Here is a 230,686-nt window from a genome sequence, read left to right as displayed (position 1 = left end):
TAAGTAGCTTTATGTGATCCAGCCGGATATTCGCAGCGCGTATTAATCCGACAGGTGAATTACGCCAGATAACAACAATGAGGATTCAACATGGCTTTCTCCAACACCTCCAAACTCCTTTGTGCGCTGATTGCGCTCAATAGCGCACCGCTTTACGCAGCGGATTGGACACATTACGACCGCAACCCTGACTTCCAACCCACGACGTTACCCACCGGGGCAATTTCCAATATAGAAGAATTGCTCAAAGTAAAACCGATGCTGCGTATTGGTCCGATGGCTGATGCCAAAGCGCTTCCAGTAAACGAAAACACGTGGGTGATAAACGGCTACTTCTATGGCCCAGTGATTATCGAGACCGAAAACGGTCTACTGGTATTCTCTTCAGGCGAAAACACAGAAGACGGCAGCAACTTCCGCCGAATTATTCGCGAACAAATCAGCACGAAGCCAATCATCGCGCTGTTTTACGACCATGCCCACTATGCCAAAGGCGCCTCCACCCTGCTGGACGGCGACAAAGCCATGATCGTAGCCCACCCGGATTCCAATAAAATTTTGCGCGAGTCTGGCTCGCTCACTAACCCGCTGATTCCGGAGCTACTACCCTCGCTCGACGGCCGCGCGGAAATACATTTCGGCAGCAAACATCCAACCACCGGGCCCGACGCACGTATGGATGGCACAAACCTTGAGCTAGGCCGTGAGAGCGGTTGGATGCCAGCTACCAAGACCCTGACCGATGGCGAAACCATGACCGTTGATGGCGTCACCATTCAAGCCTTTCACGCCAAAACAGATACCGAGGATTCGCTGACATTCTGGCTGCCAGAAAGCAAAATGGTCATCGATAATGTCTTGTGGCCAATCGTACCTAACCTCTACACCCTGCGAGGCGACCGCTACCGTGACCCGCAAGAATGGATGAAGGCACTGCGCAAAATTCGTGAGCTTGAACCCGAAATCGAAATTTGCGTTGGCGGAGGCTCGCTACCGTTGCGAGGCAAAGAGAACATCGCCGAAGCAGGCAATGCCCTGCACGACTCTGTGGCCTACATCTACGACCAGTCGATCCGTCTTACCAACCTCGGCGTGCCGATGGATCAATTGGGCAACAACATCCACTTGCCCAACTCGCTGCGCAAGCACCCTTACGTGAATGAGCTATACGGCCAGTTTGAAACCTGGCCGGAAGCTATTGCCGAACGCAGTCAAGGTTGGTTCTCAGGCTATGCCGAAGACCTGCACCGCCTGCCACGCGAAGTCTATGCAAATAATCTGATCAAACTCGGGGGCGGCGCTGGCAAAGTGCTGCAGGCATATAAAGACGCGATGGCCAAAGGTGAATATCTCTGGGCCAAAGATCTTGCCACCGAGCTGTATTACAGCGACCGCGACAATGCTGAATACCGCCAGGCACTGGCCAGCGTATTCCGGACGCTGGCGCAGTACAGCCCAGGCTCAATTGTGCGTAACTTTTACACCGCTGCCGCGCTTAGCCTCGAAGGCAACCAAGACCTCAGCCTTGGGGTAGTGCAGCCAGCAGCCTGGGTCAAAGAGGACACCAATCGAGCAGTCAACTCGATGCGCACCCGTTTAAACCCGGAGCTAGCAACGGGGCTGAGGGTGTCTTGAGCTTTAACATTGATGGCAACGTATCGGCCTTGCACGTCCGCAACTCAGTGGCTGAGTACGTACCAGACCCAGGCAGCCACTACCGCCCAGTCGATGCCACGATAAAAGTCGACAGCGACACCTTCACCGATTATTTCCGCGGCGAACTGTCCACCAAAGATTTTTTGTCCAAATCGACTATTACGGGCGAAAGCGCAAAGCTGATGGGGCTTTTTGACGAATACCACCGACTGCCGATGTACCCAACTGAAGCGTTGTTAAATAACTGATATTTAGTACTACCAAAACTAAAAAAGCCCTATAGCGAAACGGCTATAGGGCTTTTTGGCATCTGATTCGCAAATGAGCAGGTAAAAAACTGGCTGCAGGTGTTCTCTTGGCCGCCGGTACACGCCAGCCCGATCAGCTATCCGACCGCGGCGGCATCGGGAAATGCATCACGTTACTACCACTATCACCCTTAGCCTCGCTGATCTTGGCCGTACCTACCCGCTCAACTTCGTCGATGCGAATAATCGAGTGAACAGGAATGAAGCTGCGTTTGACGCCATCAAACTGGTTTTTCAGTTTCTCTTCGCCCGGATCAACGAGCAGCTGAGAGCGTTCACCGAAGATCAGCTCTTCGATTTCCATAAAGCCCCACAGCTCACTCTGGAAAATCTGCTGCGCGTAGAGTTCAAACACCTGTCCCTGGTTGTTGAAGATAATCCGAAAGACCGGCTGACTTTCTTTACTCATAGCGGGATAACCAACACCTTGAAAAACGCGTGAACGCCGCGGCGGCTGCCGTTCGGCGGGCGCGCATGATAGCACAGCGCAGGGCATAACAAAGGCCCCCGCTTGTGTGTATAATCGCCCCTTTTCTCAAGTGATGCCCAGCGTATATCCCATGGCCAAGAAACTCTTTATCCAGACCCACGGTTGCCAGATGAACGAGTACGACAGTTCTCGTATGGCAGACCTGCTCGGCGAGCACCAGGCAATGGAGCTAACCGACCGCGCAGAAGACGCAGACGTCATTCTGCTCAACACCTGCTCGATCCGCGAGAAGGCACAGGAAAAGGTGTTTTCCCAATTGGGTCGCTGGCGTCCGCTGAAAGAGAAAAACCCTGATTTGATCATCGGCGTGGGCGGCTGTGTGGCTAGCCAGGAAGGCGATGCGATCCGCAAGCGCGCGTCTTACGTGGATGTAGTTTTCGGCCCACAAACGCTGCACCGCCTGCCTGAGATGATCAACGCCGCTCGGACCACACACAAACCTCAGGTTGACGTGAGCTTTCCGGAAATCGAGAAGTTTGACCGCTTGCCAGAGCCCCGCGTGGATGGCCCAACGGCCTTCGTCTCCATCATGGAAGGCTGCAGCAAGTACTGCAGCTTCTGTGTGGTGCCCTATACCCGCGGTGAAGAAGTCAGCCGACCCTTTGACGACGTCCTGGCCGAGGTTATTCACCTGGCTGAGAACGGCGTGCGTGAGGTTACTCTGCTGGGCCAGAACGTGAATGGCTTCCGTGGCGCAACCCATGAGGGCAGTGTGGCCGACCTGGCAGACCTGATCCGTGTGGTAGCCGCAATTGATGGCATCGACCGCATTCGTTACACCACCTCGCACCCGTTGGAATTTTCGGACAGCCTGATTCAGGCCCACGCCGAAGTGCCGGAATTAGTGAAGTATCTGCACCTTCCAGTGCAATCTGGCTCTGACCGGGTATTGGCCGGCATGAAGCGCAACCACACGGCGCTGGAGTACAAGTCACGAATTCGCAAGCTGAGAGCGGCAGTACCAGACATCATTCTGAGCTCGGATTTCATCATCGGTTTTCCCGGTGAAACTGACCGTGACTTCGAGCAGACCATGAAATTGGTCGAAGATATTGGCTTCGACTTCTCCTATTCCTTTATCTACAGCTCACGCCCGGGCACCCCAGCTGCCGATCTGCCGGACACCACCCCGGATGAAGTCAAGAAGCAGCGCCTGCAGATACTGCAGACCCGGCTGAACCAGCAGGGCTTTGAGAACAGCCGCCGCATGGCCGGTACCACCCAGCGCATTCTGGTGACCGACTACTCGAAGAAGGACCCTGGCATGCTGCAGGGCCGTACCGAGCACAACCGTATTGTTAATTTCCGCAGCAATAACCCGCAGCTGATTGGCCAGTTTGTCGACGTGCTTATCGATGAAGCACTGCCCCACTCGCTGCGCGGCACACTGATCAGCGAGACGCTGCATTAACGCCATTTATCCTGCACACTGCAGTGATCTGTCTGACTCCGGCGCTCGGCTTCCGACCGCCGGAAAATGGCAGTGCTTTGCAGGGTTAAATTTGCGCGCTATTCTGTCGTTTCATCCATGCCATCTGGCGACCTACGGACTATTTTGAACGCACCTCTACATATCCATCGTTTCAGTATCGAACCCGTTGACCCCCGGCGCTTTGCCGCCCTTTGCGGTCAGTTCGACGACAATCTCCGTCTTATTGAACAGCGCCTCGGCATTGAAGTACGCAATCGCGGAAACCACTTTGAGCTGATTGGTGAGGAAACCCTCACCCGCTCCGCCGAGGCCGTGCTGCGTCAGCTGTACCGCGAAACGCGCGACAGCAAGGACCTCAGCCCCGATACCGTGCATCTGTTTCTGCAGGAATCCGGCCTCGAGAACCTGAGCGAAGCGCTAAACAGCAGTAGTGACCACAAACCGGTGATTCTGCGTACGCGGCGCATGACTATTCAGCCGCGTGGGCCAAACCAGCAAAGCTATGTGCGCTCGATTCAGCAACACGACATCAATTTTGGCGTTGGTCCTGCCGGCACTGGCAAGACATATTTAGCGGTAGCCTGCGCGGTAGATGCGCTGGAGCGTGAGCAGATCAGCCGAATCCTGCTGGTACGCCCAGCGGTAGAAGCTGGCGAAAAACTGGGTTTTCTACCTGGCGATCTAGCGCAGAAAATCGACCCCTATCTGCGCCCGCTGTACGACGCGCTCTACGAGATGCTCGGGTTTGAGCAGGTCACCAAGCTGCTTGAAAAGCAAGTTATTGAAGTCGCGCCACTGGCCTACATGCGCGGCCGCACGTTAAATAATTGTTTTATCATTCTGGATGAAAGCCAGAACACCACGCTGGAACAGATGAAAATGTTCCTCACGCGTATTGGTTTTGGCTCTACCGCAGTGATCACCGGCGACATCACCCAGGTGGATCTACCGCGCGGTACCAAATCCGGTCTGAGCCACGTTATTGACGTACTCAAAGATGTACCCGGTATCGGCTTCACCCACTTCCTGTCCAAGGACGTAGTGCGCCACCCACTGGTGCAGCGCATTGTAGAAGCCTACGACCGTTTTGAAACGCAGCAGGAAATCGAGCGCCAGGAGCGCAAAAATGAGCATTGAGCTCGATATTCAGCGCGCCTCCGATGCGCCCGATCAACCAGACGACGACAGTTTTTTACGCTGGGTCGGGCTGGCATTGGGTGCCGGTACCGACCGTGAACTGACGATTCGCTTGGTAGATATAGACGAAGGCCAGAGTCTCAACCATACCTATCGCGGCAAAGACTACGCCACCAACGTACTGTCCTTTCCCGCCGACCTGCCCCCTGAACTTGACCTACCGCTACTCGGCGACCTGGTGGTTTGCGCTCCAGTGGTTGCCCGCGAGGCAACCGAACAGCACAAGCAGCTAAACGCCCACTGGGCACATATGGTCATACACGGTTGCTTGCATTTACTGGGTTACGACCATATTGACGACGCCGAAGCAGACGAAATGGAAGCCCTGGAGCGCGAACTGCTTGCGCAACTTGGCATTGCTGACCCCTATCTAGACGATGATGAGTAAGGATCAATGAGCGAAGATCGATCGACCAATGGACACAAGTCCTGGCTGGACAAGCTAGTCCAGGCTTTTGTCCATGAACCCAAGAACCGCCAGGAACTGCTTGAGCTGCTTCGCGAAGCGCACGCCAACGAAGTTCTGGATATCGAGGCCCTGTCGATTATCGAAGGTGCCCTGCAGGTCAGTGACATGCAGGTACGGGACATCATGGTTCCGCGCTCCCAGATGACCACCATCAAAGCCAGCCAAACCCCGCGTGAGTTCTTGCCTGAAGTCATTGAAGCAGCGCACTCGCGCTTCCCAGTGACCGGCGAGAGCATTGACGACGTGCTCGGCATTTTGTTGGCCAAAGACTTGCTGCCACTGTTGCTTGAAGACCACATGGAACGCTTTAACATCAAGGATATTCTGCGCCCAGCCACCTTTGTGCCGGAGTCCAAACGCCTGAATGTGCTGCTCAAGGAATTTCGCGCTACGCGCAATCACATGGCGGTGGTGATTGATGAGTACGGCGGCGTATCCGGACTGGTGACGATTGAAGACGTGCTCGAACAAATCGTCGGCGACATCGAAGATGAGCACGATGTGGACGAAGACAGTCAGATCAAGCCGTTGCCCAGTGGCGATTACCTGGTCAAGGGGCTGACGCCAATCGAAGAGTTCAATGAGCACTTTGAAACCAGTTTCCCGGATGAAGAGTTCGATACCGTCGGCGGTCTGGTAATGAACGCGTTCGGCCACCTGCCCAAGCGCAATGAAGTGGTCGAGCTGGATGGCTTCCGCGTGCGCGTGTTGAACGCTGATAGCCGCCGCGTGCATCTGCTGCGGGTCACGCTGGTCAACACCTAAGTAAACCTAAGGAACGGCATGTCTCTGCCTACTGCTTTGCTGGTCCGGCTACGCGGCCCCGGCCTGATCGGTCACGTGATCGCTCTGCTGGCCGGTGCGCTCAGCACGCTGTCATTTGCGCCCTACAATCTGTGGCCGCTCGGCATGCTTTCAGCGGCCTTACTCTACCAAGGGTTACAACAGGTCAATGGCAAACAGGCCGCCTTGCGCGGCGGCGCCTGGGGCTTGGGCCTGTTCGTCTCGGGCGTGTCCTGGATCTACATCAGTATTCACCTGCACGGCAACGCCTCACCGCTGCTAGCGGGCATCCTGACCGGCGGATTGGAGCTGATTCTATCGCTGTTCTTCGCGCTAATGGCATGGGTTTGGGTACGCTTTTTTCGCAACCACAGCCCCTGGCTTGGCAGCCTTGGCTTCGCCGCTATTTGGGTCGCACAAGAAGTATTCCGCAGCTGGTTTTTGACGGGATTCCCCTGGCTGTACCATGGTTACGCGCATACCCAGACTTGGCTTAGTGGCTGGGCGCCGATTGGCGGTGTGTGGCTGTTGGGCGGCATTTCGGTATTTATCGCCTGCCTGCTCAGCGAATGGCGTCTGGTGCGCCGCCCTCTACAGGCCGGCTTGGCTGTAGCGCTGGTGGCCGCACTCTGGCTTGCCGGGTATGGCCTCAAGCAAGTGGACTGGACGCATTCTAAAGGCAAGCCACTGAGCGTGAATCTGGTGCAGGCCAATATCGAGCAATCCCGCAAATGGGATCCGGACTACATCACCCATACTCTTTCGCTTTATCGCGACCTGACCTACGCACAACCGGCTACCGACCTGGTGGTTTGGCCGGAAACCGCGGTTCCCGTACTGCAGAGTCAGAGCCAGTACTTTGTCGATGGCATTGCCGCCAATTTGGCAGAGCGCGGCAGCACTCTGATCACCGGGATTCCCGTTGATGATATGCAGCCTGACGGGATGAAAATCTATAACGGCATCATGGTCGGCGGCAGCGACCCGCAGAGCGAATACCTGAAACAGAAGCTGGTGCCCTTCGGTGAATATGTACCACTGGAAGATCTGTTGCGCGGCTTGATCGATTTCTTCAACCTGCCGATGTCGAGCTTCAGCCGAGGCCCGGCAGATCAACAACCGCTACGCGCGGCTGGTTATAACCTTGCGCCGCTGATTTGTTATGAAGCCGTCTACCCCGACTTTGCCGCCAAACTGGCAGCCAAGAGCGATCTACTGATCACCATCAGTAACGACAGCTGGTTTGGCAGTTCCATCGGCCCATTGCAACACTTACAGATGGCGCAGATGCGCGCGATTGAAAGCCAGCGCTGGATGATCCGGGCGACCAACAATGGCGTTACTGCACTGATCGACCAATATGGCCAGATTCGCACCCGGATACCGCAGTTCCAGCAAGAGGTACTGATCGGCGAAGTACAGCCCATGCAAGGGCTCACGCCCTACCTACGCTGGCGCAGCGCGCCTCTCGGCCTGCTGGTCGTGTTAACGCTGCTGGTTTGTGTGCTGCAGCGCAGGCGGCAGCACACCCGGTAAAGAAACGTGGGAATCCAGAGTTATGAGTATCTGCCAGAGCAACGTCAGATCCTCCTGACTCAAACCCTGCAACTCCAGCTCGGTAACGCCTCCACCTTGGTAGTCAGCGAGCCATTGCCGGGTATATGCCATGTCCAACGCCTGATCAAGGCGGCGCAGAATGCGACCGTATGCACAGTCCCTCTGTCGGGTTGCCAATGTCTCAGGTGTTCTCCAGCTCATGCATACCTCCATCAGATGATTGTCAGATCGGCTCCCTCCCAGGGTCGCGCAGCCTTGTGTCTCCATCTGAGGATAGACCCGCAGCGCAACGCGCAAGGTCCTCGGCGACGAATGGCATATGACTACCTGTGACAAGCTTGGTGGTGTATCCTGCCCCATTACTTTTTCGCCGCTATTCGGCATCAACCGCCCAAACGAGCCTTCAGACCCACGCCATGCAAGAACAGTATTCACCGAGTGACATAGAAGCCGCCGCACAGACCGACTGGGACAACGCTGAGGCGTTCAAGGTTACCGAAACACCCGACCAGGACACTTTCTACTGCCTATCGATGTTTCCCTACCCCAGTGGCAAGCTGCACATGGGGCATGTGCGCAACTACACCATCGGTGATGTGATCGCGCGCTATCAGCGCATGCAGGGTAAAAACGTGCTGCAGCCCATGGGTTGGGATGCGTTTGGCATGCCCGCGGAAAACGCGGCGATGAACAACAATGTTGCCCCCGCCAAGTGGACCTACTCCAATATTGACTACATGCGCACCCAGCTGAAAAGTCTGGGGCTGGCCATCGACTGGTCACGCGAGGTCACTACCTGCAAACCCGACTATTACCGTTGGGAGCAATGGCTGTTCACCAAGCTGTTTGAAAAGGGCGTGATCTACCGTAAAAACGGCACAGTGAACTGGGACCCGGTCGACCAGACCGTGTTAGCTAACGAGCAGGTCATCGACGGCAAGGGCTGGCGCTCCGGCGCCTTAATCGAAAAACGCGAAATCCCCATGTATTACTTCGCGATCACCGATTACGCCGAGGAGCTACTCAGCTCGCTGGACGATCTGCCGGGCTGGCCCGAGCAGGTCAAGACCATGCAGCGCAACTGGATTGGTAAATCAGTCGGGATGGAAGTGCACTTCCCCTATGACACTGCCAGCATCGGCGAAGAGGGCAAGCTCAAGGTCTTTACTACTCGCCCAGACACCCTAATGGGCGCCACCTACGTTGCCGTTGCCGCAGAACACCCGCTAGCCACACTGGCAGCGAAGAACGACAGCAAACTGCAAAGCTTTATTGACGAATGCAAGCGCGGCGGCGTAGCCGAAGCCGACATCGCCACCCAGGAAAAGAAAGGCCTGCCTACCCCGCTGTTCGTCAAACATCCACTGACCGGTGAGAAAATGCCGGTATGGGTCGCCAACTACGTGCTCATGACCTACGGCGAAGGCGCTGTAATGGCCGTGCCTGCGCATGATGAGCGTGATTTCGAATTTGCCAGCAAGTTTGACCTACCCATCAAACCCGTCATCCGCACCTCCGCCGGCGACAGCACACCTGCGCCTTGGCAGGATGCGTACGGCGAGAAAGGCGAGCTGATCAACTCCGAAGAGTTCGATGGGATGGATTTTGCCAGTGCCTTCACCGCCATCGGCGATGTACTGGAACAGAACAGTCTCGGCGTGCCGCGCACTCAGTTCCGTCTGCGCGACTGGGGTATCAGTCGTCAGCGCTACTGGGGCTGCCCGATTCCAATCATTCATTGCCGCACTTGTGGTGATGTACCGGTACCGGAAGATCAGTTGCCCGTCGTGCTGCCGGAAGACGTGGTACCCGATGGCGCCGGTTCGCCGCTGGCCAGAATGCCCGAATTTTATGACTGCAGCTGCCCCAAATGCGGCGCCGCAGCCAAGCGTGAAACCGATACCATGGACACCTTCGTGGAAAGCTCCTGGTATTTTGCCCGCTACGCCTCACCGCACTACGAGCAGGGCATGGTTGATCCCAAGGCGGCCAATCACTGGCTACCAGTAGATCAATACATTGGTGGTATCGAACACGCCATTTTGCACCTGCTGTACGCCCGCTTCTTCACCAAGCTAATGCGTGACGAAGGCTTGATCGAAGCCAGCGAGCCATTCAAGAACTTGCTGACGCAGGGCATGGTGATTGCCGAAACTTACTACCGCCTGGAAGCCAACGGCAGCAAGAGCTGGTTCAACCCAGCCGATGTGGCTGTCGAGCGCGATGCCAAGGGCAAAATTCTCACTGCCAAGCTGGAAAGCGACGGCCTGCCGGTGGTCATCGGTGGCATCGAAAAAATGTCAAAGTCGAAGAACAACGGCGTAGACCCGCAATCCATGATCGAGCAATACGGCGCCGATACCTGCCGGCTGTTCATGATGTTCGCCTCTCCGCCGGACATGAGCCTGGAATGGTCCGACTCCGGGGTAGAAGGCGCTTTCCGCTTCCTGCGCCGCGTCTGGCGCTTGAACCACGCCTATGCCAACAATGGCGGCCCAGCTGGCAAGCTTGATTTGAGCAGCCTTAGCGACGAGCAAAAAGCCATCCGCCGCGCCATCCATCTGGCTATCAAGCAAGCCAGCCAGGATATTGGCCAGCATCACAAGTTCAACACCGCCATCGCCGCGGTAATGACGCTGATGAACGTGCTTGAAAAGGCACCGCAAAGCAGCGAGCAAGATCGTGCATTGCTGCAGGAAGGCTTGGAAACGGTTGCGTTGTTGCTGGCACCCATTGCCCCGCATATCTGCCACAGCCTCTGGCAAGCGCTAGGTCACAGTAATGCGGTTATCGATGCACGCTGGCCTCAGCTAGATGAAAGCGCGCTGACCCAGGACACCCTGCAACTGGTTATTCAAGTGAACGGCAAGCTGCGCGGTCATATCGACGTTGCTGCCGACACTAGCCGTGATGCCATTGAGGCTGCGGCACGAGACAACGAAAATGTACAGCGCTATACCGAAGGCCTGACGATCCGTAAAGTGATCGTGGTGCCGGGTAAGCTGGTTAATATAGTCGCCAATTGATTCATGCAACGGAGAGCTAAGATGTCCCTGAACACACCTCGCCTGCTGCTGAGCTGCGCCTTATTGGGCGCGGCTCTGCTCGCCTCCGGCTGCGGCTTTCAACTGCGCGGCACTGGCGTTGACAACGTCGACCTGAACGAGCTGGATGTGACTGCCCGCAACCGCTACGGCCAGACCTATCAGCAAGTGCTCGAAGCACTGGAAATTGACGGCGTGCGCGTTAGCTCGACTGCACCCTATCAGCTGCAATTACTGGAAGAGTCTGTTGGGCGTCGCGCCGTCAGCTACACCAGCCGGGCAACTCCCGCAGAGTATGAGCTGACCAGCGACCTGACCTTTCAAATTGCCGACCGCCAAGGTCGCTCACTGGTCGGTCCGGAAACCTTGAATACGCGTCGCACCTACGTCAACGACAAAGACAACATCATCGGCACCACCGAAGAAGAGGAGCTGTTGCGTAGCGAGATGCGCGGTGACCTGACGCGGCAACTGCTGTTCCGTCTGTCTAGCCTGACTGAGAGCGAACTGTCTGCTCGCGAGCAGACCCTCGACGAACAGCAGACGCCATAACCCTATGAAGCTGAACGCGGCGCAACTGCCACGCCAGCTCAAGGAAGGCTTGGCACCGGTATACGTGGTGAGCGGCGACGATCCGCTGCTCACCGGCGAGGCTGAAGATCTGATCCGCAAGGCCTGCCGCACCGCCGGTGCCGAAGAGCGACAGGTATTTCACGTCGACCGTAGCTTCGACTGGTCCCAGCTATACGAAGCTAGTCATAGCCTGTCACTGTTCGCACAGCAACGCTTGCTGGAACTGCGCCTACCCTCAGGTAAACCTGGCGATACGGGCGCCAAAGCCTTGCTCGGCTATCTAGAGCAGCCGCCCGACGACACCACACTGCTGGTCAGCCTGCCCAAACTCGATGGTACGAGTATGCGCAGTAAGTGGGCCAAGGCACTGGTCGAGCATACAGACAGCCGTTTTGTGCAGATCTGGCCTATAGAGGCCCACCAATTACCCAGCTGGATGCGCGATCGACTCGCGGCCGCCGGCATTCAAGCCAGCCCGGACGCATTGGAACTGCTGTCTGCGCGGGTGGAAGGCAACCTATTGGCTGCTGCGCAAGAGATAGAGAAGCTTAAACTATTTAGCTCCAGCGGCACCCTGGAGCTAGACACCGTGCAACAGGTCGTCGCCGACAGCGCCCGTTTTGACGTATTTAACCTCTCTGATGCCATGCTGCTGGGCAAGCCGCAGCAGGCGCTGCGGATTTTGCAGGGGCTCAAGGGCGAAGGTGTAGAGGCACCCGTGGTGCTTTGGGCGCTGACCCGCGAGCTGCGCACCTTAGCTAGCATGGCGCAGGACACTGCGCGTGGCATACCGCTTGAAAAAGTGTTTTCCAGCCAACGCCCACCGGTCTGGGATAAACGCAAGCCGGTAATGAAAGGTGCGCTGGAGCGCCATCCCGCGAGCGCTTGGGAGCACTGGCTTGGCGAAGCGCAGACAGTGGATGAACAGATTAAAGGGCAAGCGCTCGGCTCACCCTGGGACGGCTTAGCGCGCATTCTGGTAGAAGCAGCAGGTGTACGTCTAGCGCTCTGAGGCTAGGCCTCGGTGAGTCATCGATCTCTCAGCGAAGCAGCAACAGCGGACACTGCGTATTGCGTAACATGCCAGTGGTCGTGCTGCCGACGAGAAACTGACGAATGCGTGAGTGCCCGTAAGCCCCCATCACTATCAAGTCGATATTTTCGTCGCGCTGATATGCCAATAACACTGACTCAACTTCACCATCACGCAGTGCCGTGGTCACTTGCAAGCCTGCCTGTTGCAGGTGCTGCTGCGCCGCGTTAAGCGCGTTTCTGGCATCCTCGTTATCGCTGCCGACCATCAGTAGATGAATCGACAATCCGGCAAATAGCGGACTCTCCGCCAACAGTTCCAGCCCTTTGCGAGTACTAGGGCTGTTATCGAAAGCCAGCATCAGGCTGCGTGGCAAGCTGAACTCACCCGTAGTGACCAAAATAGGCCGGTGCAAGGTGCGGATCACATTTTCCAGATGACTGCCGACATGCCGCGCCAGCGAATCGCTGACCTCACCCTGGCGTCCCATCACCAGTAGCCGAATTTCGCCTTCCAGCTCGCGCAGAGTGTCCACCAATTCGCCATGCCGCTGACGCGTTAACGGCGACTCAACACCGTCGGTTCGGACCCGTCGCGCCGCCGCCTCAAGCAAAGACTTACCCTGCTCGCGCAACAGTCGCCCGCGCTTCTCATCCAGCTCAGCCAGCTCGACCAACAGATGCTCCCGGCTGCCCAACCCGATATTTCCGGAGAGATCAGAGTGCGCAGGAGACTGGCTGTGATCTAGCACATGCAGCAACTCCAGCGGTGCCTGTAGACGCTGACTAGCCCAGGCGGCGTAATCACACACTGTGACCGCAGCGCCCGAGCCGTCAATACAAGCCACTACTTTGGGGTGGTCGCTCATCTGCTACATCTCCTTACTGTTATCGGGGTAGCGCGGATCAATGCCCTATCAACTGATCAACGGCGTCCGGCTTGTCGTGCACGCCAAAGCGGTCAACGATAGTAGCGCTGGCATCATTCAAACCGATCACCACCACCTCAGTACCTTCACGACGGAACTTGAGCACTACTTTGTCCAGCGCGCCAACCGCGGTGATGTCCCAGAAGTGCGCGCGGCTAAGGTCAATAGTCACCTTATCAAGCACTTCCTTGAAATCAAAGCCGGCGGTGAATTTGTCGGCGGAGCTGAAAAACACCTGCCCGATCACCTGATAACGCCGCTCTAAACCGTCTGAGCTGGCTTCGCTGGAGATATACATAAAGTGGCCAATTTTATTGGCAAAAAACAGCGCAGCCAGCAACACTCCGGCCAGCACACCATAGGCAAGGTTATGCGTGGCGACCACCACCGCCACCGTGGTGACCATGACGATATTGGTCGATAGCGGATGCTTGCGCAGGTTGCGCAGCGAATCCCAGCTAAAGGTACCGATGGACACCATGATCATTACCGCCACCAGCGCGGCCATAGGTATCTGGCCAACCCAGTCGCTCGCGAAAACCACCATTAACAACAGCACTACGCCAGCCACGAAGCAAGACAGGCGCGTGCGGCCACCTGACTTAACGTTGATCACCGACTGACCAATCATCGCGCAACCCGCCATACCGCCAAGCAGACCAGAGCCGATATTGGCAATCCCCTGCCCTTTACACTCACGATTTTTATCGCTGTTGGTATCGGTCAAGTCATCAACAATGGTCGCGGTCATCATCGACTCGAGCAGGCCGACCACAGCCAAGGCTGCCGAGTAAGGCAGTATGATCAACAACGTATCCAGGTTCAGCGGCACATCGGGCCAAAGGAAGATAGGCAGCGTGTCGGGCAGCGCACCCATGTCCGAAACAGTGCGAATATCCAGCCCAAGGTAGATAGCGACGGCCGTCAGCGACAGGATGCAGACCAGTGGTGAAGGGATCACCTTGCCGATCTTGGGTACATAAGGAAACAGGTAAATCACGCCCAAACCCGCAGCAGTCATGGCGTACACATGCCATGTCACATCAGTTAGCTCCGGCAATTGCGCCATAAAAATCAAAATAGCCAAGGCATTAACGAAACCGGTGACCACTGAACGCGATACAAAGCGCATCAACGACCCCAAACGCAGATAACCCGCGCCTATCTGCAATACCCCGCACAGAATGGAGGCTGCCAACAGATATTCCAGACCGTGATCTCGCACCAGAGTGACCATTAACAGCGCCATGGCCCCGGTCGCCGCGGAGATCATGCCAGGACGGCCGCCAGTGAAAGAAATCACGACGGCAATACAGAAGGACGCGTACAGACCCACTTTGGGGTCCACGCCAGCGATGATGGAGAAAGCGATAGCTTCAGGGATCAGCGCCAGCGCAACTACCAGGCCAGACAGCAGGTCGCCGCGCACATTGGAAAACCACTGCTGGCGAACGGATTCGATCAAAGTCATAGATTATTTCTGCCGGTTCTATATAGCTAATTAACTGCCCTGTGCGGGCGACTGCCGCCTTGCTCTACGCGCAAGCCAATAGGTCTGCGTAGCCTAGCGGTAATATTGACGTGCTGTTTGTCCGCAAACAAAAGTACGGATTACGCAAACAACGAACCTAAGGTGGCGTAACGCCGCTGGGGCACAACATCGATTGTCCGTTATTCAACTGGGGGAGAAGGCCGCAAACTCTAGCACAATGCCGCTATGCGGGCCACCGCACAGCCCTGCTACGCTTTATTGCATAGGGCTAGCAGGAACCTTCGCGCGCCAGTATCCTCAAAGGCAGAGAACAAGAATGCGCCACCGCATTCGGTGCCAGACCGCTTCCAGGAATTAACGCATGCGCCATCCGTTTCACCGCCGCACCGGTATTCATTTGCTCGCCTCCGCCAGCCTGTTCTGTCTGACTGCTTGCGCAGACACGCCAGCCATTGCTGAAGCAGAGCCTGCCAAACCCACCACTCTTCAAACTGCTGCACAGGTGATGGTAGATCCTGTCGTCATGGTGCGTAGCTTTGATGACTGGCGCGCCGATTTTCGCGCCGAGGCGTTAGCGCAGGGGATTGATCCACAACTATTTGACCGGGCGTTCGCTGGTGTCACACCGGATCCTGATGTGATCAAGGCCGACCGCAGCCAACCGGAATTTTCCCGTCCGGTATGGACGTATTTGGAAGGCGCCTTATCCGACCAGCGTGTCTCCAGCGGCCAACGTAAGCTCGACGAACAGCGCACGCAGCTGGACCGTATCGAGCAGCGTTACGGCGTGGATAAACACATTCTGGCCGCGATCTGGGGTCTGGAGAGCAACTTTGGTCAGAACATGGGTAACCGTCAGGTAATTCGTTCGCTGGCCACCTTGGCCCATGAAGGTCGTCGCCCGACTTTTGCTCACGATCAATTGCTCGGCGCCATGGATATCCTCCAGCACCGCGACATCGAGCCCGAGCGAATGCTGGGCTCTTGGGCAGGCGCCATGGGGCAGACCCAGTTTATTCCCACCACTTATAACCAGTACGCGGTGGATTTCGATCAGGATGGTCGTCGTGATATTTGGTACAGCGCGCCCGATGCCTTAGCCTCCGCCGCACACTACTTGCAGCAATCTGGCTGGCAAACTGGCCAACCGTGGGGCCAAGAGGTCAAGTTACCCAAAGACTTTGACTACGCCTTGGCTGACAGCAGTATCCGCAAGCCGATGCAGCAGTGGGCAGAGCTTGGCATTACCGACGCCAAGGGATCATCATTGCCCGCCAGCTTGAGCGAGCAGTCAGCCGCGCTACTATTGCCTGCAGGCCATCGTGGCCCGGCCTTTCTAGTGCTGAATAACTTCCGTTCGATCATGCGCTACAACAATTCAACCAGTTACGCCCTGGCTATTGGGTTGCTGTCTGAGCGCTTCCAGCGCGGCGGCCAAGTACTCGGCAGCTGGCCTACCGAAGATAGACCCTTGTCGCGCAGTGCACGCACCGAGCTGCAAACGCTATTGAGCGAGCAAGGTTTTGAACCTGGTGGTATCGACGGCATCATTGGTGCCAATACTCGCAGCGCCATACGGCGCATACAACAGCAGCTGAACTGGCCGGCTGATGGCTACCCCACACCTGAACTGCTGGAGCAGCTTCGACGCCTGTAGGTAACTCTGCAGGCGCACCAAAGCCAGCTTACTGTCACTCTCTCGTTACCCCTGATAGCGCACCGAGCCATCCTTGGTCGGTGCGCTAGTGGCTTTCTGTGATAAACTTCGCCGTGGCCACAAGCCGCATATTCCCCCGTGGAGCCGCTACCCGCAGGAGCCCTGACCCAGATGTCCGACAGCCCGCAAAAAACCGTTTCAAGTGGCGAGAAGTTTCGTAATGCCCAAGGCATTCCCGCTATTAAAGATGGCCAAAAACGCCGCAACTCAAATGAACCCCAAGTGTTTACTCCCAAGCCTAAATGGCTGCGAGTCAAGGCACCCAGCGGCGATCGTTTTGAAGCGGTGAAGCGTAACGTCAGCGAGCATCGCCTCAGCACGGTATGCCAGGAATCACACTGCCCGAATATGGGCGAGTGCTGGTCTAATGGCACGGCCACTATCATGGTGATGGGCTCAGTATGCACGCGCGCCTGTCGCTTCTGCGCGGTGGATACCGGCAATCCGAATGGCTGGCTGGACCTTGAGGAACCGGAGAACACCGCAAAGTCGGTCGAACTCATGGCGCTGCGTTACATCGTGCTCACCTCGGTTGATCGTGATGACCTGCCCGATGGCGGCGCAGCGCACTATGCCGCCTGTGTCAGCGCTATCAAACAGCGCACGCCACACGTCGTCGTAGAAGCGCTAACACCGGATTTTGATGGCGATCTGACGGCTATTGAGCGGGTTGTCGATTCTGGCTTGCAAGTCTTTGCGCAAAACGTTGAGACAGTAAAGCGCCTGACCCACGTAGTCCGCGATCCGCGTGCCGGCTACGAAAAGACCCTTAGGGTACTTGAGCACGCAAAAAAACATCGTCCTGAGGTGCTGACCAAAACCAGCCTGATGCTAGGCTTGGGCGAGACTGACGAAGAGGTGCTACAGACCTTTGATGACCTCTACGCGATAGGCGTGGATATCGTCACTCTGGGCCAATACCTACAACCCACGCGTAATCACCTAGCAGTGCAACGCTGGGTCAGCCCGGAAGAGTTCAATCGTTATCGCGACCTTGGTTTGGCCAAGGGCTTTATGGAAGTAGCCGCAGGCCCACTGGTGCGCTCAAGCTATCGAGCAGACCGGGTGTTCGAGAAGAACAATCTAGGCTTGGCAGCCCCTGTCGCGGTGCCTGGACAAGGTATAGATCAGAGTCTGATTCCAACGCTAAATCTGAACTGATATCAGCCTGCGTTGAAGCCCAGGCGTTGACGCAGCGCCTGGGCTAATTGCCGCTCTACGTTCGACAGTGAAACAGGCTCGGCAACCAGATCGCGTAACTGCACCATGCGCAGACCCGCATAACCACATGGGTTGATGCGCTGAAAAGGCTCCATATCCATATCCACGTTCAGTGCCAACCCGTGAAAAGAACAACCTCGCCTCACCCTCAGACCTAACGAAGCGATCTTGTTACCCTCAACGTAAACGCCAGGGGCATCAGGTTTGGGCGCTGCATCCAGAGCGTACTCTTTGAGCACATCCACCAACGCCTGCTCCATTGCAGTCACCAAATCACGCACGCCCAGTTTCAGCCGCTTGAGATCCAGTAGCACGTAGGCCACCAGTTGACCCGGTCCATGGTAGGTCACCTGGCCACCGCGTTCAGCCTGAATAACCGGAATATCGCCTGCCGCCAACACATGCTCGGCCTTGCCCGCCTGCCCTTGAGTAAATACGGCAGGATGCTGCAATAACCAGATTTCATCAGGGGTTACAGCATCACGTTCGTCGGTGAAACGCCGCATGGCATCCAGTGTAGGCTGGTATTCAACCAGCCCCAACTCGCGCACTAGAAGCTCAGACACAGAAGCCATCACAGCACCATTTGCACGCGACCCGTCGCCTTCAAATCCTTGTGCAGGGCATCCAATTGCTCAGGACCGGTAGCGGTGATGACGATACGCAAAGAGAGAAAGCGACCGTTCTTGCTGTCCTTTATCTCGATGCTGGTGGTATCTACCCCAGGCGCGTGTTTCTCTACCACGGTACAGACTACCTCGGCAAAGTCGTCCCCCGCCGCACCGATGATCTTGATCGGGTACTGGCAGGGAAACTCAATTTTTGGCGCCTGCGGTTCGCTACGGTCAGCCATTTCATGCTCTCCCAGGATCAGTTAAACAAACCGTAGAAAAATAGACGGATGCTATCCCACAGGCGGCCAACGAAACCGGCTTCTTCAACATCAGCCAATGCAACCAGCGGAGCAGAATGCACTACCTTATCGCCCAGCTTAACCTCAACCTGGCCCAGCACGTCGCCCGCCTTGATCGGCGCCTGGATAGGCGTTTGCATAGTGATGCCCGCTTCCAACTTATCCAATTGGCCTTTTGGCAGGGTCAGTTGCAAGCCGTTCTGCAAGCCCAGATCGACCTTGTCCTGCGCACCTTTCCAGACTCGTGCAGTGGAGATCACCTGGCCGGGCTGATAAAAGCTCTTGGTTTCGTAAAAACGGAAGCCCCAGGTCAGCAACTTCTGGGTTTCTGCAGCGCGGGCTTCCTCGCTGCTGGTGCCCATGACCACGGAGATCAAACGCATGTCTTCACGTTTGGCCGAGGCAACCAGACAGTAACCCGCTTCTTCGGTGTGGCCGGTTTTTAAACCATCCACAGTGCTATCGCGCCACAGCATCAGGTTGCGGTTCGGCTGGCGAATTTCGTTCCAAACGAACTCTTTTTCGCCATAGATTTTGTAATGCTCTTCCGGGTCATCATCGATAATCGCGCGGGCCAAAATTGCCAGGTCACGCGCTGAGGAGTAATGCCCTTCAGCCGGCCAGCCGGTAGCGTTAACGAAGTGGCTGTTGTTCATACCCAGACGTTTGGCCTGGCCATTCATCATATCGGCGAAGGCATCTTCGCTGCCGGCGATATGTTCGGCCAGAGCGATACTGGCATCATTGCCGGACTGGATGATGATGCCACGCATCAGATCAATCACCGGAACCTGATTGCCGACCTTAATGAACATCTTGGAGCCACCCATGCGCCAAGCCTTTTCACTGACCAGCACCAAGTCATCTACGCCAATTTGCCCGCGCTTAATCTCCTGACTGCCTATATAGCTGGTCATCATTTTGGTCAGACTGGCCGGTGGCAGCGCCTCATCAGAGTTGTGTTCCACCAGCACCGCGCCCGAATTGGCGTCGATCAAAAGATAACTGGTAGAGGCCAATTCCGGTGCCGCCGGCACTATCTGGGCGGCGGATACTGAATCCAGCGTGGGTGCGGAATTCAGTGTGGGCGTTTGCGCCAGCGCGCTGACGGAAAGCAGGGTAGCGCCGGTGACAAACAAGGTGGAAATCAGATTTTTCAGCATGTTACTCACAATCAATGGTGGAGTGCGTTTGTTCAAACAGATGAATCAATTAATCGTAACCAGCGTGGGCGTACCCATATTGGCCAACCGTAAGGTCTCCATCAGGCGTCTAGCTTCATCCTGACTGGTAACCGGCCCAAGCCGTACACGGTGTAGCGTACGCGCATTTTGCTGGGTTTGGCTGACAAATACATTGGCTGAGACCACACCACGCAAGCGCTGACGCAATTGCTCTGCCGATTGCGCGTTAGAAAACGCGCCTACCTGAAGATAATAGCCAGTATGACCTGTCTCGATTGGCTCCGCCGGTAAGATTTCTGCTGGCTGAGTAGCGAGGGCAGGCTGGCTCTGTACCAGATAGCTGGGGTTGTTCTGCTGTTGCCAAGCAATCGGGTCAATGCCCTCGACCAACACGTGCGCCGTGCCGTTATCGGCATAGCCGAGCTTTTTAGCTGCCGCATAAGACAAGTCAATAATACGGTCGGAATAGAAAGGACCGCGATCGTTGACACGTACAATGATCTTGCGATTATTAGCCAGATTGGTGACCTGTACATAACTCGGCAGCGGCAACGTCTTGTGCGCAGCAGTCATGCCATAAAGGTCATACAGCTCGCCATTGGCCGTGTTCTGGCCATGGAATTTAGTGCCATACCAGGAAGCCGTACCCTCTTCGCGATAATCGCGACCGTCTTGCATGGGGTTATAGTCGCGGCCCAATACATTATAGGGCGCAGCCTTATAGCGGCCTGTGTGCGGCACTGGCACGGCGTCTGGAATCTGGGACACGTCCTGCATGTAGCTCGGCGGGCCGTCATGCACCGTGCGCACCGGCCCCGGCGCGCCAGCAGCTGGTGCACTAACAGTGCCGCTCGGACTGGTACTTGGGCTGGAAGAACAGGCCGTCAGCACTAGCAGCACAGCACAGCACAAGGTTGTGCGCAAAATGGAGATTGATGCTGGCTTCATTCCTGCCGGGCCTCGCGTAACAAATCGGCTAGTTGGTGTACAACCATGGCATACATCACGCTCCGGTTGTAGCGGGTGATAACGTGCAGGTTATCCAGACCTAACCAGTATTGCATTTGTTCCCCTGCATCGAACTCAAACGCCATGACTTCGCGGTCTTCATCCAACGTCTTTCTGGGTGTCCATCCCAACTTCCGCAGCTCGCCCACCGTTTTGCGCGCTTCTAAACCCTGCTCCAGGGTAATACCTTCGGCAAACGTGTTACCTGTAACGTCAGCGGCGATGACTACGTCCGCGCCGTGTTGCCATTTGTGCTGATGAAAATAATTGGCAACGCTACCGATGGCATCCACCGGGTTATTCCAGATATCCACTACGCCATCACCGTCGAAATCGACGGCGAACGCCTGATAGCTGCTGGGAATGAACTGTCCGTAACCCATGGCACCGGCGTAAGAGCCTTTGAGCGCCAATGGATCCATCTGCTGCTCACGGGTCAATACCAGGTAGCTCTCTAGCTGACGGCGGAAGAAATCAGCCCGTGGTGGATAGTCAAAACCCAGCGTGGTCAGGGCATCTATCACTCGATAGGAGCCCATGTTGCCGCCATAGGACGTTTCTACACCCATGATGGCCAGTATAATTTCGGGCTCAACGCCATACTCTTTTTCTGCGCGCGCGAGTGTCTCGGCATGCTTATTCCAGAACGCCACGCCACCTTCGATGCGCTTATCGGTAATAAAAATGGCGCGGTATTCGTGCCAAGGCTTGACCCGCTCAGCCGGGCGCGCAATCGCCTTTAGGATCGCTTCCTGGCGTACCGCCTGATCCAGCACCTCTTGCACATGCGCAGCATTAAAGCCGTGCTCAACCTGCATTTTTTCAACAAAGGCCGGCACATCCGCGTGCGCAGCACCGTAATCTTGCGCCTGCGCGCCACCGGCTAACAGAGCAGAAACCAATACGGCACTTATCCGAGTCGGCCAGCGACCGCTTGCGTTGCTTTTATACATATTTTGTTTCAATCCCGACCCGATATCATGAGCTTTTTGCCATCCATTTGCGGTGCGTATGGATGGACATGAGAATACCGAACCCCGACAACAGGGTAATCAGCGAAGTACCGCCGTAACTAATAAAGGGCAACGGCACCCCAACCACCGGCAGCAGGCCGCTAACCATGCCGATATTAACGAATACATAGACGAAAAACGTCAGCGTGATACTGCCTGCCAGCAGTTTGCAGAATGCGTCCTGCGCTTGCAACGTGATGAATATACCGCGACTGATCAGCAGCATGTAGGCGCTCATCAACAAGCAAACACCGACCATGCCGAACTCCTCGGCCAGCACCGCAATAATGAAGTCGGTGTGACCTTCTGGCAGAAAATCCAGATGCGATTGCGTGCCTTGCAGCCAGCCTTTGCCGAACACCCCGCCGGAGCCGATCGCAGCCTTGGACTGGATGATGTTCCAGCCGGAGCCCAGCGGGTCGCTTTCGGGATTGAGGAAGGTCAGCACCCGCTGCTTCTGATAACCGTGCATCACGAAGAACCACATGCCCGCCGCCGCGGGTGCAAGCAGTAGCAGCGCGCCTATGATGTAACGCAATAGCAGGCCAGCCAACAGCAACGCGAAAATACCGGACGCCGCGATCAACAACGATGTACCAAGATCAGGCTGTTTGAGAATCAACACCACGGGCACGAAGATGATCGCCATGGCAATCGCGACGTGCTTGAAGCGTGGCGGCAAGGTACGCGCACCCAAATACCAGGCAACACTCATTGGCATCACCAGTTTGAGAATCTCAGAAGGTTGAAAGCGCATTACCCCCGGAATGGTGAGCCAGCGCTGCGCACCTTTGGCCTCAGTACCCACCACCAGCACCGCCACCAACAACAGGGTGCCGCCAACATAGGCAACCGGCACCCAGCGCTGCATAAAGCGCGGCTGGAACTGGGCAATCGTCACCATCACCGCAATACCCACGGCAAAGTACGCCATTTGCCGATAGACCATACCCATACTCTTGCCGCTGGCAGAATAGAGTACAAAGGCATCGACCGCCGCCAGCCCAAGAATCAGCAAAAGCAACCAAGGATCAACATGAATACGCGTCCAAAATGAATCGCGGCTGCGCAGCCCTGCGGCAGCTGGCATTGGCGTCGGGCGTTTCAAGGCGCAGCCTCCTGTACCGGCTCGATGATTTCAACCTGGCCATCGTCGGGCTTCGGCAGGCGTGGCAAAACCCAAGCATCGAATACCGCACGGACCACTGGGCCGGCTACCCGGCCACCTGACTCGCCGTTCTCAACTAATGCGGCAACCGCGATCAAGGGCTTTTCAGTCGGTGCAAAACCAACAAAGAGCGCATGATCACGATGCCGTTCGCGCAGGCTCTTGGAGTCATAGCGCTCACCCTGCGCTATAGCAACGACCTGCGCGGTACCGCTTTTGCCTGCCATGTTGTACTCAGCGCCCTGCGCAGCCGCTCGCGCCGTGCCATGCGGTGATTGCATCACATCTTGCATAGCCTGGGTGATGAAATCCCAATCGGACTCGTTACGCAATTTGATGTCGTCCGGCGTATCCGACTCATCGGGCGGCACGCCTTCGGCATCCATCAGCAGCCGGGGACGGTTCCACTTGCCATGGCTGGCAATCAGCGACATGGTTTGTGCCAGCTGCAGCGGGGTTGCCAGCATATAGCCTTGGCCAATTCCAGCGATCAGCGTCTCACCCGGATACCAAGGCTGTTTGTACTTAGTACGCTTCCAGTCGCTGGACGGCATCAATCCAGCCGCTTCCTCATACATGTCGATAGAAACCCGCTGACCAACACCAAAGCGAGTCATAAAGTCGTGCATCCTGTCGATGCCCATCTTGTTCGCCAAATCGTAGAAGTAGGTATCGTTGGATCGCGCAATGGCATATGACATGTTCACCCAACCATCCCCGCTTCGGTTCCAATTGCGGTACTTGTGGCTGAAATTCGGCAGCTGGAAGAATCCCGGATCGTAAACCCGTGCGCTGCGCGTAGTAGCCCCCGTATCCAGCCCCGCCAAGGCCACTACCGGCTTGATGGTCGAGCCCGGTGGGTATTGTCCACGTAGCACACGATTAAACAACGGCTGATCCAGCGAATCACGCAATGCACCGTAATCGGCATAGCTGATGCCGGTTACGAATAAGTTGGGGTCAAAACCGGGCTTGCTGACAAAAGCCAATACGCCGCCGGTTGACGGGTCAATGGCAACTACAGCGCCGCGTCGGTCACCCAACGCCTCTTCGGCAACCCGCTGCAAATCGGCATCCAGCTCCAGGGTTAAATCGGTGCCAGCAACCGGCTCAGTGCGCGACAAAACCCGCAACACGCGGCCACGGGCGTTGGTTTCCACTTCCTCGTAGCCCACGGTGCCGTGCAACTGCTGCTCGTAAAATCGCTCAACACCGGTTTTACCGATGTAATGGGTACCCGCATAGGCCACGGTATCGATCGACTTCAGCTCCTGCTCATTAATACGCCCCACGTAACCCAGCGCGTGCGCGAAATGATCCGAGAGTGGGTAATAGCGAACGAAACTGGCCTGCACCTCGACCCCTGGCAGGCGGAACTGGTTGATTGCGATACGGGCAATCTGCTCCTGCGTTAGCTCCAGCATCACCGGTACCGACTCAAAGGGGCGCCTTGCTTGCATAAGCCGACGCTGGGCCTGCGTGACGTCTTCGTCGCTCAGCATCAGCAGCGATTTGAGCAGCTCGAAAGTGGCTGGCAGATCCTCTACCCGATCACGGGTAATGGTCAGGCTGTAACTCGGACGATTTTCCGCTAACACCTTGCCATTACGATCATAAATGCGCCCACGCGTCGGCGGAATCGGCTGTACGTGTACCCGATTATTTTCCGACAGAGTGGAGTGATGTTCGTACTGGATCACCTGCAGATAGTAAAGACGGGCCACCAGAGCACCGACCAATACCAGTACAAATATACCTGCCACAAGCAAACGGCGATGGACTATTCCGGCGTCTTTACTGTGGTCTTTCAGGTGGATGGGCTTGGCCATGAATCACTTGTGGTAGGGATGACGATTGAGAATGGTCCAGGCCCGGTAGAGCTGTTCCGCCAGCAGAATACGCACCAACGGATGCGGCAAGGTCAGTGCTGACAACGACCAACGCTGGTCGCTCCGCGCACTCACTTCTTCGGCTAGGCCCTCGGGGCCGCCCACCATCAGGTTGACGTTGCGCGCGTCCAGCCGCCACTGCTCGAGCTGTTCAGCTAGCGTTTCAGTTGACCAGACTCGACCTGTGACCTCCAGGGTCACAATGCGTTCCCCTGGCTGTACCGCTGCCAGCATTTGCTCACCTTCGCGGCGCATCATCCGGCTGACGTCAGCATTCTTACCACGGGTAGCTAGCGGGATTTCCACCAGTTCCAGCGGTAGCTCAGGTGGCAAGCGCTTGGCGTACTCCTGATAACCCTGTTCTACCCAGCGCGGCATCCGTGAAGCCACGCTGATCAGGCGAATACGCAACGAAGCTTACTCCGTAGGCCGCTGCTGCTGTTCGCGGCGCGATTCCGCGCTCTCCCAGAGACGCTCGAGGTCGTAAAATTCACGGGTGGCTGGCTGCATTACGTGCACCACCACATCTGCCAAGTCGACCAGCACCCACTCGCCCGAGCCCTTACCTTCGACACCCAAAGGCTTGCAACCTGCTGCCTTGGCTTTTTCGACCACGTTATCGCTGAGCGCATTAACATGGCGATTGGATGTACCGCTGGCAATGATCATGTAGTCAGTTACGCTGGTGTGCTCGCGCACATCAATGCACACCACATCCTTGGCCTTGAGTTCATCCAGCGCTTTCTCTACCAGTTGCGCGAGTTCTTCAATCTGCATAAGACGTTTAAATCCTCAATATCAGGGCCGATACAGCCCTTCAGTTTCAATATAGTCAAGCACGGCGTCTGGCAACAGAAAACGCGGCGAAGCGCCGCTGCCCACCAGGCCGCGAATATGCGTCGCAGAGATCGCCAGGGGCGTCTGCGACAAACAAATAATGTATCCACAACTGGCCTGCGCCAGCCGCTCGGGATTGTCTACGCTGCGTGCGGCTAGTAAATCTTTGAGCACCTCGGGTACATCCAGATCGTAATCCGGACGTTGCAGCACCACGATGTGCGCCAGACTGAGTAGCTCTTCCCAGCGATGCCAGCTCGGCAACCCGCAGAAAGCATCCCAACCCAGCACCATAAACAGCACAACCTCGCTACCCAGCTCGGCGCGCAGTTTCTCCAGCGTGTCCACCGTATAGGATGGCTTTGTACGGCGTAGTTCGCAGTCATCAACCCGCAAACCACTGCGCTCGCCAACAGCTAACTGCACCATTGCCAAGCGCTGATCAGCATTGGCCCCCGGCACCTCACGGTGCGGTGGCCGAGCATTGGGGATAAGCCGCAATTCATCCAGCTGAAGCTGCTCACGCACCTCAACTGCGCTGCGCAAATGACCGAAATGAACAGGGTCAAAGGTGCCGCCCAGCAAACCTATTTTGCGCTTCATCCGTGCATCACTGACGAATATGGCCGTCGCCGAATACCACGTACTTTTCGCTGGTCAGACCATCCAGGCCCACCGGGCCGCGGGCGTGGATCTTGTCCGTAGAAATACCAATTTCCGCGCCCAGACCGTACTCGAAGCCATCGGCAAACCGCGTCGACGCATTGATCATCACCGAGCTCGAATCCACCTCGGCAAGAAAGCGGCGAGCGCGGGTAAAGTCTTCTGAAACCATGGCGTCAGTATGCTGCGAGCTGTAAGTGTTGATGTGCTCCATGGCTGCATCCATGCCGGCGACAACTTTGACCGACAGAATCGGCGCCAAATATTCGGTAGACCAGTCTTCCTCAGTAGCCGCCAAGGCCTCCGGCAACAACTCACAAGTCGCCGGGCAACCGCGCAACTCGACGTCTTTAGCAGCATATATTGCCGCTACGCGGGGCAGAAACTCTGCCGCGACCGCCTCGTGTACCAGCAGTGTCTCCATCGCATTACACACACCGTAACGATGGGTTTTGGAATTGATGGCAATAGCCTCAGCTTTGTCCAAATCGGCACGATCATCCACGTACACGTGGCAAATACCATCCAAATGCTTGATCACCGGCACTCGTGCATCTTTACTGATGCGCTCAATCAGGCCCTTGCCGCCACGCGGCACGATGACATCCACGTAATCCGACATGGTAATCAGTGCGCCAACCGCAGCGCGGTCGGTGGTTTCTACCACCTGCACTATCTCGTTTGGCAAACCGGCCGCTGCCAAGCCAACGCGCAGACACTCGGCGATGGCGCGGTTGGAATGAATCGATTCAGAACCACCACGCAAAATGCAGGCATTACCCGACTTCAGGCACAAACTGGCCGCTTCGACGGTCACATTAGGACGAGATTCGTAAATAATGCCAATTACGCCCAAGGGCACGCGCATTTTACCGACCTGAATACCCGACGGGAGGAACTTCATATCACGGATAGCCCCAACCGGGTCTGGCAGGGCAGCAACCTGACGCAGCCCTTCAACCATCGCCTGCAGACGCGACGGCGTAAGCGCCAGCCGATCAAGCATCGCATCGTCCAGGCCACTATCGCGAGCGGCCTGCAGATCGAGTTCATTGGCTGCCACCAAAGTCTCACTGGCGGCCTCAATGGCATCGACTGTTGCCAGCAGGGCTGCGTTCTTGACCGCTGTCGTTGCGCGGGCGATCACCCGCGATGCGCGCCTGGCGTTCTGCCCCAGCTCGGTCATGTAAACGACCACCTGTTCCGCACTCATGCTGTTACCTGTTACCTGTCTGCGCAAATGCGGCATTATAGCCGGGTCACCGGGCACTTGACAGGGCCGTTCCGCCGAATCCTGCAGCGTTGCGCCAATTCAATCTGCAATACCTAAGCTGATAAGATGACAGCCATGCATAACCCCCAGCCAACCTCAACGCGAGACCGCCCACTGCCTGCGACTTTCTTTGATCAAGACGCCCGCAGCCTGGCCGTGGCATTGCTGGGCAAAGTCATCCGCCGACGCCTTGACGGCCTCTGGTTATCCGCACGCATCATCGAAACTGAAGCTTACTTGCTTGAAGAGCGAGGCAGTCACGCTTCGCTGGGCTTTACCGAAGCACGGCGCGCGCTCTTTATGGAAGGCGGCATCATTTACATGTACTACGCGCGCGGTGGCGACTCGATGAATTGCAGCGCCGCAGGTGCGGGCAACGGCGTGCTATTGAAGTCTGCTTATCCGGTCATCGACAGCGTGAGCGGTTCGGCTAGCCTGCAACGCATGCAGCAACTCAATCCCAATCGCGATGGCAGCCTGCGCAGCGAGCATCGCCTCTGCGCCGGACAAACCCTGCTGTGCCGCTCACTGGGCATCAAGGTGCCAGACTGGAACGCTCAAGCCTTTTGCCCCGAAACCCTTTTTATTGAGGACGATGGCTACCAGCCAGTGCAGATTATTCAAGCTCCTCGGCTTGGCATTCCCAGCGGACGTGATGAAGCACTGCCCTATCGCTTTGTCGACGCTGAATTTGCAGCTCACTGCACCCGTAACCCGCTAGGGCGAACACGTGAACCGGGTCGCGATTACCGCATGCTAACCTTGCAGCAGGCCCGTCTGAAAGCCACCTCTGGAGATCACCTTGCTGGTTGAATTGACCGACTGGTTAGCCACCCACCAACAATGGTTGGGGCTGGCCATCTTCCTGATTTCATTTACCGAGTCGCTGGCAGTCGCAGGCCTAGTGGTGCCTGGTGTGTTTATGCTGTTTGCCGTGTCAGCCTTGGCCGCAGGTGGCGGCATGCCGCTAACAGTAGCCGTAGCTTGGGCTTTCAGCGGTGCGGTGCTAGGGGACTTGATCAGCTTTTTTCTGGGTCGCTACTTCCATCAAAATATCCGCAACTTTGGACCGTTCCGTCGCAATCCGCAGTGGATCGACAGTGGCGAATTCTTTTTCCGTCGTTACGGCTGGCTTAGCATAGTACTAGGTCGCTTTATAGGCCCCATTCGTCCGATCATCCCTATGGTCGCAGGCATGTTCGACATGCCGGTGTGGCGCTTCGTTGTCATCAACTTGCTCTCGGCACTCGCCTGGGCGCCAGCCTATCTAATTCCAGGCTACACCACCGGGCGCGCCGCGCAGTGGGCGGTACCGCCATTTTTCTGGAGCCAAACCCTGAGTCTGTTGATAGGTGCTGCGATCTTGATCATCAGCTGCCTTTACGTGCTGAAACTGCAGAAGCGCTGGAGCTGCCTGGTTGCCGCTGCATTCTGCTTGCTCTCGCTGCTAGCCCTAACCATGACCCAGCACGCACTGGCTATTTTCGACAACACCCTAGTCAGCAGCGCGGACCACCTGCGCTTACCCGGCGATAGTCACGCCATGGTTCTGACTCCATCGGTAGTCCTGGTAGCAGTACCGATTATCGCAGCCTTGCTGCTAGCCCGACGTTGGAATCACGCCGTGATGCAAGTCAGCGCGCTGGCACTGGCACTGTTAATGGCATGGACCATAAACCTGACTGGCGGCGCCAGCATCAACGCCCTACTGACGGCGATTCTCTGTGCACTGGTGGTCAACTGCAGCCGCAGCCAACACTTCTGGGTACGCAGTACTTGGTTGCTGTATCTGCTGCCGTTACTACTAATGGTCGCCAGCAATGTGTTGGAGCACGCGTTGTTACTGCCACTGGAAATGTTGCGCAGCGTGCTGGTGGGCGTTAGCGCCTGTTTGTTAGCGTGCTGGCTGGTGGAGCGAGTCAGCCCAATGACCCCACTGGCAAGGTATCAGCGCTGGTTGATCGCCAGCTGGCCATTCCTCGCAGCCGCCTGGATACTCTGGTAGCGCCAATATGTAGTACCTGCTCAGGCCTGTAGGACTTCCAACCACTCACTGATTTGCTGCAGTCGCTCGTCAGCATGGTCCAGCGCCAGCAAGTGGGTTTTCTGATCCAAACTGAACGGCAGCAGATAGGCCAATTGATAAGCCAGCGCCTGCTGACTATTACCTATCGGCGGCAACCCCAAACCCGAAGCCAAAGGGTGCTCAAGCAGCGTGGCGTGTAGACTTTCCAGCTCTTCATGCTCATGAGCTAGCGGTTGATCTGTCAACTCAGGCCGCCATTCAACCTGCGCGTGCACCAGACCATCGACCGCCACCTCCACCTGACTGACCTGCGCCCGTCGCGCACCCAAGACGCGAATACCCAACAGACCGTTATCGCGTTGTTGAAAGTCCACCACCTGCGCCTCGCAGCCCAGCGCACTGAAACGCAGGTCTCCTGCTCCTGCTTCAGGGCCCTTTTCCAGCGCCACCACCACAAAACCCTGACCCAACTTAAAGCAGCGGCTGACCATGTCCAGGTAACGCACTTCGAAAAGCTGCAGATCCAGGGTGCAACCGGGCAGCAATACAGTTTTTAACGGAAATAATGCGGTCTTTTCGCCCATGCGATCCTCTTGTCATCCATCACTACCGAGCATAGCCTGCACAGGGAAGGTCAGATCATTCAGCAAACCAATATAAGGTCTCAGCTGATTGACCCCCACCCTCGAGCTTGCAACCATTCACCCGGAAACGCTTGCGCCGCAAGGTTAGCATTGCAGCCGGCAGCTACGCACACCCCCAGCGGGCCAAAATAAAAGTCACGGAGAACGCCATGACAGCAATACCAGTTAGCGAACTTACTTCATTGATCGGCAAAGACATGGGCCATTCCGAATGGCTGCAAATCGATCAGGAGCGAGTAAACCAGTTTGCCGAATGCACCGGCGACCACCAGTTCATCCACCTGGATGAAGAAAAAGCCAAGCAGACTCCCTTTGGCGGCACCATCGCCCACGGCTTTTTGTCGCTGTCTTTGCTGCCAGCACTGTCTGCCGGTCTGATGCCCCGCCCTGAAGGCTTGAAAATGGCCGTAAACTACGGCATGGACAGTCTGCGTTTCATCCAGCCAGTGCGCGTCGGCTCACGCGTTCGCCTGCACACCACCATTCTGGATGTTACCGAAAAGAATCCGGGGCAGTGGTTAATGAAAGCGCGCAACACGCTGGAAATCGAAGGTGTGGAAAAACCCGCTTTCATCTCTGAAGGACTGTCGTTGTACTTCGTTTAAAGTAAGCAGTGTCGGGCAGACCACGCACCTGCCCGACATCTTTCTATTCTTATTCCTCAGCTCGCAACTCTTCACCCCAGCGCGGCAACATTGTCTGCTCAATACCCAGCTGATTGAGTATGCGCGCCACCACAAAATCCACTAGATCCGCCACCGTATCCGGCTTGTGATAAAAGCCAGGGCTAGCCGGCAAAATCACCGCGCCCATCTGACTTAGCTTGAGCATGTGCTCCAGATGAATAGTCGAGAACGGCGCTTCGCGGGGCACCAGTATCAGCTTGCGCCTTTCCTTAAGCGCTACATCCGCGGCTCGTTCAATTAGATTATTACTAGCTCCGGTGGCAATCGCTGACAACGAGCCGGTAGAGCAAGGACATACCACCATAGAGCTCGGCGCACCTGACCCAGACGCCACCGGCGCCATCCAGTCCTGCTTGCCATAGACCTTGATCTGCCCAGGCTGGGCAGCAAACTGCTCCATCAAATAAGCTTGCAGTGCTTGCGGCTTAGCGGGTAGTTGCCAATCCGTCTCGGTTGCCACCACCAGTTGCGCGGCTTGCGAAATAAGGAATGAGACTTCCACGCCCGCCTGCACCAGACACTCCAACAAGCGCATCGCATACTGCGCACCCGAGGCACCGGTGACCGCCAGGGTTACTCTCTGAGTTGCGGTCCCAGCTGCTTGCTCACCCATGACGAGCCTCCAGCGCTTGCACCAATTTTTGATGAATACCACCAAAACCACCGTTACTCATGATGACCACCCGCGTCTGTGGCGTGGCGCGATCGACTACCTCCTGCACTATCGCATCCAGATCAGTCATCACCCGAGCAGGCACCGGGCTACCCTGCACCACGGGCTCAAGCGACCAATCCAGTCCAGCAGGCTGATACCAAATGACCTCGCTGGCATCGCGCACACTGTCCGGCAGTGCCTGCATGTGACTGCCCAGGCGCATAGTATTGGAGCGCGGCTCAATAATCGCGATCAGCTGCTGCTCACCGATTTGCGCACGCAAACCAGCCAAGGTAGTGGCGATAGCCGTGGGGTGGTGGGCAAAATCGTCGTAGACAGTGATCCCATTTATTTCTGCCAGTTTTTCCATGCGCCGTTTGGCATTGCGGAAACCAGCCAATGAAGCGATGCCCTGCGCCGGAGTCACCCCCACATGCCGAGCTGCCGCCAAAGCAGAAAGTGCATTGGCCACGCTGTGTTGGCCGGTCTGCTGCCACTCGGCAACCCCTTGCAACTGACCGTCTAGCCATACCTCAAATTGCGAGCCATCCGCCTTGAGTAGTTTCGCCTGCCAGTTACCGCCTTCACCTGTCGTCTGACAGGGCGTCCAGCAACCCATATCAATAACCCGATCCAGCGCGGCAACGCCCTCTGGCCTGATAATCAGGCCGGACGACGGCACAGTTCGTACCAAATGATGAAATTGCCGTTCAATGGCAGCCAGGTCAGGGAAGATATCCGCGTGATCAAACTCAAGGTTATTCAGAATCGCCGTGCGCGGCCGGTAATGCACAAACTTGGAACGCTTGTCGAAGAAGGCGCTATCGTATTCATCCGCCTCAACCACGAAGAAAGGCGTATCACCCAGCCGCGCAGAAAGGCCGAAATTCTGTGGCACTCCGCCAATCAGAAAGCCTGGTGCCATGCCGGCATCTTCCAGTAGCCATGCCAGCAAACTAGAGGTAGACGTTTTGCCATGGGTACCCGCCACCGCCAGCACCCAGCGCTCCTGCAGCACGTAGCGCGACAGCCATTCGGGGCCAGACACGTAAGGCATGCCCTGATCCAGCATGTACTCGACCGCCGGATTACCACGCGTCATCGCATTACCGACGATAACCAGATCCGGCGCCGGCTGCAGATGGGCCGGATCATAACCTTCCTGCAAAGCAATACCCTGCGCCTCCAGCTGGGTACTCATTGGCGGATAAACATTGGCATCCGAGCCGCTGACCTGGTGCCCCAACTCGCGCGCCAACAACGCTAGCGAGCCCATAAACGTGCCGCAGATACCCAGAATGTGCAGATGCATTGATTAGGCCTTGTACCCTTTATTAGTCATTCGAAAACACGCAACACAGACACACGAAAGAACGTAAAAGTTGCGTTTTCCAGCGTCGCGCGATCGCTGAAGCGATACTAGCACGACAGGCCAACCGGCAGGGTCTGCAGCCCGATTGTCATGCAACTGGCACGGCTTTCGGCTATTATGCGCGCATCTGTTCGCACCCGTTTATGCAGTTGCCACGCCCGCGCCTGAGGCGCTGCGGCAGCGACGGACGTGCGGCAAACGCCTTTTCAGTCTCAACACATGGAGTTCGCATGACAGTCAAGAACGCTTTTTATGCCCAGTCGGGCGGGGTCACCGCTGTTATCAATGCATCTGCCGCCGGCCTGATCGAAACAGCCCGCCAGTATCCCGACCAGATCGGCACTGTGTATGCCGGTCGTAACGGCATTATCGGCGCCTTGACCGAAGAGCTGATTGATACCAGCCTGGAATCAGTTGACGACATCGCCGCTCTGCGGCACACCCCATCGGGTGCGTTTGGCTCGTGCCGCTACAAATTGAAAAGTCTGGAAAGCCACCGCGCCGAATACGAGCGACTGATTGAAGTGTTCAAGGCCCACAACATCGGCTACTTCTTCTATAACGGTGGCGGTGACTCCGCAGACACTTGCCTCAAGGTCTCGCAACTCGCAGAAACCCTGGGCTACCCAATTCAGGCGATCCACGTTCCCAAGACCGTAGACAATGATCTGCCGATTACCGACTGTTGTCCGGGTTTTGGCTCGGTCGCTAAATATGTTGCCACTTCGATCCGTGAAGCTGGTTTTGATGTCGCGTCCATGTCTGCCACCTCTACTAAAGTATTCATTCTGGAAGTCATGGGCCGTCACGCTGGCTGGATCACCGCAGCTTGCGGCCTGGCTAACGAAGGTGAAGGCCAGCCGCCGCATATCTTGCTGTTCCCTGAGATCGAATTCGATCAGCCTGCCTTCCTCGCGCGGGTTGATGAGTGCGTCAAAACTTACGGCTACTGCGTAATTGGCGTCTCTGAAGGCATCAAGAACAGTGAAGGCAAGTTTCTGTCCGAATCAGGCCTGACCGACGCCTTCGGCCATGCACAGCTGGGCGGCGTCGCGCCGACCATCGCCAAGCTGGTTAAGGAAGAGCTGGGTTACAAATATCACTGGGCGGTGGCCGACTATCTGCAACGCTCTGCGCGGCACATTGCCTCCAAAGTAGACGTGGACCAAGCCTACGCTGTAGGCCAAGCGGCGGTAAAAATCGCACTGGAAGGCAAAAACTCGATCATGCCGGCCATCCGCCGCTTGAACGATGCCCCTTACGAGTGGGACATCATCGAAGCACCTCTGAAGGATGTAGCCAATGTCGAGAAGTTCATGCCGCGCGACTTCATTACTGAAGATGGCTTCCACATTACCGAAGCGTGCCGCCGTTATCTGTCACCGCTAATTCAGGGCGAAGACTTCCCGCCTTTCAAAAATGGCATGCCGGATTACGTTACTTTGAAGCGCCAAACCGTCGCAAAAAAACTGCCACCTTTCGCGGTTTAGAGGCTTCTGGGTGCTAAAAACCGTCGTATCTTCGGGTGCGGCGGTTTTTTTGTGGCCGCTGATTGCAGATTGCCTCATGCTGATGCAGGATGAGGCAAATGACCAATTAAAACCTCCTAGCCACTTAATGACCAATCACGGGTAATCGTATGCGCATAGTTCAGGCAGATGTAGCTCGCCTTGATGAAGTAACTCCCATGTTCATCAAGTATCGTGAGTTTTATGGGCAACTACCCAAACCCGAAGCTTCACGCCGGTTTCTGGAAGCACGTCTGGTGCAAGAGCAAGCCATTATTTTAATTGCTGAGGACGAAGACACTGGGAAAGCCATGGGCTTCTGCCAGTTCATTCCTAGCTTCTCTGCACTTACCCTGTCAGCCGCGTGGGTGCTTAAGGGCATTTATGTAACGGAGGACGCACGTCGCCAACTGGTCGCCGACCGACTGATCAACCACGCGAAAGAACTGGCTCGTGCTGCTGGCGTAGAACGCATGACAGTTATGACCGGAGAAGACAACACCGCCGCACAAAGCTTGTATCGCTCGCTCGGTTTCAGCAACGATCATGATTTCATGTACTTCGCCCTCAAGCTCAGCTGAGCCGTCGCCGCCGGCAGGCAGCACAGCTGCTGGCTATGAAATCGCACCTTGTTTTGCTCGTCTACGACCAAGGTACACCGGGTTTTGCTTGGTATCCGCAGGCTAAACACCTATAATGCCGGCCAGTTTTTTCAACTATGGCCGAATCAGGTAAACCATGAGCTACGACCAGATCCCCGCAGGCAAAGACATTCCCAACGACATCTATGTCGCCATCGAAATTCCAGCCAACCACGCGCCGATCAAGTATGAGATCGACAAGGACAGCAGCACACTGTTCGTTGACCGCTTCATGGCAACGCCGATGTTCTACCCGGCAAACTACGGCTACATCCCTAACACACTAGCCGACGATGGCGATCCGCTTGACGTGCTGGTTGTGACTCCGCACCCGGTTTCCCCTGGCGCGGTCATTCGTGCCCGCCCGGTAGGCGTGCTGCACATGACCGACGATGGCGGCGGCGATGCCAAGGTGATCGCTGTCCCCCACGACAAGCTGAGCACACTGTACCGCGACATCCAAGAACACACCGACCTGCCTGAGTTGCTGATCCAGCAAATCCAGCATTTCTTTGAGCATTACAAAGATCTGGAAGCGGGCAAATGGGTCAAGATTGACCGCTGGGGCAACGCTGACGAAGCCCGCGCGGAAATTGTTAAGGCTGTAAACGCTTACCAAAAATAAGCGTTTCGCCCCTTAAAAAGCCGGCCACAAGCTGGCTTTTTTTATGCCCGGAAATTAACAACCCTGTACCTTGTTAATCCTCTCCCCCAGCAGAGTGCATTGCATGACCGACCGTTACTTCGACCAGATAGGCACACATTTCGCCCGCAAGATTTACGCTAGCCCCAAGGGCGCTATTCGCCTTGCGGTGCTGACCCGTGACTTGGAGCAATGGTTGCGTGAGCTGAACGAAGGCGAGCGCAGGCTCCGTGTCCTGGACGTCGGCGCCGGACTGGGACATGTCAGCGAGTGGCTGTTACTGCGTGGGCATCAGCTTACCGTGAGTGAGCCTTCGACAGAGATGCTGGATGCTACCCGCGAGCGCCTGCAGGCATTGCAATCTGCGTATCCTGCGACCTACCTGCAAGTGCCACTACAGGCACTACCGGAAAGAGCTGAGCAGTACGACTTGGTGATCTGCCATGCGGTGCTGGAATGGCTGGCTGATCCAGCAGATGCACTGCAACATTTGTCCCAATTGGTAGCACCTACCGGCGCCCTGTCACTGGCCTTTTACAACCGCGACGCCCTCGCCTACAAAAATTTGATCAAGGGGCAATTTCGCAAACTCAAGACCAATCAACTGGCAGGCCAAGGCAAGCGCAGCCTGACTCCGCAACAACCACTGGACCCACGAGACATGGCCCAATGGGCCAGCGCGGCAAAGTTCAGGTTGGCCGGGGAAAGCGGCGTGCGGGTGTTCTACGACTATATGCCAGAGCCTTTCAAGAGCGAAGCCAAGCTGGAGGAGCTGATCGAGCAAGAGCTGCATTACAGCCAGCATCCGGCTTACCGGCATTTAGGCCGCTACCTACACTGGTGGCTAAGACCCACACCCGGCCTTGATCGCTGATCAGGCCTAGGATATCCAGCGGTTAGTTCGCCATAAATGCACAAACCAACCGCCCAGTAACAGTGAGCGTAACCACATAAAACAGAAGAAGCCGAGCCACACGCCGTGATTACCCCAGCCTTGCAGAGCCCAGGCAAGCGGCAGATAAAGTAGCAAGGCAGCGAGCATGGCGTTCCGCATAGCGCGGGCCCGCGAAGCGCCAATAAACAAGCCATCCAGCAGATAACTCCATACCGCTGCCAGCGGCATCACCGCCATCCAGGGCAAATAGGTAGCCGCCTGCTGCCTAACCTCAGGCAAATCGGTCAGCAGCGCGATAATGCCGTTGCCGAACAGCAAAAACAGCAACATAAAAGCGCAGCTTAGCAACAGCGACCAAAGCGTTGTTACCACCAGCACCTTACGCAGTGCGTCCGGGTCGCGGCGGCCCAATGCATGCCCGCCGAGCGCTTCAAGCGCATGCGCTAATCCATCCAGACCATGCGAGGTGAGCAACAGAAAATTGAGTAGAACCGCGTTAGCCGCGACCACCTCATCACCCAGCCGCGCGCCCTGCACCACCAACAGATAGAACACTGACTCCAACGCCAGGGTGCGAATCAGAATGTCACGATTGACCCTGATCAAAGGCCCTGCGCCTCGCAACCACAACGCCTGCAACCAATCTGTCTGGCCAGGATAGCGGCGCAGTATGGGCGCCAGCAGGGCCAAGCCCAGCATGAGACCGAGATAGTCACTAATAACAGTTGCCCAGGCGGCACCTGCAACGCCCCATTCCAGCACCACTACCAAGAGAACATCCAGCAGAACATTGCTCAGATTGACCGTCAGCAGAATCAGGAAGGGAGAGCGGCTATTCTGCGCACCAATAAACCAGCCGATGAGCACAAAATTAGCCAAAGCCGCGGGTAGGCTGTGAAGCCGAATCCCAACGTAGAGGCGCGCTTGATCAAGTAACGCCTGACTGCTATCAAGAAAGTGCAGGCCCACGTCAATCAAGGGTCGCTGCAGTAGCCAAACCAATAACGAAATCAGCAATGCCAGCCACAGCGGCTGCAATAACACACGGCGCAGTGCGCTACCGTCCTCTGCGCCACAGGCCTGGGCAGCGAACCCCGTGGTTCCCATACGCAGGAAACCAGCCGCCCAGAGCACAAAAGTAAACAGCGTACTGCCGACCGCAACACCACCAAGGAAGTGTGCACCATCGAGATGGCCGATGACCGCCGTATCGACCAAACCGACCAGAGGCACGCTGATATTGGAAAGAATCATCGGCAACGCGATAGCCCACACGCGCTTGTGGGTTGGGGTATCGCGCCATAGTTGCAGCAAAGCGCCGCCGCGCGCCACGCGCTAGCCGCCGGCCCGCTTGACCTTAAAACCTTCGGCCGTTAACAGCTCGCAGAGCAGCTCAGCCTTGTCACCCTGAATCTCGATGACACCATCCTTGACCGAGCCACCGCAGCCGCAGCGGTTCTTCAGTTTCTTGCCCAAGGCCTTCAGCTCGTCAGCTGCCAGCAATACACCAGTGATACTGGTAACCGTTTTACCGCCCCTACCCTTGGTTTCGCGACGTACGCGGACGACCCCATCACCCTCAGGCACGGCTTGTTCAGCGCAGCGACACTCAGCTAGTGGCTGGCTGCACTCCGGACACACACGCCCGCTGTCGGTTGAGTAGACCAAACCACCCAGGGCCTGCAGACCGTTCTTCTTTACCATGTTTAATCCACTGAAATTTGTTGCAACAGCCGCTGCAGCGCATCCATTGAGTCAGGTGCGTATTGCTCGCCACTACGCTGCCACTGGCTGTGTGGATCTATCCAGCGAAAGTCTTGCACCTCTTCAGGCTGCATTTCCAGCGGACCGTCCCAGCAGCAGCTGAACACGCCCGCCCACAGGCGACTGTCTGCCGACTCAAAGTAAAAACGCAGGTGCTCAGTCAAGGTCACACCGGCCACACCCAACTCTTCAGCGAGCTCGCGCTCCGCGCCCTGCGCATAACTCTCCCCTGCTCCCACTACGCCACCTGCAGCCACATCCCAGAAACCCGGATACAAGCGTTTGTGGTTAGTACGCTGGTGCAGACAAAGCTGGCCGGCAGAGTTGAACACAAAGATAAAAGTGCAGCGGGTAATCAACCCGCGTGCCTGCGCATCACCGCGGCTCACTGCGCCGAGCGGCTGATCATGCTCATCCACATGAGTCACACGCTCGGCAGCTGAAGCCGCCAGATAAGCTTCTATGGCTGCTCTATCCACTACCTAGCCCTGTTCAAGCAACCGACGCAGGTCGATCATCGCTGCGTTAGCACGTGACAGATAGTTAGCCATCACCAGCGAGTGGTTCGCCAACATGCCGAATCCACCGCCGTTCAACACCATGGGACTCCACAGGGTTTCCTGCGTGGCTTCCAGATCACGGATGATCTGTTGCATGCTGATCAGCGCGTTCTTCTTGGCCAGCACATCGTGGAAGTCGTGCTCGACCGCGCGCAGCAGATATACCAGCGCCCATGAGGTGCCGCGTGCCTCGTAAAACACATTGTCGATTTCCATCCACGGGGTAGTCTTGCCTAACTTACCGCCTTCTATTAGGGGCGCACGACCCACACTGGCGGACAGTCGCTGCGACAGCGAACCTAAACGCGTACTCACATCACCCACCCAACTTGCCAGATTGTCGGCGCGGGCGTAGAACTGCGCATCACCCTTGTTCAAGCGGGTAATGTAGCTATCGAGCTGATCCATGCCTTTGCGATATTCACTCTCGCTGGAAGGAAACATCCAACGATTGTTATTGGTGCTAAACAAGGGTTCTGCTTTGGCCAGGTTAGCGTCTTCGGTGGACTGCGACTGCGAACGAGCCATGTCACGGCGTAGCGCGCGGCTCATGTCGCGTACTTGCACCAGCACACCAAACTCCCAGCTCGGCATATTGTCTAGCCACAAGCCGGGGGGGAGCCGATCATTACTGATGTAGCCGCCGGGCTTATTCAATAACGTAACCATCAGAGAATCCAGGGTGCGCGCCGTGTACTCACCCGTAACCAATTGGTTTCTTTCAGCGCTCACGATTAGAGGCGCCATATCCGGCTCGCGGCTCCAATACCACCCGATCACCAGGCATATCAACAGATAGACCACTAAAACGCCCAACACGATCTTGCCGACCGTTGAACCTTTCACGTTACTGCCGTCGCTCGAATCCGTGCGCGTTCCGAATTTCATCTCTGCACTCCTGTTTCAAATCTGCACCCAGCATATCATGGGCGGGCGTAGTCAAGGCCAGCAGCGGGTGCTTGCCGGGTAAGGCACATGGCCATCTTTCATCAAGCTGTAACACAACTGACATTATGATTTAGGCATTGCTCTACCCACCTTCCAGCATTAACGGGTCTGCCATGCGCCTGAAATCACTCACTCTATTCAATACCGGCCTGCTGGTCGCCGTAGGTATCGCGCTTGGCGCTAGCCTGTGGTGGTCTCAACATGCGCTCAAAACGCCCTACGCGCTGATGGACACATACTTGAATATAGTCGCTCAAGTACAAAGTCTGCAGCGCGATACTGAAGCTTATCGTATTAGCGGTGATGCGCTACGCCATCAAGAGGCGCAGAACACCGCCATTGCCGTAGCCGAAAACCTACAGCTTCTACCTGCCAACATCCGTCAGCCGCTGGAACAACCCCTGACCGACTTCACCGAGTTCGTCGGTGCAGATCTGCTGGCGGTTGGCAAACTGGCCGGCGATCCGCAGGCCCTATTGGTGCAGGCTGAGCGCGAAATCATGGCCGAGCTGCAAAGTCTGACCAGCTACGCCAACGCAAGTGCCGCAGAAAATAGTCGCACGGCGCTGCAATACATCACACTGCTCGATAGCTTGCAGTCTGATTTACTGCGTATCAGTCTGGCTCGCGCCAGGCTATTCAGCCAGAACGACCCCGCATTAATGGACAACCTGAAACGCTTGATCTCCACTGCGCAACAAAATGCCGAGGAGCTACAGCAGCTACCGCTGCTTGGTGTGGTCAGCGAGACGAGCGTCAGCGCAGACCCTTTCGCTTCGCTATTAGGTGTTGATAGCAACAGCCAAGCCACTCAGACCGATCCAGGCGCAGACTACAAACGCGCTTTGCAATCGCTATTAACGCGCTACCCTGCTGAGCTGCAGCGCACCGGCGAACTCATTGCCGAGCGTGCGCGCTTGCAAGACATCACCCGCGAACGCACCGCCAACCTGCAACAGGGTGCCGACCTGATTCGGCCAGCGCTCACTGCTGAACGTGACAGCATCACTCATCAAGTGCGTAACGTGCAGCTGGCAATCATCGCACTGATCATTCTTATCGCGTTGCTGATCGATCGCATCCAACGCTCGATTGCCAATGCAATCAGCCACTTCGCGCCGGCGCTGTCTACCTATGCCAGCGGTGATTTCCGCAAGCCAGTAAACACCCATAGCAAGACCCGCGAACTGGTTCAGCTAGAGCACTCGGCTAACCAATTGCGCAGCTATTTGATCGATTTGGTGACCACCATCAACCAGCAAGCCGAGTCCCTCAACGGCACCAGCCTTCAGCTAGACCAGCTGTCTGCTGAAACCCATGATCGCGCTGCCCAGCAGCAGCGCGACACCCAAGAAATCAATCAAGACATCGGTGGCATGGAAGAAGCGGTCCGCCTGGTCGCCACTAGCGCCGGAGAAAGCGCCGAGCTAGCACGTTCTGCCAACCGCGAAGTGCGCGATGGCCAGGAAGTCATCGGCGGCACCATTGCACAAATGCAGCAATTGGTAAGCGAGGTCGAAGCCACAGCGCGCACCATCGGCCGTATGGTGAGCGAATCGGACACCATCGGCGGCGTGCTACAGGTGATTCAAGGCATCGCCGAACAAACCAATCTGCTGGCGTTAAATGCTGCGATTGAAGCCGCACGTGCCGGTGAGGCCGGGCGCGGTTTTGCCGTGGTCGCCGATGAAGTACGCCAGTTGGCGCAGCGCACCGCCGGCTCCACCCAGGAAATTCGTCAGCTGATCGAGAGCCTGCAACAGGTTGCCCGCCAATCAGCCACACAGATGAACGAACAGGTCCGTCATGCGCAGAACACGGCCGAGCAGGGCCAACGTGCGGAAGCTGCCCTGAGCAGCATTGTCAGCGCCATCCTGCGCATCACCGAGCTGGCCGAGCACATTGCCAGCCACACCGACACGCAATCCGGCCAAGTACGCACCATCCGCGAGAACAGTCAGCAAATTCACCAGCTGACCGAAGAGAATCTCGGCATGGTGTCGCAAACCCGCGAACATACCCAACAGATAAGCCAACGCAGCAGCGCACTTTTGTCAGCAGTATCGGCATTCAAAATCTGAGCACCGAAGGATTCAGCAACGAATCCTTCGGCATCTGCCTTTCCCCGATCCCAGCCAGCCTTTATGATGGCTGTCCTTTATCTGGCCGGGTGCACGATGCGACTTTTCCGTTTTTTCGTCCTGCTGTCTTTGCTGCTGGCGAGCAGCGCGCAAGCCGCTTTCCCGAGCACAGCCAACTCGTCCGGATCGCTGACCGGGTTATTGCAAGGCAGCAGCAATCAGGCCGATTTTTTACCGGTGCACGAGGCCTTCCGCCCGGGCTTACTAGATGCCAATGACCAGGAAATTCGCGTCATTTTTGACATCGCGCCCGGCTACTATCTGTATCGCCATCGGCTGCACTTCAGCTTGCAAGGCGAGCAAGAACAACCACTTACACCAAGCTTGCCTGAGGGTAAACACAAGACTGATGAGTACTTCGGCGACGTCGAGGTGTATTACAACCAGCTTGAAGTTGTGCTCGATATCTCTGCATTACCTACCGGCGCCAGCCAGTTAACTGTCGGCTTTCAGGGCTGCGCCGACGCGGGGCTTTGTTACCCACCTGAAGTGGTTACGCTTGAACTACCCAACAGCGGCGCAGCAGCAGGAACCGCCACCCCCACTGACGCCGGAGGCTTCAATCAACTGCTTGGCGCGCAATCCGGCGGTCTCGCATTACTCTTGTTTTTTGTCGCAGGCCTGGGCCTGACATTTACCCCCTGCGTACTGCCCATGCTGCCCATTTTATCCAGCCTGGTACTCGGCCGTTCGACCATTGGCCGCGGTCGTGCGCTGGCCTTGGCGTTGGCCTACGTGCTGGGCATGGCCCTTACACTGGCCGTGGTCGGCGCATTAATCGGCAGCTTTGGCGCAGCGCTAAATATCCAGGCCCGCTTGCAGTCACCTTGGGTACTGGGCGCTTTTGCCGCTTTCTTCACGCTGTTTGCACTAGCGATGTTCGGTCATTTTGATCTTAGCCTTCCGCGTTTTTTGCGCGAGCCTTTGGAGCGCCTCAATCAGCGGACCGAAGGCGGCTCGCTGGCCGGCGCCGCCGGTATGGGTGTACTTTCCACCCTGGTGGTTTCGCCCTGCATTTCGGCGCCATTGGCAGGTGCACTGGTGTACATCAGCACTACTGGAGACGCGCTCGGCGGCGGTTTCAAGCTGTTCGCGCTGGGCTTAGGAATGGGGGTTCCGCTACTACTGGTTGCCTTGTTCGGCAGCACACTGCTGCCGCGCTCCGGCCCTTGGCTGAACACCGTCAAGCACCTGTTCGGTTTTGGTCTGTTGGCGGTTGCCATCTGGTTGCTTGAACGCTTGCTCCCCGGCCCACTGACTTTAGCGCTCTGGGCCGCTTTGGCTGCCGGGCTAGCAGTGCGTATAGGACTGTTCAGCGCCAATCATGACAATTACCTGCGGCGCACCCTGGCGCTACTGATTGCGCTATATGCGAGCGCTGCGCTGTTTGGCGCCTTGGCCGGGGGCGAAGACCCGCTACGCCCGCTGCAGCCTTTCAGCGCTAAAACCAGCAGCAACGACGCGACCGACTGGTTTGTCACCCTAGAAGACCCAGCAGCGCTCGACCAAGCGTTGCGCAGCGCCGCCCAGCAGCAAAAACCCGCGATCATCGACGTCTATGCCGATTGGTGCATCAGCTGCAAAGTAATGGAGCGCGAAATTCTTAGTAAACCAGACGTACGCGATGCACTCAGCGGCTATGCACGTATCAAACTCGACCTGACCAACAACACCGCAGCTCAACGTGCTTGGCTCACCCGTCATCAGCTGTTTGGCCCGCCGGCCTACCTGTTTTTCAATAGCAACGGTGAGGAGCTGAAACAGCTACGTATTCAGGGTGAAGTGGACAAGGTTCACTTCATGCGCGTTCTGATAAATGCGGATGCTGGCAACATAACGCCTTAATGCAGGCATCATGCCGGCATTTGGTGCTAACCTTCAGGTTATGGACAGCCCAATCCGATTCCGGCAAACTGCCGGGTAATTCATTGACCGTCTGGTCACACGGATTCAGCGACGGAATATAAGTAAATAAAATGGCTAGCATATTGGTCCTGCATGGACCCAACCTTAATCGCCTTGGCAGCCGCGAGCCCGGTGTCTATGGCGCGACAACGCTGGAGCAGATCAATCAGCATCTGCGCGAGTTTGCCAGCCAGCGTGGCCATCATCTGCTGAGCCTGCAAAGCAATGCCGAACATGAATTGATCGAACGCATTCACGCCGCAGGCGATGAGGCAATCGACTTTATTCTGATCAACCCGGCCGCTTTTACCCATACCAGCGTCGCAATACGTGACGCATTGCTCGCGGTGAGCATCCCATTTATCGAAGTTCACCTTTCCAACGTGTATAAACGCGAACCTTTCCGCCATCACTCCTATCTTTCGGACGTTGCCGAAGGCGTGATTTGCGGGTTTGGCGCCCAGGGCTACGAACTAGCCCTGCAGGCAGCAATACACAAAATAGAACAATCCTGAATACGATTAACCCTGCTCTGGAGTGCACGCATCAATGGATATTCGCAAAGTCAAAAAACTAATCGAGCTTCTGGAAGAGTCTGGCATCGACGAGCTGGAAATTCACGAAGGTGAAGAATCCGTTCGCATCAGCCGTCATAGCCAACAGCCTGTCGCGCCGCAATATTACGCGCCGCCTGCCGCACCTGCTCCAGCAGCTGCTCCAGCGCCAGCCGCGCCTGTAGCCGAAGCGGCACCAGCCGAACCAGCCGGCCATTTGGTACGCTCACCCATGGTGGGCACCTTCTACCGTTCACCTTCGCCGAGCGCGGGTTCCTTCGTTGAAGTAGGCCACACTGTTAAGGCTGGCGACGTACTCTGCATTGTTGAAGCCATGAAAATGATGAACCACATTGAAGCCGACAAGAGCGGTGTAGTGCAGTCCATCCTGGCAGATAACGGCCAACCGGTGGAATTCGATCAACCCCTGTTCAGCATCGCCTGAGCCGGGCCCGGAGGCTTCGATGCATAAAGTATTAATAGCCAATCGCGGTGAAATTGCACTGCGCGTTATTCGCGCGTGCAAGGAACTGGGATTGAAGACTGTAGCGGTGCACTCCACCGCTGACCGCGAGTTGATGCACTTGGCCATGGCGGACGAAACCGTCTGCATTGGACCACCCAGTGCCACTGACTCCTATCTCAATATTCCAGCGATTATCAGCGCTGCCGAAGTTACGGGCGCCGACGGCATTCACCCCGGCTATGGCTTCCTCGCAGAAAATGCTGACTTCGCCGAGCAGATCGAAAATTCTGGCTTTACCTTCATCGGCCCCAGCGCTGACGTCATTCGCCTGATGGGCGACAAGGTATCCGCGATTGCTGCCATGAAGGCCACCGGTGTACCCACGGTACCCGGCTCCGACGGTCCGCTGCCGGAGAACGATGACGAGGAATGCCTGCGGCTAGGTCAGCGCGTTGGCTATCCAGTCATCATCAAAGCCGCTGGTGGTGGTGGCGGTCGCGGCATGCGCGTAGTGCACAACGAGGCTGACTTGATCAAATCGATCGAGTTAACTCGCAGCGAGGCCGGCACTGCCTTCGGCAATCCGATGGTCTACCTGGAAAAATTCCTGACTAACCCGCGCCACATTGAAGTGCAGATATTGTCAGACGGCCAAGGCCACGCCATTCATCTGGGCGACCGCGATTGCTCCTTGCAGCGTCGGCACCAAAAGATTATTGAAGAAGCGCCTGCCCCCGGCATCGACGAAAAGGCTCGTGCCGAAGTTCAGGCCCGTTGCGTAAAAGCCTGTATTGATTTGGGCTACCGCGGCGCTGGCACCTTCGAGTTTCTATACGAAGACGGCGAGTTCTATTTCATTGAAATGAACACTCGCGTGCAGGTTGAGCATCCGGTTTCCGAAATGGTCACCGGTATCGACATCGTTAAAGAGCAGATACTGGTCGCTTCTGGCCAGCCACTGAGCTTTACTCAGGACGACGTCGTGATTCGTGGCCATGCCATAGAGTGCCGAATTAACGCAGAAGACCCAAAAACCTTCATGCCCAGCCCCGGCACGGTGACTTTCTACCACGCGCCCGGTGGCAACGGTGTACGTGTCGACTCTCACTTGTACAGTGGTTACAAAGTGCCGCCCTACTACGACTCACTAGTTGGCAAGCTGATCACTTACGGCGCCACTCGAGACGAAGCGCTGGCACGGATGCGCAACGCCATCGACGAGCTAGTGGTAGACGGCATCAAAACCAATGCCCCGCTACACCGCGAACTGGTTCGCGATCCTGGCTTCTGTAAGGGCGGCGTCAACATTCACTACCTGGAGCACAAGTTGGGTTTGAAATAACCCAACTAATCGCTCGCGATGCTGCACCAATACCGGGATACGAAATATCGTATCCCGGTTTTTTATTTCAGCTTTAAGCTATAAGCTTCCAGCTTTTTGAGGTTCAACATGTCCTGGTTGCAACTACGTCTCGCCATTACCCCGGATCAGGCCGAGTGCCTGGAAGATGAATTACTGGAGCTTGGCGCAGTGTCGGTCACCTTTATGGATGCCGAAGACCAACCCATTTTTGAACCAGACCTTGGCACCACACCACTGTGGTCCAATACCCATTTGCTCGCCCTGTTCGAGGCAGACACCGACCCACAGGCATTGATTCAGCACCTGAAACTCCTGCATCAAGGTGAACTACCCGACCACGAGTTAGAGCAGATTGAAGACCAAGACTGGGAACGCAGCTGGATGGACAACTTCCATCCGATGCGCTTTGGTCAGCGTTTGTGGATAGTGCCGAGTTGGCATACCGCGCCTGAACCCGAGGCGGTAAACCTGCTGCTCGACCCAGGCCTGGCTTTTGGCACCGGCACCCACCCCACCACTGCGTTGTGCCTGGCATGGCTGGATGGTCAGCAGCTAGAGAACAAGCAAGTGATTGACTTCGGTTGTGGCTCCGGCATTTTAGCCATTGCCGCACTATTACTGGGTGCGAGCCATGCGGTTGGAACAGACATCGACGTGCAAGCGCTTGAGGCTTCCCGCGATAATGCTCAGCGCAATCAGATTGCCGATGTACGCTTCAGCTTGTATCTACCGGAAAACATGCCACAACAGCCGGCAGAGGTGGTGGTTGCGAATATTTTGGCTGGCCCGCTGGTCAGCCTGGCGCCTCAGCTCGCCAGCTTGGTTATACCGGGCGGGCTGATTGCGCTGTCGGGCATTCTGGCCGAACAGACAGCGGATATCCTCGCCGCATATCAGGATTATTTCGAGCTCGATCCGGTCGCCGAGCAGGATGGCTGGATTCGTGTCAGCGGCCGCCGCAGACAGTGACAGCCTAGCCCGCTTGTAGGCAGAATAGGCAATCGAATCGCCACGCGCACAGGACGTCCGGTACACCATGAGCGAATTGCAGGTAACGCAGTGCCCCTACTGCAAAACTCACTTCCGTCTGTCTCAGGAACAACTGAGTGCCGCCGCCGGAAATGTGCGTTGCGGCGCCTGCCTCAAAGTATTCAATGCGCTGAGCAGCCATCCGCCAGCAGCCAAACAGAAGATCATCGAGCGCCATAACGCCGCTGGTGAACTGCTAATTCATGACGACCTCGAACTGGATGATCTAGACCTGGAAGCCTTGGGCCTGGATGAATCAATTGTCGAGGAGGTCAATCCGCCGCTATCCGCCAGCCGCGAAGACGAGCATTTGCCCGCGGAGATAATCGAAACGGATTTCAGCGCCGCCGATGACGACCTCTTCGACGACGACCCGCCGCTGAGCCTAGCGGAAACTGCGCAGCTGCATGATCCAGACGAACTGCACCGTTTTAGCGCCATTGATGACGACGACAGCCTCGACCTACATGAAGACTTCATCGCCACGCCACCCTCGCGCGACATCAAACCGCAACAGCCGCCAGAACAGAGCGCTGAGAAGCTAGCCGCGCCACCGCCAACAGCAAAGTTATCAGATACCGCGCGTCTGCTACCCCTGCAGGATGACGCCAGGGAAAATGGCATCTTTTTGCGCGACCGCCCGGCTCCGAACATGACCGCAGAGATCGACCAAGAGCCTTTGGAAGCCGGATTCTCAGCCCACAACGAAGCACCTGAAGTAGCCGACATTCCGCTCGACGAGCCAGACGCCCGCAAGCAACATCGCACCGAGCCGCGTTTGGATGACGACTTGACCTTGCCGGATATCGAAGAAGAGCCGCTACTACTCGACGAAGTGCCCCGCCCGTCACGCCGCCCAAAGCACAGCTGGGTCTGGACACTGTTATGTGCGATAGCGGTGCTAGCCCTGCTGGCCCAAGCAGTTACTTACAATCTTGATGCCTGGGCGCGCGACGCCAAATGGCGCCCGACGCTTGAAAGCGTCTGCCTGCTGGCTGGCTGTGAGCTGCCAGTACGGGTAGATATCAGTCAGGTACGCAGCAGCAACCTGCTGGTACGTCCACATCCAGAGTTTCCCAATGCCGTTGCCATCGACGTGATCATCTACAATCGCGCCGACTACCCCCAACCTTTTCCTGTGGTACGCATGACCTTCAGCGACAGTCAGGGCGACAGTGTCAGCGAGAAGCGTTTCCGACCGGCGGAATATCTGGGTGGTGAGCTGGCAGGGCGCAACCTGATGCCACCGCAAACGCCCATCCACATTGCTTTGAGCATGGTCGCTCCTGGGCCACGGGCGAGTAGCTACGCACTCGACTTCCTTAGCCCCTAAAGCAATCACCAGGCGCAGATCAACCGCTGCGCCTTAGTTGTTCCTGAATGATTAGTCAATGCGAAACTGTACAAAAAACAGCCAGATCAGTCTTTAACCAGTCATACTTTGCAGGTATTATGTTCGCCCTTTTCACACTTCCTCTCAGCGATCGAACCACTAGCTCGGCGCGGGTGGAGTGACTCCGCAGAACAGACCACCGGACAAGACCGGATCGCACAGGGATGGACCTGGCAGTGCTCAGTATCGGACCTTACCAACTACCCAATCCTGTCATTCTGGCGCCGATGGCCGGCGTTACAGATCAGCCCTTCCGGCAGCTCTGCCGACGGCTGGGTGCGGGCCTAGTAGTATCCGAAATGGTTACCAGTGATACCCGTCTTTGGAGCACCCGCAAATCCCAGTTACGCCTCAACCACACGGGCGAGCCGGAGCCACGCTCAGTGCAGATTGCCGGCGGTGATCCGTACATGATGGCCGAAGCCGCCCGTATGAATCAGGATTTTGGCGCACAGATCATTGATATCAACATGGGCTGCCCTGCCAAAAAAGTTTGCAACAAGGCCGCTGGCTCTGCCCTGCTCCGCGATGAGGCTCTGGTGGCCGATATTCTTGAAGCGGTCGTGGCCGCAGTCCAAGTGCCCGTCACGCTGAAAATTCGTACCGGTTGGGATCCAACCAACCGCAACGGTCTTAACATTGCTCGTATCGCGGAGGGCAGCGGTATTCAAGCGCTGGCCGTGCATGGCCGCACTCGCTCAGAGCTGTACACCGGGCACGCAGAGTACGCCACCATTGCAGCGATCAAGCAGGCCATTTCCATTCCTGTGATTGCCAACGGCGACATAACCAGCCCGCAAAAAGCCCGTGAGGTGCTGCAGCAAACCGGCGCTGACGCCGTGATGATCGGCCGCGCTGCCCAGGGCCGACCTTGGATTTTCGGCGAGATCGATTACTTTTTGCGTACTGGCAACGTCTTGCCTGAACCTGCACTGGCGATCCAACAAGGCATTCTCAGCGAGCACCTGACGGCACTGCACCAATTTTACGGGGCCGACCACGGCGCTCGTATTGCGCGCAAGCATGTTGGTTGGTATCTACAAACGCTGCCCGGCGCTGGCGAATTTCGCCGTAGTTTCAATGCCATTACCTGCGCAGATCAGCAACACCACGCAATCGAGCAGTATTTCAGCCGCCTGCTGGAAGGAGATCTAGCAGCATGAACCTCGAAACCTCTACCTTTTTTGACGGAAATCCCACCGTGAGCGACAGCAGTCCATCCATTCTTCCTGCCATCGGCAGCGACGAAGCCCGTAACCCGCGCCCTTTACGCGATAGCGTAGACGAAGCGCTGCGCAACTACTTCCAGCATCTTGAAGGCCAGGACGTTACCGACGTCTACAACATGGTGCTGTCAGAAGTTGAAGCCCCATTATTAGAAAGCGTCATGAACTACGTTAAGGGCAACCAGACTCGCGCGTCCGAAGTCCTAGGCCTGAACCGGGGCACTCTGCGAAAAAAGCTAAAACAATACGGACTGCTCTGACTCTACCCCGATTATGCCGGCTTGGTATGTCCTGGCCGGCGGTAACTTGCCAATACCCACCACCTTGAAACTGGATCCAAGATGACCGACCAAACCACTCGCCTGCCCGTACGCCGCGCATTGATTAGCGTGTCCGACAAGACCGGCGTTGTCGATTTTGCTCGCGCGCTAAGTTCTTTGGGCGCTGAAATCCTGTCAACCGGCGGCACCTTTAAATTATTGCGCGAGCAAGGCATTGCCGCGGTAGAAGTAGCCGATTACACCGGCTTTCCGGAAATGATGGATGGCCGGGTAAAAACCCTGCACCCGAAAATTCATGGCGGTATTCTTGGACGCCGCGAGCTGGACGGCGAAGTGATGCAGCAACACGGCATCCAACCGATCGACATGGTGGTGGTCAATCTTTATCCCTTCGCAGCAACCGTGGCAAAACCCGATTGCAGCCTGCCCGATGCCATTGAGAATATCGATATCGGCGGCCCGACCATGGTCCGCAGTGCAGCCAAGAACCACAAAGACGTTGCTATCGTGGTTAACGCCGATGATTACAGCAGCATCCTGGAAAACCTCCAACAGGGTGGCCTTAGCTACGCTCAGCGTTTCGATCTGGCGTTGAAGGCCTTTGAACACACTGCTGCATACGACGGTATGATCGCCAACTATCTCGGCACCATCGAGCAAACGCGCGACACCCTAAGCACCGCAGATCGTAGCGCCTTCCCGCGCACTTTCAACAGCCAATTCATCAAGGTGCAGGACATGCGCTACGGTGAAAACCCGCATCAAGCCGCCGCCTTTTATAAAGAAGCCCAGCCAGACGGCGCCAGCATTGCCACCGCCATTCAGCTGCAAGGCAAGGCGCTTTCGTACAACAATGTTGCCGACACCGATGCTGCGCTGGAGTGCGTCAAAAGCTTTACCAAGCCTGCCTGCGTGATCGTCAAGCACGCCAACCCTTGCGGTGTTGCCGTGGTGCCGGACGCCGAAGGCGGTATCCGCCAGGCCTATGAGCTGGCTTACGCCACCGACAGCGAGTCTGCTTTTGGCGGCATTATCGCCTTTAACCGTGAGCTGGATGGCGAAACCGCCAAAGCCATTGTTGATCGCCAGTTTGTTGAAGTCATCATTGCCCCACGCATCAGCGCAGCGGCTCGCGAAGCGGTTGCCGCCAAAGCCAACGTGCGCCTGCTCGAATGCGGAGAGTGGACCAACGAACGCAATGCAGACTGGGACTTCAAACGTGTCAATGGCGGCCTGCTGGTGCAAAGCCGCGATATCGGCATGATCACCTCCGACGATCTCAAAGTGGTCACCCAGCGCGCCCCTACCGAGCAAGAAATCAACGACTTGGTATTTGCCTGGAAAGTCGCCAAGTTCGTTAAATCCAACGCCATTGTGTATGCCAGCCAGCGCCAGACTGTCGGCATCGGCGCCGGTCAAATGAGCCGTGTTAACTCTGCCCGCATTGCCGCCATAAAAGCCGAACATGCTGGTCTACAGGTTCAGGGCGCGGTCATGGCGTCGGATGCTTTCTTCCCATTCCGTGATGGCATCGACAATGCAGCCAACAATGGCATTAGTGCCGTCATTCAGCCCGGTGGTTCAATGCGCGACGCTGAAGTGATTGCCGCCGCAGATGAAGCCGGTATGGCGATGGTGTTCACCGGTATGCGCCATTTCAGGCATTGATTGGTAAGGCCGCACTGTAGCAGGCGTCCGCGTTGTTGCGGATGACTCCGCTAATGCTCATTGCCAATCGGCAACTGCGCTTATCGAAGCCATCCGCGACTAGCATCCACCCGCTCCATCGCGACCCGATATAACGCTAAAGCAAGATTTTCGTAGGGTGGATGACCCGCTGTTTATCCACTGAACGGGCCATTAGCCTGCCTCCATTAGGAGAGAGATAAATGAATGTACTGATTATCGGTAGTGGCGGTCGCGAGCATGCCCTGGCCTGGAAAGTGGCGCAAGACACACGAGTAGAGAAAGTCTTTGTAGCCCCCGGCAACGCCGGCACCGCGAACGAAGCCAAGTGCGAGAACGTTGAAATCGACGTGATGGAGCTGGACAAGCTGATAGCTTTTGCCCGTGACAACGTTGGCCTAACCATTGTTGGCCCCGAGGCACCGCTAGTAGCCGGTGTGGTAGATCGCTTCCGCGAACAGCAACTGCCCTGCTTTGGCCCCACTGCCGGCGCCGCCCAACTGGAAGGCTCCAAAGCCTTCACCAAAGATTTTCTGGCGCGCCATCATATCCCGACCGCCAACTATCAGAATTTTACCGAGATCGAGCCCGCACTGGCTTATCTGCAGCAAACTGGCGCGCCCATCGTCGTTAAAGCTGACGGTTTGGCTGCGGGCAAAGGCGTCATTGTTGCCATGACCCTGCAGGAAGCCGAAGACGCTGTACGTGACATGCTAGCTGGCAACGCTTTCGGAGACGCCGGCTCGCGCGTCGTGATTGAAGAGTTTCTTGACGGCGAAGAGGCCAGCTTCATTGTCATGGTCGACGGTGAACACGTGCTACCAATGGCCACCAGCCAAGATCACAAGCGCGTCGGTGATGCTGACACTGGTCCTAATACCGGTGGCATGGGTGCTTACTCGCCAGCCCCGGTGGTCACGGACGCAGTGCACCAGCGGGTGATGGATGACGTTATCTGGCCGACCGTCAAAGGCATGGCTGCCGAGGGCAACCGTTACACCGGTTTCCTCTATGCGGGCCTGATGATTGATAGTGCTGGCAACGCCAAGGTGATCGAGTTCAATTGCCGCTTTGGCGACCCGGAAACCCAACCGATCATGCTGCGCTTGCAGTCGAGCCTGGTAGAGCTAATCGAGGCTGCCGAAGCCGGCACGCTGGATAAGATCGAAGCTCACTGGGATCCTCGTCCCAGCCTCGGTGTAGTACTGGCAGCTGGCGGTTACCCGGGTAGCTACGCCAAAGGCCTGCCGATAAACGGCTTGCAACAGGCGCAGGCCAAAGACGGCAAGGTATTCCACGCCGGTACGTCATTGCAGGGCGATCAAGTTGTCACCAGTGGCGGCCGTGTACTCTGCGCAACCGCGCTAGGTGACGACGTGCAGGCAGCGCAGCAAGCCGCTTACCGATTGGCAGAGCAAATCCAGTGGGATGGCAGTTTTTATCGCAGTGATATTGGCTATCGCGCCATTGCGCGCCACGCCACCGAGCAGAAGTAACCAAATAGGCCAAGCGGGACAGTCTGCTGTCTCGCTTGGCCCGTTTCAGCAGCACAGCCCTTGGTCTATACTGGCCCGGCTATTAACTGAAACGGTAGCAATCTTAGTATCACCGCCCAAGGACAGGACATCATCGATTGTGAAGCACATTAGCTCGCTGCTATTAGCCCTGCTCACGGGCCTGGCCTTCACTCTCATGAGCTGGTCGACGTTCGCCGCCGGCGCCACGCCTTATTACAAAACGTTTGTTGACCCTACCGGCCAACTTGAACTCGCCGATATTCTCTCCAATCGGTACGCCAACCGCTTTATTCCCGCACCCGATACTCCGCTTACCCTGCCAGGCGATGGCGCGGTACTTTGGGTCGAGCTGTCGTTGGACCAGGCACGAAACAAACTGCTGTCGCTGAGTAATCCTGCCATTGCGCAGCTGGCGGTTTATCGCCTCAGCGCACAAACGGCAATACCGCTGTATGAGGCCGGTACCAATGGCGTCCTGGATGATCGACTATTGCCCTATAGCGGTTTCGCCCTGCCGCTCACTGATCTACCCTCTGAACGCGCAACTCTGCTGATACGCTTGCAGAGCGACTACCCCCTCGTTACCCGACTCGGCGTTACAGACGCTCGCAGCGCGGCTGTCCAGCATGATCTGCAGCAAAGCCTGCAAGGCATACTCATCGGATTATTGCTGGCGCTCTGCCTACACGGCACCTTGCAGGGTTTATTGGGGCGTGACCCCTATCACCTGTTGTTTGCCAGCGTCAGTTTGATATTAGCAATCAGCAATCTCGATAACCTCAGCTGGGCGGCCAGTAGTACGCTGACCTTACAGGGCCATTTGGCGCAGGTGCTATTTCTCTGTGCCTACCCATTGTTGGCCCTACTTCTGCTTAGCCGCCTGCCGGCCAAGCAGTTCAAAAGCCAGCGCAGATTCATCATCGGCCTCAGTGTGACGGCCGCCGCGCTTCTAGCGATAGCGGCTATCTTTCCAGCGCAGTTCCAACTGATATCCGATATTTTGCGTATTGGCGTGCCAATGCTGGGTTTGGGGCTAGCACTCTACCTACGTCTGCAAGGCACCCCATTCAACATTCCTTTCTGCATTGGCCATCTGCTGTTGCTGAGCAATGCCTTGGTAGATCATTATTTGAATGGCTTACCATCAATAGCTTACCTGGCCGATATGTTGCTCTGGGGCGCACTCGTAAGCTATAGCTGGAGCCTCTATCGGCGCTTGCAAGGCAAGTTAAGCGCCCGCGTCCGTGTACGCCAGGATATGGCCACCGCGCATGCTGAGCAGCGTACCAAAGCCGAGTTTCTAGCGCGCATCAGCCACGAAATCCGTACCCCCATGAATGGCGTGCTGGGCATGAGCGAGCTGCTGCTGGATACCGCGCTCTCGGCCAAGCAGCGTGACTATGTGCAAACAATTCACGGATCTGGCAACGATCTGCTCAATCTGATTAACGAAATTCTCGATGTATCACGCCTGGAGTCCGGGCAACTGGTGCTGGAGAAAGTGCAATTCGATCTACACGCCTTGGTCAACGATTGCCTCGATATCTACCGTTCACGCGCGGAAGGCCAAAACATAGAATTGATCGGCTTTGTTCACCCCGAAGTTGCTCGCACTATGCAAGGCGACCCTACACGGCTACGCCAGATCCTGATGAATTTACTGGCTAATGCGTTGCAATATACCGATGAAGGCGAAGTTGTTCTGGTAGTCGGTCTTGATCGCAAAAATGCCAAGCAGCAGCTGCGCTTTGCGATCCAGGACACCGGAAGTGGCATGCCGCAGCAAGCCCGTGACAACCTGATCAACAGTAACCTGAGCACCACGCGTCTGCTGGAGCATGCCGACAGCGATGGTTATCTACCGCTAGTGATAGCCCGCCAACTGGTTGCCATGATGCAAGGCCAACTGGGTATCAAGTACGGTAGCGAACAAGGCACCACTATCTGGTTCACTCTGCCCGCTGCCAACCTGGACAACAGCATAGCCGCTGACACCAGTGGACGCTGTCTACAGGACCGCAACGTGCTTGTCGTAGACGATAATGCGACCTGCCGTAAGGTGCTACAACAACAAACCGCCGCTTGGGGCATGCGCACCCAATGTGCAGCAAGCGGTCGCGAGGCCTTGGCCATACTCCGCACCCAAGCCAATCTCGGCAGCCCCTTCGAGATACTCCTGCTAGATCAATCCATGCCCGGTATGAGTGGCGTCGAGCTTGCCAGCCGCATCAAGGACGATCCAGTGCTATCCAACGACCTCTTAATCATCATGCTGACGGGAATCAATCAGGTGCCCAGCCGCGTCATTGCACGCAACGCAGGTATCCGCCGAATTCTCAGCAAGCCAGTGGCTGGCTACACGCTGCGTACCACCTTGGTGGATGAATGGACTCAGTTGCGCAACGGCACCGTCGAAGAGGGGGCAGACAGCGACATTACGCCCGCCCCGCTGCCAAACCCTGGGGAGTTTCGCGTATTGGTGGCGGAGGATAACGCCATTTCAACCAAGGTGATTCAAGGCATGCTCGCCAAACTAAAGGTAGGCGTAAACAGTGTCGACAATGGCAGACGTGCACTGGAAGCGGTGCAGCAGGAGCAGTTTGATCTGGTATTCATGGATTGCGAAATGCCGGAGATGGATGGCTTCACCGCCGCAGAAGAGATCCGCGCCTGGGAAAGCAAAAACGGCAGTCAGCCTGTGCCTATCATCGCTCTTACTGCACATATACTGCCGGAGCACCGCGAGCGTGCGCGCAAGGCTGGAATGAACGGCCACATGGCAAAACCGGTAGAGTTAAGCCAACTCCGCGAGCAGGTACAGCATTGGCGCGACCAGAAGGCCAGCCGCAACATCAGCTTATCCTGATCGCAGGCTCCGCCGCACCGCCAGTTGCTGCGGCATAGTCAATCATCAACTGTCTGAGAATCAGTACATAGGACGTCATGGGGGCCTCCAGGCTCATAGCTGGGCCCATCCATCACAGGCCCGCGCCAGGGTAAGACTAAAGCAGCCTGTTCACGCAGGCCATTAGTTAACCTGCATAACCCCCATAGCCATCCTCATCAACGCGCTGGACGACTACCCTTGCGGATACCTTTGCGGGCCGCGCCAGTTTCGCGCGGCGGCAGACCGGTATGCTGAGTCAGCACACGCCCTGCTTTTTTGCTACCAACCGGCGTAGAGTTCTTGCGACGCGCACTTTGGTAGCCTTCCACTGCCGGCTGGAACGTCGGAACCAGCTGCTGTTTACCGTTACCGATCAGATCACTGCGCCCCATCTCTTTCAGCGCATCGCGCAACAGCGGCCAATTTTTCGGATCGTGATAGCGCAAAAATGCTTTGTGCAAACGACGTTGGCGATCACCCTTGACGATATTCACACTGTCGCTCTTGTACGTCACCTTACGCAGCGGATTCTTGCCCGAATGGTACATGGCAGTCGCCGTGGCCATGGGCGACGGATAGAAAGCCTGCACTTGGTCCGCACGGAAACCATTGCGCTTGAGCCAGAGCCCTAGATTCATCATATCTTCATCGGTCGTACCGGGGTGCGCCGCGATGAAGTAAGGAATCAGATACTGTTCCTTACCCGCTTCCTTAGAGAATTTCTCAAACATCTGCTTGAAGCGGTCATAAGAGCCGATACCCGGCTTCATCATCTTGGTCAGCGGACCTTCTTCGGTGTGCTCCGGAGCGATCTTCAGGTAACCACCAACGTGGTGAGTCACCAGTTCCTTCACATACTCAGGCGACTCGATAGCCAGGTCGTAGCGCAGACCCGAGGCAATTAAGATCTTCTTGACCCCCGGTAACTCACGCGCTTTGCGATACAGACCAATCAACGAGGAGTGATCTGTATTCAGGTTTTCACAGATGCCAGGGAACACGCAGGACGGTTTGCGGCAAGCTGCTTCAATTTCCGGGGTCTTACAAGCAATCCGGTACATATTGGCAGTAGGCCCACCAAGATCTGAAATAACCCCGGTAAAGCCCGGCACCTTGTCTCGAATCTCTTCGATTTCACGAATAATGGAGTCATGCGAGCGATTCTGGATGATCCGCCCCTCATGCTCAGTAATGGAGCAAAATGTACAGCCGCCAAAACAGCCGCGCATGATATTCACCGAGAAGCGAATCATGTCGTAGGCCGGGATTTTGGCGTCGCCGTAAGCTGGGTGCGGGATGCGCGCATAGGGCAGACCGAAGATATAGTCCATCTCTTCGGTCGTCAGTGGGATGGGCGGTGGTGTAAACCATACGTCACGCTCACCATGGCGCTGCACCAACGCGCGTGCATTGCCCGGATTGGTTTCCAGGTGCAAAACACGGTTGGCATGTGCATAGAGTACCGAGTCGCCCTTCACCTTCTCGAAAGACGGCAAACGAATCACTGTGCGATCACGCTCCAGACGAGGGTGTGGCAACAGGTGCACAACCTGCGCACCATCATTGTCGGCGTCGTCCGGCCCTTTGGCCTGCTCCACAGCGCACGCATTGGTATCCTGCGTATTCACGTAAGGATTGATGATCTTATCGATCTTGCCCGGACGGTCGATACGGGTTGAGTCCAACTCAAACCAACCTTGTGGCGTATCACGGCGCACAAAAGCAGTACCGCGAATGTCGGTTATATCCTCAATCAACTCGCCGCGGCTAAGGCGATGCGCCACTTCTACCACTGCGCGCTCAGCGTTGCCGTACAAAAGAATGTCAGCCTTGGCGTCGATCAACAGCGAGTGCCGGACCTTATCTTGCCAATAGTCGTAATGCGCGATGCGCCGCAAGGAGGCTTCGATACCACCCAGGATCAGGGGTACATCCTTATAGGCTTCGCGGCAGCGCTGGCTATATACCAGGCTTGCTCGATCAGGGCGGCTGCCGCCCCTGCCACCAGGCGTATAAGCGTCATCAGAGCGGACCTTACGATCAGCGGTATAACGGTTGATCATCGAATCCATATTGCCCGCAGCAACACCGAAAAACAGATTCGGCTTGCCCAGCTTCATGAAGTCATCTTTGCTCTGCCAATCCGGCTGACTGATGATACCCACACGAAAGCCCTGGGCTTCCAGCAGCCGACCGATAATCGCCATGCCAAAGGACGGGTGATCCACATAGGCATCGCCGGTCACGATGATAATGTCGCAACTGTCCCAGCCCAATTGGTCCATTTCTTCCCGACTCATCGGCAGAAACGGCGCCGGACCAAAGCATTCGGCCCAATAACGCGGATGATCGAACAATTGCTGCTTAGCCACCGGAATGCTGACTGCCATGATTACTCCAGATCCCCGTAGCCAGCATAAGAGCCAGGCGCCAGGTTTTCAAAACGGGTGTATTTGCCCAGAAATGCCATGCGCGTGGTCCCAATGGGGCCGTTACGCTGCTTGCCGATAATTAGCTCGGCAATACCCTTGTCTTGCGTATCCGGGTTGTAAACCTCATCCCGATACACAAACATGATGACGTCGGCGTCCTGCTCGATTGCGCCAGATTCACGCAAGTCAGAGTTGATAGGACGCTTGTTGGGGCGCTGTTCCAGCGAGCGGTTAAGCTGCGAAAGGGCGACCACCGGGACATTGAATTCCTTGGCGAGTGCCTTGAGTGAGCGCGAGATTTCCGAAATCTCGTTGGTACGGTTTTCAGACGCAGCGCCACCGACGCGCATCAACTGCAAGTAATCGATCATGATCAAGCCTAGATCACCATGCTCGCGCACCACCCGCCTAGCGCGAGCGCGCATTTCCATAGGTGACAAGCCCGCCGTGTCGTCGATGAACAGCTTGCGATCATTCAACATGTTGACCGCTGAGGTAAGCCGCGGCCAATCCTCATCATCCAGGCGGCCAGAGCGCACCTTGGTTTGATCGATACGACCGAGCGAAGACAACATACGCATGATTAGTGAGTCACCTGGCATTTCCAGCGAGAACACCAAAACTGCCTTTTCACTGCGCATGACCGCGTTCTCGACCAAGTTCATGGCGAACGTCGTTTTGCCCATTGAAGGACGACCAGCAACAATGATCAGATCAGATGGCTGCAAACCTGAGGTCATATTGTCGAGATCGGTAAACCCCGTCGATAGACCCGTAATAGAGCCTTCACTGTTGAACAGCGTATCAATACGATCGATTGCCTTTGCCAGCAGCGCGTTGACGCCTTCTGGTCCACCGGTTTTTGGCCGGCTTTCTGCAATCGCAAAAATCTTGCGTTCCGCATCATCCAACACTTCGCTGGACTGCATGCCTTTTGGGTTGAACGCAGTGTCGGCAATATCGGTACTCACGCTGATCAATTGGCGCAGCGTGGACCGCTCACGAATGATCTGGGCATAGGCACTGATATTGGCAACTGAAGGAGTATTTTTTGCCAGCTGCCCTAAATACGCCAGGCCACCGACTTGATCATTCAGACCTTCCTTATCGAGATCCTCGGCGAGGGTCACCACATCGAAAGGCTGGTTGCGTTCGGCCAGACGTCGCAACGCCTTGAAAATCAGCCGGTGATCATGTCTATAGAAGTCGCTTTCGCTCAGTAACTCAGCAACGCGCTCCCACGCAGTATTCTCCAGCATCACACCACCCAACACGGCCTGCTCTGCCTCAATTGAGTGCGGCGGAATTTTCAACGCGGACGTTTGTAAATCCAGCTCGGGACGTTCTGAGTACTGCGATTCAGTCATGGGCTTGGGCTCTGGACGGCATAGGCACAAACAACAACACGGCGCCTGTCTATGACAAGCGCCGTGTTGACGAGTCTAACTGCAAAGCGCTGTTAAATCACCCGAGGCCCGAAAGCCCTAAGTCAGCGCTGCAGCCGCTGTTAGCCAGCGACGACGATCAGCTTGACGGTAGTTTCTACATCGCTGTGCAGTTGCACAACAACATCGAACTCACCGACGTTACGAAGCGGACCTTCAGGCAGACGAACTTCGCTCTTCTCGAGTTCTACGCCAGCCGCAGTCACTGCGTCAGCGATATCACGAGTACCGATAGAGCCGAACAGCTTACCTTCTTCGCCAGCGTTGGCGGCGATGGTAACTGACAGCTCAGCCAGCTTGGCGGCGCGCGCTTCGGCTTCAGCTGTTTTCTCAGCAGCGATTTTTTCCAGTTCAGCGCGACGCGCTTCAAAGGCTTCTACATTGGCTGAAGTAGCCGGAGTAGCCTTGCCAAAAGGCAGCAGGAAATTGCGAGCGTAACCAGCCTTAACGGCGACCTTGTCGCCCAGGTTACCCAGATTCGCGATCTTTTCGAGCAGGATAACTTCCATTGCGATGACCTCTTAAATTCAACCTTGACCGTTTGAATCATCGTCGCCACCCAGACCGTTTTGCGGTGTCAGGCGGGAGCGGAAATCAAACAGACTATCAATAAACGCCAAAAGCATAATCAGGGGCACAACCACTTGCGAAGCAAACAGCAGCGCAACGTACAGCGCTATCAGCCAAGCCAGGCTCAGTTGCTTGATGCCAACTATGCCGTGCACCAGCGCTAAACCAGCCAGTAACAGCGGCACGGTCGCCACCGGTGCTACCACCGCCATATCGCCAAACTGCGGCCCAACAATGACCAGCAGCAGCAAGCCGACTGACATCCACGGCTTGAGTCGCACCCGGTGGAACTCCTCACGGAAACCACCTGGGTTGAACAGCCTGGCTTGCCAAGCACGTGCCAAAATCAGGCAGACTAGCGTCATTACGGCATGTATTGCACCGGTCAGACCCGCGAGTATCGGCAACATCAAGCTCTGCAGTCGAGCCATATCGGCCTCGCTCAGATCTTTACCTAGCTCGCCCAGCACCTGCGGCATGACTTTCTGCAGCTCGGCAGCAAGAGCCACCATTGGCTCGTGCAGCATTGCCAATAATAGCAGCGCGTACACTAGACCTAACGGGGCCGATGCCAGCACCACAAGAGACCAGTTACTGCGCTCTCGCAACAAACCAGCCAGCAGTGCGGTACCTAATAGCAGCAACAGTGGTGTCGGATCGCCCAACATAGCCCAAGCCAACGCCGGCAAACCACCCCAAACAATAACTGGGAGGCCTTCCGACAGGCCGCGGCGCAGGATAACCAACGCCAACACCACTGCACCGAACCAGAACAGCAGCGGAATTGCGGCCGACAAACCAACCACTAAGGTTGCCTGTCGGCGGCCGCGCATTATGTATTCCGCCAAGCCCTGCATCTGAATCCGGTTTCCTGATTACTTACTTTTGGCTACCAATCAACGACCGTGGCCGTCGGTGTAAGGCAGCAGAGCCAGATAACGGGCGCGCTTGATAGCAACAGCCAGCTGACGCTGATACTTAGCCTTGGTACCTGTGATGCGGCTTGGAACGATCTTGCCGGTCTCGGTGACATAGGCTTTCAAAGTGTTGAGATCTTTGTAATCAATCTCTTTAACGCCTTCAGCGGTAAAACGGCAGAACTTTCTGCGACGGAAAAAACGTGCCATGGCAGCGTCTCCTTAATTCTGGAATGTGAACTGGGAAAACTTACTCGTCGTCACCGCTATCATCGGTGTCGTCGCTGTTGTCAGCGTCATCGTTGGAGCTGTTGTCGTCATTTTCATCGCTGCGCTCACGACGCTCACGACGCTCACCACGACCACTCTCTTCGGACTTGAGCATCTCGGACTGTTCAGTCACCGCTTCATCGCGACGCATTACCATGTTACGGATAACAGCATCGTTGTAACGGAAGTTTTCAGTCAGTTCTTCCAACGCTTTAGCGCTGCACTCAACATTTATCAGGATGTAGTGTGCTTTGTGGATCTTGTCGATTGGATAAGCCAGTTGACGGCGACCCCAATCTTCCAGGCGGTGAATTTTGCCGCCGTCTTCTTCGATCAGCTTGGTGTAACGCTCAACCATCGCGCTAACCTGCTCGCTCTGGTCTGGATGAACCAGAAAAACGATTTCGTAATGACGCATAAAAGCTCCTTACGGGTTATAGCCAGCCATCCAAATATGGTCTGGCAAGGAGTGGAACATAGGTTTGGGGCGGCCATTCTAGTGAAGGCGCTAGGTAGAGGCAAGCTAAATGGCGTTTATTTACGCAGCCCAGCTAGATTACAGCTAACCGGGCATGAAAAGATGTCAGGCGGGCAGACGCTGCCGCACGGCCTCAAACAGACAGACGCCAGCAGCAACAGACACATTCAAGCTGCTGACAGCACCTGCCATCGGCAAACGCGCGAGGTAATCACAGTTCTCGCGGGTCAGGCGGCGCATTCCCGCACCTTCGGCGCCCATCACGATGACCGAGGGCACTTTAAGATCCACGTCATATATGAACCGCTCCGCCTCGCCGGCGGTACCCACTAGCCACAAGCCGCGTTGCTGCAATTGCTTTAAAGTGCGCGCCAGATTGGTTACCGCCACCAGCGGAACCGTTTCAGCGGCACCGCAGGCAACCTTGCGCACCACCGGGGAAAGACTGGCTGAGCGGTCACGCGGCACTATAACTGCCTGCACGCCAGCTGCATCCGCACTGCGCAGACAAGCGCCTAAGTTATGGGGGTCGGTTACCCCGTCCAGCACCAACAACAAAGGCACGCCGTCCAGGCGATCCAGCAAGTGCGTCAACATCTCTTCGGACCACACCTGACTAGGCGTAACCTCAGCGACCACTCCCTGGTGCACGCCCTCAGCAAGCTTATCCAGCTCTTCACCGGTAACGCGCTGGGTGGTAATGACGGCAGTAACGGCTAGATCAAGCAAAGCCTGCTGACGCTCATTTAGCCGGCCGGCCGGCAACAGCAACCGCCTTACTCGCTTTGGGCTGCGTTCCAGCAAAGCCTGCACCGCATGCACACCAAAAACCCGCTCAAAATCACTCATACTACTATCTCACTCACTGCTTAGGCTTCGGCTTGCGCTTGCGCGGCCCGCCGCGCGAACCGGCATCACTCTTACTGCCGGCTGGCTTGCGTGGCGCAGCCTTGCTTGCAGCGGGTGAGCCAGCCGGATTGCGAGCAGCACGCGGAGCAGGCTTACCAGCTGGACTACGCCCACCTGACTTAGCCGACTTTTTACCATCGCCAGCCGCTTGACGCGCCTCGGCAAGCAGCTTTTCACGCACAGCTCGGCTAGCAGAGACCTTACGGTCCGGCTCTGGCTGAGCCTGCGGTTGATCGGCTGCCATCTCAAAATCAATCTTTCGATCATCCAGATCAACCCGCGCCACTTGAACCCGCACTGGGTCGCCGAGACGAAACTTGCGACCAGAGCGCTCGCCAGTCAGGCAATGATGCACAGCATCGAAGTTGTAGTAGTCGGCCGGCAGCGCAGTGATATGCAGCAAGCCCTCTACGTAAATATCTTTAAGCTCAATAAACAGACCAAAACTGGTTGCAGCAGTCACCAAGCCGTCGAAGGACTCACCGACGCGATCCTGCATAAACTCGCACTTGAGCCAGCTGACTACATCACGCGACGCTTCATCGGCACGACGCTCATTCTGCGAGCACTGCTCGCCCAGAGCCGCCAAACGCGCATGGTCATAAGGATAGATTTTTGCCTTCGGCATGACCGAGGCACCGCAACGCTTGACCGCTTCAGTATTGCGACGCGAACGCACGACACTGCGAATGGCGCGATGCACCAACAGATCGGGATAGCGACGAATCGGCGAAGTGAAATGGGTATAAGCTTCGTAATTCAAACCGAAGTGCCCTGCGTTATCCGGGCTGTAAACGGCCTGACTGAGCGAGCGCAACATTACCGTCTGAATCAACTGCGCATCCGGCCGGCCTTGAATTTTAGCCAGTACGGCACTGTAGTCTTCCGGTGTGGGATCACCCTTCTTACGCGTCAAACTCAAGCCTTGCGCATTAAGAAACTGCCGCAAACGTTCAATTTTTTCGGCTTGAGGGGAATCATGCACGCGGTACAGGCCTGGCAACTCCAGATCTTGAAGGAAGCGCGCCGTGGCAACGTTGGCACTCAGCATGCATTCTTCAACAATCTTGTGCGCATCATTGCGAGTAGTGGGCTTGATCTCGACTAGCTTTCGATCATCACCAAAAATCATGCGCGTTTCGGTGGTCTCAAAATCAATCGCACCGCGCCCCTGACGAGCCTTGGCCAGCGCCTTGTAAAGCTCATACAGGTTCTCGATGTGCGGCACTACTTCGCTGTATTCGTCGCGCAACGCTTTACCTTCGCGACTACGGCCGTGCTCCAGCATTGAGGAGACTTTGTTATAGGTCAGCCGTGCGTGCGAATGGATCACCGCTTCGTAAAACTGATAATCCGTCAGCTCGCCGGCCTTGGACAAAGTCATTTCGCAGACCAAAGCTAAACGATCAACATGCGGATTAAGCGAGCACAGACCGTTGGAAATCGCCTCAGGCAACATGGGGATCACCTGGCTCGGGAAGTAAACCGAAGTACCACGCAGCTCGGCTTCCTGGTCCAATGCGGAACCTAACGGAACATAGTGCGACACGTCAGCGATAGCGACATACAACTTCCAGCCACCAGAGAACAAGCGCCAGCCGCTTGCTTTATGGGGCTCACAGTAGAGTGCATCGTCAAAATCGCGCGCATCTTCGCCATCAATGGTGACCAGCGGCAAGTGGCGTAGATCAACACGCTTATGCTTGTCTTTCTCTTCAACGAAGTCTTTGAGCTTGCTTGCCTCTTCAACTACTTCCGGCGGCCATTCGCTAGGAATGTCGTAGCTACGCAGGGCAACTTCGATCTCCATACCTGGCGCCATGTAGTCGCCCACGACTTCAATGACCTCACCCTGCGCCTGCCGACTCATAGTCGGCCATTGGGTAATGCGAACTTCGGCGTACTGTCCGTGCTTGACGCCCATTTTGGCGCCCGGCGGGATTAACACGTCCTGGTTGATCTTGGCGTTATCGGCAACGACGAAGCCGATCTCGTTCTCTTCGTAATAGCGACCAACAAGGATCTCATGCGCGCGTTCAAGCACCTCAACCACCGCGCCTTCGCTGCGACCACGACGATCAACACCGGTAATGCGACCCAATACGCGGTCACCATCAAATACCAAACGCATTTGTGAGGGACCAAGAAACAGATCCTCAGTACCTTCGTCTGGCACCAGAAAACCGAAGCCGTCCCGATGACCTTGAACACGGCCCCGAATCAGATCCAGTTTATCGACCGGCGCATAGGCGCCACGGCGAGTATATATTAGCTGTCCATCACGCTCCATGGCGCGCAGACGGCGACGCAATGCTTCAATAGCGTCCTCATCCTGCAAGCCGAACTCCTGCTGCAATTGCGCGCGCGTAGCAGGCGCGCCACGGGTCTCCAACAATTGCAGGATAAGCTCACGACTTGGAATGGGGTTGTCGTATTTTTCCGCTTCGCGCCTGGCTTCCGGATCCTGTTGGATCCATTCATTGGTCATGGAAGTGGCCTGGGAGGATGAAGATGTGCTCGACTGCTTAGCCGAGACTTTGGATTGATCTTTTTTCGTCATAGACGCCTATTGAACCGCGAATCAAGTCTGTATGCACCTGTTTCCTCCAACAAATTTTTTTTCTCGCTGGGGGTTTACAAGATCTTGCTTGCTACGTAATATTCGCGCCGTCAGCACGAAACGACAGCAACTAGAACCTCTGGTTCAGCATAGCAGTTGTTTCGCAAGGCGCGCCCAGGTGGTGAAATTGGTAGACACGCTAGCTTCAGGTGCTAGTGGCCTTACGGCCGTGGAAGTTCGAGTCTTCTCCTGGGCACCAATTCAAAAACCGAGCTTATGCTCGGTTTTTTTATGCCTGCCAAAAACCACTGCAAGCCACCCGTAAAGATTAAAACCTCGCAACCCTTGAAACAAAAAAGACGCCCTCAGGCGCCTCTTCTGTCACAACCACTCATATCAAGCCTTAAAAACCTGACGCAGAATGATCGTCTCATTACGATCGGGGCCGGTAGAAATCAAATCAATCGGCGCACCAACCAACTCTTCTATACGTTCAATATAAGCACGCGCAGCAGGAGGCAAACCTTCCAAGGTTTTTACACCTAAAGTTGACTCCTCCCAACCGGGCATATCTTCATACACCGGCTCCAGGCCGATATAGCTGTCGGCATCGGTAGGCGCTTCAATCACATCACCATGCTCGTTACGATAGCCGACACAGATGCGAATCACATCCAAACCATCCAGCACATCCAGCTTGGTTAGGCACAGACCACTAATGCTGTTAATTTCGATAGCACGACGCAGAATGATCGCATCAAACCAGCCACAACGACGCGCGCGACCGGTGGTCGAACCAAATTCGTGACCACGCTCAGCCAAACGCGCACCCACTGCATCAAATAGCTCGGTAGGGAAAGGGCCCGAACCCACGCGAGTGGTATAAGCTTTGGTAATACCCAGCACGTAATCAAGGTACAGCGGACCAAAACCCGAACCAGTAGCGGTGCCGCCAGCCGTGGTATTAGAACTGGTCACGAAGGGATAAGTACCGTGATCAATGTCCAACAGCGAACCCTGCGCGCCTTCAAACATGATGTTCGAGCCTTCGCGGCGTAACTCATGCAAGCGAGCAGTAACATCGGTCATCAGCGGGGCTAGCCACTCAGCATAGCCCAGCGCTTCATCCAACGTCTTCTGGAAGTCGACTGGCTCAACCTTGTAATAGTGCTGCAAGGCAAAGTTGTGATAATCCAGCACCTCACCTAACTTGGCAGCAAAGCGCTCGCGGTGAAACAGGTCTGCTACACGCAGCCCGCGACGCGACACTTTATCTTCGTAAGCAGGGCCAATGCCGCGCCCAGTAGTACCTATCTTAGCTTCGCCACGCGCTTTTTCACGCGCCTGATCTAACGCTACGTGATAAGGCAGAATCAGCGGGCAAGCCGGACTGATACGCAAACGATCGCGCACGGGAACACCCTTAGCCTCAAGCTCTTTCAGCTCCTTGAGCAGCGCTTCAGGTGAGAGCACGACACCGTTACCAATAAAGCATCGGACATTTTCACGCAAAATGCCGGAAGGAATCAGGTGCAGTACGGTTTTCTCGCCATCGATTACCAGCGTATGACCGGCATTATGGCCGCCCTGATAACGCACCACCGCAGCAACTTGATCGGTCAGCAGATCAACGATCTTGCCCTTACCCTCATCGCCCCACTGGGTCCCCAGGATGACAACATTCTTACCCATGTTCAGCCCATGCCTCGCTAGAAATTAATTGACCTTTAGGTCAGGGAATCACGAATTCAATTCAGCTACCGACCAACTGCCAGCCTGAAAGCCGAGCAATCGATCACAACCATAGTCAGCAGCCTCAGCACTTGACTGGCCGGGCAGCGCCACGATCACCCGCTCACCTTGCTGGCGTAGCTGAGCAATTTGGTCATGCAAACCGGACTCGTTGCTGTGTGGCGCCCAGATTGCCGAGCATTTTTTATCAAGCCCCAAGCTGCCACGCTGCACCAGGCAGCGCAGATCAGTGGAAAAGCCGGTCGCCGGGCGCGCACGCCCGAAATCAGCACCAATATCGTCATAGCGACCACCTTGGGCGACGCTTTGCCCAACACCGGGAACAAAAGCCGCAAATACCACACCTGTGTGGTAATGATAGCCACGCAACTCGCCGAGGTCGAAATACAGCGGAATATGTGGGTAGCGACGCGCCAGCACTTGCGCGATCTCGGCAAGATCATCCAACGCTGCCATAACTGATTCTGGCGCACCATCGAGCAGTGCGTGCGCACGATCCAGCACCTCAACACCACCGGACAACTCAACCAAACTGCACAGCATCCCCGCCAGTGATGAGTGCTCAAGACCGGCCGCCAATTGGGTAACCTCGCCTCCCGCTTTTCGTTGCAGCGCATCAAACAACAACCGCTCAGTCGTCTCATCAACACCAGCAGCCTGTATTAGGCCACGGTAGATACCAACATGACCGATATCCAGGTGCACGCCTGGCACCTCGCAGCTCGCAAGCGTTTCCAGCATGAGCGATATGACTTCGATATCACTGGTACTGGAAGCATCGCCGTATAGCTCAGCGCCTAACTGAATCAAGCTGCGCGCTGTGGACAAAGCGCGCGGGCGCGTATGCAGCACGCTTCCGCAGTAACAGAGCCGCGATGGGCCTTCCGCACCCAGCGTGTGCGCATCAATGCGCGCCACTTGAGGCGTAATATCTGCGCGCAAACCGAGCATCCGACCAGACAGCTGGTCAGTCATTTTGAAGGTTTGCAACTCGAGATCGTGACCGGCGCCGGTCAACAGGGATTCCAAATATTCGATGTGCGGCGTAATGACCAGGTCATAGCCCCAGCAGGAGAACAGATCAAGCAACTGTCGGCGGGCAGCTTCGATACGGGCGGCCTCAGCGGGCAACACCTCGTCAATACCATCCGGCAACAGCCAGCGATCTACAGTCGGCATTTTGACAACCTTTCCATACACAGTGAACTAGGCTTGCGGTCGGACTCGAGCTGGCAGCTCAAATCCGCGGACCAGCCATAACGGTTTCATGCAGTGGATCGGCAGCACAAAACAGAATAGACCGGTCACAAAAAAGCCGGGAATTCCCGGCTGCGCAAGTGTAACACGTTTTCCCTTCGCCACACCCTTCGCATTATCAGTCTAGACGCTAGGTTTAGACAAACAAAAAGGCTGCCCGACTAGCGGGCAACCCCTGAGTTTCGACAAACGTTCAAGGCTGGCTGCTTTCGCCTCGCAGGTACTTGAAGAAGTCGCTTTTTGGATCAAGAACCAAGACATCAGACTTGCTAGAGAAGCTTTCGCGGTACGCGTGGAGACTACGTGAAAACGCGTAAAACTCCGGGTCTTTAGTGTAAGCAAGCGCATAGATCTTAGCTGCCTTTGCGTCACCGTCACCGCGGATTTTTTCCGATTCCCGGAAAGCCTCTGCGATAAGCACACGCTGCTGTCGGTCCGCATCGGCACGAATACCTTCGCCCAACTCACGACCTTTAGCGCGATGCTCGCGCGCTTCGCGTTCACGCTCGCTGCTCATGCGATCAAACACGCTACGATTCACCTCATTTGGTAAATCGATCGCCTTAACCCGCACGTCAACCACTTCAATACCCAGCTCGCGCCGCGCACTCTCATCCAGCGTAGCGGTAATGTCAGCCATCAGCTGATCACGCTCACCGGAGACCACCTCATGCAGCGTGCGACGCGCTACTTCGTTGCGCAAGCCAGATTCCAACTGCCGAGACAAACGCTCTTCTGCTATTGCCCGCAGCCCGGAGGTTGCGGTGTAAAAACGCTGCACATCGGCGATCCGCCACTTAGCGTAGGAATCAACCATCAGTGCTTTCTTTTCCAGCGTTAGATAGCGCTGGGTAGCCGTATCGAGCGTCAGCAGACGACCATCAAACTGATGCGCCTCCTGCACAAACGGCAGCTTGAAGTGCAAACCGGGGGTAACATCGTTATCGACCACTCGCCCAAACTGCAGAACGATGGCGCGCTCGGTCTGGTTCACAACGAAAAAGCTGTTCCAGCCGACGATGATCGCTGCCAGCAACACAATGATGCCTAACAAGGATTTATTGCTCATCAGCGGGACTCCCTGGAACGCAGATCGCGCTGCTGTGTAGTAGTGGTGCGAGATGAATCACTCTGAGTAATCGCTGGCGCGCTGCTGTTGGCAGAACCAGAAGAAGCAGACGATTGCTGCATCAGCTTGTCTAACGGCAGATAGAGCAAGTTATTATTACCCTCCCCGCCAGACACCAGAATCTTGCTAGTGCTACTCATCACCTCCTGCATGGTATCGAGGTAAAGGCGCTCACGCAGTACGTCCGGTGCCAAACGATATTGCTCGACCAGCAGATCAAAGCGCTTAGCTTCACCTTCTGCACGGGCGATCACTTCGTCGTGATAACCATTGGCCTCTTCCAGCATGCGCTGAGCTTTGCCTCGCGCCTCAGGAATCACGCCATTAGCGTAGGCTTCAGCCTGGTTACGCTCACGCACTTCGTCTTCCTTGGCGCGGATCACGTCATCGAACGCGTCCTGCACTTCAGACGGCGCTTGAGCGTTCTCAATATTCACCTGAGTAACCGTGATGCCTGTGTTGTAGCTGTCCAAATAACGCTGTAGACGCTCGGTCACTTCGACCGCCATTTGCTCACGACCCTCTGTGAGCACTTGGTGCATCGGCGTTGAACCAACCACATGGCGGACCGCACTTTCAGTCGCATGGCGCAAGCTGGTTTCAGGATCCTCGACCATCAGCACGAAATTCTCCAAATTGGAGATACGATACTGAATGGCAACCGGAACCTCGACGATATTCTCGTCTTCGGTCAGCATCTGACCCTGCTGGCGGTAGGAGCGGACCTGAGTAACATTGTTCTGAAGCTTGCGCTCAACCGGCGGGTAATAGAGATGCAAGCCAGAGCCTACAGTGCGGTCATATTCACCGAAGCGAAGAATAACGGCTTGCTCTTGCTCATCGACCATATACACGGCGTTAAATAACCAAACGCCCAACACAACCAAACCAGCAATGGCCCACAACCCCTTGGGGATGCCACCACCAGCGATCCCAGGACCGCCACCATCACCGCCTTTGCCGCGTTTTTTTGAGCCAAAAAGGCTGTTCAGGCTATCCTGTAACTTGCGTAGCGCCTCATCAAGGTCCGGCGGACCTTGTTTGCCGCCGCCTTTTTTGCCGCCGCTACCCCAGGGATCCTGGTCGTTTGAATTATTTCCGCCACCAGGCTCATTCCAGGCCATAGCGTTCTCCGTTGTCTGTAACTATTCGAAGCTCCAACTGCCAAGTCGGCAGTCAGATCAGGGTGCAATCCTACCGTAAACCAGCAAGCATGCGCGAACCATAGCTGGAGGCTTTCATTGCAAAGTATGTTGCTGCAAAAATGCGTCCGGTTGCCAACCTTCACGTTTGAGCAATCGATTAAAGTCACTGCGCTGCAGGCGGACATCCAGTTGCAGGCGACCATCCTCAGCAGTCTGCTCAGCTAGCACTGCACCAGCCGCATAGAACTGCGCACGCAAACGCGCTTCAGCATGCTCAAGCACGAAGCGCTCTTGTACTAAATCATTACCCAAGCGTTCAGCAACGGCCTGCTGAAGCAGATCCAACCCAAGCCCCTGCTGCGCAGAAATCCAGACCCGAACGATATTGCCGCCCTCATCTCGCTGCAGCTGCGGCTCGAATCCGTCGATCAAATCTATCTTGTTGTAGACCTCAAGCATCGGCAGCTCAATGGCGCCAATTTCGCTAAGCACCGAATGCACCTGCTGAATATTTTCCTGGCGATCCGGGTCAGCCGCGTCGATAACGTGCATAAGCAAGTCAGCCTGGGCGGACTCTTCCAGCGTAGCGCGGAATGCCTCAACCAACTTGTGCGGCAAGTGACGAATAAAGCCTACAGTGTCCGCCAGAATGACCGGCCCGATATCCTGTAACTCGATGCGTCGCAACGTCGGATCCAACGTGGCAAACAACTGATCTGCCGCATAAACGTCGGATGAGGTAAGCGTATTGAACAAAGTAGATTTGCCGGCGTTGGTGTAACCCACCAAAGACACCACCGGAATTTCTGCTCGACGTCGAGCACGCCGAGCCTGATCGCGCTGACTCCGCACTTTCTCCAAGCGGCGGGTAATCTGTTTGATGCGTACCCGCAGCAGTCGCCGGTCGGTCTCAAGCTGAGTTTCACCCGGACCGCGCAAACCGATACCACCTTTTTGTCGCTCAAGGTGTGTCCAGCCGCGCACCAGACGCGTACTCAGATGATCGAGCTGTGCCAGCTCAACCTGCAACTTACCTTCATGGGTTCGCGCACGCTGCGCAAAGATATCCAGGATCAGACCGGTGCGGTCGATTACGCGACACTCCAGCTCGCGCTCCAGATTGCGCTCCTGACTGGGCGTCAGGGTGTGATTGAAGATGACCACGTCACCCTCATTGGCCTTGACCAGCGCCCGCAGCTCCTCCACCTTGCCGCTACCTATAAGGAACCGGGGTGTGGGTTGGTGCCGGGGAATAGTCATAAATGCCGCATTTTCTGCACCGGCGGAACGCACCAGTTCAAGAAATTCCTGCGGGTCTTCACGGCGCTGTTCATCCAGGCCTTCGAGGTGAACGAGAACCGCACGTTCACCCCCTTCATGACGCTCAAAAAACAATCAGGCCTCCTTTTGCATTAAGGATTGCCGACCTCAGCTTCAGCTTCATCGCCACCAGCAGCAACCGGCAAACGCACCGGACGACCAGGAACGACTGTAGAGATCGCGTGCTTGTAGACCATCTGACTAACTGTGTTTTTCAACAGAATGACAAATTGGTCAAATGACTCGATCTGGCCCTGCAGCTTGATGCCGTTTACGAGATAGATGGATACCGGGACACGTTCCTTGCGCAGAACGTTCAGGTAAGGGTCTTGTAGTGAATGCCCTTTTGACATTGCCTCACTCCTTTAATGGAAACCGATAATTTTAAGCATTGTAATAATGCGATTTGGCCGGCTTGTCCATTATCCAAAAGACCAGCAGGCAAGTTAGCTGCGCACCCAAGGGTGGCAGTAGCACCGATGAACTCTATATTGCGGCCTCTTGCAGCGCTTTCAAGGCCTGCTCGAATCTTTTCGGGTCCAGACTGTCAAGCCATTCGATTTCAGCATGCCAGCCGCGCAACCAAGTGAACTGACGTTTGGCCAATTGCCGTGTCGCGATAATGCCACGTTGAACCATCTCTGACTCGTCCAGCTTGCCATCCAGATAATCCCAGACCTGCCGGTAACCGACCGCTCTAATGGACGGCATGGCTGAATTCAAGTCCCCTCGATTGCGCAAAGCTTCGACCTCGGGAACCAGCCCTTGTTTCATCATCAAGACAAAACGTTCAGCAATTCGCTCGTGCAGCACAGTTCGATCCTGTGGAGCAACGGCCAGATAGTGCATAGTATAAGGTAAAACCGCCGCTTCCGACGGCCCACTAGCGCCTTTTTCTGCGCTTTGCTGGGCATGCATTTGTGTCAGTGTAATACCAGTTAGCAGAAACACCTCATAAGCGCGCTGAATCCGCTGCGGATCATTGGGGTGTATGCGCTCAGCCGCTACTGGATCAACCCGCGCCAATTCTGCATGTACTGACTCCCAACCAGCTGCTTGCGCCATCATTTCGATACGGGCGCGCACCACAGGATCAGCCGATGGCATCTGCGCCAGGCCGCCAGCCAACGCCTTAAAATAAAGCATAGTGCCGCCCACTAGCACCGGGATATGGCCACGCGCAGTGATATCCGCCAACAGGGGCGTCACGTCCTCGCGAAAACGCGCAGCAGAATAGGCCTCAGCCGGATCAAGAATATCAATCAGATGATGCGGGTAACGCTCAAGAGTTTGCGCATCCGGCTTGGCCGAGCCGACATCCATGCCACGATACACCAGCACCGAGTCAACACTGACTAACTCACAGGGAAAATGATCATACAAGTGCATGGCCAGCTCGGTCTTACCCGATGCGGTCGGCCCCATGAGGCAAATGACCGGTGGCAGCTTGTCAGCAATCAAGGTTGTTTCCGTTCATCGGTCGATTCAGCGCCCCCGCAGAAACAGCTTGTCGAGCTCTGCCATGCTCATCTGCGTCCAGGTTGGCCGCCCATGATTGCATTGACCACTGCGCTCGGTCTGCTCCATATCCCGCAACAGGCCGTTCATCTCCGCTAGCGTCAACCGACGGTTAGCGCGCACTGAACCATGGCATGCCATGGTTCCGAGCAGCTCATTCACGTGGGCCTGAATCCGATCACTGGTACCGTATTCCAACAGATCACTCAAAACATCGCGCACCAACTGCTCGGCGTGCGCTTGGCGCAGCAGTGCTGGCACCTCGCGAATAGCCAGTGACTCTGGCCCGACGCGCTGAAGCGACATGCCCAGCCGCGTAAACCACTCAGCATGCTCCTCTGCACAATCAGCCTCACGCTGACTGACAGCCAGGCTTTCCGGCACCAACAACGGCTGGCTGCGCAGCCCTTCCTGATCCATCGCCAGCTTGAGGCGCTCATAGGTAATTCGCTCGTGCGCCGCGTGCATATCTACCACCACCATACCTGCGCTGTTTTCCGCCAGGATATAAACCCCGTGCAATTGCGCTACGGCATACCCCAAGGGCGGGACATTGCCTTCCTCCTGTGGCAACTGCAGACCGGTTGGTTGCGCGCCATACAGGCTGGCATAAGCGGCGACCGCTTCTGCCGAAGGCGGCGGTGTGGCGGTATAACCAGAGCCCGGCGCAACGCCAGCGCTCTCCACCCGCAAGCTGGCGGAGGGTTCATTCAACGGCATGTACTGTTGACCAGAAAACACCCCGGCATCCAAACCGCTTACTGATGGCTGCATAGAGGGCGGCGGCGCGGCAGCTTGAGTGCCCGCCTCGGCCTGCTCGGACTGATCACCAGGTCGCTGGTCCGCCAGTGCGCGATACAAAGTGCTGAACAAAAAGTCGTGGACCATACGACCATCACGGAAACGCACCTCGTGCTTGGTCGGGTGTACGTTCACATCGACCACACCGGGATCCAGCTCCATAAACAGCACAAAGGTCGGATGACGGCCATTAAACATGACGTCGCGATAAGCCTGACGCACCGCGTGGGCAACCAGCTTGTCTTTGATCATGCGGCCATTGACGAAAAAGTATTGCAGATCGGCCTGGCTACGAGAGAACGTCGGCAAGCCCACCCAACCCCAGAGCCGCAGCCCGCCGCGCTCATTGTCAATTGATCGCGACTGCTCGACAAAGGCCGCCCCACAGACGGTAGCCACTCGTCGCCGTGCTTCCTGTTCAGTATGTGCAGGGCGCAGACTGAACACACTGCGGCCATTGTGGCGCAGGTTGAAGGCCACATCGAAGCGCGACAAAGCCAGCCGCTTAACCACCTCTTCAAGGTGAGAAAACTCGGTCTTTTCGGTACGCAGGAATTTGCGTCTAGCGGGCGTATTGAAAAACAAGTCACGCACTTCGACCGTGGTGCCCTGCGGGTGCGCTGCAGGCTGCAAGCTAGGCGCCATATCGCGCCCCTCCGTCTCAACCTGCCAAGCCTGATCGCTGCCCGCCGGACAGGAGGTGAGCGTCAACCGTGAAACTGAACTAACCGACGCTAGGGCTTCGCCGCGAAAACCCAAGGTGGCGACCCGTTCCAAATCATCAAGATCGCGAATTTTACTGGTTGCGTGCCGCGATAATGCCAGCGGTAAATCATCCTGCGCTATGCCGCTACCGTCGTCGCGCACTCGCAGCAATTTGACGCCTGCCTGCTCGATATCAATATCGATGCGCTTAGCACCTGCATCCAGGCTGTTTTCCAACAGCTCCTTAATAACCGATGCGGGTCGCTCGACAACCTCGCCCGCCGCGATTTGGTTGGCCAGACGTGGGCTTAAGAGTTGAATTCGAGACATATCAGGGTTGGTTCTGTACGAGCATGCTACTGGACGGCACTTTCAATACCTGGCCCACTCGTAAGTTATCGTTAGACAAGTTATTGGCGTTCCGCAGACCACTAAGCGATACCTGATACAAGGCCGCAACCATTGACAGACTATCGCCTCGCCGCACCACATGCTCACGCGGCCCTTGGGCCAGCTTGCCGCTGGCCTTAAGCGCGGCAACACGTGTGCCTGGTGGAGGATTACGATGGAAGTAGTTCTTCACGCCCGCATGAATGGAGCGTGCCAAGGCTTGCTGGTGACTGCGCGTGACCAGTTTACGCGCCTCGCCCGGGTTCGAAATAAAACCGGTTTCTACCAAAATCGACGGGATATCCGGCGATTTCAACACCATGAAACCCGCTTGTTCAACCCGTGGTTTATGTAGCGAATTAACCCGACCAACCGAAGACAGCACCTGCTGACCTACATCCAGGCTTGCCGACAGCGTTGCAGTCATAGAAAGATCAAGCAGTACGCTGGCCAACACCTGATCCCTATTGCCAAGGCTTACGCCACCCACACCACCAATCAGGTCAGAGCGGTTCTCACGATCAGCCAACAAACGCGCCGTCTCTGACGTTGCGCCTCGATCAGACAAGGCAAAGACCGATGCGCCGTTGGCGCTCGCGCGAGTAAAAGCATCAGCATGAATGGAAACGAACAGGTCGGCATTATGCTGACGGGCGATTTCCGTGCGCTTGCGCAGCGGAATAAAGTAATCACCCGTGCGCACCAACTGCCCCTTAAAGCCGGGCTCGGCATCAATCATGCCTTTCAGGTCACGGGCGATGGCCAGCACCACTTCTTTTTCACGCGCGCCGCCATAACCAATCGCCCCTGGATCTTCGCCGCCATGGCCGGCATCAATGGCAATAATGATGTCGCGCACGCCGGCCTCGGTAGCAGAGCGCGTGGGCGTCTGCGGCAATGGTGAAGCCTGAGGCGCCTGCGGCGGATCAATAGCCCTCGACTCGCCATCCTGATCGAACAAGTCAATAACCAGACGATCGCCATACTGTTGATTAGACGGCAGCACAAAACTCTTGGGATTGACCTGGGCCGACAGATCCAGCACGACGCGAAGATCCTTGCCATCACGCGGCGCCGAGCGCATGCCAGTCAGCGGTGTATTAGCCAGCGCGAGATCACTGGTATTGGCGTTGAAGGTGGCATTACTGATGTCGATAACGATCCGCTCGGGATTGGAAAGCGTAAACAGCGAATGCTCTACCGGCCCACTCAAATCAAATACCAGCCGCGTGTTATCCGGCGCACGCCAGAGGCGCACGCTCTTAATGTCAGCTGCGAAAGAAGCCTCGGTAACAAGACACAATAGGCTGACAGCGCACCAACGCAGCAGCATCTGGCATTTTCCCCCGATCATGCTAGGTCTTACTCCGTTCTTGTTGCAATCGTTGGCAGCTGGCTAAGCCATGTTCGGTTTGGCCGGTAAACAAAAGGCGTCTGCCAGCACCTTCTACGCTAATGGTAATCGTCAGGTCGGGTCTTGGCAAAACACCCCGCCCTTTTTCCGGCCATTCCACCAAACAAAGACTGTCTGCAGAGAAATAATCGCGCACACCAAGAAATTCGAGCTCTTCAGGGTCGACCAACCGATACAAATCAAAATGGTAAACGGTCGCGGCAGGCAACTCATAGGGCTCAACCAGGGTAAAGGTCGGGCTTTTCACTGCTCCTACGTGGCCTAGCCCACGAATCATGCCGCGGCTGAGCGTGGTTTTGCCCATCCCCAGATTTCCTTCGAGGTAGACCACACCCCGGGCGACAAGTGCCCGAGCAATTTCGCCGCCCAACTGCTGCATCGCCTCTTCACCATCAACCTCTACTGCGTAGCTCATTACCCTTCCCGTTGATTCAGGTATTGCCTGATTGGCACGAACATATCGCTCGCTCGCATTCCCACTTCACCTTTGGCCGCCGCCGCGTCACCCGCTAACGCATGCACCAGCACCCCATAACGTGCCGCTTTGGCAGCAGGAACCCGCTGGGCCAATAGCGCGCCTAATAAACCCGACAGCACATCGCCCATACCGCCTACAGCCATACCCGGATTGCCATCACTACAGACCGCCGCTAGTGTTGCATCCTCGCTAGCGACCAAGCTGCCGGCGCCTTTGAGAATGACGGCGCAACCTAGCGCCGTCACCAACCGCTGTAAAGCCGCCGGCCGATCAGCCTGCACTTCGTCATTCGACGACGATAGCAACCGTGCTGCCTCCGCCGGGTGTGGCGAGATTACAGCATCCTCGCCTAATCGCGGCAGAACATCGTGCTCGGCTATCAGATTCAGCGCATCGGCATCCAGCACTCGCGGGCCATTCCAGCTCAGCACCGCATGCAACAATGACCTCGCCCATTGATCGCGCCCCAAGCCAGGACCGATAACCACTGCATCAGCCTGCTCAAGCAGAGGTCGGAGCTGCTCAGTATCATTGATCGCATGCACCATCAGCTCTGGACAACGGCTCAGCAACGGCCCGACATACTCAGCACGAGTCGCCACGCTGATCTTGCCTGCCCCACTGTGCATGGCGGCCTCCGCTGCCAACATGATGGCGCCGCCCATACCATGGCCTCCGCCGACCAACAGCAGATGACCGAAGTGCCCCTTGTGCGCGGCTTTCTTTCGCGGCGGCAGCGTACCTGCCCAACCGTCCAGACTGAGGCGCTCAAACGCGGCCGCTGGTGCGTGCTGTACGCTACTAGCCAGCGGGGCAAACTCCAACTCACCCACGTAATCAGGCCCCACACCAGTCAACAATCCGAGTTTGAGAGCTATAAAGGTCACCGTCAGCTCAGCCACCACGGCGCAACCCAGCACAACACCGCGATCGGCATCCAACCCACTGGGTAGATCTACTGCTACGACTGGCCCGACCGCTGCATTGATCGCCTTAATCGCCTGCTGATATTCAGCGCGTACTTCGCCGCGCAATCCGGTCCCGAGCAGCGCATCAACTATGACGCCAAAGAGCTCAGCCTGTGCATCCCAGGGCTGCATACTCACGCCTTGTTCTTGCGCTCGCCGATGGGCAGTAGCCGCATCACCGCGCAACGTTACCGGGTCGGCCAGAGTAAACACTTGCACCTGCCAGCCCGCCAGCTTAGCCAACAGAGCCAATAGATAACCATCCCCGGCATTATTACCACCGCCACATAGCACGCTCATGCGCTGAGCATTCGGCCAGCGCTGGGTAATCGCCAGCCACACAGCGTCTGCGGCCGACTGCATTAACTCAATACCGGGCGTACCAGCGGCGATCAAACATGCGTCCAGCGTCCTTATCTGAGCAGTGCTGTAAACCTTGTCGGGCAGAGGGTGCGGCATAAAATAGGCTCCACGTGCGGATGTCTGGCACAATTATACGAGATCAACTGCCTCATCCCTAAACCCAGACCAGCACTGCACCCAAACAAAATGCCTGAAGATACCGACTATCACTCCCTCGCAGAACAGATTCGCAGCCTGGCCAGCCAACTTGGCTTCCAGCAGCTGGGCATCAGTGCGCCTGATATCGGACAGCATGAAGAATGGCTAACGCAGTGGCTGGACGCTGGCTATCACGGCGAGATGGAGTGGATGGCCAGTCACGGCAGCAAGCGCACCCAGCCAGCCGAGCTGGTGCCTGGCACGCAGCGGGTTATCTCCGTGCGCATGGATTACTTGCCGGGCGATAGCGCCATGGCGCAGCGCTTGGGCCAACCTGATTCGGCTTATGTTTCGCGCTATGCCTTGGGCCGCGACTATCACAAGTTAATTCGTCGCCGCCTGCAGAAACTCGCCGATGCGATACAAGCGCTGATCGGACCTTTTGGTTATCGCGCTTTCGTCGACAGTGCCCCCGTCATGGAGCGCGCATTGGCAACCGGTTCAGGGCTCGGCTGGATCGGCAAAAACAGTATGCTGATCAACCGTAAGGCTGGCAGCTACTTTTTTCTTGGCGAACTCTACACCGACTTGCCTCTTCCGATAGATCAACCCTATCAGAGCGAGCATTGCGGCAGCTGCACCGCTTGCCTGGAGCGCTGCCCGACTCAGGCCTTTGTTGGTGACAAGATACTGGATGCAAGGCGTTGCATCTCTTACCTGACTATTGAATTAAAAGGCGCTATCCCCGAAGACCTTCGTGAACCAATGGGTAACCGCGTATTCGGCTGTGACGACTGCCAGCTCGTCTGCCCCTGGAACCGCTTCGCCAAGCCCACCACAGAAAGCGACTTCAGCCCACGCCACCGGCTCGATCAAGCCAGCCTAGCCGAGCTGTTCAGCTGGGACGAACCCACCTTCTTAGCCAACACCGAAGGTTCACCGATCCGCCGCATTGGCCATGAGCGCTGGCTGCGGAATCTGGCGGTCGGGCTAGGCAACGCAACCAGCAGCATTCCGGTCATCGAAGCGCTGAAGGCGCGTCGCGCCCATCCTTCCGAGTTGGTGCGCGAACATGTTGAGTGGGCGTTGAAGCGACACAACGCCTGAGCCGTTAAAACTTGATGAAATGCTCACGGTAGTGTTGCAGCTCGGCAATCGAGTCGCGAATATCATCCATCGCCAAATGGCTACTTTGTTTCTTCACGCCATTTTTCACTTCCGGCGCCCAGCGTGCAGCCAGTTCTTTCAGTGTCGACACGTCGAGATTGCGGTAGTGAAAAAACTTTTCCAGCTCGGGCATGCCACGATGCAGAAAACGTCGATCCTGGCAGATGCTGTTGCCACACATCGGCGAGCGACCTTTCGGCACCCATTGCTGTAAAAAGGCAATGGTTTGCTGCTCAGCCTCGGCTTCACTGACATGACTGTCACGTACGCGCTGGGCGAGCCCAGAGCCGCCGTGCTGCCGGGTGTTCCACTCATCCATACCATCGAGCATGGCATCAGGCTGCTTGACCGCAATGGACGGGCCCTCGGCCAGCACATTCAGGTTGGAATCGGTCACTATGGTGGCGATCTCGATGATGACGTCATTGTCGGTGTCCAGCCCGGTCATTTCCAGGTCAATCCAGATAAGGTTATCGGGGCTCTGCATGCTGACTCCTGCGCTTGCCTGATGGGAAGATGATCAGAACCAGCGCGGCTAGCTATTTATACGCTGGATCAACTGCCGCCAGTATAACTGCAGCGTGCTACACTGCGGCTGTTTCTTCAGACACTGATTCCATGGCCAAGCGACATCTCACACGACGCCAAAACTGGCGCATCCAGAAAATTCAAGACGAGCGCGCTGCACGCGCCGACAAACGCGCCGACAAAGCCGAAGAAAGCTTGCTCGGCGGCGATTTGGGGCCAGAGCAAAGCGGTTTGGTAATAGCTCACTTTGGCGTGCAGATGGACGTGGAAGCGACCGATGGCGCCAATGCGGGAGAAATACGCCGCTGCTACCGACGCGCCAACCTGCCTGCACTGGTAACCGGTGATCGGGTCATCTGGCGGGCTGATAATCAAGGCTCAGGGGTCATCGTTGCTCAGCAACCACGGACCACCGAGCTCTGCCGCCCGGATCATCGCGGCCAACTCAAACCGGTCGCGGCCAACGTCGACTTGCTGGTTATTGTGTTTGCCCCTCTCCCCACGCCCTATGCCAACTTAATCGACCGTTATCTGGTCGCGGCCGAGCAGGCCGGGCTCGAGCCGCTGCTGGTCATGAACAAATCTGACCTGCTAAACGATAAAGACCACAGCGAACTGCAACAGTGGCTGCGTGACTACGCCAAACTGGGATACCGGGTGCTCAGCCTGTCTGCCGACGACGGCAGCGGCATGGACGACCTGAAGGCTACACTGAAAGACCGTATCAGCGTGTTTGTCGGCCAGTCAGGCGTTGGCAAATCATCGTTGATCAACGTGCTACTGCCGGGCGAAGACCTGCGCGTAGGCGCTCTTTCTGAGCACACCGGCAAGGGCACTCACACCACCACCACCGCCAAGCTGTTCCACTTTCCCGCGGGCGGAGACCTAATCGACTCGCCCGGCATCCGCGAGTTTGGCTTGATGCATATCAGCCACGATGAGCTGCTGGAAGGCTTTATCGAGTTTCGCCCCTACCTCGGAATGTGCCGCTTTCGCGACTGCAGACATCAGCAAGAACCTGGCTGCGCGCTGCTCGGCGCGGTAGCCGACGGCAATATCGCAAAAGCGCGCATGGGCAGTTACAAATATATCCTCTCGACGCTAAGCGCCAACGACACCCCGCGTTAACAGTGCTATTAAAGGCTGAAAGCAGGTAAATCGGGCGATTGGTTGCTGTTTAACAACACACTAGTCGCGCAGGCGCCGTGTCGGCTCGGCATCATCAAAGAGATTCAAGCGTCGCGGCGGCTGTGGTGTGGCCGAGGGCTCCTGCTCAGGAGCTTCTGCCGGCACCGCATCTTCAACCGCCGATTCAAGCTCTATTGGCGAGCTAAGCTCTGCCTCTGGCAAAAGCTCGGGGGATTGTTCAGGGGATGACTCGGGCGCTTGCTCCAATACCCGCTCCACTGCAGCCGCTGCTTGCGGCTCAGTTTCGGCGGACTCTCGCAACTGCGTCTCCGCCTGATGGTTCAGCACCACAATGTCAATTCTGCGATTGGTAGCACTGAACGGATCTGCGCGATCAAACAGCGCCGAATCTGCATAACCCACCACGCGAGCAACTTGCGGTTCCGGATAGCCCGCGACCAAGAGAGTGCGCCGCGCAGCGTTGGCACGATCGGATGACAACTCCCAGTTTCCGTAGCCCCGACGCCCACGAAAGGGCTCAGAGTCCGTATGACCGCTGATGCTGATTTTTTTCGGGACCTTGGCGATGGTGTCACTCAGCGCCAGCAAAATCTCTTCGAAGTAAGGCTGTAGCTCGGCGCTACCACTGGCAAACATCGGACGGTTTTCGGCATCAACGATCTGAATGCGCAGTCCATCCTGGGTAATTTCGATCAGAATTTGATCCTTAAAGCGCTGTAACACCGGCTCTTCATCTATCTGATTTTGCAGTTCCTGCAGCAGCATCTCCAGTTCAAATTGCTCTGCCTGAGCCGCTACATCTTTGGCGGCGGCCTCATCCAACATATCTTCGTCTTGCGGGTCCTGCTCTTTGTTCAGGGTGCGTTCAGGCGACACTTGAGGTGAGCCACCCAGATCAATTGGGTAAGGAGTACCCCCTTCGGAGAAACCCACGGGATCGTTGAAATAACCTGAGATATCGCGCAACTGCTCTGGCGTGGCCACTGTAATTAGCCACATGACCAGAAAAAACGCCATCATCGCTACTGCAAAGTCAGCAAAGGCAATTTTCCAGGAACCACCATGATGGCCAGCAGCTTTGCGCGAGATGCGCTTTACGATAATCGGCTGATTGTTATCCATTTATCAGCGGCCTTTGACCGACTCTTCCAGCTCCAGAAAGCTGGGCCGGTGTTCGGGCAACAGCGACTTACGGCCAAACTCCACCGCTAGCGCTGGCGGCAATCCCTGAGCGCTAGCCACCAACGACATCTTGATCGCTTCGTATGTATTGGCTTCTTCATGCGCCTCGTGCTCCATAGCGCTGGCGAACGGGCCGACAAAACCGTAGGCCGCGAGAATACCCAAGAAGGTGCCGACCAATGCGGTTGCGACTTTCTCACCGATTTCGGACTTTTCTGCATCACCCAGAATACCCATGGTGATCACGATACCCAGCACCGCTGCGACGATACCAAAACCGGGTAACGCATCAGACACCCGAGTAGCGGCATGGGAGGGCTCAAGCAACTCTTCGGTCAAGCTGGAAATCTCCACATCGAACAACGCTTCCAGCTCATGCGGCGCCATGTTGCCGGTGGACATAATGCGCAGGTAATCGCAGATAAACTCGGTCATGTGCTTGTCTTTTAGGATCGCCGGATACTTGCTAAAAATCGGACTTTCCAACGGCTCTTCAATATCTACCTCAATAGACATCATGCCTTCGCGTCTGCTCTTGTTCAGTACCTCATACAGCAACCCCAGCACATCGAGGTAGTAAGCCTTACTGAACTTATGGCCAAACATGATCGCCGGGCCTGCTGCCAGCGTCTTTTTAACCACTGCAGCGCTGTTAGCCACCATAAAAGCACCGAAGGCAGCGCCACCGATAATCAATATTTCAAACGGGTGCCAGAGCGCGCCAATATGGCCGCCGGACGCAAGAAAACCGCCGAGCACAGAACCGATAACAACAAGAAAACCAGCGATTTTCAGCATAAATCAGAATATCCCGATATAGCAGGATGCATGCACCAGGCATGCAAGGGCGGCAAACCACCGCAGTTCGAGTTATAGTCGCGCAAACGACAAGTATAAAGCCGCGAGCCCTATGAGCACAGCCCAGCCTCACCGTAACGGTAGTACAGACATTATCGGCAGCCTGCGCGAGAAACTGAATGCCACGGTACTGCCAATCACCCCGGCCCAACGCGAGCGCCTGCTGCTCCAGCTCGGCAGTGATATGTTAAGTCTGAACGAGCTGACTCAAGAAATAATGAGCGTGCCGGTGGCAGCATTACATGTGTGCCGCGCCGCGGGCGATGCAGCGCGCAATAAGGACGTCGACATTCTTACTCTGGAGCAGGCTTGCGGCCTGCTCGGCACCCAGCGTCTTGGCACCTTACTTGGCAATATCCCGGTGGTCGAAGCAGATCAACTACCCAAAGCGTATCTGCAGTTGCTGAGTATCAGCGAACACGCTGTCAGCCAGGCGCAGGGGCTGTTCTCGCACCGCATAGCCCGTCTGTGGCATGAAATGTCCTTGGCATCCTTGCTATTTCTCTCACCACTCTGGGCTCTGACCTACATCAAGCCCCGCATTTTCGAGCAATGGGACCAACTGAACCGCGGCATTCTGCCCGAAAATGTCAGCAAAAAACAAATTGCTGAGACCACCTCCATGGGGTTTCTGCTGGTTCAGCAGGTTGCTCAGGATTGGTGGCTGCCACCTTGGATACTGCAGGGCTATCGCTCTCTGAATACCAGCCGCCGCACCATGGTCAAGGCTCTACATATAGCGCGCAACGCCAGCAATCCGCAGGATCAACAAGCTCGACTAGATGCTGACCGCGACCTGTATCGCTGGCTTACCCAGCCGGCTAACAGCCTGCTGATGGCAAGCGGCATAGCATTGGGCTCACATCACAGTTGGTACGCGATCCATACCCTACGCTGGCAACAACTCAGCGCTCTCTATCTAGGTTGCAGCGTTGCAGATGTGCAGCGTATCAACCATGAGAGCGCTGCCACCAGTGCGCGCATCCAGCACCAACTGACCCCCGGGCAGCCTTGGCTCCCCGCATCATCGCTAGCCTGGCCTGCAGATTATTCGCCCGCCACAACAGAACCGGCCGCCAAGACTGCCAGCAAACCTGTTACTCCTATTCCGCCGGCGCCCATTCGTCCCGAGCGCTGGCGCCAGCTTTGTTTAATGCTGAGCACCCAACCGAGCCCCTTCACTAGCCTACCGGAGCTACTAGATTGCGCACTCAAGGCTATGCATGATGGGCTTGGTTCACAGCAATGCTGGATCGCGCTATTCAACGGCAAGGCACAGCAACTAGTTGTGAGCGCTGCCTTTGGCTTTGAGTCTGGCCAGCGACTCATAGGGACCAAGCTAGGCAACCCGCGCGGTTCCGCTTGGGGTAACTGGCTCATCAGTGAGTCCTGTCACCACCTCAACACTGAACGGGTAACTAGCCTGGGACCACTGTTACCTGGCTCACTGAAAACCATCGCACCTGATAGCGCATTCGAACTGGTGCCTATCATCCACAACAGCCAGGTACTTGGCCTGCTATTTGTCTGCAATCCAGGCAGCCAGCAGTTGATCGATCAGCAGCGCCAAAAAGCCTTGGTTAAAACCGCCTCCTGCGCCCTCAAAGGACTGCTTAACTTCAAGCAACGCAGCTAGGGTTTTGTGGCATCTTGCGGCAATCCGTTAATAGACCCCGAACGGCAATCCGCTACAATGCGCGCATTGGGCCTAGCCCTTGCCGCGAACCCCATTTTTCCGGAGAGGTGTCACGCATGACGATTGCCCATCTGCCTTTACTCATTGAGCCAGAAGCGCTCGAACTGCCCATCGACCAGCAACGCTGCCGATTGGTGGATCTGAGCAGCACTGCACAGTACCTAGCAGGGCATATCCCTGGCGCCGTGCACATTGCCCCCACACGGACCGCGGCGCCAGCGCCGCGCCCAGGCCTACTGCCATCGGAGGCAGAGTTACACAGTATGTTTTCCGAGCTGGGGCATCACGATGAACTGCATTACATTGTTTACGATGACGAAGGGGGCGGCTGGGCAGGCCGCTTCATCTGGCTGCTGGACAGCATAGGTCATCCGCATTACAGCTATATCAATGGCGGCCTGAAAGCCTGGCAACAAGCCGGGCTGGAGCTTGAACAAGAGCAAAACAAGGCATCACCTAGCCAGCCGACATTGTCGTTTAATAACCACCACACAATTGATCTCGATAGCCTGCTGGCTGACCTCAAAAATCCGCAGCAAGTAATCTGGGATGCACGCTCGCCACAGGAGTTCTGCGGCGCAAAGGTAGTAGCGGCCAAGGGTGGGCACATCCCCGGAGCGGTCAACCTTGAGTGGACCGCCGGCATGGACTCTGAGCGCGGCTTGCGATTACGCAGTGACCTTGCCGAACAGCTGCGCGCCCTGGGTATAACGCCCGACAAGACAATTGTCACGCATTGCCAGACTCATCACCGCTCCGGCTTCACCTATCTAGCCGCCAAGGTGCTTGGCTATCCCAACGTAAAAGCCTATGCCGGATCCTGGTCCGAATGGGGCAATCATCCAGACACACCCGTCGAACTTTGAGGAGCTTTCATGCCCGCGCGCTTATTCATCTTGATGCAGTACCTGCTTCCACATCACCTGCTATCGCGTCTAGCCGGCTGCTTGGCGAACTGCACTTGGCCTTGGGTAAAAAACCCGTTCATCAATTGGTTCGTTGGCCACTATAAAGTAGACATGAGCTTGGCGCTGGAAGAGAACCCAACCGCCTACGCTAGCTTCAATGCGTTTTTTACCCGCGCCCTGAAAGCCGATGCTCGCCCATTAGATAGCACCGAGAAAGGCATACTTTGTCCTGCAGACGGCACCATTAGTCAATTGGGCAAGATCGAGCACGGCCGGATTTTTCAGGCCAAGGGCCACAGCTTCAGTGTGACTGAACTGCTCGGCGGCAACGCAGCCCATGCAGCGGCATTCCAGGGCGGCGAGTTTGCCACTGTTTATCTCTCACCAAGTGATTACCACCGGGTACACATGCCCTTCTCCGGCACCTTGACCGAAATGATCTACGTGCCAGGCAGGCTATTCTCGGTCAACCAGACCACGGCCGAGAACGTGCCAGAGCTATTTGCCCGCAATGAGCGCGTAGTCTGTTTGTTTGAAACAGAAGTGGGCCCCATGGCCGTAGTGTTAGTCGGCGCCATGATCGTTGCCTCGGTGGAAACGGTATGGGCCGGACTGGTTGCACCGCCCAGCCGGCAGTTGCGCTCAACTGGATATGGTCAAGCCGCACCGAGCCTGGCCAAGGGCGAGGAAATGGGCCGCTTCAAACTCGGCTCAACCGCCATAGTGTTATTCGGACCCAACGTGGCCAACTGGCATGCCGACCTTAAAGCCGGCAGCACCGTCCGCATGGGCGAACTGCTCGGCGCCGCGCAGGCCTAGGACCTGCTGCGGCATTAGGCTCGCGCCAGATCGAAAGCAATCACCTGATCAATCCGACTGGCGCCTAGCGCCAGCATGACCAGACGATCCACCCCCAGCGCTACTCCAGCGCACTCAGGCAAGCCCGACTGCAGCGCCGCCAGCAATGGCTGATCCAGCGGTAATTCGGGATAACCCAGCGCCCGGCGCTGCTGCTGATCTGCAGCAAAGCGCCGCGTCTGCTCTTGGGCATCGGTCAGCTCAAAGTAGCCATTCGCCAACTCCATACCTGCGACAAACAACTCGAAACGCGCAGCGCTTTCCACCCGATCATCACCTACCACTATGCGCGCCAACGCGGCCTGTGATGCTGGAAAGGCATAAACCATCGTCGGCTCCAACAATTTGGGCTCCACGCAATGCGAGAACAACAGGTTGAGCCAACCATCGCGCAGCAGCTCGCCGCTGAAGCCGCAGCGCTTGACGGCCAGCGCCTGTAGCTGCTGATCCGTGCAACTGTGAATATCCAGTCCAGTGTGTTCGGCAAAAATAGCGGCATAGCTAACTCGCCGGGCCGGGGCAGACCCCAACACCAGCCCTACCAGCGCATCCACTTCATCCATTAAACGGTGATGATCAAAGCCGGGGCGATACCACTCCAGCATGCTGAACTCGGGGTTATGTCTACCGCCAACCTCGCCGTTACGATATACCTTGCACAGCTGCCAGATCGCACCACTGCCGGCTGCTAGCAAGCGTTTCATTGGGTATTCCGGCGAGGTATGTAGGTAGAGGCGCTGCGCTGTGCCTCCACCTTCCGGCACATAGTCAGTAGAAAATGGAAACAGATGTGGATCACTCACCGCTGCGGCAGACAAACTCGGCGTATCAACCTCCAGCACGTCACGCTCGGCAAAGAACTCGCGGATATGATTGATGATCTCCGCGCGAAGGCGCAACGCCGCAATTGAAGCACTGGGCTTCCAGTCAACAGTCATGAAGAGTCTCCGATCAGACACAAAAAACCGGAGCCAGGCTCCGGTTTTTTGATACAGGCAATAGGTCAGGCGCGGCCAACATACTCGGCAGAACGCGTATCAACCTTGAGCACATCACCGGTATTAATGAACAGCGGAACCTTAACTACCGCACCGGTAACCAATTTGGCTGGCTTGGTACCGCCGCCTGAAGTATCACCGCGCACACCTGGATCGGTTTCCACTACTTCTAATTCCACGAAGTTAGGTGGGCTAACAGCAATCGGAGCGCCATTGAACAGGGTTACCTGGTAAATGACTTGTTCTTTCATCCAGTTCAGGCAATCGCTTACCGCTTTCTCATCAGCGCCAACCTGCTCAAAAGAGCCATCGGTCGCCATGAAGTGCCAGAACTCACCGTCGGCGTAGAGGTATTCCATTTCACGGTCCATCACGTCCGCGCCTTCCAGCGAATCGCCAGACTTAAAAGTACGTTCGTTAACACGACCGTTCTTCAAGTTGCGCACCTTAACGCGGTTGAACGCCTGACCCTTGCCTGGCTTGACGTATTCGTTTTCCAGGATGGAACAAGGATCGCCGTCGAGCATCACCTTAAGACCCGGTTTGAATTCATTGGTAGAATAATTGGCCATACAGACATTCCCACTTTCAATTAAACGGATAATCCGACAACGCGCCGTTCTGACAACAGTTGAAGGCAGCCAGTCGGATACCCTGACACCCATGCGCGGAAAAACCCTAATGATACATGGTTCTTCAGTCCCTGTTGAGTCTGCCAGCTGGCAAAATCTGCTGGCCAGCAGCATTACCGACCCACGGGTGTTGCTCCAGCGGCTGCAGCTCGACAGCAGCTTACTCGAGGGCGCCCTGGCGGCCGACCGGGAGTTTGCACTACGCGTCCCGGAGCCTTACCTGCAGCGCATGCAGCCAGGCGACCCCAACGATCCACTGCTGCGCCAGGTACTGCCGCTCGGCGAAGAGCTCAGCGAGCAGCCAGGCTATGTAGCCGACCCCCTTGGCGAGCAACAAAGCAACGCGCGGCCCGGCATTATCCACAAATATCATGGCCGCCTTCTATTAGTGGTTACCGCCGGCTGCGCGATTAACTGTCGCTATTGTTTCCGCCGTCATTTCCCCTATGCAGAGAACAACCTGAGCACCACCGAGTGGGAGCAGGCGCTGGATTACATCCGTCAGGACAGTTCAATCAACGAGGTCATCTACAGCGGCGGCGACCCTTTGGCTGCCAACGACCGGCGCCTCGCCTGGCTGACTCGCCAGATCGCCGATATCCCGCACATCAAACGGCTACGGGTGCACACTCGCTTGCCCGTAGTCATTCCTCAACGGGTAACCGACGAGTTAATCGATGCTCTCTGCGGCACACGCCTGCCGGTGACCATGGTGTTGCACTGCAATCACGCCAATGAGGTTGATGCCCAGATGCTGGACGCCATTGCCCGCTTGCGGCGGGCGAACATCACCTTGCTCAATCAGGCCGTTCTGCTGCGCGGCGTCAACGACAGACTTGAGGCACAAATAGCCCTCAGCGAAGCACTAGGCGACAATGGCGTATTGCCCTATTATCTACACTTGCTTGACCATGTCAGAGGTGCGAGCCATTTTCATTGCTCGGACAGCGAAGGCCAGCAGTTGATTGGCCAGTTGCTGACGCGACTGCCTGGATACCTCGTGCCGCGATTGGTAAGAGAAGTAGCTGGCGAGCTCGGGAAGGTCCCGATTCATGTCGACTTGGTTAGCCCGTGAACGAACCAGAACACCGATAACAAGAGCGCTGCCAGGGCACTGTAATAGCCAGCGCCGCGGCTAGACAGAGCGTTTAGCCAGTTAGAGGCTAAGCTGCTACAGTGTCTTCAAGTAAGAAGACTTGACCCTTAAAGCGCCAAAGTTTGACAGCCCATCGATTGTCAAGTTTTGGCCGGAACCGCTTGTACTGGATATGACTGTTATGGATAGCACATCGCAAAAACTGCATTTGCGTATTCCTCAGCAAACTCTAAGTAGCTTGAGTTTTGCTGAAGGCACGGAAAAGGGCATCACCCATTGGTTGGCTAATCTCCCAAAAGCCAACATCGGTGAGACTGCTCGCCAGTTGTATCAAGGCCTGATCGAGCTGAACCAGTTTGAGGTCGCTGCCGACAAACGACTGGCTATGCTCGAGCGCATAAGGCCAGAAGTGCATTACGTTTGCTCTGCGCTTTCCAAGTATTACCTCGGACAGTCAATCGTTCTTGAGGACAAGCCGCGCAAAGTTGCCAACCTATCGCAATCGCTGCAAAACCACCTTGCTAACGGCTATAAGATAGTCGTGTCGCAGGAGCGCAGCATCAAGTCTCGCGACCACGCCAGTCAGATGACATTAGCGCTGCAACGCTCCATTCGCAGCTTGTGCGGCCCACTGTTACGCGCCTTCCAATTGTATTGCCCGGTAGCAGACGGTGTTTGGCTGGAGTTGCATCAACTTTACCAGCTGGCGCGCAAACGCAAACTGCATCTGACCGCAGTGCCTGACAAAGAAAGCGCCAGCAAAAAACCTTTGAGCATTGAGCAAAGCTACATCATCGCTCTGCTGATGGGCTCTGCGCGTCCCAACCAGATGCGCCAGAGTGCTATGGGCCGGCTATTTTCAACCTTGGAAGACTGGAGCCGCGTAGCCAACATTGTGCCGCCTACCGATGCCAAGGCACTGTTCATTATCAACCCGGACATGGATTGCCCTCCTCGCTACAAGTCACTGATTCGCGATGAGAGCCTCGACAATAGCCTGGGGCTCGACACTAGCGAACTGGTCGAGAGCATCAAGAACTACATGCTCAGCAACGCTGACTATGGCGGCGACCTGCGCATACCCGACAATATGGGTATTGAGCTATTGCAGCATGTCAGCCAGTCCTGGGGAGACTTGGCGGAGCGTACCTTTAACCGCATCCCAAGCGGTGGCCAATTAAAAGTCAGCATTGGTATCAGCGCGACCCACTACCGCATTGCTGGCAAAGCGTTCACTCGCTTTGTCGATGCCGAAGAAATGGAAACCAATCCCTTCTCCGAAGCCGCGCAACGCAGCAAGCAAAGCGGCTGGACCGGTGCCTTTGACGGCGCCCATTCAGTAGACTGGAATGGCAGTGGCGTAGAGCAGATCGACTATAACGGCAGTGCCAACGGCGTTGTCGATGCAGAAGATGAAGAAAGCTACCCTATCCATACCTTACCTATCGTAAACCACAGCCCGGGTGGCTTCTGTCTTACGTGGCCCAAGGATGTGCCAAAGCAGTTGCAGGCGGGTGAGCTGCTTGGCATTCAAGAAGCCAATGAACAGGACTGGAGCCTGGCTGTAGTGCGCTGGATTCGCCAAGTGCGTGGCGGCGGAACCCAGATGGGCATAGAACTGGTTGCGCCACACTGCATTCCTTGCGCTGCAAAACTGCTGCGTAAAACCGGCGAGCCTAGCCAATTCTTGCGTGCTCTGATGCTGCCCGAAGTTTCGGCTATTGACCGACCAGCGACCATAATCACCCCGCGCATGCCGTTCCAGATCAACAGCAAGGTCATCATTCATCGCCCCGGTCACTCACAGCGCGCGCACCTCACAGAGCGCATCACTGCGACCGGGAGTTTCAGTCAGTTTCAATACCATCTGATTGAACAGGCCAAGGAAGAGAAGCCTCAATCTGAGACTAACCCCTCATCCTTCACGGTCAGCACCGAGGATGACTTTGACTCCCTCTGGAAGTCTCTGTAAATTCAATCGTCTAATTACTAAGGGCTGCGCATCAGCGCAGTCCGCTCTGTGCGGACGATCATGGGCAAAGAAAAACAAGCGATCAAACTGCTTATTCTGGATGACTCGCAAAACAACGCAGAGCGTCTGGTAAGCCTGTTACGTAATGCCGGCCATGCAACACGAGCGCATCGCATTACTTCAGTGGAAGATCTGCAGGAGTCCCTGCAACAAACTTGGGACCTGTGCCTGGCCAGGCCCGAAACGAGCTTCATGACAGCCCACGAAGCCGTCGGCTTGATCTCCCGTCAATCTCGAGACATACCCTTCATTCTGCTCACTCCCGCGCCCAGCACTGAACTGCGTATCGATGCACTGCGCGCTGGAATGCAGGATTCTTTAAGCGATGAAAGCGACGCGCTTTTGACCTTGGTAGCCAATCGGGAGCTGGCCAATCTGGCAGCGCGCCGACAAAGGCGCATTGCCGAGCAAAGCCTGCGCGAGGCAGAAAAGCGCTGCCAGCTGCTGCTTGAAAGTTCGGTTGATGCCATAGCCTATGTACATGACGGCATGCACATTTATGCCAACCGCTCCTATATTCACCTATTCGGTTATGACGACCCTGACGATCTGGCTGCCGAGCCCATGGTCGGCTTAATTTCCGGTGATGACCAAAGCCGTTTCAAGGACTTTCTACGCAACTACATCCAACAGGGCGGTCAGAACGAGATCCGTTGCAAAGGCCTGGACAGCAGTGGCAAGCAGTTCCCGATAATGCTCAGCTTTTGCCCCGCCAGCTACGACGGCGAGCCCTGCACCCAAGTGGTGATACGCGCAGAAACTGCTAGCGCCGAATTTGAAGAAAAACTCAAAGTCATGGCCAGCCGCGACTTGGTTACTGGCCTATTCAACCGTGCCTACTTTCAAGATCAGCTCGAGGCCATCCGTGACAACGCAGTACGTCTTGGGCAATCCAGCAGTCTCGCGTACATCAGCATTGACGGATTCAACAGCGTTCAAGCAGACATAGGCTTGGGCGGTGCTGATTTAGTATTAACCGATATCGCCCAGCTGCTGCGCGACCACTTCCCTGAAGACACGCTGATTGCACGCTTTGGCGACGACGCCTGCAGCGTGCTGATCCCCGGCAAAGAACCGGAAGCTGCGGTGACCACCCTTGAGGCGTTGCGTCAAAAGATCGAGGGCAACCTCTTTGACGCCAACGGACGGACTGTACAGATCACACTTAGCATTGGCGTGTCCGCCATTAGCGAGACCAGCGCCGACCCTACCGAAGCGGTGAATCGCGCGCACCGACTGGCTGATCAACTCAGTCATGCTGGCGGTAACGCAGTGAAGGCGTTCAACCCGCTCGACGAGCTTGCCCACCAAGCCAACCGTGGCAACCTGATTGCGCTGATCAAACACACACTGGAAACCAACGGCTTCCGTCTACTGTTTCAGCCAGTCATCAGCCTGCGCGGTGATGAAGCCGAACACTACGAAACCTTTCTGCGTCTGCTCAATCACGAAGGTGAAGAGGTTCCTGCTGCCGATTTCCTGCCAGCCGCCCAGGAAGCCGGCCTAGCAGCCGAAATTGACCGCTGGGTGATTACCCAGGCTACCCGCCTGCTGAGCAGTCATCGCGCAAAAGGTGCGGAAACTCACCTACTGCTCAATCTCAGTGGCGCGAGCCTGCAGAATCCGGACATGGTGGAATGGATCGCCGGTCAGCTGAAGGAAGCTCGCCTGCCGTCCGACGCTATCATCTTCCAGTTCAATGATGCCGACGTGAACACCTACCTAAGGCAGGCCAAAGCACACACCGAGGCGCTGCATGCAATGCACTGTAAAGTGTCACTTAGCCACTTTGGCGGCGCTTTAAACCCCTACGCGTCGCTCAAGCATGTACATGCTGACTACATCAAAATTGATGGTTCATTCGCCCGCGACCTGTCCGACCCAAGCGCAGTAGAAGCATTGAAGGTCATGGTTTCCGCCCTGCATGCGCAAGGCAAACTGACTATAGTGCCTTACGTCGATAGCGCCGCAATGATGCCAACCCTCTGGCAGGCAGGGGTGAATTACATTCAAGGCCATTATCTACAACCGCCTAGCGACAGCATGAGCTACGACTTCTCTGCTGAATAACAGGCTGTCGAAAGCCCCCCTGCCAAGTGCAGCGCAATGCAAAACGCCCGGATAACCGGGCGTTTTGTTAGCAAAGTGCTATCAGGCTAGCTGCCTTCTCGATCGCGAAAACCCAACAAATACAGAATACCGTCGAGCCCTAAGGTCGATATCGCCTGCTTGGCAGATTGCTTGACCAGCGGCTTAGCTCGGAACGCGACACCCAGCCCGGCAATCGACAACATCGGCAAATCATTGGCACCGTCACCGACCGCAATAGTTTGCTCCAGACTAATCCCTTCTTGCTCTGCCAACTGACGCAACAAATCAGCCTTGCGCTGCCCATCAACAATAGGCTCTTGCACTTCACCGGTTACCAATCCATCGACTACTGGCAGCGCGTTTGCATAAACATAATCAATACCCAAACGCTTTTGCAGGCGCTCGGCAAAGTAGGTAAACCCGCCGGACAGTATGGCCGTCTTGTATCCGAGGCGCCGCAGCTGAGCAATCAGGGTCTCCGCGCCTTCGGTCAAGCGCAACGACTCACCAATCTCTTCCAGTGTAGAAATGGGCAAGCCTTTGAGCAGCGCCATGCGCTCACGGAAACTGGCCTTAAAGTCCAATTCGCCGCGCATCGCTCGCTCAGTAATCTCAGCAACTGCCTCACCCACCCCCGCAGCCTTAGCCAGCTCATCGATTACTTCAGCGTCAATCAGGGTCGAATCCATATCGAACACCACCAGACGGCGGTTGCGACGGAAAATGCTGTCCTGCTGAAAGGCGATATCGACACTCAACTCCTGAGCAATCGCTAGGAACTCCGCGCGCAACGCAGCAGGATCAGCGGGCTCACCGCGCACCGAAAACTCGATACAACCCTTACCTTGATCGGCCGGCAAGCCTTCGGGAATGCGCCCGGAAAGTCGATCGATATGGTCTATGTTCAAATCGTAGCGTGCCGTAATTTCACTGACGCGGGCGATATGCTCAGCGGTAACGCGGCGTGCCAGCAAAGTGACTATGTGCCTTGGTTTGCCCTGCCCGGTTACCCAGCGACCATACTCGTCAGCACTGACCGGGGTAAAGCGTACCTGTTGATCTAGCTCATAGCCGCGAAACAGCACATCTTTCAAGACATCTGACAGGCCTTCATCACCGGTCATCTCGACCAGAATTCCGAAAGACAGGGTGTCATGAATGACCGCCTGGCCGATGTCCAGGATATTCACCTCGGCTTTTGCCAGCAGGCCGGTAATAGCCGCCGTCAGGCCCGGGCGATCCGGGCCGGTAATATTGATCAGGACTATTTCCTTCAAGGTAACCTCATACGCCTAGCTGAAAACACTATTCTAACCGGAATTGGCAACCGTCTCACAGATGAACCCTTTTTCCTTGCAGAGGGAATGGCTATACTCGGCGCTCGAGCCGCCAACGGCCTGCCACTGCCCACACCTGTCAATTTCGAGTCCCACTTTGAGCCGCTCAAGTCCTACCCAAGATAATCTTTTCCTACGCAGCTACACGCAGTTTCGGCGCCGCTGCAGCAACTTCCGCTATGCGGTTCCACTATTGGTACTGCTGCCTTTGCTGGCGTTGTTATTGCTAACGCTCTGGTTTGGCAAAGTCGAGTTGCAGCGCGATATTGGCGTGCAAGCTGATCGCGTAGGTAGTGCGCTCGCCCGCCAAATCGCCTCAACTGCTGCTGAACCCCTTGCAGCCGGCGATAATCTTAGCCTGAACATCCTATTGGCCGAGTGGAATCAGAACCCTTTGATCGCCCATGTAAGCCTCTACTCACCTAACAACCGTGTGATAGCAGAAGCTGGCAATAAGCCCGCCGCACACAACCGCGCGCCAGGCCAAGGCCGTTATATGGCGGCGGTGCTGCGGCAAGATCAAGTGGCCGGGCAGATTCAATTGGTTCTGGCCGCACAGCCATTCCGCCAGCCGGGTACCAACTTCATGGTCCAACTCATCTGGACTTTGCTGGCCATCGCCTTGGTTAGCGGTTTGACTGCCTGGTTTTGGGCCGCACGCCTACGCCGCGATCTCTCGGCTATTGCCGAATGGGACACCGCCCCCCTTTACCCTGCACCGGCCAGCGCGCGGCATGACGAGTTGGGTGACTTTGCTCGAACCCTTACCCAGCAGCGCGGCCTCTACCCTGAGCCCGAGCCCGAGCCCGAGCCCGAGCCCGAGCCGATTGAGGTTATCGATATCAGCGTTGTTGCTGCAGATATTTCTACTGAAACACCTGCCCCGGCTAGCGAAGCAGTTGACGTAGACAGCACGAGCATCGTCAGCGCATTGCCAGATGAAGACGGCCTTAGCGACGCATTACCAGTAGCACCCGATGCCGACGCGAGCAGCCCGGCTGACGCGGCAAATAAAGAAGTAGATAGCGTTACCGACACAGCAACAACAGACAATAGCGAGCTACCGCGCCACGCCATGCTCGCGGTGCGCCTTGGCAACCAGGAAGCGTTACGCCGCCTACCCCGTCAACGCTTGATGGCCTTGCTGGAACGCTATCGAGAGCATGTGCAACGCGCTGGACAATTGTATGCCGGCCAACAGCACACCCTATTTGATGGTACCAGCGTATTACTGTTTAGCCCTGGCGCTGAGGACACCCGCGACGAACTGGCACACGGCCTTTGTTGCGGTGAGCTGCTGCGCGTGTTGGGACATGATTTACAGATTGAAATCGCTGATACCGGCATTGCACTGCACTTGCAACTCGCCTTATGCCACGCACCAGGGCTGGAAGACATTAGCGACGCTGCGCTGAGCGAGCATGAACTCTGTCAGCGTACCCTGGATCAACTGCAACACAGCCGTAATTTATTACTGGTAGACGCAGAATTGGCTGGGGCAGGCACTTTGGCTAACAGCGCCGTAGCCAGACGTCTCGCCAGCCAGCCTGGAATCTATTGTATTGAGCGCCTGCTCGAGCCCTATCAGTCGATGGTAGAGAGCCAGCTGAACAAGCTGTACAACCAACGGCAAGACTGATCACCTGGTCTGCCAGCGCTGCCCGAGCTCCTTATTGGGCAGCGCCGACCTGCGTTATTCGCCAGCGGCTGGCTCAGCAGTATTGCTTAGCTCTACAGCCACCGCATCCACCTTCTGGAACCCACGTGGCAACTTGTTGCCTCGTCGTCCACGTTCGCCACAGTAATGTTCTAAATCAGACGGCTTTAGCGTCAGCGTGCGTTTACCTGCTGTCAGCACCAGGCAGCTGCCCGGTGGCAGCACTGCCAGACCCGCAACAAACTCTTCGCGCGTTTTAACTCGCGCTGAGGGCAGGGATAGAATTTTGTTGCCCTTGCCCTTGGATAGCTGTGGCAGCTCTGCCAGGTTAAAGACCAGCAAGCGACCTTCATTGGACACCGCCGCCAGCTGACTACCCTTCAAGTCCCGCACACGTTGTGGCGGCAGTATGCGACCGCCCTCGGGAACGCTCAGTAGCGCCTTACCGTTCTTGTTTTTGGCCAACAGGTCTACACCCTCGGCCACAAAGCCATAACCAGCGTCCGATGCCAGCAAGTACAGCGCCTCGTCTTCCGGCATCAGTACGGTTTCAAAGCTAGCACCCGGTGGCGGATTAAAACGCCCAGTTAACGGCTCGCCCTGCCCCCGCGCAGACGGCAAGGTATGTGCAGGTAACGAGTAGCTACGGCCGCTGCTGTCAATGAACACAGCTTGCTGGTTGGTGCGGCCAGAAGCCTTATTAAGAAAGCCATCTCCGGACTTATAGCTCAAGCTAATGCCATCAACATCATGCCCTTTGGCACAACGTACCCAGCCTTTTTCGGACAGCACCACAGTGACTGGCTCCGAGGGAACCAGCTCGGTTTCCGACAGGGCTCGTGCTTCTTTACGTTCAACCAGCGGAGAGCGCCGGGCATCACCGTAGGTCTCGGCGTCGGCGACCAGTTCATCACGTACCTTGTTACGCAGCAGACGTTCGCTCCCCAGTACCTTCTGCAATGCGTCACGTTCGATAACCAGCGCATCCTGCTCGCCGCGGATCTTCATCTCTTCCAGTCGCGCCAACTGCCGCAAACGCGTGTCCAGAATATAGTCGGCCTGCAGCTCACTTAGGTCGAAGCGTGCTATCAGCTCAGCTTTGGGGTGCTCCTCGGTGCGGATGATGTGAATAACTTCATCCATATTAAGGAACGCCACCAATAAACCTTCCAACAGGTGCAGGCGAGCCTCGACCCTATCCAGACGGTACTGCAGGCGACGGCGCACCGTGGCAACACGAAAGCCGAGCCACTCGCTTAGCATGGTCCACAGGTCTTTCACCGCTGGCTTACCATTCGTACCGATCACATTCATATTGACGCGATAACTGTGTTCCAGATCGGTAGTGGCAAACAGGTGCTGCATCAGTTCATCGAGATCAATACGGTTTGAGCGCGGCACCACGACAATACGCGTCGGATTTTCGTGGTCAGATTCGTCACGCAGATCAGCTACCATCGGCAGCTTTTTGTTCTGCATCTGAGCTGCAATTTGCTCCAGCACCTTGGCACCGGATACCTGATGCGGCAATGCGGTAATCACCACATCACCCTCTTCACGACTCCACACCGCGCGGGCACGCACGGAACCGCGACCCGTAGCGTACATTTTCAGCAGTTCGTTACGCGGAGTAATGATCTCCGCCTCCGTAGGGTAGTCAGGCCCCTGCACGTGCTCGAGTATTTCGTCTAAACCAGCGCCCGGATCATCAAGCAAGCGCACGCAGGCGGCGGCGACCTCTCGAAGATTGTGTGGCGGTACATCCGTCGCCATCCCCACAGCGATCCCGGTGGTGCCGTTAAGCAACAGGTTCGGTAAGCGTGCCGGAAGCACTCTGGGTTCATCCATGGTGCCGTCAAAGTTAGGCTGCCAATCAACCGTGCCCTGGCCTAGCTCGGTCAACAGCACTTCGCTGTAACGCGCCAGGCGGGCCTCGGTATAACGCATCGCGGCGAAGGACTTGGGGTCATCTGGCGCCCCCCAGTTACCTTGGCCATCGACCAGCGGATAACGATAGGAGAAGGGCTGTGCCATCAGCACCATGGCTTCGTAGCAGGCTGAATCGCCGTGCGGATGGTATTTACCCAATACGTCACCGACGGTACGGGCTGACTTTTTGTGCTTCGAGGTAGCCGACAGGCCTAGTTCGCTCATCGCATAAATGATGCGGCGCTGTACCGGTTTAAGGCCATCGCCTATATGCGGCAAGGCACGATCCATGATGACGTACATGGAGTAGTTGAGATAAGCCTCTTCGGTGAACGACGCCAGTGTGCGGCGCTCTACCCCTTCGAGACTCAGATCCAGGCCATCACTCATACATAATCTCCGTTATGGCATACCGTGCTGATGCCGGTCGCCCTACTGCTTGTTCATTGATACTGCCGCAGCAGCAAATCACCGCCCTGCGAACTAAAATCCAATTGGCGCAAGGCGCTCATGCCCAGCAGCACACCTTCACCGCCCATGCCCGGCACTATGCCCGCATCCACATCATGCAACTCAATATCACCAATACGCAGACTGCGCAGGCGGGTGCTGAAACCGGGCGCCGTACCGTTGGCGGTTTCCACCATAAAGCCGCGCCCTTGCTCAAGTCCCATTTGCTCGGCCAGCTCTGCCGGTACAGCGACAAAGGTTGCTCCGGTATCCACCAGAAAGGTCACCGCATGTTGATTGATCTGCCCGTCGACCAGAAAATGCCCCTGACGATTTGGCTCCAGCCGCACTTCCACTGCGTCGTTCAGACGCATCGAGTCCGGCTGTTGATTGGGATTCTGCTGCCGCTCTTCCACACCGCTGAACCAATAGGCAGCTAACAACAGACCGGCTACCCAGGCCAGTATCAACATACCGGTACCGAGACGGCGCTGGCCGGGTGCCGGAGAGTCACTCACGCTTGGTATCCTCTCGCCAATCGCTCGGCAGCGCGAACTGGAAAATCCAGGGGCGGCTATCGCCATCCGGACGCGCGCGATTGTTGTTGTCCAGCCCAATCATGATGCCGTCTTCGTTGATCAGCAGTGCCTCGGCCAGGCCGTAAGGTGCATCGGGATAGAAGTAGGGTTCAGATAGGACCGTTTGGGCGAATGACCAGCAACGCTCGCGCTTGCCGGATAATGAACTACGACGGCATACCTGGTGCGCATTACGTTCCAATGACCAGAGTTTTCCCTGCCATAACACCAGATCAGAGAAATCCGCGGGCAGCACCTCTTTGTTCAGAACGCCTGGCGCAAAAGTGTCAGTCGGAAGAAACCGACGTTCAGCCAGCAATACACAACCTGCCAGCGGGCAGCGCCATTGATCACCTTGGCGCTGCAGCTTTAACAGGCCACGGCCTTGCCGCTCAGCTGCCAGCCATAACGTGTCCGCCTCAGCGTTAATCGCTACCCCTTCAGCCAGCGCGTTAACCTGCTGCCACAGCCCCTGGCTTTCGCCTTCGCTGTAGACCGCCGGATCCAGGTCCAGCCACTCGCCCTTGACCGGCGCGTCTGCGGCAGGTGGCAACTTAAGCACGCCCAGTTCGCTCTCGCTGACCAAATAGCGATTGCCCTGCGCATCACAAGCGAGCCCTTCAAAGTCCAGCGCCCGCCCGCTCAGGCCACGTAACCAGGCACCGGCCAACAACTGCACGGGCAGCATGCTAGGTGATGAGTCTGGCAGTTCGAACTGTTCGCTGGCGGCCTGCCAGCCCGCGTCTGTGCTATTCAGAACAAACAACGTTTGATCTTCACGGTCCGATAATGACAACAACTGCTCGCCACAATATTGCAATGCCGATAGATTGCCACGCGCCATGCCGTCGACTGGCAAAGCCTGCTGCAGTCTTAGCTCCGGGGCACGTTCAAAAGCAGTAACAGGAAGTGCAGCGAACAAGCAACAGGCCAGCAACAGCCCTTTTAAAATCGGGCTCAAAGCAATACCTCGGCCAGATTACCTTTGCTCTCCAGCCATATTTTACGATCGCCAGAACGCTTTTTCGCCAACAGCATATCCATCAATTGCTCAGTGTCTTGAGTATCATCCACGGTCAGCTGCACCAGGCGACGGGTATCCGGCGCCATAGTAGTTTCACGTAGTTGCAAGGGGTTCATTTCACCAAGACCTTTAAAGCGGGTGACCTGAATCTTGCCACGCTTGCCCTCAGCTTCAATGCGATCAAGGATGCCTTGTTTCTCGGCGTCATCCAGTGCGTAGTAAATATCCTTACCCACATCCACTCGGTAGAGCGGCGGCATGGCAACAAATACGTGGCCCGCTTCCACCAACGGACGGAAGTGACGAACAAACAGCGCGCAGAGCAAGGTCGCGATATGCAGGCCGTCTGAGTCGGCGTCGGCGAGAATACATATCTTGCCGTAACGCAGCTGCTCCAGGCTCCCTACCCCTGGATCAACGCCGATGGCGACGGCAATATCGTGCACTTCCTGAGAACCGAGCACTTCACTCGAATCGACCTCCCAGGTATTCAAAATCTTACCGCGCAGCGGCATGATCGCCTGAAACTCTTTGTCGCGCGCTTGCTTGGCACTGCCGCCGGCAGAATCACCTTCCACCAGAAACAGCTCCGAGCGCCGCGTATCCTGGCCAGCACAGTCAGCTAACTTGCCTGGTAAGGCCGGGCCCTGAGTAATGCGCTTGCGTTCAATTTTTTTGCCGGCCTTGAGGCGGCGGCCGGCGTGGTTGATCGCCAGCTCAGCCAGCTGCAGCCCTATGTCGGCATGCTGGTTCAACCATAGGCTGAAGGCATCTTTAACCACACCCGAAACAAAAGCGGCAGATTCGCGCGATGACAGCCGCTCCTTGGTCTGCCCTGAGAACTGCGCCTCGGCCATTTTCAGCGAGAGCACATAGCTCACACGCTCCCATATATCCTCCGGCGCAAGCTTAACGCCACGGGGCAGCAGGTTACGGAATTCGCAAAACTCGCGGATAGCCTCAAGCAAGCCAGCCCGCAGACCGTTAACATGCGTGCCACCTTGAGCGGTCGGGATCAAATTAACGTAACTTTCCTGCACCAACTCGCCACCGTCAGGTAGCCAGAAAACCGCCCAATCGATCGTCTCCTTGCTAGATGACAGACTACCGGTGAAAGGTTCATCCGGCAGTTTCGGCCATTCGGCGCACGCATCCACCAGATAGTCACGCAAGCCATCTTCGTAATACCAGCTGTGGCGTTCACCACCTTGGCGATCATCAAACTCGACCTTTAAACCCGGACACAACACCGCTTTAGCTTTAAGTAGATGCTTAAGTCGGGTAATGCTGAATTTGGGCGAATCGAAATAGCTGGGATCGGGCCAGAACATCACGGTAGTGCCGGTGTTACGCTTGCCGACGGTGCCAATTACCTCCAGCTCGCGCACTTTCTCGCCACTCTCAAAGCCCATGGAGTATTCCTGGCCATCGCGCTTGACCCGCACATCAACCCGCAACGAGAGCGCGTTGACCACAGAAATACCCACCCCGTGCAAACCACCTGAGAACTGATAGTTCTTATTTGAGAACTTACCACCAGCGTGCAACCGGGTGAGGATCAACTCCACACCTGAAACACCCTCTTCTGGGTGAATGTCGACCGGCATACCCCGGCCATCGTCGCTAACCTCGAGCGCATTGTCAGGATGAAGTACCACTGTGATGGTGCGCGCGTGCCCGGCCAAAGCTTCATCGACACTGTTATCAATGACTTCCTGGGCCAGGTGGTTCGGGCGGGTGGTGTCGGTGTACATACCGGGACGACGACGTACCGGATCCAGGCCGCTGAGTACTTCCAGCGCATCAGCGTTGTAGGTCGATTGGGACATGGTCTGAGCGATATTCCTTATTATTCACGTAGCGGGCAGGAGTGCTCCCGCCGCGATGAATGCCGTGCGCAAAAGATAATCTGCGACACCTAATCTGCCACACATAATATCCGCCCGGCGCTACCACTGCCAATGGCCGCACCCGCCTATCTGCAAGCCGAGAAAGCCAAACGGAGAATAGAATCTGAATGAGCGTTAGAGCACAGCACTGGCGCAAGCTATAGCGGTTTTAATAACCCGACGCGCCAGGCTCTGGCAGGTAACTGCCGGGGGGCAGCCGCGAAACCTCGGTTTCGATCCGGCCGTCGTCGTACAAACGCAGCCAACGATAACCCGGTGCTAGCGTATCAGTAGCAAAATCTTCGCTGTCGGCGGCAAACTGCACGCAGGTCGAAGGGCTCGCCAGCAATCGAACACCGTCGCGCTTACCATCAAACTCTTGATGCACGTGCCCCCAAAGCACTGCTTTAACGGCAGTCTGTTCGGTAAACCGACTAAATAGCGCATCGGCGTTCTGCAATCCGATGGGTTGCATCCAATCACAGCCTATATCTACCGGATGGTGGTGCAGGCAAACCAAAATGTGGCGTTCCCCAGCGGTAGCCAAGGCATCATCCAGGCGTTGCAACTGGTTATCCGCCAAACGCCCAGCCACCGAGCCAGACACACTGGAATCCAGTAACACGATACGCCAGTTACCAATATCCACCCAATCCCTGCTCAAACCTGAGGCCGCGCCCAGCTGCCGCATCAGAACGGCATTATCGTGATTACCCGGAATCCAGTGGCAGGGTGCAGGTAAGCGCAAGCTGGCGGCGATGAACCTGCGATAGGCGTCTTCACTGCCATCCTGAGTGATATCACCGGTGGCCAGAACCAAATCCATACGGGATATTTCGCCTAGCACCAGATCAATTACCGAGTTAAGGCTGTCTAGCGTATCCAGCCCTAACAAATCGCCGCTATCACCCGCGAACAAATGACTGTCAGTCAGCTGCAGTATGCAAACGTAATCGGTTCCTGCCGATTCGGCTAACGACATGGGGACTCCATTGCTGATTTCCTTTCCGGCGCCAATCATGAACCCTGCCGCTCGCAGATTCCAGCGACTAGATCACAGCTCCTGCGCCCGTTTTCACTGCACAAAAGAGAACGGCTGCGCACTTTGTCCATGGCGCTGGCAGTAGCCAAGCCACTCCCCAAGAAACTGGTTAAGCTGATATTTTTCATCTGGCTGCAGCATTTGCTCGTTCGGGTAGGGATAGACGCCGCGAAAACGGCGGCTATTGTAGGCCGCTACTACTTCAGCCATACCCGCATCATGATACAGGCGAACCTCCATGCTTGGCGGCGTTACCCACTCATGCTGTCGCTCATGGGTAAGCATAAGGGTAGACGTGTAAGGGCACCGCTCCAGTACCCGCATCTGCAGGGCCTGCTGGCTATCATCGCCGGCATCCAGAGTAATACGTCGCTCATCCTGCTCGGCCATTGCAGGCATGAGTTTCAATAGGCGCCAATAATTGGTCTCGCATAGGGTCTGGAGGCCGATCAAATCCACATGATAACGGGGCTTACGCATCACTTTCATGGCTGCGGACCTGCATTATCACGCAATTGCTGAACATTCATCTCCAGCCACTGCAGAGCAATGATGGTGGCTGCGTTGTCAATCCGCCCGCTGCTCAGCGCGCCCATGGCGTCGGCGCGCGACCAGCAACTTACACGGATGTCTTCGCCCTCCTCTTCCAAGCCATGGATGCCTCCTGCACCGCGACTGTCTACCAGTGCCAAATACAGATAGACCCGCTCATCGCTGCCGCCGGGAGAAGGAAAATAACGAGTAATGGGAGTGAGATCGAGTAATTTGAGGCCAGCTTCTTCTTCCGCCTCGCGATGAGCGACTGCTTCAGGTGACTCATCCTTGTCGATTAGGCCAGCAACCAACTCCAGCATCCAAGGCCGCTCACTCTTGTCGATGGCCCCTATACGAACCTGCTCGATCAGCACTACCTGATCAAGCCAAGGGTCATAGGGCAGAACACAAACCGCATCGTGACGCACAAATAGCTCACGACGTAGCGCCGGGCCCCAGCCACCATTAAACAAACGGTGGCGTAGAGTCAGCACATCCAGTCGATAAAAGCCCTTGAAGCCGGTTTGTCGATCCAGCACTTCGACATCGGCACGGGTAAAGTCGGTCACGTTGCCCCCAAGGGTTGTGGTGAGGCTATGGCAACACCACAACATGCATAGAAATCCTGTCGCAGAAGGCCTGGGCAAGGCTGCCCAAACCTGCGACCAAGCCTCTAAGCTCGCATATCTGCGGGGGTAACGGCAAGCTTTCGGCGACCAGCACCAAGCTGGCTGCCGAAAGATTCAGACTTTCTGGTACAACTGCGAACCCTGGGAGCGAAACTCCTGAGATTTAGCCTGCATCCCCTCCTCGACCGCCAAATCCACCGTTTCGATGCGCTGCGCAGCGGCGTAATCACGTACTTCCTGCGAGATTTTCATCGAGCAAAATTTGGGGCCACACATGGAACAGAAGTGGGCGACTTTGGCCGAGTCTTTCGGCAGCGTCTCGTCATGGAAAGCGCGCGCAGTGTCCGGGTCCAGCCCAAGATTGAACTGGTCTTCCCAACGAAACTCAAAACGCGCCTTGCTCAACGCGTTGTCGCGTATCTGCGCGCCTGGGTGTCCCTTAGCCAAATCCGCCGCGTGCGCAGCGATTTTATAGGTAATGATCCCGGTTTTCACGTCATCACGGTTTGGTAGCCCCAGGTGCTCTTTAGGCGTGACATAGCAGAGCATGGCGCAGCCGAACCAGCCGATCATCGCGGCGCCGATGCCAGAGGTAATGTGGTCGTAACCCGGAGCAATATCAGTGGTCAGCGGCCCCAGAGTATAGAAAGGCGCCTCATCACAGCACTCCAGCTGCTTATCCATATTCTCTTTGATTAACTGCATGGGTACGTGACCCGGACCTTCAATCATGCACTGCACATCGTGCTTCCAGGCAATCTTGGTCAGTTCACCCAGGGTTTCCAGCTCACCAAACTGCGCTTCATCGTTGGCATCAGCGATAGAACCGGGGCGTAGGCCATCGCCTAACGAGAAGGAGACGTCATAAGCCTTCATGATCTCGCAGATGTCTTCAAAGTGGGTGTACAGAAAGTTTTCCTGATGGTGCGCCAGACACCACTTGGCCATGATCGAGCCACCGCGCGAAACAATCCCGGTGACCCGTTTAGCGGTCATCGGGACGTATCGCAGCAGCACGCCGGCGTGAATGGTGAAGTAGTCCACGCCCTGCTCTGCCTGCTCTATCAGCGTGTCACGGAAGATTTCCCAGGTTAGGTCTTCGGCAACACCATTGACCTTCTCCAGTGCCTGGTAGATGGGCACAGTGCCGATAGGTACTGGCGAGTTGCGGATTATCCATTCACGGGTTTCATGGATATTTTTGCCCGTAGACAAATCCATCACAGTGTCCGAACCCCAGCGGATACCCCAGGTCATCTTTTCTACTTCTTCTTCAATAGAAGAACCAAGCGCCGAGTTACCAATGTTGCCGTTGATTTTAACTAGGAAGTTACGGCCGATGATCATCGGCTCCAACTCGGTATGATTGATATTGGCTGGGATGATCGCGCGACCACGTGCCACTTCGTCGCGTACAAACTCTGGGGTAATTTCTTTGGGTACGGCGGCGCCAAAACTCTGGCCCGCATGCTGATCCGTCAACAATCCAGCGGCCCTTGCCTGCTCCAGCTTCATGTTCTCGCGGATGGCAATATATTCCATCTCAGCGGTGATGATGCCCCTACGTGCATAGTGCATCTGGCTGACGTTACGGCCCTCTAGCGCGCGACGTGGTGTACGCACGTGGGCAAAGCGCATGTGATCAAGCGACGCATCAGCCAAACGTTCGCTGCCAAAAGCGGAGCTTAGGTTAGGCAGCACTTCAGTGTCGCTGCGCGCGTCGATCCAAGCGCCACGCACATCCGACAACCCGGAGCGCAGGTCGATTTGTACGTCTGGGTCGGTATAGGGGCCGGACGTGTCATATACCAACACAGGTGCGTTGGGCTCATTGCCTTTATCGGTCTGGGTATCGGCCAGGCTGATTTCACGCATGGGTACGCGAATGTCAGAGCGTGACCCCTGAACATAAATCTTGCGCGAGTTGGGAAAAGGCTGGGTAGCGGCACCGTCAGCCCCGGAAATGGCGATGGCGGTATCAGGTAATCTGTTGTTCATTGTTGTGCTCCACTGCGTTGAAATATGCAGGGAACCGAAAAGGCGTGCGAGCCCGTCCGTATACACGGCAGGCCAGCAGACACATATCTCGATTCCTACGCCGGTACTAACCGGTTCAGGTTCAACGGGTATTATCTCAGCCACCACAATTGCGGCAGCACCCCGTCAAGATGTTGGGCACAGTCTAGGAGGTTGCCTGCCCGGCTTCAAGCCGTGCCTTGCGCTATTTTTAATACGTCTGAAGAAGCCGCGAAACCAGCTGGCAAAAACGCCGATCTAGCCAAGTCGTGCAGCAAAAACACTTTGTTCCGCCAAGCGCCCAATGCATTGCTTGACCGCGAGACAGCAGCTCTTTAGCCTTGGTTGACAATTCCAACCATGCGAAGGATTCATGCATGCTGCGCCCCCTGTTTGCTGCTTTATTGCTTGCCGGCGTTTCCGGACATGTTGCCGCCAATACTGACCTCATGACTATTTACCAAGAAGCTCTGCTGAATAACGCTGATTTGGCAGCGGCTCAGGCGGATGCCCGCGCCCGTCAAGAAGCACTGCCACAGGCACGTTCGCAGCTGTTACCCAACATTGGCATTGGCGCCGGCGCTGCACGTGAAGACCTTGAGATAAACGGTGTAGGGGGTGACGAGTACAGCACTCACTACTACCAGGCGAGCCTGACGCAGCCACTGTTTCGCGCTAACCGTTGGTTCGATTACCAGTCTGCCAAATCACTCAGCCAACAAGCCGAACTCGAATTCTCAGCAACTCAGCAGAATCTGATTCTGGAAGTCTCACAAGCCTACTTCAACGTGCTACGCGCCTCTGACAATTTAGCTACTGCAAAAGCTGAAGAAGACGCCTTCGAGCGGCAGCAGGAGCAGGCGCAGGAGCGCTTTGACGTGGGTCTTTCGGCACGCACCGATGTGCTTGAGGCTCAAGCGGGGTACGACAGCGCACGCGCCACTCGCCTGACTGCAAAAACCAATCTGGATGTCAGCTATCAAGCGCTGACACGCCTGACCAATCAGGATTACGAAAGCCTTTACGGCATCAGCCATGAGCTGCCCGTCCTGCCGCCGTCACCAGCTAATCTGCAAAAATGGGTTGAAACCGCCTCTGCACAGAACCTCAACCTGCTTGCCTCCCGTTACGCCATCAATAGCGCTCAGGACGGCCTGCGTAGCAGCAAAGCAGGCTACGCGCCCGTAGTGGATGCCTTTGTACGCTACAACGATACCAATGGCGGGGCCGAGGTCGCGCGCGCCGGACAAACGGCATACGACACCGAGCTGACCAGCTTTGGCGTAGAGTTAAGCATGCCTTTGTTTACGGGTGGTTTGACTACCTCGCAAGTGCGCGAGTCTACCTATCGTCTGACTCAGGCTGAGCAGTTAAGCGAAGCACAGAAGCGCCGGGTAGTGGAAAGTACTCGCAACCTCTATCGCACCGTCACCTCCAGCGTCGACGAAATTGATGCACGGCGAAAGGCTATCGTTTCTGCGAAAGCGGCATTGGACGCGACCCAAACCGGTTACGAAGTCGGAACCCGCAACGTAGTGGACGTGTTGGAATCCCAGCGCAACTTGTTCCGTACCGTACGTGACTACAACACCGCACGTTACAACTACATCATCGACAACCTGAGTCTAAAGCAGTCCGCTGGCACACTCAGCCCTCAGGATTTGGAAGAACTATCAAAGTGGCTGATTCCTGACTACGACCCAGATCGCGACTTCATCCCCGAGCCAACCGAAGAAGAGATGGAACGTATGTCTATGGGCCGTCAAACGCCGGCCAGACCCGCTAACGAAGAGTCATCGCGCTCAACCTTCTAAGTAACATGTCTCAGCGGCAATACAACACAAAAGGCGCCCAAGGGCGCCTTTTGTTATTTACTGCTTGCTCAGATCGAATTCAGAGCCGCTGCTCAATCCCCTGCAATAACAGTTCAAGCGCTCCCTGATTCGCCTCTACCACTGCCCGGCCAGACTCTCCCGCCTGCTGCCGCAAACGTGGGTCTTGCAACAAAGCCTCCACAGCCTCTGCCAGGCTTTGAGCATCGCCAACTAATTGCAGCGCGCCAGCGCCCTGCAGCAGATCGCTAATCTCGGTGAAGTTAAACCTATGCGGACCTGACAACACCGGCAAACCAAGCGCCGCAGGTTCCAGATAATTATGCCCACCATTGGGCACTAGGGATCCGCCGACAAAAGCCACATCAGCGCATGCATAAAGCATCACCAACTCGCCCATAGTGTCGCCTAGCAACACCTGATCAGCAGATGCCGGCACACCACCTTGGCTACGCCGTACCTGCAACAAGCCTGCATCCGATACCAGCCGGGCAACGCTGTCAAAACGCTCGGGATGACGCGGCACCAGAATCAGCAACGCATCGGGCTGCTGCTGCAAGAGAGTCTGATGCGCACGCAGTACCTGCTCGTCTTCGCCCGCGTGTGTGCTGGCTGCAATCCATACAGGGCGCTCACCCCAGCCGTCACGTAGGGATTTCGCCTGAGCCAACAATGCTGCAGGAGGTCGAAAATCGAATTTAATGCTGCCGGTCACCGTCATTGCGGACTTATTCACACCTAGGGAAGCAAAGCGCAGCGCCTCAGCCTGACTCTGCACCGCCACCCAGTCCAATGCAGCGAACATCGGTCGCACAAGCCAGCTGACGCGCTTATACCCATTGGCCGAACGCTCAGACAAACGGGCGTTCGCCAGTATTAACGGTACCTCGGCACGCTCACACTCGGCGACCAGGTTAGGCCAGAGCTCAGTCTCCATGATGATGCCTATCTGCGGTTTCATTTTGCGCAGCAGACGCCGCTGCAACCAAGGCAGATCGTAGGGCAAATAGACATGACCCACTTGCTCAGCAAAAAGTTTGCGGATCTGTTCCGAACCGGTTGGCGTCATACAGGTAATAGTGATCGGCAACTCGGGGTGACGTTGCATCAACTCACGCACCATGGGGGCAGCAGCTATGCTTTCGCCTACCGAAACCGCATGCACCCAAATGCCGCCCTGACGTACATCGCCACCCAGCGCAAAGCGCTCAGACCAACGCTTGGCGTATGCCGGTGCGCGCCTTGCTCGATACAGCAAACGCAGCAGCACTAGCGGCATGCAAAGGGTAAATACGATGCTATAAAGGGTACGAGTCATGGCTTCTTCCTGTGATCAAGCGCGGCATAGAGTAGCAGATGTGACCAGCGGCCCCGGCAATGTCTATACTAGGGCTTTGCCGGGTACAGGCGAAGCCTGTCGGACAATCATTGTCAGGTATCTTTTATACCCGCAAGCCTTTTGACTAAAGCACTGGGAGCCCATGAGCACAACCCTTGAAACAGACATCTGCATCCTCGGCGGCGGCATCGCCGGACTCTGGCTAAATGCCCGTTTGCGCCAACTCGGTTATAGCACGCTGCTCGTCGAACGAGGCGCACTGGGAGGCGGCCAAAGCGTCAAATCCCAAGGCATCATTCATGGCGGAACCAAGTACGCATTGAATGGCAAGCTGAGCAGCGCAGCCGAAGCGATTGCCGACATGCCGGATCGCTGGCGCGCCTGCCTGGATGGCACTGGCGAACTGGATCTGCAGGGGGTGCGGGTGTTGTCCGAGCATCATTACCTGTGGTCGCCCGGTAGCCTGATCAGCAACCTCGCCGGCTTTTTTGCCAGTAAGGCGCTAAGGGGCCGAGTCGAGCAGATCAAGGGTAAACAGCTACCCACGGTGTTTGCTGACCGAGCATTCAAAGGCAAAGTCTATCAACTGGCCGAACTGGTCATCGACGTTCCCACTGCGATTCAACGCTTAGCCGAACTCGCCGGAAATAGTTTGATCGCAGATAGCTCCCCGCACCTGCAAAGGGCCGCTGATGGTGGTATTGAAGCAGTGCGTTTGCAACACCATCAGATCAAGGCGCAGCGCTACATTCTCAGTGCCGGCGAAGGCACCGAAAGCCTGCTGAGTGACTGGCAACAAGACAAACCTGCGATGCAGCGTCGTCCTTTGCAGATGGTACTGGCCAAGGGTGCGGCACTGCCCCCGCTGTTTGCCCATTGCCTGGGCAGCAGCCCCAAACCGCGTATGACCGTTACTACCCACCCCTGTGCCGACGGCCAGTGGTGCTGGTATTTAGGCGGCGATCTGGCAGAACAGGGTGCCGGTCAAGCGCCGGATGAACTGATCGCCAAGGCCAAGCGCGAGTTGCAGGAGCTATTACCCTGGATATCACTCGAAGGCACCCGCTGGACAACGTTGCCAGTCAATCGAGCGGAACCAGCGCAAAGCGGTTTAGTGCGCCCGGATACCGCCTTCGTGCAGCCCGTGGCCAACGCCTTGGTCACCTGGCCCACCAAGCTTGCTTTAGCGCCCAATTTGGCAGATCAAGTAATAGAACAGCTGCAGAGTCAGCAAGTAGTACCACACGTACCAACGCCCATTACTGACACTTTAACCAAGCCCAAAGTCTCGGCTCCAGTATGGGACATCTGCTTTCCATGAGTCTGCGTCCTTACTACCGCACGCTGGGCGACACCGGGTTGAGCCTTTCGGCGCTGGGTTTGGGCACCGTCAAGTTCGGCCGCAATCAGGGTGTAAAATATCCCAGCCAATTTGATCTGCCGTCCGATCAGCAAATACGCGAGTTATTGGCCCAAGCACATGATCTAGGCATAAACCTGCTAGATACCGCACCCGCTTACGGCGTTAGCGAACAACGTCTAGGGCCTCTACTAGCAAGGCAACGCCAGGACTGGTTGATTTGCACCAAGGTGGGTGAGGAGTTTAACGCGGGCGTCTCAAGCTTCGATTTCAGCGCTGCACATACGCGCCGATCAATCGAGCGTTCACTACAGCGCCTACATACTGATTACCTGGATCTGGTGCTGGTGCACTCTGATGGCAATGATCTGCAAGTGTTGGATGACGAAGTTTACCCCGCACTGCAGCAACTCAAGCAGCAAGGCCTGATCCGCGCCTTCGGCTTTTCGGGAAAAACCATAGAGGGCGGCATTAAAGCGCTTGAGCAAGGTGATTGCGCCATGGTCACCTACAATCTGAATGAACAAACCGAACGCCCGGTGCTCGACTTTGCCCTGTCACACAACAAGGGCATTCTGATAAAAAAAGCATTGGCCAGCGGTCATCTCTGCTTAGCCGGTGAAGACCCCGTACGCAAAGGGTTGGAGCTAGTACTCCAGCATCCCGCCGTCACCTGCGCGATTATAGGCACCATCACCCCGCGCCACCTCGCGCAAAATGTGCAGGCCGCCACTGCGGTACTCGCCTCACAGGAGTAACGCATGACCTTGATCGTCGCACGCAAGAGTCCCATCGTGTTCAAAACCCAGGCCATTCAGGTGCAGGCTAGCAGCGAAGTGCTGCGTTACACCCCAACCGGCAACCCCCTGAGCTTTGCCGAGATGCAACAACGGCGACAACCAATCACATTAGATGACCCCGAACATTTCGAACTAACGGTTGCCAACCTGGGGGTGTCAGTTGATCTACAACTGAAATGGCAAGGGCGCGAGTTTCAGCTACTGGTAAGACAGGATAGACCCGACCATGGTGACAACGTGCTAAAGCTGTTGTCAGGCTACGTGCCAGCCCATGAGCTACGCGTGCCGCTACTGACCGCCATGACTGAAATAGCCGAAGAACTGTTAATCGAAACCGAATCGGGGTGGCTGCAAGGCCAGTATCAGAATACGTGGCTGCCGACGCCCTATGCTGGAAGCTTGGCTTTGGACGAGGAAAAGGTATTCCGGCTGACCTCGCGTAGCGGCGCCAGCCGACCGGTAATTTGTCGCGAGCTGAACCTGCTCGAACGCCCGCGCGCTTACGTTCACCTACCCAGCAACTCGCTGCAGTTGGTCTATCAGATGCAGTTGGAGCTGCCAGAGTCGGCGCAACGACTGTCGCTGCTGCATACCGATGAGTTTCTTGATGAAGAGAGCGGTGAGCTGGTCGCACAAATGGACTATCAGCGCCCTGAACTATTCCTGGCCGAACGTGTAAACGGCGCAGCAACCGGTCATTTATTCACTTTGCAAAAAGGTGAATTGATAGAACAGGACAGCCGTGACATGACGTTGAGCGAGGCCTTCGCTGAACAACGCGGATGGGTGGTAGAAGCCCCGCATTGCAGCTGGCAGGAAGGCCTTGGCGAGCGTTAGTACATTGAGTGACGATCAGCCTTGATCGCCACGCTCGCGGATTTTTTCCACAATAGCGGTAGTTGAGCAGCTCTCAACGAAGTTGAGCACTTTCACTTCGCCCCCATAGGCTTGAACAATAGGCGCGCCTACCACTTGCTCTACGCTGTAATCGCCGCCTTTTACCAGCACATCAGGTTTAACCTGCTCCAGCAATCGCTCCGGGGTATCTTCACCATAACTAATGACCCAGTCCACCGCGCCCAGACCCGCCAGCACTGTCATGCGTCGTTCGACGCTGTTGATCGGCCGCCCCGGGCCCTTCAGTCGTGTTACCGAAGCGTCATCGTTAATGGCCACAATAAGGCGGTCACCCTGGTTTCGCGCCTCTTCCAGATAGCCTACATGGCCAGCATGGATGATGTCGAAGCAACCGTTGGTAAACACAACACGCTCTCCCACGGCACGGGCATCATCCAGCGCCTGCAGCAACTGTTCGACACCGACCACACCACGCTCACTACCCTGCTCGCGCTGCACCGCACGACGTAGCTCGGGCCCACTGATAGCGGCGGTGCCCAACTTGCCAATCACGATACCAGCGGCAATATTCGATAGCGCTACTGCATTGGGTAGCGTTTCGCCGGCAGCCAAAGCGGCAGCCAAGGTAGAGATCACCGTATCGCCCGCACCCGTTACGTCGAAGACTTCCAACGCGCGCGCAGGAAGATGCAGCGCAGGCTCACCCGTACGCAAGAGCGTCATGCCTTGTTCACTGCGAGTCACCAGCAGAGCATCAAGCTGCAGTTCAGCGACCAACGCCATGCCTTTTTCGACCAGCTCCTGCTCGCTACTGCAACGTCCTACCACTGCTTCAAATTCCGACAGGTTTGGGGTGATCAGGCTAGCGCCGCGGTAGATGGAGAAATCGCTGCCCTTAGGATCTGCCAGCACAGGAACGCCGTGCTCGCGGGCGAGCTTGATCAAAGCCTGATGATTAACCAATGCACCTTTGCCGTAGTCCGACAACACCAAGACTTTGACCTTATCCAGCAAGCCGGCAACTGAGGCCAGCAGCGCGTCAGCATCGGTGTTGAAACGCTCTTCAAAATCCAGGCGAATCAATTGCTGATGGCGGCTCATGACACGCAGCTTGGTGATAGTCGGCTGATCCTTGCACTGCTGAAAGTCGCAGTAAACACCAGCGGCATTCAAACGCTGCTGCAAGCTCTCGGCAGCCTCGTCTTGCCCGGTTACACCGACCAGCCAAGCCGGAGCGCCAAGAGCAGAGATATTCAGAGCGACGTTACCGGCGCCGCCGGGGCGATCCTCTATCTGCTCGACTTTGACTACCGGCACCGGCGCTTCGGGCGAGATCCGATGGGTAGGCCCATGCCAATAGCGATCCAGCATCACATCCCCAACCACCAATACCGGGGCAGAGTCGAAGCGGGGCATGGTCAATTTCATCGTGTCTGATACCTGTATCTGGGTCCGGCATCAGGCGCCGGAGCGTTGCTCATTCGTTGGGTTGTTCGTCTTCAAATTGCATGCTGTGCAAGCGTGCGTAATAGCCGTTCTGCGCCAACAAGTCGGCATGCGAACCACGTTCGACAATCTTCCCTTGGTCCATCACCAAAATGATATCGGCTTTCTCAATAGTAGACAGTCGATGGGCAATCACCAACGTAGTACGGCCTTCCATTACCCGGTCCAGCGCAGCTTGAATGTGGCGTTCTGATTCGGTATCCAACGCCGACGTAGCTTCGTCGAGAATCAGTACCGGAGCATCTTTAAGCAACGCGCGGGCAATCGCCAAACGCTGGCGCTGACCACCCGACAAAAGCACCCCATTTTCGCCAACCAGTGTATTGAAGCCTTGCGGCAACTGATCAATAAACTCTTTGGCGTATGCTGCTTCGGCAGCCGCTTCAACCTCTTCCTGAGGGGCGCCAGCCAAATCTCCATAAGCGATGTTGCTGGTGATAGTGTCGTTGAACAGCGTCACATGCTGGCTTACCAACGCGATGTGGTGCCGTAAATTAGGTAGGCGATAATCTTGAATTGGCACGCCATCGAGCAATACCTGACCCTGGTCGTGCTGGTAAAAACGCGGGATCAAGTTCGCCAAGGTGGATTTACCACTGCCGGAGCGCCCCACTAGAGCGACCATCTGACCTGGTGCGATGGAAAACGAGATATCGTCCAGTACCTTCTTGTCAGTATCTGGGTAAGTGAAGCTCAGACCAGAAATATCAAGCTGCCCACTTACTCGCTCACTCTCAAATTCGCCCTCATCCAGTTCAGGATCTTCATCCAGCTGCTCAAAAATGCTCTCGGCTGCCGCAATGCCCTTCTGAATGTTCGCACTGACTTCGGACAATTGCCGAATCGGCTTCGGCAACAAACCTGCCGCCGTGATGTAGGAAACCAAATCGCCCACGGAGGCATCGCCGCGCAAGAACAACACCAAAAACATCACCACCGCCATTGCGGAATAGGTGACCAGTTGCAAAGTAGGCGTATAAACAGCACCTGTACGCGTCATTTGCAGCCCGCGTTGGCGATTATTTTCACTCGCCTTGTTGAAACGCTCGGTTTCATATTTCTCACCACCAAAGCTACGTACCACCCGATATCCCTGGATCGTCTCGGATGTAACGTGTGTAACGTCACCCATGGCCGTCTGAATCTTCCTGCTCTGGCTGCGAAACTTCTTGCTCGTACTGTTCACCATGACCGCGATGATCGGCAGAATGGCGATCAGCACCAAAGTCAGTTTCCAGTTCATCCATAGCAGGTAACCAAACAGGAAAATCACCGACATACCTTCGCGAAAAATCACCTTGATGGCATCGGTAGCGGCGCCCGTGACCATAGTTACATTGAATGTGACCCGCGAGACCAGGTGCCCGGAGCTATGGTTATCGAAATAGCGGTTAGGCAACGTCAGAAAATTATTGAACAGCGCCGTGCGTAAGTCGTGCACCACCCCCAGTGATACTTTGGCTATGTAATAGTTACCTAGAAAGGAGCCAATGCCTTGGTACGTTGCCACGCCAACAATAAATAGCGGAAATCCCCATATCATGGGTACGCCAAAAAATTGCGCGTTCTCGCCACTGTTCAAACCATCAACGAAGTACTTCAGCACCCAAGCCATCGCAGGCTGACTCGAGGCAAAAATAACGAAGCCGAAGATACTGATGGCGAAAGGCAGCCAATAAGGTTTTACATAGCCCAGCAGTCGCGCGTAGATACGCAGGCTGGATTGCATGAAAGATTCTTTCTGATCGTTCGACATGAATATAGTCACGAGTGAAGGGTCAAGCGTTGAGTTTAACACAGCTCGATGACGACTCAGCGACTGGAAGCAAACTGCGGTAAACTAGCGTTTTTAATCAGGAAAGCCACATGCAGCCACTCAGCAGAGATCAATTCGACGCAATGCGCCTGGGTGCCAGCGTGCTGGAAGAGGATGGGCATGGCGTTAAGGTACTGCGACTGGCCGACGGCACTTTTTTGAAGCTCTTTAGACGCAAAAGCTGGCTTTCAAAGAACGCGTTTTTTACCCCGGCACAACGCTTTGCTGAAAACGCCTCCTTGCTGCAGCAGAGGAATATCCCCTGCCCGCAAATAATAGCTCTGTACCACCTGCCGGATCCTTACCGCTCAGTTGTTCACTACAGCCCTCTGGCTGGCAACACGCTACGCCAGTTATTGAACGACAGCAGGGGCATTGAGAGCTTTGAACTGCTGATGAATCTAGCCACTTTCGTCACGTCCCTGCACGACAAGGGTGTGTACTTTCGCTCGCTGCATTTGGGCAACATAGTGCTCACCCCAGACAACGAATTCGGACTAATCGACATATCCGATATGCGTTGCCTCAATCGGCCGTTGTCAAAAAGGCTACGTGCACGCAATTACCAGCACCTGCTGCGCTACGAGCAGGATTGGGCGCATATTGGATTCGATATAAAACGGCTGTTTTCCTAAGGCCTGCGCTTATCCAGTATCAGGCTTAAGCCTTTCCAAGCTCCGCCAGCACCACCAGCACATCACCGCGCCAATCTGGCTGTTCAATACCGTGCTGCTCGCGAATTTTCTCGCAGTTCAGTACTGAAAAAGCAGGCCTAGGAGCTGGCGTCGGAAACTCTGCGCTGGTGATCGGCTGAACCTGCGGACTACGCTGGATCAGCCCAGCCGTTGCTGCCGCCGCAATGATGTGATCAGCAAAGCCGTGCCAGCTGGTTTGCGGAGCACCGGAAAAGTGGAATAGACCCCAGTTAAAGCCTTCTTGCTTACTACGATACTCATCGGCCATCTTCCACAAACACGCCGCAATGGAAGCTGCCGACGTAGGCCCCCCATACTGATCAGCTACCACGCGCAATTCGTCTCGCTCTGCTGCCAGACGCAGCATGGTCTTCACGAAATTACCGCCATGGGCAGAAAAAACCCAGCTGGTACGCAAAATTACATGCCGTGGGCATAAGGTGGCTACCGATTGCTCGCCAGCTAGCTTGCTCCGCCCATATACCGTCTGCGGATCAGTAGTAGCCTGCTCCAAATACGCAGCACTGCTGTCACCGTTAAACACGTAATCGGTCGAAATATGAAATAAAGGTATGCCGGCAACCTGAGCGCTACGTGCCAGATTTTCAGCTCCCCGCGCATTAACTGCGTAGGCTTTATCCTCTTCCGTTTCAGCACGATCCACAGCGGTATAGGCCGCAGCGTTTATTAAAAGCTGCGGCCGAAGGTCAGTGACACAGCGCTCTACTGCGGACGCGTCAGAAATATCCAATTCGCCGGAGTTCAGCGCAGTTAGCTCAACCCAAGCAGGGACCCTTTGGCGCAATTCAGTACCGACCTGACCACCGGCGCCGGTTACTAAGACCCGCATTTAATTATCACCCTCAATGAGCTGACGCAAAGTGGGATTACTCAAGTCCTTCTCAGATAACCGAGGATGTTCAACAGGCCAAGGTATATTCAGATCCGGATCATTCCACAACACTGCGCCCTCATCTTCCGGGCGGTAATAATCAGTGCATTTGTATTCAAAATCAGCCACTTCGCTCAACACGCAAAAGCCATGCGCATAACCAGGCGGCACCCACATTTGACGATGATTCTCATCGTTGAGCTCTACTCCGACGTGCTGACCATAAGTAGGCGACTGTGGATCAATATCTACCGCCACATCCCACACGGCGCCGCGGCTGACGCGCACCAATTTGCCTTGCGGAGCAGTGCGCTGGAAATGCAATCCACGCAACACGCCTTTGGTCGAGCGGGACTGGTTGTCTTGAACAAAAGCTAAATCAATACCTGCATCGCGGTAACGATCAACCTGAAAGCTCTCGATGAAAAAGCCGCGAGAGTCGCCAAAAACCCTTGGCTCAATGATAATCACGCCCGCTAAGGGGGTTTCGATGACCTTCACTTACTGTCCTCCTGATGCAATAGTCGCTGCAGATACTGGCCGTAACCGGTTTTACTAAGTGCTACGGCCTGTGTGCGCAACGTCTCAACATCCAACCACCCACGGCGGAAAGCTATCTCTTCGAGGCAGGCTACCTTTAAGCCCTGTCGTGCCTCAATTGTCTGAACAAAATGACTCGCTTCCATCAGGGAATCATGTGTTCCGGTATCCAGCCATGCAAAGCCGCGCCCAAGTAAGCTGACATTGAGCTCGCCGCGTTGCAGATAAGCGTTGTTTATATCGGTAATTTCCAGCTCACCACGTGCGGACGGTTTAACTTGGCGCGCGATATCTACAACCTGATTATCGTAGAAATACAGCCCAGTAACCGCGTAATTAGATTTCGGCTTGGCAGGCTTCTCTTCAATGGATAATGCTTTGCCGCTTTGGTCAAAGTCCACTACACCAAACCGCTCAGGGTCGTTAACGTGGTAGCCGAAGACAGTCGCACCGCGCTTCCTTTCGGTCGCTTCACGCAGCATGGCACTGAAGCCATACCCGTAGAAAATATTGTCGCCTAAAATAAGGCAAACGTTACTGTCGCCGATAAACTCCTCGCCGATCAGGAACGCTTGCGCAAGGCCATCTGGGGAAGGTTGCTCGGCATAGCTAAGAGAGATACCAAACTCCGCCCCCGAGCCCAACAACTTGCGAAAACTGGGCAAATCCTCAGGCGTAGAGATGATCAGCACCTCGCGAATTCCGGCCAGCATCAACACAGAAAGCGGGTAATAAATCATCGGTTTGTCGTAAATCGGCAACAGCTGCTTAGATACGCCACGCGTTATCGGATGTAGCCGGCTGCCAGATCCGCCGGCCAGAATGATACCTTTCATGACTTCCCCTCCTTTGTTTCCTGTACTGAGGCACTTTCGCCAAGTCGCCCCAGCTTATAATCGCCGTTCAAAACCCGATTCCACCACTCTCGATTGTTCAAATACCAACTAACCGTTTTACGAATACCGCTTTCGAAGGTCTCCTCTGGTGCCCAGCCTAGCTCATGCTGCATTTTAGATGCATCAATCGCGTAACGCGCATCATGACCAGGACGATCAGTCACGAAGGTAATAAGGTCGCGGTAACGCACAACGCCTTCTGGTTTATCCGGAGCCATCTCTTCCAGCAACGAGCAAATAGTCTCGACCACCTCAAGATTGCGCTTTTCGTTATGACCACCAATGTTATAGGTTTCACCTATTGTGCCTGCTTCCAGCACCCGACATAGGGCGCGCGCATGATCCTCAACATAGAGCCAGTCACGAATCTGCGAGCCATCACCGTAAACCGGAAGAGGCTTACCATGCAGCGCGTTGAGAATGACGTGGGGGATCAATTTTTCCGGGAAGTGGAACGGGCCATAATTATTTGAGCAGTTCGTCACTAATATCGGAAAGCCGTAGGTCCTGTTCCAAGCACGGACTAGATGGTCAGAGCTCGCCTTTGAAGCCGAATAAGGAGAGCTGGGGGCATATGCGGTGTTTTCCGTAAAAAGATCAGTCACACCTTCCAGATCACCATAAACTTCGTCGGTAGAAATATGATGAAAGCGAAAAGCGCTCTTTCGCTCGGGGGAAAGTGCAGCCCAGTAAGCTCTACACGCCTCGAGCAAAGTATAGGTACCCACTATATTAGTTTGAATAAAGCTAGCCGGACCATCAATCGAACGATCAACATGAGACTCCGCCGCTAAATGCATGATTGCGTCGGGTTCGAAATCGTCAACCACCCGTGAAATGCATGCGCTATCACATATATCTCCCATCTCGAACGTATACCGCGGAGAGGAACTTATAGGGCTCAGAGATTCAAGATTTCCAGCATAAGTCAACAAATCAAAATTCAGCACTATGCTATTTGTGCGCTCAATTAAGTGCCGAATTACGGCAGACCCTATAAAACCCGCGCCGCCGGTAACCAAAATACGATGAGCACTCATATCAAAACCTTTTCCCATTTTAATCGCACTATGCGTCAACTCAGAGCTCCAGACTAATCAGCTCATTTTTTTCTTATGAATAAAAACTTAAAGGCCAGCCACCACAGACCAGGAAAACTACCGAAACCAGAATTACGCAACCACTTAAACCTAAGTGAAAAAGGTAGCTTTTTCTTCCTTAACAATTTCAACCAGCAACGCACTGTTGCCCGCTCTCGGAGTCTAACTCCGTTAGCAGACACACTCCCAAGCACATGAGCAGGTAGCGGCACTGATGAAGACTTTGCATATAATAGCGCTTGGCTAGCCCACTCACGCCCAAAGTTACCCAATGAGAAATGCAGGAGGGGAATATCGTAAGCAACAGCCACCGAATATTTTTGAGCCACACGCAAACTATAATCAACGTCATAATAATGAAAGCCCGTCAGTTGATCAGAGAAACGAACTTTAGACCACACGGCCCTTGGGGAACACAAAAAAACGCCATCCAGCGCAACAACGCTTACTAAATTATCTTCCGTAAATTGCTTGGGCTTAACTAACGTTTGCTCCATCGCATCTGGTTGCCCGTGCCAAATATTGATACAAATATCCTCCCCCCAACCATCGGACCATCCCGACGGCTTGGACGATTTATATCTGCTACCTGCAAGCCCCACCAAACCTAAGCTTGGGTCATTTTGGAAATGACGAAGCAGGGTCACGCCCCAATCCTGGGAAATGAACTCAATATCCTCATGCAAGAAACATATACAATCAAAGCGCGAATTTTCAGCACCTTCATTATATGCCTGACACAGCCCTAAGTTTCTAACACGATTATCAATAGCAATAATCTCGTAATCAACACCAATTGTGTCAGCGATATTACGGCGGACGTTCGACAGCCGCTGCGGATCGACACTACATATAACTATAGAAATCAACGGAAGCACTCTCCATAATAAAAAATCACAGCTTCTTTATTCCGAGATAATAGAAAGGTAGTTTTAAATAGAGCTTCAATTTTTTTCTAAAGAAATAATATCTACTTTTAGAGCTCCACTTTTCTTCGAAATCATACTTCGCTCTTTTGGTCATCAACATCTGTTTTACGGAGCTATGTGTCTTTAGCGTTTTACTATCAAGATGATCAACCACTGACGAAGTCACCAAAGCATGCTTTAACCCATGCTTCTCAAGCGTGCGCGCATAGTCGTCATCCGCATACCAAAAATAAAAGCGCTCATCGAGCAGACCTGTGGTTTCGAGCATGCTGCGCCGAAATACCAAGCACCAACCAGATATTTCTTTTAGTACGCCATAGCCAGGATAAACACCTGAGTTCACCGCAAAGCCGTTTTTTGGATGATGCAGAGAGCAGGCCGGACTGGCACTGATGAGTTGCGTATCAGCGGAAAACGCTTGAAGCAGCTCCGACGCCCACCCAGGGTGAAAGTACAGGTCGTTGTTGCAAATGGCTACAAAGGGGCCGGTGGTGCGCTTGATGCCTTCATTCATGTATTGGTGGTAATTGAATGGCGGCGGCAAGTAGAGCGTGCGCACTCCAGCTTGCGTGTATTCAGGCGACTGATGGTTAGACTCCACCACAATGACATCAAAGATGACGTCTTTAGAGCTCTCCGACGCTAGCAACGTATCAAGACACGTGTCGGTCATTGCACGCAACTCTGCATTCTTGGCAAAGCTAAGGATCACAACATCGATGCGCACTGGCCCTTCCGCGCTATTGCCTTCCACTTGTTTTAATCCATTCATTGCAGTGTTTCCCTTGCCGCAGTCTTCGGCTTTTTCAGCAACAGGTGGCGCAGCCGCTTGAGTAATTGTTTGTCCCATAGCCGTAGGGGCACTTGCCTGATCAGCGACCAGCCGAAAGACTTATCATAGACAACAGCCATGCGCAGCGCTTTGGTGATTAGCCGCGCTTTGGCAGATTCGTATTGCGGATGCGTGGCATAGGGGGCAATAACCTCTAATCCGTAGCGATATTCCGCTTTGTAGTTTTTCGATAAACTGCCGTCGTGCTTACGATACAAGGTCACTACTTCTGGCAGGATATCGACGAAGAAGCCCGCTTCAGCCACCTTCAAAGTCATTTGAAAGTCTTGAATTTTGATCTTGGGGTCATAACGACCGGCCAGGTCCATTGCGTCACGACGGTAGACTGCGATGTTACCGCCAACCACTAAGGCAGCCGCCAACGCCTGCGAAAAATCGTAGCGTCGCACAGATCGCTTTTTGTCCTTCTTCGGCAGCAGCACGCCGTGCTCGTCTATACGCACGGCTCCACCGCCAAGACAACCAACCTCAGGGTGGGCCTGCAGATACGCTAACTGCACAGCAAGGCGGCCGGCGGGCATAAGATCATCAGCATCAAAGGTCGCCACAAAAACCCCGTGAGCGTGCTCCAAACCAGTGTTAAGCGCAGCACTAACACCTGCATTTTTCTGACGTATAAACTCTACCCGGCGAACCAGACTATTGACCTGTTCCTGGGCCAATGTTGCTTCGATTACTTCGACGCTGTTATCGCTTGAACCATCATCAACAACAATCAATTCAAAATTCGGATAGTCCTGTGTGAGAACGCTGCGCAAGGTTTCGGCAACAAAGGTCGCGTAGTTGTAACAAGGTACAATGACCGAGACCAATGGAGCGTTAATGGAGGCGATGGGGCTCATGGGCGAAACTCTTGCCAACCGCTTTCACTTACCCACCACGAATCCTGCCGTGACAAGTGCGCCGGACCGCGAAGCTTCTCAGACGAAATACCCTGCCAATGCTGGTTTTTCCAGACCAGGAAATGCAAATAAGGTAACTCTTGCCCGTTTAATGCGCTGTTGGTGAGCCGTCCTTTCTGGAGAAACCAGTAATCTGGCACCACTCTCTGTCCATCAGGAAGCATGCTGAATGTGCTGTGCGACTCAATAAACTCACTGCGCTGCGCCCAGCGGTTGAAGCGCGCGGCAAAGCGGCGTAAACCCTCTGGCCAATTTTTGTGACGAACAAATAAACGGCTGAACGCCCCTTCATCGAGCGCCTGATGGGCCTCATCTGCATAGCGCTGTTGCCAATGCGGTATAAGCTTAAAGGCCTCGCGCATGACCGCTGTATTACGCAGCAAACAAAGGTGGCCAGAAATGCGTCGCACGTGTGTGGCGAACAAGTCTTTCTCTGCCAGCCGAGCCGCAGTGAAATAGCGTCTCAAGTCACCGTACACCACATCGATATCACCAAACGCCCAAAAGTCGTAGCCGGCAAGATGTTCGGCATGGATGTATCCCAACGCTGGTTTTATGTCGCATAGCTTGTACGGATTAGCCGGGTAAAACTCTATACCCAAACGCGCGGACACCAGAGCGCAGTAGTCGGCATAGGACATTTCAATAAATTGCGTGTTCGCAGGTGCCTGGTCGGGAATCCCGCAATCGGTAAAAAATAACCAATCAATATCCGGGTTACGCCGACAGCCCTGCAGGAAATAATCCATCCAAAATGGCCATGCGCCAAAATAAGGTATGACAAATCGGATGCTGGGCGGGGCAGTTTTTTTGCTATTGATCATGCACACAAAACTCTATTTGTAAGGGGCGGTGACCGGCAATTGCCAGAAACGCCGCTGAGCGGCGGTATCGGAAAACAACAATATCAGTCTTTCATTTGCTTGTTGTCCCAGCATCGCAAGTTGCTCTGCATCGTAACCAGCACAACGTAGCAGGGTAGCCGCGAGGGACGTGGCGTCGCCAAAAGGGAATAAACAACCAATGTCGCCCACCACCTCTGGACCACCTCCACAGTCACTGCAAATCAGCGCGTTACCGGCCGCCATGGCCTCCAGCAACACCATACCGAAAGGTTCATGGTCTGAGGTTAGTGCAAACACATCAAATGCCTTGAAATACTGCCGGGCATCAGGAACCTGGCCCGTAAAAACCACTCGGTCTTCTATCTCTAAGCTTTGTACCAGCGCTTTCAATTTCGACTCTAACCGGCCCACTCCCATAATCACCAACACGGCTTGCGGCGGCAATGCTGGTAGGGCCTTGGCAAAGCCTTCAACCAGAGTAGCTTGGTCTTTATCCGGGTGCAGACGACCAACATTGCCGACCACCCAGGCGTTGTCTGGCAGTTTTAATGTGCGCCTAGCCTCGCCACGCGAGACCAGAGCATCACTAACCGCCTCTACATCAATTCGATTGTGCAGTGTCTGAATACGCTCGTGTGGCCAGCCGGGCAGACAGCTGCGGATGTCCTCACGCACCGCGTCAGACACTGCCAGCAGATGCAGACGACTGCGAAAAACACGGGCAAATAGCTTGCGCCCCAAGCGCTCAAAGTCGCCGAAAGCGTGATGCACACCGATAACGGGCAAGTTAGTGGCCAAACAAGCGATATAAGTGGGCTTGGAGCGATGGGCAATGCAAAAACTGAAATCGCGCTCGCGGGCAATCTGCCGCAACTCGCGGATGGCCTTCAGTTTTAACCCTCGAATGTCTGCGGAGCTGTATTCCATGAACAGGACTTCAGCAGACTGGCACTTATCTGCCACCTGCTGATCTTTCTTTCCCGTCAGAAAAACGGTCGTGACTTGATAATCAGTGCCATCAAACAGGGCGGCATATTGCCGGGCACAATCCAGAAACGGTCCATCGTAACCGTGGCAGAATTGCAGCACCCGGCGTGCTGTGCGAGAAGTGCTCACCTTTTCACCACCAAAATATCCTCCATGATCAAAAACTGCAGACCCGTGGCAAAAAACAGGTTCAGTGCATCGGTGGGTGAACACACCATTGGCTCGCCATCGCGATTCAATGCGGCGTTGAGAACAGTACCGTTACCGGTCATCTGCTCAAGCTCCTTCATCAGGTCGTAATACTGTGGATTGTACCCGCGTTTGAGCACCTGTGCTCTAACAGTGCCGCCTAGCCTTGCCAAAGCGGAAAGCCGTTTTGCTCGATCAGAAGTCATATCGAAAGTGATCGCCATAAACGGCGCAGGGTGGTCATTTGCTAGCATTTCGACCGCCTCAGTATCCAGCATGGAGTAGCTAAAAGGGCGCCATTGCTCATTAAGCCTGTATTGTTGGTTAATCCGTTCAATTACATCTTTTGCGCTCGGACAGGCAAGCATAGAACGCCCACCTAAACCCTGCGAACCCAACTCCATGCGCCCCTGAAACCAGGCGACCGGATTGCCCTCCGCCAGCACTTTGGCGATTTCATCGGTGACGTTGTCGAGCTGCTCCCACTGCGGTTTATTCGGATGGCGAGCACAGGCGGCGATGATGTCTTCATTGCTATAAGCAGGCCCGAGAAAAGCGTGTTCCATCTTCTCGACTGGCACGCCATTTCTGACTGAGATAAAGGACGCCGCGCCGATAGCAGCCCCACTATCCCCGGAGGCGGGCTGTGCGAAAAACTCCCTAACGTCCGGGCGCGAAAGAATACGCTGATTAAGGCGCGCGTTGAGCGCACCCGTGCCGGCTGAAACGATAAGACCGGTCTCGCGTAAAATATCGCCTAGATAATAGTCCATCATCTGCAGCGCCAGCTTTTCAAATAGCGCCTGCATACTGGCCGCGTAATGTACGTAAGGCTCACCGACGGTATCGTCTTTTCGTCTAGGGCCCAACCACTCGACCAGCTTCGGAGAGAAGGCGTAGCCCTTGCGATCTTCCTTGTAACGGCGCATACCAATCACGTTGACGTACTCATTGTCGACGATCAGCTCACCATTCTCGAAGGTGGCAAGACGAGAGAAGTCGTACTTGGCGGCATCGCCATAGGTGGCCAGGTCCATGACCTTGGTTTCGCCATCAAGCATTTCAAAACCCAAGTATTCCGCCAGTGCCGCATAAAGCCCACTCAGCGAATCCGGGTCGTAAAATTCCTTAATCTTATGAATTTTGCCATTTTCGCCATAACCAAAAAACGTGGTGGCGTATTCACCTATGCCGCCGAGCCCCATGATCGCGGTTTTCTCGGTAAAACCAGAGCAGTGATAGGCACTAGAGGCCTGCGCGAGATGAGGCGCCACAGTCTCCAGCCGCACCTTGTCGAGATCGAATCCCAACTGTTCCAAACACCACCGCATCTTATTCCGGTACTGTTTAAAACGCCGTTTGTCGTTCAGAGTGACAGCCAATGCTCCGCCGGGGGCGTACCAGCAACGCTTGGCAAAATGTCTGCGCGCAGCGCTACCAAATAGGTTGGGCGGTGCCAAGGAGATGGAGACGATGTCAACGTCATTCGCTGCTATGCATGCCTGTGCCAGACAAAATTTGGCTGACTCATAGGGCGTACGGTGCCTTGCGTGCTTGTCGCGCACAAAGCGTTCTTCCTCTGCTGCCGCGATGAGCTTGCCATCGATATACAGTGCCGCGGAGGGAGCGTGGCTTAATGCGCCAGAAAGGCCAAGTATCGTCAGTGCCATGGTCTTCCTCGTTACTGCTCGGCATCCAGGGGCGTGGTAGGCAAGTGCGCTTCCAGCCACATGGCCAGAGGGCTCTCGGCAGGCCAGTTGCGAATAAAGCGCGCACGGTCACGTGACCAGGCCTGACGCCATGCGTTCCCATTGCGGTGCTGTTGCATGGCATCAAGATCGATCAGCACCACTTCGCCGTGCAACCACAACAAATTGGTTGCTTTGCAATCACCGTGGCTGACACGCGCAGACACCAGCTGCTTAAACACTTTCAATAGTGCGTCGCAGGTTTCTGCATCCGGCAAGCTGTCGCCCTGCTCACCCAGATGCTTCAGCAGGTTATCACCCGGGCAATACTCGGTAATCAACCAGGCCTGACGCCGCAACGGGCCAAAGCGGCTTTCAATCATCGCAAGAGGCGCGGGTGTGGCTATGCCAAGAAACTGCAACCGATGCGCCGCCAGCCAAGAATGCCACGCGCGGCTCGGGCGCCAAAAACGTTTCAGCCAGTGGCCCAGCCCTTTGATGTTGTAGCGTTTTATCACCACCGGACCATCGCCGGTCTCTGCTCTGACAACGGTGCTACTGCCGCCGTCCTTTAGCAACGGTTGGGCTACAAAGTATTGGTCAGGGTCTTTCACCAGCGCGTTCAACCGATCGGCTTGCATGCGTACCACTGCGGTAAAACGTCCCCAAGTGCTCTTTACCGAGAACTGAGTACAGTCACGTAAGCTTTTGCCGAGATAGTCCGTCTGACGACGCTCACGCACAGCGATGATGCTATCGCTAAGCTTGTCCGGGTTGAGGGCTAAGGGGTTGTGTTGCAAATAACTGATCAGCAGCAACTCGGTGAGTTCATCCCACTCAACCGGTAGCTGCGCGAAAAAAATAGCCAGGTTTTGCTGAGCCTGCTCAGCTGTCAACGGCTGCCCCGGACTCAGCAATTCAACGGCATCACCGTCAATCATGTACACGCGATCTTGCTGCTGCAGAAAGTTACCTAAATGCAAATCTGTCTGCACCAGACCTTTAGCATGCATTTCGCCGATAATCGCCAGCGCTTGTCCGAGCAGATTTGCCGCTTGGGTAGCTCCCGGCTGACGGCTTGGCAAGGCGTCCCAATGCTGTTGTAAAGAAACCGCATCACTCAGAAACTCGCTAATCAGATAACGCCCGCCACCCTCTATCTCACCTTCGCCGAGCAACACGGGGGTGCTTATATTCTGCTGAGTCAGCGCCTGTATCCCCTCCCGCTCGCGCAAGCAGTGACGCGCAGCGGCTGCAGCGATAAACACTTTAAGCAAAACAGTACGCTCATTCTGCGTGGCCTTAGCGACCAAACGTTTGCCCGGCAATACACGCAGCCACTGCTCGACCAACAACTTAGTACCATCTGCCAATGGCACGTGCAACGGTAGCGCCGGGGCACGGCCAGCACGCTGCAGCTCAGCAGTAAGTGTCATCTTTTAGCTGCCTTGCTGGCCCGCCGCGCCAACAAGCTCAGCACCAGCGCCTTGCTTTCGTCATTCAGGCGCTGTTGGCCAAAATAAGCCAGCACAAAACGCAGCCGCTGAGTGCGGCTCGGCACGGCGCTGCGCCTGTCCAAAGTTTCAAGGTCGCGCACATAATCGCGATGCCCAAACCAGGCCCGACGCGTTTTTTCCAGATCGATCAATCTAGCACCGGCGCCATCTCCGTGGAGCTTCAAAAAAACGTGCTTGGGATAAAGGCAGTTATGAATGACCCCCGCATTGTGCAGTGCCCGAACCAGAGCACCCGCGGCCTTCAACAGCGTGCGAATTTGCTCAGGTGATAATTGCTCCCAGCGCTCGAACCACTCGTCCAGCGGCGCGTAATCATCCAAAGCGCGAGTCAGCAGCACTGCTTGTTTGCGGCCATTTACCTCGCGACGGGCAAAAAAAGCGGCTTCAAGCGCAGGTATACCCAGTTCGGCGTAATCCTGCACTGCCCGAAACTCGCGAGCAAAGGTCGGCTCCCCAAAAGGCGCCTGCAAGGTTCGGGTACAGTGGTTATCCTGGCGTTTCAGGTAGAAACACTGCTGTTCTCCGTTAACATCGACCAATGCAAGGCGATGCACGCTGCTCCAGCCACCACGCCCCGTGTTAGGGGCGTCTACGGCTTCTAGATCCAGCGCCCAAAGTGCTTCAAAATTGTCGAGTTGATGACGACTGAGCACCTCATTGGCATTAACGGCCACAAAGGGCAAACGAGTCATTCTCTCCCCTCAAAATAGGTGGAAATCGCCCGTATCTGCTTTTTGTCTTCAGCATTCAACCGGGGCTTTCCAAGATAGTCTTTATAAAAAGCCAGTCGCTGTGAGCGGCTCAAATAGCGCTTTGCGAGCTTATCCAAGCAGGCCAGATCTTTGATAACACGATAGCGCAACATGGGGCCCCACCAGAATGTTCCACCAGGGCAATCAATCAGATAGACGCGGCTGTTAGGCCGTTCATCCACTAAAATATTCCGCCATTTAAGATCGTTATGGGTAAAGCCCTGGTCATGCATCATCCGCGTGGCACAGGCAATTTGCCGAGAAACGTGGCGAACCCAAACACGATTGTGCAGGCGCGGATCCCCCGCTTTAGCTACATCCGCCAAATCGCGAGTCTCCGCCAACTCTTCGGTAATTAACGCCCCGCGCACAAAAGCACCGCCTTGGCGCTCGGAACCAAAAGCCACGACGGGCGCGGTGGGTATTCCCCACGCCTGGAAATTAAGCAGATTTTCCCACTCAGCCTGAATACGAGGGCGGCCAATATAACGACGCAGGTTCTTCCCTGCACCGGTATAACGCTTGAGATAATAGTAACGATCTCCAACCCAAATTTTGTGCACACTACTGAGCGGGTCACTCGTGATTAGCTCACCCTCAAGCGAAAATACCGTCGCAATGTCAGCAAACAGCAGCCCGCTATCCCCGGTTGCGTATTCGGGGTTGAGGGTCCAGCGCTTCATAATGTAGCGCCGGGGGCGTACTTACGCTCGAAACGCGCTTGTAGCTTCGCGGCTTTGCGCTCAAGCGATCTCAGCAACGGCGCCTCTTGCTTCAATACATCGCGCAACGGCAAGCCAAAATAAGTACGCAGAAAACGCAATTTATCACCGCGGGTCAGGCCGATATTCAAGGCGGAAAAGTACAGACCGGCCAGGTCTTTGTTACGCCAGCGCAGTGGGACTTTGGAACGCACCTGGGCACGGTGCAGATCGATTAGCGACAGCGGCACATTTTCGACGCTCAACGGCTGATCGGTATGCAGCAGAAAATGACAAATATAGCAGTCGCGATGATTAACCCCAGCGCGATGCATCTGACGGGTCATCTGGGCCACGCGTTCGATCAGTGCTCGTTTTAACTGCGGTAGCGGTGGGCTGCTCAGCCACTCAATGCTGAAGTCTTCCAGACTGATAGTCGGCGCCAGCTCTTCGGTGATGATGAAAGAATGCTGCCCTGCCGGATTACGCCCTTGCTCACCGAAAGCCACTGCGGTCATGGTCGGCACGCCAGCTTGCTGTAGTGCGGCGATCGCCTGCCACTCCTGACCTGCGCCCAATACTGGCGCCTTTAGCGTGCTCCAATTCTTTAAAATTTCGCCCCAGCCAACCCCACGATGGATCTTTACGAAGTAGCCCCTACCTTCTACTTCCGTGCGCAGCGTACGCCTGGCTTCCAGCTCGCGGAAAATTTCACCTTCCAGACGTTCGACCTCAACAAAGGGATCGCGGCCAGCCCAGAGACTGGCAAAAGGCTCTTTCAACGCCAACGTCATGCATTCGCTCCCAATATAACGTCTGCCGCGCGCTCGGGCAGACTGTAGAGATCTTCCTGATCAGCAAAACGCAGCGCATTCGCCTTCCAGCTCTGACGTAGCTCCGGATTGTTCAGCATGTCTGCCAGCATCTTGTTCAGCGCCCCTTGTGCAAAGGGAGAAGGTACCACCAACCCGCAGTCGGCCTCTTCAATGAAGTGGGCATAGCCGCAAACGTCGGTTACCAATACCGGAAGCCCTGCAACCAATGCTTCAAGCAACACAGTGCCGGTGTTCTCATTATAGGCGGGATGAATCAGCAAATCGGCCCCGAGCAAAAAGCGCGGCACATCGCTTCGCCCCTTGAGAAACTCAACCTGCTCAGCCACCCCGAGAGAACGGGCCAAACGCTTGAACTTGGCAGGCTCATCCTGGCCAACAACCATCAAGCGGGTGCGGCCTTTCAGTCCAGCCGGCAAAGCAGCAAGCGCGCGAATTGAACGATCCAGCCCTTTAGTAATGAAGCCCGAGCCAATTTGTACTAGCAGCAGCTCGTCTTCCGCCAACTTAAACTCGCTACGGAACTCAGCGCGCAGCTCGGGGGCGTTATCCGGCGCGCGTCTGTCCGGCGAGATGCCCGGTGGCAGCATGTGGAAACGCTCAAGCGGCGTGCGATAATGCTTGGTGAACAATGGCAGTTGCACATCCGAAATCATTAATATCTCGGTACCCAGCGCTGGCGAGAAAACGGCCTTCTCATAGGCTGAAAAGTGTCGATAACGAGCGAGGCGGCGGTAGAGCGGACTGCGCAACGTCTGCGCCTTGTCTTCGAAACAGGGGTCAGCGGCGTAATACACGTCCAACCCCGGCATCTTGTTGAACCCCACGATGCGATCAACCGGACGCTTTGCCAGATCAGCTTGTACCCAAGCGGTAAACTTTTCGTTGCGTCGATGGTTGCTCAAAGCTTTGACCGGCACCATCACCACATCGAATCCGCGCGGCACCTCACCATCCCAGCTCAATGTGTATACGCGAATGTTGTGCCCTCTGGCTTGGCACACTTGGGCAATACGCAGAAAATCGCGCTGCAAACCACCGAAGGGAAAATACTTGTAGAGCACAAAGGCCAGTTGCATTAGTCAGCTCTCGTTGCGGACATTAAGGTGTGCAGCTGCGCCAACACGCGCTCTGGAGCCAAACGGGTAAAGCACAGTGGCTGCTCTTTGCTCAAGTCGAACTGCTGCGCATCGGCGGGTGTCGGCTTATAGTTGCAGGTTTTACGCAAGCAGGGCGCGCAGGCAAAGTCACTGGCCAGATGCCGCTGCGCATGACCGTAGGCGCCGGTAAAGCCGGGATTGGTCGGACCAAACAACGACAGCGTAGGCACATCCAGCGCAGCGGCGAGATGACCCAATCCAGTATCAACCGCGACGCAGGCCTGGGCACCGGCCAACACTTCGGCAATACTCGCTAACGGTAACCGCGGCAACACCTGCACCGCCTCCAGCCCCTCAGCAATCCGCTGTGCGCGGGCTTGCTCCGGCAAGCTGCCCCAAGGCAATTTGACCTGCAAGCCTTGAGCAACGACTCGTTCAGCTAACTCGCGCCAATAGACTTCCGGCCAGTGCTTGGTGACCCACGTAGTACCGTGCAAAAAAACCACATAATCAGCTCTTTCAGCTGCATCCGCAGCCGCCGCTGGCGGCGCCAGACCATAATCACCCAGACCTTCAGGCACGCGATACCCCAGCGCTTGAGCAAATAACTGCCGGGTACGCTCAACCGCATGCTGCCCCCAGGGCACATTGATCTTCTGCTTATAAAGACGGCTGGCCATGGATTCGCGGGCTGACTCACTGTCCAACCCCGCGACTGGTCCACGCGCATAGCGACTGAGCCAAGCGCTTTTCAATAGGCCTTGAGCATCAATAACCAAATCATATTCAGTTTCGCTGACGCGCTGTTTGAACGTGCGCCACTCACCGCTGCGCATCGTCTGCCAGAGGCTCTTGCGCCACCGTCGCACGGCCACGGGAATAACACGGTCAACTGCGGGATGCCAGGCTGGGATCTCGGCAAAACCTTCTTCCACCACCCAGTCAAAGCGGATACCCGGTATTGCTCTCGCGGCATCGGTAATCGCAGGAAGGGTATGAATCACGTCACCCAGTGACGTGGTTTTGATCACCAATACACGCATCGGCTAAAGGTCCTGCGGATCGGCCAGCAGATCACCGACCAGGTGATCCAACGCGGTAATCACCTGAGCTGGCGGCAAATCGCGCAGGCAATTGTAGTGACCGAACCGGCAAGTGCGGTCAAAGCAAGGGCTACACTCAAGGCCCAGCTGCACGGTGGCAACTTGCGCAGCCAAGGGCGGTGTAAAGCCTGGAGAGGTAGACCCGTATACCGCCACTAACGGCCGATTCAAAGCGGCTGCCACGTGCATCAAACCAGAGTCGTTGCTCACAACAGCCTCGGCGCAGGAGAGCAAATCGATTGCTTCGGCCAGGCTGGTCTCGCCGGCCAGATTCACCGCCTCTTCGCGCAAGCCGGGAATCAAGCGCGCGCGAATCTGCTCCCCCACCGGGTGATCACTTTTAGAGCCAAATAACCAAACCTGCCAGCCCTGCCGAATCTTCTCCTCCGCGACCTTGGCGTAGTGCTCACTTGGCCAGCGCTTGGCTTCGCCAAATTCAGCGCCGGGGCACAACGCCAACACCGGACGATCCAATTCCAGCGAGAAGCGCGACAAGGCGATAGCTCGAGAGCTATCTTCGATCTGTAAAGCCGGGTTGGGATAGGGTTGCGGCAACTCAGCGCCAGCCGGATAAGCCAACGCCATAAAGCGCTCAATCATCAGCGGATAACGCGCTTTATCGAGCACCCGCACATCGTTAAGCAGACCATAACGCATTTCACCACGCCAGCCGGTACGCACCGGGATGCCAGCGAAGAACGGCACCAAGGCCGACTTTAGGGAATTGGGCAACAAAATCGCCTGATCGTACTGGCCAGCCAGCTCGCGGCCGATACGCCGACGCGTAGTCAGCTCCAGCGCGCCGTGGCCCAGCGGAAAACTGAGCGCCTGACGTACTTCAGGCATACGTTCCAGAATCGGGCGACTCCAGTCCGGCGCCAGCACGTCGATCTGACAGTCTTCGCCATGCCGTTGTTTCAGGCAGACGAACAGGGTTTGCGCCATAACCATGTCGCCAACCCAGCTCGGTCCTACGATCAAAATATTCATAAGGGCAGTTTCAAGCTGCAAGCTTCAAGCTGCAAGTCGAAAAGCAATTCCTGACTGCTTGCCGCTTACAGCTTGTCACTTGCCGCTTATTTGACCAACGTCCGCCACTCGGCGTGATCCGCATTCTGACCAGTAACCAGGTCAAAATAAGCCTTTTGCAACTTCTCAGTTACTGGACCGCGACGACCTTCGCCGATCTGACGGCAATCGAGCTCACGAATCGGCGTAACTTCTGCAGCCGTACCGGTAAAGAAAGCTTCATCGGCGATATAGACTTCATCGCGAGTGAGGCGTTTCTCAACAACCGGAATGTCGAACTGATTAGCCAACGCCAGCACGGTTGCACGGGTAATACCGTTCAGGCAGGCCGTCACTTCAGGCGTATAGATGGTGCCATTTTTGACGATGAACACGTTCTCGCCGGAACCTTCCGCCACGTAACCTTCCGGATCAAGTAACAACGCTTCATCTGCACCAGCAGATACCGCCTCCTGCAGAGCCAACATGGAGTTCATGTAGGCTCCTGTGGCCTTGGCACGGGTCATGGTGATGTTGACGTGATGACGGGTAAAGGAACTGGTGCGAATTTTGATCCCGCGCTCCAATGCTTCTTCGCCCATATAGGCGCCCCAATGCCAAGCCGCGATAACCACGTGCACCTTAAGGTTGTCAGCGCGGATACCCATGCCTTCAGAGCCGTAGAATACCAACGGGCGAATGTAGGCGGTTTCAAGACCATTCTCACGTACCACGGCGCGCTGGGCTTCGTTCAGCTGCTCTTTGGTAAAGGGAATCTTCATACCCATGATATGGGCGGAATCAAACAGGCGGTCAGTGTGAGCCTGCAGGCGGAAAATCGAGGTACCGTCTGGCGTGTTATAAGCACGAACACCCTCAAATACACCCATGCCGTAGTGCAGCGAATGCGTCAGCACATGCACGTTGGCTTCGCGCCACGGAACCATTTCACCATCAAACCAGATAACACCATCACGATCCGCCATCGACATAGCAGCCAGCTCCATATTCTTTGTTCTCTCAGTCTTGCGTTCTTGGTTCTGCCTGAGCGCTCCAGCACGCCTGCCCCTCACGCGACGGGGTCAGGCTCTGGGGTCGGCAGCATCTGCTGCCAAAGCTTGATGACTCCATGACGGAAATCATGAAACTGGTCGCCGCTTACTTTGCCCGGCTGCTTTTGCAAAGCCAGGCGATGAGCCGCTGCGCGGTAGGCTTTGTAAGCCTCCTGCAAGCGGTGTACGTCTTCACCGGCGATCAGGCCAGCGTTCTGCAGCTCATCAAGAATCCTGATGTTATCGGTGTAGCGTAGTAATTCGGGGTACCGGCACGACCAGGCTAGAACCGCATATTGCACCATAAATTCGATATCAACGATACCTCCAGCATCTTGCTTGAGATCAAACAGGCGCTTATCGGTGAAGGCATCGGCGCTGGTTCCGGCAGCCGTCGCGGACGTTCCCAGGTTATCGCGCATTTTTTGCCGCATGGACGCCACCTCACGCGCTAGTGCCTTTTCATCACGCGGGCTGCCGAGTACTTCAGCTCGCAGCGCAGCAAACCCGTCCACCAAACGCGGACAGCCGACCAAGGGACGCGCGCGCACTAGCGCCTGATGTTCCCAAGTCCAGGCACCATCACGCTGATAACGCGCGAAGGAAGTCAGCGAGCTGACCAACAGCCCCGAGTCACCCGAGGGGCGCAAACGCATATCCACCTCATAAAGCGCCCCTGAAACAGTCTGAGTATTGAGCATATGAATAATACGCTGCCCCAGGCGGGTAAAAAACTTGCTGCCATCAATAGGCCTGGCACCGTCCGTTTCTGATTGCGGATCACCGTCGTGCACAAACACCAGATCCAAATCAGAGCCGTGACCCAGTTCAATGCCACCGACCTTCCCGTAGCCCACCACGATGAAGTCCAGCTCACAGCGTGAGCCGTCAGCTTGCGCGGGCTGACCGTGGCGCGAGACCATTTCGCGCCACGCCAACTTGAGTACCTGCTGCAAAATCGCCTCGGCAATCCAGGTCAGATAATCACTGACTTTCATCAGCGGCAGCGTGCCGGCGATCTCCGAAGCGGCGACCCGCAATACATGAGCGCGTTTGAAATAGCGCAGCGTTTCCATCTGCTGCTCCAGATCATCCTCGGGGATGCGCAGCAACTGCTGGCGCAACTCGTCCGCCAGCTCGTCCGGCTCCGGCGGACGGTAAAGCCGTCCGGCGTTCAGCAGCTCATCCAGCACCACCGGATAACGGGTGATTTGCTCGGCGATCCACGGGCTGGCAGCACAAAGCACCAGCAACTCACGCAATGCGCCAGGGTTCTCAGTCAGCAGCACTAAATAAGCCGACCGGCGGGCCACCGCTTCAATCAATGGCAAAACCCGCTCCAACGCGAGGTCCGTATTTTCCTGCTCGCAGGCCATTGCTAACAAACGCGGCATGAAACCATCGAGCCGCTCGCGTCCTAGCCGCTGCATGGCCCTGACGCGGCCAGATGCCTGCAGTGCCCCAAGCCGCCGCCAAGCCGCAGGTGCATCGTGGAAGCCGGCCGCATCAAGTTGCTCTAGAGCTTGCTCCTCGTCCAGCGTGCCTTCCCACAGAGGTATCCAATCGGCATGCGGTGCTATGGGCTCGGCTTCGTCCTCATCCGGATCGGCAATTACCCCGGCGAAGTGCCGCGCGACCGTATCCCGCTCAAAATCAAGCCGCTCGCGAAAGGTTGCCCAATCGGTAAAACCCAGCATGAATGCGATGCGCGCCTGACCCAGCGCATCAGTCGGCAGCATTTGAGTTTGCCGGTCGTCGACCGCCTGCAACGCGTGCTCGGTGTCACGCAAAAAACCATAAGCGGTGCTGAGCTCGTCCACCGCTTGGGCCGGCAGATAATCATTGGCGGCAAGGGTTTTCAGCACAGCAAGAATGGGTCTTTGTTGTAGTGCACGATCACGGCCGCCGTGAATTAACTGAAAGGCCTGACCAATGAACTCCACTTCACGAATACCGCCGGAGCCCAATTTAACGTTATCTTGCAACCCTTTGCGCTGCACTTCGCGTTGAATCATCTGCTTTAGGCTGCGCAGCGCATCGATGGCCGCGAAATCCAGATAGCGCCGGTAAACAAAGGGCTTGAGCATGGCTTGTAGATTGGCACCGGCGGCCTGATCGCCTGCCACAACCCGCGCCTTGATCATCGCGTAACGCTCCCAGTCGCGCCCCTGGCTCTGGTAATACTGTTCAAGCGCGTCGAAGCTGAAGACCAAGGCACCGCTGTCGCCGTAAGGCCGCAATCGCATATCCACGCGGAACACAAAACCGTCTACGGTGGGTGCGTCCAACGCTTTGATCAGTTTTTGTCCAACACGAATAAAGAACTCTTGATTGGACAGGCTACGACGGCCGCCATGGGTTTCGCCCGGCTCAGGATAAGCAAATATAAGGTCAATATCCGAGGATAAGTTGAGCTCGAAAGCACCGAGCTTGCCCATGCCCAGTACTACCATGTGCTGCCGCTCGCCAGCTTCGCTACGCGGCTCGCCAAGCGACGCGCAGCTCTGCAAATACAGCCATTGATAGGCCTCATCGATGCACGTATCAGCCATATCGGATAAATCGCGGGTGGTTTCCAACAAGGCCGCCATCCTTGTGAGGTCACGCCAGATAATGCGCACCTGCTGCGCCTGCCGAAAACGGCGCAGGCGCTGCGCCAACTCCTCCTCACTATTTAGCTCCTGCAACTCATGCTGCAGCATCTCGCGCATCTCGCCTTCAACCAGCGGGCGCAGTAAGCGTTCGTCTTCCAACAGGTGCCACGCCATTAGCGGATCACGTCGCAGTTGCTCGGCAACGTAGTCGCTACCGGCCAGTACCTGCGGTAACTGCTGCTGAAACCTGTCACCGAGCTCATCGAGTCGCGACGCCAGCCCCGACGCATCCACTGCGGCACGCCATTGCGCAAGATGATGATCAAGTGTGGGACGCAGCGTGTCGGGCAACAGCGGCAAAGAATTAGGCATGGTCTATCCTGTACAAAAACCGAAACAGCAGCTTGCCATGATGGTCGTCAGCAGGAAAGCACAGGAACTTGCGACCAACTGGTCAGAATGTAGCAAAGCTACATATACGACTAACGAAGAGTGGAATAACCTACTTTTTTGTAGTAAAACTACAAGAACAATTTCAGTCAACCCGTGTCACAACACCCACAGGTGTTAGCGAAATCTACGCACGGCCATGTTGCCAGCCCGTTCGCTCGCGACAGTTCGGCGTTTTCCGGCACTTGCAAGACCCACAAGGTCTGGAGACCATAATGAAGCAAGACGATATCGATCCGCTCGAAACCCAGGAATGGCTCGACGCCCTGGAGTCCGTACTCGACAACGAAGGCGAGGACCGCGCGCACTACCTGATGACGCGCCTTGGTGAGCTAGCCAGCCGCACTGGCACGCCACTGCCCTACGCCATTACCACGCCTTACCGCAACACCATTCCAGTCACCCACGAAACCCGCATGCCCGGCGATCTGTTTATGGAACGCCGCATCCGCTCGATGGTGCGTTGGAACGCCTTAGCCATGGTGATGCGCACCAATCAGCAGGATCCGGACCTGGGCGGCCACATTTCCACCTTTGCCTCCAGCGCCACCCTGTATGACATTGGCTTTAACTACTTTTTCAAAGCGCCGACCGAAGAACACGGCGGCGATTTGGTGTTTTTCCAGGGTCACGCCTCCCCGGGTATTTATGCCCGCGCCTTTATGGAAGGCCGCATCAGCGAAGAGCAGATGAACAATTTCCGCCAGGAAGTCGATGGCGAAGGGCTCTCGTCCTACCCACACCCTTGGCTGATGCCCGAGTTCTGGCAGTTCCCGACTGTATCTATGGGCCTAGGCCCCATCCAGGCCATTTATCAAGCACGCTTCATGAAGTATCTGGAGCACCGCGGCTTTATCGAGCCGGGTAAGCAGAAGGTCTGGTGCTTCGTTGGCGACGGAGAAACCGACGAGCCAGAATCTTTAGGCGCTATCGCTCTGGCTGGCCGCGAGAAGCTCGACAACCTGATCTTCGTAATCAACTGCAACCTGCAGCGCCTTGATGGTCCGGTACGCGGCAACGGCAAGATTATTCAAGAGCTGGAAGGTAGCTTCCGGGGCGCTGACTGGAACGTCATCAAGGTCATCTGGGGCCGTATGTGGGATCCCCTTTTCGCCAAGGATGATAATGGCTTGCTGCAACAGCGTATGGAAGACGCCGTCGACGGCGACTACCAAAACTACAAAGCCAACGATGGCGCCTATGTGCGCGAGCATTTCTTCGGCACGCGTCCCGAGCTGCAGGACATGGTCAAGGACCTGTCCGACGAGGAGATCTGGAAGCTCAACCGAGGCGGCCACGACCCTTACAAGGTGTATGCCGCGTACCACAATGCGGTGAACCACGAAGGCCAGCCGAGCGTCATCCTAGCCAAGACCATCAAAGGTTACGGAACCGGCGCCGGTCAGGGCCAGAACACCGCGCACAACACCAAGAAAGTCGATATCGACAGTTTGAAGAAATTCCGCGACCGCTTCGACATTCCGGTCAACGATGACGACCTGGAGAAATTGCCCTTTTATAAGCCCGAAGAAGGCAGCGCTGAGTACAAATACCTGCACTCGCGCCGTGAAGCACTGGGCGGCTACATGCCACAGCGCCGCGTCGAGAGCAGCAAAGTGCCGGTACCACCACTGGAGACCCTGAAAGCCATTTTGGACGGCAGCGGCGACCGTGAAATTTCTACCACCATGGCCTTCGTGCGCATTCTGTCGCAACTGGTCAAGGACAAGGAACTAGGTCCGCGTATCGTGCCCATCGTACCGGATGAAGCACGCACCTTCGGCATGGAGGGCATGTTCCGTCAGCTCGGTATTTACTCTTCAGTTGGTCAGTTGTACGAGCCCGTCGACAAGAATCAGGTGATGTTTTACCGAGAGGACAAGAAGGGCCAAATTCTTGAGGAAGGCATCAACGAAGCTGGCGCCATGTCCAGCTGGATCGCTGCTGGTACGGCGTATAGCACGCATAACCAACCGATGCTGCCGTTCTACACCTTCTACTCCATGTTCGGCTTTCAGCGTATTGGCGACCTCGCTTGGGCCGCTGGCGACAGCCGTGCCAAGGGCTTCCTGATTGGCGGTACCGCTGGCCGCACCACATTGAACGGGGAAGGCCTGCAGCACGAGGACGGTCATAGCCACATTCTGGCTAGTACGATCCCCAACTGCCGCAGCTATGACCCGACGTATGGCTACGAACTGGCGGTTATCATCCGCGAAGGCGCGCGCCGTATGATGGAAGAGCAAGAGAATGTTTACTTCTATCTCACCGTGATGAACGAAGCCTACGAACAGCCAGCCATGCCCAAGGGCAAGGAAGTACACGAAGGCATCATGCGCGGCATGTACCTGCTCGATTCAACCGGCAAGCCAGGTGACCTGCACGTTCAGCTAATGGGTAGCGGTACCATTTTGCGTGAAGTGCGCGAAGCGGCGAAGATTCTTAAGGAGGACTTCGACGTCACTGCCGATATCTGGAGCGTTACCAGCTTCAACGAACTACGTCGCGAAGGTTTGGCTGTCGAGCGCGACAATCGCCTGCATCCAACCCGCAAAAAACAGCTCACGTTTGTCGAGCAGTGCTTGGCGAAACGCGTTGGCCCGGTCATCGCTTCAACAGACTATATGAAGCTGTTCGCTGACCAGATCCGTCAGTGGGTACCCGGCACCTACAAGGTATTGGGCACAGATGGTTTTGGCCGTAGCGACAGCCGCCGCAAACTTCGCCAGTTCTTTGAGGTAGATCGTCACTGGGTTGCTTACAGTGCGCTGAGTGCGCTGGTAGAGGAAGGCAAACTGAAGCCTAAGGTGCTAACTGATGCACTCAAAACCTTCGGCATCAACCCCGACAAGATCAACCCACTGGACTGCTGAGGAGCGACGGTATGAGTGAACTCATTAAAGTACCCGACATCGGCGGTGGTGAGGGTGAAGTAATCGAAATTCTGGTCAAGGAAGGCGACACGGTCGAGGCGGAACAGTCGCTGATTGTGCTCGAATCCGACAAGGCCAGCATGGAGGTGCCCTCCCCCAAGGGCGGCGTGGTCAAGTCCATCAAGACCAAACTGGGCGACAACCTGAAAGAGGGTGACTCGCTGATTGAGCTGGAAGTCGCCAGCGGCGATAGCGACAAGCAGCCCGAATCCGAAGACAAACCTGCCAAGGAGAAACAGCCAAAGCAGGAAGAGCCGAAGGGTAAGGAAGCGCCACAAGAGAAAAAGCCCGAGCCTAAAGCCGCACCGAAGAAGGCCGCGAGCAAAAGCCAAGCCGTCAAAGTGCCAGACCTGGGCTCCGATGCTGGCGCCAAAGTGATCGAAATTCTGGTCAGCAAAGGCGATAAGGTAGAGGCCGACCAATCACTACTGGTACTGGAATCTGACAAGGCCAGCATGGAACTGCCGGCACCTTTCGCTGGAGTCATCGAGTCAATCGAAGTCAAGCTTGAGCAAGACGTTAAAACCGGCGATCTGATCATGCACATGCAGGTTCAGGGCGAGACGGACGACGCCGAACCAGAGGCCGACGACGAAGCGGCTGAGGAAGACAGCGAACCGGCTAAGGAAGAGCAAGCCGAACCCGCTGAGAGCAAAGCGCCGAAAGCAGAGAGCCCGCCGCCGGTAGGTGGTCCGAGCCGTGAAGGCGCCAAGGTGCATGCCGGCCCAGCGGTGCGCATGCTGGCCCGCGAATTCGGCATTGACCTAGTCGATGTGAAGTCCACAGGCCCGCGTGATCGTATTCTCAAGGAAGATGTGCAGAAGCACGTACAGGCAGTGATGAAACAGCAGAAGTCCGCACCTGCTACCGCAGGCGGCTCAGGCATTCCTGCCGTACCCGAGGTCGATTTCTCGCGCTTTGGCGAAATCGAAACCAAAGACATGACGCGCCTGCAGCAGGTTGGCGCCACCAACATTCATCGCAGCTGGCTGAATGTGCCGCATGTTACCCAGTTTGATCTGGCTGACATCAGCGGGCTTGAGGTCTTCCGCAAGGATCAAAAGGCCGTCGCGGAGAAGGCTGGCGTCAAACTGACTATTTTGCCCTTCTTGCTCAAGGCCTGCGCTCACGTACTCAACGAGCAAACGGGCTTCAACGTTGCGCTCGCGCCAAATGGCAAGCAACTGATCCAGAAAAAGTACGTGCACATCGGCTTTGCAGTTGATACGCCGGATGGCCTGCTGGTGCCGGTTATCCGCGATGTCGACAAGAAGAGTCTGCTGCAACTGGCAGGTGAAGCAGCCGAGCTCGCCGACAAGGCGCGCAACAAGAAGCTCGGGGCGGACGCGATGCAAGGCGCCTGTTTCACCATTTCCAGCTTGGGACACATCGGCGGGACTTACTTCACGCCGATTGTGAACAGCCCGGAGGTGGCGATTCTTGGCGTATCAAAGGCAACCATGCAGCCTGTATGGGACGGCAAGGCCTTCCAGCCGCAACTGATGTTGCCGCTGTCGCTTTCCTACGACCACCGCGCGATTAACGGTGCGGCCGCGGCCCAGTTCACCAAACGGCTCGGTGAGCTGCTGGGTGATATACGTTCGATGCTGCTGTAAAAAAAGCAGGCGGGGAGAAACCTCCCCGTCTGGATACCATTGGCGGCAGGTTCGATGAATACAGACGATTAACTCAATCGCTTGTCTCAACGACCTGTCAGCGTATTTGGTTTAATTAGCTGCCTTAAGCTGGCGTTGTTTCTCTTCCATTTGTTTACCCAGCTCCAGCAATTGATCTTTGCTCATCAGCTTAGCGGCATCCTTGAACATCTCTTCCTCTTCCTCTTCGATGTGATGCTCCAGCAATTCTTTGAGCACCTTCATGCGTCCAGAGAAGTTGAGACTACCTGGCTCGGTTTTGAACAGATCAGGTAACACTAACTCTTCCACTGCACGGTGCTCTTCCTTCGCCTCGGCTACCATCTTCGCCTCGTCTTTAGCACCCGCTTTGTTAAAAGCCGGATAGAAAAGTTCTTCTTCCAGCGTCGTATGAATCGAAACTTCCGTGCGTATTTTCTCAAGCAATTCCGAGCGCGTTTTTATCGCGCGCTCCGTGGTATCCATAAGCTTGGCAAGCAGGCTCTTTACTGTTTTATGATCTTTTTTTAACAGTTCAATTGCATTCATCTCGGCTAACCTCATTCAGGGTAGGTGACACTAAATTGTGACCAAGCGAGCAAAGAAGCGTTCCAGTCATTTATTTCATCGGTCGCAAAAAATTTATTTGAACCATTTTTTATTACGCCGGTTAGTTCATATACCACCCACTCGCGTTACCAGCAGGAGCTACTTCATGAACACGATTGATACGAAAGAAGTGATTTCCACCCTGAACGATCTGATTGAAACCAGCAAAGACGGCGAAGAAGGTTTCCGTGTATGTGCTGAAGATACCAAGCGTGCGGACCTGAAAACCTTATTTGGCCAGCGGTCGCTAGAGTGCGGCAAAGCTGCCCAGGAACTGCAGGCAGTGGTTGTGCGCTTAGGTGGCAAGCCAGAAGATTCAACCAGCATTGGTGGTGACATGCATCGCCGCTGGGTAGACCTCAAGTCTATGATCACTGGTAAAGATGATAAAGCCGTACTCAACGAATGTGAGCGCGGCGAAGATGTGGCTAAAAAGAACTACAAAGAAGCACTTGAGAAAGGGCTGCCAGAAGATGTGCGTCAGCTAGTGCAGCGACAGTACGAGGGTGTTTTGCGTAACCACGATCAAATTAAATCGTTACGCGATGCAGAGCGTGCACGCAGTTAAGTTCAAAAAAGCTATTTAATAGCAGAAAGTAACTGGCGGGCTCCCACTATGCGAGCCCGCCAGATTAGATTTGCAAAAAAATAACTTCAATCCAGCCCACCCTGTAGTAATTTTTACACTTACCTAATACTTATCTGCAAAAAAGAGGGCTGTTTGCAGCCCCCTCTTTAGCTCACTCACTTTCAACAAAGCGGGCAGACCAGTGCGTTACTGTTAACAGTGGCACTTTAACTCGCCATCATTGTTTTAACTGGTGACCGAACACAAACTTGTCATCTTCTATCTTGCCGAGAATAGTTTCGCCGTGCGCGAAATCACCTGCCAAAATACGCTGCGCTAACGGGTTTTCGATCCAGCGCTGGATTGCTCGCTTGAGCGGCCGTGCGCCGTAAACCGGGTCGTAACCCACGGCTACCAGTTTCTGCAGCGCCTCGTCGGTCAATTGCAGATCCAGCTCGCGTTCAGCCAGACGCTCACGCAAACGTCCCATTTGAATTTCGGCAATACCGGCAATCTGCTCCCGACCCAATGGCTCAAACACCACAACTTCGTCGACCCGGTTGATGAATTCAGGACGAAAGTGCTGCCCAAGTGCATCCATCACTGCCGCGTGCTGTGCTTCTGGGTCGCCGACCAATTCCTGAATCTGCGTAGATCCAAGGTTTGACGTCATCACAATCACGGTGTTGCGGAAATCCACGGTACGGCCTTGGCTGTCGGTCAAACGACCGTCCTCCAGCACCTGCAATAGCACGTTGAATACATCAGGATGCGCCTTCTCAACCTCATCCAGCAGGATTACCGAGTAAGGCTTGCGACGCACTGCCTCGGTCAGATAGCCACCTTCTTCGTAGCCGACATAACCCGGAGGCGCACCGATCAAACGAGCAACCGAGTGCTTTTCCATGAACTCAGACATGTCGATGCGCACCATGGCCTCTTCAGTATCAAAGAGAAATTCGGCCAGCGCCTTGCACAGCTCTGTCTTACCCACACCGGTTGGCCCAAGGAACATAAAGGAGCCGCTCGGGCGATTCGGATCAGATAAACCAGCGCGCGAACGACGCACCGCGTTCGAGACCGCCACCACCGCCTCGTGCTGACCAATCACCCGCGTGTGCAACGCATCTTCCATACGCAGCAGCTTGTCGCGCTCACCTTCTAGCATCTTGGACACCGGAATACCGGTCCACTTGGAAACCACCTCAGCGATCTCTTCGTCAGTCACCTTGTTACGCAGTAACTGATTCTCTGTTTTGCCATGTTGCTCAGCCATTTGTTGGCTGCGCTCCAGATCCGGAATGATGCCGTACTGCAGCTCAGCCATACGTGCCAGCTCGCCCTTACGCCTTGCCGCTTCGAGCTCCTGCCTGGCCTGTTCGATGCGCTCTTGAATTTGTGCTGAGCCCTGCACTTCGGCTTTTTCCGCCTTCCAGATCTCTTCCAGGTCCGCGTATTCGAGCTCGAGCTTGGCGATCTCTTCTTTCAACTTTTCCAGCCGCTTGAGCGCAGCATCGTCGTCTTCCTTTTTCAAGGCTTCGCGTTCCACCTTGAGCTGAATCAGTCGACGCTCCAGACGGTCCAGAGCCTCCGGCTTGGAGTCGATTTCCATGCGAATACGGCTGGCAGCTTCATCGATCAGGTCGATAGCCTTATCCGGCAGCTGACGATCAGTTATATAGCGATGAGACAGCTTGGCCGCTGCAATGATGGCGCCATCGGTAATGGTGATTTTGTGATGTAGCTCATAGCGTTCTTTCAGGCCGCGCAAGATCGCGATGGTATCTTCCTCGGAAGGCTCGTCTACCAGTACCTTCTGGAATCGACGCTCAAGCGCTGCATCTTTCTCGATATATTTGCGATATTCATCCAGCGTGGTTGCACCCACGCAGTGCAGCTCGCCACGCGCCAGCGCGGGCTTAAGCATGTTACCGGCATCCATTGAGCCTTCGGCCTTACCGGCGCCTACCATGGTGTGCAATTCGTCGATAAACAGAATCACCCGGCCTTCCTGTTTAGACAACTCATTGAGCACTGCTTTTAAGCGCTCTTCAAACTCGCCGCGGAACTTGGCGCCAGCAATCAGCGAGCCCATATCCAGCGACAATAAACGCTTGTCCTTAAGACCGTCTGGCACTTCGCCGTTGATGATGCGCTGCGCTAACCCTTCTACGATGGCAGTCTTACCTACGCCCGGCTCACCAATAAGCACCGGGTTATTCTTAGTGCGGCGCTGCAGCACCTGAATGGTACGGCGGATTTCATCATCGCGACCAATAACCGGATCTAGCTTGCCCTGCTCAGCTTTGGTGGTCAGATCAACCGTATATTTATCCAACGCCTGGCGGGACTCTTCAGCATTCGGGTCGTTCACCGCTTCGCCGCCACGCAGATTGCTGATGGCATTTTCCAACGCTTTCTTGGATACCCCCTGACCCAGCAGGATCTTACCGGCAGCGGTTTTCTCGTCCATTGCCGCGAGTAACACCAGCTCACTGGAAATGAACTGATCAGCGTGCTGCTGCGCAAGCCGGTCAGCCTGATTAAGTAAGCGCGCCAAGTCAGTCGACATGCTCACATCACCCGTGGGATTACTCACGGTAGCGAGCTTATCAAGCGCACCACCCAACTCACTGCGCAACGTGTTGATATCAAATCCCACCTGCATCAACAGTGGCTTTATAGAGCCCTGCTGTTGTTCAAGTAGCGCCACTAATAAGTGCAGTGTGTCGATTTGCGTGTGGTCGCGGCCAACGGCGAGTGATTGCGCGTCGGACAAGGCGACCTGTAGCTTGCTGGTCATACGGTCAATACGCATAGCGTTCGTCCTGTATCAAAGGGCCCGGGTCGACGCAGCGAGACGGGCAAAGTCATTATTCATGACAGATTAATAAGGACGATTATCGCGCTTTCAAGGCTGAAGACCCTGACAAGGGTCAATTTTTTGTCGCCTAACTCAACCAGATCAATGACGCGAAGCGACCGGTTTGACCGTCACGGCGATAGGAAAAGTAGCGAGCAGGCTCGCTAACGGTACACAGATCACCGCCGAAAACAGCGGTCACGCCAGCTTGCGCAAGGCGCTGGCGGGCCAACAGATAAATATCCGCCAGATAATGCCCTTCACGGCTGGAAGGCAAAAATGCCGCTTCGGCCTGCGTATCAGCAGCAATAAAGGCTTCGCGCACCTCGGGCCCCACTTCGAACTGTTGCGGGCCTATCGCTGGCCCCAGCCACGCCATCAGTGCATAACCAGGGCTGCCCATCTTGCTCACGGTCTGCTCCAGCACACCATCGAGCAAACCCCGCCAACCCGCATGGGCGGCGGCAACACGAGTGCCATCTTTATTGCACAGCAGTACCGGCAAGCAATCTGCCGTCATCACCGTACACGCGATATTGCGCTCATTGGTCCAACTGGCATCAGCATCCGATACCAAGGCAGGTTCTGCCTTGCAAACTTCTGTGCTGTGAGTCTGGTTCAACCAGGCTGGAGCGCAGCCCAGCACACGCTGCAGCTCCGCTCGGTTAGCCGCAACATGGGTTAGCTCATCGCCAACGTGTATGCCCAGATTGAAACCTTTCCAGGGGCCTTGGCTGCAGCCGCCGCGACGTGTGGTAATGCAAGTACGAACGTTCGCGGGCGCCGGCCATTCGGCACTGATCCACAACGGACTCATTCGGCTATTTCACCATCCTCTTTGAGCAATGCCAGCAAATGCTGCATATCCGCTGGCAGTGGCACTTGCCAGCGCATAATGCGGCCGTCCAATGGGTGCTCCAGCTCTAGTCGGCGCGCGTGCAGCGCTTGACGAGGAAACTCACGCAGCTCACTTATCAGCTCGGGACTGGCGCCCGGTGGAATGCGCAAACGACCGCCGTAGGTAGTGTCACCGATCAACGGGAAGTAGATATGGCTCATATGCACACGAATCTGGTGCGTACGCCCGGTCTCCAGTTTGACCTTAACGTGGGTATGCGCGCGGAAGCGCTGAATTACCCGATAATGGCTAATAGCCTGTTTGCCGCCAGCAACCACAGCCATCTTTTGCCGCTGCGTGCCGTGGCGAGCAATCGGCTGATCAACTTTACCGCCAGCTGTCATTACCCCCACCACAACACATTCGTATTCACGGCTCACGGTGCGGGCCTGCAGCTGTCCAACCAAGTCAGTCTGCGCTTCAATGGTTTTGGCCACGACCATCAGCCCTGTGGTGTCCTTGTCGAGACGGTGCACAATACCAGCGCGCGGCACCTTGGCCAGCTGTGGCGAGTGGTGCAGCAAGGCATTCAGCAGTGTGCCGTCTTGATGACCAGCAGCGGGATGCACCACCAAGCCTGCCGGTTTGTTAATCACCATCAAAGAGTCATCTTCGTAAATGATGTCCAGTGCAATGGCTTCTGGCTGCCAGTCGCCCTGTACTTCACGCTCAGCGTCCAGGATCAATTGCTCCCCACCATAAACCGGATCGCGGGTACGCTTAGGTTCACCATCTACTAACAGGCTGCCATCCTTTATCCACCCCTGCAGACGCGAGCGTGAATGGTCGGGGAACAATTGCGCCGCCACCTGGTCTAGGCGTTGCCCACCCAACTCGGAAGTGACCTGTGCAGATAAATGAATACGATCGGACATGCGGAACTCACTGGATGGTGCGGGGGATGGAGCTACTGAAGCAATCCCTTTTGGTTTCGCCTCTGCGCTGTGGTTAAATACGGCTTTTCCCGGTTTGCCGGGACTGCTGCACAAGCCCCAACTATAACAGGACGGCTGCTGTGGAAACAGCGTGGTGCCGCCCATTCGGATGTCATTATATGTCACTGAAACATCTCATACTGGTCGGGCTGCTCGCTTTCGTCGCCGCCTGCTCTTCTAATAAACCCGTGATCGACGAGTCGCTCAGCGAGTCAGAGCTATACCGCAAGGCGCAAACTGATCTGGACGCGGAGAACTTCAGCCCCGCTATCGAGACCCTGCGTGCGCTGGAATCGCGGTACCCCTTTGGCCGCTATGCAGATCAGGCGCAGCTGGAACTGATCTACGCCTACTACGAGAATCTGGAGCCTGAGGCCGCTACCGCTTCAGCTGACCGCTTCATCCGTTTGCATCCGCAGCATCCGAGTGTCGATTACGCTTACTACGTTCGGGGACTGGCGTCTTTCACCCGCGACCGCGGCATCTTTGAACGCTTTTTGCCCTTGGACATGACGCGTCGAGACCCAGGTGCTGCGCGTGATTCGTTCAACGATTTTGCCCAGCTAATCAACCGTTACCCCAATAGCCAGTACGCACCGGATGCCCGTCTTCGGATGGTTTATCTGCGTAACCTGCTGGCAGATTACGATGCGCACGTAGGCCATTACTACCTCAAGCGAGGCGCTTACCTGGCTGCCGCCAATCGTGGTCGCTATATCGTAGAGAACTATCAACAGACCCCTGCCGTTGGCAATGGTCTGGCACTGATGGTCGCTGGCTATGACCGCCTGGCGATGTACGACCTGTCCGACAGCGCTCTTGAAACCCTGAAGCTGAACTACCCAGACCACCCCGCATTGGTTAAGGGCAAGTTCAAGCACCACGTTGAACCCAGCCAACCGGAAATGAACTGGATGGAGTCTTTGTCGGTCAGCGCGCTGGATGCCGTCACGGCACCGCCGCCCCGCACCGTAAAGACCCAGATGCAACGCCAGATGGATCGCGAGTACCAGGACGCTGTGGCCGCCCTGCCACGCGAAGTCCGCGTTCACGGCGAAGAAGGCCGTCGTTCTTTCTGGAACCGCATCACCTTCGGCCTGCTCGACTGATTCAGCGCCTTAGCAAAAAGCCCGCGCCGATGCGAATCGCCGCGGGCTTTTTTGTGGTCGATCGCGCATTGAGATGCGAAGGACACAGCTAAAATCATTCCGGCACATTCTGAGTACGAAAGCTCGCACTCCATTATGCCCACACCTGCCAGGCGTGCAGCCGCCCACCGTGATATAGGCTTTTACATGGCATGGACCACAGGAACCCCATCACCGAGTGTCACAAGCCTGTCAGCCCCACTGTTTCGGTGCTTTGGCTGTTGCTGCCAATGGGCTACACTGGGGCACTTTCATTCAGCATAAGCAGTCGTCATGGGCTTGATAAAATTACTAATTCTTGGCTTGTTGGTCTGGCTGGCACTCAATTTCTGGCGGCGCGCGCAGAACGCCAAGTCGCGTTCTGCGGGGTCGTCAGCACACCACGATAAGCCGCCGATAATGGTCCGTTGTGCTCGCTGCCAGGTGCATCTGCCACAGGATCGCGCATTGCACGTCGGCGATGCATGGTACTGCTGTGCGGAGCATCGCGATGCAAAGCCAGACTGAGCAGGTAGACTCGCAACGCCCGCGCATACTGCGTCTATACAACATATACCGCGTCATTTTGGGCTTTGGCCTTACCATGCTGACCAACTCGGTTCTGCGTGACGGCCTGCTGGACTTGAGCAATCCCCCGCTCTACGAAAAAGCCAGCTGGATCTATTTGTTTATCAATGTGCTGATCGCTTTGCTGCTGCATCGGGGCCGTCGTGACCTGTACGTGTTCATCATCACGCTGGCCGACATTGGCATGCTTGGTGTGGTTTTCTTCGCTGCTGGCGGTGCCGGCAGCGGTTTCGGCAACCTGCTGATCATCCCCGTCGCCATCGGCAATATTCTGCTGCATGGCCGTATTGGCCTGCTGCTCCCGGCGCTGGCCAGCATCGGTCTAATCTACCTGACCTTCTTCCTCAGTCTGACCCACCCTTATATTGGCCAAAGCTACCTGCAGGTCGGCGTACTGGGCTGCATTTATTTTGCCGTCGCACTCTTCGTACAGCGCATCAGCCGGCAGCTCTACTTATCTGAGACCCTGGCCCAACAACAGGCTGCCAGCTTGGCCAGTTTGGAGCAGCTGAACCAGCTGATCATTCATCGCATGCGCACCGGCATTCTTGTGGTGGGCTCAGCTAACCGCATCATCACTGGCAACGAAGCCAGTGCTCAAATGCTTGCGCGCCCCATCCAGGCCGGCGCGGCGCTGGACAAATTGGTTCCCGAACTGGATCAGCGTTTGCAACAATGGCGGCGTAACCCTTCCACTCGCTCGACCTCGTTTCACAGCCATAGTGGCAGCGCCGAAATACTGGCCAACTTCAAACCCCTGGGCGGCAGTGGCGACAAAACCATCCTGATTTTTCTTGATGACAATACTCAAGTCGCGCAACAGGCGCAGCAACTCAAACTGGCTTCACTCGGGCGCCTAACGGCCAGCATCGCTCACGAGATCCGTAACCCTTTGGGGGCCATCAGCCATGCTGCCCAGCTGCTCAACGAATCAGATCAGCTGTGCAAACAGGATCTGCGTCTGACCGAAATCATTCAGCAGCATTCGCAGCGTATGAACCGCGTCATTGAAACCGTGCTGGAGCTATCAAGACGCCGCCCCAGCGAGCCACAGCTGGTTGACCTGGCACTTTGGACATCGAACTTCATCGGCGATTTTAGTTCGGCTAACCCGGCCACTGACGTCATCGACTGTGAGATTGAGAAAGAAGGCATACTCACGCGCATCGATCCCAACCAAATGACTCAAGTGCTCAACAATCTCTGCCAGAACGCCCTACGCTACAGCGGTACGGCCGGCAGCGAACGAACCATTTATCTGAAGTTGTTCGAGGACGGCATCAGTCAGTTGCCCACGCTGGAGGTCATCGACTACGGTCCGGGTGTCGCGGATGAACACGTGGGTCACATTTTTGAGCCCTTCTACACCACCGAAGCCAGCGGCACCGGGCTAGGCCTGTATATTTCTCGCGAACTGTGCGAAAGCAACCAAGCACGATTGGAATACCAAGCTGGCAGCCCGACCGGTAGCTGCATGCGCATTACCTTTGCGCATCCCAAGCGACTGGTATGATGAGGCAAGCCTGTTTTTCTAGCAGCCCGTTGAAAAACCTATACGCGATAGCCATTTTTTACGCCTTAGTGGCGGCGCCGGTAGCTTTCAACAGTCGGCTAAAGCAAGGAGCATTCTAGGCAGACATGACCAAACCGACCGTTCTGATCATCGACGATGAGCCCGACATCCTTGAGTTGCTGGATATGACGCTTGCGCGCATGAACGTCTGCACGCAGAGCGCAACCACCATGACCCAGGCTCTCACGCTGCTGCGCAGCAATAAGTACGCGCTCTGCCTGACCGACATGCGTCTGCCCGATGGCGATGGTATGAGCATAGTGCGGCATATCCAGCAGCACAGCCCAAGCACGCCCATTGCCATGATCACCGCATACGGCAGCCTGGATACCGCTATCAATGCACTCAAGGCAGGGGCGTTCGACTTTTTGACCAAGCCCGTTGACCTGCAGCGCTTGCGTGAGTTGGTCTCCAGCGCGCTGAAACTACACCAAGCGCCAACCGAGCCGGAAGAGCAACAGCAAGATCCACTGCTTGGCATATCACCGCCCATGGAGAGCCTGCGCAAACAAATCGGCAAGCTGGCGCGCAGTCAGGCGCCGCTCTACATCAGTGGTGAGTCAGGCAGTGGCAAGGAGCTGGTGGCGCGGCGCATTCACGCTCTCGGGCCACGCGCCGAGCAGCCGTTTGTGCCGGTCAACTGTGGCGCGATTCCCTCTGAGCTGATGGAAAGTGAGTTTTTCGGCCACCGTAAGGGCAGCTTCACCGGTGCCGTAGCAGACAAGCCGGGGCTTTTTCAGGCAGCCAGTCACGGCACTCTGTTTTTAGATGAAGTTGCCGATCTGCCAATCGCTATGCAGGTCAAATTGCTGCGCGCCATTCAAGAAAAAGCAGTAAGGCCGTTAGGTACGCAGCAGGAAGAGTCGGTCGATGTTCGCCTGCTCTGCGCTACCCACAAGGATCTAGCCAACGAAGTAGCCGAAGGCCGCTTCCGACAAGATCTTTTCTATCGTATTAACGTAATTGAATTGCAGGTGCCACCGCTGCGAGAGCGCCGCGAAGATCTGCCCATGCTGACTCACCATATTCTAGAGAAGCTGGCATTGCGCAACGGCATGCCCGCCCCACGAATCAGCGATAGCTGCATGGAACTGCTGTGCAATTACCGCTTTCCGGGCAACGTACGCGAGCTGGAAAACACCTTAGAGCGGGCGTTCACCCTGTGCGAAAACCATCGTATCGAACCCTCAGACCTACAGCTGTCAGGCTGCCCCTCGCCCGGTGGCGATGACGGTCACGACTTGAGTCAGATCGACCATCTCGAAGACTTTCTCGACAATATCGAGCGCCAAGCTATCACCCAGGCACTGGAAGAGACTCGCTGGAACAAAACCGCCGCTGCAAAGCGGCTGGGGCTGACCTTTCGTTCGTTGCGCTATCGACTTAAAAAGCTAGGCCTGGAGGACTGAAAACTGGCAAAGCGTGGCGCACGGTGCTTTTTGTGTGAACGCCGAACGCCGCTGATTTCTTCCCCTACTTTTTGCCACCTACAGCGGCTGGCGCAAACGACCGGCCGGCAGATAGGGCTCAGGATCCAGTTCTGGCTGACGTTGCAACAGCAAATCGGCCAACAATCGGCAAGATGCCGGCGCCAGCACCAGGCCGTTACGATAATGGCCTGCGTTCAACCATAAGCCTGGTAGCTCCATCACCGGACCAATATAGGGCACACCCTCCGGTGAACCCGGCCGCAAACCTGCCCATTGAGCAACAGGTTCGAGGTCACGCAGTTCTGGCAACAGCCCCTCAGCAGATTGGCGCAACGAGCTCAATGCTTCCGTGCTAGTGCTCTTGTCGTACCCGGCATGCTCTAGCGTACTGCCAATTAGAATATGTCCGTCGCGGCGCGGTATGGCGTATCGGCCTTCGTACAACACTACAGATTTGAGCCAACCCGGCTCGCGCTTATACAACAGCATTTGGCCTTTTACCGGCACTACCGGCAAACTGACACCCTCTTGCGCCAACCAATCGCCAGTCCAGGCGCCGGTCGCTACCACGACCGCATCCGCTCGATATTCAGCTGCCTGGGTCGCAACACCTATCACCTGTGCGCCGGCGCGCAACAATCCGATCGCCGGGCTATGCTCGTGCAGGGTGAACTCAGCAAATTGCAGCAAGCGTGCCCGCAGTGCTCGCAACAAACGCGGGTTACGTACATTCGCTAGGTCCGCCTGCCAAAGAGCACTCTGATAACCCGCGGCCAATTGTCGCACTCGCGTATAAATAAACTCGCTCGAAACTTCCGTCATCGATTGTCCGTGTCGCTGCGCCCAGTTCAGTGCCTGCTCGCGCTCTGCGTGATCCAACCACAGCAAGCCACAGGGTTCGACTTCCGCATCAATCCCGGTTTGCGCCAAAAGCTGCGCAGACAGAATCGGATAATATCCTTGCGACCAGTTTGCCAGGGCGCGCACCGGTTCCTGATAGCGCCAGGGATACAGCGGCGAGACTATGCCGCCACCAGCCCAAGAGGCTTCACGACCCAATTCCCGACGCTCCAGCAGCGTGACTCGGCAACCTGCTTCTAGCAGGTTCAAGGCACTCAAACACCCCATCACACCACCACCTACCACCACAAAATCCTGCATTAGTGCCCCTTACCTAAATCGGCGAAACCCGTTATTCCTGAACGTGATTATTGAATATCGACGCGCATTACAACCCAGTGCCGCAAGGTTTGACTGAACGTTACTGGCGTTTGAGTTGTCTGAATTGGCAATATTGGCCCGGCTTTCATTCTGTCACCGGGTGGATTTAACCGGTATGATAACGCGTCTCTGAACTACTCCAATGGCCGATCACCGTCAGACCATTGAGCCCATGCAGCTCACTCCACGGAGTGTCTATTGTTAACCAGCCCGCTGTCGCGACTGTTTAACCAATTGCTGCCCCATATGGGCTTCCGGAGCAGACAGCACACTGCTTGATGTGCTCTCGATACAGCCACAAGCTTTGCTCGAGAACAAGCCCGTTTGCTAGCCGCCCCGACATTGGCCAGTGTGATCACTGGAGAGCTCAAGAGGCTCCTTGATTTTTACCAAAGAGGCGACACGTTAATGACAGCAAGAAACGTAGATGTATTGCTGGTCGGTGGTGGTGTCATGAGCGCTACCCTGGGAATGTTGCTCAAACAGCTGGATCCGGCGATGACCATCACCCTGGTCGAGCGTCTGGACCACGTTGCTCACGAAAGCACCGACGGCTGGAACAACGCAGGTACCGGCCACGCTGGTTACTGTGAGCTTAACTACACTCCTCAGGACGACGCAGGCGACATCGCCATCGAGCGCGCCCTGGCCATCAACGCATCATTTGAGGTAACCCTGCAGTTTTGGACCTATCTGGTCGAACAGGGAATCCTGCCCAAGGCGTCCGACTTCATCAACACCACGCCACACCAGAGTTTTGTGTGGGGCGAAAAAGATGTTGAGTTTCTGCGCAAGCGCCACGAATTGCTAAGCAACCATCACCTGTTTTCCGAAATGAAATACAGCGATGCTCCGGAAAAGCTGCTCGAGTGGATGCCGCTGATCATGTCCGGTCGCGATGCAAATCAGCCGATCGCGGCAACGCGTGTCGAGCATGGCTCAGATGTGGATTTCGGTTCCTTGACGCGCAAAATGATTGACCATCTGAAGCAGCAGGAAGGCTTTGAACTGTGCCTCAAGCACTCGGTTAAGAGCCTGCGCAAAAGCAAGAAAGGTCACTGGCGAGTCAACATCGAAGACGAGAACACCGGTGAAGAGAAGGATTTCAACGCCAAGTTCGTTTTCCTTGGCGCCGGCGGCGGCTCTTTACCTCTGCTGCAGAAGTCTCACATCGACGAAAGCCAGGGTTATGGTGGCTTCCCGGTCAGCGGTCAGTGGCTGGTATGCAAAGCGCCAGACGTGGTCAAGCGCCACAGCTCCAAGGTCTACGGTAAAGCACCGGTTGGCGCACCGCCTATGTCGGTTCCTCACCTGGACACCCGCATTATCAACGGTGAGCCGGCGCTGCTGTTTGGGCCTTTTGCCGGCTTCACTACCAAGTTCTTGAAAAAGGGCTCAGTGTTTGACCTGTTCTCCTCGGTCAAGCCGTACAACGTGGCACCCATGATGGCTGTCGGTCGCGACAACATGGACCTGACCAAGTATCTGATCGCCGAGTCTTTCCAGTCCCACAAAGACCGCGTTGCCTCGCTGCGCAATTACTTTCCGGATGCCCAGGAAAAGAACTGGAAATTGCAGGATGCGGGCATGCGCGTTCAGATCATCAAGAAGGACGCCAAAGGCCACGGCAAACTAGAGTTTGGCACTGAGATAGTTGCCGCCAAGGACGGTACCCTTGCCGCGCTGCTGGGTGCCTCACCGGGTGCATCTACCGCAGTTCAGGCGATGATCGATGTAGTGGAGCGCTGCTTCAAGGATCGTATTGCCAGCCCTGAATGGCAGGCGCGTATGAAAGAACTGGTGCCGTCTTATGGCCAGTCACTGATTAACGATGCCGAGCTGCTCAAGAGCGTGCGCGCACGCACCTTGAGCACTCTGGGTCTCGGTCAGTCCTGAGTCTGAAAGCGCTCAATGCGCTGCGGTGTTGGCGGGTGAGTTGACAGGAAACTGCTCAACCTGCCCGCCGCGTCTCGCTCTCCCTTTGCGCCCCCCTCTTCTTCCAGCGCTACCGGATCCAACCGCAACATGATGTCGGCGAAACGCTGCGGTGCAATACCCTCTTTGCGCAAAAACGCCAAGGCAAAGTCATCTGCTTCGGTTTCCATGTTGCGTTGATAGCTGAGGTTAGCCAGCAAAGCCGGCAAGCCTGTAGCAACATCAGAGGCAGCCGACACATCGCCGGTCAGCGAAACCATCACAAATACCAGCAGCGAACTCTGCACAAGATTGCGCATACTATGACGATGCACAACATGACCCACTTCATGGGCCATGACCGCAGCAAGCTCTTCGTCGTTTTTAGCCAGAGCGATCATCTCATCGGTAAACACTAAGTTACCGCCCGGTAACGCAAAAGCGTTGGCGCCAAGCGCATCCGAGGCACGAAAATGCAGCTGCAGGCTGTGTGCTGGGTAATCGCTCTGCATGGCTCGCAGATAAGGCGACATGGCGGTCAGGAGCTCTTGTTGACGCGCCTCCGTTAGCTCACTGGGCTGCATCCAAAGATGATCCATCGTCTCCAGCGCTTCTTCACCGATACTCCTTTCCAGCTCGACTGGCAATGCATAAGCGATCTGGTTCGACAGCCAGGGCACGCCGTACAAAACACCTAATACAGAGAACGCCAGCACCGCCACCAAGCTGCATATGATCAGCTTGAAGTTCACTTCGAAACGCTGCAGCCAACTGTTCCCACCTGAGTGTTTTAGCGCCCGCGACAACCGTTGCAGACCAGTTACATCCAGTGATTCCAGCACCGCACCATCGCTCAGGTGCAGGTAGCTACTGGCGCTTCCCACCTGCACGCCGAGGCGCACCTGCTCAGCAGCATAACGGTGAGTTTTACCTGCTACTTCCAGCTGCAGAGCGCCATTAACTACCCTGGCACGCACTGCACTGCTGCTACTGGAACGACCATCAAAATACCGTCCACTGACCCACTGATTAGATGAGGGAGATGCCGACATCAAAGGCGTCCCCCAGCTCCAGGCCGACTGCACCTGCACGCTGCGCTTCGCCAGCTACAAAGCCATCCAGATCCCCGTAAATCTGCATCTCGGTACAGCTAGCGCGATAGCGTGCCATGCGCACCTTGGCCCAAGGCGTGTAAAAGCCTGCCGTCACCATAACCAAAACGCTATTGCTGAAGAAGATCCAGACAGTACGACGCTTCCCCAAGGTCGAGCTAAAACCATGCTCAGCCAGCGTTGTTGCTGACATGACCAGGTTGGTCACGCCCGCCATCGCGTAACCGAAGAGCGCTAGATACCCAAGCAGCAAAAATAGGATGCCCAGCACGCCATGCACAAACTGCCCAAGCGCCGCCAACGCCACAAACCCCAGCAGCACGCCCAACATACGCAGAAAGAACATATAGACTTCGCGTACCGACAGATTGAGACAAAACTCGCTGCGGCCATAACGCATGTTGTCGATCAAGAAGGCGTACCAACGCTGCGCGGACAAGGGGATCAGCAATCCTAGAGTGAGCAGCGCTACAAACGGCCACAGGTAGAGAACTTTAACGGCTTGCCAGTAGCCGCCAACAAAATCGAAACGAATATTGCGATAGGCACTGTTTACCGCATGAAACTTCAGAGAGCGCGCAATGATCCAGGGGATCAGTGGTAGAAACACCAACAACAAAACAATCGCCGCGACAGGATAAAACGTGGATGCCACGTACCAGATCGCTACTGCAACCAAGGCGACCAAACGACCACGAAAGATAATCCAAGGGTCCGCCAGATACTGGAAGCTAGTGTCGTCAAGCAGAGTGTGGCCATAGAAATACTGCATGTTGCGCACCTTGGCCCAGGGCGCATAAAAGCCCAGCGTGACGATCAGCAGCATGATGTTGACAATCCAGATACCAAAGTACTCACCGCCAGTACCGGTGAACTTGATCTGCGAACGACGACGTTTGGGTCCGCTGGAATCCGACTCAGGTACGGAGGGTGAAAACGGTGGAGCCTCACTCGCCAGTGCTGGCTCGCCGCGATCAGGACTGGTCGGTTCTGTAACCTCGAGCAAGTCGGCAAGGTCATCGGCGATGACTTCTGTTATCAGGCCCGCTGCTTGCAGGCGCTGGCGATAACGCTCAGCCTTCTCCTCGCTCAGTTTACTTTTGATCGTCACCCTGCGACCTTCAAGCAACTTATGTACGTGACGCTCGTGAAAACCGAGACGAAGCAGCTCGCCACGCAGCGCCGGCTCCTCTATGCCCGCAACCCGAGCACCATTGAACACCACCTTGAAACTATCCGGCATCGATATCCCTTCCCTTGGTAAAGACAATCCTGATCGCGCAAACCAATAGCAAAAGGCCAATACGCAAAATTCGCGCTATTCAAGCAATCACCGCTTTGGTGCGCAAGCTTCATTCATCAACTTTGTGCGTTACTGCCGAGTAACGTCTAGCTCCACGCCCTGAGCCTGTAATTGGTCAAATGCCAGATCCAGCGCATCTACTACCCGACTCGCATCCGGCGTACGCCGCGAAACAACTAAGCGCATAGGCTGCTCCGCTACCGTCAGATGGGGTAAAACTTCGATATGCAATGTTTTCGCGACCGATTCCACCTGAGCGCGATAATCGAGCAAATAGTCCCCTCGGCCACGCAGCAGCATACGTACCGCACCTATGTGCGAGCTGCCGCTGTGAAAGGTTAACTCCAATGCAGGATCGTTCAGCGTGCGCATCAGCTGTGCGGTGTAGGTATAATTGGTGATCAAAATGACACGCTTGCCCTGGATGCCTTGCGGCCATTCCGGCGGCTGATTGCCCGGTGGGTAGTACAGATTGATGCCGACCATTCCCAGCGTGCGCTGGGTCAGCAAGGTGTGGGCCTCCAAGCCAGGCTTGTTAACGATACCCGGCCAGATCTGCACGCTACCATCCTCCAGCCCATTCCAGATACGCGCAGCAGGCAATATGCGGATGTTGTAGGCCAACCCCGCTTGCTGCAACAGCTTCTCCAGCAAAGTGACCGTATGGCCGACTGCGTCGCCGTTTTCGTTCACTTCTGAATAGCCAGGAAAATGCATGATCGCTACTTGCAGCACTTCGCCTTGTATCGCAGCAGCGGGCTTTGCGCTTTCCTGGGCGTACAGCGCATCCATATCCGAAAACAACAGCGCCAGCGATGCCATCAAGCAGGCAAAAAGCCTCATGGGTCCATTCCTATTATTTTCTATTCAGACTAGACGCGCTGACTGCATGCGCCACCGTTAAGAACAAAATGCCCTGGCTAGGTCGCAAACTAATGACGCCATAAAAACAACGCTGAATTTTACACTCATCGTAATAGGTTGGCGACCGCGCCCAAGCGATTCATCGAGGGATAGTGTGCAACGAGGAAATCAACATAAATCCGGCGCGTTTTGAGCTCGCAAAAGTGAGCTCGCCAATACCTGATAAGCCTAAGCAATCAATCAAACGCGCACCTTGCCCAAAAACGATAAGCCACAAAAAAAGCCCTCCCGACTCGCGTCGTGGAGGGCTTCGTTCGCAGCAAAACAGCTTAGCTGCCGTATACCGGCAAGCGTGCACAAACCTGCTTAACCTGATCACGTACCCGGTCAATAACAGACTCATCGCCCATGTTGTCGAGAATATCGCAAATCCAGCCAGCCAACGCTTGGCAGTCTGCTTCGACAAAGCCGCGCGTAGTTACCGCAGGAGTACCGATACGCAAGCCCGACGTCACGAAAGGCGAGCGAGGATCGTTCGGTACCGCGTTCTTGTTTACAGTAATAAAAGCACGACCCAGAGCGGCGTCTGCATCCTTACCGGTAATGTCCTGTTTGATCAGCGACAACAGGAATAAATGGTTTTCGGTGCCGCCAGAAACAACGTCATAGCCGCGCTCGATGAACACGCCAGCCATTGCTTTGGCATTCTTCACTACCTGTTGTTGGTAGCTCTTGAACTCAGGGCTCATGGCTTCTTTGAAACAAATCGCCTTAGCCGCAATTACGTGCATCAACGGGCCGCCTTGGCCGCCAGGGAATACCGCGGAGTTCAGCTTCTTCTCCAGCGCTTCATTGGCACGCGCCAGAATCAAACCACCACGGGGGCCGCGCAGCGTCTTGTGCGTAGTGGTGGTTACTACGTCAGCAAACGGGATCGGATTAGGGTAAACACCCGCAGCGACCAGGCCAGCAACGTGAGCCATATCAACAAATAGGTAGGCGCCCACTTTGTCGGCGATTTCGCGGAAGCGCGGGAAGTCCAGCACCTGCGAATAAGCCGAGAAACCAGCAATGATCATCTTTGGCTTGTGCTCTACGGCGAGCGCTTCCACTTCATCGTAGTCGATCAAACCAGTGTCGGTATTGATGCCATATTGCACTGCGTTGTAATGCTTGCCGGAAAAGTTGACCGAAGCACCATGCGTCAAATGACCACCGTGCGCCAAACTCATGCCCAACACGGTATCGCCGGGAGTCAGCAGCGCCTGAAACACAGCGCTGTTGGCCTGTGAGCCCGCGTGCGGCTGAACGTTGGCGTAATCCGCACCAAACAGTGCCTTAGCACGGTCAATGGCCAGCTGTTCCGCTACATCGACATACTCGCAACCGCCGTAGTAGCGTTTGCCCGGATAGCCTTCGGCGTACTTGTTGGTCAATACCGAGCCTTGCGCCTGCATAACGGCCGGGCTGGTGTAGTTTTCCGAAGCAATCAGTTCGATGTGCTCTTCCTGACGCACCTCTTCTTGCTGCATGGCAGCCCAAAGATCGGCATCGTATGTGGCTATATCGTTGGAACGGCTAAACATGTAACGGCCCCCTGCTAGGTCGTTCAGAAACAAAAGAGGCGCGCATTTTAACGCAAGCAGCGCCAACTGGCACTTGAAAAGCATTCAGGCGCCTGCAAAAAAAACTCATTCAATTGGCAGCAACCAGCGCGTCTCAAACTCTTCGGCCCCGACCGGGCGGCCCAAATGAAAGCCCTGCACTTCATCGCAGCCAAAACCACTGACTAAACGATACTGCTCATCGGTCTCAACACCTTCAGCGATAACCCGCAGCTGCAAGCTGCGTCCCAGCGCGACTATCGCTTCAGCCAGGCGCGCATCACGGCTGTCCGGACGCATAGCTTGAATAAAACCGCGATCGATTTTCAAGGTGTCTATCGGAAAATCCTTGAGGTAATTCAACGCCGAATAACCCGTACCGAAATCGTCAATGGCGATGTGCACGCCTTTTTCCTTGAGTCGGTTCAGGGTGCTCATGGTCAGTTCCAGATTACGTAACAGGATGCTTTCGGTCAGCTCTACCTCCAACATCTGTGGCGGCAGCTCGTAGCGCTCCAAAATGTCGGAAATCTGCTCTACTAATTGCCCGTCATCAAACTGCATAGACGACAGGTTCACCGCCAAACGCGGCATATTGAAGCCCCGCAATCGCCATTGAGCGAGCTGCTGGCAGGCCTGATCCATTACCCACTTTCCCAGTATGCGAATCAACCCAAGCTCTTCCGCAATGGGAATAAAATCCGCTGGTGATACATTGCCGCGCACCGGGTGATTCCAGCGCAGTAGTACCTCCGCTCCGGTCAGCCGGCCATTACGGCAACTGAACTGGGGTTGATACGCCAGGTGAAATGCACCGTCTTGCACCGCGTGGCGCAGGTCATTTTCCAGCCCCAAACGTTCCAGCGCTCGGGCGTTCATCTCGCTCTGATAGAACTGAAAAGTATCTTTGCCCATTGCCTTGGCGTGGTACATGGCAGTATCGGCGTTTTTCAGCAACGCATTGCCTTCTTCGCCGTCCTGGGGAGCCAGTGCGATACCAATACTGGCGCTGACAAAAAACTCGCGCTCTTGCAGTACAAAAGCCGGCCCTAACGCTAGCAAGACTTTTTCTGCCACATGCATACAAGCAGACAGCGCGCCATCACGATCTGCAAGCCCCGTCAGCAAAATGGTGAATTCATCCCCACCCATACGCGCGACGGTATCGCTCTCACGCACACATCGGCGTAGGCGTCGCGCCACGTCTTTCAACACGGTATCGCCAGCAGCATGACCCAGGCTGTCGTTAATCGGCTTGAAACGGTCGAGATCCAGAAACAGAATCGCCACCCATTCAGACCGTCTGGATGCTAACGGCAAAGCCGCCTGCAGGCGGTCTTGGAACAGCGTGCGGTTGGGCAGCCCGGTGAGTACATCATAGTAAGCCAGGCTCTGGATTCGCGCCTCCGAAGCCTTGCGTTCACTGATATCAACAAAAAAGCATACATAGCTGACCAGGTCGCCATCGCTGTCGTGCACCGCCGTAATACCCGCCCAACAAGGGAAGGCCTCGCCGCTCTTGCGCTGCAGCCGGATTTCACCTTCCCAACGATCCTGCTCCCCCAAGGCCTGCATGATCTCGCGATAAAACGCCTGCTCGTGCAAACGCGCGGTCAGTACCGACGGCTGATGATCAACAATCTCATCACTTGGATAGCCGGTGATCCGGGTGAAGTTCTCGTTGACCTGCACTATGTAACCCGCTGGATCGGTAACCAGCACAGCTCCAGTGGTATTTTCAAATACCGTAGCGGCCATGCGCAGGCGGTTTTCAGTGCGTTTTTGCTCAGTGACATCCCGAGCAACTCCCAGCAATCCGAGAAAACGCCCTTGCTCGTTCCACATCAGCGACACGCGGGTCTCCAGCGGACACTTGCGGCCATCGGCTTTAATCGCGTCAGCCACAATTTGCCGCTGGAAACCGCGTTTGCGCAAGGCCTTGGCTTTATCGGAAGAAAGGGTCTCCGAGCGCAGCTCATTGGCTATGTCATGCATGAACTCAAGATACCGATTACCGACAACCACTTCTTCAGGCCCACTCTTCAGCAGGTATTCCGGGCTGTAACCCAGCACATGCTGCACCGAAGGGCTAATGAAGTCAGTGCGAAAATCGCTATCGGTCGACCAGACGATGTCGCTGACATTTTCTGCCATCAAGCGATAACGGGCCTCGGAGCGCTGTACCTGCTGCCGCGCCAGGGTCTGCACGTGCGCGTCACGCACGAAACCAATTACCCGCTCAACCCGGCCGTCATCTGAACGTTTGAATACTTTCGAGCGAATACTAAACCAACGCCAACCCGTTTCCTTGTGCCGCCAGCGTACCCGCCATTCAAGCACCTGATTATCCGGCAATACCTGTTGCAGCCGGCGATTGACCTGCATGTATTCCAGATCATCCGGATGAAGGAGCGCATTGCGGTAGTTATCGCCCATAGCGATCTCTTCTTCCGCGCTGTAACCCAACATAGACGCCAGTGTGCGGTTACTGAAGAAGAACTGATCGGCATCCATTTTTTGGATATCACGAATAAACACCAGATCAGGCAATGAGCGCACCATAGAGGCCCAGAACTGCTCACGCTCGCGCATCGCCAGCTCGATCTGCCTTCGCTCGGTGAGGTCGGTAATGCTCAAGGTGACTGCGTGCAGTTCATCGATATCGCGCGGCAGTCGCATTACCATCCACAGGTAACGTAACTCGCCATCGGCAGCGATCATGGGCGTTTCCAGCTCAACTCGTGCGTCACCATTAACCAGCGCCAATATCAGACGGTAACGCGCACCGCCCAGGCGAACGTGCTCCTCGCCACGCAATATCAAGCCTAACCAGTCAAGCGAATTGACCTGCAACAGGTCCAAAGCTACTTGATTAGCTTCCAATAGTCGGATGGCTGCCAACAACTCACGATGCCGATCTGGATAGTCCGCCAACCATTGGTCCAGCGCCTGTTGATCGTGAATACCATGACGCATGATGAAAGATTTGAGTTCGGACAGATCGGCCAGACACAACGCCATATCGGCCCCCTCAAACACATCCAGATAGCGCCGCTCGCTATCTTGCATATGTCGAAAAGATTGTGCTCTGCTGGCTCGCAACCGCTGATTCGAGCGGGTTTGACGCATTAGCAGCCAAAGCACCAGCAGCAATACCAAGAGCGAGCCAAATAACAGCAGCATCCGCTTGAACAGCAAAGGCCCCAGTTGTCGATGATAATAATCCGCGTCAACCAAACCGCGCACCTGCCACAATGTGCCCTCTACCGGCGCGCTGACCACCACTCGATCACGCTCCTGTGCTGACATCGGCGCATTGCCCGAGTAAACCAGCCGATCATCCAGTTGCCGGGCCAATACCCGGCTGCGCCCGGCATCCTCCAGCAGCCACACATACCCCTGCGCACCGCGCGCAGACACTAGAGAAGCCAGCGCTCGGCCATCTAGCGTCAGCACCCAATAACGTCCCGGCTGAGCGCTGGCCAAAGTCCAAAATAATTGGTTGTGTTCCAGATCGGAGTCCAGGCCAAAGGGTTCATCACCGATATACAGCCTGCGCGCCGTTTGCTGCCAGGGAGCTGGCGAACGCCAGTCGAGACCATCCAGACTTACCTCGCGGACATTGATCACGCCGGGCAATAAATCCTGCACTACCTGAATTGAGCTGGCACCCGGCTCCGGCGCTTGATAATCGAGCACACGGGTCAGGGCAGTGGAGGTAACGCCAAGGTTCAGCGCCATTTGATCAGCGGTGAGCCAAATACTTTCTTCAACCTGTATTTGGTGTTGGCGTTTGAGCGCGAGATAGTCAAACCAGGATTGCCAGCCCAGGAGTGCCAATACCAGCACGCCTGCCACCGCAATCAAAAAGTAGCCTACTCGCACCGATTGAGATCGGGCAGAGCCTGAGCCGTTATCGTCGGCGGGCCATTGGGAGTTACTGTTTTTATTATTCAATGTAATCACTTATCAAAAAATCAGGATAAAAGTGGCTTATCACCTCAATTCCCTTGAACTCTGCCGTCGGTACTCCCAATGCCCCGACGCCAGCCTCCATCATCGGCGAGCGTTTGCCCTAAAAGCCCAGTTGGGCTAGCCTTGCCTGCACTTTCGTTACATCAACGGCGTTAAGCCAACCGGCGCCATGTCCGCCGGGCTGTACAACGAAGCACCTTATACCCCATTCAACAGGTTCTGCCCCCATGGCTCAATATGTTTATAGCATGCATCGGGTTGGGAAAGTCGTCCCGCCGAAGCGCCACATTCTGAAAGATATTTCATTGTCCTTCTTCCCCGGTGCCAAGATTGGCGTATTGGGCCTCAACGGCTCCGGTAAATCCACCCTACTGCGCATCATGGCCGGGGTAGATACCGAGATTGAAGGTGAAGCCCGGCCAATGCCCGGTATCAAAGTAGGTTATCTGCCGCAGGAGCCACAACTTGATCCTGCAAAAACAGTACGCGACATCGTTGAAGAAGCGGTAGGCGAGATCAAAGCAGCGCAAGCCCGTCTAGATGAAGTTTATGCGGCTTATGCCGAACCCGATGCTGACTTTGACGCACTGGCGTCCGAACAGGGCAAGCTGGAAGCTATTTTGCAAGCCTCGGACGGCCACAACCTTGAGCGCCAGCTAGAAGTCGCCGCCGACGCCCTGCGTCTGCCACCGTGGGATGCGACCATCGAACATCTGTCCGGTGGTGAGAAGCGTCGTGTCGCGCTCTGCCGCCTGCTGCTGTCAGCGCCTGACATGCTGCTCTTGGACGAACCAACCAACCATTTGGACGCCGATTCGGTCGCCTGGCTGGAGCAGTTCCTGCACAACTTCCCCGGCACCGTGGTGGCCATCACCCACGATCGCTACTTCCTCGACAACGTCGCCGGCTGGATTCTCGAGCTGGACCGTGGCCAAGGTATACCGTTCGAAGGCAACTACTCACAGTGGCTGGAATCCAAAGCCGCTCGTTTGAGCACTGAAGCCAAACAGGAAGCCTCCCACGCCAAGGCGATGAAAGCCGAACTGGAATGGGTGCGCCAAGGCGCCAAAGGCCGCCAATCCAAATCGAAGGCTCGTCTGCAACGCTTTGAAGAGCTGCAATCGCAAGAATTCCAAAAGCGTAGCGAAACCAACGAGATCTACATTCCAGCCGGCCCGCGTTTGGGTGACAAGGTCATTGATTTCAATGGCGTGAGCAAAGGTTATGGCGAACGCGTGCTCATCGACGACCTGTCTTTCAGCGTGCCCAAAGGCGCGATTGTCGGCGTTATCGGTGGCAACGGCGCGGGTAAATCTACGCTGTTCCGCATGATCACCGGCAAAGAGCAGCCCGACAGCGGCGCCATTGATATCGGCGAAACCGTTGAAATTGCCAGCGTGGACCAGAGCCGCGATGACCTGGAAGGCAGCAAGACCGTGTGGGAGCAGGTTTCCGACGGCTTCGATATGATCAAGGTCGGCAACTACGAGGTGCCATCACGCGGCTACGTGGGTCGCTTTAATTTCAAGGGCGCTGATCAGCAGAAGTTCGTCAAAGACCTGTCCGGCGGTGAGCGCGGCCGCTTGCATCTGGCCCTGACGCTTAAGCGTGGCGCCAACGTGCTGCTACTCGACGAACCCTCTAACGACCTCGACGTAGAAACCTTGCGCGCACTGGAAGAAGCCCTTTTGGACTTCCCCGGCGCCGCCATCGTGATATCGCACGATCGCTGGTTCCTGGACCGTATTGCCACCCACATCCTCGCGTATGAAGATGACTCACAGGTGCTGTTCTTCGAAGGCAACTACACCGAGTACGAAGCCGATCGCAAGAAACGTCTGGGCGAAGCTGCCGCACAACCGCACCGGGTACGCTACAAAAAACTAGCGTAAGCCGCTGCTAACGCAGGCGACCCGCAACGGGTCGCCTTGCTCTTCACCAAAAAGCCCGCACCAAAAACACGCATTATTTTATTTACGCTCTATTTCTGTGCAAAGCCAGGCCCGATAGTTTTACAATCGTTCGCCTAAAACGTACAGAAAAGTGCCCTCCTATGACCGATACCCTAAAAGCCTGCCTAGCTCGGATGAAGCTACGCGACCCCGATCAACCCGAGTTCCATCAAGCCGTTGAAGAAGTCCTCAGCACACTCTGGCCCTTCCTCGAAGAGAACTCTCACTACCTGACAAGCGGCATCATTGAACGCCTGCTCGAACCAGAACGAACGGTCCTATTCCGGGTATCCTGGGTTGATGACGGTGGCGTTGTGCGGGTCAACCGCGGGTATCGAGTGCAGATGAGCAGCGCCATTGGCCCTTACAAAGGAGGCCTGCGTTTTCACTCCTCAGTCGACCTAAGCGTGCTGAAGTTTCTAGCCTTTGAGCAAGTGTTTAAAAACGCGTTGACCAGTCTGCCACTAGGCGGAGGCAAAGGCGGTTCCGACTTTGATCCTAAAGGTAAAAGCGACGGCGAGGTGATGCGCTTTTGTCAGGCATTTATGACTGAGCTTTCGCGCCATATTGGTGCAGACGTGGATATCCCCGCTGGAGACATAGGCGTAGGAGCGCGTGAAATCGGCTTTTTATACGGCCAATATAAGCGCATGCGCAACGAGTTCACCTCGGTATTGACCGGTAAAGGCATGACCTACGGTGGCAGCCTTATCCGCCCGGAAGCCACAGGTTATGGCTGTGTGTACTTCGCAGACGAAATGCTCAAACAGCAATCTGACAGTTTTGTGGGCAAACGAGTCGCCATTTCTGGCTCCGGTAACGTTGCGCAGTACGCCGCGTTCAAGGTGATTGAACTGGGTGGGTTGGTCATTTCAGTCTCCGATTCCGGCGGCACTCTGTACTTCGCTGACGGAATGAGCGAGCAGCAATGGCAGACGTTGACTGAACTAAAAAATCAGCAGCGTGGCCGCCTGGCCAGCATGGCTGGCAACAATGCCGAGTTCATGGAGAACTCACGCCCTTGGCACCTGCCTTGCGACATTGCATTGCCCTGCGCCACCCAGAATGAGCTCGATGCCGATGATGCCACTACCTTGGTAGCCAATGGCTGTTTCTGTGTAGCGGAAGGCGCCAACATGCCCTCAACGCTGGAGGCCGTAGACATATTTCTCGCCAAGCGTGTTCTATTCGCCCCAGGCAAGGCGGCCAATGCCGGAGGCGTTGCAGTCAGCGGCCTGGAAATGAGCCAGAACGCCATGCGCCTGCATTGGACTGCTGGCGAGGTCGATGAAAAGCTGCATGCCATCATGCAGACGATTCACCACGCCTGCGAACGTTATGGTCGCGAGCCTGATGGCTACATAAATTATGTGCGCGGTGCAAATATCGCGGGATTCGTTAAAGTCGCCGATGCGATGCTGGCACAGGGCGTAGTCTAGTTAAAAAATGCAGATGGGCAGGTGGTCTTTCAGCAGCCTGCCGAGGTGCTGTTAGCACGATCAACATCCAATGCCGGCAGCCCGGAAAATACAAAACACGCTATAGTGTGAACACATGAATCTTTCCACAGGACTGTTCCGATGAGCGATGAAAGAAGACGCTTCAGTCGGGTTCCATTCGATGCGCACACATTAGTGTTGCAGGACGCGTGGTCGACCCCCGTACAGCTGATCGATATATCGCTGCGCGGCGTGCTGGTACTGCAGCCCGAGACATGGCAAGCAGAACGTAGTGAATCCCCTTTCAACGTGCTTATTGAGCTGAGCAATGGCACAAAAATTCATATGGAAACGCGTCTGGCACACGCCGAAGAAGGTTTACTGGGTTTTGAGTGCACACACATTGACCTCGACTCCATTAGTCATCTACGGCGCCTGATTGCGCTCAATACCGGTGATGAAGCCTTGCTAGAGCGGGAGTTGAAAGCGCTTTTGTAAAACGACGGAGCCGTTTCACAAAAGCCTCAAGCGGTGAAAAACCAGGTTCGAGCAGGAAGCGACGAGTCTGGCGCTGTAATCAGCCCTGATAAGCCGGCAACGATCGCTCAGCAGATGCAATGCCAAAACAAGGCCCCTTCTGTTAGCTAGAGCCCCTCAGCCAACACTGGGTTAGCTTAAAGCTTGCTGCTCGCCGCCTGCACAGCAGGCGACACCCACGCTATTCAAAAATCGCTGAAAGCGCTTGATCAAGACGCGTTACAGCAATCACTTCCATGCCTTTGGGTGATTCTTTGGGTGCATTGGCTTTGGGCACTATTGCGCGGGTGAAGCCGTGTTTGGCCGCCTCCTTCAAACGCTCCTGCCCACTGGGCACCGGCCGAATTTCGCCAGACAGGCCCAGTTCGCCAAACACCATCAAATCCATTGGCAGCGGGCGGTTACGCAGGCTCGACATGACTGCTGCGAGTAGCGCTAGATCCGATGCTGTTTCCAGCACCTTGACGCCGCCAACCACGTTAACAAATACATCCTGATCGTAAGTTGCCACTCCGCCATGCCGGTGCAGCACAGCCAGAAGCATGGCCAAACGATTCTGATCTAGCCCCAGGGTGACCCGGCGCGGGTTACCCAAATGACTGGTATCGACCAGCGCCTGAACTTCGACCAGCATCGGCCTTGAGCCTTCCCATGTCGCCATCACGACGCTGCCGGGAATCGGTGCGTCGTAACGCGACAAAAAAATCGCCGAGGGGTTAGCGACTTCTTTCAAGCCCTTGTCGGTCATGGCGAATACGCCTAGCTCGTTGACCGCACCGAAGCGATTTTTTACCGCCCGTAGCATACGGTAGCGACCATCCGACTCGCCCTCAAAATACAGCACCGTATCAACCATGTGCTCAAGTACCCGAGGACCAGCCAAAGAGCCTTCTTTGGTGACATGCCCTACTAAAAAAATCGCGATACCACTCTGTTTGGCGTAACGCACCAGCAAGGCGGCGCTCTCGCGGACCTGCGATACACCGCCCGGCGCCGACTGCAGTTGCTCGGTAAAAATAGTCTGAATTGAATCAACCACCATCACCCGGGGCTGTTCAATCCGTGCGGTAGCAACAATGCTCTCGATACAGGTTTCAGTCATCACCTTGAGTTTATCTTCGGGCAGCCCGAGCCGCCGTGCGCGCATTGCTACCTGCTGCTGTGACTCTTCACCCGTAACATAGAGCGCCGGCATTTCCTGCGCCAATCGACACAGCGTCTGCAGCAGAATGGTCGATTTGCCAATACCCGGGTCACCGCCAATCAGCACTACAGAGCCACTTACCAGCCCACCGCCCAGTACCCGATCAAACTCAGAGGAACCTGTGGGCTGGCGTGGCACCTCTTCGGTGCTCACTTCTGCCAGCGTCTTGACTTGCGCCTGCTGGCCCGCCCAATTGCTGTTGCTCCGCGCAGGAGTACCACCGGTTGGAGTTGTGTCCAGCACGGTTTCTACCAGCGTATTCCAAGCCTGACATTCCGGGCACTGTCCAGCCCACTTGGAAAAAGTTGCACCACATTCGGTGCAACCGTATACGCGTTTGGCTTTAGCCATGCATCCTCCATAAGAAATACGTTAATGTCAGCCGAACGCGGCGCGACCTACGCGGCGCGACCGATACTGCTGCAAGACTGATCGTAAAGCCGCTATTGTTGTCGAGCTGATGACCAACAAACAACCCTTGCCCGCCGCGTGCACTCCAATTCTGCGTATGGCATTCACAAAGGCGTGCACATGAGTAAAGACAAAAGCCTGAAAAAGCAACGCCAAGCCCTCTGTGAAGACTTGCTTGAGGCCCAGTTTGAATTACAACAGGCTAATCTTGGGCCAGTGTTACTACTGGTCAGCGGTAATGATCTGGCCGGCAAAGCAGAGCTGATTTACACCTTCTACGAATGGCTGGATAACCGTTATCTCAACACTCGCGCCTTCACCTTGCCGCGAGGCATCGAACGCAAGATGCCGCGGCTCTGGCGTTATTGGCGCAGCCTGCCACCTGCGGGAACACTGGGGTTTTATTTAGGCTCATGGTATCACCAGCCATTGATACAACTCAGCCGCGGACGTATGTCAGATAGCCGCTTCAAGACTCAGATGGAGCAAATCTCTCGTTTCGAAAATCAATTAGTCGCCGAAGGGGTGACGCTACTCAAGCTCTGGCTACACCTGGATGACGACCAAACAGAAAATTACCCACCACGAGAACAGCAAAAACAATACGACAGCTTAGCCATGCGCGAGTGGGGCGAGTTTAGTACCACCGAATACGCCAAGGTGCGTGAAGCCGCTAAGCGCATGAGCGAGTTAACGTCCACTGCGATAGCACCCTGGATTCAAGTACCCAGTAGCGATGCTGAGCAGCGCGACCTGCACGTAGGCAAGCTTTTACTCAAGGCTATGGAGAATAAGCTGCATGGCAAGGAGGAAGCACCGAAGGATCATGAGTGGCAAGCCAGCAACAGCAATCGACTGGACAAGCTGGATTACGGACGTGAGCTCAAAAAAAAGGTGTATAAGCGCGAACTGCAGCGTTATCAACAGCGCCTGCGCGACCTGACACGCCATCCTTCTTTCGCCAAGGGCAGCCTGTTGTTGGTATTCGAGGGCGCCGACGCTGCAGGTAAAGGCGGCACCATCCGGCGTATTACGCATTGCCTGGACCCGCGCATTTTGCGCGTGCATGGCACTCGCGCACCCACCGAGGAAGAGCGCAGCCAGCCATACTTGTTGCGCTTCTGGCGGCGCATACCCGCGCCCGGCAACGTAGTGGTGTTTGATCGCAGCTATTACGGCCGCGTGCTGGTTGAAAGGGTTGAGGGCTTTTGCTCAAAAACCCGTTGGCGACAGGCGTATGCCGAAATCAATGATTTTGAGGCACAGCTGCAAAAGGCCGGCACCCAGGTAATCAAGTTTTGGCTAGCCATCACGCCCGAGGAGCAGCTGGCGCGCTTTGAGGCTCGGAAAAAAACACCAACAAAAAGGTACAAGCTGACCGACGAAGACTGGCGCAATCGTGACAAATGGCCCGACTATGTCAGCGCCATGAACGACATGGTGGAAAATACCGCTACACCGCACGCGCCTTGGCATGTGCTGCCCTCGACCGATAAGCGCTATGCGCGCATCCAAGCACTGCGCATCGTCTGCGAGACACTGCAAAAAAGATTGAAACAATCTTAAAGGCTTAGCATTATCAATCCTTCAACCGCCAGACTGGCAACCAAGAGGAAGTGCGTATGAGCATGCTGCAAGAATTCAAGACCTTCGCCCTGCGCGGCAACGTGGTGGATATGGCCGTCGGTATTATCATCGGCGCCGCCTTCGGCAAGGTGGTCTCATCGTTCGTCACCAACGTGGTGATGCCTCCCTTGGGGTTGATGATTGGCGGAGTAGACTTCGCCGACCTGGCCATCGTCTTGAAAGAAGCTCAGGGCGAACTGCCCGCCGTAACCCTGGGCTACGGCTTGTTCATTCAAAGCGTCGTGGACTTCATCATCATTGCTGCGGCCATTTTCATGGCAGTTAAAGTGATGAACAGTCTCAAGCGTAAAGAAGAGGTAGCTCCAACCGTTCCAGTTGCGCCGCCCAAGGAAGAAGTACTGCTGACTGAAATTCGCGATCTGCTGAAGCAACAGAACAGCTAAGCGTCCAGGGAAGCGCTGATCAATTCCACACGCCCTCTGCGAGTGATCGAGCCGGGCCAGAGTGCATGCGGAATTAATCAGCTCTTCCCCAAGGGGGCGTGCACACCGCGCCCTTCCGAGCTGCGCTATACTGGCGTTCCAGACCCGCAAACGGCCAGCGCATGCACTCATTTGACTCTCCTTACGGCACATTGACGCTAACGCGTTATCCATCAACGCGTAATCCCACGCTCCAAGCCTTCGATACAGCAGATCATTACCTGTTGAATCAACTTCATGCTTCTGAACAATCAGGCCCGCTGCTGATCATGAACGATCAGTTTGGTACCTTGGCCTGCGCGTTGGCCGAGCATGAACCTTGCAGTTGGGGTGATTCGCATTTAAGTGAACGCGCGCTGGTAGAGAACATTCACGCCAACGGCTTAGCGTCCAGCAATATCACCTTCGTGCCTGGAACCCTTATACCCTCAGGCCAGTATCAGAGAGTACTGCTGCGCGTACCCAAAAGCCTGACCTTGCTGGAAGATCAATTGCGTCGTTTACGACCGCTCCTGCAGCCGGGCGCAACGGTGGTTGCCGGCGCCATGATCAAGCACTTGGCACCACGGGCCGGAGAGCTCCTGGCAGCGTACATAGGGCCTTATCAAGCTTCACTGGGCTGGAAGAAAGCGCGTTTATTGAGCGCCACCTTTGATCCAAAGCTGACGCCACCTACACAGCCGCTCGAAAGCCACTACGCGCTTGGTGATACCGACTTAAATCTAGTAAACCTGCCTGGCGTATTTTCACGCGAGCACCTAGACGTAGGCACTCGCCTGATGTTGCCGCTGATTAGCACGCCATCGGCAACAGCTGAGCGCATCGCGGACCTGGGCTGCGGTAACGGTGCACTAGGGTTAATGGCGGCGCTACACAACCCGCAGGCAGAGCTGCTGTTCTGTGATGAGTCTTACGCCGCTGTGGCCAGTGCTCAACAGAATTTCTCCGCTGCCTTTCCCGGCCGTGAAGCTGAATTTATGGTCAACGATGGACTGCTTGGCGTCGCTGAAAACAGTCTCGATCTGGTTCTCTGTAACCCACCTTTCCACCAGCAACAGGTGATCGGCGACGAGATTGCCCTGCGCCTGTTCCGGCAAAGCCGTGAAGCACTGGCTCTGGGCGGACGCTTGCTGGTAGTGGGTAACCGCCATCTGGGTTATCACGTAAAGCTCAAGCAGTATTTCAGTGAGGTGACTCAGCTGGCGGCATCCAACAAATTCGTGGTGTTGCAGGCTCGTTAATCAGTCTGCCAGGCTCGCATCGCTTTTGCCGTTCTTCGCCAGTTTGTCCAGAATCCCCATACCAAAGGCTGACACCACGAACGTCATGTGGATGATCACATACCACATGAGCTTATCGTTGGGGATGTTCTGCGCATTCATGAAGACTTTGAGTAGATGAATCGATGAGATCGCCACAATCGACGCCGCGACTTTCATTTTCAACGAGCCGGAATCCATCTTGCCGAGCCAGTTGAGCTTTTCGCGGCCCTCTTCAATATCCAGCTGGGATACAAAATTCTCGTAGCCGGAGATCATCACCATTACTAGCAGACCGCCCACCAGCGCCATATCAACCAGCGAGAGCACCACCAGAATCAAATCGGCCTCAGCAATCGTCAGCAGGTGCGGTGCGAGGTGCAGCAACTCCTGAAAAAACTTGACCGCCAGCGCCAGCAACGCAAAAGACAAGCCAAAATAGATCGGCGCCAAAATCCAGCGCGCCGAATACATCGTGTTTTCCAGTAAACGCTCAATCACCGATATTACCTCGAATTAATAGAGACCAATAAAAGCGCTCATGATACCAGCGCAGTTGTGCACAGTATCTGTGGATAACACTGTGAGCAAAACGCAGATAACCCTGCCCTGCCCTGCAAACACTAGCCCTGCGCTCAGCAGCTCAAAAAACAGCCAATCTCGCAGCACGCTGCTAGTTTAGCGCTAAACCGCTACAGGCTTAGTGCGGCGCTGTCTGTAGAAACCTGACCAGGAGGTCAAAGTCCACACTTGCGAGCTGCGGTCAAGCCCCCGTTTGCGGTACGCACTAAACAATGTCGAACAATGTATAGCCCAACGCTGTGGATAAGTCTGTAGACAAACTATGCACAGGTGGGCCCGTCCGTTGCTGCGCCTAGCTCAATCGCCCTTGCCGCGGTTAGACTTTTTGGCAGCTGGTGTCTTGCCCTGTGAGCCGGCCGTTAGCAACTCGCCAGGCGTATTATCTTCATCTTCGGCCTCTTCCTCACGATCGCGCTCGGCAATTTCAGCCAAACGGTCAACTACCCGCGCATTAATGCTGCCTTCGGCAAAATCGCCCTCCGCATTCATGTCACCCGCAGCTTCGCCCGCGAGCAGCGATAGCGCTTCATCGACATGCGCGACTGCGTAAATGGCAAACTGACCGGCACGCACCGCCTCCAATACGGCTTCGTCCAACATCAGGTTGGGGACATTCGAGCGCGGAATGATAGCGCCTTGTTCACCGGTCAGACCGCGCGCTTCACACAAGCGGAAAAAGCCTTCAATTTTCTCGTTCACTCCGCCCACTGCCTGCACTTCCCCAAACTGGTTAATCGAGCCGGTGATTGCATAGCACTGGCGCAATGGCGTGCGCGACAAGGCGGATATCAGCGTGCACACTTCCCCCAACGAGGCGCTATCGCCATCCACATAACCGTACGACTGCTCCAACGCGATGCTAGCCGAAATTTCCAACGGATAGTTTTGTGCATAACGGCTACCAAGATAGCCGGTCAGAATCATCACCCCTTTGGAGTGAATCGGCTGCCCAAGATTGACCTCCCGCTCGATATCAACAATGCCACTGCCACCGGGATACACGGTCGCACTGATGCGGGCGGGCACGCCGAACACCGAATCACCCACCTCAAGTACCGTCAAACCGTTGCATTTACCCACCGCCGCGCCTTGCGTATCAATGAGAATCACGCCGGTCAGCATGTCGTCGCGAATGCGCGCGCTGACGCGGCCGGTACGGGTTTCCTTGGCCCGCAAGGCGCGCTCGATGTGCGCGGTGTCGGTCAAAGGATCACTAGCCAGTTGACGTACAAAGTCCGCCTCGGCAACTAACTGGAAGATGTCACTGATGCGCGCTGAGAGTCGAGTCTGGTGCTCCGCTAAACGCGCACTGTAAGTCAGCACCCTGGCGACAGCCGCCGCAGTCAAAGGCGCCAGGCCCTCCTCCGAGGTCCGGGTTTTGAGCAGCTGTGCCATGCCGTCGATGCTATCGGTGGTACGCGGCAGGTCCTCTTCAAAATCGACCAATACACGAAACATCTCTTGAAAGTCTGGGTCCAGATCCTGCAACGCGTAATAAACCTGTCGCGACCCAATGATGACGACCTTCAAGTTCAGCGGAATCACCTGCGGCGTTAAGGTCACGGTAGCCAACCGGCCCATATCAGCCCAAGGCGATTCCATCTTCAACAGTCGCGAATGCAAAGCGCGCTTCAAAGCGTCCCAAACAAAAGGCTCGCTCAGCAGCTTCTCTGCCTCAAGCAGCAAATAGCCGCCATTGGCGCGATGCAGTGCGCCCGACCGGATGTGCCGGTAACTGGTTACCAAGCCACCCTGCTCAGGACTGTATTCAACCCGCCCGAACAGGTTGTCGTAGGACGGATGCGGTTCATGCACGACCGGGGCGCCGCCGCTGCCATGATGGCCAACAATCAAGCTGGGGCAATACTGCTCAGTGAGCATCTGCTTCTTGTAGGCGTCTGGCTTGGCTTCTACCACCCGCTCTTCAACCAACTGATCGATCACGGTTTTTAGCAAATTCTGACGCATCGCCTGCAAATATTCGCAAACGGCCTGATTGCCGCAGTAGGTTTCCAACAATGGCTCAAGCAGCGGCTGCAGCGCTTCGGTAATAGTATTGTCGTTCAACTCCCGCAGTTGATTGCTCGACTCACGCTTCCATTGCGGCAGGCTCGACAGCGCTTCATTAAGCACTTCTTCCAGCATTGAAATGTCTGCATGAAAGCGGTCACGCTCCTCCTCTGGCAACTGAGAAAAATCCGCTTCATCCAGCGCTTTGCCTTCCTTCATGGGCGTAAAGGCGATGTTCTGGGCATCACGGTAGATGGCAATACTTTTTTCCAGCGCGCGACGCTCTACCGAATCAATGGCGCGGTCGTAACGCTGATTGAAACCACGGTCGATCGCACTTTTTTTCTGCTGATAGGTCGGATGTTCAAATACTGCTGGAAAGGTCGCCAGCAGATTATCAATGAATTGCTCAATAATACTGATCAGCTCGCCGGCGGATCCGGGCGCGAGACTGATAACCCAGGGCTCCCGCGCTTCATCGAAGTTATTAACGTAGACGCAGTCCTGCGGGGTGATCTGGCGCTTTGCCTCAGCACGCAGGTAGCGCTGCACATAAGAGAAGCGCCCCGTACCCGGGTCGCCCATGACGAAGACGTTATAGCCAGGGCGATGCATAGCAACACCAAACTGCAGCGCCTCTACCGCGCGCTCCTGACCGAGAATACCGCGAAATGGCTCAAGATCATCGGTGGTGGTGAAGCCCATGTTTGCAACGTCAATGGGCACAGTGAGCTGTTCGGGTTTGAGGCGTAGTGTCTGGTACAGCGCAGCGGAATCAGTGGTCATCCAGCATCCTTGGCAAACAGGGGGCGATAAAGAAGGCAATCCAGCATTGTTGCCCTGCAAACCGGCGCTGACAAGTCCTGGCGCTAGCGACTTGATCTAGAGTATGGCCTCAGGGCTTAAATAGAGTATTTACTCAAGCAACAAAAACAGGAAGTGCTGCATGACGCTCAGCCTACAGTAATACTTCCTCGTGAGCTGGGTGCCAGCGACCACGACTTCGACCTTCTGCGTAATGCACGAAAACACGATGTATTAATCTCGGCCGCTGGCCGGGATGGAACCCGGCCTTCCAGAAGCAGCCAACCTTTGGGTTTGAAGTTGGAAGGTCGAGTTCCATCTCGACCAACGCGCTTATCGGCAACAACGACCTGCTACGTAACGCACGAAAACACGATGTATTAATCCAGGCCGCTGGCCGGGATGGAACCCGGCCCTCCAAAAAGCAGCCAACCTTTGGGTTTGAAGTTGGAAGGTCGAGTTCCATCTCGACCAGCGTGCTTATCGGCAACAACGAACTGCTACGTAACACACGAAAACACGATGTATTAATCCAGGCCGCTGGCCGGGATGGAACCCGACCTTCCAAAACATTAGGAAATGCTTAACCCAGCACCTTGACCAATTCCCGCACCAGCGGCTTCATAAAAAAGCTGCTTTCCGGCATCAAATCTACCCGCACGCCATAGGCTACCAACTCATCCGCCACCACGGGTCCCACAGCAGCAACCTTCACTTTGCCGAACGCCGCCAGTAATTGCGCTTCACCCTGCTCACGGCGGCGCGCCACCTGAAACAGCCTACGTACCTGGGTAGCACTGGTAAAAGCCACCGCGTCGACTTCGGTAGCGAGCAGCGCATCAATCAAGTGATCAACCTGCTCATCTTCCACATCATCAGCATAAATATAAGGCGACACCGTGCTCACCTGTGCGCCGGCCTCTTGCAGAAACTCGACCAGACGCAGATTCGGATCGGTACCGTATAGTTGCACGCCGATACGTTGACCGTTCAGATTTTCGCTCTTAAGCGTTTCAATCACACCTTCGGTGGTGGGCACGACCGCGATTCGATCAGCCTTTAAGCCCAGCTTGCGCAACGCCGCGCCAGGTTTCGGCCCACGGGTGAGTTTAGGAATGGGTCCCAATGCAGCGACGAAGTCTGCATACAGGACGCCACCTTCGCGCTCTGCAAGCGACACCATGCGCCGCAGTCCTTCACCGGTGAGCAGGATCAACTGATCAAAAGGCTTATCGATCAACTCCCGCATCCAGCGCAACACCGGAGCGGAATCAGGCGCGTCGTGAATAGACACCAGTGGGCAGCGCAGCACGCCTGCGCCACGCTTAATCAGCATATCGGCAAACAAGTCCAGCTCACGGCTTTCCGGCAGGGCAATGCGGCGGCCACTTAAGGGCAGGTCTTCTGTGCTCATGGCTATAATTCTCGATCAGGACGGATAAGCCATTGTGCGCAGCTGCATGGCACTTGGAAAGCACCATACAGCTGCAACGCCTTACTTTTCCCAGCCGCGGCTGTGCAGAATAGTATCAAGGGTTCGGCTGACGGCCGTGCAGTTGCGCACCATTTCCACCTTCTCCCACGTGGAGCGCTCGCCTTCGTGAATTAATCGGTGCATAGCTTCGCGGGTTGGCGGCGCCAATAAACGCAAGGGATGGTCCCAACGGTTACGCAGGAAAATATTGATGTCAGCGGTATAGTCCTGAGCTAGTACGCCATAGGTCAGGTGCTGCATCAAACTGATCACCGGCGACTTTATACGGATATTGTCACGGCTGAAGCGCATAGCCTCCGCCGCGCCCAGCTTGATAAAATTCGCCTGGAAGTTCACCAAGGTGCGCAAGCGAGTGCGCGGCACATCCGGATCGGGCGTGATCGCTAGCGCGGCCGGGTTGGTCATGCTCGAGATGAAATGATTAACACCATAGAGCCGAGCCAGGCGCTTGGCCGGCAAGTCGTCGGCAAAAGAACCATCGATCCACTTCATGCCCGGCAAGTAAGGCGCACTTTCGCCAGCAGCGTTGCGACACATCAGCGTAACCGGCGGGTAGATTCCATAGATGGCGCAGGACGCCATCACCGCTGAACGGATCAACACATTGGGTGAAGTAATAGCATTAAGCAGGCGCGGCGCCTGCTGCGTCGAGAGCCCCGTTACTGTGATATTCAGTTTGCGCCCGGTCAATTCAAAGGCTTCTTGAAAAGTGAGATCAGGGAGGATCTTAGCTAAATAGTCACGCAGATTATCCGCATCCATAGCCGGCCTGCTATTGCCCAACAGCGACAATGTCGGTCGGATAGCCGTGGTCTCTTCTACGTCGTGATGCAAGTTATCGGTACTGAGACGCTCGCGCAGTTCATCGTCATGGTGGGTGCAGGCGGTGGCAGCGAGAATAGAACCGGCACTTGAGCCCGAGATAATCTCCGGCAAGAGGCCCTGTTCAAATAGCGCTTTTAGCACGCCCGTATGGAAAAACCCAAGTACTGCCCCGCCGCTTAGCATCAGGGCGGAACGGCCGTTGCAATGACTGGCCCGCAGGAAGAAATCCCGTTTTTCCTCCAGAGAAATGATGTCGTCGGAAACCTCATTGAGGTCATTCAAAGCCCCGCACAATTCATCGATATAGCGGGTAATCAGGGTTTTAGTGCCCAGCCGCGCTTTGTTGTACAGCGACGGCTTACCCATACCACCTAAATTGCCGTGCACCCCTTCGTTCAGGGCAAATAGCAGTTGATGGAAGTCGCCGCGAAAGCGCAGATCCCGCAGTACATCGAGGCGCTGGCGCAAGGAGCGATAATCATAGCTCTCGCAGGCATCGTCCTGCTTCCAGTCATCCAACCCATGCTCATGATCATACTCTCCTGCCAACTCAGCCCAATCGTCATAGGTCTCGGCCTTTTCCATTGCCTGCAACATGGATTTGCTGCGCCCGCGCTGAAACAGTTTCAAGCCCATATCCGTACCCCTGGCGCCGCTGAGGCGCTTGTTGTCTGTAACAAAAACTAGCGTGTATGAGTGGCCGAGCGTGCCGACGCCACATCGGACGCTTTAGCCTCAGCCTGAGCTGCGGCGACGTTATCACTCTTGCGTTTACGCGCTGGCGTGGCCTTATCATGCTCTGCCTTGTGCTCGGCCGGCTTTTTGTCAGGCGAGCTATTGCTCTTATCCGGTGATTCCGGCACTGACGACTCAGATACAAGCGACACCAACTTCTGCTGTTCAGCCTGCTTCGCTTGGGCTGACTCCAACTCCTGCAACAACCCTTGATACTCCTGAGTGGATGCCTCTACACAGGCAATGTAGGTGTCCATATCACCCACTATTTTGCGGTCGGCTACCACACCCAAATTCAGCTCATCATAGATACCCGTCATGCCGTGGCTAATGCCCATACCATCGGAGATAGGCACCAGAGGGAACACGTTGACGATCTTTGCGCCCGCAAAATAGCGTGGCTGCATACCAGGAATACCTGGCACGTTAGTAATGACGGTATTGAACAGGGGATAATGACCGACCGCGCGCACGCGGTTTTGCGCCCAGGCGCCAAGCGCACGCATGTAAGGCGGGATCATGTCGCCAACCGCATTATTCAAATCACAGAGCACTTCCTTGGCTAACGGCACACCTTTGGCCGTTCTGCGCTGAATCGCTTGCAGGCGATCTACGGGATTAGGAATATCCGTACCGATGCCGATGAACATAGCTGCAATCAGGTTGCCGCAGTCTTTGCTAGCCTCGCTAGGCCGCAACGACACCGGGCACATGGAAACCAACGAACCATTTGCCGGTAGCGCGTTGTGATGGGCCAAGTAACGACGCATACCGCCGGCAATGATGCCGATCACCACGTCGTTCAAGGTGCTACCAGGACATAACTGACGCATGCGTTTAAGCTCTGAAATCCGCCAGGTAAAGGCCCCGTAGGAACGATGGGGCGATATCTGTACATTGAAGACCGTTTTGGGCACCCGGGTCTGCTCCGGCTTGGCCTCATCACGCAAGCGGCGCGCGAGCTCCAACCCTTTGCGCCCAACCGTCAGGCTAGCCTTCATACTGCGCAACGTCTGGCTCATCATCCGGGGCGTCGTGCGCGCCCACATTTCCAGACGCGTAGGCGCGCGCTCGGCAACCTCTACGCGGTCGCGGCGGCCGTACTCGTGCTCAGCGGTATCCTCCATCATCGCCGTGGTCAACTCAAGGCTGGCTTTGCCGTCCACATAGGCATGGTGAAAGCGGATGAGTACCGCAAAGCTGTTGGGCGGAATGCCCTCTACATTGTTAACGCCCTCAATGATGTAAATCTCCCAAGGCGCGCGCTCCATATCGACGCTGCGGGACATGGTCCGTGCAGTGAAGATGCACAGCTGCCGCCAATCTCCTGGCTGCGGCAAACCCACGTGACGCACGTGGTACTCAAGATCAAAGTTCTCATCATCCAGCCAGTAAGGGTCGTCCAACTGAAAAGGTGCATGCTCTAATCGGCGGCGAAAAAAAGACGTGGTGTTAAGCCGATCAGAAATGTACTGCAGGATTTCCTTATGTCGCACCACCCCGCCCGGCGCACTGCTCTGATCACAAAGCCAAAGACTGCCAATCATCATGGGTTGATTGGGCGCCTCAAAATAGAAAAACTGAGAATCCATCGGAGTGAGCTGTTTCATTATAGAAGTCCTCGTACCGGATAGGTGTATTCGATTCATCGCCAAGCATCGCCCTTAGGCGACCGACAGGCCTTAATTCAAGTCAAGCAGTTAAGCCAGAAATGTAAAACGCACCAAACAACAGCCATCTTCATAAAACGATGTGATTTGAGGCTGACAAGGATAATGCAATTTTGTGACCAATTGGTCACAAAGCTTTGAATACTCGCAGCGGCTCACAAAAAAAGAGTGATGCGGCGCCTAGCTAGAGGCGTAGAGGCCAGCAGTAAAGCGACACATTTATAAATTGAGCGGAACCCAAACTTGGCGAAGGCACCAAAAAGGTGCAAATCTGCGGTTGACTGAAAGATTACCTCGATATGAGTCCGCGACTGATGACCTCACATGCTTGGCACCAGCAGCTCGGAAGCACACCAGAGTCACACCAATCTCCCTGCCGAAGTCTTTTCTCAAAGCAGCTGAGAGCTGAGCTAATAGAAAACATGAACGAAACAACGCTCAGCGTTCTTGCTTTGGAGAACGGTAAGTTCAAGGGTGAAATTGAAAGGCTGGCAAGACAACCGGCGCGAATCGGCAAAGCAGGTCGGCCAGACATTCAATGAACAATGTTCATATGGCCCCGGTCAGGCGTGAAGACCCGTTACCAGGAAAGCAGAAACAACAATCCCCGGCGAGCCGGGGATTGTTGTTAAAACACGAAGCGAATAACTGAGATCAAAAAAATTGCTCATCTGACCCAAATTATTCCCTAACGCTGTTTACCTGTTAGCGGCACTCTGCGGGGACGTAATTTGGCGTGGTACTGGTGCAAGCCCAAGTAACCGGGTTTACGCCGCCACCAGCAGGCGTAAGAGTCATCTGAGCCGACCCTGCAGTAGCATTCATAGTAACTGCCAAAGTCCCGGTGGTGCATGTGAAAGTATCCACATTGGTACCGGCAGTATTCAGGTTAACACCGTCGCAAGCTGCAGCAGTACCGAGCGTAGCAGGATCATTTGCTATATTTTCAGAAACAGTAGCCTTTGCGCCGCTCATCAGAGATAAGCCTTCAGTCACCCTTGCGCGGATGGTGTAATCTTGATAAGCAGGCAACGCAATCGCAGCCAAAATACCAATAATCGCAACCACGATCATCAGTTCGATAAGGGTAAAACCCTTTTGTACTTGAGCTTTCATGTAGTTCTCCATTGTATGTGAGCTAGCCCTATGGCTGATCGAAACCAAGCAAATAACAGGCCAATACTGGGAAACCCTAAAATCCAGCCCTACCTGAACTCTGTTACTCACTTGCATAATCACTAAGCGCCTTCAGGCGTCCAATAGTGACGCTTTTTGTCACTCATCTATCACTGTCCCCAAAGTAAGCCCCAGCCCTTACTTTGCCGTGCAAGCCAACCGCAACCTATACTATAGTGCCGTCTAAATTCGCTTTTTGTTTCAGAGATTCGCTTAGCCATGGAAAACCCTGCCCTTTCTGGACTGGCCCGACGCATAGTGCAAGATCAACTGCTTGATGCTGCAACCGCAGCGAAAGCCAGCCAGCAAGCTAGTCAGGACAAAATCCCCTTCATTACCCACTTGGTGCAGAAAAAGCTGGCAAGCGCCCGCGACCTGGCGATGGTGTGCGCGGAAGAGTTTGGTTACCCCTACTTTGACCTCTCAGCCATAGACAAAGAGATTCAACCGCAAGACCTGGTCAGCGAGAAGCTGATTCGCCAACATAACGTGATGCCGCTGTTCAAACGCGGCTCGCGGCTCTATTTGGCAATCTCGGACCCTACCAATCAACAAGCGCTCAGCGATATTCAGTTCAATACTGGATTGATGACCGATGCCGTTATTGTTGAAGACGACAAGCTGCACGCTGCAATAGAGAAGTATCTCGACAGCCCAACCGGCGGATTGGGTGATATGGCTGATGCGGATCTGGATAATTTGGATGTTCAGACGGTTACCGACGACGACAAAAAGGACATGGGAAGCGACTCGGACGACGCGCCCATCGTTCGTTTTGTAAACAAGATGCTGTTGGATGCAGTGCGCATGGGATCTTCTGACTTGCACTTTGAGCCTTACGAGAAAACATATCGCGTACGCTTTCGCACCGACGGCATATTGCACGAGGTGGCTAAACCTCCCCAACAGCTGGGTGTGCGCATAGCAGCGCGTTTGAAAGTAATGTCATCCATGGACCTTGCCGAGCGTCGAAAGCCTCAAGATGGCCGTATCAAGCTAAAGATTTCCAAGAACAAAGCCATCGACTTTCGCGTGAACACCTTGCCAACCCTTTGGGGTGAAAAGGTGGTACTGCGTATTCTTGACTCGGAAAGCGCCAAGATGGGTATCGATGCCCTGGGTTATGAGGACAACCAGAAAAAGATGTATATGGCTGCCTTGGAACGACCACAGGGCATGATTCTGGTTACCGGACCTACCGGCTCAGGCAAAACGGTTTCGCTTTATACCGGGCTGAACATCCTTAACACCATGGAGCGCAATATCTCCACAGCGGAAGACCCGGTAGAGATCAACCTGGAAGGCATCAACCAGGTCAACGTTAACCCCAAGCAGGGGCTGGACTTTGCCAAGGCGCTGCGCGCTTTCCTGCGTCAGGATCCGGACATTATCATGGTGGGTGAGATTCGCGACCTGGAAACGGCCGAGATCGCTATCAAGGCGGCCCAGACCGGTCACATGGTAATGTCTACTCTGCACACCAATAGCGCCGCAGAGACACTCACTCGCCTGCGCAACATGGGCGTGCCTTCGTTCAACATAGCCACGTCTGTCAATTTGATTATTGCCCAGCGGCTGGCCCGCAGGCTTTGCAAAACCTGCAAAAAACCAATGGAAATCCCCCGCGAGACGCTATTGGAAGAAGGCTTTCCAGTCGAGCATGTTAATGCCGGCATTACAATTTTTGGCCCCGTGGGTTGCGAAAATTGTAAAGATGGTTATAAAGGACGTGTTGGTATTTATGAAGTCGTCAAAATCACCCCTGCAATGCAGCGCATTATCATGGAAGACGGCAATTCTATTCAGATTTCTGATGTAGCCCAGAGCGAGGGCTTTAGCAGCTTGCGCCAATCCGCCCTTATGAAAGCAGAAGAGGGTGTGACCAGTCTGGCGGAAGTTAACCGAGTGACCAAGGATTAAGTCATGGCGCAACAAGCAGCACTAAAAAAGAATCCTGCAGCTGCCAAAAAAAAGGCCAAGGAAGCGAAGCTTTACCCTTTTAAGTGGGAAGGTAAAGACCGTAAGGGCACCAAGATTACTGGTGAAATTCAGGGCTCTAATGCGGCGCTAATAAAGAATCAGCTACGCAAGCAAGGCATTCTGGTTACCAAGATCAACAAAAAATCCTCTCTATTTGGCAAGCGCGCGAAGAAGATCAAGCCGCTGGATATTGCCTTCTTTACCCGGCAGCTAGCGACGATGCTAGAGTCTGGTGTACCGATTATTCAGGCTTTTGAAATTATTGCCGAAGGTGCTGAAAACCCCAATATGGCCAAGTTGGTCAATGAGGTAAAAGTCGACGTTGCTGCAGGTAACACCTTGGCAGACTCTCTGCGCCAGCATCCAAACTATTTTGATGATTTGTTTTGCAACCTGGTTGAGTCAGGTGAGCAATCAGGCCGTCTCGAGTCACTTTTAGATCGTATTGCGACCTACAAAGAAAAAACCGAAGCTTTAAAAGCAAAAATCAAGAAAGCAATGACATACCCTGTTTCTGTTGTTGTGGTCGCAATTATCGTCACGGCAATTATGTTATTGAAGGTAGTGCCCAGCTTCCAAGAAGTATTCGCCAATTTTGGGGCTGAGCTTCCAGGCTTCACCCTATTTGTAATTGGCCTCTCAGAGTGGCTACAAGCTTGGTGGTTTATTATTCTTATAGTGCTTATTGCCGGTGGCTATGCCTACGGCAAAGCACATGTAAAATCAAAAAAACTGAGAGATGCGGAAGACCGCGCTTTACTGAAAGCGCCGGTAGTGGGCGACATAGTTTATCAAGCCGCTGTAGCCAGATTCGCTCGAACACTTTCCACTACATTTGCAGCTGGCGTGCCTTTGGTTGAAGCTCTGGATTCGGTAGCAGGCGCGGCCGGCAACGTGGTTTTTTACAATGCCGTCATGAAAATCAAAGAAGATGTTTCTGCAGGTTCCCAGCTAAACTTCTCTATGCGAACTACCAACGTTTTCCCATCACTGGCTGTGCAGATGGCGGGGATCGGCGAGGAATCCGGTAATCTCGACGGCATGTTGGAAAAAGTAGCTGATTACTACGAAGCAGAAGTTGATAACAAGGTTGACAATCTCACCACCCTGCTTGAGCCCATGATCATGTGCGTACTGGGCGTTCTCGTCGGCGGCCTGATTATCGCCATGTATCTTCCTATCTTCCAACTCGGTGCCGTCGTCTAACACCATGCAATTACTCGACTACCTGGCCAGCCACGCGCTGGCCTTTATTTTGCTCGCCGGTCTGCTCGGCTTGATTATCGGCAGTTTTCTGAATGTGGTTATCCATCGTCTGCCCAAGATAATGGAAGCTCAGTGGCTACAACAAAGCCGTGAGATGCTGGCTCCAGACTCGCCGCAGCCCGAGCAGCCGACCTACAACCTGATTCTGCCGCACTCTCACTGCCCTCAGTGCAACGCAGAGATCAAAGCTTGGCAAAACTTGCCCGTAGTCAGTTACCTGCTGCTGAAGGGTCGCTGCGGTCAGTGCAAGGCGCCGATAAGCCCACGCTACCCTTTGGTTGAACTACTGACCGCAGCGCTGTCGATGGTGGTCGCATGGCAGTACGGTTTCGGCTGGCCGGCTGCCGGCATGCTGGTGCTGACTTGGGGGCTGATCAGCCTTAGCATGATCGACGCTGATACCCAGTTGCTGCCGGACGTACTGGTTTTACCGTTATTGTGGCTGGGGCTGATTGCAAATAGCTTTGGCGTTTACACCACGTTGAATGAAGCCCTGTGGGGCGCGGTAGCTGGTTACCTCAGCTTGTGGTCGGTTTATTGGTTGTTCAAGCTGGTGACGGGCAAGGAAGGCATGGGCTACGGTGACTTCAAGTTACTGGCCATGCTCGGCGCTTGGGGTGGCTGGCAGATTCTGCCGCTGACTATCTTGCTGTCTTCTTTAGTCGGTGCAATTCTAGGGATCATTATTCTTAAGACTCGCGGTCAGGATAACGCCACTCCCCTGCCCTTTGGCCCCTACCTGGCCATTGCAGGCTGGATTGCACTGATTTGGGGTGAGACAATCACCAGCAGCTATTTGCAGTTCGCTGGCTTCTGAGCCAGCTTTTAGTCATAAAAGTCGTATATCGCTGCAAAAACCTACGAAGCCTAAGTACCTACGGAATCAATGTTGTCTGCTATGAGTATGATCATCGGCTTGACCGGCGGTATTGGCAGCGGCAAATCCGCAGCCGCCAACTATTTTGCAGCTGCGCATGGCATCCATGTGGTGGATGTGGACGTCAAAGCCCGCGTGGTGGTTGAGCCCGGCAAACCCGCATTGGCGCTTATAGTGGATCGCTTTGGCGATAGCATCTTGCTGGCGGACGGCAACCTAGACCGCGCAGCGTTACGTCAGCGCGTTTTCACCAACCCGCAAGAGCGCGTCTGGCTCGAAGACTTGCTACACCCGCTGATTCGCGAAGAAACTATTCGCGATCTTAGTAGCGCCACTTCACCCTATGCGTTGCTGGTTTCGCCTTTGCTGATCGAGTCGGGCCAGCACAGCCTCGCCAGTCGGATCATCGTGGTGGACGTGCCTGAGGCCCTCCAGCTAGCTAGAACTGCAGTGCGCGACAAGGTTTCTGAGGATCAGATCAAAGCCATTATGCAGGTACAAGCTCAGCGCGAAGATCGGCTAAAAAAAGCCCATGACATTATTATCAATGATCGCGATCTCTCACATTTGCATCAACAGGTAGATGCACTGCATCAGCAGTATCTCGCGATGCTGCAGGAGAATAACTCATGACACTTAGCGTCGAATGTCCAACTTGCCAAGCTCCCGTCACTTGGGATGCCGCGTTCCCAGACCGCCCCTTCTGTTCACCTCGCTGCCGCTTGATTGATTTGGGCGCTTGGGCGTCTGAAGAACATGTTATTCCGGGCAATGAACAAGAGCAGGATGTGTTTTCCGAGGATTTGTCTCGGCAATGATCGCGAACTTACTGCTCACCAACATCTCCTGATGCGCCGCATTCATGTCATGGCGGGCGTCATTACCAATCCTAGCGGCCAGATACTCATCGCCAAGCGGCCTGATAGCGCCCATCAAGGCGGCTTATGGGAATTTCCAGGTGGCAAGCTGGAGGCTGGCGAAGAGCGCCTTGAAGCCCTGCGTAGAGAGCTACAGGAAGAGCTGGGCATTAGCGTGGTCGACGCGCACCCGTTGATAGACATCCGTCACGATTATTCCGATAAGTCTGTTCGCTTGGATGTTTGGAAGGTGGCTCTATTCTCAGGTGAAGCACATGGCGCGGAAGGCCAAGCCGTGCGATGGGTGGAGCCACATGAGTTGGCTAGTTTCGACTTTCCTGCAGCCAATCAGCCGATACTAAACGCCGCACGACTACCTGATCACTACCTGATAACGCCGGACACTGACGAGCTATCATTGTTTGCCGGGCTGGAGCGCGCCAAAGCCAAAGGTATACGGCTCGTCCAACTGCGCCAAACGCAGCTCGATGGCTCCGAATATCAGGTGCTCGCCGCCAAGGTGATTGAACGCTTCGGCGGCGATTTTCAATGGCTTTTTAAAGGCAACACACCGCCACCTTGGCCTAACAGCGGCTGGCACCTTACTAGCGCTCAGTTAAGCAATCTTTGGCAGGCTAATAAAAAAGAACCAGAACAACACACAAACTGGCCTCTGGCAGCCTCCTGCCACAACGCAGAAGAACTACAAATGGCGATGGAACTTGGTGTCGACTTTGTCACTTTGTCGCCGGTCTCTGCCACCCGTAGTCATCCCTGCGCCGAAGTATTGGGCTGGAATGCAGCACAAAACTTTATACGCACAGCTACCGTGCCTGTGTATCTGCTGGGGGGAATTGCACCTGAGCAGCTCAAGCAAGCTCAAGCCTGCGGCGCGCAAGGTGTGGCGGGAATACGCGCGTTTTGGCCTCAAGAGAAATAAGGTAATCGTGCGCTCATAAATGCAAGTTGCTACGGAACCTCGCGCTCCACCTCAACCAGTGCGCTACTCGGCGATATGAACCTGGATATTTAGCGCATAACAGCAGCGGTGTATTGGGTGATGCTGCTGGCCGGGATGGAACCCGGCCTTCCACTGTGCGGCAGGCAGGCGGTGGTGATATGGGGTTTAGTACTGTGGTTTAGTACTGTGGTTTAGTACTGTGGTTTAGTACTGTGGTTTAGTACTGTGGTTTGGTTTTGGAAGGTCGTGCTCCATCTCGACAAGCGAGCCACCCGGCGACATGACTCTGGCTATTTAGCACATAACAGCAGCAGTGTATCTGATGATGCTGCTGGCCGGGATGGAACCCGGCCTTCCAAGACGGCCAACCCCGCTGGCGTCAGGCTTTTCTAGGCGTGGTACTAGCTGAGGGATATGCGTTTGGTATTTTAGGCTCCAAGGCTAACCAAACCACAGCCTCACTCGACCTGAACCACTCGCAGTTCTTTAGGCATACTGAAAACGATATTCTCTTCTTGCCCTGCGAGCTCTTCTGCCCCGGTCGCGCCTTGTGCATGCAAATGCTGGATCACCTGCCGTACTAGCACATCAGGTGCTGAGGCGCCTGCTGTTACGCCAATATTCGACACGGCCTTTAGCCACTCAGGCTTGATCTCATCTGCGCCGTCGATCAGATAGGCAGGCGTGCCCATCCGCTCAGAAAGCTCCCTTAGTCGATTGGAATTGGAGCTGTTTGGGCTGCCAACCACCAAAACCAAGTCACAATCACCAGCCAGCTGCTTGACCGCATCCTGGCGGTTCTGGGTGGCGTAGCAAATGTCATCCTTGCGTGGGCCATCGATGGCCGGAAAACGTTCGCGAAGGGCATCGATGACCCGCGCGGTGTCATCCATCGACAAGGTGGTTTGTGTGACAAAAGCCAGGCGCTCAGGGTTCATCACTTGCAGCTTGGCTACATCTGCTTCGTCTTCGACCAGATAGATAGCGCCGCCCTGACTGGCGTCGTACTGGCCCATGGTGCCTTCGACTTCCGGGTGGCCGGCGTGGCCGATAAGTACGCATTCGCTGCCATCACGGCTGTATCGCGTCACCTCCATGTGCACCTTGGTAACCAGGGGACAAGTCGCGTCAAAAACCTTGAGGCCACGATCGGCTGCTTCCTGGCGCACTGCCTGAGACACCCCATGGGCACTGAAGATAACGATGACGTCATCTGGCACCTGATCAATCTCTTCCACAAATATTGCGCCACGGCTACGCAAGTCTTCCACCACAAATTTGTTATGCACTACTTCATGGCGCACATAAATGGGTGGGCCGAACACTTCGAGGGCACGGTTGACGATCTCGATGGCGCGATCAACGCCTGCGCAAAAGCCGCGGGGGTTAGCCAATTTGATCTGCATGAGTACCTCGGAAAGAGAAAGCTGATATCGGCGGATTATCCATCATCAAGATGGAGAATGCGATTTTACGCCAATGGGAGAACACAGAAGGCTTTCCTAGGCCACCTTCACATCAATAATTTCGACATCAAATGTGATGATTTTACCGGCCAGCGGATGGTTGAAATCGACCTCAACCACCGTTTCATGGATGGTTTTGACGACGCCCGGCAATTCACCGCCAGCGGCATCTTGAAAGATCACCAGCAGGCCTTCTTCTAACTCCATTTCATCAAACTGATCGCGCGAGATGTTCTGCAGATTTTGCGGGTTGCCCGGGCCAAAACCCCGTTCAGGTTCGATCTCAAAACTGCGTTTATCGCCGGCCTTTAGACCAAACAGCGCCTGTTCAAACCCGGGCAGTAAACTACCATCACCTACTTTAAAGGTAGCTGGCTGCTTATCTAGAGTAGTGTCGACGACGTCGCCGTTGGGCAATTTCAGCGTGAAATGCAGGGTAACCAAGGTGTCGTGGTTGATGCGCAGATCAGTCATTTGGGTATCTCAGTATTGATTTTAGCGTGTCGTGCTGAATTTTACGGGCGACCTGCATTTAAGCAGACCAGATTAAACATTCTGTCAGTGACTTAGCAAAACCTAGTCATTTCTGGCTCTCAATACTGGAGCAACAGCATGAGCGAGCGGGTGTCTGCTTACAAAGCATCCTAGGCAGGAAGGCCAGGGGACGTACGAACTGCACACTCGCGCTACCTTGCATCACCCACCAACGGCGCTACTGGCTAAGGCGCTGGTCGAGATGGAACTCGACCTTCCAGAAGCAGCTGGTAGCGTTTCTAGTTTTCAGTTTTCTTCTTACCGACAAACATATCCAGAATTAGCAGCGCAGCGCCAACGGTAATCGCGCTATCGGCAATGTTGAACGCGGGGAAGAACCACCTTTGTTGCCAGTGCACCAGAATAAAATCAACCACGTGGCCTAGTACCACGCGGTCATACAGATTTCCCAACGCGCCGCCGAGAATGAGTGCAAGAGCGATAGCTTCCAGGCGTTTGCTGCGGTCCAGCCGTGACAACCAAACACACAGCACGACACTCACCACCACGGCAATCGCTGCAAACAGCCAACGCTGCCAGCCAGCGGCGTCTGCCAGAAAGCTAAAAGCAGCGCCCGTGTTGTAAGCCAGGGTAAAGCTGAACAGATCAGCTATGACCGGCACTTGCTGGTACATTTCCAGGTTGCTTACCGCGACCCATTTGGTCAACTGATCCAGAGCGATAATTAGCAGCGACAGCCAAAGCCACGCCAGACTGCCTTTTTTGGCCTCAGGCATGCTGACGAACCTCACCAGCGCCTTCGATGTTGTCTACGCAGCGGCTACAGATCTCAGGATGTGCGGCATGCGTGCCCACGTCGGCGCGGAAGTGCCAGCAGCGCGCGCATTTGGTTTCAGTTGATTTAAGAATACGCAGCTTGAGGCCAGGCAGCTCAGTCTCGACCGCATCGGCACCAGCCTCTGCCAAGGGCGCCAAGGCCGCCTGGGAAGTGATCAACACGAAGCGTAGCTCATCGCCCAGCTTCGCCAGCTGCTCGCTCAAGGCCGGCTCCACAAAGAGGGTGACTTCTGCCTCAAGGTTGCCGCGAATGGCTTTGGCGCTTCGCAGGTTCTCTAGTTCTTTATTGACCGCTTCTTTAACACCCATCACGGTGTTCCAAAATTCGCGACCTAAGGCTTGATCCGCTGGCAGTTCAGCCAGCCCGTCATACCAAGCATTCAGCATCACCGAATCGTTATGCTCGCCTGGCAGGTACTGCCACAGCTCTTCTGCCGTGAACGAGAGTACCGGTGCGATCCAGCGCACCAGCGCTTCGGCAATGTGATACAACGCGGTCTGGCAGGAGCGCCGCGCAACACTGTTGGCCTGCGTGGTGTATTGGCGATCCTTGATGATATCCAGATAGAAGCCGCCCAATTCCTGCACACAGAAGTTATGCACTTTTTGGTAGACGTTCCAAAACTTGTAGGTGTCGTAAGCCTCGACGATTTCCGCCTGCAGCAAACGCGCCCGATCAACCGCCCAACGGTCCAAATCCAGCATCTGCTCTGGCGGCAGAGCGTCGACCTTGGGATCGAAGCCATTCAGGTTCGACAGCAGGAAGCGTGCGGTATTACGGATACGGCGATAAGCATCGGCACTGCGCTGCAGGATCTGGTCAGATACCGCCATCTCACCTGAGTAGTCACTGGAGCAAACCCACAGACGCAGAATGTCAGCGCCGAGCGTGTCGTTAACCTTCTGCGGAGCGATAGTATTGCCCAATGATTTGGACATCTTGCGGCCGTTCTCATCGACAGTAAAACCGTGCGTGAGCAAACCGCGATAAGGCGCATGACCATCAATCGCACAACCCGTCAGCAGAGACGAATGGAACCAACCACGATGCTGATCCGAGCCTTCCAAATACAGGTCAGCCAACGGGCCCTGAGCATGCCCCATAGGGTTTGAGCCGCGCATCACGTGCCAATGGGTGGTTCCGGAATCAAACCAGACATCCAGCGTATCGCTGATTTTATCGTACTGCGCTGCTTCATCACCCAGCAGCTCGCTGGCGTCCATATCAAACCAGGCATCGATACCGCCCTGCTCTACTTTCTGAGCAACTTGCTCAATTAGCTCGATGGTGCGCGGGTGCAGGTCACCGCTTTCCTTATGCAGGAAGAAAGGGATCGGCACGCCCCAGTTTCGCTGACGCGAGATACACCAGTCTGGGCGACCGGCAATCATATTATGCAGGCGCTGCTTGCCCCACGCAGGTACGAAATCAGTCTGCTCAATCGCGTTAAGTGAGCGTTCACGCAGAGTTTCGCCGCCCGCGACGGGAATATCCATGCCGACGAACCATTGCGCCGTTGCGCGATAGATCAGGGGCGTTTTGTGACGCCAGCAATGCATATAACTGTGCTGGATACTCTCATGCTTGAGCAACGCACCCACTTCTTCAAGCTTGGTGACGATGGCCGGGTTGGCCTTCCAGATAAACTGGCCACCAAAAAATGGCAGATCGGTTACATAGACGCCGTTGCTTTGGACCGGGCTGAAGATATCGTCATTGGTCATGCCGTAGCGCTTACAGGTGCGGAAGTCATCCTCACCATAGGCGGGGGCTGAGTGCACCACGCCGGTACCGGCGTCCAGTTCAACGTAGTCAGCCAAATAAATCGGTGACAGGCGGTCGTAGAACGGATGACGGAAGTTGATCATTTCCAGCGTCGCGCCTTCAGCGGTAGCCACAACCTTGCCTTCCAGACCATAACGAGCCAGGCAATCTGCAACCAGGTCTTCAGCTAGCAGCAACAGCCGCTCGCCGGTATCAACCAGCGCATAGGTGAATTCCGGATGCACGTTCAGCGCCTGGTTGGCAGGAATGGTCCACGGTGTGGTAGTCCAGATCACAATGGCCGCTGGCTTAGGCAATGTTGCCAAACCAAAGGCTGTCGCTAACTTGTCTGCATCTTCTACCGCAAATGCAACGTCGATAGCCTCTGACTTCTTATCCTGATACTCAACTTCGGCTTCAGCCAGCGCCGAGCCGCAATCAAAACACCAGTTGACCGGCTTCAATCCCTTGAAGACAACACCCTGCTCAACCATTTTACCCAACGCACGAATCTCGCCAGCTTCATTGGCGTAGTTCATGGTCAGGTAAGGGTTATCCCAATCACCCAGTACGCCGAGGCGAATAAAATCAGCCTTCTGCAAGGCGACCTGCTCGGTGGCGTAGGCGCGGCTAAGCTCACGCACCTTGTCCGCGGGTAAATGCTTGCCGTGGGTCGTCTCGATTTTGTGCTCAATCGGCAGACCATGACAGTCCCAGCCGGGCACGTAGGGCGCATCAAAGCCGGATAACGTCTTAGAGCGGACGATCATGTCTTTAATGATTTTGTTCAGCGCGTGGCCAATGTGAATCACCCCGTTGGCGTAGGGGGGGCCATCGTGCAGGATGAATTGCGGGCGACCCTGGCTGACTTCACGGATACGCTGGTATAAACCATCAAGGCGCTTGAGGGTCTCCGGCTCGCGGTTTGGCAACCCCGCTTTCATCGGAAAATCCGTGGCGGGCAGGTTCAGTGTCGCTTTGTAATCAGTCATCTAGATTCAGGCTCTTTTAAGTTCACAGGCCCCATTGGGCCCTGGCCGCGGCAAAATCAGCCTTGATTGCCGCCTGCAATGCATCCAGCGAGTCGAAGCGTTGCTCCTCTCGCAATTTTTCGTGAAATACGACATCCAACCGACGACCATAAAGATCGCCATCAAAATCGAAAAGATGGACTTCCAGGTGCGCTTTGCCGTCACTCTTCACCGTCGGCCGCTTACCGATGTTGGCAACGCCTTTTTGCAGAACACCATCTAACTCGACGCTCACGCGGTAAACGCCATGCAAAGGAGGATTAACACGCTTCAATTGAACGTTCGCGGTGGGTGCGCCAATGGTGCGGCCAAGTTGTTGGCCGTAGAGCACACGCCCAGCGATACTGAATGGCCGCCCCAGCAGCCGCTCGGCCAATGCAAAGTCACCCTCTGCCAACACTTGCCGCAAGCGGGTACTACTAATGCGTTCGCCGCTTTCGGCAACGGTGTTGGCCGCCTCGACAGTGAAGCCATGTTGCTCACCGCTACTTTGCAGGAAAGCAAAATCGCCGGAGCGATCACAACCAAAGCGGAAGTCGTCACCGACCTCCAAGTGCTGGACACCCAACCCCTCAATAAGCACTTGCTGCACGAACTGCTCGGCGCTTAGCTCACGCAAGCGTCGATTGAAGGCCAAGCACAATACTCGGTCAACGCCCTGTGCTTGCAGCAACGCCAGTTTCTCACGCAAGCGCGTCAGACGCGGCGGAGCCGCATCGGGGGCGAAGTACTCGCGTGGTTGGGGTTCGAAAATAACCACGCAACCGGGCAGGCCGAGACGTTCAGAGTGCGCCTGCAACCTGGACAGAATCGCCTGGTGGCCAGCATGCACGCCGTCGAAGTTGCCGATTGTTGCGACACAGCCCCGATGCCGGGGCCGCAGATTATGTAGACCGCGGACCAGTTCCATAATGCTCGTTAGTGGTGAATCAGTCGAAACCCTGGAGTATACAGGTTTGCGACTACCAACGTCATTCCCGCTGTGGCCGAAGACGCTTACGGGCAGTCACCTCTGACGACAGCGCCATAGCATTTGACAGGGGCCTCGTAACAGCATCTGCGCAAGCACCCAGGCCGCTGGCCAAAATGGAACCCAACCTTCCACAGCGCCAATGGTTTTTTGGAGGGTCGAGTTCCATCTCGACCAACAGACCAACCGACAGCTCAGTTTATTTCTGAACACCAGAGTGGCAAGCGCCCGCGGCGTTACCTACGCCAGCAGCAGGGGACTTCAGCTATGCCGAAGCTCACGCAAGCGCAAACCACCGACGACCAGAACCAGTAGGTATGCGCCCATACCCGCACCAACCAGGAGGGTCATTTCCCACACCTTGCGCTGCCACCCCCAAACCAGCCAGTCCTGCGTAGGCGGCGCTAACCACAACAAGACCAGCGCCATGGCCGTGCAAGCCGCCAGCAGACGCAGGCTAAACTTCAACCAGCCTGGCTGCGCCTGGAAAACACCTGCCTTACGCAGCCCCCACCACAACAAGCCCGCATTCAGCAAAGCGGATACCGACGTCGCCAACGCAAGCCCTACATGTGCCAGAGGCCAGATAAAGATCAGATTGAGAGCCATATTGGTAATCATGCAGATGATCGCGATCTTGACCGGCGTTTTGGTATCTTGCCGAGCGAAATACCCAGGCGCCAATACCTTAATCAGCATGAACGTCATCACCCCGACGGAATAGGCTCGCAGGGCAGCCGCAGCCTGAAACACGTCCTGGTCGGTCATGGCTCCGTAATGGAACAACGAAGCGATCATCGGCTCCGCCAATAACAGCAACGCGATGGCCGCAGGCACGCCGACCAGGAGCACCATGCGCACTGCCCAGTCCAGTGTCCGGGCAAACGCCCGCGGATCCTCTGCAGAATGTTGGCGAGACAACGCAGGCAAAATCACCGTCCCTATCGCTATACCAAATGCCCCCAACGGCAACTCAGAGAGGCGATCAGCGTAATACAGCCAGGAAATGCTGCCGGTCTGCAGGAAAGACGCCAGTACCGTATCGAGCAACAAGTTGATCTGACTAACCGAGACTCCGAACAGCGCGGGGATCATCAACGTCATGATGCGTTTGACGCCCGGGTCTTTGCGATTCGGGCGCGGTGTCGGCAACAACTTGATCTGCGCGAGAAAAGGCAGCTGGAACAGCAATTGAGCCACGCCCGCGACAAATACACCCCAAGCGAGCGCCATGATCGGCCGGTCAAAGTAAGGCGTAAAACAAACGGTTGCGCCAATCATGCAGACGTTCAGCAGCACCGGGGTAAAAGCCGGCACCGCAAAACGGCCATAGCTATTGAGAATCGAGCCACAGAGTGCGGTTAACGAGATCAGAAAAAGGTAAGGAAAGGTAATACGCAACATGTCGGTAGCCAGTTCAAGCTTACCGTCGTCGTCATGAAACCCCGGCGCAAACAACATGACCAGCACTGGCGCACCCACCACGCCCAACGCCGTGATGGACGCCAGCGTTAACCCGAGGGTGCCTGTTACCCGATCCACCAACTGCTTTACTTCAGCCAGAGGGCGCCTGGTGCGATACTCCGACAACACGGGCACAAAAGCCTGCGCAAAGGCGCCCTCGGCAAATAAACGGCGCAGAAAGTTAGGTATTTTGAACGCTATAAAAAAGGCATCGGCTTCAGATTGAGAGCCAAAATAGGCGGCGACTACCACATCACGCACCATACCTAGCACACGAGAAAGCAGGGTCATTACGCTGACAACCATGCCGGACCGCAGCAGGCTAGGCGCCTTAGGCGGCGGGGTATCAGTAGGCAAAGGTTGAGACATTGATATGTGCGCCGAGAAAAGTCGCCATAATAACGCTCTACCCTTAGCTTTGTCAGGTGCCGCAAGCGCAACCGCCAACAACTAAATAGAGGTACGCAGGCCACTTTGTCTGTATACTCTGCGCACCGCGTCAACCGTCGACGAACCTTTGCTGATACATAGCAAATCCGTCTATCGGTTTTCTACAGCCCTCTTGACATTAACCCGTCCCGGCTGCATAGTACGCGGCCTTATTTGTACCTAATTCATCCCGATTTTCTGAGGAGCACGACGGTGGCCAACTCACCTCAAGCCAAGAAACGCGCCAAGCAGGCCGAGAAGCGCCGCAATAACAATGCAAGCATGCGCTCCATGGTCCGTACTTATATCAAGAACGTGGTTAAGGCTATCGACGCCAAAGACCTCGAACAAGCCAAGACTGCCTACACTGCAGCTGTACCGGTCATTGACCGCATGGCTGACAAAGGCATCATCGCCAAGAATAAGGCCGCTCGCCATAAGAGCCGTCTGAACGCACACATCAAGGCAATGGCTGAAGCCGCCTGATCTGCGATTCTTGCAATAAAAAAACCGGCCTTGAGCCGGTTTTTTTATGTCTTGCGTATTGCCTCAAGCTCAGCAGTAGAGCCAAGCCTTAACAGATTCATCGACAAACCCGATTTGGTTTTTCCCTGGGAGGGTCGAGTTCCATCTCGACCATGGACGTCAAAAGCAACACCGCTGGACGAGATGGAACTCGTCCTTCCCAGCAGGACAAACCAGCCTGCGCACCATCCGGGGCTATCGAGCTATATGTAACGCCGCAGAGAAAGCCAAGAGCCACTGCCCCCACGAATCAAACCAGTACCAGATTATCCTTGTGTATCAACTCAGGATCATCGATATAACCCAGAATCCGCGCTATCGACTCGGTCGGCTTACCGAGGATACGAGCTGCATCCTGAGCGCCATAATTAACCAGACCTCGAGCAATCTCGCGCCCATCCGGAGCCACACAAACAACCATTTCGCCGCGCCGAAAACCGCCCTCTACAGCAATAACGCCAACCGGCAGCAAACTTCGCCTTCCCGTAGTTAGAGCTCTCACTGCACCTTCATCCAACAACAATCGACCACGGGTTTGCAAATGACCGGCCAACCACTGCTTGCGCGCGGCCAACATGCCCCGTTCTGGCAACAGTAGCGTGCCCAGCGCCTCACCTTGGTACAGGCGCGACACCACCCGATCAATACGCCCGCCGACAATCACCGTCGCCGCACCGGAGCGCGCCGCCAAACGTGCAGCACGCAGCTTGGTCTGCATACCGCCACGTCCCAGTGCTCCCGCACTGCCGCCCGCCATAGCATCCAACACAGGGTCGTCTGCCATAGCTTCTGATATCAGCTCAGCCTGGGGATTGTGGCGGGGATCGGAGGTATACAGACCATCTTTGTCGGTCAAAATCACCAACAAATCAGCTTCGACCAGATTGGTAACCAAGGCACCTAAAGTGTCGTTATCACCAAAGCGAATCTCATCAGTCACCACGGTATCGTTTTCATTGATAACCGGAATAACATTCAAATCAATCAGCGCGCGCAGAGTGCTACGAGCATTCAGGTAACGCTTGCGATCAGACAGGTCGTCGTGGGTTAGCAATACCTGGGCGGTAGACAGGCCATGCGCCTGAAAACTAGACTCCCACGCTTGCACCAAACCCATCTGGCCGATGGCTGCAGCTGCTTGCATGTCATGCGTGGTTTTGGGCCGCTCAGTCCAACCAAGACGACTCATGCCCGCCGCCACCGCGCCAGAGGACACTATTACCAGCTCAGCACCGCTAGCACGCAGGGCCGCGAGTTGCTCGACCCAAACCGCCATAGCGGTCCGATCAAGGCCACGACCATCGCCCGTCAACAAGGCGCTACCAATCTTGACCACCCAGCGACGGGCTCCGGTTACCTTTTCACGCATGCTGATTCGATTCCATCAACAGATTGCCCAAGTTAAAACCAGGCCTGACTACAGACAGCCAGACCTCAAACGTTGCCGATCCAGCGAATCAATGGACGTAAAAAATCTCTGGACCATCTTCATCATCGCCTTCGTCATCGTCATCGTCGCCTTCATCTTCACCATCAACGACAATACCCTGCTTGCGCAGCGCTCGACGATCATCCAGCGCCTGGATGTGCGATCGCGCCTCGTCTTCGATCTGTTGATCCAGGGCAGCCACTTCAGCAGCATACTCTTCATCATCTTCAATCAGACGCACGCGCTCATCCAGCCAATTCATCACAGCCTTGGCCAGCTCTGCAGTACCCTGACGCTCGGAGGCGGAGATCACAAACACCGGACCTTCCCACTCAAGGCGCTCAACCACATCATCCAGCACTGCCTGCTGCTCATCTTCCAGCAACTGATCACACTTATTCAGCACCAGCCACCGCTCACGCATGGTCAAAGCAGGACTGAACTTACCTAGCTCGTGGACGATGGTTTCCACCGACTCAACAGGGTCGGCTTGATCCAAGGGCGCCATATCAACCAGGTGCAACAACAGACGCGTACGCGAAAGGTGCTTCAAGAAACGCGTGCCAAGGCCCGCACCCTCAGCAGCACCCTCAATAACACCCGGAATGTCAGCGACCACAAAGCTGCGCAACTGCCCCACATCCACTACGCCCAAGTTCGGCACCATAGTCGTAAAGGGATAGTCAGCCACTTTTGGCTTGGCCGCAGATACCGAACGAATAAAGGTGCTTTTGCCGGCATTCGGCAGACCCAACAGGCCTACGTCTGCCAGTACTTTCAGCTCCATCTTCAGGTCGCGCAATTCGCCAAGCGAACCGTTGGAGGTTTGCCGCGGGGCACGGTTAACGCTGGACTTGAAGCGCGTATTACCCAGACCATGAAAACCACCCTGCGCTACCAGCAAACGCTGGCCCGCCTCGGTAAGGTCACCAATGATCTCTTGGGTACCGGCATCAATCACGGTAGTACCGACCGGCACCAGCAGCACCATATCTTCGCCCTTGGCACCCGTGCAGTCGCTGCCGCGCCCGTTTTCACCGCGCTGCGCATTAAAGCGGCGGGTATAACGGTAATCGACCAGAGTATTCCAGTTAGCGTCGGCCTCCAGAAAAATGGAACCGCCGTCGCCACCGTCACCGCCGTCCGGCCCACCCTTAGGGATGAACTTTTCACGGCGAAAACTCATGCAACCATTACCACCATCACCGGCCTTGACCGTGATGGACACTTCATCAACGAATTTCATCTATCTCCCCTTCCCTATCGGGACGGGCTAATGGAAAGAGTACGCTACAAACAAAAAAGCCCCGTCGCAAGACGGGGCTTTTCAGTAGTAAAGAGCTATCAGGCGGTTACGACATTAACGTAACGACGACCGAACTTGCCTTTAACTTCGAATTTCACCACGCCTTCAGCTTTGGCGAACAAGGTGTGATCCTTGCCCATGCCAACGTTCTTGCCAGGGTGGAACTCAGTGCCACGCTGACGAACAATGATGTTACCCGGAATGATGGCTTGGCCACCGTACATTTTTACACCAAGGCGTTTCGATTCGGAATCGCGACCGTTGCGCGTGGAACCGCCTGCTTTTTTGTGTGCCATGAGTCTATATCTCCTGAATCAGCTTAGGCAGAGATGCCAGTAATCTTGATTTCGGTGTACCACTGACGGTGGCCCTGACGCTTCATGTGGTGCTTACGACGACGGAACTTGATGATGCGGATCTTATCGCCACGACCATGAGCGCGGATCTCGGCAGTCACTTTAGCGCCCTCAACAACAGGAGCACCAATCTTGACGTCATCGCCATCTGCAACCAACAGAACTCGATCAAACTCGATGCTGGCACCAGTTTCAACTTCCAGCTTCTCTACTTTCAGGTACTCACCTTCAACGACTTTGTACTGCTTGCCGCCGGTAACAATAACTGCGTACATGTTGCTTTCTCCGTAATCCTGCTCACCCAGCGCTTGATTAGAATCGTTAGTGGCTGGCATGGCTGCAAGTGGCTCCGCCTATCGGACCCGACCTTGCCATTGTTAAAACAGGGATGCTGTATCTCAGGGGCGAGGATTGTACGCAAGCCAACCGCTTTGCGCAAGCCTCGGTCAAGCCTGATAGACTGCGCTTTTCTTGACACTAATAGGCCTGCCACCTAGCATGCCGCGGAACCTTTTCAGGAAGTCTGCAACCGATGACCACCCTGCCATTCTACGCACCGGTATCCGATGATTTTGATGCGGTGAACAAGCTTATCCTTGAGCAGCTGCATTCCCGCGTTCCGCTGGTAGAGAAGATCGGCCACTATATTATCAGTGCCGGCGGAAAACGCCTGCGGCCGCTGGTCGTTTTGCTCAGTGCGCGCGCATGCGGGATGAGTGATCCGCGCCAGCACAGCCTAGCCGCTATCATCGAGTTTTTGCATACGGCCACCTTGTTACATGACGACGTAGTGGACACATCTGACCTGCGCCGCGGACGCTCTACCGCCAATGCCCTGTGGGGTAACGCACCCAGCGTACTGGTCGGCGACTTTCTATATTCGCGCGCCTTTGAAATGATGGTTGCGCTAGGCGACATGCAGATCATGCGCATCCTGGCCAATGCCACCAACGTGATAGCTGAAGGCGAAGTCCTGCAACTATCTAAAGTGCGTGACGCCAACACCGATGAAACTACCTACATGGAAGTCATCCGCAGCAAGACTGCCATGCTGTTTGAAGCGGCTTGCCATACTGCAGGCGTATTGGCTAACGCCAATCCCGAGCAAACCGAAGCCCTTCGCCAATACGGCAACGCCTTGGGTATCGCCTTTCAGCTTATGGACGATCTGCTCGACTACAGCGGCGATGCGGCCGAGATGGGCAAGAACGTAGGGGATGATTTAGCAGAGGGCAAACCAACGCTACCGCTGATTTACACCATGCGACATGGCACCCCTGAACAAGCGCAGCTCGTACGTAACGCCATTCAGAAAGGCGGTAGCGATCAGATTGAACCCATTCGCGAGGCCGTAGCGGCATCTGGCGCACTTGATTACACCGCGCGCTTGGCACGCGAGCAGGCGGACGAAGCTGTACGTTTACTGCAAGCATTGCCGGCATCCGAGTATCGCGACTCGATGGAACAGCTTGCCCGCTTTGCGGTGGATCGCAGTTTCTGAGCGTAGCTTTTAGCTCAAGCCCAACCGGCCCGGAATGGAAATGCGGAACGTTATCTAGGCCAGCGATACAGCTTTTTGTAAGGTAGACCCCCACCTCTACCAGCGACATCAAAAGAGCGCAGCGGAGGGTATGTGCCAGGGATAGGCATCTCATATCGCCGGTTAACGCGCTGGTCGAGATGGAACTCGACCTTCCACTAACCCCATGCAGACACCTAGCGGCGCGCACGCAACTTCAGAGATTCCGCTAATTGGAAGGTCGTGTTCCATCTCGACCAGCGGTAGCGAAAATCGCACCCGAGATAAAGATAAAACACCCCCTTCCCGCGCAAACCATGTAGCCCGCTCTACCACAGCAGGCCCACAGTCGAAGTTACAGTACCTTCAGCAGCTCAATATCAAACATCAACGCGCTATGCGGCGGAATACTGTTACCTGCGCCGCGCTCGCCATACGCCAGCTCGGACGGGATAAACAAGCGCCACTTGGCCCCTTCCTGCATCAGTTGCAGCGCCTCGGTCCAACCCGCAATCACGCCACCCACTGGAAACTCAGTCGGCTGGCCACGCTTGTAGGAGCTATCGAAGACCTCACCGGAAATCAGCTGACCTTCATAATGAGTCTGAACCGTAGAGCTGGCATCTGGTGTAGCACCGGTACCGGCAGTCAGTACTTCGTACTGCAGACCTGACGCCAGAGTTACCACGCCGTCACGCTTGGCATTTTCAGCCAAAAAGTCAACGCCACCCTGTGCCGCCGCCTTGGCAGACTCTTGAGCAACTGCGCGCATCTTTTCCTGCAATTGCTGGAATGCCGCTTGCAACTCAGCCTCATCAACCTGGCTAGGCTGCTGGCTGTAAGCATCGCGCAAACCGGCCGCAACCAGATCCAGCGTCAAGTCAGGAATGTTGCTGCTCAGCAACTGCTCGCCCATCTGGCGGCCAATGCCGTAGCTGACGCGTTGCTCATCGTTCTCAAATGCATTGCTCATAAGCGAGCCTCCAGTCAAAAAAAGGGGCGTCAAGCCTGACACAAGACCAGCAAAAATTCACCCACAGCAACGAATCCGCTACAATAGCCGGCTTTCTGCCCAAACCTCGGAAGCGCCCAACCATGCTTGAAAAACTCTTCAAACTTAGCGAACACGGCACCAATGTGCGCACCGAGCTACTGGCAGGGTTAACCACCTTCCTGACCATGGCTTACATAATTTTCGTCAACCCAGCGATGATGGCCGACGCGGGCATTGATCCTGGCGCCGCCTTTGTAGCAACCTGCCTCGCCGCCGCCATCGGTTCTTTGATCATGGGCCTATGGGCTAACTACCCTATCGCCTTGGCACCAGGCATGGGTTTGAATGCCTTTTTCTCCTACACCGTGGTCGGCTCCATGGGCTACACCTGGCAAGTCGCACTCGGCGCCGTTTTTCTGTCTGGCTTGATGTTTTTTCTGCTGAGCATCTTCAGAATCCGCGAATGGATCATCAACAGCATCCCTATGGCCTTACGCTCAGCCATTGCTGCCGGCATTGGCTTGTTTCTCGCGCTGATTGCCCTAAAAAGCGCGGGCATCGTCGTCGACCACCCAGCCACGCTGGTCTCGATGGGTGACCTCACTCAGCCCGGAGCGCTGCTCGCGGCAGCCGGTTTCGCCATCATAGTGGCGCTGGCTTACCGCAAGGTCACTGGCGCGGTCATGATCGGCATCTTACTGATAACGGCAATCAGCCTTTTGACCGGATTAACTCAAGCGAACGGTGTGGTATCCGCACCACCCAGCTTGACGCCCACACTGATGCAACTGGATATCAAGGGCGCGCTTGAAGTCGGCATGCTGAGTATCATTTTTGCGTTCCTGTTTGTTGACCTGTTCGATACTTCAGGGACGCTGATTGGCGTTGCCCAACGCGCCAACCTGGTCGACGCGAACGGCAAGATGCCGCGTCTGGGCCGCGCCCTGATGGCAGATAGCACCGCCACCATGGCCGGCGCCGCACTTGGCACCTCCACCACGACCAGTTATATCGAATCCGCTGCTGGCACCGCTGCAGGCGGGCGCACAGGCCTCACAGCCTGCGTGGTGGCCCTGCTATTTCTGCTCAGCCTGTTCTTCTCCCCTTTAGCCGGCGCCGTGCCCGCGTTCGCGACCGCCCCCGCACTACTCTTTGTTGCGGTGCTCATGACTGGCGGGCTAGTACAAGTCGATTGGGATGATCTGACTGAAGCGGCTCCGGTAGTGATTACCGCTATCATGATGCCGCTGACGTTCTCCATTGCTAACGGCATCGCCGCCGGCTTTATCGTCTGGACTGCAATCAAGTTGTTATCCGGACGCTGGCAAGACCTCAACCCCAGTCTCTATATATTGGCCGGGCTCTTTATCATCAAATTGGCGTTATTCAACTAATGGGCCTCGCATTCAATCCAGAAAACTACGCCAACCAGTTGGCGGAAAAGCGCGAGCGCTTATGCAAGTTGCTCGCTCCATTTGAAGCACCTGAACCACAGGTTTTTGCTTCCGCACCGGAGCATTTCCGCCTGCGCGCCGAGTTCCGTCTTTGGTACGACAAAGGCCAGCCCTATTACGCTATGTTTGAGCAAGGCGATAAGCGCAAGCCGGTGCTGATTGACCAACTGCCGATCGCCAGTCGCCGCATTAACGAGTTAATGACACCGCTACTCGAGGCCTGCAAGGCAAATCCACTCTTGGGTCGCAAGCTATTCCAGGTAGAGTTTCTGACTACACTCTCAGGTGAGGCACTGGTTACCCTTTGCTACCACCGTCCACTGGACGATGACTGGGACGAGCCCGCCAAACAGCTTTCAGAAGCACTCAACATCCAGCTAATTGGCCGCAGCCGGGGGCGCAAGCGCGTGCTCGAGCGTGACTTCGTTGTGGAACAACTGAAAGTGGCTGGCCGGAACTGGCGTTATCAGCAGGTAGAGGGCGGTTTCACTCAGCCTAACGGCGGCGTCAATCAGCATATGCTCAGCTGGGCACTCGATGCCGCTGGTAGCAATGACGATGATCTGCTGGAGCTGTACTGCGGTAACGGTAACTTCACCCTTCCGCTCTCCACCCGCTTTCGGCGCGTGATGGCAACCGAACTGGCAAAAAGCTCAGTGAAGTCCGCTGTGGAAAACCTAGCCATGAATGACGTTGAGAACGTCACTCTAGTACGGCTGTCTAGCGAAGAAGTAACCCAAGCACTGACTGGCGTACGTGAATTCCGGCGCCTGCACGACATCGAGCTGCGTGAATTCAACTTCGGCACCGTTTTCGTAGACCCACCGAGAGCAGGGCTGGACGCTGCAACGCTGGAACTGGTCAAAGGCTACCAGCGCGTAATTTACATCTCCTGCAACCCAGAAACCCTGGCGCAGAACCTGGAAGAGCTGAGTAAAAGCCATCGAATAACGCGTTGCGCGCTATTCGATCAGTTTCCGTATAGCCATCATATGGAGAGTGGGGTGTTATTGGAGCGGCGCTGAGCTTACCAGCACTCTCCCAGAGGTTTGGTATTATTCGCTATTGATCGCGCCCCGGTGTTGTCCAACTGAAAATCGCCACACGGATCAGCAGACATTTTTCCGCTGCGAGTGGCCCTGAGCGCAAAGCTGTTTCGAGTCGGCGTACCCTGGGCCGCGATATCGTAGTACTTCGTCCCCGTATCTGGCACCACTGTGCCGAACACAGCGGGCAAAGCTCCACCCGCAGCCACATAAGTACCATTCACTGAATAATAACGCTCAAGGGCCTGGGCCCCTTCCATCAAAGCGGCCTTGGCCTCGGCGCGCATGCCCTTCCGAACATGCTCCAAGTATGAAGGGTAAGCAATAGCAGAGAGAATACCGACTATCGCCACCACAATCATCAGCTCGATCAGAGTGAACCCTGACGCCGCATTCATCTGCGTTCGAACATTGCTCATTGTAGCTGTCTCCATGACTGACGCCCCACCGGCCCAGGGTCACCGGCTTCCAGCGTGATACCCAGCGTACCCTTGGAACCAGACGTGTATTTATATTCACGATCGCCGTCGCCTACGATCCCAGGCGTTTTTATGATCTCATCAAAGCCCTTACCCCCAACTGGCAGTGTCGCGTCCCCCACACTAATAAAGTCGCTGTCGTCAATGAGGCCGTCACCGTTGACATCGAAAACCGAATAGGTCAACCGCTGCCCACTCACTGCATCCAGTTCATTCAGCCAACTCCGTCCACCAAAATCGCAAGGGTCCGAGGAAGGAATAATGCTGGTAAAGATAAGCCGTCCAAATCGGAGCAAGGGTGCGCTAACCACTCGCTCGCCATTGGCGCTGCCTGAACCAGGATATTTCAAGTCAAGATACCAGCCGCTCTTCGCAGGGTAATCGACCTGATTATCAGAGTACACGCGTGCATCACCAAAGCCGGTCACATTACCTTGATAAACGATGGTCTGCCGCACCAACGAGCTCAGCGATACGGTTGACGCGTTGTCGCGCACACCGTAGAACCGCTGCAGCTGGGGCGAACTACCCACTACGTTATCCCCGTCACGGAAGTAACTACCCGTTCCAAAGTACACCATATAGCCGCCGTCCGGGTGCGGGCCCACTAAAGGACGACTGGTAATAGGTTGACTGACCCCGTCTGATGCCACGCTTATTAGCGGCGCTGGATTCTTCCCGTTTGAGAACGCAACTCCCCACTTATTGGTATTACTGCTATTGATATCAAACTTCCAAAGATTGCCGTTGAGATCACCTGCATATATGTAGTCAGCAATGCGGTCACCATCCACATCTACAGGCGATACTGGTCCCAGGCCGTTGTCCGTGCCAGCTTGCCCGGTATCGATCGCTTTGATCAGAGAACCATCCGCGAGATTGACGATGAGCAGCTTAACCGAGTCGCCACTGTTGTAGCCGTTCCCAAACACAGCTGCCCAGTCTCCATTTTGGAGCCGGACAAAAGTCGGATAGTTAATACCTGAGCCAATACCATGCCCACCGACGCTATCAGTCAACTCCCACAAAACGCTGTTCGCAGAAAAGCTTGTTGGATTGCTAATATCCAGCGCAAATACACTCTTGCCACCAGCGCCCAAGCTGCCTACCAAGACTGATTTCCAGCCGCCCCCGATGTAAGCATCGCCGGCCCTGGGCGTACCATCCACAAAATACTCATGCGCATAATCAGGATCCGCCAAATTATCAAGGCGTGGCACAACCGAACCCGGCACATAAGCAAAAAACTCACGACCTGTCTCCGCATGCACCCCGTGAAGCATACCGTCGTTTGCACCGAATAAAATGGTAGGCGGACGAGAACTCTTGCCGCTTAGAAAACTACTGTAGCGAAGCCCTTCATCGCCAGGCAGCAAACTGTAACCAAAGTTATCCGCACCGGAAAATACCGGGTCAGAATTTACTATGTCACCAAGCAGCACGCTACGGTTACGTAAAGTCCCACCTTTTGACCGCTCGTTATCGTCGGAACCGCGCACCCAGTCAATAATGGCTTCGCCTTCAGCCTGCGTTCCCAACCCATTGCGCTGAGTTGGACTTAGGGATGAATAATATTGAACGGTAAACGGTATCCCTGAACTGCCGTTCCACGAAAATACGCTTCGTCCTATATCCGTAGTGATTGTGTTGTCTGTACTCCAAATTTCTTTATTAACAGTGCCATCAGTTTTCAGCGAGAAAGCGCTTAGCTCGCCAGACCAGTCACCGCTATCGAACTGCGCTTGGTAAATTAGAGTTCCGGTATCCAGCTGAGTCGAGCTCGCCGCTACACTTGACGCAGAGCCAACGCGCGCCAGTACAGTACCCAAGATGCTTTTCATCTCTTTAGACACTTCGGCGGGTGTGTTGGCATTCAGTAGCGCGCCTCGACCATTGATAGTGCCATGCCACAAATCATCCACGGATTTAGGGTTGCGGTCAGAAAAACTGGTCCACCACGACGGAGGATTAGCATAGGGATCAGTAAGATTGTTAGGATCAAACAGTAGCCCCTTGGTACCCAGCGTTACAGCGTAGGTGTTCATGTGAAGGTTACTGTTGCAGTCCAACGATGGATCTCTGGAGGAGAGACTGCACTCCGACGGAACCGGAACCCTGCCAGCGGGGAATCCGGTTCCGGAACGTAGCGGTACAGAAGTGCTCTCGAAATACTTCATTGCAATATCTGCCAACGTGCCGCTCACGGTATCTGCGTAAGGTGCTCCCTTCAACCCATCATAATTGGAGTTGTCAACGCTCGAGGCATTAGAGTATCCGTCTGTAAACAACACAGTGGCATTGGACTGACATGCAAACTCGATAATGTCACTTTGATTTTTAAACTTGCTACCCGCCTCGTTTATTGCTTCTCGGTTTGGCGTGCCACCTAATCCATTATTAATAACGTAATCGTAAACGCTCTCCAGCAGCAGCGACTTATCTGAACTTGAGGAGAGATTGCGCATATCTACATTCCCGCTGCGCTTATTAATGGTAAACATACCCACACGTGCGGCATTAATATCGACGAAAGAGGAAGCAATGCCGCCCCTTGTAGCCATATGCCGTTTACGATAATAGGTAAACCAGTTGGCGAAGTTCTGGATCATCGCATCGTATGCTGCCGTGCTAGAAAAGTTTGCACTCTTAATTTCGTATAGATAAAGGTCCGGTTTAGACGCGCCTGGACTGTAACCTGCTACCAAAGGCGGAGCTGAATTTTTGTAGCCGAACGATGCAGCAATAGGTGTTTTTGTGTAAAAGGTCGCGGGGAAATAGGAAATGCCGTAGCTAGTGGCATTTGACACACCGATTGCGCTGTCGGGCACGGTTACCTGATTAGCCAATTTTTGCCATTTGTTCTTGGCGTAAATACGCACGTCTTTATCCAACACCATTCCATCGTAGAGACGAAACGTCCAGTTTGAAATGTTGCTTTCCTGTGCAACGGTGAGATTCATCGTACCCGCAGCGTTGGTCTTCGGCTCGAAACGCGCTGCTGTAGCAGTCGAATCACCGTAAGTATCACTTGCTGTAGAGGGCCAAGGATCGTAAGTTACGGCCGGATCAAAATAAGCCGCATTGAAGTTGGGAGAGCGCGCCCAGGCAAAGCGCGGAATTGGCGGAATAGCGTAATGGTCATTGCTACCGTCACCATAGCGCCGGCGACCATTGTAAGAACCACTTTCACCATTGGGGAAAAGATATATATATTTCTTCCAAGTGCCGTTAGCACCACCGGCAGCGTTGAAGTTCAAAACATCAGCGCCTGCGGTAACATCACTGGTAACTTCGGCGTTAGTGCTCCAGCCAGTGAAGCTGTCAGACGCGGTATTCCACCAGCCCGCCCCGTCGTTAGTGGGTATCAGTACTTCAGAGTCCATACTCCCGGAATCATCCAGCGCCAGTAGGATATTGGGCTTCACCGGTGTGGTAAGAAACAGCGGCACAGTGGCTAGCGGCACATCCGCCTGCACAGTAGCTGAAAACGCAATCATTAAGCCAACGCTCAAGGCAGCGAGACGACCCGCACGCGGAACACCATAGGTAAGATTCATTCCGACTTCCTCAATTATCCAGACGATAGGTGGTCTCAACCGCCACCATGGAGTTGTCGCTAACACCGAAGCCCCTAGCGACAACCTTGTAGATATCTACAACTTTCGGGGCGGTATCCGCCGCCAAATCCCCTTGAGGATCAAACACCGAAGGATATTTCTGCACATAATATTGTGGCTGACGCGACACATCATCTAGCCCAGAGGTCGTCCGCCATCCAGCGGAGCTTTTATCCTTCCACTCAGGCACAACACATCTAGTGCTGGTGTCCGTGGCGCTGTCGCAGACCGTGAACAGCCCGCCCGAGCCATTGAAAGAAAGAGATACGCTTGTTGTCTCCAATAGCCGCTCTCCTTCGCGGGTAGCCGCTTCTGCCGCCTGAAAGGCAGTATTCAAGTCTCGAGAGTTACCGGCCATGCGCTCTTGCAATGTAGAGCTTTGCACGGCAGCAAGGCCAATCATCGTTAAGAGCAACAAAAATATAAGACTCACCATAAGCACCGCTCCCTGCTGGGAAGTGCGGGTATGGTGCTCGAAATACTTTTTCATCGTTCTGTTCGTCCTTATGGGATCCGGTTACGAATGGCAACAACACCCTCATAGGCATCGCGGAGAGCGCCATCTGCGTCCATGACGCTATCGTTAAATTCAATGCTTTGAGCAAAATTGCCTGTAGCAGTATTATCTTCAGAGCCCGCTACCAAGATCGCGATACGAACACTCGCTACACGTGACCAATCAGTAATCGCATCTGCTGTGCGGTAAACATTGGCGGCCCGATTACCAGTGGTATCGACGCCGAATTCCAGCTGCAGATTTTCGACACCATCAACTAGCTCAACATCTACCGCCGCGTCCGAGCTGTTTTTTACGCGCATCCAGAGCGCATCCACCGAGCGCCCCGCCACGGTATTTCTCCCGCTGGGGGCCACATAATAAGTAACACTTTCGAACGCCATTACCTCTGCATCAGCGCCATACAACTTACTTAATTTATTGTTACTGTTACTTCCAGAAGAATGAACGATAGTGACCTTTTTATCTTCGTTTTGCTGTACGTTATTAACAACATTGAAAATATCAGCATTCACACAATCAGAAATTATAAGGGTATCGTTCTTCTCAAATCCGGGGCGATTGTCGACCAGCTTTATATTGGCATTGTTAGATGTGAGCACACCTGTCAGCCTAGCGCCCTGCCCAGAGGCACGCCTGACCTCCACAACATCTGTGCCCGCTTTCGCTTTCCAACTATTGGAAGCTGTCACATTATTGTAGGCGGCCATGAAATTCGAGGAATCGAAGTTCATAAATTCTTCTGCCGGCTCAGCGAGCACGTTGACGGCCACCCGATCCAGATTCCCACACCCCATGTAGCCAGCCATCCGAAGGTCTCGGCTTATATAATCGAAAGCGAAACGCGCATTTTCCTGGTTGCGAGACATCACTTCCTGCATGCGATAAACGTTTTTGCTGGTGATAAAAATCTGGATAATTGCTGCACTGAGAATAAGCCCGATGACCATGGCAACCATCAATTCAATCAGGCTAATGCCACGCTGCCGGCAAGCTGGAGTCATACAATTAGCAAAAATCATAGTTGGGTCTCGAATTTAAATTCCTGCACCTGGTCACCACTAATACGACTTTCATCCCATTGCACGGTAATGGTAGTAATATTGCCAGCCGTCTGAATTGCACCTTTCCCGCTGGGCAGCGATGAAGCCAGTTCGGCTTTCCAATTACCCAGGTCAGCACCCACAATACCGGTACCGCTTGAGCTGCTATCGACTGTAGTCGCGTAACCGCCTGCGCGTGCTACCGCCCGGTTCGCGCGCATCCTATCGGCTATGTCATATGCGAGGACTGCTGCATGGGTGCGAACCGACGCCGTCTGGTTGAATTTCATGGCGTTGAGCTGGAGGCCTGCCATGCCGAGCAATCCGACTGACAGAATCACTATTGTCACCAAGACCTCCAGCAAACTAAACCCCTTTGAAACGGTATTCGGCATTAGCAGGATCTCCTGGACATAGTGACCCGACCCGCGATATTCACCGAAATATCCCGTTCGTACCGGCACAAATCCGTAGCTACACGGTAAGCTAATACACTTGCCCCGCTAGCGCTCGGGTTAGCTAGGTAACCGCGAGAGTCGAATTGAAGACTTCCTGCGCTACTGGTTAGCGTCGCGCGCTCTAACGCCGGGAACGTTTTGATGACCTCTGTGCCAACAGCAACCTGAAAGCCGCCGGTCCAGCTACCTGCTGAGATTGGCTCGAAAGTTACCGTTTCACCGCGTTTTACGGCCTCCAGCCTCGCGAGTGAAAGTGCGGACACAATTGCGTCACGCTGAGACTCCGCACTATTGCCTCTCACCATTTCGGTGAAGCTGGGTACAGCGATCGATAGTAAAATCGCAAGCACCACCACAGTCACCATTAGCTCGATCAAGGTGAACCCTTTCTCACTTCGCATCAAAAAAATCCCCTTTGTAGTGCGAGAACTATAAGAATAGGTTTACATGATGTCTTCTCATTACCGATAACTGGTCGCATAGAGCAGACGATAGGTTTCGTCTGCTGGGGATGCGTGCCAGCATGGCTCCAGGAACGAGCAATGCACATTAAAGGTTTCACACTCGTCGAAATGTTGATCACATTGTTGTTACTGACAATTATGCTAAACATAGGCCTGCCCTCCTTTGTGAATTTGGTGGACAACCACCGACTAGACGTAGGCAAAGAGCAACTGGCGCGCAGCATTCAACAGACACGCGAAGAAGCCGTGCGCCGCAATCAGTCGGTGACTATGGCGCCAAAAGGTGGCGATTGGAATGAGGGGTGGCGAGTTTTTCTCGACCATAATCGTAATGCGAGATTTGACGGCGCAGACGAGTTATTGGGCGAGCACATCGCTGCGCGAGTCAGCAACATAAGTGGCAGCGGCGCACTCTCGAGTTATTTACGATACAACGGTATGGGAGAGTCGGAACTGCTGCATGGTGGATTCTTAGCAGGTACGTTGCGCTTGTGTCCGGTGGGAAAAGGGCGCGACGGTAGAATGCTGATCATCAACCGTGTGGGTCGCTTGAGAATGGACAGGGGGCAGATCGCTGAAAAGTACTGCCCGAATGACCGATAAGGATTTTTTGCAAAACACTTGTGCTGGCGTAGCTAGGTTAAAAAGTCGCCCCGCGATTGGTTAACCACGAACATATCGACCAGCTGACTACTGTGCCTGGGCCGTTTTACGCCCTAACCCTACGAGGGAGTGGAGACAGAGAGCTCGGTAGCGGGAGTACGAGCTAGCGCTAACAAACCTCCCAGAATACTGCCTTGGAGTACTTGAGCGAGTCTTGGCGAGGAGCTACTAGCGTCAATGAAGTTGCCGCTGGCCGAGCGCAGCTCGGCCTTTGGTTTTCTTAAGTCCGGTATTCCGCATTAATGCGTACATACTCGTGCGACAGATCGGTGGTCCAAAGGGTTTCACTGTAGTCGCCACGACCAAGCTCGATACGAATGGTGATTTCCGCCTTAGCCATCACCCCGGCGCCCTGCTCTTCCCTATACTCTTCAGCACGGCTGCCATTGCGAGCAATGCAGACGTCGTCTAGATAAACGTCAATCTGCTCAACATCCAGGCTCGGCACACCGGCATAACCCACTGCCGCCAAGATCCGGCCCCAGTTTGGGTCAGAGGCGAAAAGTGCGGTTTTAATTAGCGGTGAGTGCGCTACGGCGTAACCCACATCAAGACATTCATCCCGGTTGCCACCGCCGTTAACCTGAATAGTAACAAACTTGGTGGCGCCCTCGCCGTCCCGGACGATTGCCTGAGCCAGCTCTAGCATGACGGCATTGATCGCTTCTGCGAGGTGTTGATATTCGCCGCTTTCTGCTGAGCTAATTTCTGGCATCTCAGCCTGCCCGGTTGCGATTAGCATGCATGAGTCGTTGGTGCTGGTATCGCCATCAATGGTGATGCGATTGAACGACAGATCGGCTGCCGCTTTGACTATCTGTTGCAACAGCGGCTGTGCAACTTTGGCGTCGGTCGCCACATAACCCAACATTGTCGCCATATTTGGGCGGATCATGCCGGCACCCTTTGAGATACCGGTAATGGTAATCGTCTGCCCAGCCAGCATGATCTGCCGGCTACTACCTTTGGGCTGCGTGTCGGTGGTCATGATGCCTTCGGCAGCAACAGCCCAATTATCTTCAGCAAGATCGGCCAGAGCGGCAGGCATTGCCTCGATCACCTTGGCCGCTGGGAGCAATTCACCAATCACTCCGGTACTGAAGGGCAGTACCTGCTGTGAATTCACGCCACATAGATCGGCGAGCGCCTCACACGTACTTAGCGCTGCCTGCATCCCGGGCTTGCCGGTACCCGCATTGGCGTTGCCGGTATTCACCAACAAGTAACGTGGCGCGCTGCTCAGGTGTTTACGCGTGAGCGTCACTGGCGCGGCGCAAAAGGCGTTGGTGGTAAAGACGCCGGCAATGCTCGCGCCCTCTGCAGCTTCCATGATCACTACGTCTTTACGCCCTGCTCGCTTGATGCCAGCAGAGGCGATACCAAGACGAAAACCGGGAACCGGATGCAGAACAGGCAAGGGACCGAGACCGACGGGCATGGCGGACACTCCGAAGAAAATAGATTATAGGAACTGGAAGCAATTGTGGGGGTTGCGAAAAAATCGTCAACCCCCACATTAGGCACTTCAAACTACAAATTTAACGCATCAAGCGCACGTCAACTTATCTGCCCATGGCAGTGCTTGTACTTCTTACCGGACCCACATGGACAAACATCGTTGCGCCCGACCTTCGGTCCTTCACGCGTGACAGGTGCGCCTGCCTGGGCTGGCTGATCGCCTTCGTCTGCAGCGTGGTCAAGGTCGGAGACACTATTGATCTCTTCGTGCTTGAATTGCATGCGGCGTTGCATTTCTTCTGCTTGCTGGCGCAGACGTGCTTCTTCCTCTGCAGGATCGTCACGTTTAATCTGCACGTGGCTCAACACCCGCACAGTGTCACGCTTGAGGGTGCCGAGCATTTCTTCAAACAGGTTAAAAGCCTCACGCTTGTATTCCTGCTTGGGGTTCTTTTGTGCATAACCACGCAGGTGAATACCCTGACGCAGGTGATCCATTGTGGCCAAATGCTCTTTCCACAGGTCGTCCAGCACACGCAACAGCATCTGCTTTTCAAACGAGCGCATGGCTTCAGCGCCGGCCAGCAATTCTTTCTCTTCGTATGCCAGTACCAGAGCTTCAAGCACGCGCTGGTTGACGCCTTGTTCGGCCAACGTTTCGTTCTCGTCCAGCCACTGCTGTACGGGCAAGTGAAGGCCCAGTTCGGTAGCTAACTGTTGCTCCAGGCCAGAAATATCCCACTGCTCAGGCAGGCTGCCAGCAGGCATATGTTGCCCTACCAGGTCGGAAACGACGTCTTCGCGAATCGCCTGAATGGTGTCTGAAACCGTCTCGCTAGCAAGAATAGAATTACGCTGCCCGTAGATGACTTTGCGCTGCTCGTTAGCAACGTCATCATATTCCAGCAACTGTTTACGAATATCGAAGTTACGGCCTTCAACCTTGCGCTGCGCCTTCTCGATGGCATTGGTGACCATGCGATGTTCGATCGCCTCACCTTTCTCCATACCCAAGGCTTTCATGAAGTTTTTTACCCGATCCGATGCGAAGATGCGCATCAGACTGTCTTCGAGCGACAGGTAAAAGCGGCTGGAGCCCGGATCGCCTTGGCGACCAGCACGACCGCGAAGCTGATTGTCGATACGGCGCGATTCGTGACGCTCACAGGCAATGATATGCAGACCGCCCGCTTCCAGCACTTGCTGGTGGCGCTGCTGCCATTCATCCTTGATCTGGGCCACTTGTTGATCGGTTGGAGCCTCTAGGCTAGCAACCTCGGCCTCCCAGCTACCGCCAAGAATAATATCGGTACCACGACCAGCCATGTTAGTGGCGATAGTAACGGCGCCGGGGCGCCCAGCTTGCGCGATAATTTCGGCTTCTTTTTCGTGGTATTTAGCGTTCAACACCTTGTGCGGAATCTCTTCGCGGACCAGCAGCTGAGCGACCATTTCTGACGATTCGATGGAAGCAGTACCCACCAGCGCAGGGCGACCACTTTCCATGCACTGTTTTATATCTGCAACGATTGCCGCGAATTTTTCATCAATGCTGAGATAGACCAGATCGTTGTGATCCTTACGGACCATCGGCTTGTTGGTAGGGATAACCAACACATCCAGGCCGTAAATCTGCCGGAACTCGAACGCTTCAGTATCAGCGGTACCTGTCATACCGGACAGCTTTGGATAAAGACGGAAATAATTCTGGAAGGTGGTTGAAGCCAGTGTCTGACTTTCTGCCTGGATCTTCAGGTCTTCCTTCGCTTCGATGGCTTGATGCAAGCCTTCTGAAAGGCGGCGACCAGGCATGGTTCGACCAGTATGCTCATCAACCAGCAGAACCTGATTATTCTGCACTATGTATTCCACGTTACGATGAAACAGCGTGTGCGCACGCAGCCCCGAATGCACGTGGTGTAACAGATTAAGGTTCTGCGCGGCGTAAAGGCTGTCGCCCTCTTCCAGCAAGCCTTCCTTTACCAGCAGCTCTTCAACAAACTGATGGCCAGCTTCGTTTAGTTCAACCTGGCGGGTCTTTTCGTCGATGCTGTAATGACCATCAACCTCTTCTTCCGCTTCTTCTGCGGGATAACCACGTTTGAGAAGCGGAATCAAAGTATTAATCGCCGTATAGAGGCGAGAACTGTCTTCAGCAGGACCAGAGATGATCAGCGGCGTACGCGCCTCATCGATCAAAATGGAGTCAACCTCATCGACTACCGCAAAATTCGGTTCACGCTGAAACTTGTCTTCCATGCGGAAGGCCATGTTGTCGCGCAGGTAGTCGAAGCCAAGCTCGTTGTTGGTGCCATAGGTGATATCACACCGATAAGACTGGCGCTTATCCTGCGGATCCTGAAATGGCACTACTACACCAACCGTCATTCCGAGGAATTCATACAGCGGGCGCATGGTGTTGGCGTCACGTGCGGCCAGGTAATCGTTCACGGTGACCACGTGCACGCCCTTGCCAGACAGCGCGTTAAGGTAGACCGGCAGGGTCGCAACCAGCGTTTTACCTTCACCGGTTTTCATCTCGGCAATTTTGCCTTCGTGCAGCGTCATACCACCCATCATCTGCACATCGAAGTGACGCATGCCCATGACTCGCTTACTGGCCTCGCGCACCAATGCAAAAGCTTCAGGCAGGATGGCATCAAGGGATTCGCCACCTGCTACGCGCTGCCTGAGTTCCTCCGTCTTCGCCTTAAGCTGTTCGTCGCTAAGTGCGTTGAAGCTTTCTTCCAGAGCGCTGATCGCACTGACGACCTTGCTCATCCGCTTCAACTCACGATCGTTCTTGCTTCCCAACAGCTTTCTCATTAAAGGCGCAAACATAGTCGACTTCGATATCCATTTGGTGATCGGCGTGCCCGAGAGTTGCAGCGGGAGGTCGCCCTGAAAAAGGCATTCTACTCTGATTAGTGCCCGACAATAAACCGCACGCCCAGACGCCGTGTTAGCAGCATCCGAGCTTCAGTAATGGGGATCAATGCGGGTTATTTCAATGCTACGAAGCGGGCAGGATTGACAGCCATGCCATTGCGGTAGACTTCCAGATGCAAATGCGAGCCGGTAGAACGGCCAGTACTGCCAACCGCGGCTATTTCCTGGCCCTTCTGAACCAGATCACCTTTGCTGACATTCATTGCGGAAGTGTGCGCATAGCGGGTCTTAAACCCACCGCCGTGATCAATTTCCACCATATTGCCGTAGGCACCGTTACGCCCAGCAAATACCACCACGCCACTGCCTACGGCGTAGATTGGCGTACCGCGAGGTGCTGCGAAATCCAGACCCGTATGCATAGAAATGCGACCAGTGATCGGATCGGTACGACGACCAAAGCCGGAAGAAAGATGCCCCAAGCGCACGGGTTTGAAGTCGAGCGCAGAATCCACATCGGACTGCCGGCTGACCATCAACTCTTCAAGCAACTGGAGTTGTTGCGTACGGTCATCGATGCGCTCAGACAACTGCTCAATCACGTTTTGCAGATCAGGTGAGTGGTAACTCAGATCATCCGCGCGCAGTTCTGGCCCGCCCATACCTGGATCAATATCGTCACCAAAGTTGAACTCACCGTCAGAGAAGTCGGCCAACTCCGTAAGGCGCTCCCCCAGAGCATCCAAACGCGTCAAACGCATCTGTAAGCGAGCAAGCTGCTGGCTCATACGCTCAATTTGCGCTTGGGCACCGTCATCCTCAGCAACATCGTTGATATCATAGTCGTGTAGGACCTGCTGCCACTGCGGCGCTTTCGCTTCGGCCAGCTCGGTAATATTCGTGCCTCCGCTGAGCAGCTGCCAAGTCAAAAGCGCAGCAGCGACCGGCAGGGCGGTGAGCACGGCTATACCGGCAGCGACCCACGGGGCACTTAAGGTCAGCGTTCGGGACGCGCCATGGCGTCCAGTGAGAATAATAATGTTCAAATAACGACCTCAAACAATCATGACAGCGGTTCTGCTAGGATGACCGCTATATCACTCCAAAACCGGTTTATACCTGCATGGCTTTCTACCCGCTGGATGCACGCAGACCCAACGATCTGCTGCGCACCAACACCACCCTCAAAAGACTTTATGCACAGGCAAAAGCCGTTGAGCGCTTACAGTCTCTGGTGGAGACTCAACTGGAGCCTGCAGCACGAGAGCATTGCAAAGTAGCCTCTCTTGCAGACGGGGTATTACGCTTTGTGGTCAGCAGCAGCCATTGGGCTACGCGACTCAGATATCAGCAAAAGCGCCTCGTTCGCCAGCTACAGGCTTACAAAGAGTTCGCAACCTTAACGAAAATCCACTGCAAGGTACAACCTCCACTGGTCAAAAAAGCACCACCAGTTCGCACAATCCGTCGTTCGCAGGTAGCTGCGGAGCACTTGCAGGAAACCGCCGAACATGTAACAGACGCTACTTTACGTACCGCACTGCAGAAACTGGCTCGGCATCACGCTGGCGACGAAGGTCAGCACGAGGGCACATAAAGTCATATAGATAATTGAACCCGAGCAAGTCAAAGACTGTCAGGCCGTAAGAATTTGAGAACGTTTAAAGTAAAGAAAACGGCCACCGAAGTGGCCGCTAAATAAACAACGAAACGAGAAAGGTGTCAGACGACTGGTTTCAGTAGGCTGGCATCAGACTGCAGCAGCAGGGCGCATAAATGAAATCGGCGCCGTACCCGCATCGTCAAATGTAACCACTTCCCAGGCATCTTTGGTCGCCAGCAAAGCACGCAGCAGCTTGTTGTTCAGCGAATGACCTGATTTATAGCCTTGAAACTCACCCACCAAGCTCTTGCCCAGTAGATAAAGGTCGCCAATGGCATCCAGAATCTTGTGCTTCACAAACTCGTCTTCATAACGCAAACCGTCTTCGTTGAGCACTCGGTACTCATCAACGACAATCGCATTGTCGACGCTACCGCCAAGTGCCAGATTCTGCGAACGCAGATACTCGATATCACGCATAAACCCAAAGGTTCGTGCCCGACTCACTTCCTTAACAAAGGAAGTGCTGGAGAAATCCACGCAAGCGGTCTGACTGCGACCCCGGAAAACCGGGTGGTCAAAATCAATACTAAATGAAACCTTAAAGCCTTCAAAAGGCACGAAAGTGGCGGTTTTACCGTCTTCCTCAACAGTCACTGCGCGTTTAATGCGAATGAACTGCTTTGGCGCGTCCTGCTCCTCAATGCCAGCGGACTGGATAAGGAACACAAAAGGACCGGCACTACCGTCCATGATCGGCACCTCAGGGGCGCTCAGTTCTACATAGGCGTTATCGATACCTAGACCGGCCATGGCAGACAACAAATGTTCTACCGTATCAACCTTGGCGCCATCCTTGATCAGGGTGGTGGACATAGTCGTCTCGCCCACAAACTCGGCACGCGCCGGGATCTCGACCACAGGGTCGAGATCTGTACGGCGGAACACGATACCCATATCTACCGGTGCAGGTTTCAGTGTGAGGTATACCTTCTCACCCGAATGCAAACCAACACCAGTGGCCCGGATGATGTTCTTCAGTGTGCGTTGTCTGATCATGCTTGACTGGTCCGCTCTAGTTGCGAATAATTTTCAACAAATTGGCGTGCATAATATCAAAGTACGCCTTTGATGAATACCAATAAGCCCTATGCCACCGATTGATCAAATCAATCGGCTTGGCGACGCAGGAAGGCCGGGATATCGAGATAATCCAGGTCTTCTGCCGGCTGGCTCAAACGCGCGGCTGCACTGCCCTGCGGATGCTGGTTGCGCATCACGGTAGGACGATCCAGGTCGCGGTAGTTCGGCGCAGAGCCTTCGCTATGACGAGCGGCCGGTGCTTGAGCCTGTGCAGCGGTGTTATCCACTACTTTAACCGGCTTGTCGCTCTTGGAACCTAGGCCCGTAGCGACCACGGTAACCCGCAGTTCATCACGCATTTCTGGATCGATAACCGTACCGACCACAACAGTAGCGCTTTCAGAAGCAAACTCTTCAACCGTGCTGCCGACTTCAGAGAACTCGCCCAGCGACAGATCCGGACCCGCGGTGATGTTGACCAAAATACCGCGCGCGCCCATCAGGTTCACATCTTCCAGCAGCGGGCTGCGGATAGCCGCTTCAGCTGCTTCACGAGCACGGTTCGGACCACTGGCGTGACCAGTACCCATCATCGCCATGCCCATCTCGCTCATGACGGTTTTCACGTCAGCGAAGTCGACGTTAATCATACCCGGACGCATGATCAGATCAGCAATACCCTGCACTGCGCCGAGCAGCACGTCGTTTGCCTTGCTGAAAGCAGCCAGCAGGCTTGCGTCTTTACCCAGTACGGTCAGCAGCTTTTCGTTCGGAATAGTGATCAGCGAGTCTACATGCATGCTCAACTCACGAATGCCTTCTTCCGCGATTTGCAGGCGCTTACGGCCTTCGAACGGGAACGGCTTAGTGACCACGGCAACCGTCAGAATGCCCATTTCGCGAGCAACTTCAGCGACCACAGGAGCTGCGCCGGTACCGGTGCCACCACCCATGCCAGCAGTGATGAACACCATGTCAGCGCCCTGCAGCACTTCAGCGATCCGCTCACGGTCTTCGATTGCAGCTTCACGACCGATCAGAGGGTTAGCGCCGGCGCCCAGGCCCTTGGTAACGGCGGAGCCTAGTTGCAATACGGTGCGAGCACTGACGTTTTTCAGTGCTTGGGCGTCCGTGTTAGCGCAGATGAAATCCACGCCTTCAACGTTATTGACGACCATGTGCTGCAGTGCGTTACCGCCACCACCACCAACACCGATGACTTTAATTACTGCGTTTTGTGGGACGTTATCGATCAGTTCGAACATGACCTTTCTCCTGGAGTACAAACTCGTTTCGTTTTATGTCGTTTCGTTTACTGCGTTTAGCCCGCTTGGGCGGATCTGCTACGCGATTTACAAATGCTTAAAAATTACCTTGGAACCACTTCTTCACTCGCTCGACCACCGGCACTTTATTACCGCTGTCGCTCGGGCTGTTGCTCTGTTCGCCGTGATGCTTCATGCCGTAATGCAGCAAGCCAACACCGGTGGCATAAATCGGGTTACGTACCACATCGGTAAGCCCCTTGAATTCTTGCGGCATACCGAGGCGCACTGGCATGTGGAAGATTTCTTCCGCCAATTCAATAGCGCCTTCCATTTTTGCGGTACCACCGGTCATCACGATCCCTGCAGGGATCATGTCTTCAAAACCTGAGCGACGTAGCTCAGCCTGAATCAACGTGAACAGCTCGTCATAGCGCGGCTCGACTACCTCAGCCAACGCCTGACGTGACAGATCACGTGGTGGACGCTCGCCGACACTAGGCACCTTGATGGTTTCTTCGGGGCCGGCCAGCTTGGCTAGCGCACAGGCGTAGCGAATCTTTATTTCTTCGGCGTACTGGGTCGGCGTGCGCAGCGCCATAGCGATGTCGTTAGTCACCTGATCGCCGGCAATCGGAATCACCGCGGTGTGGCGAATCGCGCCCTCAGTGAAAATCGCGATATCGGTAGTGCCGCCGCCGATATCGACCAGGCAAACACCGAGTTCTTTCTCGTCTTCAGTTAGCACGGCGTAACTGGAAGCAAGCTGTTCGAGAATCACATCCTCAACTTCCAGCCCGCACCGGCGAATGCACTTCTCGATGTTCTGCACTGCATTGAGCGCGCAGGTCACCAAATGCACCTTGGCCTCAAGCCGTACGCCGGACATACCCAGGGGCTCACGCACACCTTCCTGGTTATCGATAACGTATTCCTGCGGCAAGATGTGCAGCACTTTCTGATCCGCCGGGATGGCGACCGCCTGACCTGCATCCAGTACGCGCTCGATATCTGCTTGCACTACTTCACGGTCACGGATGGCGACTATGCCGTTGGAGTTCAGACTCCGGATGTGATTACCGGCAATACCGGCAAACACGGAATGAATCTGGCAACCGGCCATTAATTCGGCTTCTTCGACGGCCCGCTGAATGGACTGCACTGTGGACTCAATATTGACCACCACGCCTTTCTTCAGCCCGCGTGAGGGGTGTGAGCCAATACCCACAATCTCCAGTTGGCCGTCCGCGCCGATCTCGCCGACCAGTGCCACGACCTTGGAGGTGCCGATATCCAGCCCCACTATCATCCTGCTACCCTGCTTGCTTGCCATAATCTTTCCGTTACTCCCCCGATTCGGTCGTTTCAACTGGCTCACGCCAGGCCACGGCCATGCCATTGCTGTAGCGCAGATCTACCCGCGCGATCAGTTCCCGCCGATCCTGCAGCAGCATCTGCTCGATCGTCATGAACCGCTGCATTTTCTCTACTAAATTGTCGCGTCCGAGCAGCACTTCCATGCCGTCTTCGGTAGTCAAAAACCAGCTACCACGATCACGTAACTCCAACTTACTGACGACCATGCCTTGCGGCCGCAGTAGGCTGCTGAACTGCTGGTAATGGCGCATCACACGGCGCTTGGCACGTTCAGGGCCATCCAGTTGCGGCAACTGCGCAAACCGGCTGATATCCTGCGGCGCAAACGCCTTGCCTTCATTGTTCAATAAAGCCTGATCACCCCAGCGGGCAATCGGTAGCTGTTCGTCCAAGTCGATTACCAGTTTGTCTGGCCATACGCGCCTCACCGAGGCATCGGCCACCCAGGGCATCGCCAGGAGGTCCGCGTGCAAGCCGTCGAGATCGATACCCAGGAAGCTCTCATGCAGATAAGGCTTAATCACCAGCTGCACGGCGTCGTGATCGATGTACTCCAGCTCACCTTCGACAGTGATCAAGGCTACCGGGCGGTCGGCCAGTGGCATCAAGCGAGTACCGAGCTCGTATAAGCCCATGCCCAACGCGACCAGCAATAGCGGCCAAAGCAAGGACTGCAGGCGACCACCCAACCCATCTAAGGAAGGCTTGCCCAAACGGCTACGAATGCTGGCACGCGGTGCAGGCGGCGCGATACGCACAGCGCCGCGGCTCGACGCTTTGCGTCGTGCTGCAGGTGCGGTACCTGAGTCGCGGATCATCTGCCCCAACATACTTGCCTCGGCCTCAGCAGCGGGCACTGGCGAGAATCGCCAGCACCAAATCAGTGAATGACATGCCGGTGGCCTTTGCCGCCATCGGTACCAAACTGTGATCGGTCATACCCGGTACGGTATTAACCTCCAACAGATAAAAGCGGCCCGCTTCGTCCTGCATCACGTCAACCCGGCCCCAGCCGCGGCAACCCACAGCGTTAAACGCGCGCAGGCACAACTCAGCCAACTCGGCCTCTTTCTCTGCCGGCAGCTCGCACGGGCACAGGTACTGGGTATCGTTCGCTAGGTACTTAGCGTCGTAATCGTAAAAATTGTGCGGAGTGCGCAGGCGGATTGCCGGTAATGCCTTACCGTCCAAAATCGCCACGGTGAATTCAGCGCCCTGCACCCATTGCTCGACCAGTGCCTGGTCGTCATAAGCCTGCGCGCCTTTCCAGGCCTGCTGCAGATCAGCCAGGCTGTCGGCCTTGGCCATACCAATCGAAGAGCCTTCGTGCACTGGCTTGATGATTAGCGGTACGCCCAGTTTGTCGACTATGCCCGCGCACTCATCCATCGCACCGAGCATGGCGTAGGCCGGAGTAGACAGCCCCAAGCTCTGCCATATTTGCTTGGTGATCAATTTGTCCATGCCAACCGCTGAGGCCATAACGCCGCTGCCGGTATAGGGAATCCGCAATGATTCCAGCAGACCCTGCAAGCTACCGTCTTCACCACCACGGCCGTGCAGTGCGATGAACACACGATCCGGCCGCTCACCAACTAGTTGTTCAGCAAGGCGCTCATCAGCATCAATACCGTAAGCATTCACGCCTGCGCTCAGCAGAGCCTCCAGCACCGCAGCGCCGGATTTCAGTGATACATCGCGCTCGGCGGAGGTCCCGCCGAAGAGTACGGCCACGCGGCCAAAAGCTGCTACATCGACCATTAAGCATTACCTCCGGCGCTTCTAGCGGCCAAAGCATCAGCCAATTGGTGGGCCAGGCCGCCGATATCCCCGGCGCCTTGGGTAAGCAGGATGTCGCCCGGCTGCAAAACAGCCTCGAGTAACGGCATCACATCGGCATCGCGTTCTACATAAATAGGGTCTATCTGGCCGCGCTGACGAATACTCCGACATAAGTTCTTACTGTCGGCCCCCTGCACCGGCTCTTCACCTGCGGGATAGACCTCCATCAGTAACAACACGCTGGTTTCACCCAACACCTGGACAAAGTCTTCGTATAGATCGCGGGTACGGGTGTAGCGATGGGGTTGATACAGCATGACCAGGCGGCGCTCCGGCCAGCCCGCGCGCACGGCCTTAATGACCGCCGCCACTTCACGTGGATGGTGGCCGTAGTCGTCCACCAACATGATCTGGCCATCAGCCCAGTTGTAATCGCCATACACCTGAAAGCGACGGCCAACGCCTTGAAACTCGGTCAAGCCTTTAATGATGGCCCGATCTGACACGCCTTCATCCGTTGCCACCGCAATGGTCGCCAGCGAATTAAGCACGTTATGTACACCCGGCATGTTGACGGACACTTTCAGCGGCTCGTGACCGTCACGCAGCACGGTAAAGTGGGTCTGCATGCCGTTCTGGTGAATATCCACGGCGCGAAAATCGGCGTCATCAGACTGGCCGTAAGTAATCACCTGACGGTTCACCTGCGGCAAGATTTCACGCACCACCGGGTCATCAATACACAACACAGCCACGCCGTAGAACGGCAAGTTGTGCAGAAACTCGACAAAGGTGCGCTTCAACCGATTGAAGTCGCCTTCATAGGTTTCCATGTGGTCAGCATCGATATTGGTAACGATGGCAACCATCGGCTGCAAGTGCAGGAAAGAAGCATCACTTTCGTCTGCCTCGGCAACCAAATACCGGCTTTCACCCAGTTGTGCATTAGTGCCAGCGGCGGTTAAACGGCCGCCAATAACGAAGGTGGGGCTCAGGCCATCCGCAGCCAGCACCGAAGCAATCAGGCTGGTAGTGGTGGTCTTACCGTGGGTGCCGGCGACAGCGATACCGTGACGATAGCGCATCAGCTCAGCCAACATCTCCGCACGCGGCACGACCGGAATACGCATATCAATTGCCGCTGCGACTTCCGGGTTCTGTGGATTAATCGCGCTAGACACTACCAGCACGTCAGCAGACTGCAGGTTCTCTGCGCGATGGCCGATATCAATCCGCGCACCAAACTCTTCGAGACGCTCAGTCACTGCCGATCGCTTGAGATCAGAGCCCGACACCTCGTAACCCAGGTTCAACAATACTTCGGCAATACCACACATACCCACTCCGCCAATACCGACGAAGTGGATACGGCGGATGCGGCGCATTTCCGGCAGGGTGAACGTTGCCTGAGCGCGTTTATTACTGATCACGTGCAACCTCCATACAGGCTTGCACCACATCCGTGGTGGCATTGGGCGTTGCTTGTTCGCGGGCGCGTTGAGCCATCTCTCGCAGTAACTCCGGTTGATTCATGTAAGTCATCAATTTTTCTGCCAGCAGCGCACCAGTAAGCTCGGCTTGCGGTAGCAACTCAGCAGCGCCACGCTCAGCCAGATAGCGTGCGTTAGCGCTCTGGTGGTCGTCGATAGCGTGCGGCAGCGGTATCAAAAAGGAAGGACGACCAGCTGCCGCCAACTCACAGACGGTGAGCGCGCCGGCACGGCAGACCACCAGATCAGCCCATTCGTAAGCGCCACTCATGTCCGCAATAAAGGCTTCAACATCGGCGCGCACGCCAGCGGTCTCATAAGCTTCTCGAGCAACTAGCGAGTGCTGCTTGCCACACTGATGAACCACTTGCGGACGCTGCTCCTGCGGCAAACGGCTGAGCGCATCGGGCAATAACGTGTTCAATGGCATCGCACCCAAGCTGCCCCCCAATACCAGCAAACGCATCGGGCGTTCGCCGTTCCAGGTAAGTGCAGGCACTCGGAAAATCTCTTCGCGCACAGGGTTGCCAGTGCTGCGACGACGCTCATCCGCCGGAAAGCTACCTGCAAAACCCTCGCAGCAACGACGAGCGAAACGCGACAGCAGACGGTTAGCGGTACCTACTACGGCGTTCTGCTCGTGAATCACGACGGGAATGCGGCGCAACCAAGCAGCCAAGCCACCGGGACCCGTTACGTAACCGCCAGCGCCCAGCACAAACACTGGCCGTAGTTCGGCCAGCAGCTTCAACGATTGCCCCAGCGCACGAACGATACGGAACGGCGCTTTGAGCAGATCCAGCGTGCCTTTGCCGCGCAACCCTTGAATGTCGATGTAATGAATTGGGAAGCCGGCTTGCGGTACCAGGTCTACTTCAATGCCGCGGTTGGTGCCCAACCAGTGCACGTCATAACCTTGGTCGCGCAGCAAACGGGCGCAGGCCAATGCTGGGAATACATGTCCACCGGTACCACCCGCCATTACCAATACAGTCTTAGTCATTGCCGGCCTCCCGCAGTGCCTGTCTACGCTCCCAATCGATCCGCAGCAGCAGACCCAAAGAAACGCAGCACACCACCAAAGAACTGCCGCCATAACTTAGGAAGGGTAAAGTCAGACCTTTAGTCGGTAGCAAGCCAATGTTTACGCCAACGTTAATCAGCACCTGCCCGCACCACATGATCGCCAGGCCGTACGCCAGATACGCGGAGAACATCATGCCCGCGCGCTCGGCCCACAAGCCAACGTATAACGCCCGCACTGCGACGAAGATCAGCAAAGCAAAGGCGGCTAATGCGCCGACCATGCCAAGCTCTTCAGCAAGCACGGAAAATACGAAATCGGTATGCGCTTCAGGCAGGTAAAACTGCTTTTGAATGCTGTTACCCAGCCCAACGCCCAGCCACTCACCACGACCAAAAGCGATCAGCGCCTGAGTGAGCTGATAACCCGTGCCGTAGGGGTCTTCCCAAGGATTGAGGAAGCCGGTCAGACGCTGCAAGCGGTAGGGTTCGAACGCGACCAGCAAACCGGCCAGCCCGCCAAGGGAACCGAACAGCAGTAGAAAGCGAAACAAACCAACACCACCGAGGAACAGCATGCCGGTGGCAGCGCCCATCAACACGACGGTGGCGCCGAAATCGGGTTCAATGATCAACAGCCAAGCCATGGGACCGAGCACCATGAAAGGCTTGATAAAGCCGAACCATTGCTCCTTCACTTCTTCCTGGCGGTGCACTAGATAACCGGATAGAAAAACCACGGCGAAGAGTTTGGCCAGCTCCGATGGCTGCACGTTGATCGGGCCTACTGCAATCCAGCGCCAGCTACCGTTAACCTCACGACCGATGCCCGGAATCAACACTGCCAGCAGCAAGGCAAAACCTAAAAACAGCAGCGGAAAGCGGAACTGTTCCCACAACCGCACCGGTACTGCGAGAGTTGCAGCCATCGCGATTAGACCGATCAACAGATAGACGATCTGCCGATTCATGTAATACAGCGGATCACCCAGGCGCCCGGCAGCTACTTCCATGGAGGCTGAGGAGACCATAACCAATCCAAGCGCCAGCAAACACAGCGAGCCAACCAGCAGCGGCAAGTCCATATCGAAACGACGTTCGCCAATCAGCGGCGCGCTGGCATCACGGGCAGTGGCTAGCCAATTCATGCGCTAAGCCTCCCTACCGCTTCGGCGAACAGCTGGCCGCGCTCTTCAAAATTTTTGAACATATCCAGGCTGGCGCACGCTGGCGACAGCAGCACCGCATCACCGGGCTGCGCCTTGTTGGCCGCAGTAAGCACCGCCGCGTCGAGGGTTTCGACTCGCGTTACATCCAGCGACTCGGGCAGTACGGCTGCCAACTTATCGGCATCTCGACCCAGCAGCACGACTGCACGGCAATACTTAACTGACGGCGCACTCAGCGGCTTAAAATCAGCGCCCTTGCCGTCGCCGCCAGCGATCAGCACCAGCTTGCCGTCAATATCCGCACCCAAGCCGTTGATAGCAGCCAACGCAGCGCCTACGTTGGTGGCTTTAGAGTCATCGAAGTAGCTGACCGCTGCGTGCTCACCCACCCACTGACAACGATGCGGTAAGCCGGCAAAATGACGCAGGGTTTCCAGCATCGGCTCCATGGGCAAGCCGACTGCGTGTCCGAGTGCCAGGGCAGCCAGCGCATTGGACTGATTGTGTGCACCGCGCATTTTTAACTCGCGAGTCGGCATCAGCGGTTCAAATTGGAATGCCAGCCAGCTTTCGCCTTCGTGCTCCAACAAGCCGAAGCCTTTGAAATCAGGACGCGACAAGCCAAAACTGAAGCAGGGCAACTGATCCGCTACCAGAGGGCGCGACAAAGCATCATCCCGGTTGATCAGAATTTGCTCTGCACCACGGAATACCCGGTGTTTGGCTAAGTGATAGGCAGCCAGACCGCTGTAGCGGTCCATGTGATCTTCGCTTACGTTCAATACAGTGGCCACGCGCGCGTTCAAGCGATCAGTCGTTTCCAGCTGGAAGCTGGAAAGTTCGAGCACATAAAGGGAGGCGTTCTGATCCAGCAAGTCCAGCGCCGGAGTACCCAAGTTGCCGCCCACAGCCACATCGATGCCCGCGGCTGAAGCCATCTCGCCAA

Annotated in this window: 193 protein-coding genes, 1 tRNA gene, 1 pseudogene and 1 riboswitch (1 of these 196 running past the window's edge); of the genes and pseudogenes, 72 read left to right on the top strand and 123 right to left on the bottom strand. The window is 55.5% G+C overall.

Features of this window, described 5'->3' with window-relative positions:
- Window positions 1–90 precede the first annotated feature (90 nt).
- Both AC1XYH_RS03310 and AC1XYH_RS03305 read left to right on the top strand, forming a co-directional pair.
- Window positions 91–1,635 (top strand): alkyl sulfatase dimerization domain-containing protein, encoded by a 1,545-nt coding sequence (locus AC1XYH_RS03310; protein ID WP_483325242.1) that lies wholly within the window; start codon window positions 91–93, stop codon window positions 1,633–1,635.
- Window positions 1,632–1,904, top strand: coding sequence for a hypothetical protein (locus AC1XYH_RS03305; protein WP_483325241.1), 273 nt, complete (start codon window positions 1,632–1,634; stop codon window positions 1,902–1,904). Before AC1XYH_RS03310 ends, AC1XYH_RS03305 begins: the two co-directional genes overlap by 4 nt.
- Window positions 1,905–2,037: 133 nt before the next feature.
- Here the strand turns inward: AC1XYH_RS03305 and AC1XYH_RS03300 are convergent, their stop codons facing one another.
- A complete protein-coding gene (locus AC1XYH_RS03300; protein WP_483325240.1) occupies window positions 2,038–2,373 on the bottom strand; it encodes a DUF1820 family protein in 336 nt (111 codons plus the stop codon).
- A 151-nt stretch (window positions 2,374–2,524) separates the two neighbouring features.
- Here AC1XYH_RS03300 and miaB point away from each other — a divergent pair, with 151 nt between their 5' ends.
- The 5 genes from miaB to lnt all read left to right on the top strand — a co-directional run bounded on the left by miaB (window position 2,525) and on the right by lnt (window position 7,871).
- On the top strand, window positions 2,525–3,865 hold the full coding sequence (miaB, locus tag AC1XYH_RS03295) for a tRNA (N6-isopentenyl adenosine(37)-C2)-methylthiotransferase MiaB (protein WP_483325239.1): 1,341 nt from the start codon (window positions 2,525–2,527) through the stop codon (window positions 3,863–3,865).
- Window positions 3,866–4,009: 144 nt separating this feature from the next.
- Window positions 4,010–5,023, top strand: coding sequence for a PhoH family protein (locus AC1XYH_RS03290; protein WP_483325238.1), 1,014 nt, complete (start codon window positions 4,010–4,012; stop codon window positions 5,021–5,023).
- A complete protein-coding gene (gene ybeY, locus AC1XYH_RS03285; protein ID WP_483325237.1) occupies window positions 5,013–5,471 on the top strand; it encodes an rRNA maturation RNase YbeY in 459 nt (152 codons plus the stop codon). The genes AC1XYH_RS03290 and ybeY overlap by 11 nt, the downstream gene beginning before the upstream one ends.
- Window positions 5,472–5,477: 6 nt before the next feature.
- Complete coding sequence (locus tag AC1XYH_RS03280) at window positions 5,478–6,317, top strand: HlyC/CorC family transporter (RefSeq protein ID WP_483325236.1); 840 nt, start codon at window positions 5,478–5,480, stop codon at window positions 6,315–6,317.
- 18 nt (window positions 6,318–6,335) lie between these two features.
- On the top strand, window positions 6,336–7,871 hold the full coding sequence (gene lnt, locus AC1XYH_RS03275) for an apolipoprotein N-acyltransferase (RefSeq protein ID WP_483325235.1): 1,536 nt from the start codon (window positions 6,336–6,338) through the stop codon (window positions 7,869–7,871).
- Here lnt and AC1XYH_RS03270 read toward each other — a convergent pair.
- The gene (locus AC1XYH_RS03270; protein WP_483325234.1) at window positions 7,821–8,093 is read right to left on the bottom strand and encodes a hypothetical protein; all 273 of its coding nucleotides are present in this window, start codon (window positions 8,091–8,093) and stop codon (window positions 7,821–7,823) included. The genes lnt and AC1XYH_RS03270 overlap by 51 nt on opposite strands.
- 215 nt (window positions 8,094–8,308) lie before the next feature.
- Here AC1XYH_RS03270 and leuS point away from each other — a divergent pair, with 215 nt between their 5' ends.
- Genes leuS through holA form a run of 3 tightly spaced genes read left to right on the top strand, consistent with a single transcriptional unit; the run spans window position 8,309 to window position 12,521 of the window.
- Window positions 8,309–10,918, top strand: a complete 2,610-nt coding sequence (gene leuS / locus AC1XYH_RS03265; protein WP_483325233.1) for a leucine--tRNA ligase — start codon at window positions 8,309–8,311, stop codon at window positions 10,916–10,918.
- Between the two features lie 21 nt (window positions 10,919–10,939).
- Window positions 10,940–11,488 (top strand): LPS-assembly lipoprotein LptE, encoded by a 549-nt coding sequence (locus AC1XYH_RS03260; protein WP_483325232.1) that lies wholly within the window; start codon window positions 10,940–10,942, stop codon window positions 11,486–11,488.
- A 4-nt stretch (window positions 11,489–11,492) separates the two neighbouring features.
- Window positions 11,493–12,521, top strand: coding sequence for a DNA polymerase III subunit delta (gene holA / locus AC1XYH_RS03255; RefSeq protein WP_483325231.1), 1,029 nt, complete (start codon window positions 11,493–11,495; stop codon window positions 12,519–12,521).
- Window positions 12,522–12,549: 28 nt separating this feature from the next.
- On the opposite strand, the gene AC1XYH_RS03250 is transcribed toward holA, so the two are convergent.
- Together AC1XYH_RS03250 and AC1XYH_RS03245 are read right to left on the bottom strand one after the other, a co-directional pair.
- Window positions 12,550–13,410, bottom strand: a complete 861-nt coding sequence (locus AC1XYH_RS03250) for a universal stress protein (RefSeq protein WP_483325230.1) — start codon at window positions 13,408–13,410, stop codon at window positions 12,550–12,552.
- Window positions 13,411–13,447: 37 nt separating this feature from the next.
- Complete coding sequence (locus AC1XYH_RS03245; RefSeq protein ID WP_483325229.1) at window positions 13,448–14,941, bottom strand: SulP family inorganic anion transporter; 1,494 nt, start codon at window positions 14,939–14,941, stop codon at window positions 13,448–13,450.
- 382 nt (window positions 14,942–15,323) lie between these two features.
- Here AC1XYH_RS03245 and AC1XYH_RS03240 point away from each other — a divergent pair, with 382 nt between their 5' ends.
- Together AC1XYH_RS03240 and lipA are read left to right on the top strand one after the other, a co-directional pair.
- Window positions 15,324–16,619 (top strand): lytic murein transglycosylase, encoded by a 1,296-nt coding sequence (locus tag AC1XYH_RS03240; protein ID WP_483325228.1) that lies wholly within the window; start codon window positions 15,324–15,326, stop codon window positions 16,617–16,619.
- 171 nt (window positions 16,620–16,790) lie between these two features.
- The gene (gene lipA / locus AC1XYH_RS03235; RefSeq protein ID WP_483325227.1) at window positions 16,791–17,840 is read left to right on the top strand and encodes a lipoyl synthase; all 1,050 of its coding nucleotides are present in this window, start codon (window positions 16,791–16,793) and stop codon (window positions 17,838–17,840) included.
- Window positions 17,841–17,842: 2 nt separating this feature from the next.
- On the opposite strand, the gene lipB is transcribed toward lipA, so the two are convergent.
- Genes lipB through AC1XYH_RS03180 form a run of 11 tightly spaced genes read right to left on the bottom strand, consistent with a single transcriptional unit; the run spans window position 17,843 to window position 27,788 of the window.
- On the bottom strand, window positions 17,843–18,475 hold the full coding sequence (gene lipB, locus AC1XYH_RS03230; RefSeq protein WP_483325226.1) for a lipoyl(octanoyl) transferase LipB: 633 nt from the start codon (window positions 18,473–18,475) through the stop codon (window positions 17,843–17,845).
- Window positions 18,475–18,753 (bottom strand): HP0495 family protein, encoded by a 279-nt coding sequence (locus AC1XYH_RS03225; protein WP_483325225.1) that lies wholly within the window; start codon window positions 18,751–18,753, stop codon window positions 18,475–18,477. The genes lipB and AC1XYH_RS03225 overlap by 1 nt, the downstream gene beginning before the upstream one ends.
- Before the next feature lie 17 nt (window positions 18,754–18,770).
- A complete protein-coding gene (locus tag AC1XYH_RS03220) occupies window positions 18,771–19,976 on the bottom strand; it encodes a D-alanyl-D-alanine carboxypeptidase family protein (protein ID WP_483325224.1) in 1,206 nt (401 codons plus the stop codon).
- Window positions 19,977–20,021: 45 nt separating this feature from the next.
- A complete protein-coding gene (locus tag AC1XYH_RS03215) occupies window positions 20,022–20,945 on the bottom strand; it encodes a septal ring lytic transglycosylase RlpA family protein (RefSeq protein WP_483325223.1) in 924 nt (307 codons plus the stop codon).
- On the bottom strand, window positions 20,942–21,958 hold the full coding sequence (gene mltB / locus AC1XYH_RS03210) for a lytic murein transglycosylase B (RefSeq protein WP_483325222.1): 1,017 nt from the start codon (window positions 21,956–21,958) through the stop codon (window positions 20,942–20,944). Before mltB ends, AC1XYH_RS03215 begins: the two co-directional genes overlap by 4 nt.
- Window positions 21,959–21,983: 25 nt before the next feature.
- Window positions 21,984–23,108, bottom strand: coding sequence for a rod shape-determining protein RodA (rodA, locus tag AC1XYH_RS03205; protein ID WP_483326292.1), 1,125 nt, complete (start codon window positions 23,106–23,108; stop codon window positions 21,984–21,986).
- Window positions 23,109–23,122: 14 nt separating this feature from the next.
- A complete protein-coding gene (gene mrdA / locus AC1XYH_RS03200) occupies window positions 23,123–25,015 on the bottom strand; it encodes a penicillin-binding protein 2 (RefSeq protein WP_483325221.1) in 1,893 nt (630 codons plus the stop codon).
- A 3-nt stretch (window positions 25,016–25,018) separates the two neighbouring features.
- A complete protein-coding gene (gene rlmH, locus AC1XYH_RS03195) occupies window positions 25,019–25,486 on the bottom strand; it encodes a 23S rRNA (pseudouridine(1915)-N(3))-methyltransferase RlmH (protein WP_483325220.1) in 468 nt (155 codons plus the stop codon).
- A gap of 6 nt (window positions 25,487–25,492) precedes the next feature.
- Complete coding sequence (gene rsfS, locus AC1XYH_RS03190) at window positions 25,493–25,852, bottom strand: ribosome silencing factor (protein WP_483325219.1); 360 nt, start codon at window positions 25,850–25,852, stop codon at window positions 25,493–25,495.
- A gap of 21 nt (window positions 25,853–25,873) precedes the next feature.
- Window positions 25,874–26,515 carry a nicotinate-nucleotide adenylyltransferase gene (gene nadD / locus AC1XYH_RS03185; protein WP_483325218.1) on the bottom strand — a complete coding sequence of 214 codons (642 nt, stop codon included), beginning with the start codon at window positions 26,513–26,515 and terminating at the stop codon, window positions 25,874–25,876.
- Between the two features lie 7 nt (window positions 26,516–26,522).
- Window positions 26,523–27,788 carry a glutamate-5-semialdehyde dehydrogenase gene (locus AC1XYH_RS03180; protein ID WP_483325217.1) on the bottom strand — a complete coding sequence of 422 codons (1,266 nt, stop codon included), beginning with the start codon at window positions 27,786–27,788 and terminating at the stop codon, window positions 26,523–26,525.
- A gap of 135 nt (window positions 27,789–27,923) precedes the next feature.
- On the opposite strand from AC1XYH_RS03180, the gene AC1XYH_RS03175 reads away from it, so the two are divergent.
- Both AC1XYH_RS03175 and AC1XYH_RS03170 read left to right on the top strand, forming a co-directional pair.
- Window positions 27,924–28,661, top strand: coding sequence for a DNA-3-methyladenine glycosylase (locus AC1XYH_RS03175; RefSeq protein ID WP_483325216.1), 738 nt, complete (start codon window positions 27,924–27,926; stop codon window positions 28,659–28,661).
- Complete coding sequence (locus tag AC1XYH_RS03170; RefSeq protein ID WP_483325215.1) at window positions 28,651–29,853, top strand: DedA family protein; 1,203 nt, start codon at window positions 28,651–28,653, stop codon at window positions 29,851–29,853. Before AC1XYH_RS03175 ends, AC1XYH_RS03170 begins: the two co-directional genes overlap by 11 nt.
- A gap of 20 nt (window positions 29,854–29,873) precedes the next feature.
- On the opposite strand, the gene AC1XYH_RS03165 is transcribed toward AC1XYH_RS03170, so the two are convergent.
- Entirely contained in the window at window positions 29,874–30,458 is a 585-nt protein-coding gene (locus tag AC1XYH_RS03165) for an LON peptidase substrate-binding domain-containing protein (protein ID WP_483325214.1), read from the bottom strand.
- A gap of 209 nt (window positions 30,459–30,667) precedes the next feature.
- On the opposite strand from AC1XYH_RS03165, the gene AC1XYH_RS03160 reads away from it, so the two are divergent.
- Complete coding sequence (locus tag AC1XYH_RS03160) at window positions 30,668–31,123, top strand: MaoC family dehydratase (protein ID WP_483325213.1); 456 nt, start codon at window positions 30,668–30,670, stop codon at window positions 31,121–31,123.
- Window positions 31,124–31,172: 49 nt separating this feature from the next.
- Here AC1XYH_RS03160 and AC1XYH_RS03155 read toward each other — a convergent pair whose 3' ends face one another.
- Together AC1XYH_RS03155 and mpl are read right to left on the bottom strand one after the other, a co-directional pair.
- Window positions 31,173–31,817: a flavin prenyltransferase UbiX gene (locus tag AC1XYH_RS03155; protein ID WP_483325212.1), complete on the bottom strand. Its 645-nt coding sequence runs from the start codon at window positions 31,815–31,817 to the stop codon at window positions 31,173–31,175.
- Window positions 31,810–33,171 (bottom strand): UDP-N-acetylmuramate:L-alanyl-gamma-D-glutamyl-meso-diaminopimelate ligase, encoded by a 1,362-nt coding sequence (gene mpl, locus AC1XYH_RS03150; protein WP_483325211.1) that lies wholly within the window; start codon window positions 33,169–33,171, stop codon window positions 31,810–31,812. The genes AC1XYH_RS03155 and mpl overlap by 8 nt, the downstream gene beginning before the upstream one ends.
- A gap of 290 nt (window positions 33,172–33,461) precedes the next feature.
- On the opposite strand from mpl, the gene AC1XYH_RS03145 reads away from it, so the two are divergent.
- The 4 genes from AC1XYH_RS03145 to AC1XYH_RS03130 all read left to right on the top strand — a co-directional run bounded on the left by AC1XYH_RS03145 (window position 33,462) and on the right by AC1XYH_RS03130 (window position 36,897).
- Window positions 33,462–34,721, top strand: coding sequence for a 6-phosphofructokinase (locus tag AC1XYH_RS03145; RefSeq protein ID WP_483325210.1), 1,260 nt, complete (start codon window positions 33,462–33,464; stop codon window positions 34,719–34,721).
- Window positions 34,722–34,870: 149 nt separating this feature from the next.
- A complete protein-coding gene (locus AC1XYH_RS03140; RefSeq protein WP_483325209.1) occupies window positions 34,871–35,320 on the top strand; it encodes a GNAT family N-acetyltransferase in 450 nt (149 codons plus the stop codon).
- A 157-nt stretch (window positions 35,321–35,477) separates the two neighbouring features.
- The gene (ppa, locus tag AC1XYH_RS03135) at window positions 35,478–36,005 is read left to right on the top strand and encodes an inorganic diphosphatase (RefSeq protein WP_483325208.1); all 528 of its coding nucleotides are present in this window, start codon (window positions 35,478–35,480) and stop codon (window positions 36,003–36,005) included.
- Window positions 36,006–36,108: 103 nt separating this feature from the next.
- Window positions 36,109–36,897, top strand: coding sequence for a methyltransferase domain-containing protein (locus tag AC1XYH_RS03130; RefSeq protein WP_483325207.1), 789 nt, complete (start codon window positions 36,109–36,111; stop codon window positions 36,895–36,897).
- A 6-nt stretch (window positions 36,898–36,903) separates the two neighbouring features.
- On the opposite strand, the gene dinF is transcribed toward AC1XYH_RS03130, so the two are convergent.
- Genes dinF through AC1XYH_RS03110 form a run of 4 tightly spaced genes read right to left on the bottom strand, consistent with a single transcriptional unit; the run spans window position 36,904 to window position 40,130 of the window.
- Window positions 36,904–38,250 (bottom strand): MATE family efflux transporter DinF, encoded by a 1,347-nt coding sequence (dinF, locus tag AC1XYH_RS03125; protein WP_483325206.1) that lies wholly within the window; start codon window positions 38,248–38,250, stop codon window positions 36,904–36,906.
- A 3-nt stretch (window positions 38,251–38,253) separates the two neighbouring features.
- A complete protein-coding gene (locus AC1XYH_RS03120; protein WP_483325205.1) occupies window positions 38,254–38,622 on the bottom strand; it encodes a translation initiation factor Sui1 in 369 nt (122 codons plus the stop codon).
- Between the two features lie 2 nt (window positions 38,623–38,624).
- The gene (locus tag AC1XYH_RS03115) at window positions 38,625–39,161 is read right to left on the bottom strand and encodes an NUDIX hydrolase (protein ID WP_483325204.1); all 537 of its coding nucleotides are present in this window, start codon (window positions 39,159–39,161) and stop codon (window positions 38,625–38,627) included.
- Between the two features lie 3 nt (window positions 39,162–39,164).
- On the bottom strand, window positions 39,165–40,130 hold the full coding sequence (locus tag AC1XYH_RS03110) for a DUF2333 family protein (protein ID WP_483325203.1): 966 nt from the start codon (window positions 40,128–40,130) through the stop codon (window positions 39,165–39,167).
- Between the two features lie 173 nt (window positions 40,131–40,303).
- Between AC1XYH_RS03110 and AC1XYH_RS03105 the strand changes: the two genes are divergently transcribed.
- From AC1XYH_RS03105 to AC1XYH_RS03050, 12 genes are all read left to right on the top strand, one after another.
- Entirely contained in the window at window positions 40,304–42,271 is a 1,968-nt protein-coding gene (locus AC1XYH_RS03105) for a methyl-accepting chemotaxis protein (protein WP_483325202.1), read from the top strand.
- A 96-nt stretch (window positions 42,272–42,367) separates the two neighbouring features.
- Entirely contained in the window at window positions 42,368–44,176 is a 1,809-nt protein-coding gene (gene dsbD / locus AC1XYH_RS03100; RefSeq protein ID WP_483325201.1) for a protein-disulfide reductase DsbD, read from the top strand.
- Between the two features lie 131 nt (window positions 44,177–44,307).
- Complete coding sequence (gene aroQ, locus AC1XYH_RS03095) at window positions 44,308–44,751, top strand: type II 3-dehydroquinate dehydratase (RefSeq protein WP_483325200.1); 444 nt, start codon at window positions 44,308–44,310, stop codon at window positions 44,749–44,751.
- Between the two features lie 34 nt (window positions 44,752–44,785).
- The gene (gene accB, locus AC1XYH_RS03090; RefSeq protein ID WP_483325199.1) at window positions 44,786–45,235 is read left to right on the top strand and encodes an acetyl-CoA carboxylase biotin carboxyl carrier protein; all 450 of its coding nucleotides are present in this window, start codon (window positions 44,786–44,788) and stop codon (window positions 45,233–45,235) included.
- Between the two features lie 19 nt (window positions 45,236–45,254).
- Window positions 45,255–46,598, top strand: a complete 1,344-nt coding sequence (gene accC / locus AC1XYH_RS03085; protein ID WP_483325198.1) for an acetyl-CoA carboxylase biotin carboxylase subunit — start codon at window positions 45,255–45,257, stop codon at window positions 46,596–46,598.
- Window positions 46,599–46,706: 108 nt separating this feature from the next.
- Window positions 46,707–47,588, top strand: coding sequence for a 50S ribosomal protein L11 methyltransferase (gene prmA, locus AC1XYH_RS03080; RefSeq protein WP_483325197.1), 882 nt, complete (start codon window positions 46,707–46,709; stop codon window positions 47,586–47,588).
- Window positions 47,589–47,655: 67 nt separating this feature from the next.
- Window positions 47,656–48,981, top strand: a complete 1,326-nt coding sequence (locus AC1XYH_RS03075; protein WP_483325196.1) for a zinc-ribbon and DUF3426 domain-containing protein — start codon at window positions 47,656–47,658, stop codon at window positions 48,979–48,981.
- Between the two features lie 230 nt (window positions 48,982–49,211).
- Window positions 49,212–50,204, top strand: a complete 993-nt coding sequence (dusB, locus tag AC1XYH_RS03070; protein ID WP_483326291.1) for a tRNA dihydrouridine synthase DusB — start codon at window positions 49,212–49,214, stop codon at window positions 50,202–50,204.
- Window positions 50,201–50,527 carry a DNA-binding transcriptional regulator Fis gene (fis, locus tag AC1XYH_RS03065; RefSeq protein ID WP_483325195.1) on the top strand — a complete coding sequence of 109 codons (327 nt, stop codon included), beginning with the start codon at window positions 50,201–50,203 and terminating at the stop codon, window positions 50,525–50,527. The genes dusB and fis overlap by 4 nt, the downstream gene beginning before the upstream one ends.
- A gap of 81 nt (window positions 50,528–50,608) precedes the next feature.
- Window positions 50,609–52,216: a bifunctional phosphoribosylaminoimidazolecarboxamide formyltransferase/IMP cyclohydrolase gene (gene purH / locus AC1XYH_RS03060; RefSeq protein WP_483325194.1), complete on the top strand. Its 1,608-nt coding sequence runs from the start codon at window positions 50,609–50,611 to the stop codon at window positions 52,214–52,216.
- 221 nt (window positions 52,217–52,437) lie between these two features.
- Complete coding sequence (purD, locus tag AC1XYH_RS03055) at window positions 52,438–53,730, top strand: phosphoribosylamine--glycine ligase (RefSeq protein WP_483325193.1); 1,293 nt, start codon at window positions 52,438–52,440, stop codon at window positions 53,728–53,730.
- Between the two features lie 139 nt (window positions 53,731–53,869).
- The gene (locus AC1XYH_RS03050; RefSeq protein WP_483325192.1) at window positions 53,870–56,617 is read left to right on the top strand and encodes a response regulator; all 2,748 of its coding nucleotides are present in this window, start codon (window positions 53,870–53,872) and stop codon (window positions 56,615–56,617) included.
- A gap of 233 nt (window positions 56,618–56,850) precedes the next feature.
- Here the strand turns inward: AC1XYH_RS03050 and AC1XYH_RS03045 are convergent.
- The 8 genes and pseudogenes from AC1XYH_RS03045 to rnr all read right to left on the bottom strand — a co-directional run.
- Window positions 56,851–59,028, bottom strand: a pseudogene (locus AC1XYH_RS03045) (YgiQ family radical SAM protein); the annotation flags it as partial.
- Window positions 59,029–59,030: 2 nt separating this feature from the next.
- A complete protein-coding gene (gene dnaB, locus AC1XYH_RS03040; RefSeq protein ID WP_483325191.1) occupies window positions 59,031–60,437 on the bottom strand; it encodes a replicative DNA helicase in 1,407 nt (468 codons plus the stop codon).
- Window positions 60,438–60,577: 140 nt separating this feature from the next.
- Window positions 60,578–61,024 carry a 50S ribosomal protein L9 gene (rplI, locus tag AC1XYH_RS03035; RefSeq protein WP_483325190.1) on the bottom strand — a complete coding sequence of 149 codons (447 nt, stop codon included), beginning with the start codon at window positions 61,022–61,024 and terminating at the stop codon, window positions 60,578–60,580.
- Window positions 61,025–61,042: 18 nt separating this feature from the next.
- Entirely contained in the window at window positions 61,043–61,918 is an 876-nt protein-coding gene (locus AC1XYH_RS03030) for a hypothetical protein (protein WP_483325189.1), read from the bottom strand.
- A gap of 63 nt (window positions 61,919–61,981) precedes the next feature.
- Entirely contained in the window at window positions 61,982–62,212 is a 231-nt protein-coding gene (gene rpsR / locus AC1XYH_RS03025) for a 30S ribosomal protein S18 (protein WP_083723771.1), read from the bottom strand.
- Between the two features lie 40 nt (window positions 62,213–62,252).
- Window positions 62,253–62,690, bottom strand: coding sequence for a 30S ribosomal protein S6 (gene rpsF / locus AC1XYH_RS03020; protein WP_483325188.1), 438 nt, complete (start codon window positions 62,688–62,690; stop codon window positions 62,253–62,255).
- Between the two features lie 165 nt (window positions 62,691–62,855).
- A complete protein-coding gene (gene rlmB, locus AC1XYH_RS03015; RefSeq protein ID WP_483325187.1) occupies window positions 62,856–63,599 on the bottom strand; it encodes a 23S rRNA (guanosine(2251)-2'-O)-methyltransferase RlmB in 744 nt (247 codons plus the stop codon).
- A 13-nt stretch (window positions 63,600–63,612) separates the two neighbouring features.
- Window positions 63,613–66,147 (bottom strand): ribonuclease R, encoded by a 2,535-nt coding sequence (rnr, locus tag AC1XYH_RS03010; protein WP_483325186.1) that lies wholly within the window; start codon window positions 66,145–66,147, stop codon window positions 63,613–63,615.
- A 244-nt stretch (window positions 66,148–66,391) separates the two neighbouring features.
- Here rnr and AC1XYH_RS03005 point away from each other — a divergent pair.
- Window positions 66,392–66,478 (top strand) — tRNA-Leu (locus tag AC1XYH_RS03005).
- A gap of 137 nt (window positions 66,479–66,615) precedes the next feature.
- On the opposite strand, the gene AC1XYH_RS03000 is transcribed toward AC1XYH_RS03005, so the two are convergent.
- From AC1XYH_RS03000 to AC1XYH_RS02950, 11 genes are all read right to left on the bottom strand, one after another.
- Window positions 66,616–67,911 carry an adenylosuccinate synthase gene (locus AC1XYH_RS03000; RefSeq protein ID WP_483325185.1) on the bottom strand — a complete coding sequence of 432 codons (1,296 nt, stop codon included), beginning with the start codon at window positions 67,909–67,911 and terminating at the stop codon, window positions 66,616–66,618.
- Between the two features lie 48 nt (window positions 67,912–67,959).
- A complete protein-coding gene (locus tag AC1XYH_RS02995; RefSeq protein ID WP_483325184.1) occupies window positions 67,960–69,150 on the bottom strand; it encodes an ATP phosphoribosyltransferase regulatory subunit in 1,191 nt (396 codons plus the stop codon).
- A 271-nt stretch (window positions 69,151–69,421) separates the two neighbouring features.
- Window positions 69,422–70,297, bottom strand: a complete 876-nt coding sequence (gene hflC / locus AC1XYH_RS02990; protein WP_483325183.1) for a protease modulator HflC — start codon at window positions 70,295–70,297, stop codon at window positions 69,422–69,424.
- Window positions 70,297–71,481 carry an FtsH protease activity modulator HflK gene (gene hflK, locus AC1XYH_RS02985; RefSeq protein WP_483325182.1) on the bottom strand — a complete coding sequence of 395 codons (1,185 nt, stop codon included), beginning with the start codon at window positions 71,479–71,481 and terminating at the stop codon, window positions 70,297–70,299. Before hflK ends, hflC begins: the two co-directional genes overlap by 1 nt.
- 114 nt (window positions 71,482–71,595) lie before the next feature.
- A complete protein-coding gene (hflX, locus tag AC1XYH_RS02980; protein ID WP_483325181.1) occupies window positions 71,596–72,897 on the bottom strand; it encodes a ribosome rescue GTPase HflX in 1,302 nt (433 codons plus the stop codon).
- A 17-nt stretch (window positions 72,898–72,914) separates the two neighbouring features.
- Window positions 72,915–73,175 carry an RNA chaperone Hfq gene (gene hfq, locus AC1XYH_RS02975; RefSeq protein WP_483325180.1) on the bottom strand — a complete coding sequence of 87 codons (261 nt, stop codon included), beginning with the start codon at window positions 73,173–73,175 and terminating at the stop codon, window positions 72,915–72,917.
- 133 nt (window positions 73,176–73,308) lie between these two features.
- Window positions 73,309–74,247 (bottom strand): tRNA (adenosine(37)-N6)-dimethylallyltransferase MiaA, encoded by a 939-nt coding sequence (miaA, locus tag AC1XYH_RS02970; RefSeq protein WP_483326290.1) that lies wholly within the window; start codon window positions 74,245–74,247, stop codon window positions 73,309–73,311.
- 60 nt (window positions 74,248–74,307) lie between these two features.
- Window positions 74,308–76,176 (bottom strand): DNA mismatch repair endonuclease MutL, encoded by a 1,869-nt coding sequence (gene mutL / locus AC1XYH_RS02965; RefSeq protein ID WP_483325179.1) that lies wholly within the window; start codon window positions 76,174–76,176, stop codon window positions 74,308–74,310.
- A 1-nt stretch (window position 76,177) separates the two neighbouring features.
- On the bottom strand, window positions 76,178–77,569 hold the full coding sequence (locus AC1XYH_RS02960; RefSeq protein ID WP_483325178.1) for an N-acetylmuramoyl-L-alanine amidase: 1,392 nt from the start codon (window positions 77,567–77,569) through the stop codon (window positions 76,178–76,180).
- Between the two features lie 22 nt (window positions 77,570–77,591).
- Window positions 77,592–78,065 (bottom strand): tRNA (adenosine(37)-N6)-threonylcarbamoyltransferase complex ATPase subunit type 1 TsaE, encoded by a 474-nt coding sequence (gene tsaE / locus AC1XYH_RS02955; RefSeq protein WP_483325177.1) that lies wholly within the window; start codon window positions 78,063–78,065, stop codon window positions 77,592–77,594.
- On the bottom strand, window positions 78,065–79,555 hold the full coding sequence (locus AC1XYH_RS02950; protein ID WP_483325176.1) for an NAD(P)H-hydrate dehydratase: 1,491 nt from the start codon (window positions 79,553–79,555) through the stop codon (window positions 78,065–78,067). The genes tsaE and AC1XYH_RS02950 overlap by 1 nt, the downstream gene beginning before the upstream one ends.
- 90 nt (window positions 79,556–79,645) lie before the next feature.
- On the opposite strand from AC1XYH_RS02950, the gene queG reads away from it, so the two are divergent.
- Window positions 79,646–80,704, top strand: coding sequence for a tRNA epoxyqueuosine(34) reductase QueG (gene queG / locus AC1XYH_RS02945; RefSeq protein ID WP_483325175.1), 1,059 nt, complete (start codon window positions 79,646–79,648; stop codon window positions 80,702–80,704).
- A 4-nt stretch (window positions 80,705–80,708) separates the two neighbouring features.
- Here queG and orn read toward each other — a convergent pair whose 3' ends face one another.
- Entirely contained in the window at window positions 80,709–81,251 is a 543-nt protein-coding gene (gene orn, locus AC1XYH_RS02940; RefSeq protein ID WP_483325174.1) for an oligoribonuclease, read from the bottom strand.
- A gap of 131 nt (window positions 81,252–81,382) precedes the next feature.
- Between orn and rsgA the strand changes: the two genes are divergently transcribed.
- The gene (rsgA, locus tag AC1XYH_RS02935; RefSeq protein ID WP_483325173.1) at window positions 81,383–82,420 is read left to right on the top strand and encodes a small ribosomal subunit biogenesis GTPase RsgA; all 1,038 of its coding nucleotides are present in this window, start codon (window positions 81,383–81,385) and stop codon (window positions 82,418–82,420) included.
- 60 nt (window positions 82,421–82,480) lie between these two features.
- Here the strand turns inward: rsgA and motB are convergent, their stop codons facing one another.
- Complete coding sequence (gene motB, locus AC1XYH_RS02930; protein ID WP_483325172.1) at window positions 82,481–83,563, bottom strand: flagellar motor protein MotB; 1,083 nt, start codon at window positions 83,561–83,563, stop codon at window positions 82,481–82,483.
- A 3-nt stretch (window positions 83,564–83,566) separates the two neighbouring features.
- A complete protein-coding gene (gene motA / locus AC1XYH_RS02925) occupies window positions 83,567–84,421 on the bottom strand; it encodes a flagellar motor stator protein MotA (RefSeq protein WP_483325171.1) in 855 nt (284 codons plus the stop codon).
- Between the two features lie 112 nt (window positions 84,422–84,533).
- Between motA and AC1XYH_RS02920 the strand changes: the two genes are divergently transcribed.
- The 3 genes from AC1XYH_RS02920 (at window position 84,534) to asd (ending at window position 87,904) form a co-directional block, all read left to right on the top strand.
- On the top strand, window positions 84,534–86,117 hold the full coding sequence (locus AC1XYH_RS02920; protein WP_483325170.1) for a hypothetical protein: 1,584 nt from the start codon (window positions 84,534–84,536) through the stop codon (window positions 86,115–86,117).
- A 116-nt stretch (window positions 86,118–86,233) separates the two neighbouring features.
- The gene (locus AC1XYH_RS02915) at window positions 86,234–87,043 is read left to right on the top strand and encodes a rhodanese-like domain-containing protein (protein WP_483325169.1); all 810 of its coding nucleotides are present in this window, start codon (window positions 86,234–86,236) and stop codon (window positions 87,041–87,043) included.
- Between the two features lie 9 nt (window positions 87,044–87,052).
- Complete coding sequence (gene asd / locus AC1XYH_RS02910; protein WP_483325168.1) at window positions 87,053–87,904, top strand: archaetidylserine decarboxylase; 852 nt, start codon at window positions 87,053–87,055, stop codon at window positions 87,902–87,904.
- Between the two features lie 14 nt (window positions 87,905–87,918).
- On the opposite strand, the gene epmA is transcribed toward asd, so the two are convergent.
- Together epmA and efp are read right to left on the bottom strand one after the other, a co-directional pair.
- The gene (gene epmA, locus AC1XYH_RS02905; RefSeq protein ID WP_483325167.1) at window positions 87,919–88,881 is read right to left on the bottom strand and encodes an EF-P lysine aminoacylase EpmA; all 963 of its coding nucleotides are present in this window, start codon (window positions 88,879–88,881) and stop codon (window positions 87,919–87,921) included.
- Between the two features lie 65 nt (window positions 88,882–88,946).
- On the bottom strand, window positions 88,947–89,513 hold the full coding sequence (gene efp / locus AC1XYH_RS02900; RefSeq protein ID WP_483325166.1) for an elongation factor P: 567 nt from the start codon (window positions 89,511–89,513) through the stop codon (window positions 88,947–88,949).
- 109 nt (window positions 89,514–89,622) lie between these two features.
- Between efp and epmB the strand changes: the two genes are divergently transcribed.
- The 3 genes from epmB (at window position 89,623) to AC1XYH_RS02885 (ending at window position 94,771) form a co-directional block, all read left to right on the top strand.
- The gene (epmB, locus tag AC1XYH_RS02895; protein ID WP_483325165.1) at window positions 89,623–90,648 is read left to right on the top strand and encodes an EF-P beta-lysylation protein EpmB; all 1,026 of its coding nucleotides are present in this window, start codon (window positions 89,623–89,625) and stop codon (window positions 90,646–90,648) included.
- A gap of 202 nt (window positions 90,649–90,850) precedes the next feature.
- Entirely contained in the window at window positions 90,851–92,641 is a 1,791-nt protein-coding gene (locus AC1XYH_RS02890; protein WP_483325164.1) for a molecular chaperone, read from the top strand.
- Window positions 92,642–92,701: 60 nt separating this feature from the next.
- On the top strand, window positions 92,702–94,771 hold the full coding sequence (locus AC1XYH_RS02885) for an EAL domain-containing protein (protein WP_483325163.1): 2,070 nt from the start codon (window positions 92,702–92,704) through the stop codon (window positions 94,769–94,771).
- A gap of 86 nt (window positions 94,772–94,857) precedes the next feature.
- On the opposite strand, the gene serB is transcribed toward AC1XYH_RS02885, so the two are convergent.
- Window positions 94,858–96,069 carry a phosphoserine phosphatase SerB gene (gene serB / locus AC1XYH_RS02880; protein ID WP_483325162.1) on the bottom strand — a complete coding sequence of 404 codons (1,212 nt, stop codon included), beginning with the start codon at window positions 96,067–96,069 and terminating at the stop codon, window positions 94,858–94,860.
- Window positions 96,070–96,226: 157 nt separating this feature from the next.
- On the opposite strand from serB, the gene AC1XYH_RS02875 reads away from it, so the two are divergent.
- Window positions 96,227–97,768 (top strand): hypothetical protein, encoded by a 1,542-nt coding sequence (locus AC1XYH_RS02875; protein WP_483325161.1) that lies wholly within the window; start codon window positions 96,227–96,229, stop codon window positions 97,766–97,768.
- A 54-nt stretch (window positions 97,769–97,822) separates the two neighbouring features.
- Here AC1XYH_RS02875 and parC read toward each other — a convergent pair whose 3' ends face one another.
- The 8 genes from parC to thiC all read right to left on the bottom strand — a co-directional run bounded on the left by parC (window position 97,823) and on the right by thiC (window position 107,859).
- Complete coding sequence (gene parC, locus AC1XYH_RS02870) at window positions 97,823–100,105, bottom strand: DNA topoisomerase IV subunit A (protein ID WP_483325160.1); 2,283 nt, start codon at window positions 100,103–100,105, stop codon at window positions 97,823–97,825.
- 53 nt (window positions 100,106–100,158) lie between these two features.
- The gene (locus AC1XYH_RS02865) at window positions 100,159–100,638 is read right to left on the bottom strand and encodes a retropepsin-like aspartic protease family protein (RefSeq protein WP_483326289.1); all 480 of its coding nucleotides are present in this window, start codon (window positions 100,636–100,638) and stop codon (window positions 100,159–100,161) included.
- A gap of 37 nt (window positions 100,639–100,675) precedes the next feature.
- Window positions 100,676–101,704 (bottom strand): esterase-like activity of phytase family protein, encoded by a 1,029-nt coding sequence (locus AC1XYH_RS02860; RefSeq protein WP_483325159.1) that lies wholly within the window; start codon window positions 101,702–101,704, stop codon window positions 100,676–100,678.
- Entirely contained in the window at window positions 101,701–103,596 is a 1,896-nt protein-coding gene (parE, locus tag AC1XYH_RS02855) for a DNA topoisomerase IV subunit B (RefSeq protein WP_483325158.1), read from the bottom strand. The genes AC1XYH_RS02860 and parE overlap by 4 nt, the downstream gene beginning before the upstream one ends.
- A gap of 229 nt (window positions 103,597–103,825) precedes the next feature.
- Window positions 103,826–104,638 carry a 3',5'-cyclic-AMP phosphodiesterase gene (cpdA, locus tag AC1XYH_RS02850; protein ID WP_483325157.1) on the bottom strand — a complete coding sequence of 271 codons (813 nt, stop codon included), beginning with the start codon at window positions 104,636–104,638 and terminating at the stop codon, window positions 103,826–103,828.
- Window positions 104,639–104,731: 93 nt separating this feature from the next.
- On the bottom strand, window positions 104,732–105,187 hold the full coding sequence (locus AC1XYH_RS02845; protein WP_483325156.1) for a DUF1249 domain-containing protein: 456 nt from the start codon (window positions 105,185–105,187) through the stop codon (window positions 104,732–104,734).
- Window positions 105,184–105,846, bottom strand: coding sequence for an NUDIX domain-containing protein (locus tag AC1XYH_RS02840; RefSeq protein WP_483325155.1), 663 nt, complete (start codon window positions 105,844–105,846; stop codon window positions 105,184–105,186). Before AC1XYH_RS02840 ends, AC1XYH_RS02845 begins: the two co-directional genes overlap by 4 nt.
- Before the next feature lie 129 nt (window positions 105,847–105,975).
- Entirely contained in the window at window positions 105,976–107,859 is a 1,884-nt protein-coding gene (gene thiC / locus AC1XYH_RS02835; RefSeq protein ID WP_483325154.1) for a phosphomethylpyrimidine synthase ThiC, read from the bottom strand.
- Window positions 107,860–107,934: 75 nt separating this feature from the next.
- Window positions 107,935–108,034: riboswitch (TPP riboswitch) on the bottom strand.
- Between the two features lie 220 nt (window positions 108,035–108,254).
- Here thiC and AC1XYH_RS02830 point away from each other — a divergent pair.
- Complete coding sequence (locus tag AC1XYH_RS02830) at window positions 108,255–109,691, top strand: TolC family outer membrane protein (protein WP_483325153.1); 1,437 nt, start codon at window positions 108,255–108,257, stop codon at window positions 109,689–109,691.
- A gap of 79 nt (window positions 109,692–109,770) precedes the next feature.
- On the opposite strand, the gene waaA is transcribed toward AC1XYH_RS02830, so the two are convergent.
- Entirely contained in the window at window positions 109,771–111,027 is a 1,257-nt protein-coding gene (gene waaA / locus AC1XYH_RS02825; protein ID WP_483325152.1) for a lipid IV(A) 3-deoxy-D-manno-octulosonic acid transferase, read from the bottom strand.
- A gap of 163 nt (window positions 111,028–111,190) precedes the next feature.
- Here waaA and AC1XYH_RS02820 point away from each other — a divergent pair, with 163 nt between their 5' ends.
- From AC1XYH_RS02820 to AC1XYH_RS02810, 3 genes are read left to right on the top strand one after another with little or no spacing between them, the layout of a single operon-like run.
- Window positions 111,191–112,369: an FAD-dependent oxidoreductase gene (locus AC1XYH_RS02820; RefSeq protein ID WP_483325151.1), complete on the top strand. Its 1,179-nt coding sequence runs from the start codon at window positions 111,191–111,193 to the stop codon at window positions 112,367–112,369.
- Window positions 112,366–113,166: an aldo/keto reductase gene (locus tag AC1XYH_RS02815; protein WP_483325150.1), complete on the top strand. Its 801-nt coding sequence runs from the start codon at window positions 112,366–112,368 to the stop codon at window positions 113,164–113,166. The genes AC1XYH_RS02820 and AC1XYH_RS02815 overlap by 4 nt, the downstream gene beginning before the upstream one ends.
- A 3-nt stretch (window positions 113,167–113,169) precedes the next feature.
- Window positions 113,170–114,045, top strand: coding sequence for a metal ABC transporter ATPase (locus AC1XYH_RS02810; RefSeq protein WP_483325149.1), 876 nt, complete (start codon window positions 113,170–113,172; stop codon window positions 114,043–114,045).
- Between the two features lie 15 nt (window positions 114,046–114,060).
- Here AC1XYH_RS02810 and hldE read toward each other — a convergent pair whose 3' ends face one another.
- Both hldE and msbA read right to left on the bottom strand, forming a co-directional pair.
- Complete coding sequence (hldE, locus tag AC1XYH_RS02805; RefSeq protein WP_483325148.1) at window positions 114,061–115,494, bottom strand: bifunctional D-glycero-beta-D-manno-heptose-7-phosphate kinase/D-glycero-beta-D-manno-heptose 1-phosphate adenylyltransferase HldE; 1,434 nt, start codon at window positions 115,492–115,494, stop codon at window positions 114,061–114,063.
- Between the two features lie 49 nt (window positions 115,495–115,543).
- Window positions 115,544–117,328 (bottom strand): lipid A export permease/ATP-binding protein MsbA, encoded by a 1,785-nt coding sequence (gene msbA / locus AC1XYH_RS02800; protein WP_483325147.1) that lies wholly within the window; start codon window positions 117,326–117,328, stop codon window positions 115,544–115,546.
- A 110-nt stretch (window positions 117,329–117,438) separates the two neighbouring features.
- Between msbA and AC1XYH_RS02795 the strand changes: the two genes are divergently transcribed.
- Window positions 117,439–118,023 carry a BUD32 family EKC/KEOPS complex subunit gene (locus AC1XYH_RS02795; protein ID WP_483325146.1) on the top strand — a complete coding sequence of 195 codons (585 nt, stop codon included), beginning with the start codon at window positions 117,439–117,441 and terminating at the stop codon, window positions 118,021–118,023.
- Window positions 118,024–118,048: 25 nt separating this feature from the next.
- Here the strand turns inward: AC1XYH_RS02795 and rfbD are convergent, their stop codons facing one another.
- The 19 genes from rfbD to glnE all read right to left on the bottom strand — a co-directional run bounded on the left by rfbD (window position 118,049) and on the right by glnE (window position 138,936).
- Complete coding sequence (gene rfbD, locus AC1XYH_RS02790) at window positions 118,049–118,933, bottom strand: dTDP-4-dehydrorhamnose reductase (RefSeq protein WP_483325145.1); 885 nt, start codon at window positions 118,931–118,933, stop codon at window positions 118,049–118,051.
- Window positions 118,934–119,476, bottom strand: a complete 543-nt coding sequence (rfbC, locus tag AC1XYH_RS02785) for a dTDP-4-dehydrorhamnose 3,5-epimerase (RefSeq protein WP_483325144.1) — start codon at window positions 119,474–119,476, stop codon at window positions 118,934–118,936.
- Window positions 119,473–120,351, bottom strand: coding sequence for a glucose-1-phosphate thymidylyltransferase RfbA (gene rfbA / locus AC1XYH_RS02780; protein ID WP_483325143.1), 879 nt, complete (start codon window positions 120,349–120,351; stop codon window positions 119,473–119,475). Before rfbA ends, rfbC begins: the two co-directional genes overlap by 4 nt.
- Window positions 120,348–121,451 carry a dTDP-glucose 4,6-dehydratase gene (gene rfbB, locus AC1XYH_RS02775; RefSeq protein ID WP_483326288.1) on the bottom strand — a complete coding sequence of 368 codons (1,104 nt, stop codon included), beginning with the start codon at window positions 121,449–121,451 and terminating at the stop codon, window positions 120,348–120,350. Before rfbB ends, rfbA begins: the two co-directional genes overlap by 4 nt.
- A gap of 62 nt (window positions 121,452–121,513) precedes the next feature.
- Complete coding sequence (locus AC1XYH_RS02770; RefSeq protein WP_483325142.1) at window positions 121,514–122,380, bottom strand: glycosyltransferase; 867 nt, start codon at window positions 122,378–122,380, stop codon at window positions 121,514–121,516.
- Between the two features lie 25 nt (window positions 122,381–122,405).
- Window positions 122,406–123,212 (bottom strand): glycosyltransferase family 2 protein, encoded by an 807-nt coding sequence (locus AC1XYH_RS02765; RefSeq protein ID WP_483325141.1) that lies wholly within the window; start codon window positions 123,210–123,212, stop codon window positions 122,406–122,408.
- Complete coding sequence (locus tag AC1XYH_RS02760; protein WP_483325140.1) at window positions 123,209–124,135, bottom strand: glycosyltransferase family 2 protein; 927 nt, start codon at window positions 124,133–124,135, stop codon at window positions 123,209–123,211. Before AC1XYH_RS02760 ends, AC1XYH_RS02765 begins: the two co-directional genes overlap by 4 nt.
- A complete protein-coding gene (locus AC1XYH_RS02755; RefSeq protein ID WP_483325139.1) occupies window positions 124,132–125,019 on the bottom strand; it encodes a DUF6625 family protein in 888 nt (295 codons plus the stop codon). Before AC1XYH_RS02755 ends, AC1XYH_RS02760 begins: the two co-directional genes overlap by 4 nt.
- Window positions 125,020–125,031: 12 nt before the next feature.
- Complete coding sequence (locus tag AC1XYH_RS02750) at window positions 125,032–126,156, bottom strand: glycosyltransferase (protein WP_483325138.1); 1,125 nt, start codon at window positions 126,154–126,156, stop codon at window positions 125,032–125,034.
- Entirely contained in the window at window positions 126,153–127,886 is a 1,734-nt protein-coding gene (locus tag AC1XYH_RS02745; protein WP_483325137.1) for a carbamoyltransferase family protein, read from the bottom strand. The genes AC1XYH_RS02750 and AC1XYH_RS02745 overlap by 4 nt, the downstream gene beginning before the upstream one ends.
- 11 nt (window positions 127,887–127,897) lie before the next feature.
- On the bottom strand, window positions 127,898–129,340 hold the full coding sequence (locus tag AC1XYH_RS02740) for a lipopolysaccharide kinase InaA family protein (RefSeq protein WP_483325136.1): 1,443 nt from the start codon (window positions 129,338–129,340) through the stop codon (window positions 127,898–127,900).
- Window positions 129,337–130,113, bottom strand: coding sequence for a lipopolysaccharide kinase InaA family protein (locus tag AC1XYH_RS02735; RefSeq protein ID WP_483325135.1), 777 nt, complete (start codon window positions 130,111–130,113; stop codon window positions 129,337–129,339). Before AC1XYH_RS02735 ends, AC1XYH_RS02740 begins: the two co-directional genes overlap by 4 nt.
- Complete coding sequence (locus AC1XYH_RS02730) at window positions 130,110–130,856, bottom strand: lipopolysaccharide kinase InaA family protein (protein ID WP_483325134.1); 747 nt, start codon at window positions 130,854–130,856, stop codon at window positions 130,110–130,112. The genes AC1XYH_RS02735 and AC1XYH_RS02730 overlap by 4 nt, the downstream gene beginning before the upstream one ends.
- The gene (gene rfaP / locus AC1XYH_RS02725) at window positions 130,853–131,668 is read right to left on the bottom strand and encodes a lipopolysaccharide core heptose(I) kinase RfaP (RefSeq protein ID WP_483325133.1); all 816 of its coding nucleotides are present in this window, start codon (window positions 131,666–131,668) and stop codon (window positions 130,853–130,855) included. The genes AC1XYH_RS02730 and rfaP overlap by 4 nt, the downstream gene beginning before the upstream one ends.
- Window positions 131,665–132,786 (bottom strand): glycosyltransferase family 4 protein, encoded by a 1,122-nt coding sequence (locus AC1XYH_RS02720; protein ID WP_483325132.1) that lies wholly within the window; start codon window positions 132,784–132,786, stop codon window positions 131,665–131,667. The genes rfaP and AC1XYH_RS02720 overlap by 4 nt, the downstream gene beginning before the upstream one ends.
- Window positions 132,786–133,850 carry a lipopolysaccharide heptosyltransferase I gene (gene waaC / locus AC1XYH_RS02715; protein ID WP_483325131.1) on the bottom strand — a complete coding sequence of 355 codons (1,065 nt, stop codon included), beginning with the start codon at window positions 133,848–133,850 and terminating at the stop codon, window positions 132,786–132,788. Before waaC ends, AC1XYH_RS02720 begins: the two co-directional genes overlap by 1 nt.
- 3 nt (window positions 133,851–133,853) lie before the next feature.
- The gene (gene waaF / locus AC1XYH_RS02710; RefSeq protein ID WP_483325130.1) at window positions 133,854–134,900 is read right to left on the bottom strand and encodes a lipopolysaccharide heptosyltransferase II; all 1,047 of its coding nucleotides are present in this window, start codon (window positions 134,898–134,900) and stop codon (window positions 133,854–133,856) included.
- 86 nt (window positions 134,901–134,986) lie between these two features.
- Window positions 134,987–135,910, bottom strand: a complete 924-nt coding sequence (locus AC1XYH_RS02705) for a branched-chain amino acid transaminase (RefSeq protein WP_483325129.1) — start codon at window positions 135,908–135,910, stop codon at window positions 134,987–134,989.
- Between the two features lie 77 nt (window positions 135,911–135,987).
- Window positions 135,988–138,936: a bifunctional [glutamate--ammonia ligase]-adenylyl-L-tyrosine phosphorylase/[glutamate--ammonia-ligase] adenylyltransferase gene (gene glnE, locus AC1XYH_RS02700; RefSeq protein ID WP_483325128.1), complete on the bottom strand. Its 2,949-nt coding sequence runs from the start codon at window positions 138,934–138,936 to the stop codon at window positions 135,988–135,990.
- 293 nt (window positions 138,937–139,229) lie between these two features.
- Between glnE and aceE the strand changes: the two genes are divergently transcribed.
- Together aceE and aceF are read left to right on the top strand one after the other, a co-directional pair.
- Entirely contained in the window at window positions 139,230–141,887 is a 2,658-nt protein-coding gene (aceE, locus tag AC1XYH_RS02695; RefSeq protein ID WP_483325127.1) for a pyruvate dehydrogenase (acetyl-transferring), homodimeric type, read from the top strand.
- Window positions 141,888–141,898: 11 nt separating this feature from the next.
- A complete protein-coding gene (gene aceF, locus AC1XYH_RS02690; RefSeq protein ID WP_483325126.1) occupies window positions 141,899–143,563 on the top strand; it encodes a dihydrolipoyllysine-residue acetyltransferase in 1,665 nt (554 codons plus the stop codon).
- A 111-nt stretch (window positions 143,564–143,674) separates the two neighbouring features.
- Here the strand turns inward: aceF and AC1XYH_RS02685 are convergent, their stop codons facing one another.
- Window positions 143,675–144,130, bottom strand: coding sequence for a hemerythrin domain-containing protein (locus AC1XYH_RS02685; protein ID WP_483325125.1), 456 nt, complete (start codon window positions 144,128–144,130; stop codon window positions 143,675–143,677).
- A 166-nt stretch (window positions 144,131–144,296) separates the two neighbouring features.
- On the opposite strand from AC1XYH_RS02685, the gene AC1XYH_RS02680 reads away from it, so the two are divergent.
- Entirely contained in the window at window positions 144,297–144,758 is a 462-nt protein-coding gene (locus tag AC1XYH_RS02680; protein ID WP_483325124.1) for a PA2169 family four-helix-bundle protein, read from the top strand.
- 238 nt (window positions 144,759–144,996) lie between these two features.
- On the opposite strand, the gene clpB is transcribed toward AC1XYH_RS02680, so the two are convergent.
- The 3 genes from clpB to rluD form a co-directional block, all read right to left on the bottom strand.
- A complete protein-coding gene (gene clpB, locus AC1XYH_RS02675) occupies window positions 144,997–147,576 on the bottom strand; it encodes an ATP-dependent chaperone ClpB (protein ID WP_483325123.1) in 2,580 nt (859 codons plus the stop codon).
- 133 nt (window positions 147,577–147,709) lie between these two features.
- Window positions 147,710–148,438 carry a peptidoglycan editing factor PgeF gene (gene pgeF, locus AC1XYH_RS02670; protein ID WP_483325122.1) on the bottom strand — a complete coding sequence of 243 codons (729 nt, stop codon included), beginning with the start codon at window positions 148,436–148,438 and terminating at the stop codon, window positions 147,710–147,712.
- Window positions 148,435–149,394: a 23S rRNA pseudouridine(1911/1915/1917) synthase RluD gene (gene rluD, locus AC1XYH_RS02665; protein ID WP_483325121.1), complete on the bottom strand. Its 960-nt coding sequence runs from the start codon at window positions 149,392–149,394 to the stop codon at window positions 148,435–148,437. Before rluD ends, pgeF begins: the two co-directional genes overlap by 4 nt.
- A 179-nt stretch (window positions 149,395–149,573) precedes the next feature.
- Between rluD and AC1XYH_RS02660 the strand changes: the two genes are divergently transcribed.
- The 4 genes from AC1XYH_RS02660 to AC1XYH_RS02645 all read left to right on the top strand — a co-directional run bounded on the left by AC1XYH_RS02660 (window position 149,574) and on the right by AC1XYH_RS02645 (window position 154,151).
- The gene (locus AC1XYH_RS02660) at window positions 149,574–150,563 is read left to right on the top strand and encodes an outer membrane protein assembly factor BamD (protein ID WP_483325120.1); all 990 of its coding nucleotides are present in this window, start codon (window positions 149,574–149,576) and stop codon (window positions 150,561–150,563) included.
- Window positions 150,564–150,875: 312 nt separating this feature from the next.
- On the top strand, window positions 150,876–151,109 hold the full coding sequence (locus AC1XYH_RS02655) for a PP0621 family protein (RefSeq protein WP_483325119.1): 234 nt from the start codon (window positions 150,876–150,878) through the stop codon (window positions 151,107–151,109).
- A complete protein-coding gene (locus tag AC1XYH_RS02650) occupies window positions 151,093–152,682 on the top strand; it encodes a sensor histidine kinase (protein ID WP_483325118.1) in 1,590 nt (529 codons plus the stop codon). The genes AC1XYH_RS02655 and AC1XYH_RS02650 overlap by 17 nt, the downstream gene beginning before the upstream one ends.
- Window positions 152,683–152,807: 125 nt before the next feature.
- Window positions 152,808–154,151 (top strand): sigma-54-dependent transcriptional regulator, encoded by a 1,344-nt coding sequence (locus tag AC1XYH_RS02645; RefSeq protein ID WP_483325117.1) that lies wholly within the window; start codon window positions 152,808–152,810, stop codon window positions 154,149–154,151.
- A gap of 78 nt (window positions 154,152–154,229) precedes the next feature.
- Here AC1XYH_RS02645 and AC1XYH_RS02640 read toward each other — a convergent pair whose 3' ends face one another.
- Entirely contained in the window at window positions 154,230–155,333 is a 1,104-nt protein-coding gene (locus tag AC1XYH_RS02640; RefSeq protein WP_483325116.1) for an NAD(P)/FAD-dependent oxidoreductase, read from the bottom strand.
- A 468-nt stretch (window positions 155,334–155,801) separates the two neighbouring features.
- Here AC1XYH_RS02640 and mqo point away from each other — a divergent pair, with 468 nt between their 5' ends.
- Entirely contained in the window at window positions 155,802–157,289 is a 1,488-nt protein-coding gene (gene mqo / locus AC1XYH_RS02635; RefSeq protein ID WP_483325115.1) for a malate dehydrogenase (quinone), read from the top strand.
- On the opposite strand, the gene AC1XYH_RS02630 is transcribed toward mqo, so the two are convergent.
- The 5 genes from AC1XYH_RS02630 to AC1XYH_RS02610 all read right to left on the bottom strand — a co-directional run bounded on the left by AC1XYH_RS02630 (window position 157,280) and on the right by AC1XYH_RS02610 (window position 166,147).
- Window positions 157,280–158,359, bottom strand: coding sequence for a M48 family metallopeptidase (locus AC1XYH_RS02630; RefSeq protein WP_483325114.1), 1,080 nt, complete (start codon window positions 158,357–158,359; stop codon window positions 157,280–157,282). The two genes, mqo and AC1XYH_RS02630, sit on opposite strands and share 10 nt — an antisense overlap.
- Window positions 158,337–159,662, bottom strand: a complete 1,326-nt coding sequence (locus AC1XYH_RS02625) for a YjgN family protein (RefSeq protein ID WP_483325113.1) — start codon at window positions 159,660–159,662, stop codon at window positions 158,337–158,339. Before AC1XYH_RS02625 ends, AC1XYH_RS02630 begins: the two co-directional genes overlap by 23 nt.
- A 129-nt stretch (window positions 159,663–159,791) precedes the next feature.
- The gene (locus AC1XYH_RS02620; protein ID WP_483325112.1) at window positions 159,792–160,565 is read right to left on the bottom strand and encodes a substrate-binding periplasmic protein; all 774 of its coding nucleotides are present in this window, start codon (window positions 160,563–160,565) and stop codon (window positions 159,792–159,794) included.
- 350 nt (window positions 160,566–160,915) lie between these two features.
- Window positions 160,916–162,172 carry a serine hydroxymethyltransferase gene (gene glyA, locus AC1XYH_RS02615; protein ID WP_483325111.1) on the bottom strand — a complete coding sequence of 419 codons (1,257 nt, stop codon included), beginning with the start codon at window positions 162,170–162,172 and terminating at the stop codon, window positions 160,916–160,918.
- Window positions 162,173–162,277: 105 nt separating this feature from the next.
- Window positions 162,278–166,147, bottom strand: a complete 3,870-nt coding sequence (locus tag AC1XYH_RS02610; RefSeq protein WP_483325110.1) for a sensor domain-containing protein — start codon at window positions 166,145–166,147, stop codon at window positions 162,278–162,280.
- A gap of 245 nt (window positions 166,148–166,392) precedes the next feature.
- On the opposite strand from AC1XYH_RS02610, the gene ettA reads away from it, so the two are divergent.
- From ettA to AC1XYH_RS02595, 3 genes are all read left to right on the top strand, one after another.
- Window positions 166,393–168,057, top strand: coding sequence for an energy-dependent translational throttle protein EttA (gene ettA / locus AC1XYH_RS02605; protein WP_483325109.1), 1,665 nt, complete (start codon window positions 166,393–166,395; stop codon window positions 168,055–168,057).
- 161 nt (window positions 168,058–168,218) lie between these two features.
- Complete coding sequence (gene gdhA, locus AC1XYH_RS02600; RefSeq protein ID WP_483325108.1) at window positions 168,219–169,556, top strand: NADP-specific glutamate dehydrogenase; 1,338 nt, start codon at window positions 168,219–168,221, stop codon at window positions 169,554–169,556.
- A 141-nt stretch (window positions 169,557–169,697) separates the two neighbouring features.
- On the top strand, window positions 169,698–170,054 hold the full coding sequence (locus tag AC1XYH_RS02595) for a PilZ domain-containing protein (protein ID WP_483325107.1): 357 nt from the start codon (window positions 169,698–169,700) through the stop codon (window positions 170,052–170,054).
- A gap of 220 nt (window positions 170,055–170,274) precedes the next feature.
- Here the strand turns inward: AC1XYH_RS02595 and radA are convergent, their stop codons facing one another.
- A complete protein-coding gene (radA, locus tag AC1XYH_RS02590) occupies window positions 170,275–171,648 on the bottom strand; it encodes a DNA repair protein RadA (RefSeq protein ID WP_483325106.1) in 1,374 nt (457 codons plus the stop codon).
- Between the two features lie 180 nt (window positions 171,649–171,828).
- Between radA and pap the strand changes: the two genes are divergently transcribed.
- From pap to AC1XYH_RS02575, 3 genes are all read left to right on the top strand, one after another.
- Window positions 171,829–173,274 carry a polyphosphate:AMP phosphotransferase gene (gene pap / locus AC1XYH_RS02585; RefSeq protein WP_483325105.1) on the top strand — a complete coding sequence of 482 codons (1,446 nt, stop codon included), beginning with the start codon at window positions 171,829–171,831 and terminating at the stop codon, window positions 173,272–173,274.
- 56 nt (window positions 173,275–173,330) lie between these two features.
- A complete protein-coding gene (mscL, locus tag AC1XYH_RS02580) occupies window positions 173,331–173,738 on the top strand; it encodes a large-conductance mechanosensitive channel protein MscL (RefSeq protein ID WP_483325104.1) in 408 nt (135 codons plus the stop codon).
- A 161-nt stretch (window positions 173,739–173,899) separates the two neighbouring features.
- Window positions 173,900–175,018, top strand: a complete 1,119-nt coding sequence (locus tag AC1XYH_RS02575; protein WP_483325103.1) for a methyltransferase — start codon at window positions 173,900–173,902, stop codon at window positions 175,016–175,018.
- On the opposite strand, the gene AC1XYH_RS02570 is transcribed toward AC1XYH_RS02575, so the two are convergent.
- The 6 genes from AC1XYH_RS02570 to AC1XYH_RS02545 all read right to left on the bottom strand — a co-directional run bounded on the left by AC1XYH_RS02570 (window position 175,019) and on the right by AC1XYH_RS02545 (window position 184,273).
- Window positions 175,019–175,534, bottom strand: a complete 516-nt coding sequence (locus AC1XYH_RS02570; protein WP_483326287.1) for a TIGR00645 family protein — start codon at window positions 175,532–175,534, stop codon at window positions 175,019–175,021.
- Window positions 175,535–175,915: 381 nt separating this feature from the next.
- Window positions 175,916–178,414 (bottom strand): Lon protease family protein, encoded by a 2,499-nt coding sequence (locus tag AC1XYH_RS02565; RefSeq protein WP_483325102.1) that lies wholly within the window; start codon window positions 178,412–178,414, stop codon window positions 175,916–175,918.
- Between the two features lie 601 nt (window positions 178,415–179,015).
- Entirely contained in the window at window positions 179,016–179,846 is an 831-nt protein-coding gene (locus tag AC1XYH_RS02560) for a uroporphyrinogen-III synthase (RefSeq protein WP_483325101.1), read from the bottom strand.
- Between the two features lie 81 nt (window positions 179,847–179,927).
- Window positions 179,928–181,388 carry a DUF3336 domain-containing protein gene (locus AC1XYH_RS02555; protein ID WP_483325100.1) on the bottom strand — a complete coding sequence of 487 codons (1,461 nt, stop codon included), beginning with the start codon at window positions 181,386–181,388 and terminating at the stop codon, window positions 179,928–179,930.
- 47 nt (window positions 181,389–181,435) lie between these two features.
- Window positions 181,436–183,097, bottom strand: a complete 1,662-nt coding sequence (locus AC1XYH_RS02550; RefSeq protein WP_483325099.1) for a wax ester/triacylglycerol synthase family O-acyltransferase — start codon at window positions 183,095–183,097, stop codon at window positions 181,436–181,438.
- Window positions 183,098–183,862: 765 nt separating this feature from the next.
- On the bottom strand, window positions 183,863–184,273 hold the full coding sequence (locus AC1XYH_RS02545; RefSeq protein WP_483325098.1) for a pilin: 411 nt from the start codon (window positions 184,271–184,273) through the stop codon (window positions 183,863–183,865).
- A gap of 279 nt (window positions 184,274–184,552) precedes the next feature.
- Between AC1XYH_RS02545 and pilB the strand changes: the two genes are divergently transcribed.
- From pilB to AC1XYH_RS02515, 6 genes are all read left to right on the top strand, one after another.
- Complete coding sequence (gene pilB, locus AC1XYH_RS02540) at window positions 184,553–186,253, top strand: type IV-A pilus assembly ATPase PilB (protein ID WP_483325097.1); 1,701 nt, start codon at window positions 184,553–184,555, stop codon at window positions 186,251–186,253.
- A 3-nt stretch (window positions 186,254–186,256) separates the two neighbouring features.
- Complete coding sequence (locus AC1XYH_RS02535; protein WP_483325096.1) at window positions 186,257–187,519, top strand: type II secretion system F family protein; 1,263 nt, start codon at window positions 186,257–186,259, stop codon at window positions 187,517–187,519.
- A 4-nt stretch (window positions 187,520–187,523) separates the two neighbouring features.
- Window positions 187,524–188,396, top strand: coding sequence for a prepilin peptidase (locus AC1XYH_RS02530; RefSeq protein WP_483325095.1), 873 nt, complete (start codon window positions 187,524–187,526; stop codon window positions 188,394–188,396).
- Window positions 188,397–188,477: 81 nt separating this feature from the next.
- Complete coding sequence (gene coaE / locus AC1XYH_RS02525; protein WP_483325094.1) at window positions 188,478–189,089, top strand: dephospho-CoA kinase; 612 nt, start codon at window positions 188,478–188,480, stop codon at window positions 189,087–189,089.
- Window positions 189,086–189,274, top strand: a complete 189-nt coding sequence (gene yacG / locus AC1XYH_RS02520) for a DNA gyrase inhibitor YacG (RefSeq protein ID WP_483325093.1) — start codon at window positions 189,086–189,088, stop codon at window positions 189,272–189,274. The genes coaE and yacG overlap by 4 nt, the downstream gene beginning before the upstream one ends.
- Window positions 189,275–189,305: 31 nt before the next feature.
- Window positions 189,306–190,253, top strand: a complete 948-nt coding sequence (locus AC1XYH_RS02515; RefSeq protein WP_483325092.1) for a Nudix family hydrolase — start codon at window positions 189,306–189,308, stop codon at window positions 190,251–190,253.
- 479 nt (window positions 190,254–190,732) lie between these two features.
- Here the strand turns inward: AC1XYH_RS02515 and ispH are convergent, their stop codons facing one another.
- The 6 genes from ispH to murJ all read right to left on the bottom strand — a co-directional run bounded on the left by ispH (window position 190,733) and on the right by murJ (window position 198,671).
- Complete coding sequence (ispH, locus tag AC1XYH_RS02510; RefSeq protein WP_483325091.1) at window positions 190,733–191,680, bottom strand: 4-hydroxy-3-methylbut-2-enyl diphosphate reductase; 948 nt, start codon at window positions 191,678–191,680, stop codon at window positions 190,733–190,735.
- A gap of 96 nt (window positions 191,681–191,776) precedes the next feature.
- On the bottom strand, window positions 191,777–192,214 hold the full coding sequence (gene fkpB, locus AC1XYH_RS02505; protein WP_483325090.1) for an FKBP-type peptidyl-prolyl cis-trans isomerase: 438 nt from the start codon (window positions 192,212–192,214) through the stop codon (window positions 191,777–191,779).
- 299 nt (window positions 192,215–192,513) lie between these two features.
- Window positions 192,514–193,011 (bottom strand): signal peptidase II, encoded by a 498-nt coding sequence (gene lspA / locus AC1XYH_RS02500; protein ID WP_483325089.1) that lies wholly within the window; start codon window positions 193,009–193,011, stop codon window positions 192,514–192,516.
- A complete protein-coding gene (gene ileS, locus AC1XYH_RS02495; protein WP_483325088.1) occupies window positions 193,004–195,829 on the bottom strand; it encodes an isoleucine--tRNA ligase in 2,826 nt (941 codons plus the stop codon). The genes lspA and ileS overlap by 8 nt, the downstream gene beginning before the upstream one ends.
- A 22-nt stretch (window positions 195,830–195,851) precedes the next feature.
- A complete protein-coding gene (gene ribF, locus AC1XYH_RS02490) occupies window positions 195,852–196,778 on the bottom strand; it encodes a bifunctional riboflavin kinase/FAD synthetase (RefSeq protein ID WP_483325087.1) in 927 nt (308 codons plus the stop codon).
- 321 nt (window positions 196,779–197,099) lie between these two features.
- Window positions 197,100–198,671: a murein biosynthesis integral membrane protein MurJ gene (gene murJ, locus AC1XYH_RS02485; protein ID WP_483325086.1), complete on the bottom strand. Its 1,572-nt coding sequence runs from the start codon at window positions 198,669–198,671 to the stop codon at window positions 197,100–197,102.
- Between the two features lie 273 nt (window positions 198,672–198,944).
- Between murJ and rpsT the strand changes: the two genes are divergently transcribed.
- On the top strand, window positions 198,945–199,217 hold the full coding sequence (rpsT, locus tag AC1XYH_RS02480; protein WP_483325085.1) for a 30S ribosomal protein S20: 273 nt from the start codon (window positions 198,945–198,947) through the stop codon (window positions 199,215–199,217).
- Window positions 199,218–199,506: 289 nt separating this feature from the next.
- Here rpsT and proB read toward each other — a convergent pair whose 3' ends face one another.
- From proB to rplU, 4 genes are all read right to left on the bottom strand, one after another.
- A complete protein-coding gene (gene proB / locus AC1XYH_RS02475; RefSeq protein ID WP_483325084.1) occupies window positions 199,507–200,625 on the bottom strand; it encodes a glutamate 5-kinase in 1,119 nt (372 codons plus the stop codon).
- 88 nt (window positions 200,626–200,713) lie between these two features.
- The gene (cgtA, locus tag AC1XYH_RS02470) at window positions 200,714–201,931 is read right to left on the bottom strand and encodes an Obg family GTPase CgtA (protein WP_483325083.1); all 1,218 of its coding nucleotides are present in this window, start codon (window positions 201,929–201,931) and stop codon (window positions 200,714–200,716) included.
- Window positions 201,932–202,029: 98 nt separating this feature from the next.
- Window positions 202,030–202,287: a 50S ribosomal protein L27 gene (gene rpmA, locus AC1XYH_RS02465; protein ID WP_092285498.1), complete on the bottom strand. Its 258-nt coding sequence runs from the start codon at window positions 202,285–202,287 to the stop codon at window positions 202,030–202,032.
- A gap of 23 nt (window positions 202,288–202,310) precedes the next feature.
- Entirely contained in the window at window positions 202,311–202,622 is a 312-nt protein-coding gene (gene rplU / locus AC1XYH_RS02460; protein WP_483326286.1) for a 50S ribosomal protein L21, read from the bottom strand.
- A gap of 257 nt (window positions 202,623–202,879) precedes the next feature.
- Here rplU and ispB point away from each other — a divergent pair, with 257 nt between their 5' ends.
- Window positions 202,880–203,848, top strand: a complete 969-nt coding sequence (gene ispB, locus AC1XYH_RS02455) for an octaprenyl diphosphate synthase (RefSeq protein WP_483325082.1) — start codon at window positions 202,880–202,882, stop codon at window positions 203,846–203,848.
- Between the two features lie 373 nt (window positions 203,849–204,221).
- Here ispB and bamJ read toward each other — a convergent pair whose 3' ends face one another.
- Complete coding sequence (gene bamJ / locus AC1XYH_RS02450; RefSeq protein ID WP_483325081.1) at window positions 204,222–204,839, bottom strand: BamJ family beta-barrel-assembly machinery protein; 618 nt, start codon at window positions 204,837–204,839, stop codon at window positions 204,222–204,224.
- Between the two features lie 122 nt (window positions 204,840–204,961).
- Between bamJ and AC1XYH_RS02445 the strand changes: the two genes are divergently transcribed.
- Together AC1XYH_RS02445 and trmA are read left to right on the top strand one after the other, a co-directional pair.
- Window positions 204,962–206,254, top strand: a complete 1,293-nt coding sequence (locus AC1XYH_RS02445) for an NCS2 family permease (RefSeq protein WP_483325080.1) — start codon at window positions 204,962–204,964, stop codon at window positions 206,252–206,254.
- Window positions 206,254–207,339: a tRNA (uridine(54)-C5)-methyltransferase TrmA gene (trmA, locus tag AC1XYH_RS02440; RefSeq protein WP_483325079.1), complete on the top strand. Its 1,086-nt coding sequence runs from the start codon at window positions 206,254–206,256 to the stop codon at window positions 207,337–207,339. The genes AC1XYH_RS02445 and trmA overlap by 1 nt, the downstream gene beginning before the upstream one ends.
- Window positions 207,340–207,341: 2 nt before the next feature.
- Here trmA and AC1XYH_RS02435 read toward each other — a convergent pair whose 3' ends face one another.
- Genes AC1XYH_RS02435 through AC1XYH_RS02410 form a run of 6 tightly spaced genes read right to left on the bottom strand, consistent with a single transcriptional unit; the run spans window position 207,342 to window position 213,839 of the window.
- Window positions 207,342–207,779, bottom strand: coding sequence for a type IV pilin protein (locus AC1XYH_RS02435; RefSeq protein ID WP_483325078.1), 438 nt, complete (start codon window positions 207,777–207,779; stop codon window positions 207,342–207,344).
- Window positions 207,776–211,396, bottom strand: coding sequence for a pilus assembly protein (locus AC1XYH_RS02430; RefSeq protein ID WP_483325077.1), 3,621 nt, complete (start codon window positions 211,394–211,396; stop codon window positions 207,776–207,778). The genes AC1XYH_RS02435 and AC1XYH_RS02430 overlap by 4 nt, the downstream gene beginning before the upstream one ends.
- 10 nt (window positions 211,397–211,406) lie before the next feature.
- On the bottom strand, window positions 211,407–211,946 hold the full coding sequence (locus AC1XYH_RS02425; protein WP_483325076.1) for a pilus assembly PilX family protein: 540 nt from the start codon (window positions 211,944–211,946) through the stop codon (window positions 211,407–211,409).
- Window positions 211,947–211,960: 14 nt separating this feature from the next.
- Window positions 211,961–212,995, bottom strand: coding sequence for a PilW family protein (locus tag AC1XYH_RS02420; RefSeq protein ID WP_483325075.1), 1,035 nt, complete (start codon window positions 212,993–212,995; stop codon window positions 211,961–211,963).
- Window positions 212,992–213,411 (bottom strand): type IV pilus modification protein PilV, encoded by a 420-nt coding sequence (gene pilV, locus AC1XYH_RS02415; RefSeq protein ID WP_483325074.1) that lies wholly within the window; start codon window positions 213,409–213,411, stop codon window positions 212,992–212,994. The genes AC1XYH_RS02420 and pilV overlap by 4 nt, the downstream gene beginning before the upstream one ends.
- Window positions 213,411–213,839, bottom strand: coding sequence for a GspH/FimT family pseudopilin (locus AC1XYH_RS02410; protein WP_483326285.1), 429 nt, complete (start codon window positions 213,837–213,839; stop codon window positions 213,411–213,413). The genes pilV and AC1XYH_RS02410 overlap by 1 nt, the downstream gene beginning before the upstream one ends.
- A 177-nt stretch (window positions 213,840–214,016) precedes the next feature.
- Between AC1XYH_RS02410 and AC1XYH_RS02405 the strand changes: the two genes are divergently transcribed.
- Window positions 214,017–214,541, top strand: a complete 525-nt coding sequence (locus AC1XYH_RS02405; RefSeq protein WP_483325073.1) for a GspH/FimT family pseudopilin — start codon at window positions 214,017–214,019, stop codon at window positions 214,539–214,541.
- Between the two features lie 280 nt (window positions 214,542–214,821).
- Here AC1XYH_RS02405 and argJ read toward each other — a convergent pair whose 3' ends face one another.
- The 3 genes from argJ to AC1XYH_RS02390 all read right to left on the bottom strand — a co-directional run bounded on the left by argJ (window position 214,822) and on the right by AC1XYH_RS02390 (window position 219,994).
- Window positions 214,822–216,039, bottom strand: coding sequence for a bifunctional glutamate N-acetyltransferase/amino-acid acetyltransferase ArgJ (gene argJ / locus AC1XYH_RS02400; protein WP_483325072.1), 1,218 nt, complete (start codon window positions 216,037–216,039; stop codon window positions 214,822–214,824).
- Window positions 216,040–216,158: 119 nt separating this feature from the next.
- Window positions 216,159–218,900, bottom strand: a complete 2,742-nt coding sequence (gene secA / locus AC1XYH_RS02395; RefSeq protein ID WP_483325071.1) for a preprotein translocase subunit SecA — start codon at window positions 218,898–218,900, stop codon at window positions 216,159–216,161.
- 161 nt (window positions 218,901–219,061) lie between these two features.
- Window positions 219,062–219,994, bottom strand: a complete 933-nt coding sequence (locus AC1XYH_RS02390) for a M23 family metallopeptidase (RefSeq protein WP_483325070.1) — start codon at window positions 219,992–219,994, stop codon at window positions 219,062–219,064.
- 77 nt (window positions 219,995–220,071) lie between these two features.
- On the opposite strand from AC1XYH_RS02390, the gene AC1XYH_RS02385 reads away from it, so the two are divergent.
- Window positions 220,072–220,545: a DUF721 domain-containing protein gene (locus AC1XYH_RS02385; RefSeq protein ID WP_483325069.1), complete on the top strand. Its 474-nt coding sequence runs from the start codon at window positions 220,072–220,074 to the stop codon at window positions 220,543–220,545.
- Window positions 220,546–220,698: 153 nt separating this feature from the next.
- On the opposite strand, the gene lpxC is transcribed toward AC1XYH_RS02385, so the two are convergent.
- From lpxC to murD, 9 genes are all read right to left on the bottom strand, one after another.
- Window positions 220,699–221,610 carry a UDP-3-O-acyl-N-acetylglucosamine deacetylase gene (gene lpxC, locus AC1XYH_RS02380; RefSeq protein WP_483325068.1) on the bottom strand — a complete coding sequence of 304 codons (912 nt, stop codon included), beginning with the start codon at window positions 221,608–221,610 and terminating at the stop codon, window positions 220,699–220,701.
- Between the two features lie 110 nt (window positions 221,611–221,720).
- Window positions 221,721–222,899, bottom strand: coding sequence for a cell division protein FtsZ (gene ftsZ / locus AC1XYH_RS02375; RefSeq protein WP_483325067.1), 1,179 nt, complete (start codon window positions 222,897–222,899; stop codon window positions 221,721–221,723).
- Between the two features lie 97 nt (window positions 222,900–222,996).
- Window positions 222,997–224,232 carry a cell division protein FtsA gene (gene ftsA, locus AC1XYH_RS02370; protein WP_483325066.1) on the bottom strand — a complete coding sequence of 412 codons (1,236 nt, stop codon included), beginning with the start codon at window positions 224,230–224,232 and terminating at the stop codon, window positions 222,997–222,999.
- A gap of 10 nt (window positions 224,233–224,242) precedes the next feature.
- On the bottom strand, window positions 224,243–225,106 hold the full coding sequence (locus AC1XYH_RS02365) for a cell division protein FtsQ/DivIB (protein ID WP_483325065.1): 864 nt from the start codon (window positions 225,104–225,106) through the stop codon (window positions 224,243–224,245).
- 13 nt (window positions 225,107–225,119) lie between these two features.
- Window positions 225,120–226,037: a D-alanine--D-alanine ligase gene (locus tag AC1XYH_RS02360; protein ID WP_483325064.1), complete on the bottom strand. Its 918-nt coding sequence runs from the start codon at window positions 226,035–226,037 to the stop codon at window positions 225,120–225,122.
- Window positions 226,037–227,443 (bottom strand): UDP-N-acetylmuramate--L-alanine ligase, encoded by a 1,407-nt coding sequence (gene murC / locus AC1XYH_RS02355; protein ID WP_483326284.1) that lies wholly within the window; start codon window positions 227,441–227,443, stop codon window positions 226,037–226,039. The genes AC1XYH_RS02360 and murC overlap by 1 nt, the downstream gene beginning before the upstream one ends.
- 34 nt (window positions 227,444–227,477) lie before the next feature.
- Window positions 227,478–228,551, bottom strand: a complete 1,074-nt coding sequence (gene murG, locus AC1XYH_RS02350) for an undecaprenyldiphospho-muramoylpentapeptide beta-N-acetylglucosaminyltransferase (protein ID WP_483325063.1) — start codon at window positions 228,549–228,551, stop codon at window positions 227,478–227,480.
- A complete protein-coding gene (ftsW, locus tag AC1XYH_RS02345; protein WP_483325062.1) occupies window positions 228,544–229,719 on the bottom strand; it encodes a putative lipid II flippase FtsW in 1,176 nt (391 codons plus the stop codon). The genes murG and ftsW overlap by 8 nt, the downstream gene beginning before the upstream one ends.
- Window positions 229,716–230,686 carry the 3' portion of a UDP-N-acetylmuramoyl-L-alanine--D-glutamate ligase gene (murD, locus tag AC1XYH_RS02340; protein WP_483325061.1) on the bottom strand. It continues 379 nt past the right edge of the window, so only the last 971 of its 1,350 coding nucleotides appear in the window; its start codon lies off the right edge, out of view — the gene reads right to left on this strand; its stop codon occupies window positions 229,716–229,718. Before murD ends, ftsW begins: the two co-directional genes overlap by 4 nt.

The sequence above is a fragment of the Pseudomonas sp. GW-45 genome (assembly GCF_056896675.1).
Note: the sequence above shows the minus strand (reverse complement) of the source record. Positions and strands in the feature narration are given on the sequence as shown.

Excerpts from the sequence above, each read along its gene's own strand:
- AC1XYH_RS03310 (WP_483325242.1), top strand. The coding sequence starts at position 91 with ATGGCTTTCTCCAACACCTCCAAACTCCTTTGTGCGCTGATTGCGCTC.
- AC1XYH_RS03300 (WP_483325240.1), bottom strand. The coding sequence starts at position 2,373 with ATGAGTAAAGAAAGTCAGCCGGTCTTTCGGATTATCTTCAACAACCAG.
- miaB (WP_483325239.1), top strand. The coding sequence starts at position 2,525 with ATGGCCAAGAAACTCTTTATCCAGACCCACGGTTGCCAGATGAACGAG.
- ybeY (WP_483325237.1), top strand. The coding sequence starts at position 5,013 with ATGAGCATTGAGCTCGATATTCAGCGCGCCTCCGATGCGCCCGATCAA.
- AC1XYH_RS03280 (WP_483325236.1), top strand. The coding sequence starts at position 5,478 with ATGAGCGAAGATCGATCGACCAATGGACACAAGTCCTGGCTGGACAAG.
- lnt (WP_483325235.1), top strand. The coding sequence starts at position 6,336 with ATGTCTCTGCCTACTGCTTTGCTGGTCCGGCTACGCGGCCCCGGCCTG.
- AC1XYH_RS03270 (WP_483325234.1), bottom strand. The coding sequence starts at position 8,093 with ATGAGCTGGAGAACACCTGAGACATTGGCAACCCGACAGAGGGACTGT.
- leuS (WP_483325233.1), top strand. The coding sequence starts at position 8,309 with ATGCAAGAACAGTATTCACCGAGTGACATAGAAGCCGCCGCACAGACC.
- AC1XYH_RS03260 (WP_483325232.1), top strand. The coding sequence starts at position 10,940 with ATGTCCCTGAACACACCTCGCCTGCTGCTGAGCTGCGCCTTATTGGGC.
- holA (WP_483325231.1), top strand. The coding sequence starts at position 11,493 with ATGAAGCTGAACGCGGCGCAACTGCCACGCCAGCTCAAGGAAGGCTTG.
- AC1XYH_RS03250 (WP_483325230.1), bottom strand. The coding sequence starts at position 13,410 with ATGAGCGACCACCCCAAAGTAGTGGCTTGTATTGACGGCTCGGGCGCT.
- AC1XYH_RS03245 (WP_483325229.1), bottom strand. The coding sequence starts at position 14,941 with ATGACTTTGATCGAATCCGTTCGCCAGCAGTGGTTTTCCAATGTGCGC.
- AC1XYH_RS03240 (WP_483325228.1), top strand. The coding sequence starts at position 15,324 with ATGCGCCATCCGTTTCACCGCCGCACCGGTATTCATTTGCTCGCCTCC.
- lipA (WP_483325227.1), top strand. The coding sequence starts at position 16,791 with ATGTCCGACAGCCCGCAAAAAACCGTTTCAAGTGGCGAGAAGTTTCGT.
- lipB (WP_483325226.1), bottom strand. The coding sequence starts at position 18,475 with ATGGCTTCTGTGTCTGAGCTTCTAGTGCGCGAGTTGGGGCTGGTTGAA.
- AC1XYH_RS03225 (WP_483325225.1), bottom strand. The coding sequence starts at position 18,753 with ATGGCTGACCGTAGCGAACCGCAGGCGCCAAAAATTGAGTTTCCCTGC.
- AC1XYH_RS03220 (WP_483325224.1), bottom strand. The coding sequence starts at position 19,976 with ATGCTGAAAAATCTGATTTCCACCTTGTTTGTCACCGGCGCTACCCTG.
- AC1XYH_RS03215 (WP_483325223.1), bottom strand. The coding sequence starts at position 20,945 with ATGAAGCCAGCATCAATCTCCATTTTGCGCACAACCTTGTGCTGTGCT.
- mltB (WP_483325222.1), bottom strand. The coding sequence starts at position 21,958 with ATGTATAAAAGCAACGCAAGCGGTCGCTGGCCGACTCGGATAAGTGCC.
- rodA (WP_483326292.1), bottom strand. The coding sequence starts at position 23,108 with ATGCCAGCTGCCGCAGGGCTGCGCAGCCGCGATTCATTTTGGACGCGT.
- mrdA (WP_483325221.1), bottom strand. The coding sequence starts at position 25,015 with ATGGCCAAGCCCATCCACCTGAAAGACCACAGTAAAGACGCCGGAATA.
- rsfS (WP_483325219.1), bottom strand. The coding sequence starts at position 25,852 with ATGCAGATTGAAGAACTCGCGCAACTGGTAGAGAAAGCGCTGGATGAA.
- nadD (WP_483325218.1), bottom strand. The coding sequence starts at position 26,515 with ATGAAGCGCAAAATAGGTTTGCTGGGCGGCACCTTTGACCCTGTTCAT.
- AC1XYH_RS03180 (WP_483325217.1), bottom strand. The coding sequence starts at position 27,788 with ATGAGTGCGGAACAGGTGGTCGTTTACATGACCGAGCTGGGGCAGAAC.
- AC1XYH_RS03175 (WP_483325216.1), top strand. The coding sequence starts at position 27,924 with ATGCATAACCCCCAGCCAACCTCAACGCGAGACCGCCCACTGCCTGCG.
- AC1XYH_RS03165 (WP_483325214.1), bottom strand. The coding sequence starts at position 30,458 with ATGGGCGAAAAGACCGCATTATTTCCGTTAAAAACTGTATTGCTGCCC.
- AC1XYH_RS03160 (WP_483325213.1), top strand. The coding sequence starts at position 30,668 with ATGACAGCAATACCAGTTAGCGAACTTACTTCATTGATCGGCAAAGAC.
- AC1XYH_RS03155 (WP_483325212.1), bottom strand. The coding sequence starts at position 31,817 with ATGGGTGAGCAAGCAGCTGGGACCGCAACTCAGAGAGTAACCCTGGCG.
- mpl (WP_483325211.1), bottom strand. The coding sequence starts at position 33,171 with ATGCATCTGCACATTCTGGGTATCTGCGGCACGTTTATGGGCTCGCTA.
- AC1XYH_RS03145 (WP_483325210.1), top strand. The coding sequence starts at position 33,462 with ATGACAGTCAAGAACGCTTTTTATGCCCAGTCGGGCGGGGTCACCGCT.
- AC1XYH_RS03140 (WP_483325209.1), top strand. The coding sequence starts at position 34,871 with ATGCGCATAGTTCAGGCAGATGTAGCTCGCCTTGATGAAGTAACTCCC.
- ppa (WP_483325208.1), top strand. The coding sequence starts at position 35,478 with ATGAGCTACGACCAGATCCCCGCAGGCAAAGACATTCCCAACGACATC.
- AC1XYH_RS03130 (WP_483325207.1), top strand. The coding sequence starts at position 36,109 with ATGACCGACCGTTACTTCGACCAGATAGGCACACATTTCGCCCGCAAG.
- AC1XYH_RS03120 (WP_483325205.1), bottom strand. The coding sequence starts at position 38,622 with ATGGTAAAGAAGAACGGTCTGCAGGCCCTGGGTGGTTTGGTCTACTCA.
- AC1XYH_RS03110 (WP_483325203.1), bottom strand. The coding sequence starts at position 40,130 with ATGAAATTCGGAACGCGCACGGATTCGAGCGACGGCAGTAACGTGAAA.
- AC1XYH_RS03105 (WP_483325202.1), top strand. The coding sequence starts at position 40,304 with ATGCGCCTGAAATCACTCACTCTATTCAATACCGGCCTGCTGGTCGCC.
- dsbD (WP_483325201.1), top strand. The coding sequence starts at position 42,368 with ATGCGACTTTTCCGTTTTTTCGTCCTGCTGTCTTTGCTGCTGGCGAGC.
- aroQ (WP_483325200.1), top strand. The coding sequence starts at position 44,308 with ATGGCTAGCATATTGGTCCTGCATGGACCCAACCTTAATCGCCTTGGC.
- accB (WP_483325199.1), top strand. The coding sequence starts at position 44,786 with ATGGATATTCGCAAAGTCAAAAAACTAATCGAGCTTCTGGAAGAGTCT.
- accC (WP_483325198.1), top strand. The coding sequence starts at position 45,255 with ATGCATAAAGTATTAATAGCCAATCGCGGTGAAATTGCACTGCGCGTT.
- prmA (WP_483325197.1), top strand. The coding sequence starts at position 46,707 with ATGTCCTGGTTGCAACTACGTCTCGCCATTACCCCGGATCAGGCCGAG.
- AC1XYH_RS03075 (WP_483325196.1), top strand. The coding sequence starts at position 47,656 with ATGAGCGAATTGCAGGTAACGCAGTGCCCCTACTGCAAAACTCACTTC.
- fis (WP_483325195.1), top strand. The coding sequence starts at position 50,201 with ATGAACCTCGAAACCTCTACCTTTTTTGACGGAAATCCCACCGTGAGC.
- purH (WP_483325194.1), top strand. The coding sequence starts at position 50,609 with ATGACCGACCAAACCACTCGCCTGCCCGTACGCCGCGCATTGATTAGC.
- purD (WP_483325193.1), top strand. The coding sequence starts at position 52,438 with ATGAATGTACTGATTATCGGTAGTGGCGGTCGCGAGCATGCCCTGGCC.
- dnaB (WP_483325191.1), bottom strand. The coding sequence starts at position 60,437 with ATGACTGAATCGCAGTACTCAGAACGTCCCGAGCTGGATTTACAAACG.
- rplI (WP_483325190.1), bottom strand. The coding sequence starts at position 61,024 with ATGGAAGTTATCCTGCTCGAAAAGATCGCGAATCTGGGTAACCTGGGC.
- AC1XYH_RS03030 (WP_483325189.1), bottom strand. The coding sequence starts at position 61,918 with ATGCGCGGCCGCCGACAGGCAACCTTAGTGGTTGGTTTGTCGGCCGCA.
- rpsR (WP_083723771.1), bottom strand. The coding sequence starts at position 62,212 with ATGGCACGTTTTTTCCGTCGCAGAAAGTTCTGCCGTTTTACCGCTGAA.
- rpsF (WP_483325188.1), bottom strand. The coding sequence starts at position 62,690 with ATGCGTCATTACGAAATCGTTTTTCTGGTTCATCCAGACCAGAGCGAG.
- rlmB (WP_483325187.1), bottom strand. The coding sequence starts at position 63,599 with ATGAGTGATTTTGAGCGGGTTTTTGGTGTGCATGCGGTGCAGGCTTTG.
- rnr (WP_483325186.1), bottom strand. The coding sequence starts at position 66,147 with ATGACCAATGAATGGATCCAACAGGATCCGGAAGCCAGGCGCGAAGCG.
- AC1XYH_RS03000 (WP_483325185.1), bottom strand. The coding sequence starts at position 67,911 with ATGGGTAAGAATGTTGTCATCCTGGGGACCCAGTGGGGCGATGAGGGT.
- AC1XYH_RS02995 (WP_483325184.1), bottom strand. The coding sequence starts at position 69,150 with ATGCCGACTGTAGATCGCTGGCTGTTGCCGGATGGTATTGACGAGGTG.
- hflC (WP_483325183.1), bottom strand. The coding sequence starts at position 70,297 with ATGAGCAATAAATCCTTGTTAGGCATCATTGTGTTGCTGGCAGCGATC.
- hflK (WP_483325182.1), bottom strand. The coding sequence starts at position 71,481 with ATGGCCTGGAATGAGCCTGGTGGCGGAAATAATTCAAACGACCAGGAT.
- hfq (WP_483325180.1), bottom strand. The coding sequence starts at position 73,175 with ATGTCAAAAGGGCATTCACTACAAGACCCTTACCTGAACGTTCTGCGC.
- miaA (WP_483326290.1), bottom strand. The coding sequence starts at position 74,247 with ATGGGGCCGACCGCATCGGGTAAGACCGAGCTGGCCATGCACTTGTAT.
- mutL (WP_483325179.1), bottom strand. The coding sequence starts at position 76,176 with ATGTCTCGAATTCAACTCTTAAGCCCACGTCTGGCCAACCAAATCGCG.
- AC1XYH_RS02960 (WP_483325178.1), bottom strand. The coding sequence starts at position 77,569 with ATGCTGCTGCGTTGGTGCGCTGTCAGCCTATTGTGTCTTGTTACCGAG.
- tsaE (WP_483325177.1), bottom strand. The coding sequence starts at position 78,065 with ATGAGCTACGCAGTAGAGGTTGATGGTGAAGAGGCGATGCAGCAGTTG.
- AC1XYH_RS02950 (WP_483325176.1), bottom strand. The coding sequence starts at position 79,555 with ATGCCGCACCCTCTGCCCGACAAGGTTTACAGCACTGCTCAGATAAGG.
- queG (WP_483325175.1), top strand. The coding sequence starts at position 79,646 with ATGCCTGAAGATACCGACTATCACTCCCTCGCAGAACAGATTCGCAGC.
- orn (WP_483325174.1), bottom strand. The coding sequence starts at position 81,251 with ATGCAGAGCCCCGATAACCTTATCTGGATTGACCTGGAAATGACCGGG.
- rsgA (WP_483325173.1), top strand. The coding sequence starts at position 81,383 with ATGGCCAAGCGACATCTCACACGACGCCAAAACTGGCGCATCCAGAAA.
- motB (WP_483325172.1), bottom strand. The coding sequence starts at position 83,563 with ATGGATAACAATCAGCCGATTATCGTAAAGCGCATCTCGCGCAAAGCT.
- motA (WP_483325171.1), bottom strand. The coding sequence starts at position 84,421 with ATGCTGAAAATCGCTGGTTTTCTTGTTGTTATCGGTTCTGTGCTCGGC.
- AC1XYH_RS02920 (WP_483325170.1), top strand. The coding sequence starts at position 84,534 with ATGAGCACAGCCCAGCCTCACCGTAACGGTAGTACAGACATTATCGGC.
- AC1XYH_RS02915 (WP_483325169.1), top strand. The coding sequence starts at position 86,234 with ATGACGATTGCCCATCTGCCTTTACTCATTGAGCCAGAAGCGCTCGAA.
- asd (WP_483325168.1), top strand. The coding sequence starts at position 87,053 with ATGCCCGCGCGCTTATTCATCTTGATGCAGTACCTGCTTCCACATCAC.
- epmA (WP_483325167.1), bottom strand. The coding sequence starts at position 88,881 with ATGACTGTTGACTGGAAGCCCAGTGCTTCAATTGCGGCGTTGCGCCTT.
- efp (WP_483325166.1), bottom strand. The coding sequence starts at position 89,513 with ATGGCCAATTATTCTACCAATGAATTCAAACCGGGTCTTAAGGTGATG.
- epmB (WP_483325165.1), top strand. The coding sequence starts at position 89,623 with ATGATACATGGTTCTTCAGTCCCTGTTGAGTCTGCCAGCTGGCAAAAT.
- AC1XYH_RS02890 (WP_483325164.1), top strand. The coding sequence starts at position 90,851 with ATGGATAGCACATCGCAAAAACTGCATTTGCGTATTCCTCAGCAAACT.
- AC1XYH_RS02885 (WP_483325163.1), top strand. The coding sequence starts at position 92,702 with ATGGGCAAAGAAAAACAAGCGATCAAACTGCTTATTCTGGATGACTCG.
- parC (WP_483325160.1), bottom strand. The coding sequence starts at position 100,105 with ATGAGTGATGGCCTGGATCTGAGTCTCGAAGGGGTAGAGCGCCGCACA.
- AC1XYH_RS02865 (WP_483326289.1), bottom strand. The coding sequence starts at position 100,638 with ATGTTGATACTGGCCTGGGTAGCCGGTCTGTTGTTAGCTGCCTATTGG.
- parE (WP_483325158.1), bottom strand. The coding sequence starts at position 103,596 with ATGTCCCAATCGACCTACAACGCTGATGCGCTGGAAGTACTCAGCGGC.
- cpdA (WP_483325157.1), bottom strand. The coding sequence starts at position 104,638 with ATGTCGTTAGCCGAATCGGCAGGAACCGATTACGTTTGCATACTGCAG.
- AC1XYH_RS02845 (WP_483325156.1), bottom strand. The coding sequence starts at position 105,187 with ATGAAAGTGATGCGTAAGCCCCGTTATCATGTGGATTTGATCGGCCTC.
- AC1XYH_RS02840 (WP_483325155.1), bottom strand. The coding sequence starts at position 105,846 with ATGTTGTGGTGTTGCCATAGCCTCACCACAACCCTTGGGGGCAACGTG.
- thiC (WP_483325154.1), bottom strand. The coding sequence starts at position 107,859 with ATGAACAACAGATTACCTGATACCGCCATCGCCATTTCCGGGGCTGAC.
- AC1XYH_RS02830 (WP_483325153.1), top strand. The coding sequence starts at position 108,255 with ATGCTGCGCCCCCTGTTTGCTGCTTTATTGCTTGCCGGCGTTTCCGGA.
- waaA (WP_483325152.1), bottom strand. The coding sequence starts at position 111,027 with ATGACTCGTACCCTTTATAGCATCGTATTTACCCTTTGCATGCCGCTA.
- AC1XYH_RS02820 (WP_483325151.1), top strand. The coding sequence starts at position 111,191 with ATGAGCACAACCCTTGAAACAGACATCTGCATCCTCGGCGGCGGCATC.
- AC1XYH_RS02815 (WP_483325150.1), top strand. The coding sequence starts at position 112,366 with ATGAGTCTGCGTCCTTACTACCGCACGCTGGGCGACACCGGGTTGAGC.
- AC1XYH_RS02810 (WP_483325149.1), top strand. The coding sequence starts at position 113,170 with ATGACCTTGATCGTCGCACGCAAGAGTCCCATCGTGTTCAAAACCCAG.
- hldE (WP_483325148.1), bottom strand. The coding sequence starts at position 115,494 with ATGAAATTGACCATGCCCCGCTTCGACTCTGCCCCGGTATTGGTGGTT.
- msbA (WP_483325147.1), bottom strand. The coding sequence starts at position 117,328 with ATGTCGAACGATCAGAAAGAATCTTTCATGCAATCCAGCCTGCGTATC.
- AC1XYH_RS02795 (WP_483325146.1), top strand. The coding sequence starts at position 117,439 with ATGCAGCCACTCAGCAGAGATCAATTCGACGCAATGCGCCTGGGTGCC.
- rfbD (WP_483325145.1), bottom strand. The coding sequence starts at position 118,933 with ATGCGGGTCTTAGTAACCGGCGCCGGTGGTCAGGTCGGTACTGAATTG.
- rfbA (WP_483325143.1), bottom strand. The coding sequence starts at position 120,351 with ATGAAAGGTATCATTCTGGCCGGCGGATCTGGCAGCCGGCTACATCCG.
- rfbB (WP_483326288.1), bottom strand. The coding sequence starts at position 121,451 with ATGAGTGCTCATCGTATTTTGGTTACCGGCGGCGCGGGTTTTATAGGG.
- AC1XYH_RS02765 (WP_483325141.1), bottom strand. The coding sequence starts at position 123,212 with ATGAATGGATTAAAACAAGTGGAAGGCAATAGCGCGGAAGGGCCAGTG.
- AC1XYH_RS02760 (WP_483325140.1), bottom strand. The coding sequence starts at position 124,135 with ATGAGCCCCATCGCCTCCATTAACGCTCCATTGGTCTCGGTCATTGTA.
- AC1XYH_RS02755 (WP_483325139.1), bottom strand. The coding sequence starts at position 125,019 with ATGATCAATAGCAAAAAAACTGCCCCGCCCAGCATCCGATTTGTCATA.
- AC1XYH_RS02745 (WP_483325137.1), bottom strand. The coding sequence starts at position 127,886 with ATGGCACTGACGATACTTGGCCTTTCTGGCGCATTAAGCCACGCTCCC.
- AC1XYH_RS02740 (WP_483325136.1), bottom strand. The coding sequence starts at position 129,340 with ATGACACTTACTGCTGAGCTGCAGCGTGCTGGCCGTGCCCCGGCGCTA.
- AC1XYH_RS02735 (WP_483325135.1), bottom strand. The coding sequence starts at position 130,113 with ATGACTCGTTTGCCCTTTGTGGCCGTTAATGCCAATGAGGTGCTCAGT.
- AC1XYH_RS02730 (WP_483325134.1), bottom strand. The coding sequence starts at position 130,856 with ATGAAGCGCTGGACCCTCAACCCCGAATACGCAACCGGGGATAGCGGG.
- rfaP (WP_483325133.1), bottom strand. The coding sequence starts at position 131,668 with ATGACGTTGGCGTTGAAAGAGCCTTTTGCCAGTCTCTGGGCTGGCCGC.
- AC1XYH_RS02720 (WP_483325132.1), bottom strand. The coding sequence starts at position 132,786 with ATGCAACTGGCCTTTGTGCTCTACAAGTATTTTCCCTTCGGTGGTTTG.
- waaC (WP_483325131.1), bottom strand. The coding sequence starts at position 133,850 with ATGCGTGTATTGGTGATCAAAACCACGTCACTGGGTGACGTGATTCAT.
- waaF (WP_483325130.1), bottom strand. The coding sequence starts at position 134,900 with ATGAATATTTTGATCGTAGGACCGAGCTGGGTTGGCGACATGGTTATG.
- AC1XYH_RS02705 (WP_483325129.1), bottom strand. The coding sequence starts at position 135,910 with ATGTCGATGGCGGATCGTGATGGTGTTATCTGGTTTGATGGTGAAATG.
- glnE (WP_483325128.1), bottom strand. The coding sequence starts at position 138,936 with ATGCCTAATTCTTTGCCGCTGTTGCCCGACACGCTGCGTCCCACACTT.
- aceE (WP_483325127.1), top strand. The coding sequence starts at position 139,230 with ATGAAGCAAGACGATATCGATCCGCTCGAAACCCAGGAATGGCTCGAC.
- aceF (WP_483325126.1), top strand. The coding sequence starts at position 141,899 with ATGAGTGAACTCATTAAAGTACCCGACATCGGCGGTGGTGAGGGTGAA.
- AC1XYH_RS02685 (WP_483325125.1), bottom strand. The coding sequence starts at position 144,130 with ATGAATGCAATTGAACTGTTAAAAAAAGATCATAAAACAGTAAAGAGC.
- AC1XYH_RS02680 (WP_483325124.1), top strand. The coding sequence starts at position 144,297 with ATGAACACGATTGATACGAAAGAAGTGATTTCCACCCTGAACGATCTG.
- clpB (WP_483325123.1), bottom strand. The coding sequence starts at position 147,576 with ATGCGTATTGACCGTATGACCAGCAAGCTACAGGTCGCCTTGTCCGAC.
- pgeF (WP_483325122.1), bottom strand. The coding sequence starts at position 148,438 with ATGAGTCCGTTGTGGATCAGTGCCGAATGGCCGGCGCCCGCGAACGTT.
- rluD (WP_483325121.1), bottom strand. The coding sequence starts at position 149,394 with ATGTCCGATCGTATTCATTTATCTGCACAGGTCACTTCCGAGTTGGGT.
- AC1XYH_RS02660 (WP_483325120.1), top strand. The coding sequence starts at position 149,574 with ATGTCACTGAAACATCTCATACTGGTCGGGCTGCTCGCTTTCGTCGCC.
- AC1XYH_RS02655 (WP_483325119.1), top strand. The coding sequence starts at position 150,876 with ATGGGCTTGATAAAATTACTAATTCTTGGCTTGTTGGTCTGGCTGGCA.
- AC1XYH_RS02650 (WP_483325118.1), top strand. The coding sequence starts at position 151,093 with ATGCAAAGCCAGACTGAGCAGGTAGACTCGCAACGCCCGCGCATACTG.
- AC1XYH_RS02645 (WP_483325117.1), top strand. The coding sequence starts at position 152,808 with ATGACCAAACCGACCGTTCTGATCATCGACGATGAGCCCGACATCCTT.
- AC1XYH_RS02640 (WP_483325116.1), bottom strand. The coding sequence starts at position 155,333 with ATGCAGGATTTTGTGGTGGTAGGTGGTGGTGTGATGGGGTGTTTGAGT.
- mqo (WP_483325115.1), top strand. The coding sequence starts at position 155,802 with ATGACAGCAAGAAACGTAGATGTATTGCTGGTCGGTGGTGGTGTCATG.
- AC1XYH_RS02630 (WP_483325114.1), bottom strand. The coding sequence starts at position 158,359 with ATGTCGGCATCTCCCTCATCTAATCAGTGGGTCAGTGGACGGTATTTT.
- AC1XYH_RS02625 (WP_483325113.1), bottom strand. The coding sequence starts at position 159,662 with ATGCCGGATAGTTTCAAGGTGGTGTTCAATGGTGCTCGGGTTGCGGGC.
- AC1XYH_RS02620 (WP_483325112.1), bottom strand. The coding sequence starts at position 160,565 with ATGAGGCTTTTTGCCTGCTTGATGGCATCGCTGGCGCTGTTGTTTTCG.
- glyA (WP_483325111.1), bottom strand. The coding sequence starts at position 162,172 with ATGTTTAGCCGTTCCAACGATATAGCCACATACGATGCCGATCTTTGG.
- ettA (WP_483325109.1), top strand. The coding sequence starts at position 166,393 with ATGGCTCAATATGTTTATAGCATGCATCGGGTTGGGAAAGTCGTCCCG.
- gdhA (WP_483325108.1), top strand. The coding sequence starts at position 168,219 with ATGACCGATACCCTAAAAGCCTGCCTAGCTCGGATGAAGCTACGCGAC.
- AC1XYH_RS02595 (WP_483325107.1), top strand. The coding sequence starts at position 169,698 with ATGAGCGATGAAAGAAGACGCTTCAGTCGGGTTCCATTCGATGCGCAC.
- radA (WP_483325106.1), bottom strand. The coding sequence starts at position 171,648 with ATGGCTAAAGCCAAACGCGTATACGGTTGCACCGAATGTGGTGCAACT.
- pap (WP_483325105.1), top strand. The coding sequence starts at position 171,829 with ATGAGTAAAGACAAAAGCCTGAAAAAGCAACGCCAAGCCCTCTGTGAA.
- mscL (WP_483325104.1), top strand. The coding sequence starts at position 173,331 with ATGAGCATGCTGCAAGAATTCAAGACCTTCGCCCTGCGCGGCAACGTG.
- AC1XYH_RS02575 (WP_483325103.1), top strand. The coding sequence starts at position 173,900 with ATGCACTCATTTGACTCTCCTTACGGCACATTGACGCTAACGCGTTAT.
- AC1XYH_RS02565 (WP_483325102.1), bottom strand. The coding sequence starts at position 178,414 with ATGACCACTGATTCCGCTGCGCTGTACCAGACACTACGCCTCAAACCC.
- AC1XYH_RS02560 (WP_483325101.1), bottom strand. The coding sequence starts at position 179,846 with ATGAGCACAGAAGACCTGCCCTTAAGTGGCCGCCGCATTGCCCTGCCG.
- AC1XYH_RS02555 (WP_483325100.1), bottom strand. The coding sequence starts at position 181,388 with ATGGGCTTGAAACTGTTTCAGCGCGGGCGCAGCAAATCCATGTTGCAG.
- AC1XYH_RS02550 (WP_483325099.1), bottom strand. The coding sequence starts at position 183,097 with ATGAAACAGCTCACTCCGATGGATTCTCAGTTTTTCTATTTTGAGGCG.
- AC1XYH_RS02545 (WP_483325098.1), bottom strand. The coding sequence starts at position 184,273 with ATGAAAGCTCAAGTACAAAAGGGTTTTACCCTTATCGAACTGATGATC.
- pilB (WP_483325097.1), top strand. The coding sequence starts at position 184,553 with ATGGAAAACCCTGCCCTTTCTGGACTGGCCCGACGCATAGTGCAAGAT.
- AC1XYH_RS02535 (WP_483325096.1), top strand. The coding sequence starts at position 186,257 with ATGGCGCAACAAGCAGCACTAAAAAAGAATCCTGCAGCTGCCAAAAAA.
- AC1XYH_RS02530 (WP_483325095.1), top strand. The coding sequence starts at position 187,524 with ATGCAATTACTCGACTACCTGGCCAGCCACGCGCTGGCCTTTATTTTG.
- coaE (WP_483325094.1), top strand. The coding sequence starts at position 188,478 with ATGAGTATGATCATCGGCTTGACCGGCGGTATTGGCAGCGGCAAATCC.
- yacG (WP_483325093.1), top strand. The coding sequence starts at position 189,086 with ATGACACTTAGCGTCGAATGTCCAACTTGCCAAGCTCCCGTCACTTGG.
- AC1XYH_RS02515 (WP_483325092.1), top strand. The coding sequence starts at position 189,306 with ATGCGCCGCATTCATGTCATGGCGGGCGTCATTACCAATCCTAGCGGC.
- ispH (WP_483325091.1), bottom strand. The coding sequence starts at position 191,680 with ATGCAGATCAAATTGGCTAACCCCCGCGGCTTTTGCGCAGGCGTTGAT.
- fkpB (WP_483325090.1), bottom strand. The coding sequence starts at position 192,214 with ATGACTGATCTGCGCATCAACCACGACACCTTGGTTACCCTGCATTTC.
- lspA (WP_483325089.1), bottom strand. The coding sequence starts at position 193,011 with ATGCCTGAGGCCAAAAAAGGCAGTCTGGCGTGGCTTTGGCTGTCGCTG.
- ileS (WP_483325088.1), bottom strand. The coding sequence starts at position 195,829 with ATGACTGATTACAAAGCGACACTGAACCTGCCCGCCACGGATTTTCCG.
- ribF (WP_483325087.1), bottom strand. The coding sequence starts at position 196,778 with ATGGAACTGGTCCGCGGTCTACATAATCTGCGGCCCCGGCATCGGGGC.
- murJ (WP_483325086.1), bottom strand. The coding sequence starts at position 198,671 with ATGTCTCAACCTTTGCCTACTGATACCCCGCCGCCTAAGGCGCCTAGC.
- proB (WP_483325084.1), bottom strand. The coding sequence starts at position 200,625 with ATGCGTGAAAAGGTAACCGGAGCCCGTCGCTGGGTGGTCAAGATTGGT.
- cgtA (WP_483325083.1), bottom strand. The coding sequence starts at position 201,931 with ATGAAATTCGTTGATGAAGTGTCCATCACGGTCAAGGCCGGTGATGGT.
- rpmA (WP_092285498.1), bottom strand. The coding sequence starts at position 202,287 with ATGGCACACAAAAAAGCAGGCGGTTCCACGCGCAACGGTCGCGATTCC.
- rplU (WP_483326286.1), bottom strand. The coding sequence starts at position 202,622 with ATGTACGCAGTTATTGTTACCGGCGGCAAGCAGTACAAAGTCGTTGAA.
- ispB (WP_483325082.1), top strand. The coding sequence starts at position 202,880 with ATGACCACCCTGCCATTCTACGCACCGGTATCCGATGATTTTGATGCG.
- bamJ (WP_483325081.1), bottom strand. The coding sequence starts at position 204,839 with ATGAGCAATGCATTTGAGAACGATGAGCAACGCGTCAGCTACGGCATT.
- AC1XYH_RS02445 (WP_483325080.1), top strand. The coding sequence starts at position 204,962 with ATGCTTGAAAAACTCTTCAAACTTAGCGAACACGGCACCAATGTGCGC.
- trmA (WP_483325079.1), top strand. The coding sequence starts at position 206,254 with ATGGGCCTCGCATTCAATCCAGAAAACTACGCCAACCAGTTGGCGGAA.
- AC1XYH_RS02435 (WP_483325078.1), bottom strand. The coding sequence starts at position 207,779 with ATGAGCAATGTTCGAACGCAGATGAATGCGGCGTCAGGGTTCACTCTG.
- AC1XYH_RS02430 (WP_483325077.1), bottom strand. The coding sequence starts at position 211,396 with ATGAATCTTACCTATGGTGTTCCGCGTGCGGGTCGTCTCGCTGCCTTG.
- AC1XYH_RS02425 (WP_483325076.1), bottom strand. The coding sequence starts at position 211,946 with ATGAAAAAGTATTTCGAGCACCATACCCGCACTTCCCAGCAGGGAGCG.
- AC1XYH_RS02420 (WP_483325075.1), bottom strand. The coding sequence starts at position 212,995 with ATGATTTTTGCTAATTGTATGACTCCAGCTTGCCGGCAGCGTGGCATT.
- pilV (WP_483325074.1), bottom strand. The coding sequence starts at position 213,411 with ATGCCGAATACCGTTTCAAAGGGGTTTAGTTTGCTGGAGGTCTTGGTG.
- AC1XYH_RS02410 (WP_483326285.1), bottom strand. The coding sequence starts at position 213,839 with ATGGTGACTGTGGTGGTGCTTGCGATTTTACTATCGATCGCTGTACCC.
- AC1XYH_RS02405 (WP_483325073.1), top strand. The coding sequence starts at position 214,017 with ATGCACATTAAAGGTTTCACACTCGTCGAAATGTTGATCACATTGTTG.
- argJ (WP_483325072.1), bottom strand. The coding sequence starts at position 216,039 with ATGCCCGTCGGTCTCGGTCCCTTGCCTGTTCTGCATCCGGTTCCCGGT.
- secA (WP_483325071.1), bottom strand. The coding sequence starts at position 218,900 with ATGTTTGCGCCTTTAATGAGAAAGCTGTTGGGAAGCAAGAACGATCGT.
- AC1XYH_RS02385 (WP_483325069.1), top strand. The coding sequence starts at position 220,072 with ATGGCTTTCTACCCGCTGGATGCACGCAGACCCAACGATCTGCTGCGC.
- lpxC (WP_483325068.1), bottom strand. The coding sequence starts at position 221,610 with ATGATCAGACAACGCACACTGAAGAACATCATCCGGGCCACTGGTGTT.
- ftsZ (WP_483325067.1), bottom strand. The coding sequence starts at position 222,899 with ATGTTCGAACTGATCGATAACGTCCCACAAAACGCAGTAATTAAAGTC.
- ftsA (WP_483325066.1), bottom strand. The coding sequence starts at position 224,232 with ATGGCAAGCAAGCAGGGTAGCAGGATGATAGTGGGGCTGGATATCGGC.
- AC1XYH_RS02365 (WP_483325065.1), bottom strand. The coding sequence starts at position 225,106 with ATGTTGGGGCAGATGATCCGCGACTCAGGTACCGCACCTGCAGCACGA.
- AC1XYH_RS02360 (WP_483325064.1), bottom strand. The coding sequence starts at position 226,037 with ATGGTCGATGTAGCAGCTTTTGGCCGCGTGGCCGTACTCTTCGGCGGG.
- murC (WP_483326284.1), bottom strand. The coding sequence starts at position 227,443 with ATGCGCCGCATCCGCCGTATCCACTTCGTCGGTATTGGCGGAGTGGGT.
- murG (WP_483325063.1), bottom strand. The coding sequence starts at position 228,551 with ATGACTAAGACTGTATTGGTAATGGCGGGTGGTACCGGTGGACATGTA.
- ftsW (WP_483325062.1), bottom strand. The coding sequence starts at position 229,719 with ATGAATTGGCTAGCCACTGCCCGTGATGCCAGCGCGCCGCTGATTGGC.